Genomic DNA, 190,220 nt, shown 5'->3' with positions numbered 1-190,220 from the left:
GAGCCGCCCCTGCCCCCGCACACCGAAGTGGTCCTGGCCCGCGGCCCGTTCACCGTCGCCGACGAGACGGTACTGCTGCGCGCCCACCGCATCGAGGTCCTGGTGACCAAGGACAGCGGCGGCGACGCGACGTCCGCGAAACTGACGGCCGCCCGCGAACTCGCCCTGCCCGTGGTCGTCGTACGACGCCCCGCACTGCCGGCCGGCATCACACCGGTACCGGACGTGGCGGCGGTACTGGACCGGCTGGGCTTCAGCGGCCGGTGACCACGGAGGCCTGGGGGCTACTGCTCGCCGGGGTGCCTGCGCAGCAGGTACGTGTCCATGATCCAGCCCTTGCGCTCCCGTGCCTCGGCCCGCACCTGCTCGATGCGCGGGCCCGCCTCCCCGATCGGTCCGGAGACGAGGATCTCGTCCGGGGTGCCTATGTAGGCGCCCCAGTAGATGTCGATGTCCTGGTCGGCGTACTGCCGGAAGGTCTGGTGCGCGTCCAGCATCACCACCACGTCGTCCACCCCGTCCGGGAACCCCTCGGCCAGCCGCCGCCCGGTGGTGATCTGCACCGGCCGCGCCACCCGGTTCAGCCCCGTGCGGTGCCGGGCCACCAGCGACGAGACGCTGCTGATGCCGGGCACGACGTCGTACTCGAACGCCACCACTCCGTGCTCCAGCACCTCCTCCAGGATCCCGAGCGTGCTGTCGTACAGCGAGGGATCCCCCCACACCAGAAAGGCGCCCGTGCCGTCCTCGCCCAACTCCTCGGCGATCAGCCGCTCGTAGATCCCGGCGCGGGCACTGCGCCAGTCCTCCACGGCCGGTGAGTACGCCGCCCCGCCCGCCCGGCGGTCCCGCTCCGGGTCACGGGCCTCCACCACCCGGTACGAGCCCTCGGGCAGGTGTGCGTCGAGTATGTCCCGGCGGAGCTGGGTCAGATCGCTCTTCACCTCGCCCTTGTCGAGCAGGAAGAACACGTCCGTGCTCCGCAGCGCCTTGACCGCCTGCAGGGTCAGCTGGTCGGGGTCGCCCGCGCCGATACCGATGACATGAATCTTTCGCACGCCCCCGAGTCTGCCGCATGCCACTGACAGTGCCGCCACCCGCCCTCTGACGAGCCGCTACGCCGTGCGCCGACGGCCCGCGGACACCGTCTCCGCGGACGACCGGCGCAGAGCGGACCGGTGTGGCAGAGTGCCGCCGGGGGCCGCGACCGGGCTCCACGGGCCCAAGGGGCGGGCGCGTACCGGGGGATGCGAGGGGGCCGCGGGTGGCACGCGTGGTGGACGGGCGGTTCGAGCTGCTCGCACGTCTCGGGGGCGGCGGCATGGGGCTCGTGTGGCGGGCACGCGACCTGTTGCTGCACCGCGAGGTGGCGGTCAAGGAGGTCCGGCCGGGCGACCCGGGACTCGCCGAGTACGACCCCGAGGCCGCCGCCGCACTCCGGTCACGGGTGCTCCGGGAGGCCCGGGCCCTCGCCCGCTTGACAGACCCGCACGTGGTGACCATCCATCACATCGTCGACGGCGACGCGTATCCGTACCCGTGGATCGTCATGGAACTGGTCACCGGCGGCTCCCTCAAGGAGCGGCTCGACCGGGGCCCGCTCGCGCCCCGCGAGGCGGCTTCGCTGGGCCGGGGAGTGCTCGCGGGGCTGCGCGCCGCGCACGCGGCCGGGATCCAGCACCGGGACGTGAAGCCGCCCAACATCCTGCTGCGCCCCGACGGCACCCCGGTCCTCACCGACTTCGGCATCGCGTCGGTCCACGGTGCCACCGCGCTCACCGCCTCCGACTCGGTCATCGGCACGCCCGACTACATGGCGCCGGAGCGGGTGCGCGGCGAGGACGGCGGTCCGGCCGCCGACCTGTGGTCGCTCGGGATGACCCTGTATGTGGCGGTGGAGGGGCACAACCCCTTCCGGCGCGGCAGCACCCTGGCGACACTGGCGGCCGTACTCGGCGAGGAGGTGCCGCCGCCCCGGCAGGCCGGTCCGCTGATACGGGCGCTGACGGAGGTGCTCGTCCGGGACCCGGCGGCCCGCCCGGACGCGGAGACCCTGGACCGTCTCCTCGCCGAGGCCGAGGGCAGTGTCACGGTAGGGCTCGTGCTGCCGTCCGACGCGATCCCGGCGCCGCACGCGCCCGAACAGACATTCCCGGACGACAGCCCCGCCGACGAGCCGAACGCTCCCTCCGGCGCGCCTGCCGCAGGAACCGATGTCGGATCCGGATCCGGCCCGCGGCCCGACGCCGGCGCGGCAGCGGACCCCTGGCACGGGGCCGCGAACGCTCCGTGGCCGCCGCCCGCCGCCCAGCCGCCCACCTTCCCACCGCCCACCTTCCCACCGGCCACCTTCCCGCCGCCCGTCGCACCGGCGGGTACGCCAGCCGCCCCGCGTCGCGCGAAACGCCGCCCCGCGCTGGTCGCCGGCGCCGTCGCGCTCGCCGTCGTGGCCGGCGGGGTCGTCTGGACCCTGCTGCCCGACGGCTCAACGGGCTCCGACGCCAAGGGCCACGGCACGAGTGCCTCCACCCCCTCCGCTTCCTCCACCTCCTCCGCGCCGCCGTCGAGCGGGCGCGGCGGGAAGAAGATCTCCATCGGCATCAAGTTCGATCAGCCCGGCCTCGGCTGGAAGAACGCGGACGGCACGTACGCCGGGTTCGACGTGGACGTGGCGACCTACATCGCCCGGGCGCTCGGCTACGACCCCGCCCACATCACGTGGAAGGAGGCGAGGAGCAGCGAGCGTGAGACCCTGCTCGGCCGCGGCGACGTGGACCTCGTCGTCGCCGCGTACACGATCAACGACAGCAGGGAGGAAAGGGTCGACTTCGCGGGTCCGTACCTGGTGGCCCATCAGGACGTGCTCGTGCGGGCCGACGACACCTCGGTCACACGCGGGGCCGACCTGAACGGCAAGAAGGTCTGCGCGGTCACCGGCTCCTTCCCCGCGCTCAACCTCCGGACCAAGGTCGCCCCGCAGGCCGTGCTCACCGAGCACGACACCTACCCGCCCTGCCTCGACGACCTGGCGAGCGGCGCGGTCGACGCGGTCACCACCGACGACAGCATCCTCGCGGGCTACGCGGCCCAGGCCCCGTACAAGGGAAAATTCAAGCTGGCGGGCCTCGCCCTGTCCGACGAGCGCTACGGCATCGGCCTGCCCGAGGGCAGCACGCGCAAGGGCCGGGTCCAGTCGGCGCTCGCGGCGATGGTCGCGGACGGTTCCTGGGCGCGGGCCGTCCGGAAGAACCTGCCACTGCTGACCCCGGACCCGGACTCGCTCCAGAGCTGAGGCCGCGGCCTACGCCGTCCGGTCGGACGACAGAGGGGGAGCCTCGGCCTCCGCGTCGACGGGCCCGGCCCCCTGCTCCACCCGCCCGGCCAGCTCCCGGGCCCACCCGGCGATCCCGCCCAGATCCATCCCGTACGGCCGCCCCTCGCCGCTGTCCGCCGCCCACGCCTCGACGGCGCCGGCGCCGCGCCGCAGCAGCCGGGCCCCGCCGGTGACGTTGCCGCGGGCCGCGTGCGTGAGCCCCACGGCCAGCTGGGCGAGTCCCCGCCACAGCGTGCGCTCCGCCTCGGGACCCGACTTCCAGGCGTCCTCGAACACCTCGTGCGCATGGAACGGCTTCCCGGCGTCCAGCAGCGCCTGCGCCTCGGCGACCGTCTCCCGCGGGGTGCGTACGACGCCCTCGGGCTGCCGGGGCACCCCCTGCGCGTCGTACGGCAGGGGCCTGCCCAGTCCGTCCCGGGGCCGTGCGCTGCGTGCCCGGCCGTCCGTGTCCCGGTCCCTGGCGTCCGCGTTTCCCATACGACCGATTGTCCCCTGCCGCCCGTGGGGCCCACTTCGGCGCAGCCCCGTACGTGGGGTAAAGTTCTGTTCGCGCGATCACGCGGGTCACCGCGAGTCAGCGCATCGGGACGTGGCGCAGCTTGGTAGCGCACTTGACTGGGGGTCAAGGGGTCGCAGGTTCAAATCCTGTCGTCCCGACTGGAGTCCGCTCCGTCGTTGCAGGTAAGGGCCCTGTCTCACAACAGTGAGACAGGGCCCTTGCTCATTTTGCGGCGCTTTGTGGGCCTGGACGGGGAGCTCGCAGGTGTTGACGCTGGGCCAGCTCTTCGTCGTCGACCAGGGTGAGCATGGGCTGACCCTGCGCACACATCATGGTGACGAGAAAGCGGCTCCAGGAGTCCGACCGGTTGTTCCCGTCCTGGTAGTGGATGACATCGCCGCCCGGCTCCCAGAACGTCTCCCCGGCCTTGATCACCCGTTCGGGCTCGCCTTCCAGCTCGAAGAGCATCTCGCCCTCCAGCATGTAGCCGAAAGCGGGTCCCGAGTGCCGGTGCGGAGGGGTGCCGGGGTCGCCGGGAGGGAACTCGACGAGGACGGTCATCACCTCTGCCCCCTCCGGAACGGATGTCGGTTTCACCGACTGCAGCACAGTGAGCGCCGTCTTCCATGCTTCCGAGCGCGGTCGGCTCTCAGTGCTGTCTGCTGCCGGCTCGTCGTTCGACATGGCGAGGCCTCCAGTGGTGGGCCGGCTGGTTCAGGAGAGCCAGTCGCTGTAGTGGGTGTCCATCGAGGTCTGGAAGAACGCCGGTGAGGCGTCGTCGAAGGTCGGAGTATTCGTCAGGTTGACGTTCATCGCGCACCGACAGGTCATGCGTCCAGACTGCGGTGGTGCGGTGCGCGGCGCACGCGGACTGTGCGCTCCTGGGCACTCGCAGGTTCAAATCCTGCCGTCCCGACCAGCTCTGATGCCGGTCGGAGGTCGTCTTCTCAGGAATGAGGAGACGACCTTTTCGTGTCTGCGGGACCGCCGTGCTCGTCCTTCCCGGCCTTCTTGTCGGCCTCCCCGTCGGGGAGCCTCGGGCGCTGGTCCCCGGTGGCGATCTTGGCCACCATCCCGGCGAGCTGCCCGCAGGCTCGCGCGATCTCCCGCTGGGTCTGGTTCCGCTCGCTGATGATGGCGGCGACCACCAGCGCGGTCAGCGAGGCAGAACCGTTGTACGCCTGGAGGGTGATCATGTTGACGAGCAGGTCATGACCGGAGAAGGGGCCCGTTCTCCGCGCGGCAGCGATGATCGCGAAGGTGGACACGGCCAGTGCGCAGGGCGCGGCCCCGGCCAGCTGGAAGCGGAAGGCCGCCCAGATCAGCAGCGGGAAGCCGAGGAACAGGAGCGGCGTGGGACCGGTCTCGATGACACCGACGCTGACGGTGGCCGCCACAAGCAGCAGTCCCTCCACCCACCGCAGCGGCGGCGCATCCCTCGGCCGGCGAGCCGAGCTGAGGACGAGCAGGACCGGCGTGACCACGAGAACGCCCATCGCGTCGCCGGTCCACCAGACCGACCACGTCGGCCAGAAGCCCCCGGTGCCCAGGCCACCGGCGAGGACCAGGGTCGCGCTGCCCGTCGTCGCGCTGATCAGCATCCCGGCGAACGCGCCGAGAAAGATCAGGGCGAGCGCGTCCCACAGACGGTCCAGTTCGTTCCGGAAGCCCATGTGGCGCAGCAGTGCGTAGGAGCAAAGGGGTGCCAGGGTGTTTCCCGCCGTGATCGCGAGTACGGCCGGGAGCGACGGCCCCAGCGAAATGTTGACCAGGAAGGCGCCGAGTGCGATCCCGGGCCAGACCCTCGGGCCGCGCAGGAGCAGACCCGCCACCGCTATTCCGCTCGGCGGCCACAGCGGGGTGACCTGGCCGCGCACCAGTTGCTGGAGCAGTCCTGCCTTGGCCGAGCCGTAGTACAGCGCGGCGAGGGTACAGATCTCCAGAACGGCCACCACACCACCGCGGCTGAGTTGTACATGCCGCGCGAAAGCCATCGGGCGACCTCCGGAATCGGCATCACCCATAGGCCCATCATCCGCTGGATCCGCCGGATCCTCCAACGAGTGGCCGACCCGGGGTCAGGCCGGCGGCGTGCGCACGGCGAGGATGGCCATGTCGTCGTGACCATCGCTGGGGTGGTGATCGGCCAGAGCCTGGACGAACGCGGGCAGGGGCAGGGCGGCGTGTTGCACGGCGAGATCGGCGAGTGCGTTCAGACTCTCGTCGATGGAGTGGTCGGGACGCTCGACCAGCCCGTCGGTGAAGAAGACCACGGTGGCGTCCGGGGGCAGGAAGCGGGAGTGGTTCGGGCGGGGCTGTGCGGTGTCGACGCCGAGCGGCAGTCCGGGCTCGGCGAGCAGATAGGCCACGCGGCGGTCACGGGTGAGCAGCAGGGGCGGGAGGTGGCCCGCGGTGCTCCAGTGGAGTTGCCACCCTGATCCCTCCGGTTCGAAGCGGGCCAGGGTGGTGGTCGTGACGGGATTGTTCGTGATGGCCTCCAGAGCGCGGTCGAGCTGGGCGAGGACCGCGCCGGGCGGACTGCTCCGGTCGAACAGCAGAGCACGCAGCATGTTGCGGGTGGAGGCCATGGCTGCCGCGGCCCGCAGATCGTGGCCGACCACGTCACCGATCACGACCGCCACCACGTGGTCGGGCAGGAGGATGGCGTCGTACCAGTCCCCGCCGAGCTGACTGGGCTCGGCGGCGGGCCGGTAGACGGCGGCGGCGGTGAAGGGCCGCAGGTCGGGCAGGGTGGGCAGCAGTAGTCGCTGGAACTGCTCGGCTCCGAGCCGAATTCGTTCGAACAGTCGTACGTTTTCGATCGCGATGCCGGCGGCGCTGGCCAGGGCGACGACGACGTTCTCGTCGTGCATGTCGAAGGGCTTTCCGTCCTGCCGCTCGGAGAGGTACAGGTCGCCGTAGATCTCGCCGCGCACGCTGATGGCGACGCCGAGCAGGGTGCGCAGGTGCGGATGGCCGGGCGGGAACCCGGTGGAGGACGGATGGGCCGGGATGTCGTCGATCCGCAGGGGTTCGGGGTAGCGGATCAGGTGGCCGAGGACACCCAGGCCGCGAGGCAGGCCCGTCTCGGCCAGAGCGATGCGTTCCTGCTCGGACAGGCCGGCCGTGATGAACTGCTCCAGGCGCTCCCCGGATTCGTCGAGTACGCCCAGTGCCCCGTAGCGGGCGCCGACCAGGTTCATGGCGGTGGTCACGATGCGCTGCAGCACCGCGGGCAGTTCCACCTCACGGCTGATGGCCACCACCGCGTCCAGCAGGCCCTGCAGCCGGTCCATGGAGGACAGCAGGGAGCGCAGCTGCTCGTCGATCCGGCCCAGCTCGGAGCGCAGGCGCACGTGCAGGTCGGGGAGGTGCGGCTGCCTCGGCTGTCTCCGCTGCCTCTCTCGCGCCATCACCGGCGCCCGGTGGACTGATGCCCGGTCCCGGTCATCGTGGGGCCTGCTCGTCGGTCACAGCGGATCCGCCCGTGCAGCCCCTGACTCGAGCAGTGCATCGCGGCCTCCTTCCACGATCCCGATCACCATCAGGGCGGACGGCCATCGCGGCGTCGTCATCGATTGTGGCACCGGCGCTCATGCGCCGCGGGCTGTGCGGCCTCTGTGTGACAGCCGCGCCGCCTCGTCAGGCGTACGTCGACGCAGGCATCGCCATGGAACGGTCCACGCCCTCACTCGGGCCGACGAGCCTGCGGGCTGTCCTCGTTCGAGCACGTCAGCGCGTCGGCCCCTGGCCGGCGGCCGGATTCCGCCATCCTGTCAGTGGGCGGCCTGTCCGAATCCGGCCCGCCGGGGCCGACTGGGGCTGCCCAGCCCGGTCCTGGGAAGGAGAACGGTTGCATGACACCTTCGCCTCGGGTCTCGCACGCTGCCCCGCCTCTCCCCGGCTCTCCGCGCGGCGCGCTCCCTGACTCGCTCCTCGGCTCTGTCCTCGACGAGGCCCGCCGGCTGGCCCCCGAAGCGGTCGCCCTGCGCCGCGCCCTGCACAGCAGCCCGGAGCTGGGCCTCGACCTGCCCGGCACGCAGCGCCTGCTGCTCGACGCGCTCGACGGCCTGGGGCTGGAGCTCCGTACCGGCCGCGCCCTGTCCTCCGTCACCGCGACCCTCAGCGGACCGGCCGACGGGCCGGCGATCCTGCTGCGCGCCGACATGGACGCGCTGCCGGTCACCGAGGAGACCGGACTGCCGTACGCCTCGCGGACCTCCGGGCTGATGCATGCCTGCGGGCACGACGCCCACACGGCGATGCTGGTGGGCGCCGCACGGCTGCTCGCCGCCCGGCGGGCGGACCTGCCGGGCAGCGTCGTGTTCATGTTCCAGCCCGGCGAGGAGGGCCACCACGGAGCCCGCCACATGATCGAGGAGGGGGTTCTGGAGGCATCCGGACGCAGCGTTGACGCCGCCTTCGCCCTTCACGTGCACCCGAACCTGCCCGCCGGCGCGCTGCGGCTGCGCCCAGGCCCGCAACTGGCGGCCTCCGACCGGTTCCGGGTCGTCGTCCGCGGGCGCGGCGGCCACGCCTCGGCGCCGCACACCGCCTGCGACCCGGTGCCGGTGGCCTGCGAGATCGTGCTGGCCCTCCAGACGATGGTCACCCGCGGCCTGTCCGCCGACGACATGGCCGTCCTCAGCGTGACCCGCCTGAGGGCGGGCAGCGCCGCCACGGGCGTCATCCCGGACACCGCGGAACTGGGCGGCAGCCTGCGCACCGTGTCCGAGCCGACGCGGCAGCGGCTGCACGAGGCGATCGCCAGAGTCGCCCAGGGGGTGGCAGCCGCCCACGGAGCGACGGCGGAGGCCACCGTCGAACCCGGTTACCCGGTCACCGTCAACGACCCGGGCTTCACCGACTTCGTCCTGCGTACGGCCACGGAAGTGCTCGGCACCGAGGCGGTGGACGTGCTGACGGCCACCCAGATGACGGCGGAGGACTTCAGCTACGTCCTGCGGGCCGTGCCCGGCGCCCTGGCTTTCCTCGGCGCGTGCCCTGCGGGCCTGGCCCCGCCTGAGGCGCCGTCACTGCACTCGCCCCGTATGGACATCGACGAGGACGTGATCGCCTCGGGCATCGCCTGCGCGGCGGCCGTGGCCCTGGCCTTCCTCGCGGGCGCCGGAGCGGGTGCCGGAACGGACGGCGGACCGGAGCCCGCGCGGTGAGGGATCAGACGTACCCGCCGCGCCGGTGACGCACGGCGGAGGCCACGACGACTTCACGCCGGTTCCGGGCGCCGCCGGCCCGCCATCACGGCGTAGACGACGATCCCGGCGAACAGGAACAGCACGCCCTGGTACACCGCCGCGTAGCCGGAGCCCGCGACGAGCCAGATGGAGAAGGCGACCGCCACCGCGGTGATCACGGAGTCCCGTGCCAGGCGTGCCCGGTCGACGGCCTGCCGGCGGCCGGAGACGAGGTGGAAGACCTGCGCGGCGGTGGCCAGCAGGTAGGGCACGGTCGCGGTGAAGGTGGTGACGAGGACCAGGACGTCGAAGACCTTCGCCGAGCCCGCCATGTAGTTGTAGACGGTGAGCAGCGAGGAAAGGACGACCGTGACGCCGACCCCGACCGTCGGAACGCCGCGCCGGCGGCGCGTGAAGGCTGCGGGGAACAGCCCGTCCTGCGCGGCGGCGTACGGGGTCTGGGCGCTCAGCAGGGTCCAGCCGTTGAGACAGCCGGCGATCGACACGAGCGCGGCGAGCGCGACGGCCCAGCCGCCCCAGGAGCCGCCGAACATGGCGTTCACGGCGTCCGAGAACGGCGCGGTGGACTTCACGAGCCGGTCGTGCGCGACCGTGCCGAAGACGGACAGCGTGCCCAGCAGGTAGACCAGCGCGGCGCCCGCGGTGCCGATGACGGTGGCGCGGCCCACGTTGCGGCGGGCGTTCTTGACCTCGCCCGCGCTGACCGCGGCCGACTCCACACCGAGGTAGGAGAAGAGCAGGAGCGCGGCGCAGGCGGACACCGCGCCGGCCGTGCTGCCGCCGCCCGCGTGGAACGGGCCGAGCTTGTCCGGGTCGAAGAAGAACAGCCCGCCGACCGCGACCAGCAGCAGCGGCGCGAACTTCAGCACGGTGGAGACGAGTTGGACGGCGCCCACGTAACGGGTGCCCGCGAAGTTGGCGAGCGCGGGCAGCCACTGCAGTGCCAGCGCGGCCAGGCACGCGCTCCAGCGGTGGCCGTTCACCGGGATCAGTACGTCGAGATAGCCGACGCCGGCGACGGCGATCGCGGCGTTCGACACCCAGGTGGTGATCCAGTAGGCCCAGGCGGCGAGGAAGCCGGCGAAGTCGCCGAAGGCCTCGCGGGCATAGACGTACGGTCCGCCGGTGCGCGGGTCGCGTTCGGCGAGCCGGCCGAACACCAGGGCCAGGGCGATGGCGCCGACGGTCAGGACACCGAAGGCGAGCAGGCTGACCGTGCCGTAGGGGGCCACGGAGGCCGGGAGCAGGAAGATGCCGCCGCCGATGATGTTGCCCATGACCAGGGCGGTGGCGACGGGCAGTCCGAAGCGGCGGGCGTGCTTGTCGCTGTCGCCGTGGGGGTCCCCGGCGGAAACCACGGGGGTCTCCGACGGGGCCGGAGCCGTCTGCGCGGCGGTTCCGGTGACGTGCATGGGGGGTGCGCCTCTCATCGAACGAATGTTCCCGGGATCGCCGGGACCGAGCCATGGTCGGGGATGCCCCAGGCTCCGGACAAATCGCCGTTTCTTGTCCCGTCAGGCCCGTCCGATCATGCAAAACATGCGCTTTCACGGGCTTTGCGCAGAGATATGTTCAGCCCTTGTTGGAGCCCAGCGTCAGGCCGCTGACGAACTGGCGCTGGAGCACGAAGTACACGATCAGGGTCGGGATCGCGGTCAGCAGGGAGCCTGCCGCGACCAGGTTGGGATCGGTGAAGTACTGGCCGGAGAGGTTGTTCAGGGCCGAGGTGATCGGCATGTTCTCGCCGGTGGAGATGAGCACCAGGGCCCAGAAGAAGTCGTTGTAGATCCAGATGGACAAGAGCGTGGCCAGGGCCGCCATCGCCGGCTTGCACAGCGGCAGCGTGATCTGCCAGTACAGCCGCCACACCGAGGCGCCGTCGACCAGCGCGGCCTCCGTCAGCTCGTGCGGCAGCGAGCGCATGTAGTTGCTCAGCACGAACGCGCAGAAGCCGGACTGGAACGCCACATGGATCAGGACCAGGCCGAGCGCGGAGTCGTACAGCTTGCCGCTCGCCGTGATGCCCGGCAGGTCCGTCAGCAGGTACATCCGGTACAGCGGGGTGATGATCACCTGCTGCGGCAGCAGGTTGCCGGCCGTGAAGACCAGCAGCAGCGCGAGGTTGAGGCGGAAGTCGAAGCGGCTGACGTAGAAGGCGACCATCGACGACAGGAACAGCGTCAGCAGCACGGCCGGCACCGCGATCAGCAGCGTGTTGCCGAAGTAGTGCGTCATGTCCGACTGCGTGTACGCGTTCCTGAAGTTCTCCAGGCTCAGCTTGTCCGGCCAGGAGACGTACCCCTTGGTGCTGGTCTCGCTGTACGGCCGCAGCGCCGAGTAGACCGCCCACAGCAGCGGGGCCAGCCAGGCCAGGGCCGTGCCGGTGAGGAAGACGTGCAGCACGATCCGGGCGGGGCGGACCGGGGTGCGCCGCTTCAGCGGGACAGCGGTGCCGCTCATGCGCGCCGCTCCTTCCGGAAGGTGGCCACCAGGTACGGGATGATCACCGCGAGGGAGATCACCAGCAGGACGACGGCGATGGCGGAGCCGTAACCGATGCGGCTGGACTCGCCGATGATGTTGTTGGTCACCAGGATCGACAGCAACTCGGTGCCCTGGGCGCCCTTGTTGAAGACGAAGACCAGGTCGAAGGCGCGCAGGGCCTCGATGATGGTGACGACGAGGACGACCGTGTTGGTCGGGCGCAGGGTGGGGAAGATGACGTTTTTGAACGTCTGCCACTCGTTCGCGCCGTCCAGGGCGGACGCCTCCCGCAGGGACGGGTCGACGCTCTTCAGACCGGCCAGGTAGAGGATCATCATGTAGCCGGTGTGCCGCCAGGACGCGGCGATCAGGACGGCCCACAGGTTGAGGTGCGGGTCGCCGATCCAGTCGATGTAGTGGCCGGGTTTGTTGGCGTCGAGGATGCTGTTGATCAGGCCCGTGTCCGGGTTGTAGACGAGCTGCCAGACGAAACCGATGCACGCCATCGAGATGACGACCGGCAGGAAGAACGCCGTCTGGTAGACCCGGCTGAACCGGATCCGCTTGTCCAGCTGGACGGCCAGGAACAGGCCGAACGGGGTCGGGACGAGGATGAGGACGACGAACCAGATGATGTTGTGCTGGACGGCGGGCCAGAACTGCGGGTTGTCGTCGAAGAGTTGATGGAAGTTGTCCAGGCCCACCCACTTGATCGAGTCGAACCCGATGCCGTCCCACGTGGTGAAGGCGAGCAGGATCGAGGCCAGGGCGGTGACCCAGACGAGGGCCACGTGCAGGACCGTGGGCACGCCCGCCATCAGGGCGAGCGTGACGCGGTCGCGGCGGGTCAGCAGGCGCCGACGGCTCTGCGTCGACTTGTCGTTGGTCATGGCGCCGCTCACGAGGACGCGAAGATCGTCTTCTTCTGGCGCTCGATCGACGACAGCAGGCCGTCCACACCCTTCGGGTTCTGGATGAACTTCTGGAGGGCCGGCTGCATCACCGTGGAGGTGAAGTCCGGGCGGCTGTCACGGTCCATGAACTGGGTGAGGCTCTTGGCCTCGCCGATCATCGTGAACGCCTTCTTCTGCAGCGCCGAGTACGCGGAGGTGTCGGCCTTGTCGGAGGCGGCCACCACGCTGGAGTCGGTCTTCAGGTAGAGCTGTTCGGCCTGCGGGGAGCCCAGGTACTCCAGCAGCTTCAGGACGCCCGCGTGGTTCTTCGGGGCCTTGCTGACCATGAAGCCGTCGGTCGGCGCCTCCACCGTGTCCTGCCCGTACGCCGGGTTGATCTCCGGGAAGGCGAAGAAGTCGAGGTCGTCCAGGTCTGCCTTGTTCGTGAACTGCTGGGCCACGAAGCTGCCCAGCAGATACATGCCGGCCTTCTTCGACACCAGCGTCTGGGCGGCGTCCTCCCAGGTGCGGCCCATCGCGCCGTCCTGGTGGTAGGGGAGGATCTCGGACCAGTGGTCGAAGACGGCCTTCACCTTGGCGTCCGTCCACGACGCCTTGCCCGCCATCAGCTGCACGTGGAAGTCGTAGCCGTTGAGACGGAAGTTGATCTGGTCGAAGGTGCCCATCGCGGGCCACGCGTCCTTGTCGCCGAAGGCGATCGGGACCAGGCCGTCCTTCTTCATCTGCTTGCACAGGGCGGTCAACTGGTCCCAGGTGGTGGGGACTTGGTAGCCGTGCTGCTGGAAGACGCTTCGGCGGTAGAAGATCGCCCAGGGGTAGGTGGTCATCGGCACGAAGTAGTACTTGCCGTCCTCGCCCTTGCTGAGCTTCTTCATCGCCTCGGGGAAGTTGCCCCCGATCTTCTGCCACACGTCGTCGATCGGTGTGGCCAGTTTCTTCGCCGCGAAGAACTGCATGCGGTAGCCGGCGAACCAGTTGAACACGTCGTCCGGGGTGCCCTGGAGGTAGGTGTTGATCTGCTCCTGGAAAGTGTTGTGATCCTTCGTGTTCACATGCACGGTGAGGCCGGACTGCTGCTTGAAGGCCGCGTAGACGCTCGCGAAGGCCTGCTTCGGCACCGCGTCCGAGGCGTTGGAGCCGAGCGTGACGGTCTTCGGGTCGGCGGAGGAACCGCTGCCGCCGCAGGCGGACAGCAGGGGTATGCCGGCGCCGGCGAGCAGGGCGGCGCCACCGGCTCCGCGCAGCAGCGAGCGGCGGCTGGGGCCAGGGACGGAAAGACCGGAAGAACCGGAAGAACCAGAAGAACCAGAAGAAGGGGACAGGCGCATGGCGGCTCCCAGTGAAAAGTTTTCGAAACCGATCAGAAACCAACTTGCCCAAACATCACGGGCGTAATCACAGCCCCACTTCCGCTCATGCGTCAATAGGTAAGTGCGGTCCAGGGTGAAGGTCATGGGCGTGCCGGGAAAAGGGAAGGTAGATGGGGATCAGCGGCCCCGTCCCTGATTTGTGCTTACATTCAGACCTGTTACTGAAATGATGTCTTGACAAAGTATTGACAGCAGGCCTGGCAGGGACTTGGATCCCGTGCCAACGCAACAGCGTCCCGCTCCGCCCCGTCCCACAGTGAGGTGCAGGAATGATGGACCGCTCTTCCCGCTTCCGCTCCCGCAGACTGGCCCCCGTCGTGGCCGTGGCCGCCGCGGCGGCCCTCACCCTCGCCGGCTGCTCCAGCAGCTCCGGCGGCAAGAAGGCCGAGGAGGGAGCGGCGAACGCCTCCGCGGGCAAGGCCAACACCCCCCGGATGACGGTCGCGCTGGTCACCCACGCGCCGCCCGGCGACACCTTCTGGGACACCGTCCGCAAGGGTGCTCAGGCCGCGGCGGCCAAGGACAACGTCAAGCTCGTCTACTCCTCCGACCAGAACGCCGGCAACCAGGCCAACCTGGTGCAGAACGCGATCGACCAGAAGGTCGACGGCATAGCCGTCACCCTCGCCAAGCCCGACGCGATGAAGAGCGTGCTCGGCAAGGCGCAGCAGGCGGGCATACCGGTGGTCGGCCTGAACTCGGGACTGAGCGACTGGAAGAAGCTGGGGCTGCTGGAGTTCTTCGGGCAGGACGAGAGCGTGGCCGGTGAGGCGTTCGGTGACAAGCTGAACACCACCGGAGCCAAGAAGATCGTCTGTGTGATCCACGAACAGGGCAACGTGGGCCTCACCCAGCGCTGCGACGGCGTGAAGAAGACGTTCAAGGGCACGACTGAGACCCTGTACGTGAACGGCACCGACATGCCGTCCGTGAAGTCGACGATCACCGCGAAGCTGAAGCAGGACAGCTCCATCGACACCGTCGTCACCCTCGGCGCCCCGTTCGCGCTGACCGCGGTGCAGTCGCTGGGCGACGCGGGCAGCAAGGCCAAGGTGGCCACCTTCGACCTCAACAAGGAACTGGTGAAGGCCGTACAGAACGGCTCCATCGAGTTCGCCGTCGACCAGCAGCCCTACCTGCAGGGCTACCTGGCGGTCGACTCCCTGTGGCTCTACAAGAACAACGGCAACTACAGCGGCGGCGGCGTCCAGCCGGTGCTCACCGGCCCGGCCTTCGTCGACAAGTCCAACGTCGACAAGGTCGCCCAGTTCGCCGCGAAGGGCACCCGGTGATGAGCATGGCCCAGCACGCCGGGCCGGCGGTGGGCACACCGCCGGCGTCCGGCCCCGAGGAGAGAGACGGCCGCACCGCCCGGCGCCCGCTGCTGCTCCGGCTGCTGGCCCGGCCCGAGGTGGGCGTCTTCCTCGGCGCCGTCGCCGTACTGATCTTCTTCCTGATCGCCGCGCCCTCCGTCCGCCAGGGCAGCTCGATGGCGACGGTCCTGTACCAGTCCTCGACCATCGGCATCATGGCCCTCCCGGTGGCCCTGCTGATGATCGGCGGCGAGTTCGACCTGTCCTCCGGCGTCGCCGTCATCAGCTCCGCGCTCACCGCGAGCATGCTCAGCTACCAGCTCACGGTGAACGTGTGGACCGGCGTGATCGTCGCGCTGCTCGTCTCCCTCGCCATCGGCGCCTTCAACGGCTGGATGGTGGTGAAGACCGGGCTGCCCAGCTTCCTGGTCACCCTCGGCACCTTCCTGATCCTGCAGGGCGCCAACCTGGCCGTGACCAAGCTGGTCACCGGCAACGTCGCCACCGACGACATCAGCGACATGGACGGCTTCGACCAGGCCAAGAAGGTCTTCGCCTCGTCCTTCGACGTCGGGGGCGTCCAGGTGAAGAGCACCGTGGTCTGGTGGCTGGGCTTCGCGGCCCTCGCCACCTGGGTGCTGCTGCGCACCAAGTACGGCAACTGGGTCTTCGCCGTCGGCGGCAACAAGGAGAGCGCCCGCGCCGTCGGTGTCCCCGTGACCTTCACCAAGATCACGCTGTTCATGCTGGTCGGCTTCGGCGCCTGGTTCGTCGGCATGCACAACCTGTTCTCCTTCAACACCGTGCAGTCGGGCGAGGGCGTCGGCCAGGAGCTGATCTACATCGCCGCCGCCGTCATCGGCGGCTGTCTGCTCACCGGCGGCTACGGCTCCGCGATCGGCCCCGTCTTCGGCGCGTTCATGTTCGGCATGGTCAACCAGGGCATCGTGTACGCCGGCTGGAACCCCGACTGGTTCAAGGCCTTCCTCGGAGTGATGCTGCTCGGCGCCGTCCTGATCAATCTGTGGGTCCAGCGCACGGCGACCCGGAGGTGACCTCATGACCAGCAACGCAGCCGGCACCCACGGCGCCGTCCTCCAGGACACCGTGCCCGCGGGCGAGGGCCCCCTCGTGGAACTGCGCCGTGCCGGCAAGTCCTACGGCAACATCCGCGCCCTGCACGGCGTCGACCTCACGGTGTACCCGAGCCAGGTGACCTGCGTCCTCGGTGACAACGGCGCCGGCAAGTCCACCCTCATCAAGATCATCTCGGGGCTGCACCAGCACACCGAGGGCGAGTTCTTCGTGGACGGGCACCCGGTGCGCTTCAGCACCCCGCGCGAGGCCCTCGACAAGGGCATCGCCACCGTCTACCAGGACCTCGCCACCGTGCCCCTGATGCCGGTGTGGCGGAACTTCTTCCTCGGCTCGGAGATGACCAAGGGCCCCTGGCCCCTGCGCCGCCTCGACATCGGCCGCATGAAGAAGACCGCCGACCGGGAACTGCGCAACATGGGCATCGTCCTGGACGACCTGGAGCAGCCCATCGGCACCCTCTCCGGCGGTCAGCGCCAGTGCGTGGCGATCGCCCGCGCCGTCTACTTCGGCGCCCGCGTCCTCATCCTCGACGAGCCGACCGCCGCCCTCGGCGTCAAGCAGTCCGGAGTGGTCCTGAAGTACATCGCCGCCGCCCGCGACCGCGGCCTCGGCGTCATCTTCATCACCCACAACCCCCACCACGCCTACATGGTCGGCGACCACTTCACCGTGCTGCGCCTCGGCACCCTCGAACTGTCCGCCGACCGCAGCGAGATCACCCTGGAGGAGCTGACCAACCACATGGCCGGCGGCGCCGAACTCGCCGCCCTCAAGCACGAACTGGCCCAGGTGCGCGGCGTCGACGTCGACGAACTCCCCGAGGAGAGCGACCTCACCGCACCCGGGGCCAACCCGCCCGAAGGGACCTCCTGACCATGCCCCACGCCCTCGACCGCATCCGGGTCGGCTCGGCCCCCGACTCCTGGGGCGTCTGGTTCCCCGACGACCCACGCCAGGTGCCCTGGGAACGCTTCCTGGACGAGGTCGCCGAGGCCGGCTACGACTGGATCGAACTCGGCCCGTACGGCTACCTCCCCACCGACCCGGCGCGGCTGACGGACGAACTGGGGCGGCGCAGCCTGAAGGTGTCGGCGGGTACGGTCTTCACCGGCCTGCACCGCGGCCCCTCGGTCTGGGAGTCCACCTGGGCACACGTCGGCCAGGTCGCCGCGCTCACCCGGGCCATGGGCGCCCGGCACCTCGTCGTCATCCCCTCCTTCTGGCGGGACGACAAGACCGCCGAGATCCTGGAGCCGCCGGAGCTGACGGCCGAGCAGTGGGCGCACCTGACCAAGGGCATGGAACGGCTCGGCCACGAGGTCAGGGAGGCGTACGGCCTCGAACTCGTCGTGCATCCGCACGCCGACACCCACATCGACACCGAGGCACATGTCGAACGGTTTCTCGACTCCACCGACTCCGAACTGGTCAACCTCTGCCTGGACACCGGGCACTACGCCTATTGCGGCGGGGACAGCGTCAAGCTGATCGAGACCTACGGCGAGCGGATCGGCTACCTGCACCTCAAGCAGGTCGACCCGGAGATCCTGGCCGGCGTGCGGGCCGAGGGCACCCCGTTCGGCCCGGCGGTCGCACAGGGGGTGATGTGTGAACCGCCGTCCGGAGTCCCCGAGTTGGGGCCGGTGCTGGAGGCCGCACAGCGGCTCGGGGTGGAGCTGTTCGCGATCGTCGAGCAGGACATGTACCCGTGCGAGCCGGACGCTCCGCTGCCGATCGCGGCGCGCACCCGCCGGTTCCTGCGCTCGTGCGGGGCCTGAGGGGGATCAGGGGGATCCAGCAGGTCCTGAGGACGCAGGACGCCCGGGAACCAACGGTGGTTCCCGGGCGTTCGTCATGGTGTACGAGGGACGTCCGCGAAGACGAGGAGGACGGGATGACGCACGGCACGCAACACGGGGAGACCGTGGAGGGTGCGGCGACCGGGGAGGCCGCCCGCCGTCGGGCCCGCTTCGGCGCGCTGCCCGAGCGGATACGCCCGGAGGACACGGTGGAGACCAGGCCGGCGACGCTGCCGGACCCCGCGCGGGACGCGTACAACGCTGACGAGTGGCTGGTGCGTTACTGCGCCTGACCGGCCGACGCGTGCGGCGCCGGGCACCGGGCCGGCGCGCCGCACGGTTGACTCACCCCCGCCGTACTTCCGCGAGTGTCACCGGCCGGTGCTCGTGCAGCGACCGGGTGCAGGCCTCCGCGATCCAGCCCGCCTCCAGCGCGTCCTCGATCGTGCAGGGGGAGGGCCGGGTGCCCGCCACCAGCTCGGTGAACGCGGTGAGTTCGGCGCGGTAGGCGTCGGTGAAGCGGTCCATGAAGAAGTCGTGCGGGGTGCCGGCCGGGAAGGTCACCCCGGGCTCGACCGAGCGGAGCGGCAGCTGGTCGTCCAGGCCGACGGCGATGGAGTCCCCGAAGCCGTGCAGCTCCATGCGGACGTCGTAACCCCGGGCGTTGTGCCGGGAGTTGGAGACCACCGCGATCGTGCCGTCGTCCAGGGTGAGGATCGCGCCCGTGGTGTCGGCGTCGCCCGCCTCCTTGATGTAGTCGGCGCCCCGGTTGCCGCCGACCGCGTACACCTCGGTGACCTCGCGGCCGGTCACCCAGCGGATGATGTCGAAGTCGTGCACGGAACAGTCCCGGAAGATGCCACCGGAGGCGGCGATGTACGCGGCCGGCGGCGGCGCCGGGTCCAGGGTCGTCGAGCGGACCGTGTGCAGCTTGCCCAGTTCCCCGCTGTGTACGGCCTCCCGGGCGGCGACGAAGCCGGCGTCGAAGCGGCGGTTGTAGCCGATCTGGACCGGCACGTCACTGCCCCGGACGGCCCTGAGTACCTCGACGCCCTCCGCCATGGTCCGGGCGACGGGCTTCTCGCAGAAGACCGGCACGCCCGCCTCGACTCCGGCCCGGATCAGCGCCGGGTGGGCGTCGGTGGCCGCCGCGATCACCAGCCCGTCCACCCCCGCGGCCAGCACCGCCTCCGGGGAGTCGGCGACCTCGGCCCCGAACCGCTCGGCGGCGGCCTTGGCCGCGTCCGCGAGCGGGTCGGCGACGACGAGGGACTCGACGGCGCCGAGTCCGGAGAGGGTCTCGGCGTGGAACGCGCCGATGCGGCCGAGACCGAGGATTCCGATACGCATGGGTTGAACAGTTCCTTTCGGTCACGGAAGTGACGTGGTGGTGCGTGCCATTCTTGTGGTGGTCCCGCCGTGCAACCTGCCTACGGCACCGGCAGGTTGACCCACCTCCCGCTCTCGGCCGACCGCGCCATGGCGTCCAGCACGGCGGCGCTGCGCACGGCGTCCGCGAGTGTGGCGCCGTACGGCGTGCCCTCGGCGACGGAGCGCAGGAACCGGTACGCCTCGATGACCTTCAGGTCGTCGTAGCCCATGGCGTTGGCCGCGCCCGGCTGGAACGCGGCGAACTCGCCCGCGCCCGGGCCGACGTACACCGTGCTCACGGGCTGGTCCTGGTACGCCGTACCGCGGCTGACCCCGAGTTCGTTCATCCTCCTGAAGTCCCAGAACACCGCCCCCTTGGTGCCGTGCACCTCGAAGCCGTAGTTGTTCTGCTCGCCGACCGAGACCCGGCAGGCCTCCAGGACCCCGCGGGCGCCGGAGGCGAAGCGCAGCAGGCAGTTGACGTAGTCCTCGTTCTCGACCGGCCCCAGCTCGCCGCCGGTGGCGAGCGCGTGGCCCGCGGTGGCCCGGGTCGGGCGGGCCCGCTCGGGGACGAAGACGGCGGTGTCCGCAGTGAGGGAGGCGAGGTCGCCGAGCAGGAAGCAGGCCAGGTCGGCGCCGTGCGAGGCCAGGTCGCCGAGGACCCCGCTGCCGCCGCGCGCCCGCTCGTACCGCCAAGTCAGCGCCCCGTCCGGGTGGGCGGCGTAATCGCTGAACAGCCGGATGCGGACATGCGTGACGGTACCGAGCTCGCCGGAGGCGATCAGCTCGCGGGCGGCCTCCACGGCGGGCGCGTTGCGGTAGTTGAAGCCGACCGCGCCCTGCACGCCCGCCTTGGCGACGGCGTCGGCGACCGCGCGGGCATCCTCGGCACTCAGGCCCACCGGCTTCTCGATCCAGATGTGCTTGCCGGCCTCGGCCATCGCCACGCCGAGCTCCCGGTGCAGGAAGTTCGGCGCGGTGATGCTGACGGCCTGGACGCGCGGATCGGCGGCCACCTCGCGCCAGTCACGGGTAGCGGAGGCGAACCCGAACCGCGCGGCGGCCTCCTCCGCGCGGCCCGGCACCTCCTCGGCCACCGTGACCAGCCGGGGGCGCAGCGGCAGCTGCGGATAGTGGTGCGGGAGGCGGACATACGCCTGGGTGTGCACCCGGCCCATCCAGCCGAACCCGACGACGGCGACACCGAGCGCATCCACCATGACAGCCCCTCACTCGGACCGGTCCATCTCCTGTCCAGGTCACGATGTCCGGACATGAACTGGGCTGTCAAGAAGCGCGGGCCCGCGCTGACCCGTCAGAGGTGGTCGGAGGGGCAGAGAGGGGGCGGGCGCGGTCAGAGGTTGATGGCGTAGGCCTTGCGCAGCGTCTCGTGCACGGTCCACGTCGTACGGTCGCCCGCGCGCAGCACGGCCATGTCGCCCGGCCCGACCTTCAGCGTCGGACCGCCCTCGACCTCGATCGTCGCCGAGCCGCTGATCACGACGAACAGCTCGTCCGCCTCGGTGTCGGTGACCACGCCGGGCGTGATCTGCCAGATGCCGCGGATCTGCCGGCCGTCCGCCGACTCCCAGACCACCTTGCCGGTCACCTCGGGGGTCCCGGAGACGATCTGCTCCGGGTCGAGGGGCTCGGGTTCGAGGTCGGCGTCGGGGATGTGGAGAGCGAAGCTGTGCGTCATGAGGCCGACCCTAGCCAGCGCCCGTGCCGTGCCGCCGCAGACAGTGTGTGGGGCATACGGCCTGGTGAGAGGACACTTCGTCGGGCGTGGGGGCGGGGCGAGGACGGGCGGTGGACCCGTGGCCGACTGGCGGTGGCGCCGGGCCCGGGTGATCGTGGAGGGCATGGCTGACCGCACGGCGGCCCCCGGTGAGCCGCACCGGGGGCACGACACGCGCGAGGCCGTCCTGTTCGGCGGGGTCTACGGCGCCGTCCTCGCCAGCTCGATGGTCGCCGCGCTCTCCAAGTACGGCCGCAGCGACGCCGCCGTGCGCCGCTACGACGCCGCCTGGCTGCTGGTGACCGCGCTGGCCTCCGCCCTCGCCCACGGCTATGCCCACTACATCGCCGAGCGGGGCGCGCACCGCCGCTGGGACGTGCTGCGGAGCCTGCGGAACGAGTGGCCGCTGGTCGCGGTCGTCCTGCCCTCGGTGTTCCTGCTGGCGGGCGCCGGCTGGCACTGGTGGGCGGCGAACGGTGTCCAGTACGTGGTGTTCGGTCTCAACATCGCGATCCTGTTCACCCTCGGCATGGTCACCGCCCGCTGGACGACGCGGAGTTGGCCGGTCTCCGTCCTCGTGGGCGCGGCGGACGCGCTGCTGGGCGTGGGTGTGGTGGTGGCGAACGCGTTCATCAAGTAGGCACCCCGGGGCGCCGCTGGGCATGGAGTCGGTATGACCACCGAACCGGCCGCCCCGCGCGCATCTGGACACGGACGCGGTGTTCGCCGTCAAGGACAGCCTGGTCAAGGACTGGAGCCCGCGCAGCCGAGGTGACCGGGGCACCCGCACAGGTGCGGTAGGGTTGACCTGCGTGATCACGCGGAACGCTCCGCGTGGACCCGCAACGGGACGTGGCGCAGCTTGGTAGCGCACTTGACTGGGGGTCAAGGGGTCGCAGGTTCAAATCCTGTCGTCCCGACTTGCGAAAACGCAGGTCGGAGGCCGTGCTGGAGTAATCCGGCACGGCCTCTTGACCATTCTTGGGGACACGCCGAGCAGCTGTACGCCGAGGCCACGACCACGTCGCCCGAAGTCCCTGGCCGGCAAGTTCAGCAAGGGCCTCCGGTGCAGGGACTGCCGCATTCCCCTGGTGCCGTCGCGAGCTGCCCGTCGGCGCGAGTGAGAGCGGGCAGGTGTGTGGTCGATCGGCAGGTCGGGGCGCCAGGCGGTGAGGATCTGGGCGCTGCACTCGAACAGGTTCGGGGGTAGGGAGTCCAGTGGCCACCAGCGCCAGTCGCCGACGCTCTCGTCGGGCTGGTCGGCAGGCTCTCCGCGCCACCGTGTGACGAGCGCGCCGAAGGTGATGCGGACGACGTCGCCTGCCTGGTCGAGGAGCATGCCCAGGAGGCGGACGTCGGCGGGGTCCGCGTACAGGCCGGTCTCCTCGGCGAGTTCACGCACGACTGCCTCCTGCAGAGACTCGCCCGGCTCCACAGTCCCGCCGGGCAGCTCTCGTGTGCCCAGCCGGTGCCGGCCCAGGAGCAGGCCCCGGGGCCCGAGGAGCACGGCGCCGACGCCCACCGCCGCGCGGGCGACAGGCGGCTTCGCGGTACGGGGACGGGCGGTGATCCGGGCCGGTCGGTAGACCTGGAACAGCCGGTAGGAGGCGTGGTTGTTCTCCTGCGGCGCATCGAGGACGGTGACGCTCTTCACGCGAAGCCCGTACTGGACGAGCAGGTCTTCCCACAACTCGGGTGTGAGCACCCACATGTGCACGGTGAGGTCGTCGCCGTCCAGCAGGCGCAGGATCTCCGGGCGTGGGACGACGGTCGAGCTGGGGCCGTCGCAGGCGGAGTTGGTGTGCAGCACGGTGAAGCACAGCCGGCCCCCGGGCTTGAGGGCGGTCGCCAGGGCGGGCAGGAGTCGGTGCGGGTCGAGGAAGTGGACGGTGCTGAGGGAGAGGATCACGTCGTACGGCGCTGCCGTGCCCAGGTGCTCGACGGCGTCGGCGTGGACCAGCCGCAGTCCCGGCACATCGGGATAGCGGACGCGGGCCCGCTTGAGTTGGCTGGGGGAAGCGTCGACGCCGTCGACCTGCGCGCCGTAGGCGCGGGCCAGGTGTGCGGCGTGCCGGGCGGGGCCGCAGCCGAGGTCCAGGACGCGCAGACCCCTCAGGTCCCCGAGGATGTCGTCCCCCGGCCCGTTCGCCGCGGGACCCCAGGCGATCTGGTCCACTTCCGTCAGGGGCGTACCGCGCCGCAGGTGGTGTGCTCCGTAGGCGTCCCAGGCGAGGCGTGTCTGCCGCTCGGTGTCCAACACGGTGGCTCCAAAGTCGAGTTCAGGGGCGGAGGGCGTAGCAGCGCAGCACGTCGAGATCGGCGGTCCGGACGTCGGACCAGCGTGTGGTGAGCATCGCGGCCTCGGCGGCGGTGATCCCGAGGTGCTTGAGGGGGGCGCTGTCCTCGCGACGGCCGGCGAGTTCGGTGACGACCCAGAAGGTGCCGCCGGGTGCCAGGACTTGGCGGACGCGGTCGATGAACGCCGGCTTGTCGTCCATCCACCGGTAGACCAGGCGGCAGGTGACGACCGCGTACGCGGGGTCCGGGAGGGCGCTGAGGTCGTCGGCGGTGAAGTCCATCAGATGCCAGGTCGGCCCGTCGTCGCGCTGCGCGTTCTGGGCTGCGGTGATGGCGCTGGGCGCGAAGTCGATGCCGGTGGTGCGGTAACCGAACTGGTGGAGGCGACGGGCGAGGGCGCCGTCGCCGGTGCCGATGTCGAGAGCCGGGCGTCCGCGGCCGGGCTCGACATGATCCGCCAAAAGCGTAGCTTCGGCGCTGGTGGTTTTCCGGTACCGGCGTCCGCCGGCCCAGAGCGGTTCCCAATAGCCGGGGCCGGCAGTAACAGTCGTCATTCGTCTCCTTCGCGAGCGGGCGGCACCGGCGCGGCCGTGGCCCCGGTGGGCGGGGTTGGGTGCGGGATGGCGGGTGCCGGCGCGTACTGGGCGGCCTGGGCGTCGAACATCGCGGCGTAGCGGCCCTGGGCAGCCATCAGCTCTTGGTGATTGCCCTGTTCGGCCAGTCGGCCCTGGTGCAGGACGTAGATGCGGTCGGCGTGCCGGACGCCGGACATGCGGTGGGTGACCAGGACGACGGCCCGGTTCGGGGCGGCGAGCCGGCGGATACGGTCGAAGGCGGCGATCTCCGCTTGTGGGTCGAGGGCGGAAGTGGGCTCGTCCACGATGAGGACGCCGTCGGCCGCTGAGGTGGAGCTGCGCCAGTGGGTGCGGGCCAGGCCGATCTTCTGCCACTCGCCGCCGGACAGTTCGCTTGCGCCGCGGAACATCCGGGCCAGCAGGCTCTGCAGGCCGTCGGGGAGTTTCTCGATGACGGGTCCGGCCCCGGCGTAGTCGACGGACGGCTGCAGGTCCTCGGGGCCGGCTTCATGGGCGGGGCGGCCGATCCGGATGTTCATCGCTGCCGTGACGGGCCAGCGTTGAAAGTCCTGGGTGAGCAGTGCGACGCGGTCGAAGAGGTGGGAGCGGTCCAGGGACGCCACCTCGGCATCACCCCATAGAACGGTCCCGCTCTGCGGCAGCAGGAGGCCCGACAGCACCTTCATCAGAGTGCTCTTGCCGGAACCGTTCTCGCCGACCACCGCGGTGACCGAGCCCATGGGCAGTGCGAGCGACACACCGTCCAGGGCAGGGCTCTGGCGGTCTGGGTAGTGGTAGGTGACCTGGTCGAGGACCACCTGCTTCACCCGTGTGGGAACGGGATCGCCTCCGCGAGGGATGGCCCGCCGTGCGGCCTCGTTCAGGAAGCGGGAGTGATCGCGGACGTAGAGGGACTCCTCGTGCAGCTGGTTCACGTTCATCACCAGTGCGCCCAGGCTCGCCGAGCCGGAGCGGACGGCGATGACCGCGGTCCCGGCTACGGCCAGACTCATGTGCCCGCTCATGATCAGCAAGAACATGGTCCCGTACGTTGCCGCCATAGCCAGACCGGACATGGCGGCAGCGACCCACTCCGTGGCGGCCTTGCTGGAGGCCAGCCGCTCCTGCTCGGCTTCGGCGCTCTCGGCCATGCGCTGGTACCGGCCGAGCAGGAACGGACCGACGGCGTGGATGCGTACCTCCTGGGCTGCGCTGCGCTCGGTGAGCAGATTGCCGATAAGGCGGCCGGCCCGTACATGCTCGATCCAGGTCATCACCGACACATATCGTTCTTGCGCCACGCGCATGGCGCCCCAACCCCGTGGGGCGGCGATCAGGATCAGCATGGGCAGCAATGCCGGGTGCAGGGCAGTGAGCACACCGGCCGTTGCGATCAGTGAGATGGTGCCGTTCAGGGCGGCTACGCACGCGCTGATCATGCGGCGGGCGGATGCCGCACCGTACTGGGCGACGTCGATCAGCCTGCGGAAGTCCGGGTCCTCGATGGCTTCCAGTTCGACCGAAGCCGCGGCGGCCAGGTACTGAGTGGTGGCGATCCGCTCGACGAGAGGTTCCAGGCGGCCCGCCCGTGAGGTGGACCATCCGGCGAAAGCCGAGTTGACCACCGCGATCCCGGCGGCGGCGAGCAGCCCGGGCAACACCGCGTGCAACCGCTGCACCGCCGTGCCCGAGCCGAGCAGCGCGTGCATGACCGCATTGACCGCGAGCAGCCCGACGGCTGCCGCGATGCCTTGTCCGATCTCGCTGTATGTGACGGCAAGCAAGGCACGCCGGTCCGCGTCCCACGCCATCCGTAAGGTCGTCCCGACCAGCCCTGGCATGGAGCGCAGGGCGGACAGCAGGGTCAGGTCCAGTCGCGCGTGCTCGTGTTCGGACCAGCCCGTGTCGTAGCGCAGAGGACCCCCGAACAGCTCATGTTCGGCGTCGGAAACCTGGGGTTCGACCATCCGCACACGTCCGAAGAACCGCATCACAGGACGCCTCCTTGTGTAGGCCGGTGAAGAGCCCGGTATGCGGGCCGATGAGTGAGGCCGCTCTTGGATTCGGTCATGCCAGGTACCTCGTATCCGGTCGCGCTGCGCTCTGGGCGGCGTCAACTTGGCGCCAGGATCGAGTGGAGCACGGGACGGCCGGCCGGAGACGTTCGAATACGGCGGCAGGATCGACGAGGGCGGGTACAGGATTCACGGGGTCCTCCAAACGGACGCGCGAGGGGTACTGGTGCTCTAACAACGGCCCCCGGATGGACCTGTAACGGGCAGTACCGGAGCAGATCGTGGACAGATGTTCTATGGGGTGATTGAGGGCAAGCGCGCCTTGCCCGGGGGCGTGCCTGTGTCGCTCGAACGGCTCGGATCACCCCTTCGAGGTATTGCGGGGGAGAGTCCGTCAGGCGCGGTTCCCGGCCCGGTTCACTGCGGGCGGGCCCGGAGACCAGCCTCCGCGAGATCAAGAAGTCGGCGGAACACGCCCAGCGGATCTCTTCCGTCCCTTCCGTCCGCGGTTTCTTCATGGTTCCTGCCGGTTTTCGTCACTGCCGCGTCACAGGTGCTGCGCGGTGGAACCCCTGGTCAGGCGGCTCTGTCTCCGTCGGTGAGCACCGGCTCGGAGCCGGTCGTCCTGTGCACGCCGAACCTCGGGGGACCCCATGCAGCACCGAAACACCATCCGCGTCGCCGCGTCGGCGATTGCAGCGATCGCGGCGACCGTGTCGCTGACCGCGTGCCAGTCGGGCGACGACGGGCACGCGTCCAAGGCACCGTCCCAGGCCCCGATCATCGGGGCTCCGTCCCCCACGGCCCCTTCCGCCACGGCCCCTTCCCCCGCGGCAGCCTCTCCTACGGCCTCCTCGCCGGCCGCCTCCTCGCCCGCGAGCCCGGCCGCGCCTGTCTCACCGGCGTCCGACACCTCGACCCACGCCGTACCGGCGTGCGCGGCCACGTCGCTGGAGGCGACGGCGTACCAGGCTGCCGTACGCCCGGACGGCACGGGCACCGGAGCGGCGGTCGTCCAGTTCGTCAACGTGTCCGGCAAGGCGTGCGTCCTGCAGGGCCACCCGACGGTGGCCGGGGCGGGCATGGGTTCGCCCGAGCACAACACCCCGCTGGCGGTGACCGCTGCCGGTGCCGCGTCGACCGTGAAGCTGGCGCCCGGCGGCAAGGCGTGGGTGAAGCTGACCTTCGTCCAGGTGCAGGGCGAGGGTGACGGCTACTGCGTGTCCGGCGCGAAGCCCGCCTCGTACCCGACGCTGGTGGTCGGGCTGCCCGGCGCCGGGGCACATCAAGTCGCTCTGACGGACGGGGTGTTCGCCGAGTGCGACAACAAGGTCACGGCGACGGCGGTCTCGGCGGCGAAGCCGTCCTGACGATGGCGCGAGGGCGCGGGCGTCGACCGTCCCGTCAGCGGGCCGCTGTCGCGTTCACGGCGGCCCGCGCCGCCCGCTCCACCCGTGCGACGCCGTCCTGCATCGACGCGTGGCCGTCCGAGAGGACCGCGACGAGGTAGTGGTGGCCGCCCGTCGTGATCAGGCCGACGCTGTTGACGTCCCACAGCCCGGTCGTGTTCCGCTCCAGCCAGCCGTTCTTCAGGGCCCACCCGGAGCCGGCCGCCGCCGAGACGCCCCAGGACTGCTCGGTGGCGATCCGGCGCATCAGGGTGCCGATGTAGGCGCGGGACGCCTGGTTGAGCGCGGGCGCGGAGCCCGTCTTCGTGGTCGGGCCGGTGTCGAAGACCGCGCGCAGCAGTCGTATCTGGTCGCTCGCCGTGGTGCGGGTCAGCCCCCACTTGGCGCCGGGGCCGCCCGTGGTGGAGGTCAGGCCCAGCCGCTTGTTCGCCGCCTGGAGGCCGGGGGCGAGGCCGATGCGCCGCCAGAGGGCGTTCGCGGCCGTGTTGTCGCTGTGCTCGATCATCGTCTCCGCCTGGGCGCGCTCCTGGGCGGTCAGGGCGTGCCCGGAGTCCTGCGCCTGTAGCAGCAGCGTGGCGAGGATGTCGACCTTGACGATGCTCGCGGTGTCGTAGGGGGTGTCGGCGCCGTACAGCGCGGGCTGCCGGCCGGTGGCGTCCAGGTCGAGCACCGCTGTCGTCACGCGCGGTGCCGGGGTCGGCACCGTGGCTGTGGCCGCCTGTGCCGGGCTGAGGGTGCCGGCCGTGACCAGCGTCGTCAGTGTGGCCGCGAGCACGCCGCAGAGCGACAGGGAACGGGTTCGGTTCGGCATGGAGTGAACGTAGACAAGACGCCGCCTCGGCGAAGTGACGGCTGCCACGAAAAGGTCTCTTTACGGGCTGTTTGTGAGCAGAGCAACAGATATGCGCACCAATAGTCACCGAGCCTCGCACGGCGTGACCGGCAGGCCGTGGGGGAACAATGTGACCAGAGGGGCGGACCGGCACCCGGGAGGCGTCATGGGCACATCAGCGGAGCCACGAGTGACCGGCCTGGAGATCCGGTCCATCGACTACGTCCCCCTGGACGAGCGGCACGGCAAGCTCTGGCACCTCGGCCCGCTGTGGTTCATGTCCAACGCCCAGATCGCCACCCTGGCGGTCGGCCTGATCAGCATCACCGAGGGCGGCAACCTCATCTGGTCGCTGCTCTCCATCGTCGCCGGCACCGTCATCGGCACCTTCTTCATGGCCTTCCACTCGGCCCAGGGGCCCCAGCTGGGCCTGCCGCAGATGATCCAGTCGCGGCCCCAGTTCGGCTACGTCGGCGCCCTCCTGGTGTGGCTCTTCGCCTACGTGCAGTACGCGGGGTTCAACGTCTTCAACAGCATCCTCGCCGCGGACTCCCTGCACACCACCCTGCACGGGAGCGTCAAGCTGTGGGTGGTCGTGGTCACCGTGATCGCGCTCGTCATCGCGCTGGTGGGCTACGACATCATCCACAAGGCCGAGCGGTTCCTGACGTACACCTTCCTGGTCATCTTCGGGATCTTCACCGTCGGCGTCCTCGTCACCCTGCACTACCCGGCGGGCTCCTTCGACCTCGGCGGCTTCAAGTGGACGCCGTTCCTCGCCCAGTTCGGTGTCGTCGCCGGCTACCAGATCAGCTGGGCCATCTACGTCTCGGACTACTCGCGCTATCTCCCGCCGGACGTGACGGTCCGCAAGACCTTCTACTGGACGTACTTCGGCTCCGCGCTCGGCGGGATCTGGCTGATGGTGCTCGGGTCCCTGCTGGCGGCCTGGGCCGGCAAGGACTTCGAGACCATCAAGTCGATCAACGCGGCCGGCGACAAGGTGTTCAGCGGGTTCGGCGCGATCGTGCTGCTCTTCGCCGCTCTCGGCCTGGTGTCCGTCACCGCGCTGAACATGTACGGCGGTTCGCTGACGCTCATCAGCGCCATCGACTCGTTCAAGCGGGTCCGGCCCACGCTCGCGGTACGCCTGGTGACCCTCGGTCTGACCGCGGCGCTCTCCCTGGTCGGCGCGCTGGCCGCGACCTCCAACTTCCTGGAGAACTTCAACAACTTCCTGCTGCTGGTGCTCTACCTGTTCATCCCGTGGACCGCGGTGAACCTCATGGACTACTACGTCGTGCGCCGCGGCCACTACGCCGTCGCCGAGATCTTCAACCCGCACGGAATCTACGGGCGTTGGGGCTGGCACGGCATCACCGCCTACCTGGCGGGCTTCGTGGCCATGATCCCGTTCTTCTCCGTCGGGACCCTGTATGTCGGCCCCGCCGCCAAGGCGCTCGGCGGAGCCGACATCTCCCTGTTCATCGGACTGCCGGTCTCCGCGCTGCTGTACTGGTGGCTGACCCGCTCGATCGACGTGGAGGCCGAGACGCGGGTCGCCGAGGCGGAGGCGGTGGCCCTGGAGCGGGCGGCACACGAGCACCGCGAGCCCTGAACTGCGAAGTTCCCCTGGCCGGAAGCGCGTTCAGTCCTGCGGGTCTGTCCTTCCCGTCGCGCCCGTCGCCTTCGCCGCCCACAGGCTCCGGACATGTCCCAGGTGCCGGGTCATGATCGCGTGTACGGCCGTCTCGTCGCGCTCCAGCAGCGCGTCGAGGAGTTCCAGGTGCTCCTCGGCCGAGGCCAGCAGGCGGCCCGCCTCGACCAGGGCGGTCAGGCCGTAGAGGCGGGAGCGCCCCCGCAGGTCCGCGACCACCTCGACCAGGTGGGCGTTGCCCGCGAGGGCGAGCAGGCCCAGGTGGAAGCGGGTGTCGGCCTCGACGTAAGCGATCAGGTCGCCCGCCACCGCCGCGGTCACGATCTCCCGGGCGGCCGGGCGCAGCGCCTCCAGCGAGACCCGGTCGGCGGTGCGGGCCAGCTCCACCACGGTGGGGATCTCGATGAGCGCACGGATGTGCGTGTACTCGTCGAGCTGCTGGTCGGAGACCGCGGTGACCCGGAAGCCCTTGTTGGGCACCGTGTCGACCAGCCCCTCCTTGGCGAGGTCCAGCATCGCCTCCCGCACCGGCGTCGCCGACACACCGAAGCGGGCGGCGAGCGACGGCGCCGAGTGGACCTCGCCCGGCCGCAGCTCGCCCGCGATCAGCGCGGCCCGCAGTGCGTCGGCGACCCGCTCGCGGTAGCTGCTCCGCCGGCCGCCGAGCCGGGGGAGCGCGGGTGCGTCCGCACCCTGTGGACCCTGTGGTCTCTGTGCCATGTCACGCATCATCGCAGACTGGTCATCGTCTGGTTGTCGCCCGGTCGTCGCAGCCTAGAGTACGAACCCTTCCGGGAAGGGATCGGTCGGGTCGAGCAGGTACTGGGCGGTGCCGGTGATCCAGGCGCGGCCGGTGAAGCTCGGCAGGACGGCGGGGATTCCGGCGACCTCGGTCGTGCCCAGGAGCCGGCCCGTGAACCGGGTGCCGATGAACGACTCGTTCACGAACTCGGTGTGCAGCGGGAGTTCGCCCCGCGCGTGCAGTTGCGCCATGCGCGCGCTCGTACCCGTGCCGCAGGGGGAGCGGTCGAACCAGCCGGGGTGGATGGCCATCGCATGCCTGGAGAGGCGAGCGGTGGCGCCGGGCGCGTACAGGTGGACGTGGTGGCAGCCGCGGATGGACGGGTCCTCCGGGTGCACCGGCTCCTCCTCGGCGTTGATCGCCTCCATCAGCGCCAGCCCGGCGGCGAGGATGTCGTCCTTGCGGGCCCGGTCGAAGGGCAGGCCGAACTCCTCCAGCGGCAGGATGGCGTAGAAGTTGCCGCCGTAGGCGAGGTCGTACGTCACCGTGCGCCCGTCGGCGAGCACCGCCTTGCGGTCCAGGCCGACACTGAAGGACGGCACATTGCGCAACGTGACGTTCTTGGCGGCACCGTCCTCGACCGCGACCTCGGCCACCACGACGCCCGCCGGGGTGTCCAGGCGGATCGTGGTCACCGGCTCCACGACCTCCACCATGCCGGTCTCGACCAGCACGGTGGCCACCCCGATCGTGCCGTGCCCGCACATCGGCAGATAGCCGGACACCTCGATGTAGATCACGCCCCAGTCGCAGTCGGGGCGGGTCGGCGGCTGGAGGATCGCGCCGCTCATCGCGGAGTGACCGCGCGGCTCGTTCATCAGCAACTGCTTGACGGGGTCGCGGTGTTCACGGAAGTACAGGCGTCGTTCGTTCATCGTCGCACCCGGTACGGTGCCGATCCCGCCGGTGATCACCCGGGTCGGCATGCCCTCGGTGTGCGAGTCGACGGCGTGCAGGACGAGCTTGCTGCGCATGCTCTGGCCTCCTTCTCAGCCTTCTTTCTCGGCCTTCACGGACTTCACAGACTTCACGGACTTCTCAGGCGAGTCCGGCGGCCACGGCCTTCTCGGTGGCTGCCCGGACCGCGGCCTCCTGCTCCGGCAGCAAGGGCACGCGCGGCGGGCGCACCGGGCCGCCGTAGCGGCCGACGATGTCCATGGACAGCTTGATGGCCTGCACGAACTCCGTCCGCGAGTCCCAGCGCAGCAGCGAGTGCAGCTGCCGGTACAGGGGGAGCGCGGTGGTGAGGTCGCCGGCCACGGCGGCGCGGTACAGCTCCGCCGAGGCCGCGGGCAGGGCGTTCGGGTACCCGGCCACCCAGCCCTTGGCGCCCGCCATGGCCAGCTCCAGCAGGACGTCGTCGGCGCCGATCAACAGGTCCAGTTCCGGGGCGAGTTCGGCGATCCGGTACGCGCGGCGGACGTCGCCGGAGAACTCCTTGACGGCGTGGACGTGGCCCTCGCCGTGCAGCCGGGCGAGGAGTTCGGGCGCGAGGTCGACCTTGGTGTCGATCGGGTTGTTGTACGCCACCACGGGCAGGCCCGCCCTGGCGACCTCGGCGTAGTGCGCGACCACGGAACGCTCGTCGGCGCGATAGGCGTTGGGCGGCAGCAGCATCACCGAGGCGCAGCCGGCCTCGCCCGCCTGCTCGGTCCAGCGGCGGGCCTCGGCGGAGCCGTACGCGGCGACGCCCGGCATCACCCGCGCACCGCCGACCGCGGCCACGGCCGTCTCCACCACCTTGGCGCGCTCCTGAGCGGTGAGCACCTGGTACTCGCCGAGCGAGCCGTTCGGCACGACGCCGTCGCAGCCGTTCGCGACGAGCCAGGCGCAGTGCTCGGCGAACCGGTCGTAGTCGACCGAGAGGTCGGCGCGGAGGGGGAGCGCGGTGGCGACGAGGATGCCGCGCCAGGGTCGGTTCTCCGGGTGGGTCATGAAGGGCCCCAATCAAATAGGGTGTGACATGTTACTGCGCCGTGCTGAGGTCTGCTCGGGGTGTGCTCGCGGTCAGTCCGGCCGCTCCACGGGCAGTTCGGCCAGTACCCCGAGCGGCACCGGCCGGGCGAACGGCCGTCGTCCCGGGGTGAGCGGGCAGCCGGCCACGCCCGCCACCGCCGGTGCGCAGACCCGGCCCTGGCACCAGCCCATCCCGGCCCGGGTCAGCAGCTTCACGGTGCGCAGGTCGCCCGCGCCGAGCGTGCCGGCGGCTGTACGGACCTCCCTGGCGGTGACCTCCTCGCAGCGGCACACCACCGTGTCGTCCGTGACCTGGTCCGCCCAGCCCGCGGGTGGTGCGTACACGGCGTCGACGGCCGCGTAGAACGCTCGCAGCCCCTTGCGGCTCCGGGCGGCGGCGGCCCAGCCGCGCGGGTCGGGGGCCCTGCCGTACAGGCGGGCGGCGATCGAGCGTCCGGCGATGTGCCCCTCGGCCAGCGCGAGCGAGGAGCCGCCGATCCCGGTGGTCTCGCCTGCGGCCCAGACGCCGGGCACGTCGGTGCGCTGCTCGTCGTCGACGCGTACGTCCGTCCCGGACAGGGCGCAGCCGAGGGTCTCGGCGAGATCGGTGTGCGGCAGCATGCCGTGTCCGACGGCGAGGGTGTCGCACGGGATGCGGCGCGAACTGCCGGGTCGCGGGCGCCCGTTGCGGTCCAGTGCGGCGACGGTGACCGCCTCCAGGTGCTCGGTGCCGTGCGCCTCGACCACGGTGTGCCGGGGCAGGGCACGCACGCCGTGCCTCAGCAACTGCCCCGCGTACCCGGCGCCTTCGGCGAGCTTGCCGGGCTGCGCGGCCAGCTCGGGCGCCCGCCGCAGCAGGGCCGCCGGTCCGGCCGCTTCGACCAGCGCGACCACGCGGGCACCGGCCGCCGCGAATCCGGCGGCCACGGGCAGCAGCAGGACGCCGGTGCCCGCGACGACGGCCCTGCGGCCCGGCAGTACCAGGCCGCCCTTGAGCATGGCCTGCGCACCGCCCGCGGTGACGACGCCGGGGAGCGTCCAGCCGGGGAAGGGCAGCACGCGTTCGTAGCCGCCGGTCGCGAGCAGGACGGCGTCGGCGCGGACGGTGACGCCCTCCTCCTGAGCGTCCTCCTCCTGAGCGTCCTCGTCCTGGGCGGGCCCGCGGAGCGCGTGCACCGTGACCACGCCGGTGTCCGAGTCCCGCTGCACGCACCAGACATGATGATCTGTCAGGTGCGTGATGCGTCCGGCGGTGCGGTGCCGGTCGAGGGCGTCCCGCAGGCGTGTCCAGGTGCGCCACTGGTGGTGCAGGGCCTGCGGGCGGCGGGCGCCGAGGGCGGTGGCGGGCTGCCGCCAGAACTGGCCGCCCGCCTGAGCTGCCGCGTCCACGAGGGTGACGCGCACGCCACGCTCGGCCGCCGCGAGCGCCCCGGCGAGGCCCGCCGGACCCGCGCCGACGACGGCGAGATGCGGTCGCTCAGCCATCGTCTCGCCCCGTCCCCCGCTGCGTGCGGATCACATCGCCCGGCCGTACGACGACCAGACAAGCTCGTTGATTCGCCCGGTCGTTGACCGTCACCAGGCAGTCGAAGCACACACCGATCCCGCAGAACACCCCGCGCGGGAGCCCGGCTTCGCGCGTGCTGCGCCAGGCGGTGACACCGGCTGTCCAGAGGGCTGCCGCGACCGTCTGGCCGGGCAGTGCCTCGACGGGCCGGCCGTCGAAGGTGACGGTGAACGCGGCACCCGGCCGGGCCCGGGTCAACTCCAGTGGATTCACGGGCGGTTGTCTCCCTTCTCCTTGAAGCTCTCCTCGAAGCCGAAGTGCTCCTCGAAGTGCTCCCCGAACCGCTCCGGACGGAACGGCGTGAGGTCCAGCTCCGGTGTCTTTCCGGTCAGCGTCCCGGCGATCAACTGGGCGGTACCGGTGGCCAGTCCGATGCCGGCGCCCTCGTGCCCGCAGGCGTGGAACAGGCCCGGCACTCGCGGGTCGGGGCCGATCGCCGGGAGGTGGTCGGGCAGATACGGCCGGAACCCCGCGTAGGTCCGCAGCGCCCGCACCCGCTCCAGGAACGGGAACAGCCCGATCGCTCCGGCCGCGAGCGCCCGCACTGCCGGCAGCGACAAGGACCGGTCGAAGCCGACCCGTTCGCGGGTCGCCCCGATCAGGACGGGACCGGCGGCGGTGCCCTCCACGACCGGCGAGGTCCGCAGGCCCGCCGAGTCGCTCGCCACGTCGGCGACGTAGTCCGCGGCGTACACCTTGTGCCGGACCATGCGCGGCAGCGGCTCGGTGACCAGGACGAAGCCGCGGCGCGGGAGCACCGGCAGCCGTACGCCCGCCAGCGCCGCGATCTCGCCGCCCCAGGTGCCGGCCGCGTTCACCACCGCGGGCGCGTGGATGTCGCCCCGGTCCGTGCGGACGCCGAGCACGGCGCCGTCCGCCGCGCGCAGCACCCCGGTCACGGTCCGGCCCGTGTGCAGTCGTGCGCCGGAGACGCGGAGGAGGTGGGCCGCGGCCAGCGCGGGCATCACCTGGGCGTCCTGCGGGTAGTGCACCGCACCCGCCATTCCGGGCACCAAGTGCGGTTCCAGGTCGGGGAGTTCGTCGGGGCCGACCGGCTCGGCCGTGACCCCGGCGGCGCGCTGGCCCGCCGCGAAGGCGTGCAGCGCGGTGAGTGTGGCGGGCGTGGCGGCCACCACGACACCGCCCTTGGGCTCGTACTCGATCGACGCCCCCAGCTCCTCCGCCAGCTCCGCCCACAACCGGGCGGACAGCAGCGCGAGTTCCAGTTCGGGGCCGGGTTCCTTGTCGGAGACGAGCAGGTTGCCCTCGCCGGCACCCGTGGTGCCGCCGGCCACCGGGCCCCGGTCCACCACTCTCACGTCCAGGCCGGACCGGGCTGCGTACAAGGCGCAGGCCGCGCCTGCCATCCCGGCTCCGACGACCACGACATCGCAGGTCAGTCGCTTCGCCATGCCAGTACTATGTCACATGTTTCCCTCTCTGAGGAGACCCCGTTCACACCCGCGCCGCGAAGCCACTCAGCGCAGCACGGCCGCCAGGAGGTCGGCGCCCAGCGCCGTCAGGTCGGGCAGGTTGAGGGTGTAGCGGACGTAACGGCCGTGCCGCCGGGCCGTGAGCAGGCCCGCGCGGCGCAGGACAGCGAGGTGGCGGGAAACCTCCGGGCGTGAGAGTTCCCAGACGTGGGCCAGTTCAGCGGTGGTGCGCGGGCCGCGGGCCAGGGTGCGCAGCAGCCGCAGCCGTACCGGATGTGAGAGTGCCTCCAGCCGTAGCGTGACCGTTTCCAACGACACCGGCTCCGAAGGACTCGGCTCGGCCACGGGGTACTGCACCACCGGCTGCCACCCGCGCGCGTGGACCACCACCAGGTGCGGGCTGCCGAAGACACTGGGGATGAACGTGACCCCGGTGCCGTGGGCGGCGGTCGCGTTGTCCTGCAGCTTGTCCACGACGATGCAGTCGCCGTCCGGTGCCAGGGTGACGGCGCCGGAGACCGATGCGAGTGCCGCCCCGATGCCCTGACGCTTCAGCAGGTCGTTCTTCAGACGCAGGTCGGTGGCGAGCTGCACCGCGACGCCCGTCCAGGCGGCGTCGAAGAATGCCTCGGCGCACTGTTCGAGCGTGTGGCGCACCCGCGCCCGCACCGCGGCCGGGTCCGCGAGCAGCCGTTCCGCGAAGGCCTCCTGCCGCGCGCCGCGGGCCTGGGCCAGGTCCAGGACCCACTCGCGCGCAGTCGCGTCGGCGAGCGGCGACCGCGCACGGAAGTGGACCCGGTTGCTGCCGCACGTGGTGACGAGCGCGGCGGTCACATACGTTTCGTCGTCGATCCGGTCCACGTCGTCCAACTCCTCGGCGAGGGTCGGCCGAGGTCGGGCGGGTATCAGGAAGTCGGCTTGCGAGGAACGCCAGAGGAACTCCGCCTCCTGGAGCCGCTCGGCCAACTCCGGCCGCAGCCCGGCCCGGACGTCCCCGGCCCAGCCGGCGAACTGCGGATGATGCCCGGTTTCGGCCAGCACGTGCAGCATCGCGGTCAGCTCGGCCAGCGGGGAGGCGGCGAACCGCAGTCGCTCGGACGGCAGTCCGCTGATGTCGATCCTCAACGTCACCCCTCATCATCGCTGATCGGACGGCCGGGGACGGCGTCGGTTGACGGTATCCGTCAACCGACGTGCCCGGCCCGGCGGTCGGACGCACCGTTTGACTCCATGGCAACCACCACCAAGATCCATCCTCGCGCCTTCGTCCGTGCCTCCGGAGGCCCCCGCTATGCCGTCGCCCTGGCGGTGGATGCGCTCGGCACCGGCCTGCTGCGGCCCTTTCTGCTGCTCTACGGGGTGACGGTGCTGAGACTGTCCGCGCCGGCCACCGGCACCGCCATGGCGGTCGGCGTCGTCGCGGGTCTGGTGTGCATGCCCGCGGTGGGCCGATGGCTGGACCGGGGCGCACGCAGCACGGTCGTGGCGGCGTCGATGCTGGTGCGGGTGCTGGGCGTGGCGCTGCTGCTGGCCACCCCGGCCGGGCACGTCTGGCTGTTCGCGACGGCGGCGCTCTTCCTCGGCATCGGCAACCAGGCATGGCCCGCCGCCCACGCGGCGCTCGTGGCCACGGTCGCCCACGGCCGGCTACGCGATGCCGCTCTCGCTGGAGGCCGCGCCCTGCGCAACGCCGGCCTGGGCGTGGGCGCGCTCATCGCCACCGCATGCCTGGCGGGCGGCACCACCGCATTGCAGGCGCTGGCAGCCGTCACCGGGCTCGCCTATCTCGCCGCGGCGGCCTTGGCGTGGTCGGTCCACCTCCACGCGCATCCGGCCGCCACCCCGGCCAAGGACACGGAGGGCGCTCGCGCACCCCGGATGCGCGCGCTGCTGGCCGCCAACGTGATCTACGTCTTCTGCCTCAACGTCCCCGAAATCGCGCTCCCTCTGGTCCTGGTGACCCAGTTGCACGCGTCCCCGGTGTGGTCGGCAGCCATATTCGTGGCCAACACGGTGCTGGTGGTCACCCTGCAGGTTCCGGTCACCGTCCTGATGTCCCGCTACTCGCGGCGGACCGTGCTGGCTCTCGCCGGCGTGGTACTCGCCGCGTCCTACCTCGGCTTCCTCGCGGCCACTTCACTGGGACCCGGCTGGGGTGCCCCGGCCGTCGCCACGGTGTCCGTGGTCTGCACCCTCGGCGAGATCATCTACGCGGGCAGCGCCACCGCGCTCGTCACCGCCCTCGCCCCCGCCCATGTCCTGGGGCGCGCCCTCGCCCGCTTCGGGCTCTCCACGGGCTTCGGCCTCGCCGTCTCCCCGGCGGTCATCACCGCACTCGCGCCCCACGGCCCGGCCGCCCTCTGGGGCAGCCTCGCCGCCGGGACGCTTCTCTCCGCGTCCGCCGTCGCCACCGAGAAGGACCAGGGAACTCGGCTCAGCGACGGTCCCGGGCGCCCTTCTTGGACTGGGCGGGGCATGCCGAGCGGATCCCGGACCCGCTACCGCAACCTCAACGGTGGTCAGGGCCGGGCATGATGACACGGCGTGGCCGCGGACATCACCTCCCCCGGGGATGATGTCCGCGACCCCTTCCCCCCGGTGCCGGACTGTGGTCGTACGGTCGTACGGTCGTACGGTCGTCCGTGTGCCGTCACCAGCACATGACCGCGGTCTCTCCCGCACCCCACGTGGAGTAGAGGCGGACCCGGACGACATAGCGGCGGCCCATGACGAACCGGACCCTGACGGCGGCGTTCTGCGAGGTGCCCCCGTCGTCGTGGCCCGCGAGGAAGCGCGGTTCCCCGTCGCGCTCCTCGAAGACCATCAGCACGGTGTCGGCGTCGCCGAAGGTGCCCACGGTGTAGTCGCGGGTCTCCGGCGGCTCGACGGTGAAGTCGGCCTGCTCACGCGGGCCGAGCCTGAGCGGAGCCGAGCGGAACGGCACCAGCGCGGCCGGCGGCCGGGGCGCCGCGACGGGCGGATACCAGCGGAGCGCGAACTCCTTGTCGGCCGGGGACAGCACACCGGGCGGCTGCAACCCGCCCCGGTACCGCTCCGGTTCCAGGATCAGTCCGGGCCCGAACGGGAACTCCATCAACGACTGCGGATCCCACACCGGGCCGGCCGCCTCGCAGGCGTCCAGCTTGCGCAGGATGTTGTCGTAGGTCGTCTGCCGGTTCCAGAAGTGGGGCGGGCCCGCCAGCTCCGCGTACACGGCCTCGTCGTCCCAGTGGATACCGGCGAACGGACTCTGGTGCTCGTGGAGCATGCCGAGCGCGTGCCCGATCTGGTGCAGCACCGTGGCACGTTCGCCCGGCGCGGTCACGTCCCAGCCCAGGTTCATGGTGCGCTCGCCCTGGCCGACCGACAGCGCGTCCCGGCCCACCGCCGACCAGGACCCGGCACCGGCCTGGAACCCGATCCGCAGTTCCGCCTCGTGCCGGTCGCCGACCTCGGCGAAGGTGATGCCGATGCCGAGGTCCTGCCACTCGCGGAAGCACTCGCGCACCACGTCCCGCTGTTCCTTGCCGCCGGCCCACGGCACCTGGCGCAGCTCCCCGGTCCCGGGGACCGGGATCACCGAGGCGTCGGAGTCGGCGTCGTAGAAGTGGTAGTGCAGGACCGTGCCGTTGACCCACATCCGCCGCCCGCCCAGCAGCGCGCCCAGCCGCTCGGCGGTCAGCCCCGGCGGGAAGGCCGGTGCCGACTGCTGCGGGAGCGAGCAGAGATGTCGGGTCATGCGTCCAGCCTGCCGCTCCCGCCGGGCACGCGCCTGAGTCAGGGGCTACTCAAGTCGCTGTGTATCAAATCTGAGTAATCGCACTCCAGTTGATGTGACGACTTACGAACAGGGTGCGAGGACTGACGTGAGGACCGACGCAAGGGCGCTGGAACTGCCCTGGTCGTTCACCGGCCGGGAGGCCGAACTGGACTTGGTTCGCTGGTCGTTGACCGCCGGGCGGCCCGGCATCGTGGTGACCGGGCCGGCCGGTCGCGGCAAGACCCGGCTGATCACGGAGGCGGTCCGGGGCACGGACTGCGTCCGGGTGACCGGGACGCCCGAGATCCGAGGGCTGCGGTTCGCGGCCTTCGCGCACCTGCTGCCCGACACCGTCTCGCTGCACCGCGCGGTCCACCTCCTGTCCGGCGTACGGCTCCTGGTCGTGGACGACGCCCAGCTGCTGGACGAGGCCTCCGCCGCGCTCGTGCACCAGCTCGCCGTGCACGGACGCACCCGTCTGCTCGTCGCCGCGGCGGACGGTACCCCTGCACCGGCCGCGGTGTCCCGGCTGTGGACCGGGGAGCTGCTGCCCCGGCTGGCCCTGGCGCCGCTGCCCCACGAGGACACCGCTCAACTGCTCTCCCCCAGTCTCGAACAGACTCGACCGGGGGGACCCCCATCCGACGGACTGGAACCGCTCACCGTGCGCCGCCTGTACCGCGTGTGCCGGGGCGATCTGCGGCTGCTGCGTGAGCTGTTGGGCGCGCTGTGTGGCTCCGGTTGCCTGAACCGGCTTGCGGACACCGGCCAGTTGGCATGGCGCGGCCCGCTCCCCGTCACCGCGGCCGTCCGCGAGCGCCTGGCACCCGCCCTGGAGCGGACCGGCCCCGGCGAACGCGACACCCTGGAACGCCTCGCGTTCGCCGAGCCCCTGCCGCTGCCCCTGACCGACTTCGACGTCGACGTCCTCGAACGCCTGGAGGAGGACGGTCTGATCCACGCCGACGAGCAGGGCGCCGTCACCCTGGCCCACCCGCTGCACGGACCCGCCCTGCGCGCCACGGCCGGGCGGCTGCGGGCCCGTCGGCTCGCCCGTACCCCGGACCGCCTCCGGCCCGCCCTCGCAGCCGAACAGGCCAGCCTGGAGCGGCGGTTGGCGGAGCTGGACGTGCGGTCCGTGCCGACGCCGGTGGGGGACTGGCTGTCGGCCGAGGGCCTGCCTGTGCCTGCCGGGTACGCCGCCGCGCGCGCCCGGCACGCCCGGCTGCGCGGAGAGCTGCGGGAGGCGGCGGCCTGGGCCCGGGAGGGGCTGCGGGCGACCCCGGCCGACACCGGCTGCCGTGCCGAACTCGACCTGGCCGAAGGGATGTCGGCGGAGTCCGCCGCACCTGACGCCACTCCGGTCGGCCGTACCGCGGACGACGACATACTCGCCCGCTACGACGCCGTCCGCCTCGGCGCTCCCGAACGGGTCGCCGGGCGGCTGCCGGCCGGCGGGGTGTTCGCCCGGCACGCCGAAGCCCTCTCCCGCGGCGACGGACCCGCCCTGGACCGGGTGGCCGAGGCGCTGGAGGAGCGCGGCTTCCTGCTGTTCGCGGCCGAGGCGCACGCCCAGGCCGTACGCGCCCACCGCGACCCCCGGGCCGCCCGCCTCTCCCGCACCCGCGCGGTCACCCTCGCCCGCCGCTGCCAGGGCGCCCGCACCCCGGCCCTGTCCGGACTCGTCCTCGGTGAACTGACCGCCCGGCAGCGGCAGATCGTCACGCTCGCGGCGGCGGGTCTGAGCAACCGGCAGATCGCCGAGAAGCTGACTCTGTCCGTCCGCACGGTCGGCAACCACCTCTACGGCGCCTACGCCCGGCTCGGCGCGAGCGACCGGGGCGCGCTGCCATGGCTGGTGGACCAGCCGGAGCGGAGGTCGGCCTGAGGCCCCTCACGCCACCTCAAACACCCCTCACGCAGCCCCGAACGCCGCGAACGCCCAGCCCGTCGCCTGGTGGAGCGCGTCCCCGGGCAGTGCGGCTCGGGCGTCGCGCAGGGCCTCGGCCAGGGAGAGGCCCGCGCCGAGGCCCTTGTGCAGGGCGAACATCAGCGGCACCACCGCGGCATCGTTGACCGGCGCGCTCGCCGCCACCACCCCGGCCGTGCCCAGTGGCAGCAACGCCGTGACCAGGCCGAGGAGTTCGTCGGCGCCGACCGACGCGAGCCGGGCGGTGTCGCAGCTGCCCAGGATGATCCGGTACGGGCTGCGCGCGAGCCGCTCGAAGTCGTGCACGATCAGCGGGCCGTCGGCCATCCGCAGCGCGGAGAACAGCGGACTGTCCGCGCGGAACGTGCCGTGGGCCGCGAGGTGGGCGAGGGCCGCGCCGTCGAGTTCCGCGAGCACGCGCGGCACCTGCGCGTCGTCGTCCTCCAGCACGGTCGCCGTACCGTAGCGGTCCGCCAGCTCCGTCACCTCGGCGCCGCCCGTCGCCAGTCCCGGGCCGCGTACCAGCACCAGCCGGCCGCCGGGCGGCGGCTCCGTCTCCCGGGCACGCAGCCAGCTGCTCGCCGACGGCGACACGCTCAGCACCCGCTCGCGCAGCGCGGGCAGCAGCGCCCACGGCACCCGGTGCAGCGCGCCCGGCGGCACGATCACCACCGGCCCGGACCCGAGGTGCGCGACGGCGTCGCCCAGCAGCAGCTCCTGAAGCCGCTGCCCTGCCATCTCCACCAGCGGCAGCCGCGCCTCGGCCCCGGGATGTGCGAGCCGCCGTAGCCCGGCCTGGACGTACTCGGCCTCGGCGACCGCCTCCGCCAGCGCCCCGCCCGCGAACCGCCGTACCTTCCCCTGCCCGCACAGCAGGACGTGCACCTGCCCGTCCACCACGGCCAGTTCGACCAGCCGCACGTCGCCGAGCCGCTCCAGCAGCCGGGCCGCGTCGAAGCGGTCCCCGTCGCCGGCCGCGGCACCGCGTATGTGGTGGGTGCGGGAGCGGATCTCCCGTTCCAGGCGCCGCTGTTCGCGCTCCAGCGCCGGTACCGGGCGGCCCTCCATGCGGGCGGCCTCCGCGCGGGCCGCTATCTCCCGGTAGGCGGTCAGTCCGCTCAGCAGCGCCGGATCGGCGGGCGGCCGGGTCGGCGGCGCGGACAGCACGGTCGCCCGCCAGCGCTCGCTCCACTCCAGCAGTCGTCGCGGACCGCCGTGGGCCAGGCTCATCTCCTGTGCCAGCGCGGCCAGTTCGGCGCCCTGCGCGGTGACGTGGGCGCGCAGCTCCGAGGCGCCGAGCGTCATCCGGTGGTCGTCGAGCACGGCCAGGCCGCGCCGGCAGGCCTCCAGCACCCCGCGCCGCGAACCGGCCGCCCGCGCCCGCAGCGCCTGCGCCGCCCAGCCCGTCAGCCGGGCCGGCGGCGGCCCGCCGTGCCGGCTGCGCGCGGCCACCGCCAGATGCCGTTCCGCGTCCGCGGTCCAGCCCAGCGCGAGCGCGATGCGGCCCGCGAGCAGCGAGGCCTCGGGGGCCGCCGGAGAGCCGAAGGAGGCCAGCCGCTCCGCGACCGCCGCCGCGTCCGCGACCAGCCGCCCCGAACTGCGTCCGGCCGCCACCCGCGCCTCGATCAGCACCAGTTGGGCGTGCGTCTCCCACCAGGGCCGCCGCTGCGCCGCGAACAGCCGGACGGCGACGGCAGCCCGCGCGATCGCGGTGTGCGGGTCCCCGGCCGACCGGGCGGCCCGCGCCGCGGCGAGCAGCAGCTCCGCCTTGCGCGTGGACTGCCCGCCGATCCGGTCCAGCAGCGTGATCGCCACGTCCGCCTCGGCCAGCGCCTCCGGCGCGAGCCCCGCCGCCATCAGCACCTCGCAGCGGCGGACGGACAGCATGAACGTCGGCGTGCCGAGCTTGGCGTACCGCTCCCCGGCCTCGTCCAGCAGCCGCAGCGCCGCCGGGATGTCCCCGGAGCGGAACGCGGCCAGCCCCCGGCTCTCCACCGCGTCCGCCTTGTCGTGCTCCTGGCCAGTGGTCTCCCACAGCCGCTCGGCCGCCGTGAAGTCGGCGTCCGCCCGGTCCACCGCGCCCAGCGCCAGATGCACGGTTGCCCGCAGGGTCAGCGCCCGCGCGGTCCAGATGCCGTCACCGGCCTGCCGCAGCACCGGCAGCGCCCGCCGTACGTCCTCCAGCGCCTCCCGGTGCCGGCCCAGCACCCACCACACATAGGCGCGCCGGTACAGCACGCGGGCCCGGGTGTGTCCGCTGCCCCGTGCGACACCCCGTTCGAACGACGCCAGCCCGTGCCGCGTGCGCCCCGCGTGCACCAGTGCGACCCCCAGCGTTGCGAGCACGTCCGCCTCACGATCGGCCGAATCGGCACGCGCGGCCAGGTCCCGGGCCCGCCGCAGATGCCGCAACGCGATCGTCAGGTCGCCGAAGTCCCGCTGCCAGATGCCGAGCACCTGGTGGGCGACGCTGCCGTGCAACGGCGACGCATCGGTCCGCAGCACCTGCTCGGCGCGGGCCCGCGCCTCACCGGGGTCGGCGAACACCATCGGCAGCAGTTCGAGGATCGACTCGCTTCCCGCTGTCACGCCACGCATGGTAGTGGCCTGCTGTATCAAGCTGTATCAATCGGTGTTTCGCCGACTCTCACTGTCGAACACCGTCTCCAGGGGGAGGACACACCATGGCTCCACAGCGATTCCACGAACAGTTCGACCACATCCAGCGCGCGCTCTCGGACGTCCCGCTCGCGATGGGCCCGGACGACGACGCCCACTTCCTCTACGAGAAGGGTGTCGTGCTCGCCCGCGACGGCCATGAGGCCCGGCTCGTCGAGGACACCGTGCGCGACCACTTCACGGCCACCGAGGGACTCGTCCCCGACCATGTGCGCCGGGCCGGCCCGGCCACCAACCGCACCGGCGTCACCCGCATCCAGGTCGGCGACCCGACCCTGGGCGAGGACACCGTGCACCACGCGCTGGGCGCACTGCGGGGGGCCGAGGACCGCGGGGGCCGCAGGCTGGTCGGCCGCAACCACGTCGTGCACATCGCGGTGAACGCCTGTCCCGGCGACGAACCCGTGCCCGTCCCGCGCAACGGAGCGCCCAACCCGGCGCCGAGCGACGGCGCGTACGACGCGGGCAGCGCCGTCGGCGTGCTCGTCATCGACACCGGCCTGGTGCACGACCACGGGTCCTACCCGCTGCTCGCCCACACCACCGGCGACACCCAGGCGACCGAGACCGACGCCTTCGGCGTGCTGCGGCAGTACGTCGGCCACGGCACGTTCATCGCCGGGATCGTCGCGGCGGTCGCGCCCAACACCGACATCACCGTACGGGGGACTCTCGCCGACGCGGGCGCCGTCCTGGAGTCCGAGTTCGGCGCCAGGCTCTTCGAGGCCGTCGACCGGGGCGGCTGGCCCGACATCATCAGCCTGTCCGCGGGCACCACGAGCAGCAGCACCGACGGGCTCATCGGCCTCGACGCCTTCATGAGCGAACTGCGCGAGCAGCGCACCCTGTTGGTGGCCGCCGCCGGTAACAACGCGAGCGACACGCCCTTCTGGCCCGCCGCGTACGCCTCCCTGCCCGAGTACGCGGACAGCGTGCTCTCGGTGGGCGCCCTGCGGTCGGACGGCGACGGTGGCGCCTGCTTCAGCAACCACGGCCCCTGGGTGCGGGTCTACGCCCCCGGCGAGCGCCTCACCAGCGCCCTCACCGGCTTCGCCACGCCCGTGCCGTACGTCTACCAGCACTCCACCTACGACGCCTGCCGGTACGGCTGCGACTACGCCTGCACCTGCCAGTTCCCGCGCCACATCGGCGTGTTGAGCGAGGCGCGGGAGAGCACCGCGGCCAAGCCGGACCAGGTGATGTTCGACGGGCTCGCGCAGTGGAGCGGCACGTCGTTCGCCACGCCGGTCGCCGCCGGGCTCATCGCGGCTCACATGACGGCGCATCAGGAGCGCGACCCGCGCGCGGCGCGCGCACAGGTGCTCGCCGCCGTCATCGAGCGCGCGGACGTGCGCGGGGCGCACGTACCGGTGCTCCGCCCGTCCACCTGGCGCCCGATGCCCGTCGCGATCCCCGCTCAGCCCGCATGAGGTGCGGAACGGCCCTCTCCACGGCGTACGATGACGTGCCGTACACGAGGGGTGGAACCGTGGACCGAACAGAGGTCGGCGAGCTGGTCCAGTCCGCCGTCGACGGCGACGCCGCGGCCTGGAAGGCGCTGGTGGAGGGCATGAGCCCGCTGGTGTGGTCGGTGGTGCGCGCACACCGGCTCTCCGACGCCGACGGACACGAGGTCTACCAGACCGTGTGGTTCCGCTTCGCCCAGCACCTCGGCCGTATCCGCGAACCCGACAAGGCCGGCTCCTGGCTGGCCAGTACGGCACGCCACGAGTGCCTGAAGGTGCTCAAGGGGCTCGCGCGGCTGACGCTGACCGACGACCCGCAGATCCTGGACCGGGCCAGCGAGGACCGGACGCCGGAGCAGTCGCTGATCGACTCGGAGGAGGCGGCGGCCCAGGCCGAGCGGGTCCGCTGCCTGTGGCAGGAGCTGGACGCGCTCGGGGACCGCTGCCGGCAGTTGCTGCGCGTGCTGATGTCCTCGCCGCCGCCCAGCTATACGGAGATCTCGGCCGCGCTCGGCATCGCGGTCGGCAGTATCGGCCCCCTGCGCCAGCGCTGCCTGCGCCGGCTGCGGGCCCGGATGACCGCACGGGGGGCGGAGTGAACGGCTACGACGAGAAAGCGGAGAAGGACGAGAGCGCCGAGAACTTCGAGAGGGACGAGAACGCCGAGACCGCCGAGGACTCTGAGAGGGACGAGAACGCCGTGATGCAGGACGAGTTGCAGGACGCGCTGCTGGAGGAGGAGCTGCGCCAGGCCGCCGCCGTCCTGGACCCCGTCCCCGCCGAGCTGCGCCAACTGGCCCTCGACGCCTTCGCGTTGCACGACCTCGAAGCCCGGGTCGCCGAGCTGGCCTTCGACTCGCTCGTGGACGCGCTGCCGGTCAGGGGAGTCACCGCCCCGCCGCGGATGCTGACCTTCCGCGCGGGCGAGCTGACCGTCGACATCGAGGTCACCGAGGAGGGCCTGATCGGCCAGGTGCTGCCGCCGGGTTCGGCGAGCATCGAGGTGCTCGGCGGCCCGCGGACCGCCCGGCCGGTCCCGGTCGACACCCTGGGCCGGTTCTCCAGCGACACCCCGCCCGCCGGCCCGTTCGCGCTCAGGCTGCGGACGGGCGGGGAGGTGGTCGTCACGGAGTGGCTGCGCGCCTGAGGGAGCCGGTCACCAGGTGACGGGCAGGGTCCGCGGCCCCCGGATCATCGTCTTGTGCCGCCACTGCACCTCCTCGGGCCGCACCGCCAGCCGCAGCCCGGGCAGCCGGTCCAGCAGCGTGTCGACCAGCAGCTCGGTCTGCAGCCGGGCGAGGACGGCGCCGGTGCAGTAGTGCGGGCCATGACCGAAGGCCAGGTGCGAGTTGGCGTCGCGGTCGGGGTGGAGGGCGTCCGGGTCGGGGAAGGCGTCCGGGTCGCGGTTGGCGGCCAGGTAGGAGACGTACACGGGCTCGCCCGCGGTGATCCGGTGGCCGGCCAGCTCCACGTCCTCCAGCGCGATGCGGGCGAGCCCGACCGTGCTGCGGTGCGGGATGTAGCGCAGCAGCTCGTCCAGGACGGGACCGCGCGCCTTTGGGCGGGCGCGCATCCGCTCCATCAGCTCCGGCCGGGTCAGCAGCAGGAACAGCATCTGCCCGCAGTTGTGGGTGACGGCCTCGCCGCCGATCTGCAGCGGACCGGCTAGGCCGACGGCCTCCTCCTCGGCGATCTCACCGCGTGCGACGGCGACTCCGAGCAGCGAGTACACGTCCTGTCCGGGGCTCGTGGCCCGGGCCCGGACGGTCCGGGTGATCCACTCGTACATGCCCTGCTTGGCCCGGCCGGCGGCCTCGTCGCCGGTGGTGGAGATGATCTCCCGGGTCCAGGCGTGCACCTGCTCCCGGTCGGCGGGCGGCACCCCCACCACCTCGCTCACGACCGTGAGCGGGAACGGCTCCAGCACGCGCTCGACCAGATCCGCGGGCGGTCCGTCCCGTACGATCCCGTCCACCAGCTCGTCCAGGATCTCCTGCGCGCGGGGCCGCAGCCGCTTCATCGCGCCGACGGTGAAGGCGGCGGCGACCGGCTTGCGCAGCCGGTTGTGCTCGGGCTGGTCGGCCCAGGCCAGCGAGCCCGGGCGGGGAGCGAAGTTCGGGGCGAGCCGGGTCACTTGACGCCGGAGGACCTCGGCCCGGCTGAACCGCGGATCGTTGGTGACCAGCTTGACGTCCTCGTACCGGGTGGCCAGCCAGGCCCAGCCCTCGCCGAACGGCAGCCGGATCCGGGTCAGCGGGCCCTCGCGCATCAGCTCGGTGAGGGTCGGGTCGAACTCCGTGCCGTCCAGGTCCAGCGGCAGCCAGTCCCGCACGGGCGGCAGCGGATGGCCGGCGAGCGTGCCCCCGGTCTCCTCGGTCATGCCTGTCATGCCCTTCACCCTCGTACGCGCCCCGCCCGCTGTCCTGCGGGAATGCTCCAGTCGGAGGGCGCTACGGCTGTACGGCCTGTACGGCGTCCACGAGCGCGGCCAGCGCGGCGGCGAGCCGTTCCAGCCCCGGCCCGGCCGGACCGCCGGGCTCGGACATGTACGTGTCCCGGCGGATCTCCACCATCAGCGCGCTCACCCGGCTGTCCCGCCCGTAGTACTCCAGCGGCACGTACGTCCCGCTGAACGGGCTGTCCAGCCCCGTCTCCCCACACTCCGCGAACGCCGACCGTGCCGCCTCCCGCAGCTCCGGCGGCGTGTGGAAGGCGTCCGTACCGAGACACACGGGCGGACGAGGTCCGCTGCCGTGCAGTTCGTAGGGCAGCGCCTCGCTGGGGTAGGAGTGCACATCGATCACGACGGCCCGCCCGGTGGCGGCGAGCCGCCCCTCCACCGCTTCGGTCATGGCCCGCGCGTACGGCCGGAAATACCGCGCGACCAACGGCTCGGGGTCGGTGTCCGCGGCCCGCAGCTCCTCCCGGTGCGTGGTCCGCGTGTAGACCGCCCCCATCCCCACGGCGAGCATCTCCTCCCGCTCGTCCGGGAACCGCTCCGGATCCACCACCAGCCGCGACAGCCGGTTGACGAACCGCCAGGGCGCGACCCCGGCCAGCCCGGCGGCCCGCTCCGCGATCCGCGCGGTGTGCCCATCGGTGATGTGATCCAACTCCCGCTCCAGCGCGGCGTCGTCGAGCAGGATCCCCTTGCGCACATCGCCGGGTATCGCCCGCGCGGAGTGCGGCACATGCAGCAGCACGGGCGACTCGGCGGCACCGGGCAGAAGCTCGAACGAGGGGGCGATCCGGGTCACGGGCTGCTCCAGGGGGCGTTGTCAGTGGCGTGGTGCAGGATCAAGGTGCCACATCAGTACGGAGCAAGGCGGGGCGGGAGCATGCCGCCGACCTGGCCGCGCTCTACCGGCTGACCCAGGCCGCCACCGAGGAGTTCAACGCCCTGGAAGCCGAGTTCGAGGCGGCCGGGAGCGAGATCGAGACCGTGGCCCGCGAGGAGATAGGCGGCGACTTCCGGTTCGTCGCGCGGGCCTACGGCTTCGAGGACGCGGACGCGGAGGAGCTGATCGCGACCCGGGAGTGGTGAGGCGGGTCGACCCTGCTCGCCTGCGCCCTGCCGTCCGCCCCGGTGCGGTCGTGACACGCCCCCGCCCCGGCCGGGCAGTGCCGACCGGGGCGGGGACGTTCAGGGGCCCTCAGGCTCCGGGTGTCAGCTCAGGGACGCCAGGGCCTCGTTCCAGGTGGCCGACGGGCGCATGACCGCGTCCGCCTTCGCCTTCTCCGGCTGGTAGTAGCCGCCGATGTCGGCCGCGGAGCCCTGGACGGCGATCAGCTCTTCGACGATCTTCTGCTCGTTGGCCGCGAGCGTCTCGGCGAGCGGCGCGAAGGCCTTCGCCAGGTCGGCGTCGGCGGTCTGCGCGGCCAGCTCCTGGGCCCAGTACAGGGACAGGTAGAAGTGGCTGCCGCGGTTGTCGATGCCGCCGACGCGACGGGTCGGGGACTTGTCCTCGTTGAGGAAGGTCGCCGTGGCCCGGTCGAGGGTGTCGGCGAGGACCTTGGCGCGCGCGTTGCCGGTGGCCTCGGCGTACTGCTCGAAGGACGGCACCAGGGCGAAGAACTCACCCAGCGAGTCCCAGCGCAGGTAGTTCTCCTTGACCAGCTGCTGGACGTGCTTCGGCGCGGAGCCGCCGGCGCCCGTCTCGAACAGGCCGCCGCCCGCCATCAGCGGGACGACCGACAGCATCTTGGCGCTGGTGCCCAGCTCCAGGATCGGGAAGAGGTCGGTGAGGTAGTCGCGCAGGACGTTGCCGGTGACGGAGATCGTGTTCTCGCCGCGGCGGATGCGCTCGATGGACAGCTTGGTGGCCTCGACCGGGGAGAGGATCTTGATGTCCAGGCCCTCGGTGTCGTGCTCCGGCAGGTACGCCTTGACCTTCTCGATGATCACGGCGTCGTGGCCGCGGTTCTCGTCCAGCCAGAACACGGCCGGGTCACCGGTGGCGCGGGCGCGGGTGACGGCCAGCTTGACCCAGTCGCGGATCGGGGCGTCCTTGGTCTGGCAGGCGCGGAAGATGTCACCGGCGGCGACGGCCTGCTCCAGGACGACGGTGCCGTCCTGGTCGACCAGGCGGACGGTGCCCGGGGCCGCGATCTCGAAGGTCTTGTCGTGGGAGCCGTACTCCTCGGCCTTCTGCGCCATCAGGCCGACGTTCGGCACCGAGCCCATGGTGGACGGGTCGTAGGCGCCGTTCGCGCGGCAGTCCTCGATCACGGCCTGGTAGACGCCGGAGTACGACGAGTCCGGCAGCACCGCGAGGGTGTCGGCCTCCTGGCCGTCCGGGCCCCACATGTGGCCGGAGGTGCGGATCATGGCCGGCATGGACGCGTCGACGATCACGTCCGACGGGACGTGCAGGTTGGTGATGCCCTTGTCGGAGTCGACCATGGCGAGCGCGGGGCCCTCGGCGATCTCCGCCTCGAAGGACGCCTTGATCGCGTCGCCCTCGGGCAGGGACTCCAGGCCCTTGAGGATGGCGCCCAGACCGTCGTTCGGGGACAGGCCGGCGGCGGCCAGCGTCTCGCCGTACTGCTCGAAGGTCTTCGGGAAGAAGGCACGCACCACGTGGCCGAAGATGATCGGGTCGGAGACCTTCATCATCGTGGCCTTCAGGTGCACGGAGAACAGGACGCCCTCGGCCTTGGCGCGGGCGACCTGCGCGGCGAGGAACTCCTCCAGCTCGGCGACGCGCATGACGGAGGCGTCGACGACCTCGTCCTTGAGGACCGGTACGGACTCGCGCAGCACGGTGGTGGTGCCGTCCGCGGCGACCAGCTCGATGCGCAGCGCACCGTCCTTGGCGATCACCGTGGACTTCTCGGTGGAGCGGAAGTCGTTCTCACCCATGGTCGCCACATTGGTCTTGGACTCGGGGGTCCAGGCGCCCATGCGGTGCGGGTGGGTCTTGGCGTAGTTCTTCACCGAGGCGGGGGCGCGGCGGTCGGAGTTGCCCTCACGCAGCACCGGGTTGACGGCGGAGCCCTTGATCTTGTCGTAGCGGGCGCGGATCTCGCGCTCCTCGTCGGACTTCGGGTCGTCCGGGTAGTCCGGCAGCGCGTAGCCCTTGCCCTGGAGCTCGGCGACGGCGGCCTTCAGCTGCGGGATGGACGCCGAGATGTTCGGCAGCTTGACGATGTTGGCCTCGGGCGTCTTGGCCAGCTCGCCCAGCTCGTGCAGGGCGTCCGCGATGCGCTGGTCCTCGTTCAGGTACTCCGGGAAGACGGCGATGATGCGCCCGGCCAGCGAGATGTCGCGGGTCTCCACCGACACACCGGCCTGGGTGGCGTACGCCTGGACCACCGGCAGGAAGGAATGCGTCGCGAGGGCCGGGGCCTCGTCTGTGTAGGTGTAGTAGATGGTCGAGTCAGTCACCGGGTGCTCCGCTCCACGTCTGCAACATTGCTCGACATCAAGATATCTCGTGATCGACCCCGGCTCGACAGGGGTCCGCGACTCGGCAACGTCGGAGTCCGGGTGCAAGCGATTCGCGCGGCTGGTGCAACCGATTCCGTGGTCCAGGTGGTCATGACAAGAAGATCGCCCATTCGGTGATCGCCACTCATCGACGGCCGGAACCGACCACCCGGCCGCCCGAGCGAAAGCGGATCATGAGATATCGCACCAGAGTGACGGCCCCGGCGGCCGTCCTGATCGGCACGGCGACCGCACTGACCACGGGCACCGCGGCCCACGCCCGACCGGCCACGGGGGCCGCGCGGGCCAAGGGGGACGGCAGGGGGATCGCGGGGGACGACACGGGGACCACGGGCCCGGAGACCCTCGGCGACCCGGTCTACCAGGCCCTCGGCAACGACGGCTACCGCGTGTCGTCGTACCACCTCGACCTCGCGTACGACCCGACGACCAAACTGGTCGACGCCACCGCGACCCTGAAGATACGCACCACCGAGGCCCTGACCCGCTTCTCCCTCGACGCGCTCGGCCTGGACGTACGCTCCGTACGCGTCGGAGGCCGCGACGCCGCCTTCGAACAGGTGGACGAGAAGCTGCGCGTCACGCCCGCCGGGACACTCCCGGAGCAAGCCTGCGTCACCGTCCGCGTCGAGTACTCCGCCGACCCGCGCCGCACCCTCGCGCACACCGCCTGGGTCCCCACCCCCGACGGGTTCGCGATCTGCCCCCAGCCGAACTCCGCGCACACCGTCTTCCCGTGCAACGACCACCCGTCGGACAAGGCCGCCTTCAGCTTCCGCATCACGGTCCCGAACGGGCTGCGCGGCGTGGCGAACGGCCTGCTCATCGACACGGAGGAGGTGGACGACGACCGTACGGCGTACTCGTACCGCTCGCTCTCGCCGATCGCCACCGAACTCGTCCAGATCACGGTCGGCGACTACGTGGTCAAGGACCGGGAGGGCCCGCACGGTCTGGCCCTGCGCGACGTGGTCCCCACCGCCCGCGCCGCCGCCCTGGAACCGGCCCTCTCCCTCACTCCCGGCCTGGTGACCTGGCTGGAGGACCGCCTGGGCGCCTTCCCGTTCGAGACGTACGGCCTGCTGCCGTGCAACTCCGACGACCCCAAGGCCTTCGACTTCACGGGCCTGGAGACCCAGACCCTCACCCTCTACAAGCCGAACTTCCTGCTCCAGGAGGAGAAGCGGATCGGCTCGCACATGATGCACGAGCTGGTCCACTCCTACTTCGGCAACCTGGTCAGCCCCGCCACCTGGGCCGACCTGTGGCTCAACGAGGGCCACGCCGACTTCTACGGGCTGCTGTACCGCTACGAGCGCGGCTGGGCCGACTCCCTGGGCCTCACCTCACTGGAGGCCCGTATGAAGGACACCTACGCCCGCGGCGACCAGTGGCGCCACGACTCGGGCGCGGTCGCCGCTCCCAACGCGGTCAACCTCTTCGACAGCCAGCGCTACCTGGGCGGCGTCCTCGTCCTGTACGCCTTCCGGCAGCTGGTCGGCGAGGACGTCTTCCACGACGTGGAGCGCACCTTCCTGGACCGCTTCCGGGGCGGCTCGGCGACGACGGAGGACTACATCGCCGTCGCCACGGAGGTCTCCGGCCAGGACCAGTCCGGCTTCCTGCACGACTGGCTGTACGGCACGAAGACCCCCCGCATGCCCGGCCACCCGGACTGGACGGTCACCCCGGTGGCCTCGTCCCTGACGGCCCCGCACAGCCTGCGTGGCGGGCACCGGCACGACAACTCGGCCACCCTGTAGGCGCTCGGGCGTAGGCCGTCAGTCGAGCCGGGCGGAGGGCACCTCACCCGGCTCGCTGTCGCCCTTGCGCTGCTGCGGAATCACCACCGCCCCCTGTTCCAGCGCCACCGTCCGCGCCGGGACGGGGACGCGGATGCCCTCCGTGCGGTAGCGGCGGTGCAGGCGCTTGATGAACTCGTGTTTGATGCGGTACTGGTCGCTGAACTCGCCGACGCCGAGGATCACCGTGAAGCCGATCCGGGTGTCGCCGAATGTGTGGAAGCGGATGGCGGGCTCGTGTTCCGGGACGGCGCCCTCGACCTCGCGCATGGTCTGCGCGACGACCTCCGCCGTGACCCGCTCCACGTGCTCGAGGTCGGCGTCGTAGCCCACCCCGACCTGCACCAGCACCGTCAACCGCTGCTCGGGATGCGTGTAGTTGGTCATATTGGCCTTGGCGAGCTGGCCGTTGGGGATGACCACCAGGTTGTTGGACAGCTGGCGGACGGTCGTCTGGCGCCAGTTGATGTCCACGACGTAGCCCTCCTCGCCGCCGCTCAGCCGGATGTAGTCGCCCGGCTGGACGGTCTTGGAGGCGAGGATGTGGACGCCCGCGAAGAGGTTGGCGAGCGTGTCCTGAAGGGCGAGGGCGACCGCGAGACCGCCCACGCCCAAGGCCGTGAGCAGGGGTGCGATGGAGATGCCCAGGGTCTGGAGGACCACCAGGAAGCCGATCGCCAGGACCAGCGCCCGGGTGATGTTGACGAAGATCGTGGCCGAACCGGCGACGCCGGAGCGGGACTGGGTGACCGTCTGGACCAGGCCCGCGATCACCCGCGCCGCCGACACCGTCACCGCGAAGATCAGCCCCACCTGGATGGTCTGGTTCACGTGGTGCTGGACGGTCCGGGTCAGCGGCAGCACCACCGCCGCGGAGGAGGCACCGGCCGCGATCGCCGCCCAGGGGACGACGGTGCGCAGCGCGTCCACGATGACGTCGTCGCCGCTCCAGCGCGTGCGCTTGGCGTGCTTGGCGAGCCAGCGCAGCACGCCCCGGGACAGGAAGGCCAGCAGCAGACCGGCCGCGACGGCGATGCCGGCGAGGACGAGGTCGTCCAGGGTGGGCGTCCGGTTCACCGGTCACCTCCGGGGCGCAAAGCTGCTGCGGAGAGCCTGGAGTGAAGTCTCGTCACGTTGTCACCTGCTCGATGTGCCGGATGTGCGAACGCGCGGGTCACCGGCAGTACCGGTGCCCGCGCGATCGCTCATCCTGCCGTATCCGGAACGCCGGTTCTCACCCGGACCGGCCCTCGCAGCCGCGCGTTCAGAGCTGTGCGCCCGGACGCGCGATCAGACGATGCCCTCCGCGAGTTCGGCCTGGTCGCGGTCGCTGCCGTACGCGGCGGTGGTCGGCGTGCCGTACGAACGGCGGGCGACGAACCACCAGACGGTGGCGAGGACCAGGACGACGGCGAGGGCCACCGACGCGTAGTTCATCGTGTCCACGGTGACCGGCGAGGACTGCGGCAGGCAGAACAGGACCGTCACCGCGGCCACCCACACGACCGCGATCCAGCCGATCGGCTTGCTCCACCGGCCCAGGTGCCACGGGCCCGGCTCGAAGCGGTCGCCGGCGCGCAGCCGCAGCAGCACCGGGATGGCGTAGGCAGGGGTGATGCCGATGACGTTGATGGCCGTCACCGCGCCGTACGCCGTCGCCGAGTACAGGGACGGCAGGGCGAGGACACCGGCGACGACGACCGACAGCCACACGGCGGCGACCGGCGTCTGGGTACGGGTGCTGACCTTGCGCCACAGGTGCGAGCCGGGCAGCGCCCCGTCCCGGCTGAACGCGAACACCATGCGGCTGGCCGCGGCCACCTCGGCGTTCCCGCAGAACAGCTGGGCGATGATCACGACGAGCAGCAGCGTGCTGGCACCGTCGGTGCCGAGACCGTCGAGCAGGATCTGCGCCGGCGGCACACCGGTGTCGGTGCCGAGCGTGCCCGCGTAGTCCTTGATCGCGAAGGTCAGGCCCGCGAGCAGCACGAAGCCCGCGATCCACGACACCCAGATGGACCGTACGATGCCGCGCGCGGCGGACACCGAGGCGTTGGAGGTCTCCTCCGACAGGTGGGCGGAGGCGTCGTAGCCGGAGAAGGTGTACTGCGCGAGCAGCAGACCGACCGCCGCCACGTAGATCGGGCTGTGCCAGCCGGTGTTGTTGACGAACTTGGTGAACACGAAGGACGCCGACTGGTGGTGGTCGGGGACGATCGCGAGCGCCCCGACGATGAGTCCGACACCGACCAGGTGCCACCACACGCTCACCGAGTTGAGCACGCTGACCAACTGGACCCCGAACAGGTTCAGCACGGCGTGCACCAGCAGGATCGCGCAGAAGATCAGCATGGTCTTGCCGGTGGTCGGTTCGAAGCCCCACTGGAGGTTCGCGAAGGCGCCGGTGAACAGGGCGGCGCCGTAGTCGATACCGGCGATCGCGCCGAGCAGGCCGAGCAGGTTCAGCCAGCCTGTGTACCAGCCCCAGCGCCGGCCGCCGAGCCGGTCGGCCATGTAGTACAGGGCCCCCGAGGTCGGGTAGGCGCTGGTGACCTCCGCGAGTGCGAGGCCCACGCACAGCACGAACAGGCCGACGCCGGCCCAGCCCCACAGCATGACGGCGGGCCCGCCGGTGTTCATGCCGAAGCCGTACAGGGTCATGCAGCCGGACAGGATCGAGATCACCGAGAAGCTGATCGCGAAGTTGCCGAAGCCGCCCATGCGGCGGGCCAGGACCGGCCGGTAACCGAGTTCGCGCAGGCGCTGCTCTTCGTCCTGCGCCGGCAGACCTGGCGATGGGGAGGGATCGGGGGTGTGGGACACGGGCGGGCCTCCGGGGGATGATCGGGAGTAGAGGGACTACAGGGATCGGGGGAGGTGCGGGGGTGGTGCGGGTGGTGCGCGATGAAGAAGTACGAGAGGTACGAGAGGAGCGTGCGGTGTGCGAGGGGTCAGGAGTCGCGGCTGGAACCCTCCGCGGCCTTCCGGCAGCGGTCGCGGGCCTGGAGGAAGATCTCCACTCCGCGGTCCCGGTCCGGGGTGCGGTACATCCAGGGCGGGGGTGTGAAGTACGGGCCGATCGCCTCGAACACCCGGGCTGCTTCCGGCAATTGCACGGCGCCCCAGAGTGCGTGGGCCAGATGGTTGAGGTCGAGCATCGAGCGCTCGGCCCGGTGCGAGAGCTCGAACCAGGAACGCAGCGCCTGGTCCGCCTCACGGGTCGCCTCCTCCGCCACCCAGTTCAGGTCCAGCGCCGCGTCGTGCCCGCTGCCCCGGCGGTAGCGCTCGACGCGGACGTAGAGCGGCAGCAGGTGCAGCGCGGAGCCGCGCGGCGCCTGGCCGGCGGCCCAGTGGGCGTAGCCGGCGGCCTCCGCGAGCCGGCCCGAGCCGCTGCGCGCGTACAGGAACTGCAGCATCCGGTGGTGGGCCTCGCGGTTGTACGGGTCGCGCTTGTCGGCCTCGGCCAGCAACCCCCACGGCCCCGACGGCAGGAGCGGCTCCGGCGCGGCCGTACGGTGCTCCTCCCAGCGCTGTCCGGCGTCGAGCTGGGCGAGTGCCAGTAAGCACACCCAGGGCACGGGGTCCTTCGGGGCGGTCCGGGTGGCGGTCTGCGCGGCGTCCCAGGCCTCGATCCACAACTCGTGCGTACGGCGGTGCTGTTCCCGCTGGGCCCGCAGTGCCCGCTCGACACCGACCCGGGCCTGCATCACCGCGGCGTGCACGCTGTGCGGTTCCTCCGCGACCCAGGCCCGTACCACGTCGCTGCCGGCGGCAGCCGCCGCGAGGACCTGGGTGCGCTGCGTCCAGCGAGGCCAGTCCGCGCTGTCCGCGGTGGCCGCGAGCAGGGTGCGCATGGCCATCCAGCGCCCGGTGCGCAGATCCTGGAGGGCGGCACGCAGGGGCTGGTCGGGGCCGGCCGGATCGTAGGAGGGGCGCGCTCCTTCTCTGGCCATCAGCCCCTCGCCCCGGTACACGGGCGCGCAGGCGCGGTGGCGTGGTGAAAAGGCAACAGCACTCCCCTGGGCGGTGGTTGAGACACTCCTCGTAGTCGGCGGTCACTATAGAGGTGGACGTTCCGGCCGGGCCATTCTTGCCAACTGAACTTTTTATGCAGGAGTTTGACTGATAGTTAGCCAAACTTGACGGCGAGTGTCGGTCGACGGCAGTCTGTCGCGTGATCTTCAGCGAGGCGGCGCGACAGTGCGGTCCGCAGGGCGGCACGACAGTGCGGGAGGGTGCGATGACCGGGCCGGTGCTCGCGATCGACCAGGGCACGTCCGGCACCAAGGCCCTGGTGGTCTGCCCCGAACGCGGCCTCCTCGGCACCGGGTTCGCCGCCGTGCGCCCCCGCCATCTGCCCGGCGGCCTGGTCGAGGTGGACCCGGCCGGGCTGTACGCCTCCGTGCTCGACGCCGGCCGGTCCGCCCTCGCCGAGGCCGGTGAGCCGGTCGTCGCGCTGGGCCTGGCCAACCAGGGCGAGACCGTCCTCGCCTGGGACCCGGCGACCGGCCGCCCGCTCACCGACGCCCTTGTCTGGCAGGACCGGCGTGCCGAGTCCGTGTGCGCCGAACTCGCCGAGCATGCCGAGGAGTTGCGGGAGCTGTCCGGCCTGCCCCTCGACCCGTACTTCGCGGCGCCCAAGATGGCCTGGATCCGGCGTCACCTCACCCGCGAGGGCGTCGTCACCACCTCCGACGCCTGGCTCGTCCACCGGCTCACCGGCGCCTTCGTCACCGACGCGGCCACCGCCGGGCGCACCCAGCTCCTCGACCTGGACAGCGCGCAGTGGTCACCGCGGGCACTGGGGATCTACGGCCTGTCCGGCGAACGGCTCCCGCAGGCGACCGACAACGCCCAACACATCGGCATGACCACGGCGTTCGGCCCGGAGATCCCGCTCACCGGCTTGATCGTCGACCAGCAGGCCGCCCTGCTCGCACAGCGCGTCACCCGGCCCGGCGGCGCCAAGTGCACCTACGGCACCGGCGCGTTCCTGCTCACGCACACCGGCGACACCCCCCGGCGCGGTACCTCCGGCCTGGTGAGCTGTGTCGCCTGGCGGCTCGCCGGACGCACCAGCTACTGCCTCGACGGCCAGGTCTACACCGCCGCCTCCGCCGTGCGCTGGCTCACCGACCTCGGCGTCATCTCCTCCGCCGCCGACCTGGACCCGGTGGGCGGCGCGGTCCCCGACACCGGCGGCGTCACCTTCGTACCGGCCCTCGCCGGGCTCGCCGCCCCCTGGTGGCGCGGCGACCTGCGCGGCTCGCTCACCGGGCTCGGCCTCGACACCACCGCCGGGCACCTGGTGCGCGCCCTGTGCGAGGGCATCGCCGCCCAGGTCGCCGAACTCGCCGAAGCCGCGGCGGCCGACCTCGGCACCCCCGTGGACACCCTGCGCGTCGACGGCGGCCTCACCCGCTCCGCGCTCCTCATGCAGACCCAGGCCGACCTGCTGCAACGCCCCGTCGAGGTCTCCGCGCTGCCCGACGCCACCGCGCTCGGCGCCGCCGCCCTCGCCCGGCTCGGCGCAGACCGTACGCTGAGCGTCGAACAGGCCCTCCCCGACTGGAAACCCGCCGCCGTGTACGAGCCCCGCATCCCTGCCGAGCAGGCCGCCGAACGCCGCGCCCGCTTCCACGCCGCCGTCACCGCGCTCCTCGGCTCATGACGCCCAGCACGGACACGGCGGTCACCACCGTCACCGCCGCGGGACCGCTGCCCGCGCACACCTACGACGTCGCGGTGGTCGGCGCCGGAGTGGTGGGCTGCGCGATCGCCCGCGAACTCGCCCGCCGCCCCGGCCTGCGCATCGCCCTGGTCGAGGCCCAGGACGACGTCGGCCAGGGCACCTCCAAGGCCAACACCGCCATCCTGCACACCGGTTTCGACGCGACCCCCGGCTCCCTGGAGGCCCGCCTCGTCCGCGAGGGCTACCGGCGGCTGGCCGACTACGCCGCCGAGTCCGGCATCCCCGTCGAACGGGTCGGCGCGCTCCTCGTCGCCTGGGACGAGGAACAACTCGCCACCCTGCCCCGACTGGCCGAGAAGGCCGAGCGCAACGGGTACCACGACACCCGACTCCTCAGCCCGGCCGAGCTGTACGCGCGTGAGCCGCACCTCGGCCCAGGCGCACTCGGCGCGCTCCACGTCCCCGGCGAGAGCATCATCTGCCCCTGGTCGACCACCCTCGCCTACGCCACCCAGGCGGTCCGCGCGGGTGCCCATCTGCACCTCAACACCCGTGTGGAGCAGGCGCATTCGGACATGGGCAGGCACCGGCTGGCCACCACCCGGGGCACCCTGCACGCCCGCCACCTGGTCAACGCGGCCGGGCTGCACGCCGACAGCCTCGACCGGCAGCTCGGTCACGACGACTTCACCGTCACCCCGCGCCGCGGCCAGCTCATCGTCCACGACAAGCTCGCCCGCCCCCTGGTCCGGCACATCCTCCTGCCCGTCCCGACGGCCCTCGGCAAGGGCGTCCTGGTCGCGCCCACCGTGTACGGCAACGTTCTGCTGGGCCCCACCGCCGAGGACCTGGACGACAAGCGGGCCACCGGCTCGACCGCCGAGGGCCTGTCCGCGCTCCGGGAGAAGGGCCGCCGTATCCTGCCCGTACTCCTCGACGAGGAGGTCACCGCCGTGTACGCCGGGCTGCGCGCGGCCACCGAGCACGAGGACTACCGCATCACCGCCCACCCCGAGCAGGCGTACGTCACGGTCGGCGGCATCCGCTCCACCGGTCTGACCGCGTCCCTGGCCATCGCCGCGCACGTCGCCGAGCTGCTGGCGGGCACCGGCCTGGACCTCGGGCCGGTCCGCGAGCCCGGCCCGGTGACCATGCCCAACCTCGGCGAGGCCTTCCCGCGCCCCTACCAGCGGCCCGAACTCATCGCGGCCGACGCGGAGTACGGCACCCTCGTCTGCCACTGCGAGCGCGTCTCCCGGGGTGAGATCCGCGACGCCCTCGCCAGTACGATCCCGCCCCGCACCCCGGAGGGCCTGCGCCGTCGCACCCGGGCCCGGGCCGGCCGCTGCCAGGGGTTCTACTGCGGGGCGGCGGTGCGGGAGTTGTTCGAGGCGGCGCAGCGGGAAGGGGCCGGGGGATGACCACTGTCCGGGACGTCGACGTCCTCGTCGTCGGCGCCGGGCCCGCGGGCCTGGTGGCCGCCGCCCGTCTTGCCGCGTCCGGAGCCGGCCGGGTCGAGGTGCTGGAGCGCGAGCAGCGGGCCGGGGGAGTACCCCGGCACTGCGCCCACGGCGGCTTCGGCACCCGGACACGTCCGCTGACCGGTCCCGCGTACGCCCGCCTGCTGGCGGAGGCCGCCGAGCGTGCGGGCGCCTCGGTCCGGACCGGGATGACCGTGCTGGACTGGGCGGCGGGACAGGGACCGGTCGTCACCGTGGTCGGCCCGACCGGGCCCGAGACGATCGCGGCGCGGGCGGTGGTACTGGCCACCGGCGCCCGCGAACGCCCGCGCTCCGCCCGGCTGGTGCCCGGCACGCGGACCGCCGGGGTGTACACGACGGGTGAACTCCAGCAGGCGGTCCACCTGTTCGGGCAGCGGATCGGCACCCAGGCGGTGGTGGTCGGGGCGGAGGATGTCTCCTACGCGGCTGCCGACACGATCCGCGCGGCCGGGGCCGACGTCGTCGCCCTGGTCACCGAGCACCCGCGCGCACAAAGCAGCTTCACCCGCGTCCAGTCGGCCCGGCTGCGCGACCGTGTCCCGCTGCTGACGAGCACCACGGTCACCGAACTCCTCGGACAGGGCGGCCTGTCGGGAGTCCGGGTACGCCGTCGCGACGGCCGCACTGCCGTACTCCGCTGTGACACCGTCGTGTTCACCGGCGACTTCGTCCCCGACCACGAACTCGCCCGCCGCGGCGGACTCACCCTGGACCCCGGCACGCGCGGCCCCGCCGTCGACGGCTTCCTGCACACCTCACGCGCGGGCGTCTTCGCCGCCGGCAACCTCCTGCACGCGGTGGAGCGGGCGGGCACGGCGGCCGACGAGGGGGCCCGGGCGGCGCGTGCCGTGCTGGAGTTCCTGGCGGGCGCCCCGTGGCCGGACCCCGGCGTTCCCCTGGCCGTGGCCGCGCCCCTGCGCTGGATCGCCCCCAACCGCATTGGTCCAGCCGACCGCGCCGCCCGCTACACCCTGCGCACGGCCGTCCCGCTGAACCGTCCGGTCCTGTACGTCACCCAGGACGGCCGCCTCCTGCACCGCGAGCGCCCGAGCCCCGGCACGGCCCTGCCCAACCGCCCGCTGCTCCTCTCCGCCCGCTGGACCGACCGGGCCGACCCGAAGGGCGGTGAGGTGCGGGTCGGGGTCGGCTGAGCCCGGGCGGGCCCGCACCCGCGGTCACAGCTGCGAGAACGACCCGTGCCGCCCGGCCCCCGCCGCGAAACGCGCCGCGCCCTCCGCGCTCTGCGCCAACACGCCCATGCCGTGCCGGAGTTCGCCGCGCATGGCGGCTTCCTCGGTGAGCCCGTCCTGCTCCAGCACCGACGCCCGGTCGGAGCGCAGGCAGGCCTGCGGGAAGCGGGCGATCTCCGCGGCCAGCGACTCCGCCTCGGCGCGCGCGTGCCCGGTGGGGACGACACGGTTGGCGAGCCCCATCTCGAACGCCTCGCGGGCCGGTACCGGGCGGCCGGTCAGGATCATGTCCATCGCCCGGCTCGTGCCGATCAGGCGGGGCAGCCGTACCGTGCCGCCGTCGATGAGCGGCACGCCCCAGCGGCGGCAGAACACGCCGAACACGGCGTCCTCCTCGGCGACCCGGAGATCGCACCACAGGGCGAGTTCGAGGCCGCCCGCGACGGCGTGGCCCGCGACGGCCGCGACGACCGGCTTGGACAGCCGCATCCGGGTCGGGCCCATCGGGCCGTCCCCGTCCTCGGCGACCCGGTTGCCGCGCTCGGTGCCGATCGCCTTCAGGTCCGCGCCCGCGCAGAACGTGCCGCCCTCGCCCCACAGCACGGCCACCCGGGCGTCGTCGTCGGCCTCGAACGCACGGAAGGCGGCGGCGAGTTCGACGGCGGTGGGGCCGTCCACCGCGTTGCGGACCCCGGGGCGGGAGAGGATGACCGTGGTGACGTGTTCCTTGCGTTCGACGCGGACCGGCACGGGGAGGTCCTCCTTCTCTCGCCGATCAGGCTTCTCGGGCCGATCAGGCATCTCAGGCTTGCAGGGCTTCGCGAGCTGCCGCTCGGAGGGCCACTGTGCCTCAGATGACCTTCATCCGCACCAGTGCCCCCAGCGTCAGCGCTCCCGGCACCAGCGGCACCCACACGGTGATGACCCGGTACGCCAGCACCACCGCGGTGGCCACCGCGGCCGGGCCGCCCACCGCGATCAGCGCCACGATCAGCGCCGCCTCCACGGAACCCAGCCCGCCCGGGGTGGGCACCAGGGCCACCGCGACCGTCGCCGCGAGGTACGCCAGCGCCATGTGTGCGGGCGGCACCGGCAGGTCCAGCGCCTGGCCCACCGCGGTGAGGCCGGCGGCCTGCAGCGCCGGGAAGGCCAGCGAGCCGCCCCACAGAGCGACCGCGCGGGCCGGGCGGGTGTGCACCGACCGCGCCTCGCCGAGGGCGTCCCGCGCGAACGTGATCACGCGCGTGCGCAGCCGTCGTACGAGGGTCACGACGGCGACCGCCACCAGGAGCAGGCCGATCACGCCGAGCAGCAGCGGGAGCGCCGAACCGGCGGGCAGCAGGGGGCCGAGCTGCAGCGCGTCGGGGAACGCGATCAGCAGCGCGGCCAGCAGACCGAGCCGGCCCACGCACTCGGCCAGCAGGAACAGGGCGAGAGCGGCCGAGGAACGGGCGAGGGGCACCCCGCACACGCTCATGAAGCGCAGGTTGACCGCGCTCGCGCCGAGCCCGGTCGGCAGCAGATGGTTGGCGGCGCCCGCGGCGAACTGGGTGGCCAGCAGCCGGCCCTTCGGCAGCGGCTGGAGCACCGCGCCCTGCCGGGAGAACGCGGCGGCGACCCAGGTCAGACAGGTTGCGCCGGCCGCCGCGAGCAGCCACGGCCAGGAGGCGGTGCGCAGCTGGCCGAAGCCCTCGGCGAGCACCGAGCGGTTCCGTACGGCCGCGAAGGCGACGAGTACGAGCGGGACCAGGCACAGGACCTGGCGGACGGGGACGCGTCGGGGAAAGCGTCCAGGGCGGAGCGGGGGGAGCGGGGGAGCGGGGACGGCTGTCACACCGGGAGAGGTTTTCCGCGCCGCGTCAACGGCGGGTGGCTGAATCGCGGACGGCGGCTTACGGACGGGCAGCGGATGAGCGGAGGGAAGCATCGGGGCCTTCGGGTGGGCGGACGCCGGTCGGGATGAAGCGGACGCCGGTCGGAATGAAAGGGAGCCGGCATTGACCTCAACGAAGCTTGAGGTCGTACGTTCTCTTCCATGAGCATGGAGACCACCGCATGGATGCAACTGCACAGCGTGATGAACGCGCAGCAGGAGCGCCGCCCCTTCGCCCGCGCCACGCTGCGCCGCATCGCCGCCTTCGCCCGCCCGCACCGCGCCGGAATCATCCGCTTCGTCCTGCTCGGGGTGGTGACCGCCCTGCTGGCGGTCGCGACCCCCGTGCTGGCCGGCCGCGTCGTCGACGCGATCGTGGCGGGGCACGACTCCGGCAAGGTCGTCCGGCTTTCTCTGCTCATCGCGCTTGTCGCCCTCGCGGAGGCGGGGCTCGGCATCCTCGGCCGGCGCCTGTCGTCGACGCTCGGGGAGGGGCTCATCCTCGACCTCAGAACGGCTGTGTTCGATCATGTGCAGCGCATGCCCGTCGCGTTCTTCACACGTACTCGTACGGGAGCGCTGGTCAGTCGTCTCAACAACGACGTGATCGGCGCCCAGCGGGCCTTCGCCAACACCCTCTCCGGCGTCGTGAGCAACCTGGTCACGCTGCTGCTCACCCTCGCCGTGATGCTCACCCTGTCCTGGCAGATCACGCTGCTCGCGCTGGTGCTGCTGCCGCTGTTCGTGCTGCCCGCCCGGCGCATGGGCAGCCGGATGGCCCGGATGCAGCGGGAGGCGGCGGCGCTGAACGCGGCCATGGGCACCCGGATGACCGAGCGCTTCTCGGCGCCCGGCGCCACCCTGGTCAAGCTGTTCGGCCGCCCGGAGGAGGAGTCGGCGGAGTTCGCGGCCCGCGCCCGCCGTGTCCGTGACATCGGCGTGCGCACCGCGACCGCCCAGTCGGTGTTCATCACCTCGCTCACCCTGGTCTCGTCGCTCGCGCTGGCCCTCGTCTACGGGCTCGGCGGCTGGTTCGCGCTGCGCGGCACCCTGGAGCCGGGCGCCGTCGTGGCCCTCGCCCTGCTGCTGACCAGGCTGTACGCGCCGCTCACCGCCCTCGCTGGCGCCCGGGTGGAGGTCATGTCCGCCCTGGTCAGCTTCGAGCGGGTCTTCGAGGTGCTGGACCTGAAGCCGCTCATCGAGGAGAAGCCGGACGCCCGCGAGGTCCCCGAGGGCCCGGTCGCCGTCGAGTTCGCGGACGTCCGCTTCTCGTACCCCTCCGCCGACCAGGTCTCCCTCGCTTCCCTGGAGGAGGTCGCCGCCCTCGACACCCGCGGCGGCAGCGAGGTCCTGCACGGCGTCTCCTTCCGCGCCGAGCCCGGCCAGACCGTCGCCCTCGTCGGCTCCTCCGGCGCCGGAAAGTCCACGATCGCCCAGCTCCTGCCGCGCCTGTACGACGTCGACACCGGCGCCGGCGCCGTCCGTATCGGCGGGGCCGACGTACGCGACCTCACCGCCGCCTCGCTGCGGGCCACCCTCGGCATGGTCACCCAGGACGGACACCTCTTCCACGACACGGTCCGGGCCAACCTGCTGCTCGCCCGCCCGGAGGCGACCGACGAGGAGCTGTGGGACGCCCTGGGCCGCGCCCGCCTCGCCGAGGTCGTGCACACCCTGCCCGACGGCCTGGACACGGTGGTCGGTGAGCGCGGCTACCGGCTCTCCGGCGGCGAGCGCCAGCGCATGACGATCGCCCGGTTGCTGCTGGCCCGCCAGCGCGTGGTGATCCTGGACGAGGCCACCGCCCACCTGGACAACACCTCGGAGGCGGCCGTGCAGGAGGCGCTCACGGAGGCCCTGGAGGGCCGCACGGCCGTGGTGATCGCCCACCGCCTGTCCACCGTCCGCGCCGCCGACCAGATCCTGGTGGTGGAGGCCGGCCGGATCGTGGAACGGGGAACGCACGAGGAGCTGCTCGCGGCCGACGGGCGGTACGCGGAGCTGTACCGCACCCAGTTCGCCCAGCGGGGGGACGAGGTGACGGCGGTCTGAGGGTCTTCTGGGGTCCTTCCGAGGTCCTTCTGAGAGGGACAGGGCGGGGCTGCTCCTGCCGCGCCGCTGCCCGGTGCCGGGGAAACACGGTTTCCCCGGCACTTCCTTTTGTACGGGGTGAGTTGATGCCGTACCCCTTGACCGGAACTGGTCTGTACCTTTAGCTTCACGCCTTAAACAAAGCCTGCGGAGTCGCGCTCGACGCCCAGTTCTTTCCCGGGTGTTGAACGCGACTCCGCCGCCCCCCACGCGAAAGGCCACCGCTTCCCATGGGCAAACCCCTCCCCGCAGCCCTGTCCCTCGCCGTGCTGACCCTCTCGGCCGGCCTGCTCACCGCCTCCCCGGTGCAGGCCGCCACCGGCGCCATCACCGGGCTGGCCGGCAAGTGTCTCGACGTCGCCGGGGCCAACTCCGCCGACGGCACGGCCGTACAGCTCTACGACTGCAACGGCACCGCCGCCCAGCAGTGGACGGTCGGCACCGACGGCACCATCCGCGCACTCGGCAAATGCCTCGACGTGACCGGCAATTCGACCGCCGACGGAGCCAAGGCGCAGCTGTGGACCTGTACCGGCGGCGCCAACCAGAAGTGGACCGTCACGGCCGCCCACGACATCGTCAACCCGCAGGCGGACAAGTGCCTGGACGTCACCGACAACAACTCCGCCAACGGCGCCCGCGCCCAGATCTGGAGCTGCACCGGCGGGGCCAACCAGAAGTGGACCGCGCCCGCGGCGGGCGGCGGCACCCCCTCCGCGCCGATGGCCGTGGCACCGTACCTGTACAACGGCTGGGGCAGCCCGCCGAACCCGAGCACGATCACGAGTGCCACCGGCGTCAAGTGGTTCACGCTCGCCTTCGTGCTCAGCAACGGCTACTGCAACCCCCAGTGGGACGGCAGCCGCCCGCTCACCGGCGGGGTCGACCAGCAGACCGTGAACACCGTGCGGGCAGGCGGCGGTGACGTGATCCCGTCCTTCGGCGGCTACAGCGGCAACAAGCTGGAGAGCTCCTGCTCCAGCGCGGGTGAACTCGCCGCCGCCTACCAGAAGGTGATCAGCGCCTACGGCCTGAAGGCGATCGACATCGACATCGAGGCCGACGCCTACAGCAACGCCACCGTCCAGCAGCGGACCGTCGACGCGCTGAAGACGGTGAAGGCCGACAACCCCGGCCTGAAGGCGTACATCACCATCGGCACCGGACAGAGCGGACCCGACACCAGCCTGATCAACCGAGCCGCGGGCTCCGGGCTGACCGCGGACGCCTGGGCCATCATGCCGTTCGACTTCGGCGGCGCCGGACAGAACATGGGCAACCTCACCACGCAGGCCGCCGAGGGTCTCAAGAACGCGCTGAAGAACGCCTATCACTACAGCGACGACCAGGCCTACCGGGACATGGGCATCTCGTCCATGAACGGCATCACCGACCAGAACGAGACGGTGACCGTCAACGACTTCCGGACCATCCTCGCCTACGCCCAGCAGCACCACCTCGCCCGGCTCACCTTCTGGTCCGCCAACCGCGACCGCCCCTGCACCGGCGGCCCCGCCGACAGCTGCTCCGGCGTCGCCCAGAACGCCTGGGACTACACGCGCGTCTTCGCCGGCTACACCGGCTGACCCCCCACCCTCCCCGCAAGGAGAACCCGTGCTACGCCTCCCCTGGCGCCGCAGATCAACGGCCGTCACCCTGCTGGCTGTTGCCGCCGCGTCCCTGCTGACCGCGGGCCCCACGCACGCGGCGGCCACCGCGCTGCCCAGCGGCTTCGCCACCCTCCTCGACGCCGCGAGCGGCAAGTGCCTGGACGCCAAGGCGGCCGGCACCGCCAACGGCACCGTCGTGCAGCAGTACGCCTGCAACGGCACCACCGCCCAGCAGTGGAGCTTCACCGCGACCGGCGACGGCTACGTCCGCATCAACAACGGCAACAACACCGGTCAGGTCGTGGACGTCACCGACGTCTCCACCGCCGACAACGCTCCCATCCAGCTGTGGAGTTACGGCAGCGGCGCCAACCAGCAGTGGCTGCCGGTCGACGAGGGCGGCGGCGCCTACCACTTCGTCAACCGGGGCAGCGGAAAGTGCCTGGACGATCCCGGCGCCTCGACCGCCGACAGCGTGCAGTTCATGCAGTACACCTGCAACGGAACGGCCGCCCAGCGCTTCCAGGTGGTCCCCGTGACCCAGTCCACGAGCAACCCGGACCTCGGGCCGAACGTGGTCGTCTTCGACCCGTCGATGTCCGCCTCGGCCATCCAGAGCAGACTGGACTCCCTCTTCAAGCAGCAGGAGTCCAACCAGTTCGGATCCCAGCGCTACGCCGTCCTGTTCAAGCCCGGCGCCTACAACGCGGACGTCAACGTCGGTTTCTACACCCAGGTGCTTGGCCTCGGCCTCACCCCGGACGCGGTCTCGGTCAACGGCGCCGTGCACGCGGAGGCCGACTGGTTCGGGGGCAACGCGACACAGAACTTCTGGCGCGGCGCCGAGAACCTGTCGGTCAACCCGACCGGCGGGGGCGACCGTTGGGCCGTCTCGCAGGCAGCGCCCTACCGCCGTATGCACCTGCGCGGCAACCTCGCCCTGGACGACGGCGGCTGGTCCAGCGGCGGCTATCTCGCCGACAGCCTGGTCAACGGGCAGGTCAACTCCGGAACCCAGCAGCAGTGGCTGACCCGCAACTCCCAGCTGGGCGGCTGGACCGGGTCCAACTGGAACATGGTGTTCGTCGGCAGCCAGGGCGTGCCCGCCACCAGCTTCCCCAACCCGCCGTACACGACGGTCGCGCAGAGCCCGGTCAGCCGCGAGAAGCCGTTCCTGTACGTCGACGGATCCGGCGCCTACCAGGTGTTCGTGCCCGCGCTGCGCTCCAACTCCACCGCCACCAGCTGGGCGAGCGGCAGCCCGGCCGGCACCTCGCTCCCGCTGAGCCAGTTCTACGTCGTCAAGCCCGGCGCCACCGCGGCCCAGATCAACGCCGCCCTCGCGGCGGGCCAGGACCTGCTGGTCACCCCCGGCGTCTACCACCTCGACCAGACCCTGAAGGTGACCCGCCCCGACACCGTCGTCCTGGGCCTCGGCCTCGCCACCTTCGTCCCGGACAACGGCATCACCGCCGTGTCCGTCGCCGACGCCGACGGCGTCAAGATCGCGGGCCTGCTCTTCGACGCCGGCACCACCAGCTCGAAGACCCTCGTCGAGGTCGGGCCGGCCGGCTCCACCGCCTCCCATGCGGCCGACCCGACCTCCCTGCACGACGTCTACTTCCGCGTCGGCGGTGCGGGCGTCGGCAAGGCCGCCACCGGCCTCGTCGTCAACAGCTCCGGCGTCATCGGCGACCACATGTGGATCTGGCGCGCCGACCACGGCAGCGGCGTCGGCTGGACCAGCAACACGGCGGACACGGGTCTCGTCGTCAACGGCGCCGACGTGACCATGTACGGCCTGTTCGTGGAGCACTTCCAGAAGTACCAGGTTGTGTGGAACGGCAACGGCGGGCGCACCTACTTCTTCCAGAACGAGATGCCCTACGACCCGCCGAACCAGGCGGCCTGGATGAACGGCTCCACCCAGGGCTACGCCGCCTACAAGGTCGCCGACTCGGTCACCAGCCACCAGGCGTACGGCCTCGGCAGCTACTGCTACTTCAACGTCAACCCGAGCGTCACCGCCGCCCACGCCATCGAGGCACCGAACCACCCGAACGTCCGCTTCATCAGCATGGTCACCGTCTCCCTCGGCGGCACCGGCACCATCAGCCATGTCGTCAACAGCACGGGAGGACCGTCCAACTCCACGACCAACGTGGCGAATCTCGTCCGCTACCCGTAGCGACACCGCCCCTGCCCGGCCGGGCCGATTGGCCCGGCCGGGTTCGGGGGAAGGGGAGGGTGCCGGAGGAGGGAACGCGGAGATGCACGACGGGCACGCCTTGTTGCGGGTGCTGGCGGTGGACGACGAGGAGCCCGCCCTCGCGGAGCTGGTGTACCTCCTGGAGGAGGACCCGCGGGTCGGCAGCGTGGTGCCCGCCCTGACGGCGACCGACGCGTTGCGTCTGCTGGGCCACGCGATGCAGCAGGGCCCGCACGGCACGGCGGCCATCGACGTCGTCTTCCTCGACATCAGCATGCCCGGCCTGACCGGCCTCGAACTTGCAGGCCTGCTGGGCGGGTTCGCCACCCCGCCGCTCGTCGTCTTCGTCACCGCCCATGAGGACCACGCGGTCCGCGCGTTCGACCTCAAGGCCGTGGACTACCTGCTCAAACCCTTGCGCAAGGAGCGCTTCGCGGAGGCCGTACGACGCGTCGCCGAACGGGCCCGGGCGGGGGTGCCCAGGCCGCCGGAGCAGGACCTGGTGCACGCTTCCGGCGACCAAGTGCCCGTGGAACTGGGCGGCGTGACCCGGTTCGTGCCCATCGCCGACATCACCTGCGTGGAGGCACACGGCGACTACGCGCGCCTGCACACCCCGCGCGGCAGCCACCTGGTGCGCATCCCGCTGTCCACGCTGGAGGAGCAGTGGCGCTCCCGCGGGTTCGTCCGGATCCACCGCAGCCACCTCGTGGCCCTCGGCCGCATCGAGGAACTGCGCCTGGACGGCGGCAACCTGAGCGTGCGGATCGGCGACCGCGTCCTCGCCGTGAGCCGGCGCAACGCCCGGGAACTGCGGGATCTGCTCGCCAGCCGCGCCAAAGGGGCGGCGGACTCGGCGAGTTGAGCGCGTCCGACGTCTATCTCACCGATGCGGTGCTGCGTACACTCGCCGCAACAAGGTGATCACCGCGGCGTCGGGGGTGCGTCATGGGTGCGGAATCCGTCCCTCGCAGAGAGGTGGTCACCGGAGAGCCGCGCACCGCACCGGCCGGCCGCACGGCGACGATCCGCCCCGTGGCCACGGACGACGACACCACCGTACGCATGCTGATGCGCCGCCAGATGCGCGCCGCGCTCACCACGACGGCCCTGCTCACCGCCGTGCTGGGCCTGCTCCCCGTGGCCTTGCGCGTCCTGCCCCGGCCCGGCGTGCCGTTCGCCGTCTGGCTCGTGCTGGGCGTGGTGCCGTATCCGGCCCTGCTCGGCACAGGGGTCTGGTACGTCCGCCGTGCCGAGCACAACGAGGGCGACGTGACCCCCCGTTGAACCAGACCTACGGAGTCGCCGGCGCGTCGGCCGTGGTCCTCGCCACGGTGCTCCTCGGAGCGCTCGGCCTGCGGATCTCCCGTACCACCTCCGATTTCTACGTCGCCTCGCGCAGCGTCCCGCCCCGGCTCAACGCCTGCGCGGTCAGCGGCGAGTACCTGTCCGCCGCCTCTTTCCTCGGCGTCGCCGGACTCGTCCTCGCGCAGGGCGTCGACATGCTGTGGTTCCCCATCGGCTACACCGCCGGATTCCTCGTCCTGCTGGCCTTCGTCGCCGCTCCGTTGCGCCGCTCCGGCGCTTACACCCTCCCGGACTTCGCCGAGGCCCGGCTGGAGTCCCGGGCCGTGCGGCGGATCGCGAGCGTGCTGGTCGTCGGGGTCGGCTGGCTGTATCTGCTGCCCCAACTGCGCGGCGCCGGGCTGACGTTGCGGCTGCTGACCGGTGCGCCCGGCTGGCTCGGCGGGCTGATCGTCGCCGCCGTCGTGACCGGGGCGGTGGCCGCGGGCGGCATGCGCAGCATCACCTTCGTGCAGGCCTTCCAGTACTGGCTGAAACTCACCGCGCTGTTGGTGCCCGCGGTGTTCCTGCTGCTCGCCTGGCGCTCCGACCACGTGCCGACGCCCGCCTGGGACGAACGGCCCGCCTTCCAGCGCTCCACCGAGGTGCGCGCCTACCGGCCGCTGACCTTCACCGTCCGCGAACCGGTCCGTGTCACCGCGACCGGCACCGTCGACGGCCGGGCCCGCAAGGGCGGTGCCCTCACGCTCGCCGAGGGCACCCACCGGACCGGCGCCGACACCACCCTGCGCTTCCCGGCCGGCGCCCAAGTGCCCCGGCCGGCCGGCGCCGACGACCGCGCGTCGAGCTGGGCCAGGCCGCTGTCGGCGAGCCGCGGACAGCACGGCCTGTACGCCACCTACGGGCTGATCCTCGCCACCTTCCTCGGCACCATGGGCCTGCCGCATGTCGTCGTCCGCTTCTACACCAACCCCGACGGTCGCGCCGCCCGCCGCACCACCGTCAGCGTGCTGGGCCTGCTCGGCGCGTTCTACCTGCTGGTTCCCGTCTACGGCGTCCTCGGCCGGCTCTACGCCCCCGACCTGCTGCTCACCGGAGACACCGACGCCGCGGTCCTCGTCCTGCCGCAGCGGCTGCTCGGCGGGGCGGGCGGCAACCTGCTGGGTGCGCTGGTCGCGGGCGGCGCGTTCGCGGCGTTCCTGTCCACCGTCTCCGGACTCACCATGTCCGTCGCCGGCGTGCTCGCCCAGGACGTGCTGCCGACCCTCGGCATCCGGCACTTCCGGCTCGCGACCCTGCCGGCGATCGCGGTGCCCACCGCCGCCAACGCCGTCGTCGGCGACCTGCCGGTGGCCGACGCCGTCGGCCTGGCCTTCGCGGTGTCCGCCTCCTCGTTCTGCCCGCTGCTCGTCCTCGGGATCTGGTGGCGCGGCCTGACCCCGCCGGGCGCGATCGCCGGACTGCTCCTCGGCGGCGGCTCGGCGCTCACCGCGGTGACCGTCACCATCGCGGGCGTCGTCCGCTCCGGCTGGCTGCACACCCTGCTGGCCTGGCCCGCGGTCTGGTCGGTCCCCGTGGGCTTCACGGCCATGGTCCTGACCTCCCTCGCCACCCGCCACCGCGTCCCACCCGGCACCGGCACCACGATGGCCCGGCTGCACCTGCCCGAACCGGCCCCGACGCCCCTCCAGGGCCCGGGGGAACCGGCCGGACGGCGCCGCCCATGAGCGCCCTCGGGGCCGTCCTCCTCGCCCTGGCCGGGCTCGCCCTGTTCGCACTGGGCGCCGCCCTCGCGCACGCCGCCGCCCGCCGGCAGCAGGAGGACGCGGCCGGCCCCGGCACCCCCGTCGAACGCGCCACCTTCCACACCCTGCACACGGCCTCGCTCGCCGCCCCCGCGCTGCGCGCCGGCCTCACCCCGGACACCGCCCGCAAGGCCGTACGCCGGCTGCGCCCGCTGCTCGGCACGCTCGCGCTCGCCCTCGCCGACCAGGACGCCGTGCTGGCCTGGGACGGCACGGGCGACCACCACCGCGAACAGCTGGCGGCACCGCTCGCCCTCGCCCTGCGCACCGGCCGTACCCAGACCTTCCCGCTGCCCTGTGTCCGGGACACCTGCCCCGTCCGCTGGGCGGTCCTGGTGCCGCTGCGGGTCGACGGCCGGGCCGGCGGCGCGCTGGCCGCGTTCGGCGAGCGGGAGTCCGCCGTCCTCGTCCGGGCCGCCGAGGAGGTCGGCCGCTGGGTGTCGGTGCAGCTCGAACTGGCCGACCTCGACCGGGCCCGCTCGGACGCGATCGAGGCGGAGGTCCGGGCCCTGCGCGCCCAGATCTCCCCCCACTTCATCTACAACTCCCTCGCGAGCATCGCCTCCTACGTCCGCACCGACCCGGAGAGGGCCCGTGAACTCCTTCTGGAATTCGCGGACTTCACCCGCTACTCCTTCCGTCGCGACGGTGACTTCACCACGCTCGCGGAGGAGCTGCGCTCCATCGAGCAGTACCTGGAACTCGCCCGCGCCCGCTTCGGCAGCCGCCTCCAAGTGACGCTCCGGATCGCCCCGGAAGTCCTCCCCGTCACGCTGCCGTTCCTGTGCCTGCAACCCCTCGTGGAGAATGCGCTCAAGCACGGCCTGGAGGAGTCCGTCGACCGTGGCCGCATCGCGATCGTCGCGGAGGACGAGGGCACCGAGGCCCGGGTCGTCGTCGAGGACAACGGCATCGGCATGGAACCGGAACGCCTCCGCGCGATCCTGCGCGGCACGGCCGGCCCCGCCACCGGCATCGGCCTGAGCAACGTCGACCGCAGACTCCGTCAGGTCTACGGCGACGAGCACGGCCTCGTCATCGAGACGGGCGTCGGAGCCGGCACTAAGATCACGGTCCGCATCCCGAAGTTCCGCCCCGGCGTGAAATGAAGCCGTCACGCCACCGGGGTACCGACCGGCTGCGGTGCCGGCAGGGTGCGGGCGATCTCCTCCATGATCGTGCGCGTCGCGGTGTGGACGAAGAAGTGGCCGCCGGGCAGCATCCGCAGCCGGGACCCGCTGGACGACTGCCGGCGCCAGCCATGCAGTCGGGCCGGGTTGACCAGGGCGTCGGCCGTGCCGCCGAACACCGTCAGGGGCACCGGCAGCGCGGGGCCGTCCAGGTACTCGTAGTTCTCCAGCACCGAGAAGTCGGCGCGCAGTGTGGGCAGCATCAGCTCCATCAACTCGGCGTCGTCCAGGACCTCCTGGGGGGTGCCGCCGAGGGTGCGTAGTTGCTCCATCACGTCCTCGTCCGGTGCGTCGTGGATCGGCGGCCGGTAGGAGGGCGTGTCGGGCGCGGAGCGGCCGGACACGAACAGGTGGGCGGGCAGCGGCCGGCCGCGCCGGAGCAGGGTCCGCGTCAGTTCGAAGGCGAGCAGACTGCCCATGCTGTGGCCGAAGACCGCGAACGGCCGGTCGAGGAACGGCTCGACGGCGTCGGCCAGCCCGTCCACCAGCGGGCGCAGTCTGCTGATCGGGGCTTCGCCGAAGCGGCCACCGCGGCCGGGCAGCTCCAGGGGGCATATCTGGATGTGCTCGGGCGCGTGCGCGTGCCACTCGCGGTACGCCGCAGCGCTGCCGCCGGCGTACGGGAGACAGAACAGCCGGTAAGCGGCGTGTTCCTGAGGCACCCAGCGGCCGAACCACGGGTTGTTCACTTCACTTCTCCTTCACAGCTCGGCACCGGCGGTCACGTCGGCGGGGTCGGTTCCACGGCGGTGCGGTGAGCGCGCTCAGCCGCCGGTGCCGGTTTCCACCAGCTTCAGGGCGCGGGAGGGGCAGCGCCCCACCACACCCCGGACGGCCGTGACACGCTCGGCCGGTGGGTCGGACCGCAGCACCAGCACGGTGCCGTCGTCGTCGGACTGGTCGAACAGGTCGGGCGCGGACAGCGCGCACATGCCCGAACTGACGCATACATCGGGGTCGGCCTCGATGCGCATGCTCGTCGTCGCTCCAGGTCTCGTGGCACGGGAAAAGGCTGCGCAGAAATGGTCTATACGGGTTTTGGATCCCTCTAAAATGACGACCTGACCTTGCAAGAATAGGGCGGGGCCAGTCAAGAGCTGCAAGTGTTCGGTGACCAACGGGCGTCGCGTCGGGTAATTCGCGGTCGGCCCGGCTCTGTCGACGTCGTCGCGGAAGCGGACATACCCGCCCTGCCCCGGGCACCCTGAACAAGTGTCAACTTCTCGCCATGTGCGCATAGTTGGCGACGTCCCGAAGTTCCGGTGCGGCGAGTAGCGCGTTGTTGGACAGGTCGCCCTGATCAGGCCACCCGAGCGTGGCTGGCCGGAAACCTGTGCAGGAGACAGTCTGTTCGCGTTCGCAGGCCGAGAAGAACGCGCGTAGATCGAGGTTCCCTGCTACTGCTCCACTCCTTGACACTCGTGTCGGGAACGGCCGATATTAAGCCGTAAGAACGTTCTATTGTTGCCGGTCCTTCGAGGAGGACTCCATGCATGAGGGCGGACGAAACAAACGACTCAGTGACCGCTGGGGCAGCGGTATTGAGCCTGGCGCCGGTGTCCGCCGCTGGAGTCTCCAGGACGGCCTCGCCCTCCCGCCGTGCCGGGTACCGGGCGCACCTCACCTGTTGGTGAGCTGATCACGGGAGGGTGCCCGGCAGAGCTGTGACCGAATCGGCACAGCTCCACCGCCGCACGCCCGGCCACGCATCAAGGCGGGCCGGCATTCCCGCGCGCTCCCCCCACCGGCGTTTCCCCGACGCCGCGCGCCTGCGGGCTGCCACCGCCCTTTCCACCCGTCCCCTTTTCCGCCTGTCCGCCTGTCCGCTTTCCGGCGGACCGCCGCCGGCCGTGCGCCCCGCACACCGGCCGGCCTGAACCCGCGCCAGAAGGAGTCCTGCCGGATCACCACAGAGACGCTCATCACGACGCCGCCCACTGAAGAGCTACGGAGGAAGAGCCACGTGCCTGATTCACCAGCCGGTGAAGAGCCACAGCCGCCCGTCGACGAACATGTCATCTCCCGGCAGACGCAGTTAATTCCCGTCAACGCCTTACTGGCGGCCGACTCACCGCGGCTGGCGGGAGAGGTCGAGGAGCACGCCAGGACACTGGCCGAGTCGGAGGCCGTCCTGCCGCCCATCGTCGTCCACCGGCCCACCATGCGGGTCGTCGACGGCATGCACCGGCTGCGGGCGGCTGTGCTGCGCGGTGACGACCTTATCGAGGTCCGGTTCGTCGAGGGCACCGAGCAGGACGCCTTCGTCCTCGCCGTGAAACTCAACGCCGAGCACGGCATGCCCCTGTCCCGGCAGGATCGGGTGGCTGCGGCGATGCGCATCGTGGAGAGTCATCCGGCCTGGTCCGACCGGAGAATCGCGGCTGTCACCGGCCTGTCCCCGGGCGTGGTGGGCTCGCTTCGCGCCAGGGCCGGCGGCACCCCCCAACTCGCCCTGCGCACCGGGCGGGACGGCCGCAGACGACCCGTCAACTCGGCCGCCGGGCGCCTCGCGGCCAGCAGGGTCATCGCCGAGACCCCGGACGCCTCGCTGCGGGAGATCGCGAGCAAGGCGGGGATCGCGGTGGCCACCGCACGGGACGTGCGCCGGCGGATGCGGCTCGGACAGGACCCGGTGACGCCCAGACTCCGGCTGGCCGTCGGCACGGACTACACCGGCGAGGAGGCCGGCGGGCCGCCCGACGCGTCCGGGACACCGCTCTCGCCGCTGGTCTGGGAGAGCATGCTCTCCAGCATGCGCAGAGACCCCTCGCTGCGCATGTCGCAGATCGGCCGCAGGCTGCTGCAACTGCTGCGCGCCCACCTGTTCACCGCGGAGCAGCAGAAGGTCCTCATCGACGGCATCCCGGCCCACCGGACCGCCGACGTGGCGCGGATGGCCCGGGACTGCGCCTCCTGGTGGCTGCAGTTCGCCCGCGACGTCGAGGGCAGAGGCCCGGCCGAGGAGGGCGGAGCCGGGCAGCAGCGGGTACGGCAACTCTCCTCCGGCGCCTGAGCGTTCGGCACCACCTCGCAGACCGTCCCACGGGCTGCCGCACCGGCATGCCCGGAACACCCCCTACGACTCATGACACAACACGGCTGGTGAGATCAGCGGCACCGGCCAAGAAAGGAACTCAGATGGCCAATCCGTTCGACGATCAGCAGGGCCGCTGTCTCGTGCTCGTCAACTCCGAGGGCCAGTACTCCCTCTGGCCCGCTTTCTCCGCGGTGCCCGCCGGGTGGAGCGTGGCGTACGGAGAAGCGGGGCGCGAGGAGTGCATGGAGTACATCGAGCGCACCTGGACCGACCTGCGGCCCAGATCCCTGGCCACCGCGGTCGAGCAGGGCTGACGCCATGAGCGGTGGGGGCGCCGGACAGGGCGCCCCCGCCCGTCAACCGGCCGCGGGTACGGGACCGGTGCGGAACCGGTTGATCGCGGCCTGGTGCTTCGCCCGCAGTTCCGGGTCCCGCACCCCCAGGCCCTCGCGGGGGGCGAGGCCCAGCACACCGACCTTGCCCTGGTGCCGGTTGTGGTGCACGTCGTACACGGCTTGCGCGGTCTGCTCCAGCGGCACCACCTGGGAGAGCGTGGGGTGGATGCGTCCCCTGGCGATGAGCCGGTTCGCCTCCCAGGCCTCCCGGTAGTTGGCGAAGTGGGTGCCGATGATCCGCTTGAGGTTCATCCACAGATAGCGGTTGTCGTAGGTGTGCTCGAAGCCGGTGGTGGAAGCGCAGCTGACGATGGTGCCGCCGCGGCGCGCCACGTACACGCTGGCCCCGAACGTCTCCCGGCCCGGGTGCTCGAAGACGATGTCCGGGTCCTCACCACCGGTCAGTTCCCTGATCCGGGACCCGAACCGCCGCCACTCGCGCACGTCCTGGGTGTGCTCGTCGGACCAGAAGCGGTACCCCTCCGCGGACCGGTCGATCACCAGCTCCGCACCCATCCGCCGGCACGCCTTTGCCTTCTGCGGGCTGGACACCACACACACGGGCGTGGCCCCGCCGTTGAGGACGAGCTGGGTGGCGTACGAGCCGAGGCCGCCGGACGCTCCCCAGATCAGCACGGTGTCCCCCTGCTTGAGGCGCGCCCCGCCCGGCGAGACGAGCTGCCGGTAGGCGGTGGAGTTCACCAGGCCGGAGGCGGCGGCCTCCTCCCAGGTGAGGTGGCCCGGCTTCGGCATCACCTGGTTCGCCTTGACCAGTGCCAGCTCGGCCAGCCCGCCGAAGTTGGTCTCGAAGCCCCAGATCCGCTGCTCCGGGTCGAGCATGGTGTCCGCGTGCCCGTCGGGGTGGTGCAGCTCCACCGACAGGCAGTGCGCCACCACCTCGTCGCCGGGACGCCAGGCGGTCACGCCGTCGCCGCAGCGCAGTACGACCCCGGCGAGGTCGGAGCCGAGCACGTGGTACGGCAGGTCGTGCCGGGCCGCCTGCGGCGACGTCCTGCCGTACCGGGACAGGAAGTTGAAGGTCGGCAGCGGCTCGAAGATCGAGGACCACACGGTGTTGTGGTTGATCCCGCTGCCCATGACCGCGATCAGCACCTCGCCGGCGGCGGGCTGAGGCACGGCCACTTCGTCGAGGTGCAGGGACTTGCGCGGGTCCTTGTCCTTTCCGGCGAGCCCTTCGAACATCGCCACCTCGTCGGCGTGCAGCGTGATGCCCCGGTAGAACTCGGGCAACGGAAGGGCCGCGACGGCGTTCGGCTCACCGGCCAGGATCGCGTCGAGGATCTTCTGCATGTTTCGGGCCTCTTTCGATCGGTGCTGAGGACATGCGAATACGCGAGAGGGCGGTAACACGAGAGGGCGGTAACGCCAGAGGGCGGGAACGCGAGAACGCGGTAACGCGGTGGTAATGCTGCACTCCGTGAGCGCACCAGTCCAGCGAGCCGATGTGTGTTGCACACCGTGGCGTGTTCAAGTGTCCAAAACAGTCAGTTGAACACCCGGACTTCCGGCCTGCCGACACGAGGCGGAATGGACATTTCACACCTCGTCGGCCCAACCGGGCGCGTGGTCGTGGGGTGGGCGCCCCGGAGCGATCAACTCCGTGGTGGTCATGGGTGGCGGGACGGCCGGCCGGATAACCGCCGCCTATCACGAGGCGGCTTTCCAAGAAACTCTCCGCAGGGGTGAACAGCGCTGCTATGGCCGTTTCTTGACGGAGCGGGGGTGCTCGTGGATGCTGATCTCCAAGCGGGGTGGATCTTGCTCGAAATGACCTTCACCCCGGCGATTTCCAATTCGTCGACCTCCCGTACGGACGGCTGTTCAGTTTCTGTCAAGGTGATCAGAAAAAGCAGTTGACGATCTGATTCTTACGGCTTCCCGCAACTGCCGACGAGGAATTTCTCGTAGGTGCCCAGTGTGAGAGGACGGTCTGATGCCGGGCCGCGATTCCGAATCGCTTGTTGATCATTTCCGGATGACCTTCGGTGCGCACCCGCAGCACCAGACCTTCCGATTCCTCGTGGACGGTGAGGGCGAGCCGCAGCGCCTGACCGACGCCGAGGTCGACCTGCGGGCGCGCACCATCGCCGCGGTGCTCCGGGAGCGCTTTCCCGCGGGTGAGCGGGCGCTGATCCTGTGTCCGGCCGGGCTGGACTACATGGTGTCCTTCTTCGCCTGTCTGTACGCCGGCATCATCGCCGTACCCGCCTATCCGCCGGACCCGGCGTTCCTCAAGCGGACCCTGCCGCGCCTGGTCGGCGTCATCGAGGACGCCGAACCGGCCGTGATCCTCGCCCCGGCGGCGACCGTCGCCCTGGCCGACTCCTTCTACGAACACGCTCCGGCGCTGCGGGACATCGCCTGGTGCGCGGTGGACGACCTGGACACCGCAGCCGCCGACCGGTGGCGCCACCCGGGCAGCCGCCGGGACGACATCGCCTTCCTGCAGTACACCTCCGGCTCCACCAGCCGCCCCAAGGGCGTGATGGTCAGCCACGGCAACCTGCTGCACAACATCGACGCGATGTACGGCACCTTCTTCGCCCACGACCCCGACCAGCACGTGGTGAGCTGGCTGCCGCCCTTCCACGACATGGGGCTGATCTTCAGCCTGCTCACCCCGGCGTACGCGGGATTCCCCGTCACGTTCATGGCGCCGTACTCCTTCCTCAAGCGGCCCTTCCGCTGGCTGAAGGCGATCTCCGACACCGGGGCGACCGCGAGCGCCGCGCCCAACTTCGCCTACGACCTCGCGGTGGCCAAGGTGACACCGCAGGAGCGCGAGACGCTGGACCTGAGCAGGTGGCGGATCGCGGCGAACGGCGCCGAACCGGTGCGGCTGCAGACCCTGGAGCGCTTCACCGCCACCTTCGCCGACTCCGGGTTCCGGCTCACCGCGCACGCCCCCTCCTACGGGCTGGCCGAGGGCACCCTGATGGTCTCGACCGGCGACCCGGACGTTGGTCACGTCTGGCGCCACCTGACGCCGGACGCACTGGAGGCGGGCACGGCCGAGGACGCCGCGCCGGGCGAACCGTCCCGGACGCTGCTGGGCTGCGGCACCTCGCTGTCCGACCAGCGGGTGGCGATCGTGGACCCGCAGACCCTGACCGAGCTGCCCGACGGCCGCGTCGGCGAGATCTGGGTGGCCGGGCAGAGCATCGCCCACGGGTACTGGCGCCGCATCCCGGAGACCGAGGAGATCTTCCAGGCCCACCTGGCCGACACCGGTGAGGGACCCTTCCTGCGCACCGGCGACCTCGGCTTCGCCGACGGCCCGGAGCTCTACGTCACCGGCCGCCGCAAGGACGTCATCATCATCGCGGGCCGCAACCACTACCCGCAGGACATCGAACGCACCGTGGAGGCGGTGGACGGCGGCCTGCGGCAGGGCTGCGGAGTGGCGGGCTCCCGCGAGATCGACGGTGAGGAACGCCTGATCGTCATCCAGGAGTACCGCGGCAGCAAGGACCCCGCGGAACACCACCGGATCATCGGTGCGATCCGGGCGGAACTCGCCCGGGAACACGGCCTGCAGGCCTTCGCGGTCGCCCTCGTGCGGGCCGGCACCGTGCCGAAGACCTCCAGCGGCAAACTCCAGCGCTCCGCCTGCCTGGACAGCTTCATGAACGACGGCCTGAACGCGGTGGCCCTCTGGCGCCACGACCGCGACGGCGCCGCTCCCGCCGCTCCCGCAACCCCCTCCGGGAGCGAACGCGCCACGGACGCAACCGACTTGGCGCCGCCCGTCGTGGCGACCGCCGCCGAGATCGAGGGGTGGCTGAAGGAAGCGCTGGCCGACGCGACCGGCAGCCGGCCCGAAGCCGTAGACCCCGCCCTGCCGTTCGCCGCGTACGGCCTGCAGTCGGTGCACATGGTCACGCTGGCCGGTGACCTCGAACGCCGCCTCGGCCGCCCGGTGAACGCCACCGCGGCGTGGGAACACCCCACCGTGGAGAGGCTCGCCCGGCATCTGGCGGGCGAGCCCGCCACCGGCACTGCGGCCACCGCCACCGCTGCCACCGAGACTGCGACGGCTACCCCGCCCACACCCGCCGCACCCGCCGCTCCCGCCCGCGGCGAGGCCGAGCCCGTCGCCGTCGTCGGCATCGGCTGCCGCTTCCCCGGCGGAGCCGACGGCCCGGAGAGCTTCTGGCAGTTGCTGCGCGAGGGACGCGACGCGATCACCGAGGTGCCCGCCGAGCGGTGGAGGAGCGAGGACTTCACCTCCGAGGACCCCAAGGCCCCCGGCCGGACCAACGCCCGCTGGGGCGGCTTCCTCGACGGCGTCGACCAGTTCGACCCGGGCTTCTTCGGCATCGCGCGCCAGGAGGCCGCGCGCATGGACCCGCAGCAGCGGCTGCTCGCCGAGGTCGCCTTCGATGCGCTGGAGGACGCGGGACTGCCCGCCGACCGGCTGGCCGGCTCGTCGACCGGCGTCTTCGTCGGCATCTCCACCTTCGACTACGCCGTGCGCCAACTGCGCGACCTGGACGCCATCGACGCCTACACCGGCACCGGCAGCGCCCTCAGCATCGCCGCGAACCGGCTGTCGTACCTGCTGGACCTGCACGGTCCCAGCATGGCCGTCGACACCGCGTGCTCCTCCTCGCTGGTCACGGTCCTCCAGGCTGCCGCGAGTCTGGCTCAGGGCGAGTGTGATCTGGCGCTGGCGGGCGGGGTGAACCTGGTGCTGTCCCCGGCGCTGGCCATCAACTTCAGCAAGGCGGGCGTGATGTCCGCCGACGGGCGGTGCAAGCCCTTCGACGCCAGTGCCGACGGATACGTGCGGTCCGAGGGCGCCGGCGTCGTCGTCCTCAAGCCGCTCAGCCGGGCGCTGGCCGACGGCGACCGGGTGTACGCCGTGATCCGCGGCGGCGCGGTCAACTCCGACGGCGCCAGCAACGGCCTGATGGCCCCCAACCCGCAGGCCCAGGAAGCGGTCCTGCGCGCCGCCTACGCCCGCGCCGGGGTACGCCCGGCGGACGTGCGCTACGTCGAGGCGCACGGCACCGGCACCATGCTCGGCGACCCGATCGAGGCCAAGGCGCTCGGCGCCGTGCTCGGCGAGGGCCGCGACCCGGCCCGGCCGTGCCTGATCGGCTCGGTGAAGTCCAACCTCGGGCACATGGAGTCCGCGGCCGGCATCGGCGGGCTGATCAAGACCGCCCTCGTCCTGCACCACCGCGCGGTGCCGCCGACCCTGCACTACCGGGAGCCCAACCCGCACATCCCCTTCGACGACCTGCCGTTGCGGGTGGCGGACGCCCTGCAGCCGTGGCCCGACGGTGACGGCCCCGCCCTGGCGGGCGTCAGCTCGTTCGGCTTCGGCGGCACCAACGCCCACCTGGTGCTCGAAGAGGCACCGCCCGCCCCCGCCGCCGGCCGGCCCGCGCCCGAGGGTGCGGTGCTGCTGCCCGTGTCGGCCCGCACCGAGCAGGCGCTGCGCGACCTGGCCGCCCGCTACGAGTCCCTCCTGACGGACGCCGGACCCGGCCTCAGCCCCGGTGTCCTCGCCTCGGCAGCCGCCCTGCGCCGCACCCAGCACGAGCACCGGCTGGCCGTGACCGGCTCGACCCTGGACGAACTGCGCAGCGGCCTGGCCGCCTTCGGCCGCGGCGAGCAGGCCTCCGGGCTCAGCTCCGGCGTCCGGCGCGTGGGCCGGCGCCCCCGGCCGGTGTTCGTCTTCTCCGGGCAGGGGCCGCGCTGGTGGCCGGTGGCCGCGGACCTGCTCGACGGCGAACCCGTGTTCCGGGCCGTCATCGACCGGGCCGACGCGCTGCTGCGCCGGCACACCGACTGGTCGCTGCTGGACCAGCTCACCGCCGACCCCGAGCGGTCCCGGCTGCCGGACACCGCGGTCGGCCAGCCCGCGCTCGTCGCCGTCCAGGTCGCCCTGGCCGCGCTGTGGCGGTCCTGGGGCGTGGAACCGGCCGTCGTCGTCGGGCACAGCGTCGGCGAGATCGCCGCGGCCCACCTCTCGGGCGCGCTGTCCCTGGAGGACGCCCTCGTCGTCGCGCTGCACCGCGGCACCGTCCTGCACGAGGCCGCGGGCAAGGGCCGTATGGCCGTCGTCGGCCTCTCGCTGGACGAGGCGCAGCGGCTCCTCACCGAGCGGCAGCCGGGACCGGTGTGGGTGGCGGCGGGCAACAGCCCCGGTTCCACCGTCCTGTCCGGCGAGGCCGCCGCCCTGACCGAGCTGGCCGGCACTTTGGAGGCCGAGGGCGTCTACTGCCGGCTCCTGGAGTCCGTCGAGTTCGCCTCCCACTGCCCGCTGATGGAACCCGTAGCGGGCGAACTGTGGCGGCTGCTGTCCGGACTGACGCCGCGCGCCGCGGCCGTCCCGATGCTCTCCACGGTCACCGGCGAACTGATCGCCGGCGACCGGCTCGACGCGGAGTACTGGGCCGACAACCTCACCCGGCCGGTGCTGTTCGACAGCGCGATCACCGCGCTCGCCGAGTCCGGGCACGACGTGTTCGTCGAGCTGTCGCCGCACCCGATGCTCACCGACGCCATGACCGAACGGCTGTCCTCGTACGACGACACGGTCGCGGTCTCCTCACTGCGCCGCGACGAGTCCGGGCGGGCCGCCGTGCTGGCCGGGCTCGGCCGGCTCTACAGCACCGGGTTCCAGGTCGACTGGACCCGCGTGTACGGCCCGACCGGCCCCGTGGCCGCCCTGCCGACCTACCCGTGGCAGCGCACCCGGTGCTGGTTCGGGTCGGACACCGCCGTCCGTCGTACGGTGTGGGACGGCCACCCCGTGCTGCGCTCCTTCGTGCGCTCCGCGGTCGCACCGCGCGCCGACCACTGGTCCGCGCCCGTGGACCTGGAGGGCTTCGGCTACCTCAAGGACCACCAGGTGGCGGGCAGCGCGGTGCTGCCGGCGAGCCTGCTGCTGGACGCCGTGCTCGCCGCGGCCCACACCCGCCTCGGCTCCGACGCGGCCGTGACCGGCCTCCACCTGACCCGGCTGACCGCGGTGCCGGACCGCTGCGACGACGACACCGTCCAACTGGTCCTCCTGCCCGAGACCTCCGAGACCGGCTCACTGCGTGTGTTCACCCGCAGCAGTGAGGGCGAGGAGTGGGCAGAGGCGGCCCGCGGCTCCTACCGGCGCGCCGCCGCGCGGCCCGCCGCCGAACCGCCTGCCGCGCTGCGCGCCCGCTGCGCCGACGCCGTCGAGGCCGGTGACCACTACGCCGCGCTGCACCGCTCGGGGCTGTCGTACGGACCGGCGTTCCAGGGAGTCGCGGAACTGTGGCGGGGCTCCGGCGAGGCCCTCGCCCGGCTGCGCGACCAGGCGGAACTCACCGACGACCGCGGCGCCCACCTCGTCCACCCGGCCGTGCTGGACAGCGCCCTGCAGGCCCTGGCCGCAGCGCTCGGCGGTGCGAACGAGTCTGCCCTGAACGGGACTTACCTGCCGGTGCGGGTGGGGGACTTCACCCTCTACACCGACCGCGCCAGGCCCCGGTGGGCGCACGCCTCGGTCGCCGCACCCCCGCCGGACGCCGATGAGATCACCGACGCCACGGTCGTGCTGTACGACGAGTCGGACGCTGTCGTAGGCCGGCTGACGGGGGTCGCCCTGCGCCGGGTGAACCGTACGGACTCCGGCGACCCGGCGAGCCGGGACCTGTACGGGATCAGCTGGCAGGAGGCCCCGGCCGAGCCCGCCACCGCGGCCCGGCCCGGCCGGTGGCTGCTGTTCGCCGACCGCGGCGGCGTCGGCGCCGGCCTGGAGGCCGCACTCACCGCCCGCGGCGGCACCTGCGTGACCGTCACCGCCGGGACCGGGTACCGCGAAACGGGACCCGGCCGCTACGAGCTCGACCCCGAGAGCCCGGACGACCTCGCCGCCCTGCTGTCCGCCCTGCGCGGGACCGGCACCTCCGAGGACGGCATCGACGGCATCGTCGACGCCCGGGCCCTCGACCTCGGCCTCGCCGAGGACGCCGCCCCCGAGCAGCTCCTCGCCGCGCAGGACGCCGCCTGCGTCCCCGTACTCCGCCTGGTGCAGGAACTGGCCTCGGCCGAGCGGGAGTCGGCGCCCCGCCTGGTGCTGCTCACGCGCGGTGCCCAACCGGCCGCCGACGACGAGCAGTTCGCCGTCGCCCAGGCGCCGCTGTGGGGCCTGGCCCGGGTCATCGGGCTGGAGCACGGTGAACTGCGCCCGGTGATCGTCGACCTCGACCCGGCCCGCCCGGACGACGAGGCCGACCGGATCGTGGACGAGCTGCTGCTCCCCGGCGGCGACGACCAGGTCGCCCTGCGCGACGGCGTACGCCGCACCCCGGCGCTCCGCCCCTGGAGGGACGGCGGCACCGGCGGGCAGCAAGCACGGCGATGGCCCTTCGATCCCGCCCGCGACGGCAACCACCGCCTCCTGGCGGCGCGTCCGGGCATGCTGTCGAGCCTTCGGTCCACCGTGTGGCACCGCACCCCGCCCGGCTCCGGCCAGGTGGAGATCGAGGTGACCGCGGCGGGCCTCAACTTCAGCGACGTGCTCAAGGCGATGAACGCCTACCCGGGCGCCGAGGGGATCGTGCCGCTCGGTGCCGAATGCACGGGCCGGATCAGCGCCGTGGGGGAGGGGGTGACGCAGTTCCAGATCGGGGACGCGGTGATGGCGGTCGGAGCCAGCAGCATGGCGGCCTTCACCACCGTCGGCAGCGGCCTGGTCGCCCCGCTGCCGCAGGATCTGGCCTTCGAAGAGGCCGCCGCGGTGCCGATCGCGTTTCTCACCGCCGTCCACGCCCTGGAGCGGCTCGCCCGCCTCCGCAAGGGCGAGAAGGTGCTCATCCACTCCGCGACCGGCGGTGTCGGCCTGGCGGCCCTGCAGGTCGCCCGGCGAGGCGGGGCCCAGGTCTTCGCCACCGCCGGCACCGAGGAGAAGCGGGACCTGCTGCGCAGGCTCGGCGTCGAGCACGTGATGGACTCCCGCTCCCTGGACTTCGCCGACGAGGTCATGCGGGCCACCGGCGGACGCGGCGTCGACGTGGTGCTCAACTCCACCACCGGCGAGGCCCTGGTCCGCAGCATGCAACTGCTGGCACCCGGCGGGCGGTTCGTGGAGATCGGCAAGCGGGACATCCACGACGACAGCCACATCGGCCTCGGCTTCTTCAAGGACAACCGGGCTTTCTTCGCCGTCGACCTGGAGCGGACCATCCGCGAGCAGGACGACCTGATCGGCGAACTCTTCCACGACGTCAACCAGGGCTTCCAACAAGGGGAGTTCACTGCGCTGCCGGTGAGCGTCCACCCGTACGCCGAGGCCGCCTCCGCCTTCACCACGATGGCCAGGGCCCAGCACACCGGCAAGCTCGTGCTGCGCCCCGAGCGGAACGAACCGATCGCCAGGGGCCCGGAACAGGCCCCCGTCCGGCCGGACGCGACCTACCTGATCACCGGCGGCCTGGGCGCCCTCGGCCTGGAGACCGCCCACTACCTGGCCGCACAGGGTGCCCGGCACCTGGTGCTGGCCGGCCGCAGCGGCCCGTCGCCCGCGGCCGAACGAGCCCTGGCCCGGCTACGTGGCTCGGCGGAGGTCAGCACCGTCCGCGCGGACCTGTCCCGGCGCGAGGACGTCGAGGAGGTCCTGGCCGGGATCGACGCCACGATGCCGCCGCTGGCCGGTGTCGTGCACGCCGCCGGCGTCCTGGACGACGGGTTGCTGACCGGACTCGACCAGGAACGGTTCCGCGCCGTCGCCGCCCCGAAGTCGATCGCCGCCTGGCATCTGCACTGCGCCACCGCCGAGCGCGAACTGGACTTCTTCGTCCTGTACTCCTCGGCCGCCGCGGTGCTCGGCTCGCCCGGCCAGGGCAACTACGCCGCCGCGAGCGCCTTCGTCGACACCCTCGCCCACCACCGCAGGTCCCGCGGCCTGCCCGCGCTCAGCATCGACTGGGGCCCGTGGTCCGAGATAGGCCTCGCGGCCCGGCCCGACCGCGGCGGCGCCCTGTCCGCCCGCGGTGTCGAGAGCATCAGCCCCGAACAGGGCATCGCCACCCTGGACCTGCTGCTGCGCGGCTCCGCCGTCCAGGTCTGCGTCCTGCCGCTGGACCGCGACAAACTGCGCGGTCACACCGGCGGGGGCCTGCTGCGCACCCTGGCCGACCGCTCCGGCGAGGCCCAGGCGGGCCCGCAGGGACAGGACGACGTACGGCGCAGGATGCTCGCGGTCGAACCCGGTCGCCGCCGCAGGGCGGTGCTGCTCGACCACTGCCGGGCCGCCGCGGCCCGTGTCGTCGGCACCGAACCGGCCGCGATCGACACCAGCGCCCCGTTCACCGCCATGGGCTTCGACTCCCTGCTCTCGCTGGAACTGCGTACGGGACTGGAGTCCTCCCTCGGTGTGACGCTGCCCTCCACCGTCACCTGGCGCTTCCCCACCATCGACCAGCTGGTGCCCTTCCTGGCCGAGCGGATGGAGATCCAGCTGGAGGCCGCCCAGGCGGCGACCGAACCGCCGCGCGAGCGCACGCCCGTACCCGCCGCCCGGTCCGCCACGCCGACACCCGCCGCAGACGACGGGCCTTTGGACCTCGACACGATGTCGGCCGCCGAACTCGAAGCCCTGCTGCTGGCCAAGACGAACCAGCTCGACGAAGGGGGTCAGTCATGACGGGACAGGGACAGCAGGGTGTGTCGGCCGACACGCTCAAGCGCGCCTATCTGACCATGGAGCGGCTGCAGCGCCAGGTCGAGGAGTACGAGCGGGCCCGCAGCGAACCGATCGCCATCGTGGGCGTCGGCTGCCGCTTCCCCGGCGGTGTCACCGACACCGACACCTACTGGCAGCTGCTCACCAGCGGCGTCGACGCCATCCGGGACATCCCCGCGGACCGGTGGGACAACGACGCCTTCTACGACGAGGAGCCCGGCAAGCCGGGCACGATCAACACCCGCTCCGGCGGATTCCTCGACCGCATCGACCAGTTCGACCACGAGTTCTTCGGCATCTCCCGGCGCGAGGCGCTGGCCATGGACCCGCACCAGCGCCTGACCCTGGAAGTGGCCTGGGAAGCGCTGGAGAACGCCGGTCAGGCCCCCTCCGGCCTGGCCGGGAGCCGCACCGGCGTGTTCATGGGCGTGGCGTCCTCGGACTACGTCACCGCGCAGATCCGCCAGGCCGAGGACGTCAGCGCCTACACCAGTTCGGGCGCGGCCCTCAGCTTCATCCCCGGCCGTATCGCCTACCTCCTCGACCTGCGCGGCCCCAACCTCGCCGTCGACACCGCCTGTTCCTCCTCCCTGGTGGCGGTGCACCAGGCGTGCCAGAGCCTGCGCGCGGGGGAGTCCGACCTGGCGCTCGCCGGCGGCGTCAACGTGGTGCTGTCCCCGGTGCTGCTGATCTCCCAGTCGCAGTTCGGCTCGGTGTCCAAGCAGGGGCGCGCGATGTCCTTCTCCGACAGCGCGGACGGCTACGTGCGCGGTGAAGGGTGCGGAGTCGTCGTCCTGAAGCGGCTCTCCGACGCGCTGCGCGACGGCGACCGCGTCCTCGCCACGGTCCGCGGCGGTGCGGTCAACCAGGACGGCCGCAGCTCCGGCATCACCGCCCCCAACGGAGCGGCCCAGCGCGAGGTGTACCGGGCCGCCCTCGCCGCGAGCGGAGTCGAGGCGCGCCAGGTCGGCCTCGTCGAGACGCACGGCACCGGCACCCGGCTCGGCGACCCGATCGAGGCCGAGTCCCTCGCCGACGTCTACGGGCGCCCGGAGGGCGACCCCGTGTACCTCGGTGCCGTCAAGACCAACCTCGGCCACCTGGAGGCCGCGGCCGGCGCCGCCGGACTGATCAAGGCCGCGCTGTGCCTGGCACACGGCGAGATCCCGCCCAACCTGCACTTCACCCGGCTGAACCCGAACATCTCCTTCACGGGCACCACCTTCGAGGTGCCCACGCAGGTCACCCCCTGGCCCGCGCCGGACGGACCCCGCTTCGCGGCCGTGAGCAGCTTCGGGCTCAGCGGCACCAACGCGCACCTGATCCTGGAGCAGGCCCCGCCGGCCCCCGAGCCCGCGCCCGAGCCCGCCCCCGAGGCACGCCGCCCCGCCTCGGTCCTCACCCTGTCGGCCAGGAGCGAGACCGCCCTGGCCGGCCTCGCGCGCCGCTACCGGGACCGGCTCACCGCCGCGGACGACGCCTCGCTGGCCGACCTGTGCCACTCCGCCGGCACCGGCCGCTCGCACTTCCGGCACCGGCTCGCGGCCGTGGGCGCCACCCGCCAGGAGATGGCCGACCGGCTGGACGCGTTCCTGCGCGGTGACATCGGCCCGGGCCTGGCCCACGACGAGGCCGAGAACACCGAGGTCGCCTTCCTCTTCACCGGCCAGGGCGCCCAGCGCCCGGGCATGACGGCCCGCCTTTACCAGACGCAGCCCACCTTCCGCCGGGCCGTCGACACCTGTGCCGAGATCCTGCAGCCGCTGCTGGAACGGCCCCTGCTGTCCGTGCTGTTCCCCAGTGACCCCGGGGACCGCAGGATCAACGACACCGCCTACGCCCAGCCGGCCACCTTCGCCGTGGAGTACGCGATGGCGCAGCTGTGGCGGTCCTGGGGCCTGGAGCCGGCCGCCGTCCTCGGCCACAGCTTCGGCGAGTGCGTGGCCGCCTGCGTCGCGGGCGCGATGTCGCCGCAGGACGCCCTCGCGTTCACCGTCGAACGGGCCCGCATCATCCAGGAGTTCTCCAAGCCCGGCACGATGGCCGCGGTGTTCGCCCCCGAGGCGGAGGTGGCCGCCCGGCTCGCCGACGACCTCGACCGGATCTCCATCGCCGCCGTCAACGGCCCGAAGAACACCACCATCTCCGGGGAGCGGGAGCTGGTGGAGGAGGTCTGCGCCGAGTTCGCCGCCCGCGGTGTCACCACCAAGGCGCTGCACATCGCCTCCGCGGGCCACTCACCGCTCATGGACCCGGTGCTCGACCCGCTGCGCAAGGCCGCGCGGAAGATCGCCTTCACCGCCCCCACGATCCCGCTGGTCTCCAACGTGTCCGGCGACCTGTGGCCGTGGGACCGGGCGCCCGAGGCCGACTACTGGTGCCGGCACGTCCGGGGGACCGTACGGTTCGCCGACGGCGTGCGGACCCTGCACGACCTCGGCTACCGCGCCTTCCTGGAGGTGGGCCCCGCGCCCACGCTGCTCGGGCTGGTCAGCGACGCCCTGCCGCCCGACCACGACGACCTGCTGCTGCCCAGCCTGCGCCCGGGGACCGACGACTGGGAGGTCCTGCTGCCGACCGTCGCGGCCCTGTACGCCCGCGGCGCCACCATCGACTGGGCCGGCTTCGACCGCGACTGCACGCGGACGAAGACCGCACTGCCCACCTACGCCTTCGACCCCACCGAGTGCTGGCAGCCGCCCAGGGCGTGGCACGGCGCCGGGCTCGCCGCCGGGGACGTGGACGTCGCCGCCGACGGCACCGACGAGGCCGTACCCGCCGCGATGAGCCAGGAGCCCGCGGCCCCGGCCCGGCGTCGCGGCCGGCGCCGGCAGAGCCCGATCCCCACGGCCGAGGAGCTGCTGAGCCTGCCCGAGGAGGAGCGGCTGCCCAGGCTCACCGACCAGTTCGTGGCCGGCGTCAGGGGCGTGCTCGGCTCGGTGTCCGCCTCCGCCGGTCTGGACGAGCCGCTGACCGGCCTCGGCCTGGACTCGCTGATGGCCGTGGAACTGCGCAACGACATCCAGAGCCGGCTGAACGTCACCCTGCAGGTCACCGACTTCCTCGGCGGCGCCACCATCAGCACCGTCGCGGAAACCATCCTCGCTCAGCTCTCCGCCGAGGACGAGGCAGCCCCGGTCCCAGGCAGCGCGCCCGCCCGGGGAGCCGCAGGCGCGCGATCCGCGCCGATCCGCCGCCGCCGACGGCGTACTGACGACAGCGTCGCCGCCGATGTGCTGGCGCAGCTGGGCGAGCCCGCGTCCGGCGAGGAACCGCCGGCCGCCGGGGGAGGGGACCAGCCGTGACCGACGACCTCGCGGCACGGCTGGCCGCCCTGTCCCCGGAGCAACGGGCCCGGTTCGAAGCACTGATGGCCGAGCGGGAAGCGACCGAGGACCTCTTTCCCCTGTCCGTCCTGCAACGCGGAACCTGGTTCCTCGAACAGCTCCGGCCGCTCAACCCCGGCTACATCGTGCCCGGCGCCGCCCGGGTCACCGGACCGCTGGACGCCGGCGTGCTGCGGGCCGCCGTCGCCGAGATCGTGCGGCGCCACGAGGCGCTGCGCACCACCTTCCGCGTCGAGGACGGCGTCCCGGTCCAGGTCGTGCACCACGACCTGACCGTGGACGTCCCCGAGATCGACCTGCGCGGCGACAGCTTCACCGCCGCCGAGCGGCAGCGCCGCATCGACGAGGCACTTGCCGAGCCCCTCGACATCACCACCGGACCGCTGCTGCGGGTGCAGCTGCTGCGCACCGGCCCCGACGAGTCGGTGCTCGTGACCGCCATGCACCACCTGGTCTCCGACCGCTGGTCCACCGCGGTGTTCCTGTCCGAACTGTCCGAGCTCTACGAGGCGTTCGCCGCCGGCCGGCCCTCGCCGCTGCCCGAGCTGGAGATCCAGTACGGCGACTTCTCCGAATGGCAGCACCAGCAGCAGGCCGAGGGCGCCTGGGACGAGGACCTGGCGTACTGGCGAGCTCACCTGGAGGGCGCCCCCTCGGCGCTCGACCTGCCCACCGACCGGCCCCGCCCGGCCGTGCAGGGCTTCAACGGCCACTTCGTGCCCGTCGAGCTGCCCCCGTCGCTGATGCGGGAGCTGGGCGCGCTGGCCGGCCGGCACGGCGCCACACCGTACATGGCTCTGCTCGCCGTGCTCCAGATCCTGCTGCAACGCCACAGCGGTCAGGACGACATCGTCGTCGCCGTGCCCATCGCCCAGCGGGACCGCGCCGAAGTCGAGCCGGTGATCGGATACTTCGTCAACACCCTGGCGATCAGGGGCGACTTGAGCGGCAACCCTTCGTTCACCACCGTCCTGGCCCGGGTCCGGGACGCCTGCATGGGCGCCTACGCCCACCAGGACGTGCCCTTCGAACTCGTGGTGTCCGGCCTGAAGCCGGCCCGCGACCTCAGCCGGCCGCCGCTCGCCCAGATCAGCTTCAGCTACGGCCGCGAGCCCGTACCGCCCCGGGCCCTCGGCGGTGCACATCTGAGCCGGCTGCCGGTCAACAGCCAGGGCGCCCGCTTCGACCTGGAGCTCCAGGCGTTCGACACCGACGGCGGTCTCACCGGCTGGTTCGAGTACGACCGCGACCTGTTCGACGAGGCCACCGTCGTCCGCCTGGCCGCCCGCTTCTGCCGCCTGGCCGAACAGGCCGCCGCCCGTCCGGACACCCCGGTGGACGACTTCGAGCTGCTGGACGACGCCGAGCGGCAGCTGGTCCTCGGCGACTGGAACGCCACGGAACACGACTGGGGCACGGCCGGCCTGGTGCACGAGTGCATCGAGGAGCAGGCCCGCCGCCACCCGGACGCCGAAGCCGTCCGGTACGCAGGCCGGTCCCTGACCTACGACGACCTCAACCGCCGCGCCAACCGGCTCGCGCACCGGCTGCGCCGCCACGGCGTCGGCCCGGGCGTCGTCGTCGGCGTGGCCATGGAACGCTCCCTCGACCTCGTGGTGAGCCTGCTGGCGGTGCTCAAGGCCGGCGGCGCGTACACCCCGCTGGACCTCGACCTGCCGGCCGCACGCCTCGCGGACATCGTCGAGGACGCCCGGCCGCCGGTGGTGCTCACCCATGGCTCGGTGCCCGACGGGCTGCCCCCGCTCAACTGCTCCGTGCTCGACGTCGACGACCTCGCCGCCGAACTGGCCGAGGAACCCGACGACGACCCCGGCGTCGTCGTGCACGGCGAGGATCTGGCCTACGTCATCTTCACCTCGGGCTCGACCGGCCGGCCCAAGGGCGTGATGAACGTCCACGCCGCCCTGCGCAACCGGCTGCTGTGGATGCAGGACGCCTACGGCCTGGACGCCTTCGACCGGGTGCTGCAGAAGACCCCGTTCTCCTTCGACGTCTCGGTGTGGGAGTTCTTCTGGCCGCTGATGACCGGCGCCACCCTGGTCGTCGCCCGCCCGGGCGGCCACCGCGACAGCGGCTACCTGGCCGGCCTCGTCCAGGACGAGGCCGTCACGACCCTGCACTTCGTCCCTTCCATGCTCCAGGTCTTCCTGACCGAACCGGTGGAGAAGTGCACCAGCCTCCGGCGGGTCATCTGCAGCGGTGAGGAGCTGACCCGGGACCTGCACGACCGGTTCCTGGCCCGCTCCCGGGCCGAGCTGCACAACCTCTACGGCCCCACCGAGGCCGCCATCGACGTCACCGCCTGGCACTGCCGCCGCGACGACGCCGACCGCCGGCCCGTCCCCATCGGCCGCCCCATCGCCAACACCCGGCTGTACGTGCTCGACGGGCGGCTGCGCCCGGTGCCCGTCGGGGTGCCCGGCGAACTCCACATCGGCGGGCGGGGCTTGGCCCGCGGCTACCTGAACCGCCCCGACCTGACCGCCGAGCGGTTCATCGACGATCCCTTCGTCCCCGGCGAACGCCTCTACCGCACCGGCGACCTGGTGCGGCACCGGGCCGACGGCGCCCTGGAGTTCCTCGGCCGTCTGGACCACCAGATCAAGCTGCGCGGTCTGCGCATCGAACTCGGCGAGATCGAGGCCGTGTTGACGACGCACGAGGCGGTCCGCGAGGCAGTGGTGGTCGCCCGTGAGCACGCACCCGGCGACGTCCGGCTCGCGGCGTACGTCACCTGCACCGGCGACACCGCGCCGTCCCCCGGTGACCTGGCCGCCCAGCTGCGGCAGCGGCTGCCGGAGTACATGGTGCCGGCCTCCGTCACCGTCCTGGAGCGCCTCCCGCTGACCCCCAGCGGGAAGACCGACCGCAAGGCCCTGCCCGTGCCCGAGTCCGCCCGGCCCGACCTGGAGACCCGCTTCGTCGCGCCGCGCGACAAGACGGAGCACGCCCTCGCCGGGATGTGGCGCGAGCTGCTCGGCGTGGAACGCGTGGGCACCCGCGACAACTTCTTCGACCTCGGCGGGCACTCGCTGCTCATGGCCGAGTTCCGCACCGTCCTCGCCGCCTCCCTCGGCCACGAGCTGACCATGGTCGAGCTCTTCCAGCACCCCACGGTCGCATCGCTGGCCGAGTACCTCGGCAGAGCACAGGCGGCAGAGGCCGGCTCCCCGAACGGCGCCCGCGAGCGCGCCGAGAACCGTAGACAGTCCCGCAACCGGCGGCAGCAGGCGGCCGAACGTCGGGCTCTTTCCCGCGAGGACAGGTGATCACCGTGTCAGAGCCAGGCTACGACCAGGAACAGAACCTGGAGCGGGGCGGGGACAGGGACCTGGACCGCATAGCTGTCATTGGCATGGCCGGCCGCTTCCCGGGCGCCCCCGACATCGAGACGTTCTGGTCCAACCTCGAACAGGGCCGGGAGGGCATCACCACCTTCTCCGACAGCGAACTGCTCGCCGACGGCGTCGACCCGGCCCTGCTGGAGCGGGACGACTACGTCCGCGCCAAGGGCTTCCTGGAGGACGCCGACCAGTTCGACGAGGGCTTCTTCGGCTACAGCCCCCGCGAGGCCGAGATCCTCGACCCGCAGCACCGGGTCTTCCTGGAATCGGCCTGGCAGGCCCTGGAGTCGGCCGGCGTCGATCCCCACCGCTTCGACGGCCGCATCGGCGTCTTCGCCGGGGCCGGCTTCAACTCGTACCTGCTGTTCAACCTGATGAACAACCAGCCGGTCCTGGACTCGGCCGGCCTGTACCAGGTCCTGCTCAGCGGCGACAAGGACTTCCTGGCCACCCGGACCTCGTACAAGCTCGACCTCAAGGGCCCCAGCGTCACCGTCCAGACCGCCTGCTCCACCTCGCTCACCGCGGTCCACCTGGCCTGCCAGAGCCTGCTGAACGGCGAGTGCGACATCGCCGTGGCCGGCGGTGTGGCGGTCTCCGCGCCGCTGCGCAACGGCTACGTGTACGAGCCCGGCGGCATCCTGTCACCCGACGGGCACTGCCGCGCCTTCGACGCCGAGGCGTCCGGAACCGTCGCCGGCAACGGCGTCGGCGTGGTGGTCTTGCGCCGCCTCGCCGACGCCCGGGACGGCGGCGACAGCATCGACGCCGTCATCCTGGCCACCGCCGTCAACAACGACGGTTCCCTGAAGGCCGGTTACACCGCGCCCAGCGTCGACGGCCAGGCCGAGGTCATCGCCGAGGCGCTGGCCCTGGCCGACGTGGACCCGGCGACCGTCGGCTACGTCGAGACCCACGGCACGGGCACCCCGCTCGGCGACCCCATCGAACTCGCCGCCCTCACCCGGGCGTTCCGGGACGGCAACACCGATGACCAGGGCGACCAGGGCTACTGCGCGATCGGCTCGGTGAAGAGCAACGTCGGCCACCTGGACGCCGCGGCCGGCGTCACCGGCCTGATCAAGGCCACCCTCGCCCTGAAGCACCAGGCCATCCCGCCGACCCTGCACTGCGAGCGGCCCAACCCGGAACTCGCCCTGGACAGCAGCCCGTTCTACGTCAACACCGAGCTGCGCCCCTGGCCCCGTACGGACGAGCCGCGCCGGGCCGGCGTCAGCTCCTTCGGCATCGGCGGCACCAACGTGCACGTCGTCCTGGAGGAGGCACCGGCCCCCGCCCCCGCCGACCCGGGTACCGCCCGTCCGCAGCGGCTGCTGGCACTGTCCGGGAAGACCGCCCCGGCGCTGGCCGGCAACGCGCGGCGCCTGGCCGACCACCTCGAACGCCACCCGGACCTCGACCTCGACGACGTCGCCTACACGCTGGCCTGCCGCAGGCACGCCTTCGACCACCGCGCCACCGTGGTCTGTGACGGCCCCGAGGACGCCGTGGCGGCGCTGCGCGAGCTCGCCGAGGCCGCCCCCGCGCCGGCGAGCGCCGAGCGGGCTCCGGTCGCCTTCCTCTTCCCCGGTCAGGGCGCCCAGTACGTGGGCATGGGCCGCGAACTGTACGCCCGTGAAGCGGTGTTCGCCGCCGAGTTCGACCGGTGCGCCGACCTGTTCGCCGAGCACCTGGGCCAGGACCTGCGCGACCTGGTCTTCGCCCCCGACGGCGACGCCGAGGCTCTTCAGTTTGCGGATCGGCTCACCCGCACCGAGTTCGCCCAGCCGGCCCTCTTCTGCGTCGAGTACGCCCTCGCCCGGCTGTGGACCTCCTGGGGCGTGATTCCGCAGGCCATGGCGGGACACAGCATCGGCGAGTTCGTCGCCGCCACCCTGGCCGGGGTGTTCTCCCTGCCGGACGCGGTGCGCCTGGTCGCCGCCCGCGGCCGGCTGGTGCAGTCGATGCCGGAAGGCGCCATGCTCAGCGTCTTCCTGCCCGAGGCCGAGACCGCCGGATGGCTGGAGGAGGGACTGTCGGTCGCGGCCGTCAACTCCACCGCCCTCACCGTCGTTTCCGGCAGCGAGCAGGCGATCGGCGGTCTGGAGACACGGCTGAAGGCCGCCTCCGTCGCCTGCCGCCGGCTGCACACCTCGCACGCCTTCCACTCGCCCGACATGACCGGCGCCGTCGAGCCCTTCACCGACGAGGTCCGCAGGGCCACCCTGAAGGCTCCGGAGATCCCGTTCCTGTCCAACGTCACCGGGACCTGGATCACCGACGAACAGGCCACCAGCCCCGAGTACTGGGGCACCCAGCTGCGGGAGCCGGTCCGGTTCCGCGACGCCCTCGACGTCCTGTTCGCCGACCCGGCCCTGGTGCCCCTGGAGACCGGCCCCGGGCAGACCCTGGCCAACTTCGTCCGCGCCCACCGCTCCTGGACCACCGGCCGGACCGTCGCCGGCTCGCTGCCGCACCCCGGCGACCGCACCGACGAGGGCAACCTGCTGCTGGCGAACCTGGGCGCTGTGTGGAGCGCGGGCGCCCTCGTGGACTGGGCTGCCTTCCACGAAGGTGAGCACCGCAGCACGGTGCGGCTGCCCGGCTACGCCTTCCAGCGGCGGCGCTACTGGGTGGAGCCCGACCGGCGGACCACGGACCGCGCGAAGGCGCCCGTGGCGGCCTCCCCGGCCGACTGGTTCGCCGGCCCCGGCTGGAAGCGCCTGCCGTTCACACCGCAGCGGGACAGCGGCGCCACCGGAGCCGTCTGGGTGCTGCTCGGGGCCGAACTCCCCCTCGGGCGCGCCCTGGCCGCACGCCTGACGGCCGCCGGCGAGCGCGTCGTACCAGTCACCGCCGGCGACGTGCCGGGCGAGGACACCGACGGCGGGTGGACCGCCGACCCGGCCGACCGCGAGCACCTGGCTACGATCCTGCGGTCCCCGGCCGTACAGGAGGCCGGGGAAGGCCGGCAGCTCCGCCTGGTGCACCTGTGGAGCACGGAGACCGCCCCGGTCGACGGCCCGCCGACCGAGCACCGGCTGGACGAGGCGCGGCGGCTCGGCTTCGACAGCCTGATCGCCCTCGCCCAGGCCCTCGCCGGCGCCCGCCCCGAGGGCCCGGTGACGCTCGACGTCCTGTGCCGCGGCGTGTTCGCGGTCACCGGGACCGAACCGCTCCAGCCGGAGAACGCCACCGTGCTGGGCGCCTGCACGGTGATCCCGCAGGAGACCCCCGGCATCACCTGCCGCACGCTGGACCTCACCGGCGCCGACCTTCACGCCCCGGACGACGCTCTGGTCCAGGCCGTGCACACCGCGCTGATCCCGCCCCCCGGCGAAGCCGAACTCGCGCTGCGCGGCCGGCACTGGTGGCGCCGCGATTTCGACGCGGTGACGCTGGACGGCGCCGACGGCCGCACCGGCCTGCGCGACGGCGGCGGTTACCTGATCACCGGCGGCCTAGGCGGCATCGGCCTGGCGCTGGCCGAGCACATCGCCCGCACCGCGGCCCGGCCCGTGCTCGGCCTGCTCGGCCGCTCCGCGTTCCCCGCCGAGGACACCTGGGACGCCTGGCTCGACGGGCACGACAAGCAGGACCCGGTCAGCGTCCGCATCCGCCGGCTGCGCGAACTGACCGAGCTGGGTGCCCGGGTCGTCGTCCTGCAGGCCGACGTCACCGACGAGGCGCAGACCGCCGAAGCCGCCCAGCGGGTACGCGACCTGGCGGGCGCCCTGCACGGCGTCGTGCACGCCGCGGGCCGGCCCTCCCAGGGCATGATCCTCACCAAGTCCCGCGCCGAGGCCGACGACGTACTCGCCGCCAAGACGCGCGGCACCCTGGTGCTGGACCGCGTCTGCCGCGAGGACCGGCTGGACTTCCTGCTGCTGTGCTCCTCCGTCACCGCCCTGCTCGGCGGCCCCGGCCAGAGCGACTACGCCGCGGCCAACGCCTTCCTGGACGCGTACGCCCAGTGGAAGCGGCAGGAGAGCGGCACCGCGGTCACGGCCGTGGGCTGGGACACCTGGCGTGAGGTCGGCATGGCCGCCGGGCTGTCGGACCGGTTCGGCACCGGCGCCGGCGGCTCCCCGACCGGGCACCCGCTGCTGCAGCGCCTGGTGCACGACGGCCCCGACTCGCGCACCTACTCGACCACGCTCAGCACCGCGGACCACTGGATCGTGGGCGACCACCGCATCATGGGCCACGGGCTCGTGCCCGGCACCGCCTACCTGGAACTGGTGCGAGCCGCCGTCGCCGAGCAGGCCGCCGGCCGCACCATCGAGATCGGCGACGTGCAGTACCTCACCCCGGTCGTCGTACCCGACGAGCAGACCCGCGAGGTGTTCACCACCATCGAGGAGCGCGACGGACAGTGGCGGTTCGCGGTGCGCAGCCGCAGCGGCGCCGCCGGAGCGGCGGCCTGGACCGACCACGCCCTGGGTTCCGTGGCCTTCCACGAGCCCGGCCCCGACACGGTGCGGGACCTGGCCGCGCTCGCCGCCGACTGCGGCGTCACCCGCGTCCTGGACACTCCCGGGACGATCCAGGAGGGCCTGCGGCTGGACCGGTTCCAGCGCGGCGGACCGATCGAGTTCTCCTTCGGCCCCCGCTGGGACTGCATGCACCGCATCGAGGCCGGCCCGAACCGGCTGTTCGCCACCCTCGGGCTCGGCCCCGAGCACGAAGCCGACCTCGACGACTTCCTGCTGCACCCCGCGCTGCTCGACGCCGTCGGCGGTACCGCCCGGGTCTACGCCACGGACACGTACTACCTGCCGTTCAGCTACCGCAGCCTGCGCGTCCACCACGGCCTGACCTCCACGATCCACTGCCACGCGCGGCTCAAGGAGTCCACCGACGCCACGGGCGAGACCATGACCTGCGACTTCGAGGTCCTCGACCCTGAGGGCCGGGTGCTGGTCGAGATCACGGACTTCACGATCAAGCGGATCAACGACCTCCACGGCCTGCGCGAGCAGATCGCCCGCTCCGCCGCGCCGCCCGCCGAAGCCGGCGCGGACGCGCCCGACGCCGCCGGCGGCATCCTGGCCACCCTCGGCGAGGGCATCAGCGAGCAGCAGGGCCAGGACGCCTTCGCCCGCATCCTCGCCGCCCCGGACCTGCCCGGTCACCTCCTGGTCTGTCACCGCGACGTGGCCGAACTGCGCGACCTGGCCCGCTCCCTGACGCCCGAGCTGCTCGCCCAGGAGATGGAGCAGTTCGCCCCGCCCGGCGGAGTCCACCCGCGCCCCGACCTGGCCACCCCCTACGTCGCACCGCGCACCGAGCAGGAACAGGCCGTCGCCGGCATCTGGTGCGACATCCTCGGCCTGGAACGGGTCGGCGTCGACGACGACTTCTTCGCCCTCGGCGGCCACTCGCTGGCCGCGGTGCAGATCGGCACCCGGATCAAGAGCCTGCTCGGCGTCGAACTGGACCTGCGGGCGTTCTTCGACCACCCCACCGTCGCGCACACCGTCACCCTGCTGACCGCCGGACCCGGCGGACAGGACCCCGAGAACGCCATCGAGCTCCTCGCCCGCGACGACCTGGGCCCGGACCCGGACTCGGCCGACGACCTGTCCGACCTGTCAGACCTGTCCGACGACGAAGTCGAAGCCCAGCTGCGCGCTCTGCTGGCCGCCGAGGGAGAGCACTGATGAACGGACCGCAGGCCCCGGTGGCCCTCGTCACGGGCGGCTCCCGGGGCATCGGCCGGGCGATCGCCCTGCGGCTGGCCCAGGACGGCTTCGACGTCGCGATGTGCTACGCCTCCTCCGACGACGCCGCCCGGGAGCTGGACAAGGAGATCACCGGGCTCGGCCGCCGCACGTACTTCCGCCGCGCCGACGTCAGCGACCCGGGCGCCGTGGACACGCTGGTCGAGGAGGCCGAGGGCGTGCTCGGCCCGCTCGACGCGGTGGTCGCCTCGGCCGCGGTGCTGCGCGACAACCCGCTGATCGCGATGGAGGACGAGGACTGGCACGACGTGCTGCGCACCAACCTCGACGGCGTGTACCACGTCTGCCGCTCCGTCATCGACGGCATGGTCGAACGCCGCCGCGGCACGATCGTCACCCTGTCCTCGATCGCCGGCATCCACGGCAACGCCGGACAGACCAACTACGCCGCCTCCAAGGCCGGAATCATCGGCTTCACCACCTCGCTGGCGCGTGAGGTGGGCCGGTACGGGATCCGCGCCAACGTGGTGGCACCCGGCTTCATCACCACCGACCCGGTGCTGAGCCTTCCCAAGGATCTGCGGGACACCTTCGCCCAGCGCATCGCGCTCGGCCGCTTCGGCCGCCCGGAAGAGGTCGCCGACCTCGTCTCCTTCCTGGTGTCCGACCGCGCCGGCTACATCACCGGCGGCACCTTCCGGATCGACGGCGGCATGGGCGGCTGACCCGGCCCGCACCCGGGTCGTACCGCTCGAGAACCACCCCGGAAAGCAGCTCAGCAGAGAGGCGGAGTCCGCCGCCGCGACCGACGATCAGGAGCCCCGCGCATGACCGACATCGACCTGACCAGCCTCACACCGGAGCAGAAGCGCGCGCTGCTCGCGGAGCGGTTGCGGCGCAAGGGCGGCGACCGGCCACCGGCGCGCAAGCGGCGGTTCACCGCGTCGTTCCCCCAGCAGCGCATGTGGTTCCTGGACCAGCTCAACCCGGGCAGCGCCGCCTACAACATCCCGGCGGCGGTGCGCGTGCACGGACCGCTCGACGTGGAGTTCTGGCGCCGCAGCCTCGCCGAGATCGTCCGCAGGCACGAGTCCCTGCGCACCACCTTCGACGAGACCGACGGCGAGCCCGTGCAGGTCGTGCACGACTCCGGCGAGCTGGAACTGACCGTCGTGGAGTGCGGGCACCTGCGCGGCCCCGACGGCGAGGAGGGCATCAGGGAGCTGGCCCGCCAGGAGTTCGCCCGCCCCTTCGACCTGGGCACCGGGCCGCTCATGCGGATGAAGTTCCTGCGCCTGGCCGCCGACGAGCACGTCCTGCTGCTCACCATGCACCACATCGTCGCCGACCTGTGGTCGACCTCGGTGCTCTTCGGCGAGCTGGCGGCCCTGTACCACGGCTACGTCACCGGTACCGAGGCCGAACTGCCCGAACTGCCCGTCCAGTACGCCGACTACGCGGCCTGGCAGCGCAAGAAGCTCGCGGGCTCGGGCTTCGCGACCCAGCTGGAGCACTGGAAGAAGACCCTTGAGGGCGCCGCGCCGATCCTCGAACTGCCCACCGACCGGCCGCGCCCCGCCGTACTGAGCACGGCGGGCGGCTCACGCCCCTTCCACCTCTCCTCCGAGGAGATGAACGGGGTGCGCGAGCTGAGCCGGCGCGCCGGCGTCACCCCGTTCATGACCCTGCTCGCCGCCTACGTCGTACTGCTGCACCGGTACAGCAGGCAGGAGGACATCGTCGTCGGCGTCCCGGTGGCCAACCGTGGGCAGTCCCAGGTCGAGCGGCTCATCGGCTACTTCGTCAACACCCTCGCGATCCGGGGCGACGTCTCCGGCAACCCGACGTTCACCGAGCTGCTCGGCCGGGTGCGCGGCGCGGCCCTCGACGCCTTCGCCCACCAGGAGGTTCCGTTCGAGCGGCTGGTGGAGGAGCTGGCCCCGGAGCGGGACCTGTCGAGGTCGCCGGTCTTCCAGGTGTCGTTCGTGTTCCAGAACATCCCGATACCCCAGGTCGACGTCGGCGGGCTGCGCTTCGAGCTGATGGAGGTCGCCGGCTCCACGGCGCGCTTCGACCTCGAACTCCAGGTGTTCGAGCAGGACGACGCGCTCAGCGGCTGGTTCGAGTACAACACCGAGCTGTTCGACGCGGCCACGATCGACCGCATGGGCGGCCACCTGAAGGTGCTGCTGGACAGCCTGCTCGCCGACCCGGAGCAGCAGGTCCTGGACGTCGCGCTGCTGACCGGGGACGAGGAGCGCGCACAGCGCAGGGAGCGGGAGGACACCCGCGCCGAGTGGCCCGACCAGCTGCTCACCCACCAGCGTATCGAGCAGCAGGCGACGCTGCGGCCGGACGCCGAGGCCGTGTACTGCCAGGGGGAGACGCTCAGCTACGCCCAACTCGACGCGTCGGCGAACCAGTTGGCCCGCAAGCTGAAGAGCCTCGGCGTCGGACGCGACGTCTTCGTGGGTGTCTGCCTGGAGCGCTCGCTCGACATGGTCGTCGCGGTATTGGCCGTACTGAAGGCGGGCGGCGCCTACGTGCCGATCGACCCGAAGCTGCCCGCGGACCGCATGGCGTTCATGATCGAGGACTCCGGGCTGCCGGTCCTGATCACCCAGAGCTCGGTGGTGCCGGGCCTGCCGGAGTCCGGGGCGACGACGCTGTGCGTGGACGAGCTGCGCGAGGAGCTCGCCGCCGAGTCCGCCGAGGCCCTCGGCGAGCCGGTCGAGGGCCCGGACCTCGCCTACGTGATCTACACGTCCGGCTCGACCGGGCGTCCCAAGGGCGTCCAGCTGCCGCACCGCGCGCTGCGCAACCTCTTCTGGGCCATGAAGCAGTGGCCGGGCATCGACACCGGCGACAGCCTGCTCGCGGTCACCACACTGTCCTTCGACATCGCGACGCTGGAGCTGCTGCTGCCGCTGGTCGAGGGCGCCCGCGTGGTGCTCGCCACCCGCGAAGTGGCCACCGACGGCAAGCTGCTGGCCGAGGAGATGGCCGCCACCGGCGCGACCATGATGCAGGCGACCCCGTCCACGTGGCGCATGCTGCTCGACGCCGGCTGGCCGGGCAGCCCGGGGCTGCGCGGGCTGATCTGCGGCGAGGCGCTGCCCCCGGACCTGGCGCGGCGCCTGCTGGCCAAGGGCGTGGACCTGTGGAACATGTACGGCCCGAGCGAGACCACGATCTACTCGCTGGGCACCCGGATCGTGGACGACACGATCACCATCGGCCGGCCCATCGCCAACACCGAGGTGCACCTCCTCGACCCTGAGGGCCGTCCGGTGCCGCCGGGCGTCCCCGGCGAACTGTGCATCGGCGGCACCGGGCTGGCGCGCGGCTACCTCAACCGGCCGGAGCTGACGGCGAAGCAGTTCATCGCCAACCCCTTCGCGTCCGACCTCGCCGACCGTCTGTACCGCACCGGCGACCTGGTACGGCGCCGGGTGGACGGCACCGTCGACTACCTCGGCCGGATCGACCACCAGGTCAAGCTGCGCGGCTACCGGATCGAGCTCGGCGAGATCGAGTCCGTGCTGATGTGGCAGGAGCAGGTGCTGGACTCGGTCGTCGTGGTCCGCGAGGACCAGCCGGGCGACCAGCGGCTGGTCGCCTACGTGGTGACGGACCCGGCGGCCGGTGCACCCGACGAGCTGCGCCGCCGGCTGCGGGCCGCGCTCGCCGAGAAACTCCCCGACTACATGGTCCCGGCGGCGTTCGTGTTCCTCGACGCAATGCCGCGTACCCCGAGCGGCAAGACCGACCGAGGCGCGCTGCCCGCGCCCGAGCTGGGGCAGGACAACCGCGCGGCAACGGCGTACGTCGCACCCCGCGACGCCGAGGAGACGGCCCTGTGCGACCTGTTCGCCCAGGTGCTGAACGTGCCCAGGGTGGGCATCGACGACAGCTTCTTCGCCCTCGGCGGGCACTCGCTGCTCGCCACCCGGCTGGTGGCGAGGATCCGCGCCACGCTCGGCGCCGAGGTCCCGGTGCGCGCCCTGTTCGAGAAGCAGACCGTGGCCCAGCTCGCCGAGCTGCTGCGGCAGGGCGGCGGCGAGGCGCGGCCAGCGCTGACCCGGATGAGCCGCCCCGACCCGCTCCCGCTGTCGTTCGCCCAGCGGCGGCTGTGGTTCCTGCACCAGATGGAGGGCCCCTCGCCCACCTACAACCTCCCGGTGGTGCTGCGCCTCACCGGCGCGCTGGACGTGGACTGCCTCCGGGCCGCCCTCGCCGACGTCGTCGCCCGCCACGAGGCGCTGCGGACCGTCTTCCCGGACACGGGCAGGGCCTCCCAGCACGTCCTCGACCCTCAGCAGGCGCGGCCCGCGCTGCCGGTGACCGAGGTCGACGAGGCCGGCCTGGACGAGGCGGTGGCCGCCGCGGTCCGGTACTCGTTCGATCTGACCACGCAGATCCCGCTGCACGCGGAGCTGTTCACGGTCGGCGCCGACACGCACGTACTGGCCGTCGTCGTCCACCACATCGCCGCGGACGGCTGGTCGCTGGCCCCGCTGCGGCACGACCTGGCGACCGCCTACCGGGCGCGGCTCGCCGGCCACGCACCCGAATGGGCGCCGCTGCCCGTGCAGTACGCCGACTACGCCCTCTGGCAGCGCCAGTACCTCGGCGCGCAGGACGATCCCGAAAGCACGTGGTCGCGCCAGCTCGACCACTGGCGCGGCGTGCTGGACGGCCTGCCGGAGCGGATCGCCCTCCCGGTCGACCGCCCGTACCCGGCCGAGGCCTCGCACGAGGGGGACACGCTCACCTTCCGGTGGGACGCGGACCTGCACGAGGGACTGGCCCGTCTGGCGCGCGGCTGCGACGTCAGCATGTTCATGGTGCTCGACGCGGCGCTGGCGGTGCTGCTCAGCCGCCTCGGTGCCGGTGCGGACATCCCCGTCGGCGTGGCGACCGCGGGACGCGACGACCAGGCCACCGAGAGCCTGATCGGCTTCTTCGCCAACACTCTCGTCCTGCGCACGCGGGTCTCGGACCGTCAGACGTTCCGGGAACTGCTCGGCGCGGTGCGCGAACGCACCCTCGACGCGCTGGCGCACCGCGACATCCCGTTCGAGGCCCTCGTGGACAGCCTGAGCCCCGCCCGGTCGATGTCCCACCACCCGCTCGTCCAGGTCATGCTGTCCTGGCAGACCGTCACCGACGAGACCCTGGACCTGCCCGGCGTCGAGACGGCGCCGATGGTGATGGGCACCGGCACGGCACGGATGGACCTGGTCTTCCTGCTGCACGAGCGCCTCACGGGCGACGGCACGCCGGCCGGTCTCGAGGGCGGCATCGAGTACAACGCCGACGTCTTCGACCCGGAGACGGTGCGCACGTTGGTGCGCCGGCTGCGCCAGGTGCTGCTGGCGATGATCACCGACCCGGACCGGCCGGTCGGCGACGTCGACCTGCTCACCCCGGCCGAGCGGCACCGCGTGCTGGAGGAGTGGAACGGCAGCGAAAGCGAGGTGCCCGCGGCCGAGCTGCCCGGGCTGGCCGGGCTGTTCGCGGCGCAGGCGGCCCGCACCCCGGACGCCGTGGCCGTCAGCTGCGGCGACGAGCGGCTGACCTACGGCGAACTCGACGCCGCCACGGACCGGCTCGCCCTGCGGCTGCGCGAGCTGGGGATCGGCGCCGACGGCGGCGAGGACGCGGTCTGCCTGCTGATGGAGCGCTCCGTGCGGCTGCCCGTGGCGATCCTGGCCGTGATCAAGGCCGGCGGCCTGTACGTGCCGCTGGACCCCCGCTACCCCGAGTCCCGCATGCGGCTGATCATGGCCGACACCGGGGCGAGCGTGCTCCTGGTGGACGGCGAGGGGCTGGAACACCCCGACGTCGACAGGGTGCGCGTGCTCGACGTGGCCGCTGAACTGTCCGCCGCGGAGGGTGTGGTGGACGGGGCCGGCGCCCTCACGCCCGCGGGCGGGCCGGACCGGATGGCCTACGTCATGTACACCTCCGGCTCCACCGGGCGGCCGAAGGGTGTGGCGATCACCCAGCGGAACGTGGCGAGCCTCGCCGCCGACCACCAGTGGCGCGGCGGCAACCACACCCGCGTACTGATGCACTCCCCGTCCGCGTTCGACGCCTCCACCTACGAGCTGTGGGTGCCGCTGCTGTCCGGCGGCGAGGTGGTCGTCACGCCGGCCGGCGAACTCGACCCGGACCTGCTGCTGCGCACCATCCGCGAACACGACGTCACCACCGCGTTCTTCACGACCGCGCTGTTCAACCTGCTCGTCGAGCGCGACGCCACCGCGCTGGCCGGGCTGCGCGAGGTCATGGCCGGCGGCGAGGCCCACGCGCCCCACATCTTCGCCAAGGCCCGGGCCGCGTGTCCCGAGACCGTGTTCTACAACATCTACGGGCCGACGGAGACGACGACGTTCGCCGTGCTCCAGGACACCCGCGAGGTGGCCGGGGGCACCGTGCCGATCGGCTCGCCGATGGACGACACCCGCGCCTACGTGCTCGACGAGTCGCTGCGGCCGGTGCCGGCCGGCGTCCCCGGCGAGCTGTACCTCGCCGGCTCCGGACTGGCCCGCGGCTACCTCGGGCAGCCCGGCCTGACCGCGCAGCGCTTCGTCGCCTGCCCGTACGGCGCGCCGGGCGAACGGATGTACCGCACCGGTGACCTGGTCCGCTGGAACGCGGACGGACAGCTCGTGTACGTCGGCCGGACCGACGACCAGGTCAAGATCCGCGGCTTCCGCATCGAACCGGACGAGATCAAGAAGACGCTCGGTGCGCACCCGGCCGTGGCGGACGCCGCCGTGGTGGTGCGGGAGAAGCCCTCCGGCGGCAAGGACCTCGTCGGCTACGCCGTCCTTGCCGACGGCGCAAACACCGCCCCCGCCGAGCTGCGCTCGTTCATGGCCGAGCGGCTGCCGCAGTACATGGTGCCGGTCGCGGTGCTGGTGCTCGACGCCTTCCCGATGACCGCCAACGGCAAGATCGACCGCCGCGCGCTGCCCGCGCCGGACCTCGGCGCGGACACCGAGTCCCGGGCGGCGGCGACGCCGGCCGAGCACACCCTCTCCGAGGTGTTCGCCGAGGTGCTCGGGATGCCCGAGGTCGGCGCCGAGGTCGGCTTCTTCGACCTGGGCGGCGACAGCATCCAGGCCACCCAGCTGGTCGCCCAGGCCCGCACGGCCGGGCTGGTGTTCACCGTCCGGGACGTGTTCACCCACCAGACGGTGGAGGGCATCGCCCGGGTGGCGAGGCCGGCCGACGAGGAAACCGGCGAACGCGTCGAGGACATCGGCACCGGTGAGATCCCGCTGCTGCCCGTCGTGGAACGGCAGCGGCAGCTGGGCGGCTCGATGGTCGGCTTCGACCTGTCCGCGACCGTCGGCCTGCCGTCCGACGTGGACGAGGAGCGGCTGACCGCGGCGCTGCAGGCGGTCGTCGACCGGCACGACGCACTGCGCATGCGGCTGGCGACCGGGCCCGACGGGCAGTGGTCGCTGCACGCGGACGAGCCCGGCACGGTCCAAGTCGCGGACATCCTGCGCCGCGTGGACATCGGCGGGAAGACCGACGCGGACGCACGGGCGCTGATCGCCGAGGAGACGGCCGCCGCCAAGCACCGGCTCGACCCGGCCCGGGGAGCGATGCTCCAGCCCGTGTGGTTCGACGCCGGGGCCGGGCGCGCGGGCCGGCTGCTGCTCGCCGTGCACCACTTCGCCGTCGACGGCGTCTCGTGGCGCATCCTGCTGGCCGACCTCGCCGCCGCGTGGGACGCGGTGGCCGCGGGCCGCGAGCCGGTCCTCGCACCGGTGGCGACGTCGCTGCGCGGCTGGGCGGCCCGGCTGGCCTCCGGCGAGAGCATCGAACGGCACCGCCCCGAACTCCCGGTGTGGCAGGGCATACTCCGCGACGCCGTACCGCTGGTGGCCGGGGAGCCGGACGCGGACCGCGACGTCACCGGCGCCGAGGGACGGCTGTCGGTGACCCTGCCGGCCGAGGACACCACGCCGCTCGTCGGCCAGGTGCCCGCGGTGTTCCGCAGCGGCATCCAGGACGTACTGCTGACCGCCTTCGGACTCGCCGTCGGACGCCGGCGCGCCCGCCGGTCCGGCGAAGACGGCGCCTGCGTGGTTCTTGACGTCGAGAGCCACGGCCGGCACGAGCACCTGGTCGACGGCGTCGACCTGTCCCGCACGGTGGGCTGGTTCACCAGCGTCCACCCCGTCCGCCTCGACTGCGCCACGCTGTCCTGGGACGAGGTGACCGAGGCGGGCAGCGAGCTGGCCGCCGCGGTCACGCGCACCGGCAGGCAGCTGCGGGCGATCCCGGAGCGCGGCCTCGGCTACGGGCTGCTGCGCTACCTCGACCCGGAGACCGGGCCGCTGCTGGCCGGACTGCCCGCGCCGCAGCTGCTGTTCAACTACCTCGGCCGGGTGCCCGTCACCGACGAGGAGAAGCCGTGGCTGCCGCTGCGGGACGACCCCGCCCCGGGCACCACCGGTGCCCGGCCGCTGCCGTACCCGCTGGAGGTCAACGCCGTCACCCAGGACGGCCCGGACGGCCCGCAGCTGGTGGCCAACTGGAGCTGGGCGCCCTCGCTGCTCGCCGAGGACGAGGTCCGCGAGCTCGCGCAGGCCTGGTTCGACGCGCTGCGCGCCCTCGCCCGATGCGCCCGCGCGGTCGAGGACGGCGCGGTCGAGCTGGTCCGCGACGACGACGAGCACACCGCGGCCGTCAGCGCGACCGACCTGCTGCACGCGCCGATCCCCAAGGCCGACCGCAGCGACGGCGCCGGGCTCTCCTTCGGACAACTGGAGTTCCTCCTCCAGCCGGTGGGCCCCAACCACGCCCACCACGGCGTCATCACCGCATGGCGCCTGCGTGGCCAACTCGACGTCACCGCGCTGCGCCGCGGCCTGGACGACCTGGTGCAGCGGCACGACATCCTGCGCACCCGCTACGTCCGACGGGGCTCCGCCACCCTCCAGTTCGCCGACGGCAGGCCCGCCTGGCCCATCGACACGGTCGACCTGCGCGCGTACCAGGGGCAGGCCCAGCACGAGAAGCTGCGTGAGCTGCTCACCGCGGAGACCGAGCGGCCGTGGCGCATCGAGGACGGCAACCTGGTCCGCGGCGTGCTCATGCAGCTCTCCGACCAGGAGCACGCGCTGATCCTCACGGCCCACCACATCCTGGTGGACCACTGGGGCTTCCTCGTGATCGTCAACGAGCTGTCGGAACTGTACGCGGCCCACAAAACGGCGCGCCGGCCGAAGCTTCCCGACGTGATGGTCCAGCACCTGGACTACGCGGCCTGGGAGCAGGCGCTGCTGGCCGGCGGTGCGCTCGACGAGCACATCGAGCACTGGCGCGGGGAGCTGGACGGCGCGGCACACACGCTCGACTTCGAGGCACCGGCGCACCAGCTGGACGACTTCGTCGAGGGCTACAGCCACAGCATCGTCGTCGGCGCGGACGTCATGTCGGCGGTGAAGGAGGCCGCCCGCCGCGAGGGCGTGACCCTGTTCATGATGCTGATGTCGGCGTTCCACGTGCTGCTGCACAGCTACTCCGGCGCGACGGACATCGCGGTGAGCCACCCGCTGGCCGGCCGCGAACGGCCGGAGACCAAGTCGATGGTCGGCCCGTTCATCAACGTCATCCTGAACCGCTCGCGGATGGCGGACGACCCGACCTTCCGCGAACTGGTCCAGCGGGTCCTGCAGAACGAGCTCGACGCCTACTCGCACCAGAACGTGCCGATGCGCGCGCTCGTGCTCGACGGCGTCATCGGGGACGGCAACCAGCTGCCCCTGCGCGTGATGCTCAACCTGCTCGGCGTGCCCAGCAACTCGCTGACCCTGCACGGGCTGGAGGTGACGCCGCTGGACGTGCAGGTCGGCGACGAGAGCCCGCTGCCGGGGCTGATCACCGCCATCGAGCCGCACAACCTCGACCTCTACCTGGTGGCCCGCGAGGTCGAGGGCGAGCTGCGCGGCCTGTGGGTGTACTCGCCGGCCTCCATCGCGCCGCCGGTCATGGGCGCGCTGGTGCGCCAGTGGCCGCGGGTGCTCGAACTGGTCGCGCTCCACCCGGACCTGACGGTCTCGCAACTGCGCGACCGGGTGCGGGCCGAGCACGACACAGCAGCCGAAGAGGAGGCCGGCCGGTAGAGAGCGACCCGGTACCCGGCCCACCTGACCTGTCCCACCCATCACCGGAGCCGTTGCCCACAACGACGGCGGCATGGAGGAAGAAGTGACCGAGAAGACCTGTCCCATCACCAACGGGCTGCCGACGTTGCGGGAGCGGCCGTTCGACCCGCCGGAGGTGCTGCGCGCGCAGGGCCCGATCGGCCGGATGACCTTCCCCGACGGGTACGAGGGCTGGCTCGTCACCGACTACCAGCTGGGCCGGGACATCCTGTCCGACAAGCGGTTCAGCTCGGCCGCGACCAACAAGCACCTGGCGTTCCCGTCCGACCGTGCGCAGGACATGGAGGCGGAGATCCCGGGCCTGTTCGAGCACATGGACCCGCCGGAGCACACCCGGTTCCGCAAGCGGCTGGCCGGCCAGTTCACGCTGCGCCGGATGCGGGCGCTGACGCCGCGCATCGAGGAGATCACCGAGCAGTACGCCGAGGCGATGTTCCGCAAGGGACAGCCCGCGGACCTGGTCGCGGACTACTCGGTGCCGGTGTCCTCGCAGGTGATCTGCGAGCTGCTCGGTGTGCCGTTCAGCGACCGGGAACGCTTCGAGGCCGGCTCCGAGAAGCTGCTGCGCCTGGACATCGACCCGCAGGAGGCCCAGGCGGCCCTGATGGACCTCGTCGACCTCACCAGCCAGCTGCTCATGCGCAAGCAGGCCGAACCGGCCGACGACGTACTGAGCGTGCTGGTGGAGGGCGAGGACATCAGCCTCCCCGAGGCGATCGGCGCCACCCTCCTGCTGCTCGTCGCCGGGCACGAGACCACGGCGAACATGCTCTCGCTCGGCACGTACGCGCTGCTGAGCAACCCGGACCAGATGGACCTGCTGCGCGCGGACGAGTCGCTCGTCGAGGGCGCGGTCGAGGAACTGCTGCGCTACCTCACCGTCGTGCACGTGGGCGTGCAGCGCACCGCCACCGAGGACGTCGAGATCGGCGGGGTGACCCTGCCCAAGGGGGAGACGGTGCTGATCCACCTCCCCAGCGCCAACCGCGACCCGAAGCAGTTCACCGACCCGGACCGGCTCGACGTCACCCAGGGCGGGCTCTCCCACCTCACCTTCAGCCACGGCATCCACCAGTGCCTCGGGCAGCAGCTGGCGCGCCTGGAGCTGCGCATCGGCTACACCGCGCTGCTCCGGCGCTTCCCGGAGCTGCGCCTGGCCGAGCGGCCGGAGGACATCCCGATGCGCTCCAACATGACCGTGTACGGCGTGCACCGGCTGCCGGTGGCGTGGTGACCAACCGGTGACAACGGCGACAGCGCAACGCTCGCCCCTGCGGAGCTGGCAGTTCCGCAGGGTCATCGCCGCGGAGTTCGTCTCCTCGGTCGGCACCCAGATGACAACGCTGGCGTTGCCGTGGTTCGTCCTGATGACCAGCGGCTCACCGGCACGGATGGGGCTGGTGTTCGTCATCCAGATCCTGCCGGTGCCGTTGCTGGCCATGCCCGCCGGGCTGCTGGTGGCCCGGTGGGGCACCCGCCGTGTCACGATCGTCGGAGACGTCGTCGACGCGGTGCTGGTGGCGGCCGTGCCCGTGCTGTACCGCGCGGGCCTGCTGCCGTTCTGGGCGCTGCTGGTGATCGTGGCCCTCGTCGGCTGCGTCGCGGCGGCCTACCTCTCCGCGCAGCGCATGCTGCTGGCCGAGGCCATCGGCTCGGACGAGGGCGTCGTCACCGCGGGCAACGCCTTGTTCGAGACGGCGACCTCGTCGGCGCGGCTGGTCGGCCCCGCGATCGCCGGCTTCCTGATCGGCCAGTTCGGCGCGCTCAACGTGCTGTGGGCCGACGCCGCCTCGTTCGCGGTGTCGGCCGCGCTGCTGACCGGGCTGCCACGCCGCGAGGCGGCGCCCGAGCCGATGTCGGCGAACCGCATGGCGGAGGGAGTCCGCTATCTCTTCCAGGACCGGGTGCTGCGCACGATGGCCCTCGCCGCGCTCGGCTACGGCACCCTCATGCCCGTCGTACTGCTCGCACTGCCGGTCATGGCCAGGAGCCGCTACGACTCCGACCCCCATGTGGCGGGCCTGCTGCTGGCCGCGTGGGGCGGCGGCACCGCGGTGGGCACCGTGGTGGTCGCCCGGCTGGCCCGCCGCATCTCACCGACCCGCTTCGCGGCGGCGGGCGGCGTGGGCGCGGCGGTCCTGCTCTGGCTCCTCCCCTGGAACCAGCCGGCCGGCACGGCGGCGCTGACAGTGGCGGCCGGCTGCATGTTCCTGCCAGGCGTGACCGCGCCCGCCGTGGCGCTCCTGACGCTGCGTCCGCCGGAGCACCTGCGCCCGCACGTACTCCCGGTGTTCGGCGCCGCCGTCTTCGTGGCGAGCCCGATCGCCTACGCGGTGGCGGGCGTGCTGTTCGAGCACCTCGCGGTGCGCACGGTGCTGTTGGCGGTCGCCGCGGGCGCGAGCCTGTGCGCGCTGGTCCTGCTGAACCTGGCCGTACGCCCGGCCGACTGACGGCAGCGGCGATGGACTCGTCGGTGAGGCCGGCACTGAGGCAGGTGAGGAGCTGCCGAGCGTCGTCCGTCTGAATGGACTCCAACGCGGTGAGCACTTCGGGACCTGTGGCATGCTCCGGACGTACTCGTTTACGTCGGACGTACGGGGACGCGGACGTCGTGTTCCACGGCGCACCGGTGCATCCGTCGGGCACGGTGCGGCTGGCCGCGGGCGATGACGGCACGGCCTGGCTGGAGGCCGGGCTCACCACGATCGAGGAGGAGATCGTCCGCGTCCTTGTCGTCGGCTCGGTGCACAGCGGGACGACGCAGGATGCGGGCGTGCCGTCGGTCGAGGCGTTCCAGCCTTGCGGCCGATCACGGGGCGGGGCCGGGGCTGGAACAGCATCCCCTCGGCCATGGCCCAGCGTCGCAGGCAGCGGTGCCGCCTCCGGCCGTTCCCACATTGACGGTCGCGGTGGCGAGCACGGTCGTACCCACACCAACGGTGGCGGTCCCGAGCCCGGCTGTGCCGCTGGACTGGTCGTTCGGCCCGGTCTTCGAGCCGTACACGCAGACCGGTCGCGACAACGACGTGATCCAGGTGGACGGGCTTCCGCCCGGTCCTGTCGTCTTCGAACTCGCCATCAAGGGCGATGGGTACACAGGACTGTTCTCCTTGAACCGGGGCAACAAGGATGGCGAGACCCTCGTCAACAGCACCGAGGACGACTTCCAGGGGCGGCTGCTCACCCGGGTCCCGCAACGCGGACCGCTGCGGCTGCGTCTGCGGGCCGAAGGACCGTGGCAGATACGGGTGTTGCCGCTCGCGGCCGCCCATCGGCTGACGGACGAGTGGATGGAGTGGCGCGGCCCCGACGCTCTGCTGCATACGGCAGGCCCGGCCGATCTCACCATCCGTTACAAGGGCGATGACAACCTCATCGCCGCCCTGTACGAGCTGGCGGGCCACACCGAACCGACGACCCTGCCCCGCCGCAAGACCATCATCAACGAGATCGGCAGCCGCCGGGAGACCGTGCCGCTGCCCGAGGGGCCGGCCGTCATCAGGCTGGAGAGGGCGGACGGCCCTTGGCGGGCGAAGCTGAAAGGGCTGCAGCCCCGCAGCGCGCCGGCAGCCGCCCCAGCGGCGGCTCCCTTCCCCGACGAAGGTCTGGCAAAGGCCGGCGACGTCCGCAAGGTGTCGCGCTGGGGGTGGCGTGGCAAGAGCTGAGCGCACCCCCGGCGAGTGTGCGGCAAGGGCTCCAAAGAGCTGGCGCGGTCAGAGCCGTGAGCGCCGCGCCCGGTCCGCCACCCCGCCCGGACCCGGAGCCCGTGGAATGTGCGGCGCCGCAGCAGCGGCCTCGGCACTTCGCCACCTGGGCATCGCACCACACTGGTGACGATGCCGGCGGCGTTGACGGTGCTGCCCAGGCCGGACGCGGTGGTGAACTGCCGTGCTCGGTGCGGCTGTCACAGGTACCGGGCAAGGAACTGGACGGCCAGGCTGGTGGCGGACACCACCAGCCACAGGCAGCCTCCGAGGAGCAGGGGTGCGGGGCCGGTTCCGCCCGGCTGCACACGGCCCTCCTGCGGGACCAGTTCGACCTGGTCCGCCACAGTGCTGGTCCAGCCTGCTCAACGACGCCTGGGTACACCCGGTGTCGGGCACGGACCCGCCTGGCGATCCGGCAGCCACCATGGCTGCGACGAGACGGTCACCACATGCAACCGGCCGATACCGCCCGCCAACAGCCCTCCCTCACCGATCACTTCACCATCCGCCTGAGCAGCACCGGGCGCGGTGCCCGTCTCGCCCGGCGCCTCACCGCGGAACGGCTCGCGGCTTGGGGGATCCCGTACGACACGCAGACCTCCCAGTCCGCCACGGCCGTCACGCACGGCCGACTGCCCGGCCGGGACCTCCGGCTGTCGCTTGAGAAGCGCGACGCCCACACGAAGACCGTGTGGGCGGAGATCACGTACTGATGGTGAGCTGGGGCGGCCCCTTGAGGAGCCGCCCCAGGAACGCTAACCGTTGCGCCTCACATGGTTGAGGACGTTCATCCCGATGCCGGCGATCGCGACGAACGCACCGCCACTGCTCGAAAGGATCACCAACGGGCCGGCGTGCAGCGCCATGGTCGTGACGGCCGCGCCGAGAGACACCACAGTGGAGCAGAGGGCGACGATGCTGATGTCGCGCCCGGGATGGTTGCACGTCCGGTGGGTCGAGTGAGTCGACACCGTTCCTCCATTGACTTGTTCGCTCGCTGGAACCGGGCACGGCTGACCGAGGTGAGTCGTGCTCCCAGCGATGCGCAGACGAGCTCTAAGGAGCCCGCAACCAGCTGGTTGCCGGTAGGTCTGCACAGAGCGTGAAAGTCAAAGAGGCCTCCGGGAGGGTGCAGAAGTTACGCACGCTTACTCTAGTGAGAAGCCAACTCGCCTGCAACGTACGCCTGTTGGCTGCGGCCCGCGAAAGGTCACGAGACGAACGCCCGAAGCACGTTGGCGAAGGTCGTCAGCTCGTCGATCATCTGCTGGGGAAGCGGCTTCTCGTCGAAGTGGGCGATCCGGTTGCGGATGTCCTTGACCCGTCTGAGGCGCCCGACGAACTGCTCGCGGGGCATGTTGGGCCACTTCAGGGCCTCCCAGTTGCGGTCGGCACGCTCGGCCATGGCCTGCTTGGTCTGGCCGCCGTCCAGCAGCTTCAGGTAGTCGCCGAACATCAGGTCCGTCACCTGGCCGGTGCGGTGTTCGGGCCTCTTGTTCGTCTGGACGGCCTTGACGGCTTCCTCGTCCAGGGCCGCACCCAGACAGCGGCGCAGTAAGGACTCGATCTCCCCGACGATGAAGAAGGGCCGGGCCGAGCCCTCGAAGCGTTCGGTGACGTCTGCTGCGGTGACGATGCCCGACAGGCAGCCGTCGTCGCCGCGGACGAGCAGATAGCCGTGCTCCTTGAGCACGGGGAGGGCGGCGAAGAGTTCCTGGCGGGCGTCCGCGACGGGCAGGGAGTCCTTCTCCATCGCGTTGTCCAGGGTGGGCTGCTTCCCCGCCTCGTACATCCGGGCCACCGAACCCCAGGTGACCACCCCGTGGATCTGCGCCATGCCGGTGGTCACCGGTACCTGGGAGAGGCTCTTGGTGCGCATCAGGAAGGTGGCCTGACCCAAGGGGGTGCCGGGGTTGACGCCCAGCACGCCACGCCTGGCCGACGGGACGTCGCCGAGCAGCAGCCGCTGCGGGAGGGAGGGCAGGGCCTCGTCGTCCTCGTCCGCATCGCCGTTCTCGAGCTCGACCGGTCCGGCCTGTGCGGGGACGGAGGCGAGCGGCACCACGTCGACGCTGCTCCGCAGCCCGCAGACGGCGAAGTCGGGCAGGGTCGTCAGGCCTGCGTCGGCCAGTGCCTGCGAGATGAGGTGCACCGTGCGGTGGTCCCGGACCCGGACCCGGAACAGGTCAAGGATCTCCTGCACGGGCACGGTGCTGCCCTTGAGTGAGGCGAGATCCTTCTCGCTGGGCCTGGTGGTCATCGGGCGTCGCCCTCCGCGGAGTCGCGGAGCATGGTCCGCTTGCCCATGGCGGACTGGACCAGGTCCAGCAACTGACGCGAACGGTCGGCGTAGAAGCGCTCGTAGTCGTTCTCGCGCAGTGCCTCCGGATCGACGAGGTGGGTGGCGAGCACGTCGTCGAACCACTCGGGGCGCATGTCGGAGGCCGCGACGAGGGTGGAGAGGTAGGACGACGGCGCGCCCGTCATGCTCATCGCGGCGCGGTAGGACAGCGGGGTCTTGTTCACGATCGAGTTCGTCGGCAGGCCGTGGCTGTTGCCCCTGCGGAACCAGGTCTTGGGGAAGATCTGCCGGATGTCCACGACGTACTCGTCGAGCCGTCCGGGGCTGAGCGGGGCGTCCGTGTGGTGCCAGTCGACCGCGCCCTGCCTGACCAGCAGGGTGTAGATGCCTTTGTAGGCGGCGCTGTTGCGGGTGGTGAGGGTGTCGAGCCGCTCGGCGAAGAAGAACGCGTCGGCGACGGTCTCGGGCGCGCGGTCCTCCTGCCTGATCCACGCCACGAGCTGTTCCACGTCCCGGGTGAAGCGTGTCTCGGTGGAGCCGCTGTACATCTCACCGAGCACACCGCACCAGTACCACTGCTCGATCTTCTCCTCGGGACCCAGCCCGTCGGTCGCGTCGCCGAGGATGGCCCGCACCGCGGCGAGCGGCACGAGTTGCGTCTTGTACGGCAGGTCGTTGGCGCGGACGATGCACTGGCGTTCCAGGAAGTCGCCGACCCAGGCGAAGGCGTCGGCGAGCTGGGGCGCCAGGCGGACGAAGTCGTTCAGCGGCAGGTCCAGCAGGTCCCGGCGCTTGCAGGACACCGTGGCCCCGACGCCCGCCGCCTTGCGCTCCCAGGTGCGGACCAGCGCGATGGCCTGCAGGAAGTCGATGCTGCTCAGGCCGTTCTCCAGGCCGCTGTCCAGTCGGCCGAGGACCGGGTACTTGCTCGCCAGTGCTTCCTTGATCTCCCGCCACACCTCGGGGAGCTGGTAGTAGCCGCCGGTACGGTCCACGTACTCGGGGTCGCCGGCGTAGGTGGCGGTGAGCAGTTCGAACACGTTCAGGGGCACGCCGCCGGTGTTGACGCGCTCGAACACCGCGCAGACCGCGTCCATGGAGGTCGACGCGGCCAGTCGGATCATCGGGACCTGGAAGGCGCGGACCTGCTGGAGGACCAGGTCGTCGAACTGGCCCCACCGGTCCCAGTTCCGGTCCTCGTCCGCCTTGATGTAGCCCTTCTTCCAGTCGTTCACGCGCTGGGCGTCGAAGACGAGATGCAGCGGGAAGAGGCCCGCCGCGCACTCCGCCTCCCTGGTCCTCAGATCCAGCACGACCGTGCGGTTGAAGTCGGCGCGGAGCACCTTGTCCGCCGGGACGGACAGGATCGCCTCGTCGCGGTCGGCGGAAGGTCCGACGGCCTTCTCGATGTCGACGTAGTACCAGCGCTCGATGGGCTTGCCGCGGGAGTCCGACGTCTCCACCGGGGCGTCCAGCCACAGTGCCTGGAAGAGGGAGGTGAGGCGTTGCTGTCCGTCCAGCAGGAGGAGGTCCGCCTTCGGATCGCCCTCGGGGCGGGCCCCCGTGAGTGTGCGGGAACGGAAGCGGGTGGCGCCGCCGGTCTGCAGCGTCATCACCACGCCGAGCGGGTAGTCCAGCGTCACTGTCGCGATGATCGCCCTGATCCGGTCGTCGTCCCACTTCCAGTTCCGCTGGAAGTCGGGCAGTTGTAACCCCCCGGAGGCGACATCCGCGAGTACGTCCCTGAGCTTCAGATTGTCCAGTGCCGCCATGTGTCTCTCTTCTCACCCTGCTCGCGCGTACGGAGAGTGATTCCAGCAGCGCTCTGCGGTGACCGTCAACCTGTTCGCCGAAGAACGAGATCACCGGGCGTATCGGCGATTGCCGTCGAGGCGAACTGCGTTGATAACAACCGTGGTTGAGGATATGGGGCGCTGCGGCGCTGGCAGCGTCGGCCGGCTCATCCCGCTTTGTCTTGTCGTCCGAGTGGACATACTGGTAGGCATCGTGGACCCGGCGATCACAGTCGAAACGGAGAACCTCGATGAGCACTTACGCCGACCCACTCGCCGACGGTGCAATCCCGATGAGCGAGTACGAGGGGCAGGTGTGGGACACGCTCCACGAGCACTGGCTACGCCGCAACAACCGCCGCGGTCTGCTGAACTGGGCGAGCGCCGCCCTCGGTCGGACCGGTGAGGCCGCGGGAAACGCCGTGAGACGGGTCACGGACGCTGTGCCGGAGGCGGTCACGGAACCGATCCGTCGCGCAGGCGACGCGGTCGCCGACAAGGCCATGCGACCGGCGCTCGCAGGCGCCGCAGCGTTGCTCGAGCTGGTCAACGACTGGGCCATGGAGCTCAACGACCCGAAGAACGTCGAGAATCTCGCCCGCAAGCAAGGTTTCGACCTCGACAGTTTCACCGAACTGCGGCAGCAGGATCTCAAGGTCTGCGACCGGCTGCTGTCCCGCAACACTCTCAGGTGGCGCACCGCCGGCGCGTTCGAAGGTGGCGCCATGGGCCTGCTGGCCATGGTCCCCGTCGCCGGTATCCCCGTCGCGATGACAGCGGACATCCTCGTCGTCCAGGTCCTCAGCACGTCGATCGCGTCGCGTATCGCGTACTCCTACGGCTACGACGCCAAAGACCCCAAGGAGCAGGACTTCATCCAACGCCTGGTACAGCGGTCCTTCATGGCACAGGCGGCCAAGGCCAAGCCGTTGCGTGAGACCGCACGGGCGGCGAACGCGGTCAAAGGGCGCATAAATTGGTCACAGAAGCTCCGCCAGGACCACCGCCTCCTGGCCGCCCTCGAGAAGCTGATGCAGCAGCTGGGTCCGGCCGGCTCCAGGGTGCCAGTCAAAAACGTCGCCAGGGTCGTGCCGTTCGTGGGTGTCCTCATCGGTGCCGGCATGAATTCCGCGGTCCTCGGCAGGGTGGCCACCGACGCCCAGCGGTACTGCCAGACCCGATTCCTGTGCGACAAGTACGGGCTGCCGCTGCCGGCCGCACTGGCGACCGAGCAGGACGAGGACCCTCAGACCGACGCCATGTAAGTGAGCGCCGTAGATCTGACATTTGGACGTCTGTGCAGGTCAGGGGTACGGTGCACCACCGTCGCGGGACTCAGTCCGCGGCCCGTTCCCCCACCGGACGGCGCCTCCTCGCGGGGTCGGAGAGGGACGGTCGGCGCCAGGCGCCGTCGGGGTGGTACAGGTTGGTGCCGGGCGGCACGAGCTCGTCGATCCGGTCGAGTACGGCGTCGTCGAGAACCAGGTCGGCGCCCTTGAGCGCGTCCTGGAGCTGCTGGAACGTACGCGGACCGATGATCACCGAGGTGACGGCGGGGTGCGCCAGCGGGAAGGCCAGTGCCAGCTCGGGCAGCGTGCGGCCGAGTCCGTCCGCGATCTCCGTGAGCGCCTCGACGGCGTCCAGCTTGGCCGCGTTGCCGGGCAGCGCCGGGTCGAAGCGGGCGGGAGTGAGCGCGGCACGGCCGCTGGTCAGGTCGATCGGCCGGCCCTTGCGGTAGCGGCCGGTGAGGAAGCCGGAGGCGAGCGGGCTCCAGGTCAGCGCGCCCATGCCCAGCCGCTGGACCACGGGCAGCACATCGGCCTCCGCTCCGCGGGCCAGCAGGGAGTACGGCGGCTGCTCGGTCCTGAAGCGCGGCAGGGCCCGTCGTTCTGCGACGTGGTACGCCTCGACGATGTCCTCGGCCGGGAAGGTCGAGCAGCCGAACGCGCGGATCTTGCCCTCGCGGACCAGGTCACCGAGGACGGACAGGGTCTCCTCGACGTCGGTGCGGTGGTCCGGCCGGTGCACCTGGTACAGATCGATCCAGTCCGTGCGCAGCCGACGCAGGCTGTCCTCCACCGCGCGTACGATCCAGCGGCGCGAGTTGCCGCCCCGGCCCGGGCCCTTACCCATCGGGAAGTGCACCTTGGTGGCGAGTACGACGTCGTCCCGCCGGTTCTGGAGCGCCTTGCCGACTATGGTCTCCGACTCTCCGGCCGAGTACATGTCGGCGGTGTCCACGAAGTTGATGCCCTCGTCGAGCGCGGCGTGGATGATCCGCACGCACTCGTCGTGGTCGGGGTTGCCGACCGCGCCGAACATCATGGTGCCGAGACAGTGGGCGCTCACCTCGATGCCGGTGCCGCCGAGGACGCGGTAACGCATGCTCTTCTCCTTCTGAGGTGGATCGGTCGGGCTGTCACCCGTGACCTTAGGACCTCGAGTCGGCTCTAGATCAAGTGGCCGACGGAGGAGCAGATGGGCGAGACCGCAGCGAAGTTGACCATCGGTCAGGTGGCGCGCGGCGTATGTACACCGAGGGCCGCGCTTACGAGACGGCAGGCCGCGCCGCTGCGGTGGACGCCGTACGTGCGGTCGGCCACAGTGCGGACCCGTTCGCCAACCCGGCCGGGTCCAGCCCCAGCGATGCGGCGGCCGTGGCGCCCACGTCGGCCAGGCCGGCCGCTTCGGGCAGGAACTCCGGACCGGCGGACTCCGGCCGGTGCATCAGCACGGGCACGAATTCGCGCGTGTGGTGGGCGTGCCCGACGGTGGGGTCGTTCCCGTGGTCACCCGTGACGATGAGGCGGTCACCGGGCATGTCGAGGAGGGCGATGAGTTCGGCCAGTCCCGTATCGACCTGTTCCAGGACGGCGCCGTAGCGCGCGGCGTCCTGCTGGTGTCCGGCCAGGTCCGTCTCCTGGACGTTGGCGACGACCAAGGCGTCCTTGGTGGCGCGGGTGGCGCCGAGGGTGTGCGCGAGCACTTCGGCGGTCGCCACCCCCGGGCGGCGCACTGCCGCCTCGCACGCGAGGATGTCCGCGGCCTTGCCGACCAGCGTGACGGGGATCCCGGCGCGGGCCGCCACAGCCGGCAGTTGCCGGGTGTGGTCCAGCGGCGCGCCGAGGTGCCGCACTTCCAGGCCGCCATTGCGGTAGAAGCCGGACGCGGGGGTGTCGAGCCCCACGGTTCCGCCGTCCCCGACACGTACGAAGGCGGTCAGCGGAGCATCCGTGTGGCCTCCGACCGCAATGACGCGCGCGACGGGGGCGATGGCCCGCACCGTCCGGGCGATGGCCAGGATCCGGTGGAAGGGCATGTCTTCCAGGCGCCCTGAGGTGTTCCAGTTGATGCCGGGGTCGGCCTCCAGGTTGTCGTGGACGAGTGCTGCTCCGTCCACCATCAGCAGCGGCTTGTCGTCCAGCGGCTCCACCGAGTGCCCGGCGGCACGCAAGGCACCGGCGATCTCGTCGAGATGGTCGCTCAGTGGGGCCACGGTCACGTCGCTGAAGTCGGCTCCCATCATGGTCTGATGGCCCGCGTAGGTGTCGGCGCCCGGGTAGCCGAGGGGAGCGAGACCCACGGCCACCGGCAGACCGGTTCGGTCCGCGAGATCCGGGTGCGGGTGGATCAGGCCGAGCCCGAGGGCGCCGAATGCCGGCAGCCGCAGTGGTCGCCCGTTCGCCCTCCGGCAGTGGTCGAGGACGTGCCCGCAGGTGTCGGCTCCCTGATCGCCCGGGCGCAACGTGCCCGCATCGGGCATGGCGCCGACGCCGAAGCCGTCGACGACGACGATGACGGTCCTGGTCATGAATCGTGCTCCTCAGACGGCCCGGCCGAGAGCGTCGTACAGGCCGACGGTCCGCGGTGTGCCGTGGGACAGTCCGGATACGACAGCGACGTAGCTGCGCGTGACGAAGATCTGCGTACGGAAGGCGAGGACGGCGGTGTCGCCGAGCCGCGCCTCGTGGGGGGTCGCGGGTGCGTCGAGTGTCCGGTAGTAGTCGATGTTCTCGGCGGGCGCGTCCTGCACCGTCAGCCGCACGCCCGTACGCGGGAGCAGGGCTTCTTTGACGCCGGACCGGGAGTAGAAGCCGCCGCCGTGGAGGGCCGGGCGCCCGTCGGCGAGGGTGTGGGCGACCTCGCTGACGTAGACGTACGCCGGTTGCTCCGGCTGCCCCGGGTCCACCGCGTGCAGGGGGGTGGTGCCGGTGAGGCAGTGGCCGGGTTCAGCATGCGTGGCGCCGAGCTCCGCGAGGAGGGGCAGCGAGGCCATCGATGTCGCACTGGGGGCGCTGAGTTTGAGGTGCGTGTGGCCACGGGCGGCGAGCAGGTCGCGGGCGCTCAGCGCGAGGTCGAAGTTGGGCGTGGGCCGCGGAGTGCCCGAGGCCGGGTCACACAGTACGCAGGGAAACGCGGTGACGCCGGCGACGCGCACGCCGGGCATCCGTTCCACCTCCGCGGCGAAGGCGGTCAGCCCGCTCAGCGGGACTCCGCCTTCCTGCCCGGGGTGGACCGCGCCGGGTGAGCCCTCCAGGCGGACGAGCACGTCCTGGATGATGCCGAGCCGCTCGGCTGCCGCGGAGACGGCGCGGGCGTTGGCCACGTCGTAGACCGTGACGGCTTCCGGGCGCCACGCGAGGACCCCCTCCAGGGCGCGGCTCGGGATCTGGACCAGGTGGCCGACATTCCCGGCCTTGGCACCGGCCGCGTGCAGGACGCGCGCTTCCGGGGGGTCGATGGCCGCGTACTTGGGGATGTGCCGGGCGATGGCCTTGATCAGTTCGGGGTTGCGTCCGATGTGCTTGACCACGAACCACAGGGTCAGACCCAACCGTTCGGCCTCCGCGGCGAGCAGGTGCGCATTGGCTTCGACGGCGTCGAGGTCGATGACGTAGGTGTTGGGCGGGATCGCGCCGCGGTGGTGCAGCGCGGCGGCGGTGTGGACGAGTCGGGGGTTGCGGGTGAGCACGGTGTCGAGGAACACGATCAGTCGTCCTTGCCCTGGTGCAGGTCGGTCAGCGAGCGGCGGAGGATGTCCAGGACCAGGTCGGCGCCGGCCCGCATGGGGTTGATCCGCACGGTCGTGTCGCCGAGTGCCGGGGCGTCGTCGAGCACGGAACCGGACATCCGGTAGAACAGCGGGGCCACCTCGTAGCGGGAGTTGGAGCCCACCGGATAAGGCGCTGCACCGTATCGGGCCGCGATCGGGGGAAGGTGACGGGCGACGGGTCGGTCGAGACGTACGAGCAGGCAGCGGTCCTGTGCGTTGGCGATGCGGACCTCGGCGACGCCCGGCACTTCCCCCGCGGCCAGCCGCTGCGCGGCATCGGTGACGACCTGGGACTGCACCGACCACATGACGGGGACGTGGGTGAGTGCGCGCAGAGCGTCGAGTGCCTGGTGGCCCTGGACCTGCCCGCCCCCGGAGTAGTTGTCGGCGCGGATCCGGTCGATGACGTCATGGGCGCCCAGGACCACGCCGATGCCTTCCGGGCCGTGCAGTTTGAAGAGCGAGAAGCACGAGGCGTCGGCGCCGAGTTCGACACCGCAGGCGGGAACCCGCATCGCCGCGTAGTTGTCATCGACGATGGTCCGCACGCCCATCGAGCGGCAGGCGGCCAGCACCACGGCCGGATCGTAGGAGTCGGCGAGGCGCTGACGCGTGTGCTGGACGTACGCCCAGGAGAACCGTGCCGAAGCGAGGGCCGCGGCCAGTGCCTGCCGGTCGTTGAAGTCGACCTCTGCCGTCTCCACGCCCAGCCCGCGGAGCGTGACCTCGGTGCTGCGGTAGATCGGTGCGCGGTGGATGAGCAGCGGATCCCCGGATCGGACCGTGGCGGTGAGGGCGGCGCGGATGGCACCGGTGCCCGCGCCCTGGACGAGGGCCGCCGCCTCGCAGGAGAAGAAGTCGGCGAGGACGGCTTCCACCTTCGCCGTGGTGCGGGGCCGGCCCAGACCCGGTACGACGCCCGAGTCGGCCGCGAAGAGCTGCTGCCCCTCGAAGTGGCGTGCGGTGCACTCCAGCAGCCGGAACTGCGTGGCCATCGCGTCCTGCAACGGCACCGTGGGCAGGGGGAAGGTCTGCGGCAGGACGACGTCGATTCGGTGCATCAGGCCTTTCCCCCCATCGCTCCGGTCAGGAAGCGCAGCGGATTGCGGCGGGTCATCAGGTCGATCAGCTCGTCGTCGACGCCCCTCGCACGCAGACCGGGCAGGAAGGAGCGGAACAGATGTCCGTAGCCGTGGCCTCCTTCCTTCAGCAGGTAGCGGTGCCGGGAGATGTCGCAGCTGAGCAGTACCCGGTCGGCGTGCCCGGCCTCCAGCAGGGCGAGCAGCAGCCGCAGCCGGGTTTCGTCGCTCTGGTAGTTCTGCTTCCCGATGGTGTCGAAGGCGACGTAGGCGCCGGCGGCTGCCAGTTCGCGGTGGGCAGAGGGGTCGTCGAGCAGATCCTGGTGCCCGATGCTGATCCGGTGGGCGGGCAGGCCCGCGCCGACGAGCCGGTCGAGCTGGCCCGGACCGCCCACGCCCAGCTGCGCATGGGTGGCCACCGACAGCCCCGTGGACACGGCAGCGCGGGCAGCCGCGACGAGGACCCGCGCCTCCTGCCCGCCGGGCTGTTCGCCGTGGCTGCCGACCTCGCCGATGACGCCGGGCCGGATGGCGAGGGGCCCGATGCCGTGGTCGATGTCGCGCACCAGCACGTCGGTGAGTTCCTCGACACCGGCACGGCCGAGCTCGTCCGGGTGGAACCGCTCGTAGTACCAGCCGGTGCCGGCGACCACCGCGACTCCCGACGCGGCGGAGATGCGGGCCAGTGCGCGAGGGTCGCGCCCCATGCCCCGGCAGGTCAGCTCGATGACGAGGGCGAGGCCGAACTCCTCACGCAGTCCCGCCAGTTCGGCGACGACATACGGGCCGTGCGCGGCGGGGAACAGCACCGCGTCCGGATCGGTGTCCCGGCTGAGGTCGAGGGCCAGGTGTTCGTGGGCGAGTACCGGGCCGCGGATGCAGGACGGGGAGACCGGTCCGGCGACGGTGCGGACGTGGCGGGTCGCCATCGGTCAGCCCTTGAGCGGCGTGAACAGGTGGGACCAGTACCCGACGTTGAGCAGGAGCCCGGTGCAGATGATGGCGACGGGCGCGGCGGCCAGCCGGATCACGGGCCGGCCCATGGCCTCGTTCAGTACGTACATGCCTCCGACCAGAGCGATCCCCGTCCCTCCGGCCATCCGCATGCCGGCAAGGATCGAGCCGAACAGCACTCCGAGCTCCAGCACCTGGTTGATCGCATGGCGGATGTGGTCGGCGGCGTCCTGGACCGAGGGAACGTGGGCGAAGAACTTTCCCAGCTGCGTCAGAGCCAGCACTTCGACGGTGAAGACGGCGGCTCCGGCCATCGCGGCGGTGATCAGGTTCGGTGCGATGTATCCCGCGGCGTAGACGAAGTTGACGCCATTGGTGGCGAAGGTGCCGGAGGCGAGAGAGGTCAGACCGATCAGCGGAATGAAGCCGAACGTGCGGTAGAAGTCGACCTGGGCCGCATTGGTCATGTCGCCGCGCTGCACGAGGTAGCTGGTGGCTTCACCGCCCGCGAAAGCGCCGGTCGCGCACAGCGCTGCGACCAGCCCGCCCAGCGCCATCAGCCAAGGCAGGTGTGTGCGCAGGCGCTTGGCGTTGGCGCCGAAGAGGGAATCGGCCGCCGAGGTGTCCGGAACCGAAGGCTCCGCGCCCCGGGCCCGTGCCTCCTCGCGTGCCGCGCGCCGATTCACCAGGTCGCGGTGGACGGCGAGACCTACGAGCAGCAGCATCCCGACGGCCATGGAGAGCGCGCCGGGAAAGACACCCTTCCAGACGTGCGCGGAGGCGAGCATGAGAACGCCCTCGACGGCGAAGGCGACCGCACCACGCGCCCTGCCGAACTGGTATGCGACAGCGACCGCCGGGAAGAACGCGAACAAATACATCACCGGGTCGGACAGTGACCGCATCGCCGTGAGGAAGTCGACAGGCAGTGACTGCGCCGCCTGCGTCGCTTGGGAGAGACCGAATACCACCAGCAACGCCCACACGGCACCCAGCACGAGTGCCATCCATCGCTTGGACGCCAGCAGGCCGAGGACGTCCGTAGGGAGGAAGAGGATCCACGGGTTGAGTACTCCGGTGGAGAACGCCATCGGCGCGCCCAGGCCGAAGACGAATCCCGCGGAGAGGCTGAACGCGAGGGGCGTGATCTCCCGGCGCTTCATCCGCCCTTGCCGGTGGTCGAGCATGAAGGGGCGCACGCCGTCGTGGAACACGGCGACCGCCATGTTGACCAGCAGCGCGGACAGGGCACAGACCGCCACGACGAGCGCGATCTGAAGCGGCGTGAGGCGGAGGGAACTGTGGCCGCCGGAGGCGAGGAGCGCCGATGGGTGCACGGTGACGGGCCTTCGTGATGCGCGGTGCGTCGGTGGCCGTCTACGCGGTCCTGGCCGCAATGGCATGAATGAGGACGGGGGCGACCAGATCGATCTGGTCGACGGCGAAGCCGAAGACCTTCTTGCCGCCGACGAGCAGGTCCTGCACCTCGTCGACGGTGGGGACGGAGCGCCCGAAGGTGTGGCAGGTCTGCTGGCCCATGAGGCCGACGAGGACACCCAAAGAGGCGCCGGCCCCGGTGTGGCAGGTGCCCAGGAAGTAGTCGGCCTGGCCGGAGCGCAGCTTCACGGCCGCGTCCATGTCGTTGGAGACGCTGACTTCGACGCCACTCAGGGCCAGCTCATTGACGGTCCGGGCAACCTCGACCTTGCCGACGCCGCCAGTGAGGATCTTCGCCATGCTGTGTCCTGTTTCTCGTGCGCTGAAGAGGATGAAGAGGATGAAGAGGATGAAGAGGGGGTGTGGAGGGTTGTCAGGAAACGGGCGAGTGCTGCGCCAGGACGGCGAGGTGCATGCCCAGGAAGTTGATCTCGGATTCGGGGAGTGCGGCGCCGAACGCGCGCTGAGCTCGTGCCGATACGGAGCGGGCGCGGGAGGCCGCCTCGGGGTGGCTGTCCAGCTCCGAGGCGACCTGCCGGTCGGTGGGGAACTGCTCGACCGTCCGGCCGTCCAGCAACCGGGTGAGGGCCATCATGAGATGGCTGGTCAGCATGCCGGCGGTGTCCTCGGTGACGGTGGCCCCCTCGGCGGCCAGTGCCTCCAGCTCGGTGGTGACGAAATCGGCCACCTGCGGGCTGACCTGACCGGTGTCCCGGAACGTCCGGATCCGGAGGGCGAGCCTGGCATCCATGACCTGTCCTTTCTGGGCACCGCCACGAAACGGCCGTGATCAGGATTGTGGCTCCTCGTGCCGCAGATCCCCTGCCGCCGCACGGGATCTCAGCCCAAGGCAGTACAGCGTCGCGCAACTGGCGGCAGTGCCGTGCGGCGGCAGACGGACCTACGCGGCATGCAGCGGCTGTGGCGCGCCGGGTGTTCACCCGTGCCGCACATTCTCCGGACAGCGGAGCGCACCAGTCCCCGACCCTGCTCAGGCGGTCGCGATGAAGCCGTGCCGGGCGGCCAGGCGCTTCAGTGAGGCGATGCCGGGTATGCCGTCGGCGGCGTCGCCGGTGTAGGAGCCGCCTGCCTTGCTGCGCTGCCAGGCCGCGTACGCGGAGACCGTCTTGGAGCCGAAGGAACCATCGGCGTACCTGCGCTGGAGGAGACCCTCGGCGACGAGGGCGTTCTCGACGATGCGCACCTCGGCCGGGTAGGTGGTGTGTCCGTCCGGGGCCGGCACGTCCTTCCTCGCGGCGGCGACCAGGTGGGCGACGCTGACCTTCGGCTCGGTCGGCTTCGGTTTGGTGGGGCCGGCCTGGTACAGCACCTTGGCGGTGTCGATCGCACCCGGATCGCCGTGGTCGTTGCCCGGGACATCGACATGTCCGAAGTGGCCGCCCCGGAACTCCCAGACGGACCGCGAGCGGGTCTTGCCCGGCCCCGGGTACACGGCCGGTCGTCCGGCCGGGAACACGTCCGGCACGCCCCAGGAGCGGACCGCGGCCATGATCTTCTGCCAGCCCGGCTTCTTCGCCGGATCCCAGCCGGTGGTCCAGGGGTTGTCGGCGTGGCCGAGGACCTCGATCTGGATGCAGACGCGGCCCTCGCGATTGGTCCGCCGGGCGCCGTCGTTGCGCAGGGCCCGGGCGCTCAGGTCCAGCGGTCCGAACTGGCCGACCCGGTCGGTCACCGGGCAGTAGATGAGCTGCGGCTCGGAGGCCGCGCGGATCAGGTACGACCCAACGGCCTCCAGATACCTGCCCCCGGCCGGGGACTCGGTGGTGTGGTGCACGACCCGGGGCGGATTGCCGGGGGTGTCCATCGCCCCGCCGATGACGCCGTCGCCGAGCGGGATGGCGCCGGGGACCCATCTGGTGCCGATGAGGCCTTGCACCGGCTCGCCGGCGACGGGCAGGTCATCGGTGGTGGGGTGGCCGTCGCCCGTACGGGGCTCCGGGTCCGGGTCGCGGACGATGAACGGCTCGGCGTCCACCGGCTCGTACCAGTCGAGGTCGCCGTTCTCGCGCAGCACGAAGACCGAGCCGGGGCGGCGCGGGTGCTGGACGGCGGAGCACGGTGTGGTCGCGATGGCAGCGATGGCGAGCGCCTCATCGACGTGTGCCTGGCTCACCTCGCCGCAGTAGGTGACGGACTGGTCGGGGTGGATGACGGCAGCGTGGAAGGCGGTCATGGCGCTCCTCGTGAGGCGTGGGGTTGTGGATGGCGTCGAGCTGCTCGCGCGGTACGAGGCGGGAGAACAGGCGCTGGAGGAGGCCGTTGCCCGGGTCCGCCAGTACGGGATGGTGCCGGCGAAGCCGTGGGGACTAGGTGCTGAAGGGCTGAAGCCGTGAATGCTCGCTGTGCTCGGCGCGTAGTGGCACGAGATCTCGCAGCGAAGTGGAGGGTTCCAGTCCTAATTCTTCCCGCAGGATGCGGCGGCATTGTTCGAATTGGTGCAGTGCCGCACCCCGATTGCCGGCAGCCAAATGTGCCTTCACGAGTACACGATGGGCACTTTCCCGCAAGGGCTCGGTACGCACGGCGGCGAGTCCCGCGGCGACGGCTTCGCCATAGCGTCGAGCTGACGTCAGTCGTTCGGTCATCGCTTCCAAGGCATAAAGCCGGAGCTGACGGTATTGCTCCTGCTCGATCAGCATCCAGTCATTTTCCGGCCATTCCGGCAGGAGGTCGACCGACAGGTCCGCCAGCGTCTGCATGGTGAGGATATCGTCGCACGGGCGTGAGCTGTCGAGCAGTCGGTGCGCGCGCGCCACCGCTTCCTGCAGGTCAACGGTGATGTGCTTGGAAAGGGCCAACTCGCGTGCGGTCGCGTCGATGAGGGGGTGGCCCGTACGCGCCGCTCGCCACAGAGATGATCTCAGGTTCGCGTTGGCGCGCGACGCCGTGACGTCCGGCCAGAGGATTCCGGCCACGTAGGTGCGGGATCGCGGCATCCCCTGCAAAGCCAGGAATGCAACGAGCCGTTGAGTGCTGGAGCAAACCGGAATGCGCGTATGGTCAACCGCGAGTGTGAAGCCCTTGAGCAGCCTCAAAGTAATAAGATGTGCTTGTCCGTTCATCGACGCCCCCGGTACCGATGTCGGCGGATGATCTTCGTTCGGCTCGTCGGCTTCTCGAAGCCATGTTACGGGCAAGTTATGACCGCAGGGTCGAGCATTAGCGGGACGGCGTCAACGAAGAAACAACGGAACGTCGCGAAAACGTCACCGGTCCCGTTCCAGCAGCTCATCGAGCCAGGTCCGCAGTGCCAGGAAGACGTCGACGGTCTGGTCCGTCGCCGCGGGGGGCTTCTGTTCTCCGTCGACGATCTGGATGATGCGCGCGCGGAAGCCGTCCGACCTGCTGCCTTCCACCCACACCCGGAGTATGAGGACGCCGGACCGCGTTGAAGGGGTCTCCATGGGAGACGGAGTGTCCCGCACGGGTGTCACCCCGACGTCGTCGATCCGTGTCCAGCGGCGTCACGGCACGCGGCGAGGACGCAGGGGTGACGCCGATGCGACGGGCGAGTCGCGGACGGATCACAGGGAGTCTGCATCGTTGCGGGATACGCGGACAGCACGGCCAGCAACGTCAGCACGGTCAGCAACGCCAGCACGGTCAGCACGCGCCGGGCCAAGGGGGGTTACGCATGGGTGACTTCGGTGTGATCGCCGATGTCTCGTCGGTCGTCGTGAGCACGCTGACGCAGGCCCTGCGCGGGTTGAGCCAGGTGGAACCGCCGATCGCGGAACTGAACGACCTGTCCGAGACGGTGCAGACCCCGCCCCCCAAACTCACGGTGTTCCTCTACGAGATCGCCGAGGATCCCACCTCGCGCAACCGGCCACCGGTGCGCTCCCAGCCGCCCGAACCGCTGAGCGTCCGCAAACCGCCGATGGCCCTGCTGCTGCGGTATCTGATCACCCCCTGGGGCGGCGACCAGGCGACCCAGCACCGGATGCTCGGACGCGCTCTGCAGACCTTCTACGACGACGCGATCCTGGACGGCGTACAGCTCTCCGGTGGCCTGGCCGGCAGCGTCGACTCGCTGCACCTCACCCTGACACCGCTGACCCTCGACCAGAAGTCCTGGGTCTGGTACGCGATCCAGAAGCCGTACCGGCTCTCACTGAACTACGAGGTCCGCGTCGTCAACCTGGACTCTGCCGTGGAGAGTGCGGTACGGCCGGTGCAGAGCCGGACCATCGGGGGGACGGCGACACCATGAGTGCCTTCCTGCCCCTTGCCCGGTCGACGCTCTACAGCCCCGTCTGGCTGGTGCCGTTCGACGACTACGCACGGCGGGTGCGCGCCGCGGGCGTGGACGTCCGCCTCGAACGGTTCGACGAGGCGAGCGGCGGCTGGCTGCCGCTGGACGACAGGGCGGTGCGCACACCCAGCGGATCCATCGCCTTTCCGGGGCTCGGCAGGCGGGCAGAGCCGTGGGCGGCCCGGCCGGAGCGCCACCGGGCCCGCTTCGCGGCCGCCGGCTACCAGCCGCTGTACCCGGCCGACGGCCAGCCGTTCTCGGCCGAACTCGTCGGCGTCGACTTCCTGGTCCACCCGTACGACGACACCCACCCGCCCTCCGTGGGGGCCTCGCCGCGGCTGGTCCGGCTGCTGCCGGCGGTCTCCTTTCCGTACCCGCCGGGTACGCGCACGGTCCACGGTGTCGTGCTCGATGCCGCCAGCAGGGCGCCGGTCGCGAACGCGCTCGTCGAGGCCAGGGGGCGCACCGGCCAGGACCTGACGCCGTGGCACGAACGCACGCTCTCCGACGCCCGGGGAGCCTTCCGGCTCGCCCTGCGCTGGGAGGGCGAGAAAGCCGCCGAGCACGCGGTCGAGGAGACATTCCGCCTGGAGGCCACCGAGCGGCCGGGCCGGACCGGGGCGCTCTTCGTGCACCTGCCCCAGGACGCGGAGCGTCAGCACGTCATCGAGATCCGTGAGCAGTGAGGAGCCCATTTCATGGCCGAGTATCTGAGCCCCGGGGTCTATATCGAGGAGATCGACGCGGGGCCGCGGCCGATCGCGGGGGTGAGCACCAGCACCGCCGGGATGGTCGGGGTCACCGCTCGCGGACCGTACACCGGCAAACCCAAACTGGTGACGAACTTCCTGGAGTTCCAGAACACCTTCGGCGGCTTCCTGCCCGAGCCGGAGGCGTCCGTGCGGGACGCGTGGGCCGACAACCCCTCCGAAGGCGGCCGTTGGTGGCTGTTTCCGCTGGCCGTCAAGGGATTCTTCGACAACGGCGGCCAGCGTCTCTATGTCAAGCGGGTCGCCAGTGCACAGGCGACGCCCGCCTCGGGCGACCTCGTCCAGGGTCTGGTGAGCCCGATCGCCACCGATGCCGCGCGCGGCGCGACCGGTCTGCAACTGGGCCACCTGGTCGGCTTCACCGGCGTCGGACAGCAGATCCAGCTCTTCCGGGGCGACGACCAGCAGGCCATCCACACCGCCACGGTCTCCGGCTACGACATGACCAAGCGCCGGATCACGCTGAGCGCCGCCCTGCCCGCCGAGGTCAGGACGGCCCGCGGTGACTATGTCCAGGTCGGGGCGCGCGGCACCGAGCGCACGCTGCGGCTGTCGGCCAACAGCCCCGGTTCCTGGGGCCGGGGCGTCCAGGTCCGGGTCCAGCCGATGGTCGGCGCCGCGTTGCCGGTGCTGCCCGACCCGCAGGAGGGCCCGCTGTTCGTCACCCGGCTCGTCGCGGACGCCGCCGCCGACAGCGAGACGGTCGACGTGGCCGCGGCGCCCGGGCTCGACCCGGCCGGCCTGCCCGCCGACGTCTGGGCCCAGATCGGCTCCGACCGGTACAAGGTCGAGGTGGGCCAGCCGGCGGACGGCAAGGTCACCCTGACCCTCCCGGCAGGCACCACCCACCCGGCGTGGGAGACCGGACTCACCGTGCGCCGGGTGCGACGGGGCAACCTCGCGGCGGGGCCGACCCTCAGGGTCGGCGGCGCGAGCAGGCTGTACGAGGGAGCGGTCGTCCAGGTCGACGACGGCACCACCATGACCGCCGTGCACGTCCAGACAGTCGCCGGCGACGCCGTCACCTTCGACAGCGACGTACCGGGGACGTTCTTCGAGACCGACCGGATCCATCTGATCGAGGCCGAGGTCAGCACCCGGTTCTCCGACCCGGGCGGCACCACCGTCAGCGAGACCTTCCCGGGTCTTCGGCTCTCCGGCGACACCCCGTCGAACCTGGTGACCGCCTTGGCCGGCCGGTCGCAGCTGGTACGGGCCACCGCGCTGCCGGGACTGTCCACCGACCCCACGAAGTTCCCGGTGCCCGCGACCGGCTCCTGGCTGACACTGGCGGACGGTGACGACGCGTACGAGTCCCTGAGCGTGGCCGACTTCGTCGGCGCCGACGGCGGCAGCGGGCGGCGCACGGGAATCGTCGCGCTGGAGGACATCGACGAGGTCGCGATCTGCGCGGTGCCCGGCATGTGGTCCGGCACGGTCGAATCGAGCCTGGTCACCCACTGCGAACTGCTCAAGGACCGGTTCGCGATCCTCGACCCGCGCGACGGCCTCGACATCGAGGGGATCCAGGCGTTCCGCGAGCCGTTCGACACCAAATACGCGGCGCTGTACTACCCGTGGCTGGTCACCCGCGACCCGTCCACCAACCGCGATGTCGAGGTGCCGCCGTCGGGCCACATGGCCGGCATCTACGCCCGGGTGGACGTGGAGCGGGGCGTGCACAAGGCACCCGCCAACGTGGTCGTCCGGGGCATCCGGCAGACCGACGGCTTCGCCCAGGACATCACCAAGCGCCATCAGGACCTGCTGAACCCCAAGGGGATCAACGCGCTGCGGTTCTTCCCCGGCCTGGGCCACCGGGTGTGGGGCGCGCGCACGCTCTCCTCGGACAGCTCGTGGAAGTACATCAACGTCCGGCGGCTCTTCCTCTTCCTGGAGGAGTCGATCGACGAGGGCACCCAGTGGGTGGTCTTCGAGCCCAACGACGAGTCGCTGTGGGCCCTGGTCCGCCAGACCATCACCAACTTCCTCACCACGGTCTGGCGCAGCGGCGCGCTCGCCGGGACCACCGCGGACGAGGCGTTCTTCGTCGCCTGCGACCGCACCACGATGACCGAGGACGACCTGGCCAACGGCCGTCTCATCTGCGTCATCGGCGTCGCGCCGGTCTTCCCCGCCGAGTTCGTGATCTTCCGGATCCAGCAGAAGACCCGTGAGACCCAGCTCGCCTGAGCATCCGACCGAGGACCACCGAGGAGCGAGGAGGGGCCACCATGCCGCCCGTGACCAGGGACGATCCGTACGCGTCCTACAACTTCCAGATCATCGTGACCAACGTCAGCGACGACGGCGTCGCGGTGAGCGGCTCCTTCACCGAGGCCAGCGGCCTTGAGCTGGAGATTCCGCCGATCGAGTACCGCAACGGGAGCGAGGACATCACCGTCCGCAAGATCCCGGGGCTCAAGAAGTACACCAACCTCACCTTCAAGCGCGGCATCACCGGCCATGTCGGCTTCTGGAACTGGGTGGTCGAGGCGCTCAACGGCAAGGTGCGGCGCACCTCCGGTTCGATCGTGCTCCTCGACGAGAACCGCCAGGAGGCCATGCGCTGGAACTTCGACCGCGGCTGGCCGACCAAGTACACCGGCCCGACCCTGAGCGCCACCAAGAACGAGATCGCCATGGAGACGCTCGTCCTCGCGGTCGAGAAGCTGGAGATCGACGTCTGACATGACCAGTGAAGCGCTTCCCGGCGTGTCCCTGACGCTCGCGCCGCGTGGGTTCGAGGCCGAGCCGCTGCGCACGGACGTGGCGGCGTTCCTCGGCCGGCTCCGCCGGGGTCCGGTCGGTGCCCCGGTGCGGGTGGAGAGCTGGAACGACGTCGTGGGCGCCTTCGGTCCCCCCGCGAGCCCGTCGGGCAGGGGGGACCCGCTGGACGGCGCCTTCGCCACCCCGTACGCGCTGCGCGGATTCTTCGAGAACGGCGGCCGTACCGCCTGGGTGCTCCGCGTGTCCGGGCCGGCCACCACGGCCTGGACACGGTGGACGGTCGGCCCGCTGAGCGGGTTCCCCGCCACGCGCTACCGGGTGGTCGCCACCAGCCCGGGCACCTGGGCCAACGGTGCGGGGGTCGCCATCCGCTACCAGGCCAGCACGGTCGCCGGACCGCCGACGGTGAGCGTACGGGTCACCGTGCCCGGCGAGGTGCCCGAGGCGTTCCCCGGTCTGCCGCTCCCCGAGGCCGCGGACCGGCTGGCCGCGTCCCGCTTCATCCGGCTGCTCCCGGACGGGCCCCCGCCACCGTCCGGGCGACCCGGCCCGATCTCACGGTCCTGGGAGCTGACGCTCGCGGGCGGCACCGAATCCGCGCCCACCCGCGGCGAGTACGAGGACGCCGTGGCCGTACAGACCGAACTCCCGGAACCGGCGCTGGTGGCGCTGCCGGACCTCGGCACGGACCTGTCCGGGAGCGCCCACACCGACGTGGTGCTGGAACTGCTGCGGAGTGTCGCCCCGTTGCACGACCGGCTGGCCGTCCTGGACGTACCGCCCCGGCTGTCCTCCGTGGACGAGGTGGTCGACTGGGTGGGGTCGCTGACGGCGACGGGCGACAGCCGGCTCCTTGACTGCGCGGCCGTCTACCACCCGGCGCTGCGCACCCCCGACCGGCACGGGCTGCGCACCGTCCCCGCCTCCGGGCACGTCCTGGGCGTCATCGCCCGCCTCGACGGCGAGCGCGGAGCGCACCACACGCCCGCCAACGCCGTGATCCTGGAGGCGGTCGACCTGGTGGACGAGTTCCCCGAGCCGCAGCAGGTGCGGCTGTTCGACGCGGGCATCGACCTGGTGCGGTGCACCCGCGGGCGGGGTCTGACGGTCTGGGGCGGGCGCACCCTGTCCGCCGACCCCCGCACTCGCTACATCGCCCACCGCCGCCTCGTACATCTCCTGGTGCGCGCCATCCGGAGGGTGGCGAGCCCGCTGGTGTTCGACGTCAACTCACCCGAGCTGCGGCTGACGTTGGTGAGGGCCGTCACCTCGGTGCTGCTCTCCGCCTTCCGGGCCGGGGCGCTCGCCGGCGCGCGGCCCGAGCAGGCGTTCCGGGTGGTGTGCGACGACACCGACAACCCGCCTGAGCAGGACCCGGGAGAACTCGTCTGCGAGATCGAGGTCGCCCCGGCCGTCCCCATGGAGTTCATCCGGCTGCGTCTGGTACTCGGCCAGGACCGAGGTCTGGAGGTGATCGAGGCATGAACGAGGACCCGCTGCCGAAGTACCGATTCCTGGTCACCCTCGACCCCGGCGACGCCTATCTGCCACCCGCGCAGGCGCTGCTGCTGCCGCTGGTCGCGTCCGGTGCCTTCCAGGAAGTCACCGGTCTCGGCGCGCAGTTGGAGGTGACGAGCTACCCGGAGGGCGGTCGCAACGACTCGGTGCACCAGCTGCCGCTGCGCCACTCGTGGAACCGGATCACCCTCAAGCGCGGTGTGGTGCGCGATCCGGGCCTGTGGGCCTGGTACCAGGCCGGGCTCGCCGACTCGCTGGGCGCCCGCCGCGACGGCGCGGTGATCGTCCTCGGCCCGGACGGGGTGCCCGGCGCGGCATGGGCGTTCCACGGCGGTCTCGCCGCCAAGTGGACCGGTCCGGATCTGCACGCGGAGCAGAACGCGATCGCCATCGAGTCGCTGGAGATCGCCCACGAGGGACTGACCAAGGCCCTGCAGGACGCCGCCTCGAGCGGCCTGTCGCAACTGAACCGAGGGAGGTGACCGTCGTGCCGAAGGTGACCATTCACCAGCTCGAAGTGCGGTTCCAGGTGGACGGCGACGACGGTGCGGTGTTCACCCGCCTGTTCAACAAGCACATCCAGGCCTGGTCGCAGCTGTACGAGGACGCGTGCGCCCGCGCCGCGCACACCGAGGCCGAACGCCGCTTCGGTGACGGGGAGGGGCAGTCATGAGTGTGACGCCCGTGTCCTTCGCCCGGCAGGGCTCGGCCCAGGCCCGCCTGGAGATCGTCCGGCCGGTGATCGCCGATGAGCGGCAGCGGCGGATCCCGCTGCGGTTCAACCCCACCGACTACAAGCTGAGCAAGAGCAACACCTTCGCCGAGATCACCATCCCGGGCCTGGAGACCCCGCCGTTGCAGTATGTGCGCGGCGGCACGGAGACCCTCACCGTCCAGGCGCTCGTCGACACCTCCGACACCCTGGAGAACGTACGCAGGACCTACGTCGACGCGGTGCGCAACCTGCTGCGGCCCGACAGCCGCGAGCACGCGCCGCCGGTCGTGCGGTTCGTGTGGGACGAGGAGGTCTTCACCGGTGTCGTGGAGAAGCTGGACGTCAGCTACCAGCTGTTCCGGCCGGACGGCGTGCCGCTGCGGGCCATGCTGGACCTCTCGCTCAAGGAGTTCCGCACCGCCGCCGTGCAGGTCGCCGCCACGCCGCGCTCCTCGCCCACGGTGGAGAAGAGCTATGTGGTGCGCCGCGGCGACACGCTCAGCTCCATCTCCAGCGCGCTGTACCGGCGGCCGGACGCCTGGCGGGAGCTGGCGCGCGCCAACGGCATCACCGATCCACGGGACCTCAGGCCGGGCCGGGTGCTGACCGTGCCCCGGCTGCCGTGAGGAGCGCGCGATGAGCACTCCCACCCCCGAGGTCGCCTCGCCCGACCGGTACGCGCCCGAGTTCGAGGTGCGCATCGAGGGCCTGGAGCTGGACCCGTCCACCAAGAACGACATCATCGACATCAAGGTGAACCGGGACATCGACGAGATGTCGGGCTTCGACCTGACCCTCAACAACTGGGACGACGCCAAGCTGCGGTTCAAGCACAGCGACTCGCCGACCTTCAGGCTCGGCGGCCGGGTCTCGGTGCGGCTCGGCTACGCCGACAAGCTGCTCACCGTCGCCACCGGGACCATCTCCACACTCAGCCCGAAGTTCACCGAGAGCGCCTCGCCCACCGTCCAGGTGAGCGGAGTGGACGGGCTGCTGCGGCTCAAGGACCGCAAGCCCACCGAGAACGAGATCAAGATCTACCGCAATCAGCCCGACTGGCGGATCGCCGAGCAGATCGCCCAGCGCAACCACCTGCGGGTCGAGGTCACCCGGGAGGGACCCACGCAGGACCTGGTGGTGCAGAAGAACCAGGACGACGCGACGTTTCTGCTGGAGCGGGCCAAGCGGCTGGACTTCGACTGCTACATCCTGCCGGACCCCCGGACCGGCGAGGACACGCTCTACTTCATCAAACCGACCGACGGCCGTGACGGCCGGCCCCTGCGGGTGTACCGGCTGGCCTACGCGCCGGGCCTGTCCACCGGCCCCAGCGCCCAGCCCGAGGGGCTGATCCCCAACCTAATGGAATTCACCCCGACCCTGACCGTGTCCCAGCAGGTCAGCAAGGTCACCGTGCGCGGCTGGGACCCCCGTACCAAACAGCCCATCGCGTTCACCGCGACCGCTCAGAACCTGCCGGCCGGGCAGAACACCGCCGACGGGCAGAGCGGGCCGCAGGTCGCCGAGTCCACCCTGCAGGGCCGTCAGGAGGTGCTGGTCGACGCGCCGGTCGGCAGCGACCAGGAGGCCCGCGAACTGGCGATCAGCCTGCTGCGGGAGCGGGCGTACGAGTTCATCACCGCCACCGGCAAGGTGGCGGGCCTGCCCGAGCTGCGGCCCGGCGACAACCTGGAGATCTACGGCCTCGGGCGCCGCTTCTCCGGCATGTACTTCGTCAAACGCGTCGAGCACACGCTCAACACCAGTGGGTTCTTCACCCAGTTCACCGGACGGCGGATCCACCAGGGGGACCAGTGACCATCAGGACCACACCGCGGGCCCGCAGCACCGACAAGCGGTACTACGGCGTCGTCTCGGCGATCGTCGTGGAGAACGACGGCGACGACGAGGGCCAGGTCAAGGTGAAGTTCCCCTGGTTCGACGACGTCACGGTCACCGACTGGATCCGCGTCAGCCAGCTGTACGCGGGCGGGGGCTACGGCTCGGTGTTCGTGCCCGAGAAGGGCGACGAGGTCCTGGTGGCCTTCGTGCACGGGGACATGCGGTACCCGATCGTGCTCGGCGGTCTCTACAACGGCGAGGACAAGCCGCCGACCGCCCGCACCCAGGGCCGCGACCAGAAGATGATCCGGACCAGCCACGGGCACGAGGTGCTCTTCGACGACGCTTCGGACAAAGCCGCTGTACGGATCACCTCGGCCGCCGGGCACGTGATGGAACTGGACGACCAGGGCAAGGCGATCCGGATCACCGCCGCCGCGGGCGGCAGCGTGACCGTGACCGCACAGGGCGAGATCACGCTCAAGGCGCCCAAGGTGACCGTCGATTCCCCCTCCATCGACCTCGGCGGCGGCGCCACCGAACCCCTGGTGCTGGGCAACGCGCTGCTCCAGGCGTTCAACACCCACACCCACCCGTCCGCCGCCGGGCCCACCGGCCCGCCGACCCCGCCGCTCACCCCCGCCGTACTGGCCAAGAAGGCGAGGACGGCATGAGCGAGGAGTTCCTGGGGACCGGCTGGCGGTTCCCGATCCTGCCCGACGCCTCCGGGCGCCTGGGGTACGCCGTCGGCGAGGAGAGCATCGAGCACTGTCTGCGGGCGCTGCTGCTCACCGGCACCGGCGAGCGGGTCATGCGGCCCGAACTCGGCACCCGCGCCCACGAGCTGGTGTTCGCGCCCGGCAGCGTTCAGAACCTGCGCGACCTGGAGAGTTCGATCGCCGCCGCCGTCCGCGACCATGAGCCCAGGGTGGAGCTCGACGAGGTCCGTGCCGAGGCCGACCCGGCCGACGAGGCGCGGATCACCGTCTCGGTCGTCTACCGCATCCGGCGCAGCAACACCAAGGCGAACCTGGTGTTTCCGTTCTACGCCGGGCTCACCGGCTCCACCGCCTCCTCGGGGAGGACGCCGTGACCCTGCCCGCGCCCGAACTGGACGACCTCACCTGGGCCGACATGATGGCGGCCATCCGCCGCCGGATCCCCGCCGAGTCGGACGGCACCTGGACGCTGCACGCGCCCGTCGACCCCGGTGTCACCCTCCTCGAACTCTTCGCCTACCTCCTCGAACAGCGGCTGTACTGGCTCGACCAGGTGCCCGACGCACTCGTGGTCGCCATATTGCGGCTGCTCGGCCTGGAACCCCCGCTCCCCGCCCGGCCCGCCGCCACCGTGCTGAGCGTCGCGGCCCGGCAGGCGGGCACCGCCGTCCCGGTCACCCCCGCCGGGACGGCGCTCACCCGTGACCCGGCGGGGCAGATCGTCTTCACCCTCGACGATGACGTGGCCGTCTTCCCGCTCGCCGAGGACGGCGAGGTCACCGTATGGACCGACCGCGACCGCACGGCGGATCTGCGCGCCCGCCGGGGCGTCCCGCTGCTCGCGGCCGACGGGGCCCCCGCCGAAGTCCGGTTCACCCTGCCGCTCGCCGGGGCGCACCCCGCGCCCGGCCCGCTCAGCCTGCTGTTCGAGCTGGACGCGCCCGCCGCGTCCGCTGCGGCCTGGCTGCCCGGGGCGGTCGCCGACGTTCCGCCGCCCGCCGGGCTGACGTGGGCCTGGTTCCGGCCCGGGACCGAGGTCTCGGGTCCGTTCGCCGAGGTCGAGGACGGCACGGCCGGGCTCAGGCGCTCCGGGGTCGTCCGGCTCCACCCGCCCGCCGGCTGGACCACCCAGGAGTGCGGGATCCTGGTGTCCACCCCGGCCGCGACCCATGCCGCCCCGCCGCGCCTGCTCCGGCTCGCCGTCAATGTGTCGGCCGCACACCACCGCCGGCGGCGCACCGCGAGCGGCGGCGAACTCCAGGAGCAGATCGACGCCTGGCTCAAGCTGCCCGGCCAGCACCTGGTGCTGCCCGAAGCCGCCGAGCGCCTGCTGGAGGCGAGCCTGCGACTCGGGGGGCAGGAGTGGCAGGCCGTGCCCGACCTCACCTTCGGCGGGCCCGCCGACCGGGTCTTCGTCCTCGACCGGACCGAGGGCGCGCTGGTGTTCGGCGACGGACTCACCGGGCGCATCCCTCACCCGCGCCAGGAAGCGAGCGTCGAGTACGCGATCGGCGGCGGCCGGGACGGCAACGGCGGCATGACCGCGAACTGGGTACCGGCCGGGGACTCCACGGCGGCGGTCACCGCCTCCAGCCTGGTGCGTGCCGAGGGCGGCACCGACCCGGAGACCGTCGCCGAGGCACGGCAGCGCGCGGCCTCCTCCCTCAGCGAGGTGACCCGCGCGGTCACCGCGGACGACTTCACCACCCTCGCCCGCACCACACCGGGCGTCGCCGTCGCTCGCGCCTACGCCTCCCTGGGCGAACACCCCGGCTTCCCGTGCACCCCGGTGCCCGGTGCCGTCACCGTGCATCTCGTACCGGCGGTGCCGCGCGAGGACCTGGCCCGCGAGGACTTCGTGGCCGCGCCGCGCCCCGACCCGGGCATGCTGTGCGCGGTCGCCGCCCGCCTGGAGCGGGCGCGGCTGCTCACCTCCGAGGTCTTCGTCCGCGCGCCCCGCTACCGCGACGTGGTACTGCGCGCCGACCTGTCGGGCGACCCCGCCGACCGAGCCCGGGTGTCGGCCCGGCTGACCGAGGCGCTGCGCCGCTTCCTCGACCCGCTGGTCGGAGGCGACGACCAGGACGGCTGGCCGTTCGGACAGCCGCTGCGTCCCTCGGCTCTGCTGCGGGCCGCGCACCGCGCGCTCGGGGACCTCGCGGACGTCTCCGCCGTGGCGATCGGCCTGGACGGGGCCGACCCGGACGAGGACTGCCGGGAAGTGCCGCTCGGGCCCGGTGAACTACCCGTCCTGCGGGCGGTCCGCACCCGGATCGTGCCCGCCGTCGAACCGGGGGAGGGGCTGGCATGACCGGCGACGTGTGGTGGGAGAAGGCCGCGCGCGAGCAGGAGGGACGGCTCGTACCCGGCCCCGGACCGACCGGCGTCCAGCCCGAGCTGACCGACGCGACCCGTGAGGCGGTCCGGGCCCAGGTGCGCGGCCGGATCGCGGGCTACACCCCGGACTGGACCGATCCCGACCGCCAGGACGCAGGTGTCGCCCTCGTCCGCCTCTTCGGCACCCAGACCGAACCCGTGCTCACGCGCGTCAACCGGCTGCCGGAGAAGGTGCTCGCCGAACACCTGGCGACGGCCGGGGTACGACGGCTCCCGGCCGCGGCGGCGGCTGCCCTCCTGGAGTTCACCGTGAACCCCCCGGACGGCACCTCCGTCCTGGTACCCGCCGGATTCCAGAGCGCGGCGTCCGGCCCGGCCGGGCAGGTGGTGTACGAGACCGACCAGGACCTGTACGCCACCCCGGCCACCCTCGCCGCCCTCGCCGTACAGGAGGGCGGAACGCTGGAGACCCTGCCGCTGGGACCGGCCGGGCCCAGCCGTCCGTTCGCGCCGTTCGGCCGGGACCCGGAGCCCGGCAACGGCCTGTGGATCGGGCTCGCCGGGACGGCCGCCCCCTACCCGCACCTCTCGCTGGGCTTCGTGGTGGTCGCCGCCCCGCCCGCGCCCGCCGACTCCGGCGGCCTGGTGCCCCTGCCGCTGCCGCCCGCGCCGCTGCTGCGCTGGGACGTGCTGGACGGCACCCGGCTGGTCCCCGCCGAGCTGGTGCGCGACTCCACGGCCGGGTTCCGGGCGAGCGGGACCGTCGAGCTGCGGGTGCCGCGCTCATGGGCGCCGGGCAGCCCGCCCGGCACCCGGCCCAGGCCCCCGCTGCGCTGGCTGCGCCTGCGGATCGCGCACGGCGTCTTCGGCGGACCCGCGCCAGTGCTCTCCGGGCTGCGGCTGAACATGGTCGCCGCCACGGCCGCCCGCACCGTCAGGGACGAGCCGATGCAGCCAATCGAGGACAACGGGGACAACGGGGCCAACGGGGCCAACGGGGCCAGCGGGGCCAGCGGCCGGCGCCGTATGAGGCTCAGCCAGCTGCCCATCCTCACCGGGTCCGTGGTCATCGAGGTCGACGACGATCCCGGCGCCGATGTGTTCGGCACCACGGCCGGTTCCGCCTCCCGCTGGCAGGAGGTGGAGAGCCTGGCCGGCTACGGCGCCGACGACCGGGTCTTCACCGTCGACCACGAGAGCGGCGAGGTGACCTTCGGTGACGGCGTCCACGGCGCGGCCGTACCGCCCGGATTCCGCAATGTCCGCGCCGTGCGCTATCGCGTGGGCGGCGGCAGCGCCGGAGCCGTGCGCGCGGGCGCGGTCAGCGCCGTGGTGACCGCCCTGCCGTATGTCATCGGCGTCAACAACCCCTTCCCGGCCTCGGGAGGTACGGATGCCGAGCCCGACGCCGACGCGATGCGCCGGGGGGTCGGTGAACTGCGGGCCCGGGGCCGGGCCGTGGCCCCGGCCGACTACGGCCTGCTGGCCACCCGCGCGCCCGGCGCGTCGGTGGCCCGCGCCCACGGCGTGCCCGGCCTGCACCCCGATTACGCCGGGGCGCCGATCCCAGGTGTCGTGGGGGTCCTCGTCGTGCCGCCGGGCGACGACAGCGGAGAGCCGCCGGTCCCCACCGCCGCGACACTGCGGGCCGTCGCCGACTACCTCACCCGCCAGGCCGCCCCCGCCGGGGTCACGGTGGTCGCCGCCCCCGTGCCGTACCGCCGGGTCGCCGTCGAGTCATGGGTCGCCCTCGACCCGGACCTGGACCGCGCCGAGGTCCTGACCAGGGCGGGCGACGCGGTGCGCGGCTATCTGGACCCGCTGCGCGGCGGGGAGGACGGCGCGGGCTGGCCGTTCGGCGGCGCGCTGCGGCACACCGCACTGGTCCGGCGCCTGCTCGCGGTCGACGGGGTGCTGGCCGTCGACCGGCTCTCGCTCACCGTCGACGGAGTGCGGCTGCCGCCCTGCACCGACCATGCGATCGGGCCCCACGACCTGGTCTGGCCGGAGCGCCCGCTGCTGATCCCGGTAGGAGACCGGCCATGACGTGCACACCACACCCCGCGACCTTCCGCCTCCTGGACGGGTACGTCGGCTGGGACCAGACCCCCGCCGGAAGCGAGCCGGGCACGGGCGGCATCGTCGGGTTCGACGATCCGGCCGGCATCCGGCTCGCCTACCGCGGCGGCGCGGCGGAAGGACCGACCAGGCAACAGCTCCTGCCGTGGTTCCCCGACCCGCGCCTGGCGCCGGCCTGCGGGCCGTGCGGCTGGTATCTGGTGGTCCCCGAGGAGCGCCGGCTGCTCCGCCGCGACGTGTGCAGCAGTGCCTTCACCCCCGTATGGCCGCCCGAGTGCGACCCGGGCCTGCTGCACCGGCCGGTCTCCGTCGCCGCGCGCGGACACCGCATCGCCGTGGTGGAGTCCGACCGGGTGCTCGTGTGGCGCCGCGAGGGCGCCCAGCTTGCCGGGGTGATCCGGGTGCGGCGGCCGAGGCGGGCCGCACTGGGGCCCGGCGACGAGGTACTGATCGCCACTCAGGGCAGTACGGACCTGCGCCGGTTCGACTCGGCGGGCGGACGGAGAGGGGTGCTGCGCACCGGGGCGCGGGGCGAGGTCATCGGTCTGCGGACCGGAGACGAGCGGACGATCTGGCTGCTCACCGACGACGGCACCCGGCTGCGGATCTACCGGGGCGGGCACGGCCGGCCCTTCCGCACCGCCACCGCGGACGAACTGGCCGGGGCCCTGGCGCCGTCCACGCTCACCTCGGTGGACGAGGACGGGTTCTGCCTGGACGAGAAGGGCCCCGACGGACCCGTGACCCACTGCCACACCTGGCGGGGCCTGCCCAGGGACCCCCTGCCGCCCCGCAGCGACACCTACCTGACCAGCGGCTCGTACCTCACGACCCTGATCGACAGCGGTGAATCGCGCTGCCGCTGGCACCGGGTGCGCGTCGACGCCGAGGTGCCCGCGGGCACCTCGGTCTCCGTCGGGATCGTGGTGACCGAGGACGGCCGCTACGAGCAGAGCGACTGGCAGGCATCGGCTCCAGGGACCACGGACTTCCTCGTCGACCAGCCGCCCGGCCGCTTCCTGCGGCTGCGGCTGCGCCTGTCGGGCGACGGCGGTGCGACTCCGGTCGTGCACCGGATCCGGCTGGACTTCCCCCGGGTCACCAGCGCCGACCTGCTGCCGCCCGCCTTCCGTCAGGACCCCGCGGCCGACGACTTCACCGAGCGCTTCCTGTCGCTGTTCGACGCCACGTTCGCCGACCTCGACCGGGTCGTCGAGCGGTATCCGGCGCTCCTCGACCCGGCCGGCGTACCGGACCGGGTGCTGCCATGGCTCGCCGGACTGCTCGGCCTGTCGTTCGAAGCGGGCTGGGACGCGCGGACCCGGCGCGCGCTGCTCGCCGCGGCCCCGGAGCTGTACCGGCGCCGGGGCACGCCCTGGGCGCTGCGGGAAGCGGTGCGCATCGTGTTCGGGGTGACCCCGGTCATCGACGAGTTGGCCAAGGACCGCCGCTGGGCCCAGCTGCGCGCGGCCGTCGGGTGCGCGCCACCCGGGCCGGACCAAGGGCTCGGCGCCGTACGGCTGTTCGGCCGCTCGGCAAGTCGCTTCCGGGTCGGCGGCTCGGAACTGGGCGCGGCGCCACTGCGTGCGTTCGGGGCGCCCGACAGCGATCCGCTGACCGCGCACGCGCACCGGTTCCGGGTGCTGCTGCCCGCCGGGTCGGCGGACATCCGGGCGCTGCGACGGCTGGTGGAGCGCCAGGCGCCCGCGCACACGGTGGGGGCGGTACGGACCGGCGGCGCCGGCTTCGTGGTCGGCTCCCGGTCCACGGTCGGCGTGGACACCGCGTTCGTCCCGCTGCCGCCGCCCGTGCTCGGCGGCGGAAACCCGCTGCGGCTGAACCGCGACGGGGTGCTCAGGCCGGGATCCAGAGGATTGCGCCGAGGGGTGGGCGTGGGAGTCGTCTCCGCCGTCGGTGTGCATACGCAAGTGTCGTGAGAGGACGGGCGATGACGGAGACAGGAACACCAGGGACGGCGGAGTTCGACGCGCCGCCGCTGCGCAGGCTGCGGTACTTCCACGGCCAGATGCTCGGCGCCAGGGACTTCCAGCGTGAACAGGAGTACTACCGTGAGAGGTTGAAGCTGCGCATGCGCTGCCTGCTCGGCTACGGCGTGGTGTGCGGCCTCTTCGTGGAGCCGGTGCCGGGGGAGGACGACTGTACGCCCGGCGGCGACGGGCACACGGGTGCCGACGAGCCGGCCGAGACCGGTGAACACACCGACGAGCACACCGAGGCGGAGCACACCCGGCACAGGGCCAGGGTGCGGATCACCCCCGGCCTCGCCGTGGACTGCGACGGCAACGAGGTCGTGGTACGGGGCGGTTGCGATATCGACCTGTGGCAGGCGCTGCCCCCCGGCGAGCGGGACACCGACACGGTCTGGGTCGGCATCCGCTACGCCGAGCGGCCCGTCGAGCCCACCCGCGCCGTCTACAACGACGCCTGCGCGGACACCTCCGACTGCGAGTTCGGCTGGACGGAGGAGTGCCACAAGGTGGTCGTCACCGGATGCGAGCCGCCGGTGGACGAGCGCTGCGACACCTGCTGCTCCCGCTGCGAGCACACCACACTCTGGCTGGCCAGGATCGACTGCGTGGACCGGTACCAGCCGGTGCGCCGGGACCAGATCCATATGAACGTGCGCCGCCCGTTCGGCCGCCATCTGCCCACGGTCATCACCGGGATCAACTGGATCCACGGACACACGTACACCATCGACGAGGCCAAGGCCCTCCTCGGTACCCAGGACGAGGGCGGCGGCCTGGTGGTGCGGTTCTCCGCCGATGTGCGCGCCGACTCGCTGCAGCCGGGCGTGGTGGAGATCCAGGTGATCGAGGGCGGCAGCGGCCGCAACGCCTCCACCTGGTACATGGGCGGCACCTTCACCGAACCCGGCGCCGAATGCGGCGAGTTCACCCAGGAGCTCCGCTACCGCCAGACCACGCGCGAGACGCTGCAGGACGGCGACCGCGTGATGATCACCGTCCGCGCGGCGTTCATCCTCGACCGCTGCTGCCGTCCGGTCGACGGCACCCACGTCGGCGGACGCGTACCGACCATCGATGCCGGCACGGACGCATTGCTGGCGGCCCACGGGGGCTGCGAACTGCCTCCGTCCGGCATCGGTCCCTGGACGTCCGGAACCGGGGCGGGCGGGGACGTCTTCGAGAGCTGGTTCTTCGTTAAGGAGCGCTGATCATGCGAACAGACTGCGGATGCGGCTGCGGTGGTGACGCCACCCGGACCTCCGCCTTCGTGCGCCCGCGCTTCTTCGCGGGCCAGCTGCTGACCGAGGACGACCTCGGTCTGCTGGTCGACTACATGACCGCGAAGGGCAGGCTGCACAACCGCTCGCTGTACGGACCGGGGGTCATCTGCGGCCTCGGCGTCACCTGCGCCCCGTGCGGCGGCGGCATCGTGGCGGTCCACCCCGGACACGCACTCGACTGCGCGGGCAACGACATCGTGGTGCCCTGCACCGAACAGGTCGACGTACGGGCCCTGGTGCGGGAACAGCGGATCAGCGCCCTCGGCGTGGACTGCGGCGAGGACTGCGACGACGAAGGAGGCCGCCGCTACGGCCTCTATGTGCGCTACCAGGAGCTGCCCGTAGAGCCCGTGGCGCCGTACGCCACGGAGGAGCCCTGCCCCTCGCCGGGCTGTGTGCCCTCCCGAATCCAGGAGGGCTTCCGCTTCGTCGTGAAGTGCGACGACTTCGAGGACCACCGCCACAACCCCGGCACCCAGTTGCTCGCGAGCATCGGCGACCTGGTCCGGGCCGACCGCGCCCGCACCCGGGACCGGCGCCTGGAGTACTACCTCGACGCCCTGTTCACCGCCTCGGCCGGTACCGGCCTGACGTTCCGCTTCGACGCAGCCGACGCCAAGCGGTACGCCGCATCCCTGGCCTGGCTGCGCCAGAACGCGGGCGGCGAGGGGCCGCCGCCACCGCCGGCCGCCCGCGAGATGACCGAGCACGTCCGCGCGCTCGCCGGGGGTGTGGCCCGCTACGACACCTACGACGCCGCCGGACAGGAGCGGCTCAAGGGGGAGTACCCGGACCTCGCCACCGTCCAGGAGGCCCGCGGCGTCCTGGGCACGGCCTGCGACCGGCTCCGCGAAGCCGACATGGAAGCGGCCTGGCCGGACCCGCTGCGCCGCACCCTCGCCCGCGCGGTCGTCACCGAGACCGCGGCCCGGGTGGTGCCCGAGCAGGGCGACGCGGACGCGCCGCTGGAAGTGCGCATGGTGGCCCAGGGCACACCGCTGAGCCATGCGCTGCGGGTGGAGTTCCGCGCGGACCTCGGCCTGATCAGGGAGTGGCTGCTGTGCCGCCTGGACCAGGTGGGCGAGACCGGCGACTGCCGGCTGCGCACGGAGGTCGCCGCCGTCGACGTACCGCCGCTGCTGCCGGCCCCGCCGCCGGACAGCGTGGAGAAGGCGACCATCGCCGAGGTGCAGCAGATCGCCGAAGCAGCGGCGGCACTCACCGTCGCGTTGCGGCGCTTCCTGACCGACGCGGCGTGCGCCACACTCAACCCGCCGTGCGGCGACTGCACCGACACCGACGTGCTCCTCGCCCATCTGGAGCTGGACGACTGCGAAGTCGTACGGGTGTGCTCCGGGACCCGCGAGCAGGTGCTGCCGGGCGGAGGGGCGTACGGCGAGTGGCTGCCCAAGCTCTACCGGCTGCGCGAACTGGCCGAGCGGGTGTGCTGCGGGCCCCTGCCGCGCTTCGAGAAGCCGACGCTCCCGCCGGAGGGCGAAGTCGTGCGCCCCTACGTGGAAGGTCTGCTCGGCGACTGGCCGCGCACCGGGGACCTGGAGGAGATGCTGTCCCTGCTGCTCACCCCGGCACCCGGCGAGACACCGCCCAAGGCGCTGCACGAACAGGTCTACACCACTCCCAGTGAAGTGACCGACAGCATCCAGGAGTTGGCGATACTGCGCACCCAAGTGGCTGAGCTGACCGCCGCCCTGGAAGGGCTGCGTACCCAACTGGGCAGCGCCCAGACCCAGGTCGGCCGGTTGAGTGGGCAGGTTCCGGAAGACCTCGAGTCCCGCCTCGCGCACCTTGAGGGCGGGTCCGGTGAGCCGTCCGGCGAGTCGTCCGCCCAGGCCGGGCCCGCCAAGCCGCTGGCCAGGCGCACCCGCCCTTCCCGTAGCCCGAAGTCCGGGGAGACGCCATGACGGGCCCGCTGCGCCCCGCCTTCCACGAGGGCCAGGTGCTGGCCGCCGCGGACCTGTCGGCCACGGTGGAGTACGCGCGCGGCACGGCCGCCCGGCACGCCCGTCATCTGCACGACTGGGGCATCGCCGAGGGGCTCGGCCTGGTCACCGGGGGCCGCACCGACCCGCTCACCAACGCCCGCTATGTCGAGGTGAGCGTGGCGCCGGGCATCGCCGTCGACGGCACCGGCCGCGAGGTGGTCCTCACCGAGCCGGTCGTGCTGCGCGAGAGCGACTTCGAGGAGGTCAACGGGGCGGACCAGCCGACGGACGAGCCCTACCCGGTCTTCCTCACCGCGGCCGACCGGGAGCCCGCCCAGGCACCCGGGCCCGTATCGTGCACCGGCGGCGCGACCAAGACGCGCGTGGAGGAGTCGTACCAGATCCTCTTCGGGCGCCTCGGCGACGAGCGGCTGGTCGACGAGCAGCGCCCGCCCGCGACCGGCGCCCCGCCGGCCGATCCGCCCGCCCGCTGGCTCGTCCTGCTCGGCTACGTCCGCTGGACGGACGGCCACTTCAGCGGGGTGGAGACCAAGGCCCGCGGGGTCGGGGTGCGCTTCGCGGGCGTACGCGCGGACACCGTCTCGGCCCGCTCGGGCGCGCTGACCCTGCGCACCGGCCCGAACGCCGAGGAGGGCAAGCCCGCGCTCGTACTGTCCGGGGGCGACAAGCCCAGTCTGGTCTTCGGCCTTTACCAGGGCAGCGGCACGGTCGCCCCGCTGATGACCCTCGCGGCCAACGGCAACCTCACCATCGAGGGCAGCTTCAGCGGCCGGATGCCGGTCGGCAGCACCCTGGTGGTGTCCGGGACGGCCACGGACGGAATGCTGCTGCCGCTGCCGTCCGGCATCACCCCGGAGCAGATCGCCGACGGCCGGGTCGTGATCCATGTGCAGCTGACTCCGCGCATTCCGCCGACTGCCAGCAGATCCACACTGGTCAGCACGGTGGAGGCGGCCGTGGACGGCGACCGCCGGGTCAGGTGCCGGACACGGCTGTACGAGGCCACGACGCAGGCGGTCGTCGAACGGCCCGGGGCCGTCGACTTCCTCGTCCTGGCGACGGTCGCGGCAACGAACGGAGGTGGCTGACGATGGCTCTCACCGTGGTGTACGCGGCCGACACCGGCCATGTGGTGGGCGCGCTGGCCCTGACCGGCGCCGGCGCCCCCGCCGATGTGGCCGCGCTCGTCGGACGCGCGCTGCCGATGCGCGTCTTCCTCGACGAGGGCCGCATCGCGACCCTTCCACTGAAGGCCAGGGACCTCGCCGTGGCGGCCGTGGACGACGAACCGGCCGCCCTCGTCGACCCGTTGGCGTTCGGGGTCGAGCTGAGCCCCGAGGGCAGGCCCAAACCCACGCTGGTGCGGCTGGCCGGCTGGACCGGCAGCGCCGGAATCGCGCTGGCGACGGACGGGCTCACCATCACCGTGCAGGTCGCGGCGGCCCGGCCTGCCAAGGTGGTCGCCCTGGTCTCCGACGACCAGGACACCCATGTGCTCGCCGGGGAACTCCCCGCCCAGCAGACCCAGGTGAAACTGCCGGTGAGCCTCGACCTCGGCAGCAAGCACGGCGTGCTGGTGCTGGTGGGCGGCTGGGCGGGCCGCCTGGAGGAGGCGAGTGTGACGTGACCACGCCCACTGCACGGACCCTCGGTGAGGCCGGTGAGATCACCGTTCACCGGTGCACGGTGACCGTGGTCCGGCGCGGTGGATGGAGCTGGGGGCCGGACCCGCGCGGCCTGGTGCGGCAAGTGACGGACATCCTCCCGGAGTTGCTGGCGGACCACTTCGCCCAGCAGCTGACCGGCGACGGCCCGGACCTGGAGATCACCGAGCCGGTGACCGTCACCGTCCGGCTGGGCGGGACCGGGTGGCCCGGCCGGTCCCACGCGCCCGCCGAGGTCCACTTCGCGCCGGTCGCGATGGTCCAGGTCCCCGGTGAGGCGCCCGCCCAGGGGCTCTCGTTCGAGGAGTCCTTCGCCGCCGAGGCGGCCGTCCGGGACGCGCCCTCGGCCGCCGCGCTCTTCGGTGAACTCGCCGAGCGGGGCGAACTGGACGCACTCCTCGCGCTGTTGCCCGAGGAGACGCTCCAGGTGTATGCGCTCGCCCTGCTCGGCGACGACGACGCGGCGGCCGTCCGGCTTCTCACGGAACTCGTGGAGCGCGCCCGCCCCGGCAGGCCGACCGAGCTGCTGCCCGAGCCTCTCCGTACCGAGGCCGCGGACGCCGGCGCTGCGGCCCTGTCCGGGCTCCTCGCCGAGTACGTGAACTCGGCGGACCACGAGGAGGTGGCACGGCTGGTGCGGTCGCTGGCGGGGGAGCACGACCAGGTGGTCGAGAAGCCGAATCCGCCGACGGCGTCAGTTGCCGTCGCGGTCCGCGCCACCGAAGAGGTGCGTGTGTGCTCCGTGTTGCCCTTCCTGCTCGCCGGACCCCTGGCCCGCATCGGGTACCTCGACGCGATCGCCCCCGCGCTGGCCGGTGTCGAACTGATCGAGGAGGCACCGCTGTTCGCCGCGGCCCTGGCATACAAGGTGCTGGGCGTGACCACGCGCGGCTGGCGCCGGGGCGAAGCGGACCGCGAGGTGGCCGCCGCCTTCGCCGGGCTCGAACCGCCCGTGCCCGAGGAGCGGCTGGCCGCGTTCGCGCGCGCGGTACGGCCCGCGCTCCCGGTGCTCGACGGCGTCCTGGCGCTCTCGGTGTGCCGCGGCCACGACCCCGCCGACCCGCTCCTGCTCACCGGGGCCGATGACGGGCTCTTCCTGGTCGACGCCCAGGGTGTCTTCCCGATCGCCTGGACGGCGGACCTCGCGGCGCTGCTGCCGTACTGGCAGGCCGCCGGGAGGCCACCGGTGCTGGTCTGCAAAGGCCCCCTTCCCCCCGGCTCGCTGCGCGAACTGGACTCGGCAGGCGTGCCGTTCCTGACCGGCGTACGGCCCCTGCGCGGCGATCCGGCCGTGCGGCTGCCCTGGCGTACGCCCCTGTGGACAGGCGCGGCACAACAGCTGCCGGATCCGCACCTCGCCGCCGAACTGCCCGGCCACGCAGACCGGTTCGCGAACCTGGTCACCGCGCTGGTGGCCGAGCGCAGGGCGGTACCGCTCGCCCAGGACAGCGGACTGGAGCGCTCCGTCACCCTGGCAGCGACCCTGGGCCTGGCCACGATCGCCTGGACGCTCTGGCGCGAGGGCGAGACCCCTGATCCGCTGTTGGCCCTGGGCCGCTTCGCCGACCTGGAGGCCACCGTCCGGTTCGAACCGGCCGCCGTCCGGGTGCGCGTCCCGTTGGGGCGGCGCCACGCGGACCTGCTGCGCGGCGGGTTGCTCGCCGACGTGCGCGACGTGGCCTGGCTGGGCGGGCGGACCCTGACCTTCTCGGGAGGCTGAGCCATATGGGCGAACCGGCGCTGGAACACCTGCGGATCCGCCTCGCGGACGTCCACCGGGCACTGCGCGCCGCCGTCGAGCGGCAGTCGCGGATCGCGGCCCGGCTCACCCGGCCGGACCTCACGCCGTACTGCGTCACCGATGAACAGGTCGATGTGCTGCTCGGCGAGGCCGCCGCCTTCACCGACGCGATGGCAGGCCCGTACGCCCCCCAGCGGCCCGAGCCGGAAGCGGAACGGGAGCTGAGGCGGAGCGCGTCCGCCGAGGGCCGCACCCTCCCACTGGACACGCTCGCCATCCGGTTCGGCCTGACCCGCGCCGAACAGGACGCGCTGCTGCTGGTGGCCGCGCCCGAACTGGACCGCGGCTACGAGCGGATCTACGCCTACATCGTGGACAACCTGAACCGGCGGCTGCCAAGTGTGGAACTGCTGGTCACGGTCGGGTCGTTGAGCCAAGCGGGCTCCGAGGAACCGGAGGGCGCGGCCGAGTTGCCGAGCCCGGCCGCCGCCCGCCTCGCCCTGCGCCGCTCGCTCGGGCCGGCCGGGCCGCTGCGCCGGTACGGACTGCTGCGTACCTACGGAGAATCCGCGGTCGAGCTGGCCCAGGAACTCGTCCTGGGACCGGATGTGCTGGACTTTCTGCTGGGCTGGGGCACGGACGTCGGTCTGCTCGGCCACGACCCCGGCGAGGTCGTACAGCCGGATCCGCAGGTCCTGCCCCCACACCTGTCCTCGGAGCGGCTCAACCGTCTGGGCAGGGCGCTGGGCGCGGGCGACATCGACCTGGCCGGGCTGTGGGGCTGCCCGCCCGACGACCAGCTCGACGCCGTACAGGCCCTGGCCCGAACGGCCGGAGCGCCGCTGCGGACCCTCACCGGCGACCCCCAGGCCGATCTGCGCACGGCCGCCGCGCTGGGCGCGGTGCTGTGGATCCCCACGGACGACCTGCACGGCGAGCCGCAGCCGCACAGTCACGTCGACATCATCGCCGCCGCGCTGCTCCGCTCCCGCGTGCCGGTGTGCCTGACCGGTCTGAAGCCCTGGCGCCCGGCGGCCCTGCTCGCCGCGCGCTCCTACGCCGAACTCACCGTCTCGGTACCGGGGTTCACCGACCGGCGGGCGATGTGGTCGGCGGCGCTCCCGGACCTGAACGGCACCCTCCTGGAGGACCTCGCCGTCCGGTACCGCATGAGCAGCGGCGAGTTGCGCGCCGTGGCGTCGGTCGCGGACACGGGGGCCCGCCTGGCGGGCAACGGGCGCCCCGAACCGGTCGCCGACCATGTCGAACCCGCCATCGCCACCGTCACCCGAGGGCGCAGTGGACGCGCCGTGCACGCGATCGTGCCCCGGCGTACCGTGGACGACCTGGTCCTGCCCGACGTCCAGTTCAACCAGATCCTGGAGATCGCCTCGGCCTTCCGCGCCTGGCCCCGGATCGCCGAGACCTGGGGCTTCGCCCGCCGCTCGGCACACGGCGGGGTCAAGGCGCTGTTCACCGGGGAGCCGGGCACGGGCAAGACCCTGTCCGCCGAGATCGTCACCGGCATGCTCGGCCTGGAACTGCTCAAGGTGGACCTCGCCCAGGTCGTCTCCAAGTGGGTGGGGGAGACGGAGAAGAACATGGAGACCGCGTTCCGCCAGGCCGAGGAGAGTCACGCGGTGCTGCTCTTCGACGAGGCCGACGCCCTGTTCGGCAAGCGCGGCGAGGTGAAGCACGGCACCGACCGGTACGCCAACATGGAGGTCGGCTATCTGCTGCAGCGTCTGGAGGCCAGCGACGGCCTGGTGATCCTCACCAGCAACCTCAAGGACAACATCGACCCGGCGTTCACCCGGCGCTTCCACTTCGTCGTCCACTTCCCCCGCCCGGGCGTGGCCGAGCGGCGCAGGCTGTGGCGCCTCGCCTTCCCCGAGCAGGCCCCGCTCGCCGCGGACGTGGACCTGGACGCGCTGGCCCGCCTGGACATGACCGGCGCCGGCATCACGGCGGCAGCCCGCACCGCCGCGCTGGCCGCGGCGGACGGCGGCGACACGATCGCCATGCGGCATGTCGTACGCGGGGTGGCGCGCCAGTTCCAGCGCGAGGCACGCCTGCTCCGCCCGAACGAACTGGGCCCCCATGCCCATCTCCTCGACGACCCGTCCAAGGGGTGACACCGAATGCTGCCCACCGAACCCCCGCTCTCGCTGCACCGGCTGGTGGCGCCGGTGCCGCCGGCCAGGACCCAGGAGACGGCGACGGCAGTGCGCCAGACCCCGGCGCCGGCCCCGGCGAAACCGTCGACCGTCATCGAACGTCTCCTCGTGATGGGCCACAACCAGGTAGGGAATGCCGTCGTGGCGGGCGCGGCGGCCCGGACGAGCCCCGACACGCTCCCGCGGACGGCGCTGCCGACCCTGCCGCTGCCGTCGAAGCCGAAGGCCGTTCAGGCCCCCGCATCCCCCTGACCCCCGGCGAGACGCTCGGCGACCTGCCGCTGCAACTCCTCGACCCGCTCCAGGGATTCGTACGCCCGGTCCACCTCGTCGTCCACCGAATCGGCACCCCAGCTCGACGGGGATCGCAGTTCCTTCTCCAGTCGGCGGACGGACCTGGCGTGCTCGGTGTGCAGGACCTCCAGCAGGGATGCCCCACAGCACAGTGCGTCCTCGGCATCGGAGGACTCGAAGAGGCGGAAGACCGTCGAGCGTCCCGCCCGGAGCTCGCTGAGCCGGTAGCAGACGATGCGGTCTTCCCTGCCGATATCGGCAGCGGGAATGCGGATGAGCGGCATCAGATCAGGGTCCCCGGTCAGGAGCAGCAGTTCGGTGTCGGTCAGGCCGGCGGGCTTGGCCGCCGGGCCGCCCCGGTCGGGAGGTACGGCCAGCTGCCAGGGCTGACTGGTGAAGAGCGCCAGCAGGTGCAGCCGCCACAGCCCCCCTTCCACGATGACGAAGACCTCATCGGGGAACGCGACGCCGTAGCACTCGCGCAGTACCTCGTGCGGTCCGAGCCCCGTCCCGTACAGCGCTCGCGCCAGCCGGGCCATCGACGCGTAGTCGTCGCGTGCCGCTTCGGCGCGAAGCCGGTCGACGGCGTCCGGGGTCATCGTCGGCCTCCTCGTCGGCCTTCTCGTTCGGACGGCTTCTTCGTGACGGCGTCCAAGGCCAGGTTGATGTTCTTCCAGACCTTGGCGAGCTGGGGAGCGGTCATCGTCGAAATGATCTCCTTGGCCGTCTCGTGCGCCTTGTCGACGGCCTGCTTGAGCGCGGGGTCCGCTCCCTGCTTCTGGAGCTCTTCGTTCAGGGCCTTGACCTCGGCGTCGAGCCGGTCCTTGAGCGCTCTGACGGCCTGGCTGTTGCCGGTCAGCCTCGGATTGTCGGCCATCAGCATGGCGGTGTCCTCGACATGGGAGAAGACCTTGTCCTGCAGGAGGCGCTGGGCGGTCTCGTCCAGCCCTGGGGTGGCGAGGGTGAACTCCCTGGCCAGGTTACGGGCGCTGGCGGTCGACTGCGACTGGATGATGAGCGCGTACATCCGGTGGGCGGTGCGCAGCACCTCCTCGCCGCCGCGCACGCGCCTCCTGCCCTGGGCGGCCCGGCGGACGGCGAGCGGAATGACGGTGAGGCCCCGGGCCTCGTCGTCGGGGAGCGGGCTCGTGCTGGTGCTCGCGTCCGGCGTGTACGCCATGGAGAAGTCGGTGCCGAATGCCTTCATGAGCGCGTTGCGCAGTGCGCGGCCCTCGGCGCCGCGTACACCGTAGAGCAGGCCCTGGACCTCCAGCAGAGCCTTGCCCCGGGCGTCCTGGAAGATCCCGCCGACGCTGCCCTTCTGTCCGTCCCACGCCTTGATGAGCATGTTCGGCTCGGTCGGGTAGAGCATCCGCCGATGCTCCTCGTTCTTGGCGATGGCGACCCGAACGGCCCGGTCCAGCTCGTTGGCCAGTCGCGTCAGCTGCTTCGCGCGGCGGTCGGCCTTCCTTCCCCAGTCGAAGCCGTCGAAGTGGTAGCCGCCGATCGTGATCAGCGGGTGCTCCCCGAGCTCGGTCAGCACCTTCTCGTACGCCCTGAGGACCCCTACCCCGCTGATGGCGGCGACACCGGTGTCGGCGTCCTGGCTCACGATGTGGACCTGCTTGTTCACCTTCTGAAGGATGTCGACCGCCGACTTGGTGTACTCGGAGCGGATCACCTCGTCGCGGAAGACGCCGTAGGGGAGCGCACCCTTGTCGCGCAGGCGCTTCTCGTTGGCCTCGGCCCGCCGCTTGTTGGAGCCTTTGAGCTGCCGGTAGGCCGCGCGTACCTCCTCGATGTCGACCTTGCGCCCGCGCTTGCCCTTGACCCACCTGGGAGTCCAGACGAAGCCGAACACCGCTGCCAGGAGCTCGGGCTTGGGGCGGACGCTGTCGATGGCGCCGCGGATGGCGTCGCCCTCCTGCGGATCGAGTCGCTCGAAGGAGTTGATGCCGATGACGACGGCGGTCCGCGCTGCCGCCATGTCCTGGGCGTGCAGGATCCCAGTGCCCCGCCACGCCTCGTCGAGGTAGCGGTTCGCGACATTGGGTTTCTTGGTGATCTCGTTGGGGAGTGCGGCCATGTTGACGACGAAGCCGATCCAGCGGTCGTTCCCCTCTGCCATGCGCGGGTCGATCGGCTGGAGCTGCACGACCGCGTGCGGGTGGCGCTTGATGGTGAACTTCCCCTGGGCCCGGTCGATCCGGTACGGGAAGAGCTCCTTGTACGCGGTGCTCTTCGACGGGTTGATGGTCACCATCACGGAGTACGTGTCGGAACCCTTCTTCTTCAGCTCGATCCGGGTGAGGCGATGACGCTCCTTGATGGCCGGGAGCCCCTCCCGTATCGACTCCTCGGTGGCCCCTTCCTCGCCGAGCAGGCGTGTCGCCTCGCGGACGGCGGCGTCCAGGGCGCGCTGCATGTCCTTCTGGGACCGCTTCTTCGTGCGGTCCTTCTTCCGGCGGTCCGGAGCGGTCCTGCGCCTCGGCCGCCGTTCGTCGCGGCGCTTGGGCCGTCGGCCGCGACGCTTGCCGGGGCGGTCGGGGCGGGGCTTGGGCTTCGGCTTGGGCTTGGGTTTCTTCTTGTCGAACGTGGACTTGAGCTTGGCCCAGAGTTTCTTGACGAGGCCGACGATCTTGTCGATGACCCAGTCCACCGCCTTGTTGACCGGGGCGGACAGCCGCTGGACGATCGTCCGGACCCGCGCGACGATGCCGCCCACCCCCAGGACCGCCGCCAGGACGCCCAGCAGGACGGGGATGGAGCGGGCCAGGGCGCCTTCGATCAGGGCCGGGACGCCGCCGCTGCCGCCGCGGGCGATCGCGATGACCGCATCCAGGACCGCGTTGACGAACTCGAAGATCTGGCGGGCCTGGGTGACGATGAAGCGCACGAAGTCGATGATCAGCTTCACGGCCCGGACGAACGCGGACGCCGGGTTGAGCAGCGAGATCACCCACATGATGCCGGCGACCACGATCGTCGGCGTGACATAGTCGATGACGTTGTCGAGCAGCTGTTTTCGCAGGTCGCCGACGCGCGCCTTGAGGTCCTCCCACATCGCCGCGACGCCCCGTTTGCGGACCTCTGCGACCAGCGGGACGGCGGTCTCGGCCGCCGCGACCGCCGGTTCGGGGACCTTGCGGGTGATCCGGGCGCGGATGTTCTGCCAGGTCAGGCCGAGCAGGCCGGCGAGCATCTTCACCACGCCCTGGGTGTCGAACGTCGCCGGCAGCTCGATGCCCGCCTCGGCCGTCTTGCCCAGCAGCCAGGACAGGATGCCCTGTTGCAGATGGCGGCCGATGTTCTGGAGGAACTGCCGCAGACCGGCGCCGACGGCGGACACCAGGTTGCGCAGGAAGCCGATCGGGTCCCCCAGGATCAGCATCACGGCCGAGGCGGCCTTGGCGAGGACCGACAGCAGCAGCCGCTTCAGTTCCAGGATGGTGTTGATCACGGCCTTGACCGCGTCCACGGCCTTGGCCACCAGGCCCTTGTTCTTCTCCTTCTCCTCGGCGATCTCGTCGTCGACGGACTTGAGCGCCTCGGTGTACTTGGTGGCCAGGGTGTCGACGAGCTGGGTGCCCTTGTCGTCCACGGACTGCGTGAGCTCGTCGAACTTGTCGGTGAACTCGGCCGCCGCCTGCTGCCCGATGGTGCGCAGGTCGGCCGGGAGCTTGCGCACCGCGTCCTGCATCTGGGTCCGGCCCTGAGCGATGCGCCGCTTGGCCCGGTTCAGCTCCGCGCCGATGGTGTCCGCGACCCCGGAGATCACCTGCCGCATCCGGCGTACGTAGTTGTCGCGGGCCTCCTCGAAGATCTTGTCGGCCTCCGCGGGCAGCCCGGCGAACTTGTCGCGGACCCAGCGCAGTTTGCCCCGCACGCCCGAGTACCGGCGGTCCTTGTACTCGTCCATCTTCTGCTTGTGCTCGGCGGTGAACGCGTCCCGGGCCGCCTTCTCGCCCCGGCTGAACTGGTCGTCCACGAGCTTGTCGAGGCCCTGGAGGATCGCTTCGACGTCCTTCTTCATCGTGTCGAAGACGCCCTGCAGGACCGCCGTGACCTGGGCCCGCTTCTCCTCGTCCCGGCTCTTGGTGCCGGTCTTGCCCGTGTGGACCTGCTGCCCGGTGCGCACCCGCTGGGCGCTCATCGCGCCCATCGCCGCCACCCCGAGCCGCCGGGCCCGGGCGGTGGAAGCGCTCAGTTCGTTCGCCTCGTGCCTGCGCATGGCACCCGGGGCCGTCTCGGAGTGCCGCTCGGCCGCCTTTTTCTCGCCCAGCGCCGTGTTGAACGTCGGTTCATTGGACTTCTGAAGCTGCCCCTCGGTGACCTGCGCGTCGGCCATCTGCTGGTTGACTTGGGCCGGGCCGGCGGACAGATCGGTCGCGGAGGGCGGCAGCCGGTCCGGTACGGCCTGCGCGGGGTTCGGCGCGCCCGGCGTGCCGGGAGGCCGGTCCGCGCTCATCGGCACGACCTTCTTGGGCACGGCCGCCGACGTGTCCGGTGGCGCGGCGGTGGTCGTGGCGATCTGCTCGGCCGAGTCCGACTTGCCCTCGCCGACCTTGCCGTGCACCTCCGCGCGGACCTCGTCCGCCTTGCCGGAGCCTGCGAACTTGTCCGCCTCGTCCAGGTTCTTCGGCGCCTTGTCCGCGATCGCCTTCTCGACCGCCCTGATGAACGCTTCCTTGTCGAACTCCTTGGGCCGGGCCTCGTTCATCCTCTCGGCATTGGCGGTCTTGCCCTGCGCCACCTCGTCGTCCTTGGGAGGCAGCGCGGCATCCTGCGCCGCCCCCGCCTCGGTGCGCGGCGGCGGGTGCGAGGCGGCAAGCGCCCGCTTCTTGTGCCGTACGTCCTTCTTCAGCGACGCGAACTTCGGATCCGCGTCGGGGCCCGGCCGGACCTTCACCTCCGGCCCGGCGCCGGGAGCCACCGGCGCCTCCGCCTCCGCACCCCGCGCCGGCGCCTCCGCCTCCGCACCCCGCGCCGGCGGTGCGGCGACGGCCACCGCCGGGGCGGCACCCGCCTCGGCGCGGCCGGCCGCCGCGACGGCGCCGTTGCCGACCATGTCCTGGGCGGCGGGCCCCGGCCGCCCGGGGAAGGGCGGAGCCGGAACCGTTGTGCCCGCGCCCACCAGGGCGGCCGTCATCGCCGCGTTGGACGGGGCCTGCATCGGCGACGGTGCGGAACCGGTCGTCTCCGGCCGCTGCTTCGTCGGCGCGGATACCGCTGTCGACGCCGTCGGCCGCACCGCGAGAGCCTTCGGCGCTGGCATCGGACGGAATCCCTCCCCAGCAGGTCGGTGGCGACAGGAGCCCGGTGCCTCAGGGACACCCTGACGCAGTGTGCCGACACGGGCGTGACGAGTTCGTCACCTCCGTATCCCTCGAAGCGTCTCCGTGCGCTGCGCCTCCGACCTGACGCACTGGCTGTCGCTGACGACGTTCTCCCTCTGATCGGGCCAGTGGTGCAGCGGATGGCGTTGTCGACCGTGTGCGGATGCGGCTTGATGCTTACGGCCGGTCCAGCTGCTCCAGCGCGTCGCGCAGTGCGGCCCGAGACGTGACGCCCAACTTGGGGAAGAGCTGGTAGAGATGCGTCGAGACGGTCCGAGGAGACAGCAAGAGCCTTTCCCCGATCTGCTTGTTGGTCAGGCCCGTGGCTGCCAGGCGAGCGATCTCCCACTGCTGCGGCGTCAAGGCGGGGCCACCGGGCAGGGCACGGGCGTGCACCGGGATGCCGCATGCGCGCAGCTCTTTGCCGGCCCGCTCCGTCCAAGGGTGGGCGCCGAGCCGCCCGAAGGTTTCCGCGGCGGCACTCAAATGCCTGCGGGCCCGGGCCGGTGCCTTTCCGCGGCGGAGCCGCTCGCCGTAGTACAGCTCTATACGGGCGTGGTCGAAGGGCCAGCAATCGGCCCCCTCGACGGCCAGCGCTTCGCCGAACCCGAGCGCGGCCTCCTCGTCACCTTCCGCTGCCAGGGCGGCCGAGGCGAGCAGGACCATCTTCAACCGCGGTGACACTGCTTCGAGGCCGGCGTCCCCGGCTGCCCTGACGTGGTGGACGGCCTTCTCGCGGCGACCCGTGCGCACGGTGGCCTCCACCTGATCCAGGATCGCCCAGAGTGCGTGTCCGGCGAAAGGCGCGAACGTTCCGGCCGGCGTGATCCTGCACGCGTGTCGGTAGGCCGTTTCGAAGTCACCTTCCGACAGGGCGATCAGCGTCCTGGCATGGGCGGCGTAGCAACCGACGGCATGGCCTCGGCGAGACCCGGCCCACTGGTCCATCTGATCGGCGAACCCACGAGCAGCCCGGTAGTCGCCGCAGGCTGCGGACACGCAGGCCAGCACGAACTTGCCGGTCCAGGAACGCAGTGGATGGTCAAGCTCCTCACACCAGCGCAGACCCTGCTCGGCCGCCTGGCGCAGCTCCGGCCACTGGCCGGTGAACCAGGCATGACTGCTCCACAGGAACGAGGCTTGGATGGCGGGGAAGATGCTCTGCCCGCTCAGTCCGCCGCGGGCCGTGAGCCGTAGTGGCTGTTCCATCGCACCGAGGCGGTCCGCGTAGGCGCCGGCCGTGGCGATCCGCACGATCCGTACCGGATCCCACGTGCCGTGAAGCGTCCGGATCGCGGCGTCGAGCCGGGCCCAGTCGGCCGGGCGGGCCCGGGCCGGATCGGCGAAGGTGGCCCGCAACAGGTGCAGGGTGTCCGGAACCGAGGTGCACTTCGACAGTGCCGCGTCGAAGCCCGACCACAGCTCGCGCCGGCCGCCGTGGATGCACACCATCAGCAGGGTCGACAGCGCTTCGAACAGCGTGGGGTCGGTGAGGTCGTAGGGCTCGGGCTGCAGGGCGATGGCGCCGGACAGCAGGCGATGGGTCGTGTCGATGTCCCCGTAGCTGTTGAGCAGATACAACGCGGCGGCCACCGCGACCGCCGGGGATTCCGCATCGGGGGCGGCCTGTCGCGCGTCGTCCAGCAGACGCGGCACATCGCGCACGTCGCCCGTGAGGTTCGCGCCGACGTACGCGGCCTTGGCCAACCGCCGAGCGTATGCGGACCCTGCCGGGCTCAGCTCGGCGGCGCGCACCAGCGCCGCCACCGCGTTCGGCCCGTCGCCGCGGCGGGCGCTCACATCGGCGGGCTTCCTCGAGCAGGGCGGCGATCTGTTCGTCGGGCTCGACCGTGGCTTGCGCCAGATGCCAGGCCCGCTGCTCCGGGACCGCGATCCATGCCTCCGCGAGTGCGCGGTGCACGCTGCGTCGTTGGTCGCTGGTCGACAGATCCACCACCGCGGAGCGTATGAGCGAGTGCCTGAATCCCAGACGCCCGGTCGTGTCGTCGATGCGGACGAGCTGCATGCGCTCTGCCGGAGCCAGGTGCTTCAGGCTGCACCGACCGGCCACCGCGCGGCGCACGATCAGCATGTTGCCACTGCCCTCCAACGCGGCAACGAGCAGCAGATGCCGCGTGGCTGCCGGCAAAGTCCTGATGCGGGAGGCGAAAGTCGACTGGAGCCGCTGGGTCAACGGGATGCGCTTCGGCAAGGCCTGGGACGCCGTCCGCTGGGATTCGGTCAGTGCGGCCGGGAGTTCCAACAGCGCCAGCGGATTGCCTTCGGCATCGGCGATCAGACACTGTCGTACCCGCGAGGCGAGCGCCGGGAAGCGACGGCGGAGCAACTCGTCGGAGGCGGCTTCGCTGAGCGGACCCAATTCATGCACAGGAAGCCCGCTGTGGTCGAAGAAGCTCTCTTCCCCGACCCTGACCGCGCACACCAGCCCCGTGCCGGTACCCGGAAGCCGACGCGCCACCTGCCCCAGGACGACGGCACTCGCCCGGTCCAGCCACTGCGCGTCGTCCAGCACCAGGAGGGCGGGGACGTCACGGGAAAGGCCCGCGGCCAGCGACACCACGGCCTCGGCGACCGCGTCGTGCCCGGGTGCCGCGCCCCGCTCGAAGCCAAGGGCTCTGACAAGGGCAGGCATTCTCATCGCCCTTGAGTGAATTTCGGGTACCGAAATCAGCAGCTGCTGCAGAGCGCCGTAACTGGCCTGTGCCCGGTACTGCACACCCACGGCATGCAGCACCCGCATCCCCGCGGCCTCGGCTTCCTGGGCGGCAGCGGCCAGCAGCGCCGTCTTCCCGACTCCCGGCTCTCCCACCAGCGCCAGCGATCCGTCATGACGCGGGATGCCGGCCGGTCGACCATCATTACCCCCCGCAACAGCCGTCCGTGCCGAGAGGCTAGCCCTGGCAGCCACCGCTGTCACCGAACTACGTCACATGACGGAATCGACACCGTCCGTCCGGCTTCTAGCGTTCTGCGCGTGACCTCATCCGTCCGATGAAACGGGAGAAGTGATGAGCGAGAACGCGCAACCCCGCAACATCCTCCTCGTCCACGGCGGCTTCGTGGACGGCTCGGGCTGGCAGGGGGTCTACGACCATCTGACCGCCGACGGATACAAGGTGGCCGTCGTACAGAATCCGACCCTGTCGCTGGCCGGCGACGTCTCCGCCACGCACCAGGTCCTCGACGGCCTCGACGGTCCGGCCGTGCTGGTCGGCCACTCCTACGGCGGCGTCGTCATCACCGAGGCCGGCAACCACCCGGGCGTCGCGGCGCTCGCCTACATCGCCGCGTTCGCGCCGGACAAGGGCGAGTCGGTCAGCTCCCTGATCGCCGATCCGCCGCCCGGGGCGCCGGTCCCGCCGATCCTGCCGCCCCGGGGCGGGTTCCTGTTCCTGGACCGGGACAGGTTCGCGGCCTCCTTCGCCGCCGACGTGCCCGAGAAGCTGGCGGCGTTCATGGCCGACTCGCAGGTCCCCTGGGGCGTCGAGGCCCTCGAAGGAGCCGTCTCCGAACCGGCCTGGCAGGCCAAGCCGTCCTGGTACCTGGTCGCGACGGACGACCGCATGATCCCGCCGCCCGCCCAGCGGGCCATGTCCGAGCGGGCCAGAGCGACCGTCACCGAGACCCGGGCAGCCACGCCGTCTATGTGTCCCGCCCGGCCGTCGTGGCCGCCGTCATCGCCCAGGCCGCCCAAGGACTCAACGGCCACTCCTAGGCCCTGACCCGTTGTGAAGGAGTCCCCCATGGGCCCTGAGCTCACCCGCCGCCGAGTCCTCGCCACCGGTGCCGCCGTCGCAGGAACGGCAGCGCTGATGGGACCGCTCGCCTCCACCGCCGGCGCCGCAGACAGCCCCACGGCCGGAACCAGACCGACCGTCGTGCTGGTGCACGGCGGCTTCGCCGACGGCTCCTGCTGGAACGGCGTGATCGAACGCCTCCAGGGTGCCGGCTACACGACCGTCGCCCCGGCCAACCCGCTGCGTGGTCTGCCCATCGACGCTCCCTACATCGCCAGTGTCCTGAAGTCGATCACGGGCCCGATCGTCTTGGTCGGCCACTCCTACGGCGGTGCCGTCATCACCAACGCCGCCGTCGGAATCCCCGACGTCAAGGCACTGGTCTACATCGCCGCGTTCGTTCCCGACGAGGGCGAGCAGCTCGGCGTTCTGATCAACAAGTACCCCGGCAGCATCATCCAGGCCGCGACGCAGGCGGTGCCCTACCCCAATCCCGACGGCACCACCGGCACCGACCTGTACCTGGTGGCCGACAGGTTCCGGGCCGTGTTCGCCGCCGACGTGCCGGTCGCCACCACGCGCCTCATGCAGGCCACTCAGCGGCCCTTCAGCGCCTCCTCCTTCACCGACGTCACCACCGCCGCCGCGTGGCACACCATCCCCTCCTGGGGCCTGGTCGCCGGCGACGACAAGGCGATTCCACCGGCCCTGCAACGCTCCTGCTACCAGCGCGCAGGCGCCCACGGCGTCGTCGAGGTGCCGGGGGCGTCCCACGTCGCCATGATCAGCCACCCAGGCATCACCGCCCGCCTCGTCGACGACGCCGCCGAGGCCACCACCTGAACCCGGCCGCCAGCCCCGGCCCGCGCCATGACGGGCCGGGGCCGGACCGGCGCATGTACCGGTTGACGCCTGTGCGTCACCGCCGCTCACCAGATGTTCGTAGGCTACGGACGAACGGCGGTAAAATTACCTAAATCGGCGGCCTGGCTTCCGACCCTGGGCTGCCGCTCGACCTGTGAGACCTTGGGGAGCGGCACGGTGGCAAGGCCTGCTGAGGAACGCGGAGTCCCGCACAGCGCCGGTGTGCGGGGCAGGTTGTTGCCACTATTGCCTGCTCTGCTGCTGTTCATCGGCCTGATCGTCGGCCTCTTCACGCCCCGCGATGTCAGGCCGGATGCCTTCCTCGCCACGGCCATGGTGTCTGCCGCCGCGCTGCTGCCCCTGTGGGGGACCGTGCTCATCGGAGTGGGCGCGTGTGCGATCTTTGTCGGCCTGATGGTGGACTTCGATGCGCTGCAGGATGCGACTGCCTACTCCGAGCTGGCCACCCTCGTGGCGATTGCGGGATTCGCCGTCTTCTTCAACCGCCTGCTGGGCCGACGCGCCCATCAGCTGGTTCAGGTCCGCTCAGTGGCCGAGACCGCCCAGCTGGCGGTGCTGCATCCGGTACCGCGGCACCTCGGGCACGTCACGCTCGAGAGCCTGTACCTGGCCGCCGCGGCGGAAGCCCGGATCGGCGGCGACCTGTACGAGGCGCTACGCACCCCGCACGGAGTGCGGCTGCTCATCGGCGACGTACGCGGCAAGGGCCTGCTCGCGATGCAGACGGCCGCGACGCTGCTCAGCGCCTTCCGCGAGACCGCCCACGACGCGCCCGACCTGCCCCACCTCGCGTGCCGCCTGGAGACGAGTATGAGTCGCCACGCCTGCCAGGCTCCAGGGGTCCCGGGCTCGGAGATCGCTGAACGTTTCATCACCGCGCTGATCGCCGAGATCCCGGACGACGAACCGATTGTCCGGACCGTCACCTGCGGACACCCACCTCCGCTGCTGCTGCACCGCGGCGAGGTCCACGAGCTGCAGCCCGCCGCCCCCTCGCCGCCGCTCAACCTGGGCAACCTGGTGAGCGACGGATACCACGTCGACCTCGCTCCCTTCTACCCCGGAGACCGGCTCCTGCTGTACACCGACGGGGTCACTGAGACCCGTGACCGCTCCGGCGCCTTCTACCCCCTCGCCGAACGCATCCGCTCATGGAGCGGCGAGGCGCCTCACCAGCTCCTCGACCATCTCCATCGCGACCTGATCGCCTTCAGCGGCGGCGAGCTCGATGACGACGTCGCTGCGCTCGTCGCCCGGCGGCGCCCGAGCCTCTGATCCCGAGATGAGGCTCTGGCCTGCGAAGGTTTCAGGGTGGCCGCGCAGCCGGACAGCCCCTCGCAGGACTGGACGGTCGCCATCGCGGTGGCCGGCTCGCACACGGCCGTGTCCCGCTGCCGACGGGAGCGGGACACAACTGCAGGGCGGGATCCGTCCGGTGCGATGACTAGGTCTCGGAGGACGAAGCGTTCTCCTGTGGGGCGAGGCCCATGTGAGCGGCCAGGGCCGTGGCGAGGGAGGCGACGGTCGGATGCTGCCAGACGAAGTTGCTCGCGAGGCGGACAGCGAGGTCGGCGTCGAGGCGGATCCGCAGCTCGGTGGCAAGGAGCGAGTCGAAACCCAGGGACTTCAACGGGGTGTTCGGGTCGAGTGTGGCGCTGCTGGTGCGCAGGATGGCCCGGATGTGGTCTGCCAGGTAGCTCTCCAGGGCGGTCTGGCGGGCGATGCCGGCAGGCAGCGCCTCGATGCGGGCGCGGATGTCCGAGCTTCCGGTTCCGGTCTGCTTCTGCTCCGTGTGGACACCGTCCGGGGCGAGGAGGGTGAACAAGCTGGAATCCGCGGCTGCACGGGGGATCCAGGTCTGGGGAGGTCCGGGGATCACGGCGGTCCGGACCCTTTGGTGGGCGAGGAGGCAGTGGAGCGCTTCCAAGCCCTTTCGAGTGGGAATCGTCTCGTAACCGCGCTCGGCGAAGTCGACGGCCTGCCCTGTCTCTCCCCACGGGCCCCAGCCGACGGCCAGTGTGGGCAAGCCGTTGCGTGTGCGCCAGGTGGCGAAGGCGTCGAGCCAGGCGTTGGCTGCTGCGTACGTGCCCTGTCCAGCGTTGCCCAGCAGGGAACTCATCGAGGAGTAGACGACGAACCAGTCCAGTGACCGGTCGGCCGTGGCCCAGTGGAGGTTCCATGCACCGGTGACCTTGGGCGCCCATACGCGCTTGAGCTGGTTGTCGCGGATGGTGGTCAACGCGGCGTCGTCGAGAACCATGGCGCAGTGCACCACGCCGCGCAGCTGTACACCACCCTTGGTGGCAGCCTCGACCAGCCGTTCCGAGGTGTCGCGCCGCGAGATATCGCCCAGAATGACCGTGGTGTCGGTGGCCAGGTCGTTGACGGTGCGAGCGGTGTCCAGCGACGGGGGACGGCGCCCGTTGAGGACGATGCGGCCCGCTCCCTGCTCGGCCAGCCAGCAGGCGGTGGCCAGGCCCAGTCCTCCCAGCCCCCCGGTGATGATGTAGGCGCCGTCGTTGCGCACGACGGGCGGGCCCTCGGGCACCACGGCGGTGGTCTCTCCCCGGTCGGGAACAGTCAGCACGATCTTGCCGGTGTGTCCGGCACGAGCCATCAGCCGAAAGGCGTCGGCCGCGCGGTCCAGGGGGTACTCGGTGCACAACAGCGGTTTGAGCCTCCCCGCGGCGATGTGGTCCATCACCTCGCGCAGCACCGTGGCCAACAACTCCGGTCGGCGTTGCTGCAGTTCGATGAGGTCGACGGTGCTGAAGGTGATGTTGTGGCGCAGCGGGCCGAGCTTGAGGGGAGCGTCGGCCATGATGTCGCGTACGCCGAGTTCCACGAAGCGGCCGAACGGGCGCAGGCTTTCGAGTCCGGCGCGGACGGCGGGTCCGGCAAGGGAGTTGAGGACGACGTCGACCCCTTGTCCGTCGGTGGCCCGACGAGTCTGTTCGGCGAAGTCCAAGGTGCGGGAGTCCATGACGCAGCGGATTCCCATCCCGTGCAGCTGATGCCGTTTCTCCTCCGAGCCGGCCGTCGCCAGCACGTCTGCGCCCAGGAGACGGGCGACGGCGATCGCGGCCCGGCCGGTGCCTCCGGTTGCGGAGTGGATCAGCACGCGTTCACCGGGTGCGAGCCGTGCGACGTGCTGCAGGGCATACCACGCGGTGAGGTAGGCCGTGGGCAGTCCTGCCGCCGCCGCAGGCGCTAAGCCTTGCGGTACGGGAGCGACGGCGGCGGAAGGGACGGTGACGAAGGAGGCGAAGGCGCCGCCCTCCAGCTGAACGGCGAGCACGGTGTCCCCTTGACGGAGGTGGTCCACGCCAGGTCCCACGGCGCTGACCACGCCCGCGCACTCGAAACCGATGCGGTAGGGGGTGGCGGGCTCGGAGCCGAGCATCCCCAGAGCGGTCAGGACATCACGGAAGTTGACGCCCGCCGCATGGACGCGTACCTCCACCTCGCCCTTGCCGGGCCGGCGACGGCCGGTCGCGGCCGGTTCGAGGCTGTCGAGATCTCCGAGCCGCCCGACGTGCAGGCGGAACCCGTCGTCTTCGAAGTGGACGGTTCGGGTGGTTCGGGCCGTGCTTTCGGCGGGTGTGACGGGAGCCCGGTCGATGCGCGCGACGTACCGGGTGTCACCGCGCAGTGCCACCTCGTCTTCGGGCGCGCCGGCGAGGAGTTCGGCAGCCAGTGTGCGCAGCCCGTGCTCGTCGGGGTCGGTGTCGACGAGGGTGGGGTGCATACGGGGCCGCTCGACCGCCAAGACGCGTGCCACGCCGCGCACGGTGCTGTGCGCGGGATGGCCGGCTTCCTCCGCCGTAACGGCGTACGCGTGGTGGGTGGCCGCGTACAGGCGCCATGTTCCGCAGTGCTCGTCGGCCGCCTGAGTCAGAGCGAGCAGCCGCCGTGCGCGCTGTTGCGCGCCCTGAGTGGGGTCAGTGGTGTCAGCTGAGGGTGCGCCGCACAGCAGGACGACGGCGCGCCATGGGTCGCTTCCGGCAGCCAGGTGCCGGCCGAAGGTCTCGGCCAGTGAGGCGAGTCCCTGCGAGTCCAGAGGAATCTCCCGCGCCTCGACGCGGGCGCCGACGGAGCGTAGGAGCCCGGCCAGGCGTTCGGCCCGGCCGTCCCCCTCGCCGAGGACGAGCCAGTTTCCGGGCGGGTTCGGGTCGGCGCCGGGCCGGGGGACGGGGTGCCAGCCGAGTTCCATGAACCACTGGTCGACGGGGGTCTCTCCGGCAGGTGCGCCCCGCAGAAAACGCACGTCGTCAAGGGCGACGACCGGACGGCCGTGGGCATCCAGGACGCGGACATTGCCAGCGAGGGTCGCATCGCTGTTCTCGGTGATCAACGCGTGGGCGTGCACGGCCCGAGCAGGGTCTCCGAGGAGGCGGAGGGCACCGACCCCGACCGGGAGGATCGGTGCGGGTGCAGTCTCTCGGCCCGCTCCCGCGACGAGCAGTTGGAGACACAGATCGAGGAGGACGGGGTGGACGCTCAGGGCGGGGGCAGGGGTGAGGGCAATGCGCGGTAGTTGGATGCGGGCCCAGAAACTCTCCTGCCGCTTGGTGGTCCGCAGTGCGGTGATGCCGGTGAAGGCGGGGCCGTGTTCCAGTCCACAGGCGCGCAGCCTGGCGTAGAGCTTGCCGGGATCAAGGGGGATGGGATGTTTGCGGTGCAGTGCGGGGACGGAGGCGGCACGGGTGTCGGGGGACGCGAGTGCCCGGCGGGCGATGGCTGAGGCGTGCAGTTGCCAGGAGCCGTCCGGGGTACGGGAGTGGATCTCGCAGGTTGCCTGATCGCCGTCGCTGAGAGTGACGGTGGTGCTCAGTTCGGTGTCATTGTTCAGGGGCAGCAGGTCGTGGAAGGCGATGTCGATGAGGTCGAGGCCGGGGGCGGCACCGGTCAATGCGGTGAGGGCCGCGGTGTGGAACACGGCGCAGAAGCCGGCGCCCGGTAGGACAGGGGCGCCGTGGACGCGGTGGTCGTCGAGCCAGGGCAGGTGCTGGGCAGGAGCGGTGGCGTGCCAGCTGTGCCGGACCGGGTCACCAGGGACCTCGGTGTGTCGGCCGGGCAGGGCCCCGCCGTCGACCTGTGGCGCCGGGCCCGCAGCCCAGTGGCGCATGCGATCGAAGGTGGTGGTGGGCGCGTCGGCCAGGGAACCGTTGCCGTACATGGGAGTCCAGTCGACGATGCCGCCGTTGCAGTGGAAGGCGGCGAGCTGGGTCCGGAAGGTGGCGACTTCATCCTGCGCGCGACGCAGAGTGGGCAGAACGACGGCGTTGGGAACCAACTGGGCCAGGCTGTCCGTGAGGGACTGGGTGACCACGGGATGGGGCGAGATCTCGATGTAGACCTGGTGCCGGTCTTGGGCAGCCGCGGCTACGGCGGGGTGGAAGCGAACGGGCCGGCGGAGGTTGTCGCACCAGTACGCGGCGTCGAGGAGGAGGTTCTGCCGCGGGTCCTCTGTCACGGTGGAGTAGAAGGGGATGTCAGGCGGGCGGGGAACGAGGCCGGAGAGTGTCTGGTGCAGATCGGACAGCAGAGGGTCGACGTGAGGGCTGTGCGATGCGACGTCCACCGCGATGGGTACGGCGGCGATTCCGCGCTCGTCCCACCGGCTGACCAGACGGGTGATCTGGTCGGCGTCGCCGGAGACGACGGTGGCGTCGGGCGCCGCCAGGACGGCCACGGACACGCCGTCGGCGCCTTCGTCGACGAGTGCGGCTTCCACCGCGGCCCGGCCCAGACCGACGGTGGCCATGGCGCCCGTGCCGGCGATCCGCTCCAGCAGCGCCGAGCGACGGCAGATGACGCGGACGCCGTCGGCGAGGGTGAGGGCTCCGGCCACGACCGCGGCCGCAACCTCTCCCATGGAGTGGCCGATCACGGCGGCGGGTCGGACGCCGTGTGCCTGCCAGGTTGCGGCCAGGGAGATCTGCAGCGCGAACAGGGCCGGTTGGACCCGTGGGCATCCGGTGACCGACTCGCCGGCCCGGATCAGGTCCGACACGGAGAAGCCCGCCTCCTTGCGGATCAGGGCGTCTGCCTCGGCCAGAGCCTTCCGGAACGCCTCGTCCTGGGCCAGGAGTTCGCGGCCCATGCCGGCCCACTGGGAGCCTTGGCCGGAGAACACCCACACAGGACGGCGGGGGGCGGTGACATCGGCCGTGCCGGACACGAGGGCCGGAGTCGGCAGGCCGTTGACGAACAGCCGGAGCGTGTCGGTGGTCTCGGTGCGGGAGCGGGCGACGACCGCGAGGCGTCCCCGGCCTGGCCTGCGTCGCAGCGCCAGGGTGTGGGCGACGTCTCGAAGCGGGACATTCGCGCCGTCCGTGTCCAGCCAGTCGGCCAGTCTGCGGGCAGCGTCCGGCAGAGCCCGGTGGGATCCGGCCCCGACCAGGATCACCTCGGGCGGTACCGGCCGGGGGCGACGGGGGACGGGCAGGCCGGCCCAGCGGGCGGGCCGCGGAGGCTCCTGCAGGATCACGTGGGCGTTGGTGCCGGAGAAGCCGAACGAGGACACAGCGGCCAACCTGACCGGTTCCTTGGCGGGCCACGGCGTGCTTTCGAATGGGACGAACAGACGGGTGGCGTCCGCGGCGATGGCCGGGTTCCAGCGGGTGAAATGCAGGTTCGGAGGGATGATGCCGTGCTGCAGACACAGGACGGTCTTGATCAGCCCGGTGATTCCGGCGGCCGGCTCCAGGTGGCCGAGGTTGGTCTTGACCGAGCCGAGTGCGCACGGTGAGAGACCATTGCCGTACACGGCGGCGAGACTCGCGAACTCCACGGGGTCGCCCACGGGGGTGCCCGTGCCGTGAGCTTCGATCAGTGAGATCCGGGCCGGGTCGACACCGGCCCGGTTGAGCGCGGCGCGGTAGAGGGCCTGCTGTGCATCGGCGGAAGGGGCGGCGAGGCCGTCGGAACGGCCGTCCTGGTTCACCGCGGACCCGCGGACGACGGCCAGGATGCGGTCGCCGTCCCGGCGGGCCTCGGACAGGCGCTTGAGGACGACGACGCCGCAGCCCTCACCGCGGACGAATCCGTCCGCCGCGGCGTCGAAGGTGTGACAGTGGCCGGTCGGGGAAAGCATGCCCATCCGGGCGAAGGTCCGGGTGATGCGGGGAGCAAGCATGAGAGTGACGCCGGCGGCGAGGGCCAGGTCGCACTCCTCGCGGTGCAGAGCCTCGCAGGCCAGGTGGAAGGCGACCAGCGAGGAGGAGCACGCGGTGTCGAGAGCGATACTGGGGCCGTGCAGGCCGAGGAGGTAGGAGACTCGGCCGGCGGCGACGCAGTGGCCGTTCGTCAGGATGGAGCCTTCGAGTTCCTGCGGCCGTCCGGCCAGTTGGTCCATGTAATCGTTGTAACTCAGCCCCGTGAACACGCCGGTCGGGGAACCGGTGAGTCGGTCGGGGGGCAGCCCGGCGTGTTCCAGGGCCTCCCAGACGACCTCCAGCAGGAGCCGGTGTTGGGGGTCCAGAACGTCGGCCTCACGACCCGCGACTCCGAAGAAGTCCGCGTCGAACCGCGAGACGTCCTTCAGATAGCCGCCCCGGTGCAGGGCGGGGCGCGCGTCGGTGGGCGCCCCGTGCCCGGCACCGGCCACATCCCGGCCGGGCGGTGGAGCGCCGACTGCTTCGCGCCCCTCCACCAGCAGGCGCCATAGTGCGGCCGGGGAGTCGGCGTCTCCGGGGAGTCGGCATCCCATGCCGATGACGGCGATGGGCGCGTTCGCCGACCGAGGGCCGCGCTTGTCGTTGGTCACGGAAGTCTCCTTGTCGGTGGGAGATGGGAGGAGCGCGGGCTGCGCCCGGAAGAGGGGGATGGGCCGCCTGTCGGGCCGTGCGATGGCGGGCTCCTGCACGAGAGCCGGCCCGTGCGGATGCGCGTGGCGTCCGTCCGCACGCGTTCACGGGATACCGTGGAGGCGGCGTGCAGCACCTGGCTCCGTGGGTTCTCCACTGTCCGGAGCGGGTGACACCGCGCAACGGTGGGGGCAGACAGGGCGTGGATCAGACGTCCGGGCCGCCCAGCAGGATCGCGCTTTTCACCCCTCCCACTTGGTAGTTGAAGCTGAAGGCGTAGTCGAAGTCGAGCGGGTGGGGCACCGTCCCGGGGACCGGGTTGAAGGTCAGTTGGTCGGCCGGCTGCTCGCAGTTGGCCGTCGGACACACCTGACGGTTCCGCATCATCAGCAGGGTCAGCGCCACCCCGAGACAGCCGGCCGGAGCGCCGTTGTGCCCGAAGCAACCTTCTTGTGAGGACATGAGGAGGTCGCGTGACGCCGAGCCGTACAGCTCCCTGACCGCATTCGCCTCGAACGAGGTGACGACCATGTTGCCGTCGCTGCCCCCGTGGATGTACGGCACCTGATCGATGTCCCAGGTGTCACCGAGACACCTTCGCACGGCGGACACCAGTGCTTTCCCGGTCTCGTCACAGGCCAGCGGGTTCGCGAGCCCGTCCCGCGTGGTGACCTGCGACAGGATCTGACCGTAGAGGCCCGCGTCTCGTCCGAAGGCGTGCTCCCGGCTCTCGATGATGATGGTCGCGGACCCCTCGCCGTGGTTGATGCAGTCGGCACGTTCGTCGTACGGACGCATGAGGGCGTCGAACGACGGCAGGAGGCCGGGCATGTCCTGGGAGCGCATGGCGTCGTACGCATCCTGGGCTCCGCTCAACAGGCGCTGGATGTTGCGGATCATCGTGATGCTGAAGACGTCGACTCCGGTCACCACGGCGATGTCGGTCTCACCGGTGGCGATCATGCCGAGGGCGTTGCCGACCTGTAGCGCGGACGAGGCACAGCCGCACGACACCGTGAAGTTGGCGCCTCTCGACCGAGTGAGCGCGCCTTGGACCAGGGCGACGTCCGACGGGGTGATGGCCTGTTCCGCCGCGACGAACATTTCCAGCGCCTCAGCGACGGGATAGGTCGCCGGATCGGCCCGCAGCACGGCGAGGTAGCTGTCGATGTTGGCATCCACTCCGCCCCGGCCCACCAGGACGGCGGCCTCTTCCAGGTCGCGCTGCACATCGAGTCCGGCGTCCAGACACGCCTGCATGAGCGAGACCAGCCCGAAGCGATGGGCGTCCGTGTAGTGGCGTGAGAAGAATTCCGGGATGCCGGGTACACGCTCTTTGAACACCGCTGCGGAGAGGTTGACGCTGCCGTAGTAGACGCCCTTCTTGACGAGGCAGGACGTTCCGGTGGAGGCGACCTTCCAGAGGTCGTCGGCGGTGAACACCGGATTCTCCAGACCTGGAAGGCACAGTCCGATTCCGGTGACGACGGCGTCCCGCGCACGTGCGCCGGTGCGCCGCCTCACGAGGCACCCGCCTGTGACAGTGAGTCGGTCATGGGTATTCCCTTCAGGGTCAGATGGTGGGCTATTCGGCCACGTAGGTGCGACGGCACCAGCGGTAGACGGGCAACTGCTCCCCTTCATGGACGGAGTACAGACCCGAGAACTCGAAATGTTCGTAGGCGTTGCCGCACAGGACCTTCACTTTGGGCTCGGATTCCAGGGATGTGACTTCCCATACGGCAGGAACCGGCACCCAGTCCGGGCCTCCGGAAAGGATCACTCGAACGGAATTCGGCACTTTCGGTTCCGACGTCCCGTGACGGCGGGGGGCTGCTCGTACGTCGCCTTTTTGTTTCCCGTCGACATATCCTTCGGCGCCCGGTGCCCGGTCATCACCGCTATACGGCGAATTTGTCCTCTCAAGAGCGGGCGGAAGGTGGTAAAGCGGGGGAAACAGGCATCGGGATGCCATGAGGAAGGAGCGGCACAGAGAATTGATGATGGCGGAAATCGGCATGATGACCTGCCAGACGTGAGGGGAGCGACAGCTCTCCGCTGCAAGCAAGTGCCTGGAGACGACAGTCGCGCATCGCGGACGCAGAGAATCTGCAGGGCAGGCGGCGGACGCGAACTCACCGACGCCCAGGCCCCCTGCCCGCTTGCCGCCCGCCGGGCCGGGGGGTGATGACGGTCCCGGCGGGCGGCTGGTCCCGGCTCACGCAGGGACGGACGGGAGCAGGGGGCGTTGCCGCAAGGGCCACCTGCGCATGTACCGGTCAGGACGCGTTGGCCAGTGCCTGGCTGATTGCCGAAGCAGTCGCCTGCTCGGAGCCCAGGGCCACGCTCGAGAACCCGAGAATGTTGTACACGAGGGCGGTCGCGTTGGTCGCGGTGGCCATGAGGATGCCGGCCCCCACGACCTGCGGCTGTCCCTGGCAGTCACCGATGGCGGCCTCGAGGTAGGCGGCGGTGGCCACGTTGTGGGTGCGGGCGGCAGCGGGGTCGTCGGCCTGGTCGGCCGCGATGGCGGCGTTGTTCGACGTCTGCGCGGACTGCAGGTCGCCGACACAGGCTGAGGCAGGTGCGGCGGCGGGGGTGGCCATGGCCAGAGGAGCGATGCCGACGACGGCGCCCGCCGCCATGGTGGCGGTGACGGTGGCGGCGGCAAGACGGGAACGGAACATGTTGGCACTCCCTTGAAGAGATTACTGGTTCACTCATCGGCTACGAGGCCGGTGGGAGCGGTTGCCTCCAACTGTCCGGGAGGTGGCTGCCTGTGAACGAGAACTCGACCTGATCGCCGCATACTTCGCGTGCTGGGAGTGAGGACCGGAACGGGTAGCAGTCACGTCCCCGGAAAGGGATGGGCAACCCGCCGGCTCGTAATCCAGTAATGCGACACGGATGAGTGGCATCTCAAGGGGGGCGGCGCCTGCGTCACCCGATCGGAGTACAAACCAGATGTTGATCGCAGCAAACCGGTCGGCAACGTGCACCGCCCCGACCGTTGCCATCGTTCCCGCGGGCGGGGAGCACCTAACTTGCCTGTTTTCGGCCGACTTTGAAGGCGAAGTGCGAGGGCCGGCAGGCTGGTCCAGTGCGCATGCGTGACCGAAGCGGCGGGGCGGCAGCACATCCAGGTGGCACCGGAAGGTCATACCGTCTGATCGACACCGTGGCCGGAAAGCGTCGCATCGATCGGCTCTTGGCTGCAATACGGCAGACGTCGACTGCCGTGCGAGAAAATCGCCAGCATTCTGAGTGCTATCGGGCTTCCCGAATGAATCTGTGGAAGCACCATGATGCACATAGTGTGCGAGCGGCACCATCAATCCGTCTGGTCACCCATGCGCCCCGCATGAAACCGATATTTTCATCACAACAGGTTAGGCCATCCGGGTGTCCGCCTTCGGGTAAGTGTTGTCGCCATATGCCAATCCGGTGGATAACGGTTACATCCAATGGTGGGCCGCCCGTCCTCTCCGGCGGAGTGGTCGTCCGCTTTCAACGCGTCGGTTTCGTGCCGGCCGCTGCACGGCGGGCTACCACGATGGGCACCCCGCGAGAGGTGTTGGATCCGTCAGCCGGCGTCGGCCGGCGTCGGCTGACGCGTAATTTCCGCATCCCCGTGAAACGGAGCGAGTTGCTGAAACAAGACAGCCGTGAACGCCGTCACCCCCTGTATGGCCAGTTGGGGACCTCCGCTCTTCTGTAGGAGATGCGGCAGCCCCTGACGGGATCGGTGCTACGCCTTCGATGCCGGGCGCAGTGGTGGGAAGCCTGGAGACGTGTTCCCGGCAACAGCCCATCCACGCCTCGCCGGCGATGGAAGACCACTAGGCCGCTGTCGATGCAGAGATGCACGCCCTTCATGCCTGACGCGCAGGGCGCGCCCCCTCAACGTCGGCGCTGGACCGCGCCCAGGGCGCCAGCACTTCTCGCTGCGGCCCGCATCCCACAGGACCAGGAGTGACAAGACATGTTGACCACACGTGCGTGCGCGCGGATCGATCTTTCCCCCCAGGACATCGAGCGATGGCCTGACTCGTCGGCGGTCCGGGCGCTGGCCGCCGTCTGGTGCCGATCGCACATCGTCACCGTCCATTTCCCCGCAATGGACCGTTCCGTCCCGATCTGTCGTTATCTGACTCGCTTATGGCTGGACCAGCAGCACTTGGCGGACCAGGGCATCCGTTATACGGCCCTGCTCGTCACCACGGAACTTGCGACGAACGCCATCGTCCACACCGACAGCACCGTTATCACCGCCAACCTGCGGAGGAACCGAACTCACCTGCGGATTCAGGTGCGCGACCAAGGAAGGGGCTCCACAGGGAAGCACTGGCACAATGCCTCAGGGTTCGGTCGCGGTCTCGGAATCGTCGCCAGTTGCACCCAAGCGCTCGGCACACACGTGACTGACGACGGCACCCGTACGATCTGGGCCGCTGTCTCCCTTACGGGAAGTGAGCCATGGTGTCAGGCCGAAGGGCCCCCACGCCACACCCGCTGCCGCTGACGACATTTCGTGGACTATGGGCCGACAGCTGACCGGACATGCGGAACGATGTAGCCTCCGGTGAACGCCCTTGACCTGCAGAAGCAGGCAGGGAGCAGGCAAATCGGGAGTTTCCTCGTGTTTCGCACAATGTTCAAGTCCAAGATCCATCGCGCCACCGTCACCCAGGCCGACCTGCACTACGTGGGATCGGTGACCATCGACGCCGACCTCCTCGACGCCGCCGACCTGCTGCCCGGCGAGCTGGTGCACATCGTCGACATCACCAACGGCGCGCGTCTGGAGACGTACATCATCGAGGGGGAGCGCGGGTCCGGGGTCATCGGGATCAACGGGGCCGCCGCCCATCTCGTGCATCCCGGAGACCTGGTGATCATCATCAGCTACGCCCAGGTCACCGACGCCGAGGCGCGGGCACTGAAGCCGAGGGTCGTGCATGTCGACGGCGGCAACCGGATCGTCTCCCTCGGCGCCGACCCGTCCGAGCCGGTGCCCGGCTCCGACCAGCAGCGCAGCCCGGGGGCCGTACCGGCGTGACGACGTCGGGGTGACTGGCCGAGCGGGGGCCGGGTAGTCGGGGGAGTAGTCCGCGGGTGATGTCCCGCCGGCGGCTGGAGGACACCATGACCAGCCCGTACCCCGAACCCGTCCCACCGGAGCCGTACCCCACTCCGGTTCCGCCACCGGAGCCGTCGCCGGGCCCTGAGCCGACGCCGCCTCCGGCGCCCCCGCCTCCGGCACCGCCCCAGCCGGGGCCGCCGGAGCCGTCGCCTTCACCGATCCCCCCGGGCCCGGAGCCCGTACCGAATCCGGAACCGGGACCGCCGCTGACCTGAGAAGCGGCAGAAGCTAGGCGGAGACCTCCGTCCGGTCACCGCCCCACAGCGTGTGGAACGAACCCTCCCGGTCCACCCTCCGGTACGTGTGCGCGCCGAAGAAGTCCCGCTGCCCCTGCGTGAGCGCCGCGGGCAGGCGTTCGGCGCGCAGTGCGTCGTAGTACGCCAGCGCTGCCGCGAAGCCCGGTGCCGGCACTCCTTGCCGCGTCGCCGCGACCAGCACCTCGCGCCAGTCGTCCTGCGCCGCCGCGATCTCCTGCGCGAACGTCTCGTCCGACAGCAGGCTCGGCAGATCGGGGCGGGCGTCGTACGCGGCGCGGATGCGGTCCAGGAAGGCCGCGCGGATGATGCAGCCGGCGCGCCAGATGGAGGCGACCCGGCCGAGGTCGATGTCCCAGTCGTACTCCTCGCCGCCCGCGGCGATCTCGTGGAAGCCCTGCGTGTACGACACGATCTTGGACGCGTACAGCGCCTGCTCCACCCGGTCCGCGAAGGCCGCCGCCTCCGACTCGCTCATCGGGGACGCCTTCGGCCCGGCCAGCCCGCGGGACGCGGCCCGCAGCGCCGCGTGGCCGGACAGGGAGCGGGCGAAGACCGCCTCCGCGATGCCGGACACCGGCACACCCAGGTCCAGCGCGATCTGGACTGTCCAGCGCCCCGTGCCCTTCTGCTCGGCCTCGTCCACCACCATGTCGACGAACGGCTTCCCGGTCGCCGCGTCCACATGGGACAGCACCTCGGCGGTGATCTCGATCAGGTACGAGTCCAGCCGTCCGGTGTTCCAGGTGCGGAAGATCTCCGCGATCCGCGCGGGGGAGTACCCGGCGACGTCTCGCAGCAGCTGGTACGCCTCGCCGATCAGCTGCATGTCGGCGTACTCGATGCCGTTGTGGACCATCTTCACGAAGTGACCGGCACCGTCCGGGCCCACGTGCGTCACACAGGGCGCGCCGTCGTTCGCCTTCGCGGAGATCTTCTCCAGCATGGGGCCGAGGGACGCGTACGACTCCGTAGAACCGCCCGGCATGATGCTCGGGCCGTGCAGCGCGCCCTCCTCGCCGCCGGAGATGCCCGTGCCGACGAAGTGGATGCCCTGCTCGCGCAGGGCCCGTTCCCGGCGCCGGGTGTCCGCGAAGTGCGCGTTGCCGCCGTCGATGATCATGTCACCGGGCTCCAGCAGCGGCGCGAACTCCTGGATCACCTCGTCCGTCGGCTCACCGGCCTTCACCATGATCATGAGCCGGCGCGGGCGCTCCAGCGCCGCCACGAAGTCCTTGGCGGCCTCGGTGGGGACGAAGTCCCCCTCGTCCCCGAACTCCGCCACCAGCGCGTGCGTGCGCGACGCCGTCCGGTTGTGCACGGCGACCGTGTAGCCGTTGCGCGCGAAGTTCCGGGCGAGGTTGCGGCCCATGACCGCCAGCCCGGTGACGCCGATCTGCGCCGAAGTGCTCATACCGCCTGCTCCCTAGCTGCCTCGTGACCACGGCTCCGTCGTTACGGGCCCGGATCCCCAGCCCATCCTGACGTGCCGCCCCGGCGGATGCATGTCCGACCCGCCACAGGCCATCCGGCAGGTCATCCGCGCGATCCGCGGGGGGGATTCCACCGGTGATACGGAGCGAAGGCGCCGATGGCCTCAACAGGGGCCCCTTCCCGGCCACTTGGGCGGGTCAGGAGGGCGGGTTTGCATCTTGTCATGGCCTGTTCGCAGCGCATATTTTTGCCGCTCCTGACGCATGCCGAGGGGAATCGGACATGGCCGTACGCGGCCGGCATCGCCGGTACCAGCCGAACAGGATCAACCGCGCCTCACTCACCGTCACGGCGGGCGGCGCCGGCCTCGCCATCCCGCTGGTCGCCGTCGGCACCGCCGACGCCGCCGACCCGGCCACCTGGAACAAGGTCGCCGCCTGCGAGTCCAGCGGCAACTGGAGCATCAACACCGGCAACGGGTACTACGGCGGGCTGCAGTTCACCCAGTCCACGTGGGAGGCGTATGGCGGCACACGGTACGCGCCGCGCGCGGACCTCGCCTCCCGGGACGAGCAGATCGCCGTCGCCGAGCAGGTCCTCGACGGACAGGGGCCGGGCGCCTGGCCGGTGTGTTCGGGGCAGGCCGGGCTGAACCGGGGTGGCGGCAGCGCCGGCGTGCACACCGAGAGCGCCGTCACCCGGCCCGCGCGGACCGCGCGCAGTTCCGTACGGGACGTGCTGCCCGAGACCACCCCGCAGTCCCGCGCGGGCAGGGCCGAGATGTACACGGTGGTGCACGGCGACACGCTCTCCGGCATCGCCGACGACCACCATGTGCGGGGTGGCTGGCAGCGGCTGTACGCGGGCAACCGCGCGACGATCGGCGCCGATCCCGACCTGATCCTGCCGGGCCAGCGGCTCAGCCTGCGCGCCCCCGCGGCGCCGGCGCCCGAGACCCGCACCACGCCCAAGTCGTCCAAGTCTCAGAAGAGTAAATCCCCTTCCGAGAAGAAGACCTCTCCCAAGAAGCACACGGGGCCGACCGGGCATACGGCACACGCGCCGGCCGGCAGCGGCCACGCGCTCGTCGCCCCCGTGCACGCGCCCCTCGGCACCGGCTACCGCGAGGCCGGGTCGCACTGGTCGCTGGGCTACCACACCGGAATCGACTTCCTCGTGCCGACCGGAACCTCCGTCAAGGCGGCAGGTGCCGGACAGGTGGTGGCCGCGGGCTGGGGCGGTTCCTACGGCTACCAGGTGGTGATACGGCACGCCGACGGCCACTACTCCGAGTACGGGCACCTGTCGGCCATCTCCGTGCGCGCCGGGCAGAACGTGTCCGAGGGGCAGCGCATCGGCCGGTCCGGGGCCACCGGAAACGTCACGGGCCCGCATCTGCACTTCGAGGTGCGGACGGGGCCCGGTTTCGGCACGGACGTCGACCCGGTCGCCTGGCTCCGGGCGGGCGGCGTCAGGATCTGACCACCGGCCGGCCCCGCTCCAGGACATCCAGCGGCAAGCGGAAGCCCGTGGCCAGCGGGTCGTACCAGGCCGGTAGGACGTAGCAGAGGATGGGCATGGGGGCGGGCGAGGGCACGACTGCCTCGCCCTCGTCCCCGTCCGGCCCGAGCCCGAGCACTGCCTTCTCCAGCTCCGCCCCCGCCAGCTCCGCCCCCGCCAGCTCCGGCTCCGCCCGCTTCGGCTCCGCATCCGCCTCCGTGGCCGCGCGCTGCGTGGGTACGCCGGGGAACGCGTCCCCGGTGGCGACACCGGCTTCCAGAGCGGCAACGCCCGCTTCCACCGCCGTAAGGCCGGTCTCCGGCTCCGTCACGCCCGCTTCCGCCGGCGTCCCCTCGGTCCGCACCGTGGTCAGCAGGATCAGCCCGCCCGCCGCCACCACACCGCAGCCCAGAGCGAGCACGGTGCCCGTGCCGGCGTAGCGGAACGCCTCGCCGAACATCAGGATGCCGACCGCAGCCGCCAGCACCGGATTGACCACCGTCAGCGTGGCCAGCGGCGCGGCCAGTCCGCCGCCCTGGTAGGCGGCCTGGGAGAGCAGGACACCGGCGACCGCGAACACGGCGATCACCGCGAGGGAGGGCAGGTCGCCGAAGCTGATCCCGTCGGTCCAGTCGACGGCGACGGTCTTGGTGAACACCGACGACATGCCGAAGGCTATGCCGGAGGCCGTCGCGAGCAGCACGCTGCGCATCGCCGGGCGCCGCTGCGCGGCCCGGCCCGCGCCCATCAGCGCGACGACCGCCCCGCCGGTGACCAGCGCGACGGCCACCCGCTGGGCCCCGTCCAGGGAGTGCGAGTCGGACGAGCCCACGAGGGACAGCAGTCCGGCGAGACCGACCGTGGCCATGACGGCGCCGCGCCAGGCGGTCGCCCCGGCCCTGCGGCCGACGAACAGCGCCGCCATGGGCAGCGCGAAGACTATGGTCAGAGCGCCCAGCGGCTGGACGAGGCTGAGCGGGCCGTAGGCCAGCGCCACGACGTGCAGCAGACCGCCGAGACCGTTCAGCGCCAGCGCCGCCCACCAGCTCGGCCTGCGCAGCGGCATGGACGGGCCGTCAGGGGCGGACACCGCGACCTGCTCCTGCACGATCGCTCCGCCCGCGTAGGCGAGGGCGGAGACGATCGACAGCACCACGGACAACGCGAGGGCGCTCATCGGCGTCTCCTCTGCGTCAGGCGGGGCCTTTGGGCCCGGCGCGGCGTACGGTCGGCTCTCATGGCGAACACTCTGCCCGGCCGGGCCTGTTCCCGTCGTCGTCCCTGAGCACGCAATGCCTCCTACTACCGGCGGAGTACACACGCCGGGCGATCATCCCCCAGGTGGGCGACCGGAGAGGGAGACCCGGACGCTCCAGCGACGATCGAGCCTGGTACTAGTGCTTTTCGTGGAACTCGACCCTGATCTCGTCGCGCTCCGCCCACTCGGCGGCTTCTTCGTCCTGCACACGACCGGAGCCGCCTGCGGGGCGGATCCGGGCCCGCTGCCGACCCTCGCGGAGACCTACGAAACCGCAAAAACAGCTGTTGACCGAAATGCTCTGACGTTTCGTGTCATAACGGTCGCAGACCGCCTCCGCACCTCCGAGTTGAGGGTTTCCGCCTCCATCGCGCACCAGGCGCTCGCCGCCCGGCTCTGGTCGGTAGCCCTCGGCTGTGCCGCGCTGTACGGGCACCTGCCCGACCTCGATCCGCGGCTGCTGCGCTGGGACGCCGCCGCCTCCGCCCCCGACGACCTGTGGCTGACCGAGGTCCGCCCTCTGCCCGGCGACGCGGCCACCCTGGCCGCCACCGTACTGGAGGGCCATCTGGCGCCCCTGACAGCGGTGTTGCGGGCCCGCTTCGGCGTCGCGGCGGGCCTGCTGTGGGGCAACGCGGGCTCCTCGCTCGCCGGTGCCGCACGGGAACTGGACCGGTGGGCGCGCGCGGCCGGCCGTACCGACGTGGCGGAACGCTCCCGCGCCCTCACCGACGGCCTCTTCGCCCACCCCCTGCTGCGCGCCACGGGAATCCGCTCCGGCACCGCGTTCCGCCGCCGCAGCTGCTGCCTGTACTACCGGGTGCCGGGCGGCGGGCTGTGCGGCGACTGCTGTTTCACCCGGCCCCCGCGCTCTTCCCCGCGCGCCCCGTCCGGGTGACCATGAGGGGGAACTGCCCGCCGGAGCCAGGGGGTTGACGGTGCGAGTGGGACTGCTGACCCGGGAGTACCCGCCGGACGTGTACGGCGGTGCGGGCATCCATGTGGAGTTCCTCGCCCGGGAGCTGACCTCCCTGGTGGACCTGGAGGTGCACTGCTGGGGCGAGGGCCGAGGCGTCGGTGTCGTACGGCACCGCCCCTGGTCCGCGCTCGACGGAGCCAATGACGCGCTGCGCACCTTCTCCGTGGACCTGGCCGTCGCCGCCGCCGTCCAAGGCCGCGAACTCGTCCACTCCCACACCTGGTACGCGAACCTCGCCGGCCACCTCGCCAAGCTCCTGTACGGCATCCCGCACGTGCTCACCGCCCACTCGCTGGAGCCGCTGCGCCCCTGGAAGGCCGAGCAACTCGGCGGCGGATACGCCCTGTCGAGCTGGGCCGAGCGCACCGCGGTCGAGGCCGCCGACGCCGTCATCGCCGTCTCCGGCGCCATGCGCGAGGACGTCCTCGCCTGCTACCCGGCCCTGGACCCGGCCCGCGTGCACGTCGTGCACAACGGCATCGACACCCGCCTGTACCGGCCCGACCGCGGCACCGAGGCCCTCACCCGGCACGGCATCGACCCGGCCCGCCCGTACGTCCTCTTCGTCGGCCGCGTCACCCTGCACAAGGGCGTGCCCCAACTGCTGTGCGCGGTACGGGACATAGATCCGGGCGTCCAGGTGGTGCTGTGCGCCGGAGCGCCCGACACCCCGGAGCTCGACCGGGAGTTCCGGGACCTGTTCCGGGAGCTGAGCCGGGTGCGCGACGGCGTGTTCTGGATCCCGCAGATGCTCCCGCGCACGGATGTGATCCAACTCCTCACGCATGCCGCCGTGTTCGTCTGCCCGTCGGTCTACGAACCCCTCGGCATCGTCAACCTGGAGGCGATGGCGTGCGGTACTCCGGTCGTGGCCTCCCGGGTCGGCGGCATCCCCGAGGTCGTCGAGGACGGGAAGACGGGACTTCTCGTCGACGTGGACGGCGACTTCGAGGAGGGCCTCGGGCGGGCACTGGACACCGTCCTCGGCGACCGGGAGACGGCCCGGCGGATGGGCGAGGCCGGACGGGAGCGTGCGGTGGGGGAGTTCGGCTGGGACGCGGTGGCCCGGCGCACCGCCGCTCTGTACGAGCAGATCCTCGAGCAGGCTTAGTCCGGTCCGCTCGGGGCAGCCATGGTTCAACTTCGTCCTGTCCAACCTCGTCAACGCCGACGTCTCCACCAAGGTGCGCGGGCGGCATGGCCAGCGAGTCCATCATCAGCGCGGGCTGCCTGATCCGCGGCCAGGTCACCCGGTCCGTGCTCGAGGTCCCGCCCGGCGCGACGATCGGCGTCAACCCGGAACGGGACGCCGAGTTGTACACGGTCTCCAAGGGCGGGGCGATCGCGCTGGGGAAGGGGCAGCGCGTCTCCTGACAGCCAATAGGGTCTACGGCATGATCGCCGACGCTTCCTCTGCCGCCTCCGCCTCTGCTCCCTCCCTCGTCCTCCGCCCCGCGACCCGCGCCGACCTGCCCGCGGTGCTCGCCCTGCTCGCCGACGAGGACAGGGTCGTGGATTCGGCGGCGGTCGAGGTGACGCCGGCGTACGAGAGCGCGTTCGCCGCCATCGAGCAGGACCCGCGCAACGAGATGCTGGTCCTGGTCGAGGACGGCGGCATGGTGGTGGGCTGCCTGCAGGCGACGTACATCCCCGGGCTCGGCAAGGGCGGCGCCGAGCGGGCGTTGATCGAGGCGGTGCGGATCCGCGCGGACCGGCGCGGCGGCGGGCTCGGCCGCACCCTGATGGACCGCGCCGTCGCCCGGGTCCGCGCGCGGGGCTGTGCCCTCGTCCAGCTGACCAGCAACAAGAACCGCGAGGACGCACACCGCTTCTACACCGCGCTGGGCTTCGCCCGCAGCCACGAGGGGTTCAAGCTCGCGCTCTGACAGGGGGCACAGCCGGTGTCCTGGCGGAACGTCAAAATGCTCCCTCCGCGCGCGCGACGCGTACCCGCGATCCGTGCTCATTGCCCGGATTCGGCCCTGTCGGCCCTCACGATGCAGACATCGATGTCGAACCTTCGGAGGTCATCCGACATGAGAGGGATCCGGCGCACGCGGCTGTGCCTGGCCGGCGTGATGGCAGCGTCCACGCTGATCGCCGCCCCCAGCGCACGCGCCGCCGAGCGGACCAACGGCCACCTCACCGACCTGGTCAACCCCTTCATCGGGAGCCAGAACGAGGGCAACACCTTCCCCGGCGCGGCCGTGCCCTTCGGCATGGTGCAGCTCTCCCCGGACACCGGGCACCGCACCGGCTACGACTACACGGAGAGCCGTATCCGCGGCTTCTCGCTGGTCCATCTCTCCGGCGTGGGCTGCCGGATCGGTGGCGACCTGCCCGTGCTGCCCACCACCGGTGACGTGACGCAGACGGACTACTCGAAGTACGCGGCGGCCTATTCGCACCAGGACGAGGAGGCGAGCCCCGGCTACTACCGTGTCGGCCTCGCCTCCGGCATCCGGGCCGAACTGACCGCGACCGAGCGCACCGGCGTGCAGCGCTACACCTTCCCCGCCACCGGCAAGGCCAACGTCCTGCTGAACGCGGCCCAGGCGCTGCACAAGGCGGTCTCCAGCGCCGTCGAGATCCTTGACGACCACACCGTGCGCACCGAGATCACCGGCCATGGCTTCTGCCGGGACACCGGCCCGTACACCGTGTACACGATCACCCGCTTCAGCCGGCCCTTCACCGCGTACGGCACCTGGGACGGCGCCACGCTCGCCCCGGGGTCCCGGAGCGGACACGGCGGCGCCTACGTCCGCTTCGACGCGACCAAGGACCGTACCGTCGAGGCGACCACCGCCCTGTCGTACGTCGACTCGCGCGGCGCCGCCACCAATCTGGCCAGCGAGGGCGGCCGGCCCTTCGACGCCGTACGGCAGCAGGCCCGCGAGGCGTGGGAGCAACGGCTGGCCGCCGTCCACGTTCACGGCGGCACCACGGCCCTGCGCCGCACCTTCTACTCGTCGCTGTACCGCTCGTTCCTCGCACCCAACATCGGCAGCGACACCGACGGCCGGTACTTCGGCTGGGACCGCCGCACCCATCACGCCGACGGCTTCACCTACTACCAGAACTGGTCCCTGTGGGACACCTACCGCACCCAGGCCCAGCTGCTCGCCCTGCTCGCGCCGCGCGAGGCCCGCGACATGGCCCGGTCGGTGGTGCGGATCGACGAGGACGGCGGCTGGCTGCCCAAGTGGGGGTACGGGCCGATCGAGACGAACGTGATGAGCGGCGATCCGGTCACCCCGTTCCTGACCACCGCCTACCAGTCGGGCCTGCTCAAGGGCTTCGAGGAGCTGGCCTACCGCGCCCTGAAGAAGAACGCCGACGGCGTGCCGCCCGCCACGTACCCGGGCATCGGCCGGGAGGCCAACGCCGAGTACATCGCGCACGGCTTCGCGCCCTACGAGAAGGACCGCCCGCTCGCCAAGCTGGGCGACTCCGACTACCACCACGGCGCCTCCGTCACCCTGGAGTACGCCCTCGCCGACGCCATGCTCGCCCAGATGGCCCGCGGCCTCGGCCACCCGCAGGACGCCGCCCGCTACGCGGCCCGGTCGCGGAACTACCGCACCGTCTTCGACCCCGGCATCGGCTTCTTCCGCGCCCGGGACGGCTCCGGGGCGTTCACCGGTCCGGCCGACCCGGCCAGCGGCCCCGGCTTCCACGAGGGCAGCTCCTGGCAGTACCAGTGGCTCGTCCCGCAGGACCTGCCCGGCGTGGTCGCCCTGATCGGCGGTCAGCGCGCCGCCAACGACCGCCTGGACACCTTCTTCGCCTACGACAAGCTGCTGGCCGACCCCGAGACGACCGCCCGTCAGGTGTGGGTGCACGACGATCCGTACGCCTACTACAACGCGGCCCTCTACAACCCGCAGAACGAGCCCGACCTGACCGCGCCCTACACCTACCTGTCCACGGGCCAGCCGTGGAAGACCACGGACGTGGTGCACGCGGCCCTCACCCTGTTCACCGACGGGCCGACCGGGGTCACCGGCAACGACGACCTCGGCACGATGTCCGCCTGGAACGTGCTGTCGTCCATCGGCCTCTTCCCGATCCAGCCCGGCTACGGCACCTGGGGCCTGACCACCCCGGTCTTCGACCGCGTCGACCTCACCCTCGACCGGAGCTACTGGCCGGGCGGCGGGCTGACGGTCACGGCGCCCGGCACCTCCGCGGCCGACCGCTACATCCAGGCCGTCCACGCCGACGGCACGGCGCAGCCGCGGACCTACGTCACGACGGACGTGCTGCGCTCCCTGCGCACGCTCGCGTTCACGGTCGGCCCGCGCCCGTCAGAGTGGGGTACGTCACCCGAGGCGGCACCGCCCGTCCTGAAGTGACCTCAGCAGTGCCATGAGTCCCACCCCTTTCGGAGGGGGTGGGACTTAATCTGCTGTTAACTGAGCGTAGCCTGATCGTACTTGACCGTAATCAGCACTCGGGGTTTGACTGCATATATCCAACCGTCGACGACGTGCGAGGCAAGCCCTTGACTTCCGACCTGCTCGCTCCCCTAGACCTCGCCTTCTGGAACATGGAGTCCGACCGGTACCCCATGCACCTCGGCGCGCTCGGCGTCTTCGGCGCGCACTCGCCGACCGCGGGCGCCCACGCCGCCGATCTGCTCGCCGCCCGCGCCGCCGCCGTACCCGGACTGCGCATGCGGATCCGCGACGTCTGGCAGCCGCTCGCCTTCGGCGGTGCCGCGCGGGAGGCCGACCCGGACTTCGACCCGCTCAACCACGTACGGCTGCACGCCCCCACCGCCGACTTCCACGCGGTCGCCGGACGGCTGATGGAACGCCCGCTGGAGCGCGGCCGGCCACCGTGGGAGGCGCATGTCCTGCCCGGCGAGGACGGGGTGTCCTTCGCGGTGCTGTTCAAGTTCCACCACGCCCTCGCCGACGGGCTGCGCGCGCTCAAGCTCGCCGCCGGTGTCCTGGACCCGGTGGACCTGCCCGAGCGCAGTCCGCGCGCCGTCGAGCCGCCGCGCGGACTGCTGCCCGACGTGCGCAGGCTGCCCGGGCTGGTCCCGGGGCTGGTCAAGGGTGCGCTGTCGGACGTGGGGCGGGCGCTGGACATCGGCGCCTCGCTCGCCCGGTCCACGTTCGGCATGCGCCCGTCCTCGGCGCTGACCTGCGCGCCCAGCGGCACCCGTCGCACCGCCGGGGTCGTGCTGGACATCGACGACGTGCACCGGGTCCGCAAGAGCGTCGGCGGCACCGTCAACGACGTCCTGATCGCCGTCGTCGCCGGTGCCCTGCGCAACTGGCTGGACGAACGCGGTGACGGCAGCGAGGGCGTCGCGCCCCGCGCGCTCGTCCCCGTCTCCCGGCGCCGCCCGCGCACCGTCCAGCCACAGGGCAACCGGCTCTCCGGCTACCTCATACGGCTTCCGGTGGACGACCCCGACCCGCTGCACCGCCTCGCCACCGTGCGCACGGCGATGGTCCGCAACAAGGACGCCGGTCCCAACCGGGGTGCCGGGGCCGTCGCCCTGCTCGCCGACCATGTGCCGGCCCTCGGGCACCGGCTCGGCGGACCGCTGGTCGGGCAGGCCGCGCGGCTCTGGTTCGACATTCTCGTCACGAGCGTGCCGCTGCCGGGGCTGGGGCTCAGGCTCGGCGGCCACCAGCTGAACGAGGTCTACCCGCTGGCGCCGCTCGCCCCGGGGCAGTCGCTCGCGGTCGCGATCTCGACGTATCGCGGGCGCGTGCACTACGGGCTTGTCGCCGACGCGCAGGCCGTGCCGGACCTGGACGTGTTCGCGCGGTCGGTGTCGGCCGAGGTGGAGACGCTGCTGGCGGCCTGCGACCACTGACCACCCGGCCTCCGGCCGGGTCCGGTCTCCCACCCGCACCACACATGCAACTTTCGTCGTCGGGTGCGAGTGGCCCCTGCGGGGCGGATTCGCCGTTGGCGGCTCGCGGGTCCGTGGAGGGGGAGTGGGGCGGGCTCGCCGTGGGTGGTCTGCGGGTTCGTAATGGGGGAATGGGGCGGGCTCGCCGTGGGTGGTCTGCGGACCCTGGTGGGGCGGAGCGGCTTCGCCGTCGGTCGTCTGGTGGGTCCGTGGACGGGGTACGGGGCGGATTTGCCATCGGTGGTGTGCGGGCTCATGTAGGGGAGTGGGGCGGCCTCGCCGTTGATGGTGTGCGGGCTCGTGGAGGGGCACGGGGCGGAGTCGCCTTCGGTGGTCTGCGGGGTTCGCGGGCGGCGTGCGGGGCGGATTTGTCGTCGTTGGTCTGCGGGTTTGCGGAGGCGGTGGCGCGGGGTCGGCGTCGATTGTCTGGCGGGGCCGTCGATGGGAGGCGTGGGGCGGGTGGGGTGTCTGTGGTGGGTGGACGTTGGGTGTGACGGATACCCGGGTCCGTGCGGTTTGGCTCACGGGGCCTGTGCTCCGTAAAATTCCCCGTTCGAAAGCGGGCGCGAGTCGGCGCGCTGCGCGGGTGATCAGGGAAGCGGCAGCGCGATGACGGTGACAGACGACGGCTCCACGGCCATGGAAGAGGTCGTGTACGGCCCCGGTATCGACCCGGAGCGCCTGGCTGTCTGCCTGAGCGTGCTGGAGGAGCTGGACCAGCTCGATGTCGACCACCCCGACGCGATCAAGGTGCGCCGGGCCACCTCGCACATCTACCGCACGGTCAAGCAGCGCCGCCGCCAGGAGCGCCGGGCCGCCAAGACCGCGCACGACCGCTCCGTCACGGAGGCCACCGCGACCGGTTCCGCCGAGCGCATCGACGACGAGACCGAGGGCATCCTGCCCTCCTCCAAGGTCGAGCCCGGCCGGATCGCGGGCATACTCCAGCGCCCGCGCTCCTGCTACACCTGCAAGCAGCGGTACGTCGAGGTCGACTACTTCTACCACCAGCTCTGCCAGGACTGCGCCGCCGAGAACCGCGCGAGGCGCGACGCCCGCGCCGACCTCACCGGCAAGCGCGCCCTGCTCACCGGCGGCCGGGCCAAGA

General features: G+C 71.8%; 132 protein-coding genes, 2 tRNA genes and 4 pseudogenes (1 of these 138 only partly in view). 77 read left to right on the top strand and 61 right to left on the bottom strand.

The genetic code is table 11. The features are described 5' to 3' along the window. The coding region (locus tag ACWD35_RS12185) for a precorrin-6A/cobalt-precorrin-6A reductase (RefSeq protein ID WP_451351088.1) at positions 1 to 267 on the top strand (267 nt) is incomplete at its 5' end. Positions 268 to 284: 17 nt separating this feature from the next. Here the strand turns inward: ACWD35_RS12185 and cobF are convergent. Further along, positions 285 to 1,058 carry a precorrin-6A synthase (deacetylating) gene (cobF, locus tag ACWD35_RS12180; RefSeq protein ID WP_451351087.1) on the bottom strand — a complete coding sequence of 258 codons (774 nt, stop codon included), beginning with the start codon at positions 1,056 to 1,058 and terminating at the stop codon, positions 285 to 287. Positions 1,059 to 1,321: 263 nt separating this feature from the next. Here cobF and ACWD35_RS12175 point away from each other — a divergent pair, with 263 nt between their 5' ends. Further along, a complete protein-coding gene (locus ACWD35_RS12175) occupies positions 1,322 to 3,292 on the top strand; it encodes a bifunctional serine/threonine-protein kinase/glutamate ABC transporter substrate-binding protein (RefSeq protein WP_451351106.1) in 1,971 nt (656 codons plus the stop codon). Positions 3,293 to 3,301: 9 nt separating this feature from the next. Here ACWD35_RS12175 and ACWD35_RS12170 read toward each other — a convergent pair whose 3' ends face one another. Beyond that, positions 3,302 to 3,811 carry a DUF309 domain-containing protein gene (locus tag ACWD35_RS12170; protein ID WP_451351086.1) on the bottom strand — a complete coding sequence of 170 codons (510 nt, stop codon included), beginning with the start codon at positions 3,809 to 3,811 and terminating at the stop codon, positions 3,302 to 3,304. A gap of 106 nt (positions 3,812 to 3,917) precedes the next feature. Here ACWD35_RS12170 and ACWD35_RS12165 point away from each other — a divergent pair. Continuing rightward, positions 3,918 to 3,991 (top strand) — tRNA-Pro (locus ACWD35_RS12165). Between the two features lie 64 nt (positions 3,992 to 4,055). Here ACWD35_RS12165 and ACWD35_RS12160 read toward each other — a convergent pair. From ACWD35_RS12160 to ACWD35_RS12150, 3 genes are all read right to left on the bottom strand, one after another. Then, positions 4,056 to 4,517 (bottom strand): cupin domain-containing protein, encoded by a 462-nt coding sequence (locus ACWD35_RS12160; protein ID WP_451351085.1) that lies wholly within the window; start codon positions 4,515 to 4,517, stop codon positions 4,056 to 4,058. Between the two features lie 263 nt (positions 4,518 to 4,780). Further along, positions 4,781 to 5,827, bottom strand: a complete 1,047-nt coding sequence (locus ACWD35_RS12155) for an MASE1 domain-containing protein (protein WP_451351084.1) — start codon at positions 5,825 to 5,827, stop codon at positions 4,781 to 4,783. An 84-nt stretch (positions 5,828 to 5,911) separates the two neighbouring features. Continuing rightward, positions 5,912 to 7,246 (bottom strand): PP2C family protein-serine/threonine phosphatase, encoded by a 1,335-nt coding sequence (locus ACWD35_RS12150; protein WP_451351083.1) that lies wholly within the window; start codon positions 7,244 to 7,246, stop codon positions 5,912 to 5,914. A 444-nt stretch (positions 7,247 to 7,690) separates the two neighbouring features. On the opposite strand from ACWD35_RS12150, the gene ACWD35_RS12145 reads away from it, so the two are divergent. Further along, the gene (locus ACWD35_RS12145) at positions 7,691 to 9,007 is read left to right on the top strand and encodes a M20 metallopeptidase family protein (RefSeq protein ID WP_451351082.1); all 1,317 of its coding nucleotides are present in this window, start codon (positions 7,691 to 7,693) and stop codon (positions 9,005 to 9,007) included. A gap of 53 nt (positions 9,008 to 9,060) precedes the next feature. Here ACWD35_RS12145 and ACWD35_RS12140 read toward each other — a convergent pair whose 3' ends face one another. The 4 genes from ACWD35_RS12140 to ACWD35_RS12125 all read right to left on the bottom strand — a co-directional run bounded on the left by ACWD35_RS12140 (position 9,061) and on the right by ACWD35_RS12125 (position 13,775). Then, positions 9,061 to 10,461 (bottom strand): amino acid permease, encoded by a 1,401-nt coding sequence (locus tag ACWD35_RS12140; protein ID WP_451351105.1) that lies wholly within the window; start codon positions 10,459 to 10,461, stop codon positions 9,061 to 9,063. Between the two features lie 160 nt (positions 10,462 to 10,621). Further along, positions 10,622 to 11,509 carry a carbohydrate ABC transporter permease gene (locus ACWD35_RS12135; protein ID WP_451351081.1) on the bottom strand — a complete coding sequence of 296 codons (888 nt, stop codon included), beginning with the start codon at positions 11,507 to 11,509 and terminating at the stop codon, positions 10,622 to 10,624. After that, positions 11,506 to 12,423, bottom strand: a complete 918-nt coding sequence (locus tag ACWD35_RS12130) for a carbohydrate ABC transporter permease (protein WP_451351080.1) — start codon at positions 12,421 to 12,423, stop codon at positions 11,506 to 11,508. The genes ACWD35_RS12135 and ACWD35_RS12130 overlap by 4 nt, the downstream gene beginning before the upstream one ends. Before the next feature lie 8 nt (positions 12,424 to 12,431). Beyond that, a complete protein-coding gene (locus ACWD35_RS12125; protein ID WP_451351079.1) occupies positions 12,432 to 13,775 on the bottom strand; it encodes an ABC transporter substrate-binding protein in 1,344 nt (447 codons plus the stop codon). A gap of 314 nt (positions 13,776 to 14,089) precedes the next feature. On the opposite strand from ACWD35_RS12125, the gene ACWD35_RS12120 reads away from it, so the two are divergent. The 5 genes from ACWD35_RS12120 to ACWD35_RS12100 all read left to right on the top strand — a co-directional run bounded on the left by ACWD35_RS12120 (position 14,090) and on the right by ACWD35_RS12100 (position 18,320). Beyond that, on the top strand, positions 14,090 to 15,109 hold the full coding sequence (locus ACWD35_RS12120) for a sugar ABC transporter substrate-binding protein (RefSeq protein WP_451351078.1): 1,020 nt from the start codon (positions 14,090 to 14,092) through the stop codon (positions 15,107 to 15,109). Next, the gene (locus ACWD35_RS12115; protein ID WP_451351077.1) at positions 15,109 to 16,185 is read left to right on the top strand and encodes an ABC transporter permease; all 1,077 of its coding nucleotides are present in this window, start codon (positions 15,109 to 15,111) and stop codon (positions 16,183 to 16,185) included. The genes ACWD35_RS12120 and ACWD35_RS12115 overlap by 1 nt, the downstream gene beginning before the upstream one ends. 4 nt (positions 16,186 to 16,189) lie before the next feature. Next, positions 16,190 to 17,101, top strand: a complete 912-nt coding sequence (locus ACWD35_RS12110) for an ATP-binding cassette domain-containing protein (RefSeq protein ID WP_451351076.1) — start codon at positions 16,190 to 16,192, stop codon at positions 17,099 to 17,101. 2 nt (positions 17,102 to 17,103) lie between these two features. Beyond that, the gene (locus ACWD35_RS12105) at positions 17,104 to 18,006 is read left to right on the top strand and encodes a sugar phosphate isomerase/epimerase family protein (protein WP_451351075.1); all 903 of its coding nucleotides are present in this window, start codon (positions 17,104 to 17,106) and stop codon (positions 18,004 to 18,006) included. Positions 18,007 to 18,122: 116 nt separating this feature from the next. Next, the gene (locus ACWD35_RS12100) at positions 18,123 to 18,320 is read left to right on the top strand and encodes a hypothetical protein (protein WP_451351074.1); all 198 of its coding nucleotides are present in this window, start codon (positions 18,123 to 18,125) and stop codon (positions 18,318 to 18,320) included. 52 nt (positions 18,321 to 18,372) lie between these two features. On the opposite strand, the gene ACWD35_RS12095 is transcribed toward ACWD35_RS12100, so the two are convergent. The 3 genes from ACWD35_RS12095 to ACWD35_RS12085 form a co-directional block, all read right to left on the bottom strand. Continuing rightward, complete coding sequence (locus tag ACWD35_RS12095; RefSeq protein WP_451351073.1) at positions 18,373 to 19,377, bottom strand: Gfo/Idh/MocA family protein; 1,005 nt, start codon at positions 19,375 to 19,377, stop codon at positions 18,373 to 18,375. 80 nt (positions 19,378 to 19,457) lie between these two features. Further along, positions 19,458 to 20,618 carry a Gfo/Idh/MocA family protein gene (locus ACWD35_RS12090; protein WP_451351072.1) on the bottom strand — a complete coding sequence of 387 codons (1,161 nt, stop codon included), beginning with the start codon at positions 20,616 to 20,618 and terminating at the stop codon, positions 19,458 to 19,460. 134 nt (positions 20,619 to 20,752) lie between these two features. Further along, complete coding sequence (locus ACWD35_RS12085) at positions 20,753 to 21,097, bottom strand: cupin domain-containing protein (RefSeq protein WP_451351071.1); 345 nt, start codon at positions 21,095 to 21,097, stop codon at positions 20,753 to 20,755. A 163-nt stretch (positions 21,098 to 21,260) separates the two neighbouring features. Between ACWD35_RS12085 and ACWD35_RS12080 the strand changes: the two genes are divergently transcribed. Beyond that, positions 21,261 to 21,776: a hypothetical protein gene (locus ACWD35_RS12080; RefSeq protein WP_451351104.1), complete on the top strand. Its 516-nt coding sequence runs from the start codon at positions 21,261 to 21,263 to the stop codon at positions 21,774 to 21,776. 206 nt (positions 21,777 to 21,982) lie between these two features. Next, positions 21,983 to 22,056, top strand: a tRNA-Pro gene (locus tag ACWD35_RS12075). Here ACWD35_RS12075 and ACWD35_RS12070 read toward each other — a convergent pair. The 3 genes from ACWD35_RS12070 to ACWD35_RS12060 all read right to left on the bottom strand — a co-directional run bounded on the left by ACWD35_RS12070 (position 22,038) and on the right by ACWD35_RS12060 (position 26,000). After that, complete coding sequence (locus ACWD35_RS12070; RefSeq protein ID WP_451351070.1) at positions 22,038 to 23,396, bottom strand: bifunctional class I SAM-dependent methyltransferase/NUDIX hydrolase; 1,359 nt, start codon at positions 23,394 to 23,396, stop codon at positions 22,038 to 22,040. The genes ACWD35_RS12075 and ACWD35_RS12070 overlap by 19 nt on opposite strands. Before the next feature lie 19 nt (positions 23,397 to 23,415). Continuing rightward, entirely contained in the window at positions 23,416 to 23,895 is a 480-nt protein-coding gene (locus ACWD35_RS12065) for a class I SAM-dependent methyltransferase (protein WP_451351069.1), read from the bottom strand. Between the two features lie 89 nt (positions 23,896 to 23,984). Further along, the gene (locus ACWD35_RS12060) at positions 23,985 to 26,000 is read right to left on the bottom strand and encodes an ABC transporter ATP-binding protein (RefSeq protein WP_451351068.1); all 2,016 of its coding nucleotides are present in this window, start codon (positions 25,998 to 26,000) and stop codon (positions 23,985 to 23,987) included. Positions 26,001 to 26,677: 677 nt separating this feature from the next. On the opposite strand from ACWD35_RS12060, the gene ACWD35_RS12055 reads away from it, so the two are divergent. Further along, positions 26,678 to 27,394 carry a DUF4232 domain-containing protein gene (locus ACWD35_RS12055; RefSeq protein ID WP_451351067.1) on the top strand — a complete coding sequence of 239 codons (717 nt, stop codon included), beginning with the start codon at positions 26,678 to 26,680 and terminating at the stop codon, positions 27,392 to 27,394. A 34-nt stretch (positions 27,395 to 27,428) separates the two neighbouring features. Here the strand turns inward: ACWD35_RS12055 and ACWD35_RS12050 are convergent, their stop codons facing one another. Then, on the bottom strand, positions 27,429 to 28,244 hold the full coding sequence (locus ACWD35_RS12050; protein ID WP_451351066.1) for a serine hydrolase: 816 nt from the start codon (positions 28,242 to 28,244) through the stop codon (positions 27,429 to 27,431). 187 nt (positions 28,245 to 28,431) lie between these two features. Between ACWD35_RS12050 and ACWD35_RS12045 the strand changes: the two genes are divergently transcribed. Beyond that, complete coding sequence (locus ACWD35_RS12045; RefSeq protein WP_451351065.1) at positions 28,432 to 29,883, top strand: purine-cytosine permease family protein; 1,452 nt, start codon at positions 28,432 to 28,434, stop codon at positions 29,881 to 29,883. Positions 29,884 to 29,913: 30 nt separating this feature from the next. Here the strand turns inward: ACWD35_RS12045 and ACWD35_RS12040 are convergent, their stop codons facing one another. The 7 genes from ACWD35_RS12040 to ACWD35_RS12010 all read right to left on the bottom strand — a co-directional run bounded on the left by ACWD35_RS12040 (position 29,914) and on the right by ACWD35_RS12010 (position 36,811). Continuing rightward, positions 29,914 to 30,642 carry a GntR family transcriptional regulator gene (locus ACWD35_RS12040; RefSeq protein WP_451351064.1) on the bottom strand — a complete coding sequence of 243 codons (729 nt, stop codon included), beginning with the start codon at positions 30,640 to 30,642 and terminating at the stop codon, positions 29,914 to 29,916. Positions 30,643 to 30,696: 54 nt separating this feature from the next. Beyond that, positions 30,697 to 31,698, bottom strand: a complete 1,002-nt coding sequence (locus ACWD35_RS12035; RefSeq protein WP_451351063.1) for a proline racemase family protein — start codon at positions 31,696 to 31,698, stop codon at positions 30,697 to 30,699. 64 nt (positions 31,699 to 31,762) lie between these two features. Then, complete coding sequence (locus ACWD35_RS12030) at positions 31,763 to 32,659, bottom strand: dihydrodipicolinate synthase family protein (RefSeq protein WP_451351062.1); 897 nt, start codon at positions 32,657 to 32,659, stop codon at positions 31,763 to 31,765. Between the two features lie 72 nt (positions 32,660 to 32,731). Further along, entirely contained in the window at positions 32,732 to 34,165 is a 1,434-nt protein-coding gene (locus ACWD35_RS12025) for an FAD/NAD(P)-dependent oxidoreductase (RefSeq protein WP_451351061.1), read from the bottom strand. Beyond that, positions 34,158 to 34,460 (bottom strand): (2Fe-2S)-binding protein, encoded by a 303-nt coding sequence (locus ACWD35_RS12020; protein WP_451351060.1) that lies wholly within the window; start codon positions 34,458 to 34,460, stop codon positions 34,158 to 34,160. Before ACWD35_RS12020 ends, ACWD35_RS12025 begins: the two co-directional genes overlap by 8 nt. Then, on the bottom strand, positions 34,457 to 35,659 hold the full coding sequence (locus ACWD35_RS12015; RefSeq protein ID WP_451351059.1) for an NAD(P)/FAD-dependent oxidoreductase: 1,203 nt from the start codon (positions 35,657 to 35,659) through the stop codon (positions 34,457 to 34,459). The genes ACWD35_RS12020 and ACWD35_RS12015 overlap by 4 nt, the downstream gene beginning before the upstream one ends. Before the next feature lie 66 nt (positions 35,660 to 35,725). After that, positions 35,726 to 36,811 carry a DUF5937 family protein gene (locus ACWD35_RS12010; RefSeq protein ID WP_451351058.1) on the bottom strand — a complete coding sequence of 362 codons (1,086 nt, stop codon included), beginning with the start codon at positions 36,809 to 36,811 and terminating at the stop codon, positions 35,726 to 35,728. A gap of 99 nt (positions 36,812 to 36,910) precedes the next feature. Between ACWD35_RS12010 and ACWD35_RS12005 the strand changes: the two genes are divergently transcribed. Further along, positions 36,911 to 38,215, top strand: coding sequence for an MFS transporter (locus ACWD35_RS12005; RefSeq protein WP_451351057.1), 1,305 nt, complete (start codon positions 36,911 to 36,913; stop codon positions 38,213 to 38,215). 115 nt (positions 38,216 to 38,330) lie between these two features. Here the strand turns inward: ACWD35_RS12005 and absR1 are convergent, their stop codons facing one another. After that, entirely contained in the window at positions 38,331 to 39,419 is a 1,089-nt protein-coding gene (gene absR1, locus ACWD35_RS12000; protein WP_451351056.1) for a beta-glucuronidase AbsR1, read from the bottom strand. Positions 39,420 to 39,513: 94 nt separating this feature from the next. On the opposite strand from absR1, the gene ACWD35_RS11995 reads away from it, so the two are divergent. Continuing rightward, on the top strand, positions 39,514 to 41,328 hold the full coding sequence (locus ACWD35_RS11995; protein WP_451351055.1) for a LuxR family transcriptional regulator AbsR2: 1,815 nt from the start codon (positions 39,514 to 39,516) through the stop codon (positions 41,326 to 41,328). A gap of 27 nt (positions 41,329 to 41,355) precedes the next feature. On the opposite strand, the gene ACWD35_RS11990 is transcribed toward ACWD35_RS11995, so the two are convergent. Further along, positions 41,356 to 43,968: a CHAT domain-containing protein gene (locus ACWD35_RS11990; protein WP_451351054.1), complete on the bottom strand. Its 2,613-nt coding sequence runs from the start codon at positions 43,966 to 43,968 to the stop codon at positions 41,356 to 41,358. A gap of 86 nt (positions 43,969 to 44,054) precedes the next feature. Between ACWD35_RS11990 and ACWD35_RS11985 the strand changes: the two genes are divergently transcribed. The 3 genes from ACWD35_RS11985 (at position 44,055) to ACWD35_RS11975 (ending at position 46,662) form a co-directional block, all read left to right on the top strand. Further along, positions 44,055 to 45,479 carry a S8/S53 family peptidase gene (locus ACWD35_RS11985; RefSeq protein WP_451351053.1) on the top strand — a complete coding sequence of 475 codons (1,425 nt, stop codon included), beginning with the start codon at positions 44,055 to 44,057 and terminating at the stop codon, positions 45,477 to 45,479. Next, entirely contained in the window at positions 45,476 to 46,114 is a 639-nt protein-coding gene (locus tag ACWD35_RS11980) for an RNA polymerase sigma factor (protein WP_451351052.1), read from the top strand. The genes ACWD35_RS11985 and ACWD35_RS11980 overlap by 4 nt, the downstream gene beginning before the upstream one ends. Before the next feature lie 104 nt (positions 46,115 to 46,218). Further along, the gene (locus tag ACWD35_RS11975) at positions 46,219 to 46,662 is read left to right on the top strand and encodes a hypothetical protein (RefSeq protein ID WP_451351103.1); all 444 of its coding nucleotides are present in this window, start codon (positions 46,219 to 46,221) and stop codon (positions 46,660 to 46,662) included. A 9-nt stretch (positions 46,663 to 46,671) separates the two neighbouring features. Here the strand turns inward: ACWD35_RS11975 and ACWD35_RS11970 are convergent, their stop codons facing one another. Together ACWD35_RS11970 and ACWD35_RS11965 are read right to left on the bottom strand one after the other, a co-directional pair. Beyond that, positions 46,672 to 47,895: a cytochrome P450 gene (locus ACWD35_RS11970; protein WP_451351102.1), complete on the bottom strand. Its 1,224-nt coding sequence runs from the start codon at positions 47,893 to 47,895 to the stop codon at positions 46,672 to 46,674. 70 nt (positions 47,896 to 47,965) lie between these two features. Further along, a complete protein-coding gene (locus ACWD35_RS11965; RefSeq protein WP_451351051.1) occupies positions 47,966 to 48,772 on the bottom strand; it encodes an N-formylglutamate amidohydrolase in 807 nt (268 codons plus the stop codon). A 77-nt stretch (positions 48,773 to 48,849) separates the two neighbouring features. Between ACWD35_RS11965 and ACWD35_RS11960 the strand changes: the two are divergent. Beyond that, positions 48,850 to 49,059 (top strand): annotated as a pseudogene (locus ACWD35_RS11960) (DUF5713 family protein); the annotation flags it as partial. 123 nt (positions 49,060 to 49,182) lie between these two features. Here ACWD35_RS11960 and ACWD35_RS11955 read toward each other — a convergent pair. Further along, on the bottom strand, positions 49,183 to 51,402 hold the full coding sequence (locus ACWD35_RS11955; protein ID WP_451351050.1) for an NADP-dependent isocitrate dehydrogenase: 2,220 nt from the start codon (positions 51,400 to 51,402) through the stop codon (positions 49,183 to 49,185). 236 nt (positions 51,403 to 51,638) lie between these two features. Between ACWD35_RS11955 and ACWD35_RS11950 the strand changes: the two genes are divergently transcribed. Next, positions 51,639 to 53,228 carry a M1 family metallopeptidase gene (locus ACWD35_RS11950; RefSeq protein WP_451351049.1) on the top strand — a complete coding sequence of 530 codons (1,590 nt, stop codon included), beginning with the start codon at positions 51,639 to 51,641 and terminating at the stop codon, positions 53,226 to 53,228. 18 nt (positions 53,229 to 53,246) lie between these two features. Here ACWD35_RS11950 and ACWD35_RS11945 read toward each other — a convergent pair whose 3' ends face one another. The 3 genes from ACWD35_RS11945 to ACWD35_RS11935 form a co-directional block, all read right to left on the bottom strand. Next, a complete protein-coding gene (locus tag ACWD35_RS11945; protein WP_451351048.1) occupies positions 53,247 to 54,344 on the bottom strand; it encodes a mechanosensitive ion channel family protein in 1,098 nt (365 codons plus the stop codon). A 213-nt stretch (positions 54,345 to 54,557) separates the two neighbouring features. After that, positions 54,558 to 56,090, bottom strand: a complete 1,533-nt coding sequence (locus ACWD35_RS11940) for an amino acid permease (protein ID WP_451351047.1) — start codon at positions 56,088 to 56,090, stop codon at positions 54,558 to 54,560. A gap of 128 nt (positions 56,091 to 56,218) precedes the next feature. After that, entirely contained in the window at positions 56,219 to 57,220 is a 1,002-nt protein-coding gene (locus ACWD35_RS11935; protein WP_451351046.1) for a hypothetical protein, read from the bottom strand. 287 nt (positions 57,221 to 57,507) lie between these two features. Here ACWD35_RS11935 and ACWD35_RS11930 point away from each other — a divergent pair, with 287 nt between their 5' ends. From ACWD35_RS11930 to ACWD35_RS11920, 3 genes are read left to right on the top strand one after another with little or no spacing between them, the layout of a single operon-like run. Further along, the gene (locus tag ACWD35_RS11930; protein WP_451351045.1) at positions 57,508 to 58,938 is read left to right on the top strand and encodes an FGGY family carbohydrate kinase; all 1,431 of its coding nucleotides are present in this window, start codon (positions 57,508 to 57,510) and stop codon (positions 58,936 to 58,938) included. Beyond that, a complete protein-coding gene (locus ACWD35_RS11925; protein WP_451351044.1) occupies positions 58,935 to 60,380 on the top strand; it encodes an FAD-dependent oxidoreductase in 1,446 nt (481 codons plus the stop codon). The genes ACWD35_RS11930 and ACWD35_RS11925 overlap by 4 nt, the downstream gene beginning before the upstream one ends. Further along, positions 60,377 to 61,612, top strand: a complete 1,236-nt coding sequence (locus tag ACWD35_RS11920; protein WP_451351043.1) for an NAD(P)/FAD-dependent oxidoreductase — start codon at positions 60,377 to 60,379, stop codon at positions 61,610 to 61,612. The genes ACWD35_RS11925 and ACWD35_RS11920 overlap by 4 nt, the downstream gene beginning before the upstream one ends. Before the next feature lie 24 nt (positions 61,613 to 61,636). Here the strand turns inward: ACWD35_RS11920 and ACWD35_RS11915 are convergent, their stop codons facing one another. After that, positions 61,637 to 62,401: a crotonase/enoyl-CoA hydratase family protein gene (locus ACWD35_RS11915; RefSeq protein WP_451351042.1), complete on the bottom strand. Its 765-nt coding sequence runs from the start codon at positions 62,399 to 62,401 to the stop codon at positions 61,637 to 61,639. A 100-nt stretch (positions 62,402 to 62,501) separates the two neighbouring features. Continuing rightward, entirely contained in the window at positions 62,502 to 63,485 is a 984-nt protein-coding gene (locus ACWD35_RS11910; RefSeq protein WP_451351041.1) for a lysylphosphatidylglycerol synthase transmembrane domain-containing protein, read from the bottom strand. A gap of 207 nt (positions 63,486 to 63,692) precedes the next feature. On the opposite strand from ACWD35_RS11910, the gene ACWD35_RS11905 reads away from it, so the two are divergent. The 7 genes from ACWD35_RS11905 to ACWD35_RS11875 all read left to right on the top strand — a co-directional run bounded on the left by ACWD35_RS11905 (position 63,693) and on the right by ACWD35_RS11875 (position 73,653). Continuing rightward, on the top strand, positions 63,693 to 65,576 hold the full coding sequence (locus ACWD35_RS11905; RefSeq protein ID WP_451351101.1) for an ABC transporter ATP-binding protein: 1,884 nt from the start codon (positions 63,693 to 63,695) through the stop codon (positions 65,574 to 65,576). Positions 65,577 to 65,845: 269 nt separating this feature from the next. Beyond that, positions 65,846 to 67,201: a lectin gene (locus ACWD35_RS11900; RefSeq protein ID WP_451351040.1), complete on the top strand. Its 1,356-nt coding sequence runs from the start codon at positions 65,846 to 65,848 to the stop codon at positions 67,199 to 67,201. 28 nt (positions 67,202 to 67,229) lie between these two features. Then, positions 67,230 to 69,413 carry an RICIN domain-containing protein gene (locus ACWD35_RS11895; protein ID WP_451351039.1) on the top strand — a complete coding sequence of 728 codons (2,184 nt, stop codon included), beginning with the start codon at positions 67,230 to 67,232 and terminating at the stop codon, positions 69,411 to 69,413. 100 nt (positions 69,414 to 69,513) lie between these two features. After that, complete coding sequence (locus ACWD35_RS11890) at positions 69,514 to 70,299, top strand: LytR/AlgR family response regulator transcription factor (RefSeq protein ID WP_451351100.1); 786 nt, start codon at positions 69,514 to 69,516, stop codon at positions 70,297 to 70,299. A gap of 83 nt (positions 70,300 to 70,382) precedes the next feature. Next, complete coding sequence (locus ACWD35_RS11885; protein WP_451351038.1) at positions 70,383 to 70,721, top strand: hypothetical protein; 339 nt, start codon at positions 70,383 to 70,385, stop codon at positions 70,719 to 70,721. Next, entirely contained in the window at positions 70,718 to 72,466 is a 1,749-nt protein-coding gene (locus ACWD35_RS11880) for a sodium/solute symporter (RefSeq protein ID WP_451351037.1), read from the top strand. The genes ACWD35_RS11885 and ACWD35_RS11880 overlap by 4 nt, the downstream gene beginning before the upstream one ends. After that, complete coding sequence (locus tag ACWD35_RS11875) at positions 72,463 to 73,653, top strand: sensor histidine kinase (RefSeq protein ID WP_451351036.1); 1,191 nt, start codon at positions 72,463 to 72,465, stop codon at positions 73,651 to 73,653. Before ACWD35_RS11880 ends, ACWD35_RS11875 begins: the two co-directional genes overlap by 4 nt. Positions 73,654 to 73,658: 5 nt before the next feature. On the opposite strand, the gene ACWD35_RS11870 is transcribed toward ACWD35_RS11875, so the two are convergent. Both ACWD35_RS11870 and ACWD35_RS11865 read right to left on the bottom strand, forming a co-directional pair. Next, positions 73,659 to 74,423, bottom strand: coding sequence for a thioesterase II family protein (locus ACWD35_RS11870; protein ID WP_451351035.1), 765 nt, complete (start codon positions 74,421 to 74,423; stop codon positions 73,659 to 73,661). A gap of 75 nt (positions 74,424 to 74,498) precedes the next feature. Beyond that, entirely contained in the window at positions 74,499 to 74,708 is a 210-nt protein-coding gene (locus ACWD35_RS11865) for a ferredoxin (protein ID WP_451351034.1), read from the bottom strand. Positions 74,709 to 75,697: 989 nt separating this feature from the next. Here ACWD35_RS11865 and ACWD35_RS11860 point away from each other — a divergent pair. Beyond that, positions 75,698 to 76,747, top strand: coding sequence for a ParB/RepB/Spo0J family partition protein (locus tag ACWD35_RS11860; protein WP_451351033.1), 1,050 nt, complete (start codon positions 75,698 to 75,700; stop codon positions 76,745 to 76,747). Positions 76,748 to 76,872: 125 nt separating this feature from the next. Then, the gene (locus tag ACWD35_RS11855) at positions 76,873 to 77,085 is read left to right on the top strand and encodes an MbtH family protein (protein ID WP_451351032.1); all 213 of its coding nucleotides are present in this window, start codon (positions 76,873 to 76,875) and stop codon (positions 77,083 to 77,085) included. A gap of 42 nt (positions 77,086 to 77,127) precedes the next feature. On the opposite strand, the gene ccrA is transcribed toward ACWD35_RS11855, so the two are convergent. Beyond that, the gene (ccrA, locus tag ACWD35_RS11850) at positions 77,128 to 78,477 is read right to left on the bottom strand and encodes a crotonyl-CoA carboxylase/reductase (protein ID WP_451351031.1); all 1,350 of its coding nucleotides are present in this window, start codon (positions 78,475 to 78,477) and stop codon (positions 77,128 to 77,130) included. Positions 78,478 to 79,162: 685 nt separating this feature from the next. On the opposite strand from ccrA, the gene ACWD35_RS11845 reads away from it, so the two are divergent. The 9 genes from ACWD35_RS11845 (at position 79,163) to ACWD35_RS11805 (ending at position 114,119) form a co-directional block, all read left to right on the top strand. Then, entirely contained in the window at positions 79,163 to 87,823 is an 8,661-nt protein-coding gene (locus tag ACWD35_RS11845; RefSeq protein ID WP_451351030.1) for an SDR family NAD(P)-dependent oxidoreductase, read from the top strand. Next, the gene (locus ACWD35_RS11840) at positions 87,820 to 91,167 is read left to right on the top strand and encodes a type I polyketide synthase (protein ID WP_451351029.1); all 3,348 of its coding nucleotides are present in this window, start codon (positions 87,820 to 87,822) and stop codon (positions 91,165 to 91,167) included. The genes ACWD35_RS11845 and ACWD35_RS11840 overlap by 4 nt, the downstream gene beginning before the upstream one ends. Beyond that, entirely contained in the window at positions 91,164 to 94,499 is a 3,336-nt protein-coding gene (locus ACWD35_RS11835; protein ID WP_451351028.1) for a non-ribosomal peptide synthetase, read from the top strand. Before ACWD35_RS11840 ends, ACWD35_RS11835 begins: the two co-directional genes overlap by 4 nt. Before the next feature lie 5 nt (positions 94,500 to 94,504). Next, a complete protein-coding gene (locus ACWD35_RS11830; RefSeq protein WP_451351027.1) occupies positions 94,505 to 100,237 on the top strand; it encodes an SDR family NAD(P)-dependent oxidoreductase in 5,733 nt (1,910 codons plus the stop codon). After that, a complete protein-coding gene (locus ACWD35_RS11825; protein WP_451351026.1) occupies positions 100,237 to 100,983 on the top strand; it encodes a beta-ketoacyl-ACP reductase in 747 nt (248 codons plus the stop codon). Before ACWD35_RS11830 ends, ACWD35_RS11825 begins: the two co-directional genes overlap by 1 nt. A 102-nt stretch (positions 100,984 to 101,085) precedes the next feature. Next, complete coding sequence (locus tag ACWD35_RS11820; RefSeq protein ID WP_451351025.1) at positions 101,086 to 110,412, top strand: amino acid adenylation domain-containing protein; 9,327 nt, start codon at positions 101,086 to 101,088, stop codon at positions 110,410 to 110,412. Positions 110,413 to 110,497: 85 nt separating this feature from the next. Further along, positions 110,498 to 111,688, top strand: coding sequence for a cytochrome P450 (locus ACWD35_RS11815; protein WP_451351024.1), 1,191 nt, complete (start codon positions 110,498 to 110,500; stop codon positions 111,686 to 111,688). Positions 111,689 to 111,695: 7 nt separating this feature from the next. Next, positions 111,696 to 112,904 (top strand): MFS transporter, encoded by a 1,209-nt coding sequence (locus ACWD35_RS11810; RefSeq protein WP_451351023.1) that lies wholly within the window; start codon positions 111,696 to 111,698, stop codon positions 112,902 to 112,904. A gap of 489 nt (positions 112,905 to 113,393) precedes the next feature. Continuing rightward, positions 113,394 to 114,119 carry a hypothetical protein gene (locus tag ACWD35_RS11805; protein WP_451351022.1) on the top strand — a complete coding sequence of 242 codons (726 nt, stop codon included), beginning with the start codon at positions 113,394 to 113,396 and terminating at the stop codon, positions 114,117 to 114,119. 239 nt (positions 114,120 to 114,358) lie between these two features. Here ACWD35_RS11805 and ACWD35_RS11800 read toward each other — a convergent pair whose 3' ends face one another. Continuing rightward, entirely contained in the window at positions 114,359 to 114,505 is a 147-nt protein-coding gene (locus ACWD35_RS11800; RefSeq protein WP_451351021.1) for a hypothetical protein, read from the bottom strand. A 105-nt stretch (positions 114,506 to 114,610) separates the two neighbouring features. Between ACWD35_RS11800 and ACWD35_RS11795 the strand changes: the two genes are divergently transcribed. Then, positions 114,611 to 114,874, top strand: a complete 264-nt coding sequence (locus tag ACWD35_RS11795; protein WP_451351020.1) for a hypothetical protein — start codon at positions 114,611 to 114,613, stop codon at positions 114,872 to 114,874. A 42-nt stretch (positions 114,875 to 114,916) separates the two neighbouring features. On the opposite strand, the gene ACWD35_RS11790 is transcribed toward ACWD35_RS11795, so the two are convergent. From ACWD35_RS11790 to ACWD35_RS11780, 3 genes are all read right to left on the bottom strand, one after another. Next, on the bottom strand, positions 114,917 to 115,132 hold the full coding sequence (locus tag ACWD35_RS11790; protein ID WP_451351019.1) for a hypothetical protein: 216 nt from the start codon (positions 115,130 to 115,132) through the stop codon (positions 114,917 to 114,919). A gap of 239 nt (positions 115,133 to 115,371) precedes the next feature. Then, positions 115,372 to 116,421, bottom strand: coding sequence for a CBS domain-containing protein (locus ACWD35_RS11785; RefSeq protein ID WP_451351018.1), 1,050 nt, complete (start codon positions 116,419 to 116,421; stop codon positions 115,372 to 115,374). Further along, positions 116,418 to 118,235 carry a GmrSD restriction endonuclease domain-containing protein gene (locus ACWD35_RS11780; protein WP_451351017.1) on the bottom strand — a complete coding sequence of 606 codons (1,818 nt, stop codon included), beginning with the start codon at positions 118,233 to 118,235 and terminating at the stop codon, positions 116,418 to 116,420. The genes ACWD35_RS11785 and ACWD35_RS11780 overlap by 4 nt, the downstream gene beginning before the upstream one ends. Before the next feature lie 272 nt (positions 118,236 to 118,507). On the opposite strand from ACWD35_RS11780, the gene ACWD35_RS11775 reads away from it, so the two are divergent. Next, positions 118,508 to 119,521 carry an EcsC family protein gene (locus ACWD35_RS11775; protein ID WP_451351016.1) on the top strand — a complete coding sequence of 338 codons (1,014 nt, stop codon included), beginning with the start codon at positions 118,508 to 118,510 and terminating at the stop codon, positions 119,519 to 119,521. A 70-nt stretch (positions 119,522 to 119,591) separates the two neighbouring features. On the opposite strand, the gene ACWD35_RS11770 is transcribed toward ACWD35_RS11775, so the two are convergent. The 11 genes from ACWD35_RS11770 to ACWD35_RS11720 all read right to left on the bottom strand — a co-directional run bounded on the left by ACWD35_RS11770 (position 119,592) and on the right by ACWD35_RS11720 (position 130,204). Beyond that, positions 119,592 to 120,641: an aldo/keto reductase gene (locus ACWD35_RS11770; protein ID WP_451351015.1), complete on the bottom strand. Its 1,050-nt coding sequence runs from the start codon at positions 120,639 to 120,641 to the stop codon at positions 119,592 to 119,594. 163 nt (positions 120,642 to 120,804) lie between these two features. After that, positions 120,805 to 122,067, bottom strand: coding sequence for a phosphopentomutase (locus ACWD35_RS11765; protein WP_451351014.1), 1,263 nt, complete (start codon positions 122,065 to 122,067; stop codon positions 120,805 to 120,807). Positions 122,068 to 122,079: 12 nt separating this feature from the next. Beyond that, the gene (locus tag ACWD35_RS11760) at positions 122,080 to 123,243 is read right to left on the bottom strand and encodes an alanine racemase (protein ID WP_451351013.1); all 1,164 of its coding nucleotides are present in this window, start codon (positions 123,241 to 123,243) and stop codon (positions 122,080 to 122,082) included. Positions 123,244 to 123,245: 2 nt separating this feature from the next. Next, positions 123,246 to 124,370: an aminotransferase class V-fold PLP-dependent enzyme gene (locus tag ACWD35_RS11755; RefSeq protein ID WP_451351012.1), complete on the bottom strand. Its 1,125-nt coding sequence runs from the start codon at positions 124,368 to 124,370 to the stop codon at positions 123,246 to 123,248. Beyond that, positions 124,370 to 125,317: a phosphotriesterase family protein gene (locus ACWD35_RS11750; RefSeq protein WP_451351011.1), complete on the bottom strand. Its 948-nt coding sequence runs from the start codon at positions 125,315 to 125,317 to the stop codon at positions 124,370 to 124,372. The genes ACWD35_RS11755 and ACWD35_RS11750 overlap by 1 nt, the downstream gene beginning before the upstream one ends. A 3-nt stretch (positions 125,318 to 125,320) precedes the next feature. After that, a complete protein-coding gene (locus ACWD35_RS11745; RefSeq protein WP_451351010.1) occupies positions 125,321 to 126,679 on the bottom strand; it encodes a YhfT family protein in 1,359 nt (452 codons plus the stop codon). A gap of 40 nt (positions 126,680 to 126,719) precedes the next feature. Further along, positions 126,720 to 127,079, bottom strand: coding sequence for a DUF2620 domain-containing protein (locus tag ACWD35_RS11740; protein WP_451351009.1), 360 nt, complete (start codon positions 127,077 to 127,079; stop codon positions 126,720 to 126,722). Between the two features lie 73 nt (positions 127,080 to 127,152). Next, complete coding sequence (locus tag ACWD35_RS11735; protein WP_451351008.1) at positions 127,153 to 127,530, bottom strand: PRD domain-containing protein; 378 nt, start codon at positions 127,528 to 127,530, stop codon at positions 127,153 to 127,155. Positions 127,531 to 127,770: 240 nt separating this feature from the next. Next, positions 127,771 to 128,973, bottom strand: a complete 1,203-nt coding sequence (locus ACWD35_RS11730; RefSeq protein WP_451351007.1) for a peptidoglycan-binding protein LysM — start codon at positions 128,971 to 128,973, stop codon at positions 127,771 to 127,773. Positions 128,974 to 129,106: 133 nt separating this feature from the next. Beyond that, positions 129,107 to 129,835 carry an AfsR/SARP family transcriptional regulator gene (locus ACWD35_RS11725; RefSeq protein ID WP_451351006.1) on the bottom strand — a complete coding sequence of 243 codons (729 nt, stop codon included), beginning with the start codon at positions 129,833 to 129,835 and terminating at the stop codon, positions 129,107 to 129,109. Between the two features lie 171 nt (positions 129,836 to 130,006). Next, positions 130,007 to 130,204, bottom strand: a complete 198-nt coding sequence (locus tag ACWD35_RS11720) for a hypothetical protein (RefSeq protein WP_451351005.1) — start codon at positions 130,202 to 130,204, stop codon at positions 130,007 to 130,009. Between the two features lie 230 nt (positions 130,205 to 130,434). Between ACWD35_RS11720 and ACWD35_RS11715 the strand changes: the two genes are divergently transcribed. Genes ACWD35_RS11715 through ACWD35_RS11615 form a run of 21 tightly spaced genes read left to right on the top strand, consistent with a single transcriptional unit; the run spans position 130,435 to position 154,834 of the window. After that, the gene (locus ACWD35_RS11715) at positions 130,435 to 131,013 is read left to right on the top strand and encodes a DUF4255 domain-containing protein (protein ID WP_451351004.1); all 579 of its coding nucleotides are present in this window, start codon (positions 130,435 to 130,437) and stop codon (positions 131,011 to 131,013) included. Continuing rightward, positions 131,010 to 131,741 (top strand): carboxypeptidase-like regulatory domain-containing protein, encoded by a 732-nt coding sequence (locus ACWD35_RS11710; protein WP_451351003.1) that lies wholly within the window; start codon positions 131,010 to 131,012, stop codon positions 131,739 to 131,741. Before ACWD35_RS11715 ends, ACWD35_RS11710 begins: the two co-directional genes overlap by 4 nt. Before the next feature lie 12 nt (positions 131,742 to 131,753). Further along, positions 131,754 to 134,018: a phage tail sheath family protein gene (locus tag ACWD35_RS11705; protein WP_451351002.1), complete on the top strand. Its 2,265-nt coding sequence runs from the start codon at positions 131,754 to 131,756 to the stop codon at positions 134,016 to 134,018. 41 nt (positions 134,019 to 134,059) lie between these two features. Then, positions 134,060 to 134,515 carry a phage tail protein gene (locus ACWD35_RS11700; RefSeq protein ID WP_225830072.1) on the top strand — a complete coding sequence of 152 codons (456 nt, stop codon included), beginning with the start codon at positions 134,060 to 134,062 and terminating at the stop codon, positions 134,513 to 134,515. Between the two features lies 1 nt (position 134,516). Continuing rightward, positions 134,517 to 136,040 (top strand): phage tail sheath family protein, encoded by a 1,524-nt coding sequence (locus ACWD35_RS11695; RefSeq protein ID WP_451351001.1) that lies wholly within the window; start codon positions 134,517 to 134,519, stop codon positions 136,038 to 136,040. After that, entirely contained in the window at positions 136,037 to 136,555 is a 519-nt protein-coding gene (locus ACWD35_RS11690) for a phage tail protein (RefSeq protein ID WP_451351000.1), read from the top strand. Before ACWD35_RS11695 ends, ACWD35_RS11690 begins: the two co-directional genes overlap by 4 nt. Then, positions 136,552 to 136,746 carry a putative phage tail protein gene (locus ACWD35_RS11685; protein ID WP_451350999.1) on the top strand — a complete coding sequence of 65 codons (195 nt, stop codon included), beginning with the start codon at positions 136,552 to 136,554 and terminating at the stop codon, positions 136,744 to 136,746. Before ACWD35_RS11690 ends, ACWD35_RS11685 begins: the two co-directional genes overlap by 4 nt. Beyond that, the gene (locus ACWD35_RS11680) at positions 136,743 to 137,414 is read left to right on the top strand and encodes a CIS tube protein (RefSeq protein ID WP_451350998.1); all 672 of its coding nucleotides are present in this window, start codon (positions 136,743 to 136,745) and stop codon (positions 137,412 to 137,414) included. Before ACWD35_RS11685 ends, ACWD35_RS11680 begins: the two co-directional genes overlap by 4 nt. Before the next feature lie 10 nt (positions 137,415 to 137,424). After that, positions 137,425 to 138,606: a phage late control D family protein gene (locus ACWD35_RS11675; protein ID WP_451350997.1), complete on the top strand. Its 1,182-nt coding sequence runs from the start codon at positions 137,425 to 137,427 to the stop codon at positions 138,604 to 138,606. Further along, positions 138,603 to 139,304 carry a phage baseplate assembly protein V gene (locus ACWD35_RS11670; protein ID WP_451350996.1) on the top strand — a complete coding sequence of 234 codons (702 nt, stop codon included), beginning with the start codon at positions 138,603 to 138,605 and terminating at the stop codon, positions 139,302 to 139,304. The genes ACWD35_RS11675 and ACWD35_RS11670 overlap by 4 nt, the downstream gene beginning before the upstream one ends. Beyond that, complete coding sequence (locus ACWD35_RS11665; RefSeq protein WP_451350995.1) at positions 139,301 to 139,723, top strand: GPW/gp25 family protein; 423 nt, start codon at positions 139,301 to 139,303, stop codon at positions 139,721 to 139,723. The genes ACWD35_RS11670 and ACWD35_RS11665 overlap by 4 nt, the downstream gene beginning before the upstream one ends. Further along, positions 139,720 to 141,660 carry a putative baseplate assembly protein gene (locus tag ACWD35_RS11660; protein WP_451350994.1) on the top strand — a complete coding sequence of 647 codons (1,941 nt, stop codon included), beginning with the start codon at positions 139,720 to 139,722 and terminating at the stop codon, positions 141,658 to 141,660. Before ACWD35_RS11665 ends, ACWD35_RS11660 begins: the two co-directional genes overlap by 4 nt. Continuing rightward, positions 141,657 to 143,732: a putative baseplate assembly protein gene (locus ACWD35_RS11655; protein WP_451350993.1), complete on the top strand. Its 2,076-nt coding sequence runs from the start codon at positions 141,657 to 141,659 to the stop codon at positions 143,730 to 143,732. The genes ACWD35_RS11660 and ACWD35_RS11655 overlap by 4 nt, the downstream gene beginning before the upstream one ends. Continuing rightward, positions 143,729 to 145,702 carry a phage tail protein I gene (locus ACWD35_RS11650; RefSeq protein ID WP_451350992.1) on the top strand — a complete coding sequence of 658 codons (1,974 nt, stop codon included), beginning with the start codon at positions 143,729 to 143,731 and terminating at the stop codon, positions 145,700 to 145,702. The genes ACWD35_RS11655 and ACWD35_RS11650 overlap by 4 nt, the downstream gene beginning before the upstream one ends. Positions 145,703 to 145,713: 11 nt before the next feature. Further along, positions 145,714 to 146,964, top strand: coding sequence for a hypothetical protein (locus ACWD35_RS11645; RefSeq protein WP_451350991.1), 1,251 nt, complete (start codon positions 145,714 to 145,716; stop codon positions 146,962 to 146,964). 2 nt (positions 146,965 to 146,966) lie between these two features. Continuing rightward, entirely contained in the window at positions 146,967 to 148,958 is a 1,992-nt protein-coding gene (locus ACWD35_RS11640) for a hypothetical protein (protein ID WP_451350990.1), read from the top strand. Then, positions 148,955 to 150,088 (top strand): hypothetical protein, encoded by a 1,134-nt coding sequence (locus ACWD35_RS11635; RefSeq protein WP_451350989.1) that lies wholly within the window; start codon positions 148,955 to 148,957, stop codon positions 150,086 to 150,088. The genes ACWD35_RS11640 and ACWD35_RS11635 overlap by 4 nt, the downstream gene beginning before the upstream one ends. A gap of 2 nt (positions 150,089 to 150,090) precedes the next feature. Beyond that, on the top strand, positions 150,091 to 150,627 hold the full coding sequence (locus ACWD35_RS11630; protein ID WP_451350988.1) for a hypothetical protein: 537 nt from the start codon (positions 150,091 to 150,093) through the stop codon (positions 150,625 to 150,627). Then, positions 150,624 to 152,384, top strand: coding sequence for a hypothetical protein (locus ACWD35_RS11625; protein ID WP_451350987.1), 1,761 nt, complete (start codon positions 150,624 to 150,626; stop codon positions 152,382 to 152,384). The genes ACWD35_RS11630 and ACWD35_RS11625 overlap by 4 nt, the downstream gene beginning before the upstream one ends. Before the next feature lie 5 nt (positions 152,385 to 152,389). Then, positions 152,390 to 154,540 (top strand): ATP-binding protein, encoded by a 2,151-nt coding sequence (locus tag ACWD35_RS11620; protein WP_451350986.1) that lies wholly within the window; start codon positions 152,390 to 152,392, stop codon positions 154,538 to 154,540. Between the two features lie 6 nt (positions 154,541 to 154,546). Then, complete coding sequence (locus ACWD35_RS11615; protein ID WP_451350985.1) at positions 154,547 to 154,834, top strand: hypothetical protein; 288 nt, start codon at positions 154,547 to 154,549, stop codon at positions 154,832 to 154,834. Here the strand turns inward: ACWD35_RS11615 and ACWD35_RS11610 are convergent. The 4 genes and pseudogenes from ACWD35_RS11610 to ACWD35_RS11595 form a co-directional block, all read right to left on the bottom strand. Continuing rightward, entirely contained in the window at positions 154,813 to 155,475 is a 663-nt protein-coding gene (locus ACWD35_RS11610; RefSeq protein WP_451350984.1) for a hypothetical protein, read from the bottom strand. The two genes, ACWD35_RS11615 and ACWD35_RS11610, sit on opposite strands and share 22 nt — an antisense overlap. After that, the gene (locus ACWD35_RS11605; protein WP_451350983.1) at positions 155,472 to 160,151 is read right to left on the bottom strand and encodes a hypothetical protein; all 4,680 of its coding nucleotides are present in this window, start codon (positions 160,149 to 160,151) and stop codon (positions 155,472 to 155,474) included. Before ACWD35_RS11605 ends, ACWD35_RS11610 begins: the two co-directional genes overlap by 4 nt. A 238-nt stretch (positions 160,152 to 160,389) precedes the next feature. After that, positions 160,390 to 162,012, bottom strand: a complete 1,623-nt coding sequence (locus ACWD35_RS11600; RefSeq protein ID WP_451350982.1) for a helix-turn-helix transcriptional regulator — start codon at positions 162,010 to 162,012, stop codon at positions 160,390 to 160,392. Positions 162,013 to 162,685: 673 nt separating this feature from the next. Next, positions 162,686 to 163,141, bottom strand: a pseudogene (locus ACWD35_RS11595) (AAA family ATPase); the annotation flags it as partial. Positions 163,142 to 163,241: 100 nt separating this feature from the next. Between ACWD35_RS11595 and ACWD35_RS11590 the strand changes: the two are divergent. From ACWD35_RS11590 to ACWD35_RS11580, 3 genes and pseudogenes are all read left to right on the top strand, one after another. Further along, a pseudogene (locus ACWD35_RS11590) lies at positions 163,242 to 163,948 on the top strand (alpha/beta fold hydrolase). 28 nt (positions 163,949 to 163,976) lie between these two features. Next, the gene (locus ACWD35_RS11585) at positions 163,977 to 164,813 is read left to right on the top strand and encodes an alpha/beta fold hydrolase (protein WP_451350981.1); all 837 of its coding nucleotides are present in this window, start codon (positions 163,977 to 163,979) and stop codon (positions 164,811 to 164,813) included. A 267-nt stretch (positions 164,814 to 165,080) separates the two neighbouring features. Further along, positions 165,081 to 166,130, top strand: a complete 1,050-nt coding sequence (locus ACWD35_RS11580; RefSeq protein ID WP_451350980.1) for a PP2C family protein-serine/threonine phosphatase — start codon at positions 165,081 to 165,083, stop codon at positions 166,128 to 166,130. A 169-nt stretch (positions 166,131 to 166,299) separates the two neighbouring features. Here the strand turns inward: ACWD35_RS11580 and ACWD35_RS11575 are convergent, their stop codons facing one another. From ACWD35_RS11575 to ACWD35_RS11560, 4 genes are all read right to left on the bottom strand, one after another. After that, positions 166,300 to 172,626, bottom strand: a complete 6,327-nt coding sequence (locus ACWD35_RS11575; RefSeq protein WP_451350979.1) for an SDR family NAD(P)-dependent oxidoreductase — start codon at positions 172,624 to 172,626, stop codon at positions 166,300 to 166,302. A gap of 247 nt (positions 172,627 to 172,873) precedes the next feature. Next, positions 172,874 to 174,190 carry a beta-ketoacyl synthase N-terminal-like domain-containing protein gene (locus tag ACWD35_RS11570; RefSeq protein WP_451350978.1) on the bottom strand — a complete coding sequence of 439 codons (1,317 nt, stop codon included), beginning with the start codon at positions 174,188 to 174,190 and terminating at the stop codon, positions 172,874 to 172,876. A 61-nt stretch (positions 174,191 to 174,251) separates the two neighbouring features. Beyond that, the gene (locus ACWD35_RS11565) at positions 174,252 to 174,686 is read right to left on the bottom strand and encodes a DUF5988 family protein (RefSeq protein ID WP_451350977.1); all 435 of its coding nucleotides are present in this window, start codon (positions 174,684 to 174,686) and stop codon (positions 174,252 to 174,254) included. Positions 174,687 to 174,945: 259 nt separating this feature from the next. Beyond that, positions 174,946 to 175,353 carry a hypothetical protein gene (locus tag ACWD35_RS11560; protein WP_451350976.1) on the bottom strand — a complete coding sequence of 136 codons (408 nt, stop codon included), beginning with the start codon at positions 175,351 to 175,353 and terminating at the stop codon, positions 174,946 to 174,948. A gap of 1,295 nt (positions 175,354 to 176,648) precedes the next feature. Here ACWD35_RS11560 and ACWD35_RS11555 point away from each other — a divergent pair. Both ACWD35_RS11555 and panD read left to right on the top strand, forming a co-directional pair. After that, positions 176,649 to 177,188, top strand: a complete 540-nt coding sequence (locus ACWD35_RS11555) for an ATP-binding protein (protein WP_451350975.1) — start codon at positions 176,649 to 176,651, stop codon at positions 177,186 to 177,188. A 117-nt stretch (positions 177,189 to 177,305) separates the two neighbouring features. Then, positions 177,306 to 177,725: an aspartate 1-decarboxylase gene (gene panD / locus ACWD35_RS11550; protein ID WP_451350974.1), complete on the top strand. Its 420-nt coding sequence runs from the start codon at positions 177,306 to 177,308 to the stop codon at positions 177,723 to 177,725. A 312-nt stretch (positions 177,726 to 178,037) separates the two neighbouring features. Here panD and gndA read toward each other — a convergent pair whose 3' ends face one another. Next, positions 178,038 to 179,477, bottom strand: a complete 1,440-nt coding sequence (gene gndA, locus ACWD35_RS11545) for an NADP-dependent phosphogluconate dehydrogenase (RefSeq protein WP_451350973.1) — start codon at positions 179,475 to 179,477, stop codon at positions 178,038 to 178,040. Between the two features lie 302 nt (positions 179,478 to 179,779). Here gndA and ACWD35_RS11540 point away from each other — a divergent pair, with 302 nt between their 5' ends. Next, positions 179,780 to 180,979 carry a transglycosylase family protein gene (locus tag ACWD35_RS11540; RefSeq protein WP_451350972.1) on the top strand — a complete coding sequence of 400 codons (1,200 nt, stop codon included), beginning with the start codon at positions 179,780 to 179,782 and terminating at the stop codon, positions 180,977 to 180,979. Here ACWD35_RS11540 and ACWD35_RS11535 read toward each other — a convergent pair. Continuing rightward, positions 180,969 to 182,174: a DMT family transporter gene (locus ACWD35_RS11535; RefSeq protein WP_451350971.1), complete on the bottom strand. Its 1,206-nt coding sequence runs from the start codon at positions 182,172 to 182,174 to the stop codon at positions 180,969 to 180,971. The genes ACWD35_RS11540 and ACWD35_RS11535 overlap by 11 nt on opposite strands. A 229-nt stretch (positions 182,175 to 182,403) precedes the next feature. Here ACWD35_RS11535 and ACWD35_RS11530 point away from each other — a divergent pair, with 229 nt between their 5' ends. The 7 genes and pseudogenes from ACWD35_RS11530 to ACWD35_RS11500 form a co-directional block, all read left to right on the top strand. After that, positions 182,404 to 183,153, top strand: coding sequence for a (2Fe-2S)-binding protein (locus ACWD35_RS11530; protein ID WP_451350970.1), 750 nt, complete (start codon positions 182,404 to 182,406; stop codon positions 183,151 to 183,153). Between the two features lie 40 nt (positions 183,154 to 183,193). Then, positions 183,194 to 184,345 carry a glycogen synthase gene (gene glgA, locus ACWD35_RS11525; RefSeq protein WP_451350969.1) on the top strand — a complete coding sequence of 384 codons (1,152 nt, stop codon included), beginning with the start codon at positions 183,194 to 183,196 and terminating at the stop codon, positions 184,343 to 184,345. 44 nt (positions 184,346 to 184,389) lie between these two features. Beyond that, positions 184,390 to 184,608, top strand: a pseudogene (locus ACWD35_RS11520) (glucose-1-phosphate adenylyltransferase); the annotation flags it as partial. Between the two features lie 20 nt (positions 184,609 to 184,628). After that, entirely contained in the window at positions 184,629 to 185,120 is a 492-nt protein-coding gene (locus ACWD35_RS11515; RefSeq protein WP_451350968.1) for an N-acetyltransferase family protein, read from the top strand. 150 nt (positions 185,121 to 185,270) lie between these two features. Then, positions 185,271 to 187,592 (top strand): GH92 family glycosyl hydrolase, encoded by a 2,322-nt coding sequence (locus ACWD35_RS11510; protein WP_451350967.1) that lies wholly within the window; start codon positions 185,271 to 185,273, stop codon positions 187,590 to 187,592. A gap of 149 nt (positions 187,593 to 187,741) precedes the next feature. Continuing rightward, positions 187,742 to 189,073, top strand: coding sequence for a wax ester/triacylglycerol synthase family O-acyltransferase (locus ACWD35_RS11505; RefSeq protein WP_451351099.1), 1,332 nt, complete (start codon positions 187,742 to 187,744; stop codon positions 189,071 to 189,073). Positions 189,074 to 189,721: 648 nt separating this feature from the next. After that, a protein-coding gene (locus ACWD35_RS11500) for an SDR family NAD(P)-dependent oxidoreductase (RefSeq protein WP_451350966.1) crosses the window boundary here: on the top strand, positions 189,722 to 190,220 show its 5' end (the start). 995 nt of this gene lie beyond the right edge of the window; the window shows 499 of its 1,494 coding nt (coding positions 1-499); its start codon is at positions 189,722 to 189,724; its stop codon lies beyond the right edge, outside the window.

The sequence above is a fragment of the Streptomyces sp. NPDC002671 genome (assembly GCF_053592475.1).
The sequence above is the reverse complement of the archived record's forward strand: the minus strand, read 5'-3'. Positions and strand labels throughout refer to the sequence as shown.

Coding starts and splice junctions, on each gene's coding strand:
- ACWD35_RS12155 (WP_451351084.1), bottom strand. CDS start 5,827: ATGGCTTTCGCGCGGCATGTACAACTCAGCCGCGGTGGTGTGGTGGCC.
- ACWD35_RS12140 (WP_451351105.1), bottom strand. CDS start 10,461: ATGCACGTCACCGGAACCGCCGCGCAGACGGCTCCGGCCCCGTCGGAG.
- ACWD35_RS12105 (WP_451351075.1), top strand. CDS start 17,104: ATGCCCCACGCCCTCGACCGCATCCGGGTCGGCTCGGCCCCCGACTCC.
- ACWD35_RS11695 (WP_451351001.1), top strand. CDS start 134,517: ATGACCAGTGAAGCGCTTCCCGGCGTGTCCCTGACGCTCGCGCCGCGT.
- ACWD35_RS11535 (WP_451350971.1), bottom strand. CDS start 182,174: ATGAGCGCCCTCGCGTTGTCCGTGGTGCTGTCGATCGTCTCCGCCCTC.
- ACWD35_RS12115 (WP_451351077.1), top strand. CDS start 15,109: ATGAGCATGGCCCAGCACGCCGGGCCGGCGGTGGGCACACCGCCGGCG.
- ACWD35_RS11770 (WP_451351015.1), bottom strand. CDS start 120,641: ATGCGTTACCGCGTCCTCGGCGGCACCGGCATCGAGGTGAGCGCCCAC.
- ACWD35_RS11635 (WP_451350989.1), top strand. CDS start 148,955: ATGACGGGCCCGCTGCGCCCCGCCTTCCACGAGGGCCAGGTGCTGGCC.
- gndA (WP_451350973.1), bottom strand. CDS start 179,477: ATGAGCACTTCGGCGCAGATCGGCGTCACCGGGCTGGCGGTCATGGGC.
- ACWD35_RS11785 (WP_451351018.1), bottom strand. CDS start 116,421: ATGACCACCAGGCCCAGCGAGAAGGATCTCGCCTCACTCAAGGGCAGC.
- ACWD35_RS11560 (WP_451350976.1), bottom strand. CDS start 175,353: ATGTTCCGTTCCCGTCTTGCCGCCGCCACCGTCACCGCCACCATGGCG.
- ACWD35_RS11705 (WP_451351002.1), top strand. CDS start 131,754: ATGGCCGAGTATCTGAGCCCCGGGGTCTATATCGAGGAGATCGACGCG.
- ACWD35_RS12120 (WP_451351078.1), top strand. CDS start 14,090: ATGGACCGCTCTTCCCGCTTCCGCTCCCGCAGACTGGCCCCCGTCGTG.
- ACWD35_RS11690 (WP_451351000.1), top strand. CDS start 136,037: ATGAACGAGGACCCGCTGCCGAAGTACCGATTCCTGGTCACCCTCGAC.
- ACWD35_RS11820 (WP_451351025.1), top strand. CDS start 101,086: ATGACCGACATCGACCTGACCAGCCTCACACCGGAGCAGAAGCGCGCG.
- ACWD35_RS11855 (WP_451351032.1), top strand. CDS start 76,873: ATGGCCAATCCGTTCGACGATCAGCAGGGCCGCTGTCTCGTGCTCGTC.
- ACWD35_RS11510 (WP_451350967.1), top strand. CDS start 185,271: ATGAGAGGGATCCGGCGCACGCGGCTGTGCCTGGCCGGCGTGATGGCA.
- ACWD35_RS12160 (WP_451351085.1), bottom strand. CDS start 4,517: ATGTCGAACGACGAGCCGGCAGCAGACAGCACTGAGAGCCGACCGCGC.
- ACWD35_RS11985 (WP_451351053.1), top strand. CDS start 44,055: ATGGCTCCACAGCGATTCCACGAACAGTTCGACCACATCCAGCGCGCG.
- ACWD35_RS12175 (WP_451351106.1), top strand. CDS start 1,322: ATGGGGCTCGTGTGGCGGGCACGCGACCTGTTGCTGCACCGCGAGGTG.
- ccrA (WP_451351031.1), bottom strand. CDS start 78,477: ATGCAGAAGATCCTCGACGCGATCCTGGCCGGTGAGCCGAACGCCGTC.
- ACWD35_RS11735 (WP_451351008.1), bottom strand. CDS start 127,530: ATGGATGCCAGGCTCGCCCTCCGGATCCGGACGTTCCGGGACACCGGT.
- ACWD35_RS12050 (WP_451351066.1), bottom strand. CDS start 28,244: ATGCCGAACCGAACCCGTTCCCTGTCGCTCTGCGGCGTGCTCGCGGCC.
- ACWD35_RS12130 (WP_451351080.1), bottom strand. CDS start 12,423: ATGACCAACGACAAGTCGACGCAGAGCCGTCGGCGCCTGCTGACCCGC.
- ACWD35_RS12125 (WP_451351079.1), bottom strand. CDS start 13,775: ATGCGCCTGTCCCCTTCTTCTGGTTCTTCTGGTTCTTCCGGTTCTTCC.
- ACWD35_RS11925 (WP_451351044.1), top strand. CDS start 58,935: ATGACGCCCAGCACGGACACGGCGGTCACCACCGTCACCGCCGCGGGA.
- ACWD35_RS11665 (WP_451350995.1), top strand. CDS start 139,301: ATGAGCGAGGAGTTCCTGGGGACCGGCTGGCGGTTCCCGATCCTGCCC.
- ACWD35_RS11540 (WP_451350972.1), top strand. CDS start 179,780: ATGGCCGTACGCGGCCGGCATCGCCGGTACCAGCCGAACAGGATCAAC.
- ACWD35_RS11795 (WP_451351020.1), top strand. CDS start 114,611: ATGCAACCGGCCGATACCGCCCGCCAACAGCCCTCCCTCACCGATCAC.
- ACWD35_RS11825 (WP_451351026.1), top strand. CDS start 100,237: ATGAACGGACCGCAGGCCCCGGTGGCCCTCGTCACGGGCGGCTCCCGG.
- ACWD35_RS12055 (WP_451351067.1), top strand. CDS start 26,678: ATGCAGCACCGAAACACCATCCGCGTCGCCGCGTCGGCGATTGCAGCG.
- ACWD35_RS11640 (WP_451350990.1), top strand. CDS start 146,967: ATGCGAACAGACTGCGGATGCGGCTGCGGTGGTGACGCCACCCGGACC.
- ACWD35_RS11780 (WP_451351017.1), bottom strand. CDS start 118,235: ATGGCGGCACTGGACAATCTGAAGCTCAGGGACGTACTCGCGGATGTC.
- ACWD35_RS11675 (WP_451350997.1), top strand. CDS start 137,425: ATGAGCACTCCCACCCCCGAGGTCGCCTCGCCCGACCGGTACGCGCCC.
- ACWD35_RS11645 (WP_451350991.1), top strand. CDS start 145,714: ATGACGGAGACAGGAACACCAGGGACGGCGGAGTTCGACGCGCCGCCG.
- ACWD35_RS12030 (WP_451351062.1), bottom strand. CDS start 32,659: ATGACCCACCCGGAGAACCGACCCTGGCGCGGCATCCTCGTCGCCACC.
- ACWD35_RS11975 (WP_451351103.1), top strand. CDS start 46,219: ATGCAGGACGAGTTGCAGGACGCGCTGCTGGAGGAGGAGCTGCGCCAG.
- absR1 (WP_451351056.1), bottom strand. CDS start 39,419: ATGACCCGACATCTCTGCTCGCTCCCGCAGCAGTCGGCACCGGCCTTC.
- ACWD35_RS11730 (WP_451351007.1), bottom strand. CDS start 128,973: ATGACCGCCTTCCACGCTGCCGTCATCCACCCCGACCAGTCCGTCACC.
- ACWD35_RS11630 (WP_451350988.1), top strand. CDS start 150,091: ATGGCTCTCACCGTGGTGTACGCGGCCGACACCGGCCATGTGGTGGGC.
- ACWD35_RS12085 (WP_451351071.1), bottom strand. CDS start 21,097: ATGACGCACAGCTTCGCTCTCCACATCCCCGACGCCGACCTCGAACCC.
- ACWD35_RS11935 (WP_451351046.1), bottom strand. CDS start 57,220: ATGGCCAGAGAAGGAGCGCGCCCCTCCTACGATCCGGCCGGCCCCGAC.
- ACWD35_RS11990 (WP_451351054.1), bottom strand. CDS start 43,968: ATGCGTGGCGTGACAGCGGGAAGCGAGTCGATCCTCGAACTGCTGCCG.
- ACWD35_RS12145 (WP_451351082.1), top strand. CDS start 7,691: ATGACACCTTCGCCTCGGGTCTCGCACGCTGCCCCGCCTCTCCCCGGC.
- ACWD35_RS11565 (WP_451350977.1), bottom strand. CDS start 174,686: ATGCCGATTTCCGCCATCATCAATTCTCTGTGCCGCTCCTTCCTCATG.
- ACWD35_RS12110 (WP_451351076.1), top strand. CDS start 16,190: ATGACCAGCAACGCAGCCGGCACCCACGGCGCCGTCCTCCAGGACACC.
- ACWD35_RS11650 (WP_451350992.1), top strand. CDS start 143,729: ATGACGTGCACACCACACCCCGCGACCTTCCGCCTCCTGGACGGGTAC.
- ACWD35_RS11865 (WP_451351034.1), bottom strand. CDS start 74,708: ATGCGCATCGAGGCCGACCCCGATGTATGCGTCAGTTCGGGCATGTGC.
- ACWD35_RS11840 (WP_451351029.1), top strand. CDS start 87,820: ATGACGGGACAGGGACAGCAGGGTGTGTCGGCCGACACGCTCAAGCGC.
- ACWD35_RS12025 (WP_451351061.1), bottom strand. CDS start 34,165: ATGGCTGAGCGACCGCATCTCGCCGTCGTCGGCGCGGGTCCGGCGGGC.
- ACWD35_RS11950 (WP_451351049.1), top strand. CDS start 51,639: ATGAGATATCGCACCAGAGTGACGGCCCCGGCGGCCGTCCTGATCGGC.
- ACWD35_RS11615 (WP_451350985.1), top strand. CDS start 154,547: ATGCTGCCCACCGAACCCCCGCTCTCGCTGCACCGGCTGGTGGCGCCG.
- ACWD35_RS12060 (WP_451351068.1), bottom strand. CDS start 26,000: ATGCGGTTCTTCGGACGTGTGCGGATGGTCGAACCCCAGGTTTCCGAC.
- ACWD35_RS12150 (WP_451351083.1), bottom strand. CDS start 7,246: ATGGCGCGAGAGAGGCAGCGGAGACAGCCGAGGCAGCCGCACCTCCCC.
- ACWD35_RS11515 (WP_451350968.1), top strand. CDS start 184,629: ATGATCGCCGACGCTTCCTCTGCCGCCTCCGCCTCTGCTCCCTCCCTC.
- ACWD35_RS11750 (WP_451351011.1), bottom strand. CDS start 125,317: ATGGCGACCCGCCACGTCCGCACCGTCGCCGGACCGGTCTCCCCGTCC.
- ACWD35_RS12035 (WP_451351063.1), bottom strand. CDS start 31,698: ATGCGCAGCAAGCTCGTCCTGCACGCCGTCGACTCGCACACCGAGGGC.
- ACWD35_RS12040 (WP_451351064.1), bottom strand. CDS start 30,642: ATGGCACAGAGACCACAGGGTCCACAGGGTGCGGACGCACCCGCGCTC.
- ACWD35_RS12005 (WP_451351057.1), top strand. CDS start 36,911: ATGGCAACCACCACCAAGATCCATCCTCGCGCCTTCGTCCGTGCCTCC.
- ACWD35_RS11875 (WP_451351036.1), top strand. CDS start 72,463: ATGAGCGCCCTCGGGGCCGTCCTCCTCGCCCTGGCCGGGCTCGCCCTG.
- ACWD35_RS12095 (WP_451351073.1), bottom strand. CDS start 19,377: ATGCGTATCGGAATCCTCGGTCTCGGCCGCATCGGCGCGTTCCACGCC.
- ACWD35_RS11980 (WP_451351052.1), top strand. CDS start 45,476: ATGAGGTGCGGAACGGCCCTCTCCACGGCGTACGATGACGTGCCGTAC.
- ACWD35_RS11885 (WP_451351038.1), top strand. CDS start 70,383: ATGGGTGCGGAATCCGTCCCTCGCAGAGAGGTGGTCACCGGAGAGCCG.
- ACWD35_RS12090 (WP_451351072.1), bottom strand. CDS start 20,618: ATGGTGGATGCGCTCGGTGTCGCCGTCGTCGGGTTCGGCTGGATGGGC.
- ACWD35_RS11700 (WP_225830072.1), top strand. CDS start 134,060: ATGCCGCCCGTGACCAGGGACGATCCGTACGCGTCCTACAACTTCCAG.
- ACWD35_RS11655 (WP_451350993.1), top strand. CDS start 141,657: ATGACCGGCGACGTGTGGTGGGAGAAGGCCGCGCGCGAGCAGGAGGGA.
- ACWD35_RS11555 (WP_451350975.1), top strand. CDS start 176,649: ATGTTGACCACACGTGCGTGCGCGCGGATCGATCTTTCCCCCCAGGAC.
- ACWD35_RS12080 (WP_451351104.1), top strand. CDS start 21,261: ATGGCTGACCGCACGGCGGCCCCCGGTGAGCCGCACCGGGGGCACGAC.
- ACWD35_RS11765 (WP_451351014.1), bottom strand. CDS start 122,067: ATGACCAGGACCGTCATCGTCGTCGTCGACGGCTTCGGCGTCGGCGCC.
- ACWD35_RS12170 (WP_451351086.1), bottom strand. CDS start 3,811: ATGGGAAACGCGGACGCCAGGGACCGGGACACGGACGGCCGGGCACGC.
- ACWD35_RS12045 (WP_451351065.1), top strand. CDS start 28,432: ATGGGCACATCAGCGGAGCCACGAGTGACCGGCCTGGAGATCCGGTCC.
- ACWD35_RS12100 (WP_451351074.1), top strand. CDS start 18,123: ATGACGCACGGCACGCAACACGGGGAGACCGTGGAGGGTGCGGCGACC.
- ACWD35_RS11715 (WP_451351004.1), top strand. CDS start 130,435: ATGGGTGACTTCGGTGTGATCGCCGATGTCTCGTCGGTCGTCGTGAGC.
- ACWD35_RS11970 (WP_451351102.1), bottom strand. CDS start 47,895: ATGACCGAGGAGACCGGGGGCACGCTCGCCGGCCATCCGCTGCCGCCC.
- ACWD35_RS11920 (WP_451351043.1), top strand. CDS start 60,377: ATGACCACTGTCCGGGACGTCGACGTCCTCGTCGTCGGCGCCGGGCCC.
- ACWD35_RS12135 (WP_451351081.1), bottom strand. CDS start 11,509: ATGAGCGGCACCGCTGTCCCGCTGAAGCGGCGCACCCCGGTCCGCCCC.
- ACWD35_RS11740 (WP_451351009.1), bottom strand. CDS start 127,079: ATGGCGAAGATCCTCACTGGCGGCGTCGGCAAGGTCGAGGTTGCCCGG.
- ACWD35_RS11845 (WP_451351030.1), top strand. CDS start 79,163: ATGACCTTCGGTGCGCACCCGCAGCACCAGACCTTCCGATTCCTCGTG.
- ACWD35_RS11755 (WP_451351012.1), bottom strand. CDS start 124,370: ATGCACCGAATCGACGTCGTCCTGCCGCAGACCTTCCCCCTGCCCACG.
- ACWD35_RS11605 (WP_451350983.1), bottom strand. CDS start 160,151: ATGCCAGCGCCGAAGGCTCTCGCGGTGCGGCCGACGGCGTCGACAGCG.
- ACWD35_RS11905 (WP_451351101.1), top strand. CDS start 63,693: ATGGAGACCACCGCATGGATGCAACTGCACAGCGTGATGAACGCGCAG.
- ACWD35_RS11775 (WP_451351016.1), top strand. CDS start 118,508: ATGAGCACTTACGCCGACCCACTCGCCGACGGTGCAATCCCGATGAGC.
- ACWD35_RS11900 (WP_451351040.1), top strand. CDS start 65,846: ATGGGCAAACCCCTCCCCGCAGCCCTGTCCCTCGCCGTGCTGACCCTC.
- ACWD35_RS11680 (WP_451350998.1), top strand. CDS start 136,743: ATGAGTGTGACGCCCGTGTCCTTCGCCCGGCAGGGCTCGGCCCAGGCC.
- ACWD35_RS11585 (WP_451350981.1), top strand. CDS start 163,977: ATGGGCCCTGAGCTCACCCGCCGCCGAGTCCTCGCCACCGGTGCCGCC.
- ACWD35_RS11930 (WP_451351045.1), top strand. CDS start 57,508: ATGACCGGGCCGGTGCTCGCGATCGACCAGGGCACGTCCGGCACCAAG.
- ACWD35_RS11620 (WP_451350986.1), top strand. CDS start 152,390: ATGGGCGAACCGGCGCTGGAACACCTGCGGATCCGCCTCGCGGACGTC.
- ACWD35_RS12015 (WP_451351059.1), bottom strand. CDS start 35,659: ATGGCGAAGCGACTGACCTGCGATGTCGTGGTCGTCGGAGCCGGGATG.
- ACWD35_RS11720 (WP_451351005.1), bottom strand. CDS start 130,204: ATGGAGACCCCTTCAACGCGGTCCGGCGTCCTCATACTCCGGGTGTGG.
- ACWD35_RS11710 (WP_451351003.1), top strand. CDS start 131,010: ATGAGTGCCTTCCTGCCCCTTGCCCGGTCGACGCTCTACAGCCCCGTC.
- ACWD35_RS11610 (WP_451350984.1), bottom strand. CDS start 155,475: ATGACCCCGGACGCCGTCGACCGGCTTCGCGCCGAAGCGGCACGCGAC.